This is a genomic window from Enterobacter cloacae complex sp. HYC080_NIDB (assembly GCF_056673325.1).
This window is the reverse complement of sequence record NZ_CP114212.1, coordinates 4305240-4535925: the sequence shown is the minus strand read 5'-3', so window position 1 is coordinate 4535925 and position 230686 is coordinate 4305240. Positions and strand designations below refer to the sequence as shown.

Genomic DNA, 230686 nt, shown 5'->3' with positions numbered 1-230686 from the left:
ATAGCATCTCTTCCGTCGCGGGCTCTTTCATCGGCACCTCGTCTGTTACCGCTTACATTGAATCCTCTTCCGGCGTGTCCGTGGGCGGTCGTACCGGCCTGACGGCAGTGGTGGTGGGTATTCTGTTCCTGCTGGTGATCTTCCTCTCTCCGCTGGCGGGTATGGTTCCTCCGTATGCGGCAGCTGGCGCGCTGATTTACGTGGGGGTGCTGATGACCTCCAGCCTGTCACGCGTGAAGTGGGATGATTTAACCGAAGCGGTGCCGGCGTTTATTACCGCCGTGATGATGCCATTCAGCTTCTCGATCACCGAAGGTATCGCGCTGGGCTTTATCTCGTACTGCGTGATGAAGATCGGTACCGGCCGCTTCCGCGATCTCAGCCCGTGCGTGATTGTTGTTGCGCTGCTGTTTGTGCTGAAGATTGTGTTTATCGATGCGCACTAAGGTGCGGTTTGTGGTGTCAGGTGGCGCTTCGCTTACCTGAGCTACTGAAGAGTGTAGGCCCGGTAAGCGCTAGCGCCACCGGGCTTTTTTATCAGGCTTTAACCCGCTTAATATAATCCCCAAACGCCGTCAGCTGACCAGACAGATGGTCACGCGTGCTCTGGTCCACCACGTCACCCGTCTGCGGGTCGACCTTGTTCTGAATCACGCCACCCATAAACTCCGGCTTGTTCATCACCATCGCATCCAGGAATACCAGGATCTGGCGCAGGTGGTACTGGCAGCGTGCGCCACCAATGGCACCCATAGAACTGGTCTGGATGAGTACCGGTTTACCCGCCAGCGGCTGCTCAGGTAAACGGGACAGCCAGTCGATGGCATTCTTCAGGCCACCCGGAACCGAGTAGTTATACTCCGGGGTGACAATGACCACGCCGTCGGCCTGGCGGATCTGATCTGCCAGCGCCTCAACGCTAGGCGGGAACCCTTCTTCCTGCTGGACATCTGCATCATACAGCGGGATGTCACCAATAGACGGCAGGGCGCTAATCTCCATACCTGCCGGTGCCAGCTGTGGCAGCGTGCGGGCAACCATCCCGTTAAATGAACCTTTGCGCAGGCTTCCCAGTAACGTAACAACTTTCAACGTATCAGACATGATTACTCCTGTTTCATCATGATGACCCTGAATGGATCAGCTAAGGATGTATGCTTTTTCTGCCGGTAAACTGGTTAATCGCATCAGACGTGCGGCGGGTTCGTTGGCTCGCTCGGGCACATCCGGGAGAGTACGCCATCCCTCTTTACTGTCAAATGCCCAAACCTTTAGACGTTCGATGGCGGGGCTGACGGCAACGGACCATATCAACACATCTTCTGCATCGCTGAGCGCTTCTACAAGCGTTGCCTGAGCGGCACGCAGGCGTCCGGAGCCTGGCAACAGCTGCAACTGACGGGCATCATCTGAGGCACAACCGCAGAGCTTGCGGATGCTCTGGCGCAGGGTGATGAGCTGAGCTCTGGCCTCGACGGGATCGGTTTGGTTGCGCACCCAGAGTTTTTCATTACTTGAGAGCGGGTAGTCATCGTGCGGGCTTGCACCGTGGAATCCTCGCGTTGCACGCTGAAGCTCCATATCCAGCCCGCAATCCCCCTCGGTGGTTAGCGCTACACCAATGATATTCCCCGTGTAGGCAATAGAAAAACGGGGGAGATCCGGGTCGGCAAAGACCGGGCGGCCTTCGGGTTGGGTGATGATCTCAGGCAGTTCGCTGGTGCCATACAGCATGAACATCAGTTCTGCGAGCAGCGCTCTGGACGCTAAAAAACGCGTTCTGCGGTGTTCGGGGAGTTTGAGCGCCTCACTGTGACAGGCGGAAGAGATTCTGGCCGATACGAGACGTCCTTCTGTGAGTATCCCTCTTGCAAAGTGCGTTGCCATTTTTCGCTCCTTGATAATGGTCGTATTCGGTTAAACGGTTACATGATTATCGCTCAACTTGCCTCCTGTTTTAATCAGTAAATGGGCGTAAGAGAAGCCTTAGGACCGAACTTTACATTTTCTTAGGCAAAAATCGGACTGTTGGCACCGTATAAGGCCTTGATGGTCTCCCGTAGCCAGAGGATTTTCGGATTATGGCTGTTACGTTTATGCCAGATCAGCGTGAAGGGAACGGTCAGCTTTTCAGCCTGCGCTTCGTCAATGGGAATGGGAAGCGCGATCAGCTTCCGCTGGTGGAGGTGATTATAGTGATGGCAGTAGTGCGGAGCGGTGGCGATATAGTTATGACCGGGCTGGGCCGCCATAAACATCGCCTGTTCGAAGCCCGGCAGGCTCATGGCGATGGTGCGCTCACGTCCCATCTCCTTGAGAACTTCATCAAGCGCCCAGGTGTCGCTGCGTTCCCAGAAGATGCTGATATGGGGGTAGCGCAGGAAGCTCTCCAGATCCCACTCTTCCAGAAGTGCCGGATGGTCCTCGCGCAGATAGACGCACGGACGGTCGCTAAACAGGATTTCGTAGTCGATAAACCACGGCATCAGTTTCAGCAGTTCCCGTGAGCGCGGGTGCGTTTCGCGGCCGGTGAAGCCCACATCCACTTCCCCGCGCGTAATGGCGTCCAGCGAATCGTAATCCCAGTGACGCATCTTCACCGTTGCCTGAGGATAGCGCTGGTTCACCTGTTCCAGCAGGTCATTAAAGCGGATCAGCATCAACGGCGTTTCTGCAGCCAGCATGAACGTTAGCCCGCCCGGCGAATCATGATGGAATTTGTCGAGGATCTGGTTGCCGATTTGCATCCAGTCCGCCAGGTCCTGCTCCAGGCTGACCGTTAGCGGCGTGGGCAGTAGCCCTAACGGCGTTTTGACAAACAGCGGGTCGTCGAACCAGTCGCGCAGCTTGCCCAGTGATTTACTTACCGCTGACGGCGTGACGTTCATCCGCTTTGCGGCTTTGGTGACGCTGCGCTCCTGCAGCAAAAGCTGCAGACAAAGCAAAAGGTTAAGATCGAGATTGCTGATGGGCTTCTTCATAGTTTGCCGCAGGCTGGATAACCAAAAGTAAAGTGATGCAGACCATGCTACAGCCAATCAGAATCCCGATCAGCATATTGAGCGCGTTAAGTCCGATGACCGCCGCCAGCCAAATCCACAGCGATGAACCGCAGACCTGCGCGATCCCCAGCACCGAGCTTGCCACGCCTGCCCGCAGCGAGAACGGGCCGAGCGCCTGGCTCATCGCGACGCCAAACCCAACCGAGAATCCGGCGCAAATGAGGGTAATGCCCACCAGCATCACCGCGTGTGAGCTTGCCGTCGCCAGGATCAGACCTGCAGCGAGGAACAGCACCTGCGAGGTCAGCATCAGCATGCGCTGGCTGAAAATATTGAGTGCAAAAGGAGTGGAGAAGGAGACGGCCATACTGACCATGGCGGTTAAGGCCATCACCGTTGAATATTCTCCGCGATCGAAGCCCATGGTCTCCATCAGCAAAACCGGTGAAACGTTTACATAGGTCAGGATCACCGCCACGCTGAGCGTAGTGACGGCCAGGCGACTGAGGAAAAAGCGGTTGATGAGCTTCTCGGCCGGGTGAATGCTTGCGGTATGACCGCTATTCTGCGAACCCGGGTGGGTCTCTTTCAGCACGGCAATCGACAGGATAAACACCAGCGTCCCCATGGCTGCCATGGTCCAGAACAGGCTTTGCCACGGGAGTTTCAGCATGATCAGATAGCCTACGACGGGAGCCAGCACCGGGATGATGCAGGTTATGCCGTTCAGCATGGAGAGCACCTTCGCGCGACGCTGGGCGCTTAAGGTATCGCGCAGGATCGCAAAGGCCACCACATAGCAGCCACCCGCTCCAATGCCCTGAATAAAACGTCCTGTCAGGAACAGGGTGCTTTCCTGGGCGACGGAACACAGTATCGATGCCAGGGCGAACACAATCGCACCGGTAATCGCGACAGGCTGACGACCTGCCTTATCCGCAATTTTTCCCGCAAACACCATCGACGACGCCATCCCCGCGAGGTAGGCCGAAAACGCAATATGCAGCTGCGCTTCGCTGGCACCCAGATCGCGGGCGATGTGCGGTAATCCCACCAGATACATATCAATGCCAGACGGATAAAGCAGAACGAGCGCAAAACTACAAAACAGAAAACGAGCCATAAACCCCCCATGGATGCAGGCAAGCAGAATAGGGGGAGAAGAGGGATTAGGCGAGTTGCCATTTGGACAATGGTGATTTCCTGGGAGGAAATCACCATTGATTAGCGGGTGTCATTTGCCAATACAGAAGCTCGAGAAAATCCTTCCCAGCAGATCGTCCGAGGTAAACTCCCCGGTGATCTCACTCAGATTCTGCTGCGCCAGACGCAGCTCTTCCGCCAGCAGTTCACCCGCCCAGGCGCCGATCAGCTGTGCTTTGCCCTGGTCGAGATGACGGGCCGCCTCTTCCAGCGCCTGCAGATGACGACGACGCGCCAGGAAGCCGCCTTCCATGCTGGTGTCAAAGCCCATGCTCTGCTTGAGATGGTTACGCAGGTCGTCCACGCCCTCACCGGTGCGCGCCGACAGGCGAATGAGCGAGTGACCATTCACATCGCTGATACCCAGCGTTTCACCGGTCACGTCTGCTTTGTTGCGCACTACGGTGATCGGCAGCTTAGCCGGCAGGCGAGCGATAAAATCTGGCCAGATCTCAGCCGGGTCAACGGCGTCGGTGGTGGTGCCGTCCACCATAAACAGCACGCGGTCAGCCTGCTCGATCTCCTGCCAGGCGCGTTCAATACCGATACGCTCAACTTCATCGCTGGCATCGCGCAGACCGGCGGTATCGATAATGTGCAGCGGCATCCCGTCGATGTGGATATGCTCGCGCAGCACGTCGCGGGTGGTACCAGCAATGTCGGTCACAATGGCCGCTTCACGGCCCGCCAGGGCGTTCAACAGGCTCGATTTCCCGGCGTTCGGGCGCCCGGCAATGACCACCTTCATCCCTTCGCGCAGCAGGCTTCCTTGACGCGCCTCGGCGCGCACCGCGTCGAGGTCGCTCATCACCTGGTTGAGCTGGGCTTCGATTTTTCCGTCAGAGAGGAAGTCGATCTCCTCGTCAGGGAAGTCGATAGCTGCTTCCACGTAGATCCGAAGGTGAGTAAGTGCTTCCACCAGGTGATTCACGCGGGCAGAAAATGCCCCTTGCAGCGAGTTCAGGGCGGAGCGAGCCGCCTGTTCAGAACTGGCGTCGATCAGGTCGGCAATCGCCTCGGCCTGGGCCAGGTCGAGCTTATCGTTCAGAAAAGCACGCTCGGAGAACTCGCCCGGCTTCGCAATACGCAGGCCCGGCAGGGTCAGAATACGTTTTAACAGCAGGTCGAGGATCACCGGGCCGCCGTGGCCCTGCAGCTCCAGCACGTCTTCGCCGGTAAAGGAGTTCGGGCCGGGGAACCACAGCGCAATGCCCTGGTCCAGCGGCGTACCGTCGCTGTCTTTAAATGGCAGGTAATCCGCGTAGCGCGGTTTTGGCAGTTTACCCAGCACCGCTTCGGCCACCTCGCGCGCCTTCAGGCCGGAGATGCGCAGAATACCTACACCACCGCGTCCCGGTGGGGTTGCCTGGGCGACGATAGTGTCGTTATGGCTCATGGTTGCTCTCGTTCAATACAAATAAAAAAGGCGGTCAATCGACCGCCCTTATTTTAGCGTTAACTTATCGGATCAGGACTTTTTCTTTTCGCGGCTATGCAGGCCACGTTTTTCCAGACCACGGTAAATCAGCTGCTGCTGGATGATGGTCACCAGGTTGCTGACGATATAGTACAGCACCAGACCTGACGGGAACCACAGGAAGAACACGGTGAAGATGACCGGCATAAAGGTCATGATCTTCTGCTGCATCGGGTCGGTCACGGTGGTCGGCGACATCTTCTGAATGAAGAACATCGTCACGCCCATCAGGATCGGCAGGATGTAGTACGGGTCCTGTGCAGACAGGTCATGGATCCACAGGGCGAACGGCGCATGGCGCAGCTCAACGGAACCCATCAGCATGTAGTACAGCGCAAGGAAGATTGGCATCTGAATCAGCAGCGGGAAGCAACCACCCAGCGGGTTCACTTTCTCTGCTTTATACAGGGCCATCATTTCCTGGCTCTGACGCTGTTTGTCATCGCCCAGACGCTCACGCATTGCCTGAATCTTCGGCTGCAGCATACGCATCTTCGCCATGGAGGTGTACTGCGCTTTGGTCAGCGGGTACATGATGCCACGAACGATAAAGGTGATAACGATGATGGAGAAGCCCCAGTTACCCAGGAAGCTGTGGATGAACTTCAGCAGCTTAAACAGCGGCTGAGAGATGAACCACAACCAACCGTAATCGACGGTCAGATCCAGGTGCGGCGCAACAGCAGCCATTTTGTCCTGGATTTCCGGGCCGACCCACAGGGTGCTTGCCAGCTTACCGGTTTGACCCGGCTGAACCAGAACTGGCTGAGATTTGTAGCCGATGGCTGCAATACCGTTGCCCAGGTTCGCGGTGTAGAAGTTATTGGTACCGTCGTTATTTGGCACCCATGCAGTCGCGAAATACTGCTGCAGCATTGCCACCCAACCGCCTTTAGCACTGACGTTCAGGTTTTCGTTATCGGCAATGGTGTCGAACTTGTATTTCTCATACTTCGCGTCAGGCGTGGAGTATGCCGCGCCACGGAAGGTGTGCAGCGCGAAGTTGCTGCTTCCGGTGTCACGGTGAGACGGCAGATTGATGGACTGCTTCAGCTGACCGAAGGTAGACAGTTCCAGCGGTTTCGCACCGGTGTTCTGTACGCTGTAGCCCACGTTTACCGCATATTCACCGCGTTTCAGGGTGAAGGTTTTGGTGAACGTGTTGCCTGCCGCGTCGGTATAGGTCATCGGGATAACGAGTTCGTTCTGGCCATCAGCCAGCGCAAAGGTGTCGCTCTCGACGTTATACAGTGGACGCGCACCGTTAGCCGGGTTATCCGGGCCATCACGACCGGTCAGGCCGCTCTGCGCCTGGTAGATAAACTCTGGCGTGGTTTCCAGTAACTGGAACGGTTCGGTAGACTTCAGCTCTTTCGGGTAGGTCAACAGCAGCGCCTGCTCAACATCACCACCACGGGTGTTGATAGTCAACTCAAGCACATCGGTCTTAACCGTAATCTGTTTCCCCTGGCCACTGGCCGGTACGCCCTGGTCGGCGGCGCTACCCGCTGCGGTGGTCGTAGTCTGCGTGGTCTGCTGCTGGGGTTGAGGATTTTTATCCTGCTCCCATGCCTGCCAGATCATGAAAGACACGAACAACAAAGCGATGATAAGAAGATTGCGTTGCGAATCCATCGTTAGTGTTCTCTGGTATCAAAAGGTCCTGGGGGGACGGGGTCGTCTCCACCGGGGTGTAAAGGGTGGCATTTTAATACGCGTTTCACCGTCAACCAACTGCCTTTTATCACTCCAAACCTGCGCAATGCCTCAATTCCGTAGCTTGAGCATGTTGGTGTGAAACGGCAGTGCGGCCCGAGTAGCGGACTAATCAGGCGTTGATAGACCCGAATGAGGGCTATCAGGACCCGTGAGCCAGGCGACAGTGGCGGCGCCATAATTTTTCCAACGCTTCCGAGAGAGCACGGTTATCGAGGTCGGCAACCCCCTTTTTAGCCACCACCACGAAATCCATAGAAGGCAGTTCGTGCTGACGTAAACGGAAGCTTTCACGCGTCAGACGTTTAATCCGATTGCGTTCATGCGCGCGCTTAACGTTTTTCTTGGCGACTGTGAGACCGATGCGGGGATGCCCCAGCGAATTTTGGCGGCCGAGGATGGTGATTTGCGGCGTGCCAGCCCGTTGTGGCTGCTGGAAGACGAAAGTGAAATGAGTGGGAGTTAACAAACGTAACTCCCTGGGAAATGCGAGCTTAACCACTCAGGGGTTAGCTTTATTACTTGGAAACGGTCAGACGAGCGCGGCCTTTAGCACGACGACGTGCCAGAACCTGACGACCATTTTTAGTAGCCATACGAGCACGGAAGCCGTGAGAACGGTTGCGCTTCAGTACAGACGGTTGAAAAGTGCGTTTCATGGCGATTTCTACCTAAACTTGAATAAATTCACTGACTTTTGCGTATACCCGAACGAGTTTCGAACGACTAACGCCTCAGCGTGGGTGATTAAAGAGGCCGGATTGTAATAATTGTACACTCCGGAGTCAATTCTCTTTCCTTATTTCCCGCGTATTTCCGCACGATTTCGCGTGGAAAATGAGCAACGGACGACGCAGGAAGATGAGCATCACGCGCCGGGTCGAGGATTATACGGGCTCGGCAACAAAGCGCAAGGATCGTCCCGGATCTTCGTTAGATCATTTAAGCAATAAATTGTCGTTGCTCATTAAATTTTCCAATATGCGGGCTAAATCGCGAGGCACTCGCGCCAGGATCGTTTACACTTACCCGGTTTCGGAACTTCCTGTGGATAAATCGGGAAGAATCTGTGAGAAACAGAAGATCTCTGGCTCAGTTTAGGCTATGATCCGCGGTCCCGATCGGGATCCCAGGATCCTGGTCAGGATTAAATTGCAGATAGCAATTCGCACGTCACCCTTTGCACAGGGTCATGTCGATGTGCGCCAACAATCATGAATATTCAATAGTTTTCTTTTATTGTTCGAGTGGAGTCCGCCGTGTCACTTTCGCTTTGGCAGCAGTGTCTTGCCCGATTGCAGGATGAGTTACCAGCCACAGAATTCAGTATGTGGATCCGCCCGTTGCAGGCGGAGCTGAGCGATAACACGCTGGCTTTGTATGCGCCAAACCGTTTTGTGCTCGATTGGGTAAGAGACAAGTACCTTAATAACATCAATGGCCTGCTGAACGATTTCTGCGGGTCAGATGTCCCGCAGCTGCGTTTTGAAGTGGGCACCAGGCCCGTCACCCAAACCGTTCGTGAAACCGTGAATGTCGCAGCGCCAGCTCAGGCCGCTCCTGCGCCAGCCCCTCGCGTTGCACCTGCTCGTCAGGGCTGGGATAACGTGCCTGCACCGGCAGAGCCAACCTACCGCTCCAACGTTAACGTGAAGCACACGTTCGATAACTTCGTTGAAGGTAAGTCGAACCAGCTGGCGCGCGCGGCGGCTCGTCAGGTTGCTGATAACCCCGGAGGCGCCTACAACCCGCTGTTCCTGTATGGCGGCACGGGTCTGGGTAAAACGCACCTGCTGCACGCGGTGGGTAACGGCATTATGGCCCGCAAGCCGAATGCGAAAGTGGTGTATATGCACTCCGAGCGCTTCGTTCAGGACATGGTAAAAGCCCTGCAAAACAATGCGATCGAAGAGTTTAAACGCTACTACCGTTCCGTTGATGCGCTGCTGATCGATGACATCCAGTTCTTTGCCAATAAAGAACGATCGCAGGAAGAATTTTTCCACACCTTCAACGCCCTGCTGGAAGGTAATCAGCAGATCATTCTGACCTCGGATCGTTATCCTAAAGAGATCAACGGCGTTGAAGATCGTCTGAAATCCCGCTTCGGCTGGGGCCTGACCGTGGCGATCGAGCCGCCGGAGCTGGAAACCCGCGTCGCGATCCTGATGAAAAAAGCCGATGAGAACGACATTCGCCTGCCGGGTGAAGTGGCGTTCTTTATTGCCAAGCGTCTTCGTTCCAATGTGCGTGAGCTGGAAGGAGCACTGAACCGCGTGATTGCCAATGCCAACTTTACCGGTCGTGCGATCACCATCGATTTTGTGCGAGAAGCGCTGCGTGATCTGCTGGCATTGCAGGAAAAACTGGTCACTATCGACAATATTCAAAAGACGGTGGCCGAGTACTACAAGATCAAAGTGGCAGATTTACTGTCTAAACGTCGTTCCCGCTCGGTGGCGCGTCCGCGTCAGATGGCGATGGCGCTGGCAAAGGAGTTAACCAACCACAGTCTGCCGGAAATCGGCGATGCGTTTGGTGGCCGTGACCATACGACCGTGCTGCATGCGTGCCGCAAGATTGAGCAGTTACGCGAAGAAAGCCACGACATAAAAGAAGATTTCTCCAATTTAATCAGAACACTATCATCGTGACGCTATGAAATTTACCGTTGAACGTGAACATTTATTAAAACCGCTGCAACAGGTGAGTGGCCCATTAGGTGGCCGCCCAACGCTGCCTATTCTCGGAAACCTGCTGCTTCAGGTCGCGGACGGTACGCTGTCGCTGACCGGTACAGATCTGGAAATGGAAATGATCGCGCGCGTTACGCTGACGCAGCCGCACGACGCGGGCGCGACCACGGTTCCGGCACGTAAATTCTTTGATATCTGCCGTGGGCTGCCGGAAGGCGCTGAAATTGCCGTGCAGCTGGAAGGCGACCGTATGCTGGTGCGCTCTGGCCGCAGCCGTTTTTCGCTCTCCACGCTGCCTGCTGCAGACTTCCCGAACCTGGACGACTGGCAGAGTGAAGTTGAATTCACCCTACCGCAGGCGACGATGAAGCGTTTGATTGAAGCCACGCAGTTCTCCATGGCGCATCAGGACGTTCGTTACTACTTAAACGGCATGCTGTTCGAAACCGAAGGCGAAGAGCTGCGTACCGTAGCGACCGACGGCCACCGTCTGGCGGTCTGTTCTATGCCGATTGGCGACTCGCTGCCAAACCATTCGGTGATCGTGCCGCGTAAAGGGGTGATTGAGCTGATGCGTATGCTCGACGGTGGCGACACGCCGCTGCGCGTGCAGATCGGCAGCAACAACATCCGCGCGCATGTGGGCGATTTTGTCTTCACTTCGAAGCTGGTTGACGGCCGTTTCCCGGATTATCGCCGCGTATTGCCGAAGAACCCGGACAAGACGCTGGAAGCGGGCTGCGATAGCCTCAAGCAGGCGTTTGCCCGTGCCGCCATTCTCTCTAACGAGAAATTCCGCGGCGTGCGTCTGTACGTGAGCGAAAACCAGATCAAAATCACCGCCAATAACCCGGAGCAGGAAGAGGCAGAAGAGATTCTGGACGTCACCTACGCCGGAACCGAGATGGAAATCGGCTTCAACGTCAGCTATGTGCTGGACGTGTTGAACGCGCTGAAATGCGAGAACGTGCGCATTCTGCTGACCGACTCCGTATCGAGCGTACAGATTGAAGATGCTGCCAGCCAAAGCGCGGCTTATGTTGTCATGCCAATGAGACTGTAATGTCGCTCACCCGTCTGTTGATCCGCGACTTTCGCAACATCGAAAGCGCGGATCTCGCTCTCTCCCCTGGCTTTAACTTCCTGGTTGGCGCAAACGGCAGTGGCAAAACCAGCGTGCTGGAAGCCATCTATACGCTCGGCCATGGTCGGGCGTTTCGCAGTTTGCAGATTGGCCGCGTCATTCGCCACGAGCAGGAATCTTTTGTTCTGCATGGGCGTTTGCAGGGGGCGGAGCGAGAAACCGCCATTGGCCTGACCAAAGACAAGCAGGGCGACAGCAAGGTACGCATCGACGGCACCGACGGCCACAAGGTGGCGGAGCTGGCGCTGCTCATGCCGATGCAGCTGATTACGCCCGAGGGGTTTACTTTACTCAACGGCGGCCCCAAATACAGAAGAGCATTCCTCGACTGGGGATGCTTTCACAACGAAGCCGGTTTCTTTAACGCCTGGAGCAACCTGAAGCGCCTGCTCAAGCAGCGTAACGCCGCGTTGCGCCAGGTCACCCGTTACGCCCAGCTGCGCCCGTGGGATTTGGAGCTTATCCCTCTCGCGGAACAGATCAGCCGCTGGCGTGCCGAATACAGCGCAGGTATCGCCGAAGACATGGCCGACACCTGCAAACAGTTTTTACCCGAGTTCTCTCTCACCTTCTCCTTCCAGCGCGGCTGGGAGAAAGAGACGGATTATGCTGAGGTGTTAGAGAGAAACTTCGAGCGCGACCGCATGCTGACCTACACCGCGCACGGCCCGCACAAGGCGGATTTCCGCATTCGTGCCGACGGTGCGCCGGTGGAAGACACATTGTCGCGCGGGCAACTCAAGCTCCTGATGTGCGCACTGCGCCTGGCGCAGGGAGAGTTCCTCACTCGCGAGAGCGGGCGACGCTGCCTGTACCTGATAGATGATTTTGCCTCGGAACTTGACGACGCGCGGCGCGGGCTGCTTGCCAGCCGCTTAAAAGCCACGCAGTCGCAGGTTTTCGTCAGCGCGATTAGCGCTGAACACGTTATGGACATGTCGGACGAAAATTCGAAGATGTTTACCGTGGAAAAGGGTAAAATAACGGATTAACCCAAGTTGAAATGAGCGAGAAACGTTGATGTCGAATTCTTATGACTCCTCCAGTATCAAAGTCCTGAAAGGGCTGGATGCGGTGCGTAAGCGCCCGGGTATGTATATCGGCGACACGGATGACGGCACCGGTCTGCACCACATGGTATTCGAGGTGGTAGATAACGCTATCGACGAAGCGCTCGCGGGTCACTGTAAAGACATCGTGGTCACCATCCATGCGGATAACTCCGTCTCCGTCACTGATGATGGCCGTGGCATCCCAACCGGTATTCACCCGGAAGAGGGCGTCTCTGCTGCGGAAGTGATCATGACCGTTCTGCACGCAGGCGGTAAGTTTGACGATAACTCCTATAAAGTTTCCGGCGGCCTGCACGGCGTAGGCGTCTCCGTGGTTAACGCCCTGTCGCAGAAGCTGGAGCTGGTTATCCAGCGTGAAGGCAAAATTCACCGTCAGCTTTATACGCACGGCGTGCCACAGGCACCGCTGGCCGTCACTGGCGACACCGACAAAACCGGTACCATGGTGCGTTTCTGGCCGAGCCTCGAAACCTTCACCAACGTCACCGAATTCGAGTATGACATCCTGGCGAAACGCCTGCGTGAACTGTCGTTCCTGAACTCCGGTGTGTCGATTCGTCTGCGCGACAAGCGTGACAACAAAGAAGACCACTTCCACTACGAAGGCGGGATCAAGGCGTTCGTTGAGTATCTGAACAAGAATAAAACGCCAATTCACCCGAATATCTTCTACTTCTCCACAGAAAAAGACGGTATCGGCGTTGAAGTGGCGTTGCAGTGGAATGATGGTTTCCAGGAAAACATCTACTGCTTCACCAACAACATTCCACAGCGTGACGGCGGTACGCACCTGGCGGGCTTCCGTGCGGCGATGACCCGTACCCTGAACGCCTACATGGACAAAGAAGGCTACAGCAAAAAAGCGAAAGTCAGCGCCACCGGCGACGATGCCCGTGAAGGTTTGATTGCCGTTGTCTCCGTGAAGGTGCCGGATCCGAAGTTCTCATCACAGACCAAAGATAAGCTGGTCTCTTCTGAGGTGAAATCGGCGGTTGAACAGCAGATGAACGAACTGCTTAGCGAATACCTGCTGGAAAACCCGTCTGACGCGAAAATCGTTGTCGGCAAAATTATTGACGCGGCACGTGCTCGTGAAGCGGCGCGTAAAGCCCGTGAAATGACCCGTCGTAAAGGCGCTCTGGACTTAGCGGGTCTGCCAGGCAAGCTGGCTGACTGCCAGGAACGCGACCCGGCGCTCTCTGAACTGTACCTTGTGGAAGGGGACTCCGCGGGCGGTTCTGCGAAGCAGGGCCGTAACCGTAAGAACCAGGCAATCCTGCCGTTGAAGGGTAAAATCCTCAACGTTGAGAAGGCGCGCTTCGACAAAATGCTCTCTTCTCAGGAAGTGGCGACGCTTATCACCGCGCTGGGCTGCGGCATTGGGCGTGACGAGTACAACCCGGACAAACTGCGTTATCACAGCATCATCATCATGACCGATGCGGACGTCGACGGCTCGCACATCCGTACGCTGCTGTTGACCTTCTTCTATCGTCAGATGCCGGAAATCGTTGAACGTGGCCACGTCTACATTGCACAGCCACCGCTGTACAAAGTGAAGAAAGGCAAGCAGGAACAGTACATTAAAGATGACGATGCGATGGATCAGTACCAAATCGCGATCGCGCTTGACGGTGCAACCCTGCACGCGAACTCTCATGCCCCTGCACTGGCCGGCGAGCCGCTGGAGCGTCTGGTTTCTGAGTTCAACGCCACTCAGAAAATGATTGGTCGTATGGAGCGTCGTTATCCGAAAGCGCTGCTGAAGGAGCTGATCTATCAGCCAACCCTGACTGAAGCCGAACTGAGCGACGAACAGGCAGTTACCCGCTGGGTGAACACCCTGGTGAGCGAGCTGAACGAGAAAGAGCAGCACGGTAGCCAGTGGAAATTTGACGTTCAGCAGAACGCGGCCCAGCAGTTCGAGCCGATTGTTCGCGTGCGCACCCACGGCGTCGACACCGACTACCCGCTGGAGCACGAATTCGTGACCGGTCCGGAATATCGTCGTATCTGCACCCTCGGCGAGAAGCTGCGCGGTCTGATCGAAGACGATGCGTTTATCGAACGTGGCGAACGTCGTCAGCCGGTAGCCAGCTTCGAGCAGGCGCTGGACTGGCTGGTGAAAGAGTCCCGTCGCGGTCTTTCTATCCAGCGTTATAAAGGTCTGGGTGAAATGAACCCGGATCAGCTGTGGGAAACCACCATGGATCCAGAAAGCCGTCGTATGCTGCGCGTCACCGTGAAAGATGCGATTGCAGCCGACCAGCTGTTCACGACGTTGATGGGCGATGCGGTTGAACCACGCCGTGCCTTCATCGAAGAGAACGCGCTGAAAGCGGCGAATATCGATATTTAATCGTAGTGAGATTGCTTTACTGAGGCCGCGCAATTAGCGCGGCTTTTTTATGGGCGCAGACAAATCCAGCGACAGCACTGACGGTAAACGGCTGGCGAGCATATCGACAGCAATTCTGACTCTCAGTGGCAGATGTGGCGTCTTTTGCCAGACTGCATGAACGTCGAAGCGCACTTCCGGTGCCTGCTTTAACAGCGGGATGAGTTTTCCCTGATGAATTTCTCTGCTGGCCATCCAGCAGGGCAGCCACGCAATGCCGTGTCCGGCCAGCGCCGCATCGCAGATAGCCTGCAAGTCGTCCATGTTGAGTGAGGAGCGGGGAGTAAAGGTGTGCGACGTCCCTTCGTTATCCATCAGCTCCCAGGGCAAAACTCTGCCTGCACGCAGATAGTTAATGGCTGCATGGTGTGCTAAATCCGCAACGCTTTGTGGCTGGCCCCTCTCCAGCAGGTAATCCGGCGCGGCGCACAGCACCATCCGGTGCTCCCCCAGCCTTCTGGCGACCAGCATGCTACTGTCCTGAAGCGTGCCGTTACGTACCGCCATATCGAATCCTTCCTCCACGAGATCCACCACGCGGTCGCTGAACGACATTTCCAGTTCAAGACCGGGGTGCTCCTGCGCCAGTTCTATCAGCAAAGGGGCAACGCACTGACGGCCAAACAGAACCGGCATGGCGACGCGCAGGCGGCCACGGATCTGCTGTTTTCCGGACTCAAGCAACGATTCTGCGCCCCGAATCTCCTCCAGCGCGCGCAGGCAGCGTTCATAAAAAAGAGCGCCGTTATCGGTCAGCTTCAGGCTACGGGTGGTGCGCTGAAACAGACGAACGCCAAGACGCTGTTCAAGGCGAGCGATGCTTTTTCCTACCGCCGAGCGTGACAAATGCAGACGGATGGCGGCCTGAGCAAAACTTCCCGCCTCCACGGCGGCGACAAAAACAGGGATATCCTTCAGCGTATCGCTCATGAATTGTATCTTTTGTGGCGTCAATAAAGAGAAAACTTATCGCCACTGGAGAGATTAAGTCAACGGTAGACTGTCAGAACTGAAGCTTAATAGATGGCAGGAGTAAATTATGACAGAGACAATGCAACGCTGGTCCATGAATGCCCTCGGGCGCGAGAACCTCAGACTCATTCAGGAACCTGTTCAAACGCCTGGCCCGGGTGAAGTGCGCGTACGGGTAAATGCCGTTGCACTTAACTATCGCGATAAAATGGTTATTGAAGGCACGATGCCGATTCCGCTTGCCTTCCCGTTTACCCCTGCGTCTGACATGGCGGGCGTGGTGGACAGCACGGGCGAAGGCGTAACACGTTTCAAACCCGGCGCTCGCGTCATTTCCACTTTCTTCCCGGAGTGGATCGACGGCAGGCCGCAGGCGGACGCGCGCAATTTGCCCTATAAAACCTCCGGCGGCTATTTCCAGGGAATGCTGGCCGAGTATGTGATTGTGAAGGAAGACGCGCTGGTGGCCGCCCCGGACACTCTGGACGATGCAGAAGCCAGCACGCTGCCCTGCGCAGGGCTTACCGCCTGGTTCGCGCTGGTGGAGCGCGGTCAGTTACGTGCCGGGCAATCGGTACTGGTGCAGGGGACGGGCGGCGTGGCGATATTCGCCCTGCAGATCGCAAAAGCGCACGGCGCAGAGGTGTTTGTCACCTCGGGGAGCGATGAAAAACTGGCGCTGGCCAAAAAACTGGGCGCCACCCAGGGCATCAACCGGCTGAAAGGCGACTGGGCTGAAAATACCCTGGCGCTCACGCAGGATCGCGGCATCGACCATATTATCGAAACCGTGGGGGGAGAGAACCTGAAGCATTCCCTGCGTGCCGTTGCCGTTCACGGGCGTATTTCTGTTATTGGCGTGCTGGCCGGAAGTGAGATTTCGCTGTCCGCTGGCGAACTGTTGCTGAAATCTCCGGTCATTCAGGGGATTGGCGTCGGGCACCGCCGGGCGCTGGAAGATTTCGTCCGCGCTGTGGATGTGACGGGACTGAAACCTGTGATCGAGCATCGCTACCGCTTTGATGAACTCGAACAGGCGCTTAAACACCTGGATCGCGGTGCGTTTGGCAAAATTGTCCTGACCCGCGAGTAAGGCATTATTCCCCGGGATGCGGGTAAAAGGGGCACTTCTGTTGCGCAATGTAGCTCTATTTTTGTGTGCTTAATCGCGTTAGCATGAGACAGCACTCATTTATCCTGGGGAACTCATGGCTATCAAACTCATTGCAATCGACATGGATGGCACGCTGCTGCTGCCAGACCACACTATCTCTCCTGCCGTTAAAAACGCGATCGCTGCCGCACGCGCGAAGGGCGTGAATGTGGTACTGACCACCGGGCGTCCGTATGCGGGCGTGCACAGTTACCTGAAAGAGCTGCACATGAACCAGCCGGGTGATTACTGCATCACCTATAACGGCGCGCTGGTGCAGAAAGCCGCAGATGGCAGCACGGTTGCGCAAACGGCACTGAGCTACGACGACTATCTCTTCCTGGAAAAACTTTCCCGTGAAGTGGGCTCTCACTTCCACGCGCTCGATCGCAATACGCTCTACACCGCCAACCGCGATATCAGCTACTACACGGTGCATGAATCTTACGTTGCGACCATTCCGCTGGTCTTCTGTGAAGCCGAGAAAATGGACCCGGCGACGCAGTTCCTGAAAGTGATGATGATCGATGAGCCGGAGATCCTGGATAAAGCCATCGCGCGTATTCCGGCAGAGGTCAAAGAGAAGTACACCGTGTTGAAAAGCGCGCCGTACTTCCTCGAAATTCTCGATAAACGCGTCAATAAAGGCACGGGTGTAAAATCACTGGCTGACGCGCTGGGTATTAAACCTGAGGAAATCATGGCGCTGGGCGACCAGGAAAACGACATCGCGATGATTGAATTTGCGGGGATGGGCGTCGCGATGGATAACGCGATCCCGTCGGTGAAAGACGTGGCTAACTTCGTCACCAAATCCAATCTGGAAGACGGTGTGGCGTACGCCATCGAGAAGTTTGTGCTGCAGTAACGCCTGTTTGCATTCATCGGCCTCGGTTATCAACCGGGGCTTTTTTTTGCGCTGAATTTATTGAATTGTTCTTTTTGTGATCTTGATTGTAGTACAACATTGAATGATTGTACTACATTAAAGCCATGGCAAAGACGAACTCCCTCACGTTTGTACTGCAAAAGTGAGGTGAAATTCGGCGGTCGCGGTAAAGTAGTCATGTACACAAAGAGCACAAGGACTCTCCATGACTCTCAATAAAACCGATCGCATCGTCATTACGCTGGGCACCCAGATTGTCGGGGGGAAATACGTTCCCGGTTCGCCACTGCCAGCAGAGGCTGAACTGTGTGAGGAATTTGAAACTTCGCGCAACATCATCCGGGAAGTGTTCCGCTCGCTGATGGCGAAGCGTCTGATTGAAATGAAACGGTATCGCGGCGCGTTTGTTGCCCCGCGCAACCAGTGGAACTACCTCGATACCGACGTATTGCAGTGGGTACTGGAAAACGATTACGACCCGCGGCTTATCGGCGCGATGAGTGAAGTCCGAAATCTGGTGGAACCGGCAATCGCACGTTGGGCAGCGGAACGGGCAACGTCCGGCGACCTGGCACAAATCGAGTCGGCTTTAAACGACATGATTGCCAATAACCAGAACCGGGAAGCGTTCAATGAGGCTGATATTCGCTATCACGAAGCGGTGTTGCAGTCGGTACATAACCCGGTATTACAGCAGCTTAGCGTGGCGATCAGCTCGCTACAGCGAGCAGTATTTGAACGTACCTGGATGGGTGATGAGGCCAACATGCCAAAAACGCTCCAGGAACATAAAGCGCTGTTTGATGCGATACGGCATCAGGATGGCAATGCGGCAGAGCAGGCGGCACTTACCATGATTGCCAGCTCGACACGAAGGTTGAAGGAAATCACATGACATCTCGCTACATCGCAATTGACTGGGGTTCGACCAATCTGCGCGCCTGGCTGTACCAGGACGAGCAGTGCCTGGAGAGCAGGCAATCAGAAGCAGGCGTAACGCGCCTGAACGGTAAATCCCCTGAGGCGGTGTTAGCAGAAGTGACGCAAAACTGGCGCGATAGCGCCACGCCGGTAGTCATGGCGGGTATGGTAGGAAGTAACGTAGGCTGGAAAACCGCGCCTTATCTGCCTGTTCCCGCCCATTTCTCCGCTATTGGCGATCGTTTAACGTCCGTAGGCGACAATATCTGGATTATTCCCGGTTTGTGCGTTTCTCGCGACGATAACCACAACGTGATGCGCGGCGAAGAGACGCAGCTCCTTGGCGCGCGCACGCTATCTCCTTCTTCTGTCTACGTTATACCCGGAACGCACTGCAAGTGGGTCCAGGCGGATGCTGAGCAAATCCACGACTTTCGCACCGTGATGACCGGCGAGCTGCATCATTTGCTGCTCAACCATTCGCTGGTGGGGGCGGGTTTGCCGGAGCAAAAATCCTCGCCAGAGGCGTTTGCTGCTGGTCTGGCGCGTGGGAACGCCTGTCCTGTCGTTTTGCCGCAACTTTTTGAGGTTCGCGCCTCGCACGTGCTGGGCGATCTCCCGCGCGAGCAGGTCAGTGAATTTCTCTCGGGCCTGCTGATTGGCGCTGAGGTCGCCAGCATGCGTGACTTCATCGCGTACGAGCAGGCCATCACGATTGTCGCAGGCGCATCGCTAACGTCACGCTACGAACAGGCGTTCCGCGCTGTTGGGCTTACCGTTTCAACGGTACCCGGCGACACGGCATTTCAGGCAGGAATAAGGAGCATCGCTCATGCAGTGGCAAACTGACCTTCCCCTTATCGCGATTTTGCGCGGTATCACGCCCGATGAGGCGTTAGCGCACGTCGGCGCAGTTATAGACGCCGGGTTCGACGCGGTGGAGATTCCGCTCAACTCCCCACAATGGGAAAAGAGCATTCCGGCCGTGGTGGATGCGTTTGGTGATAAAGCGCTGATTGGCGCGGGGACCGTCTTACAACCGGAGCAGGTGGACCAGCTGGCAAAGATGGGCTGCAAGCTCATCGTCACCCCGAACATCCATCCTGAGGTGATCCGCCGTGCGGTGGGTTACGGCATGACCGTTTGTCCGGGATGCGCGACGGCCACAGAAGCGTTTACTGCCCTCGACGCGGGCGCGCAATCGCTGAAAATTTTCCCGTCCTCGGCTTTTGGTCCGGATTACATCAAAGCGCTGAAGGCGGTATTGCCCGCCAGCGTGCCGGTCTTTGCCGTGGGTGGCGTTACGCCAGAAAACCTGGGCCAGTGGATAAGCGCTGGCTGTGTGGGCGCGGGGCTGGGCAGCGATCTTTATCGCGCCGGACAGACCGTTGAACGTACCGCACAGCAGGCGGCAGCATTTGTGAAAGCGTATCGAGAGGCAGTGAAATGAAAATAACCAAACTCATCACGTACCGTTTACCCCCGCGCTGGATGTTCCTGAAAATCGAAACCGACGAAGGTGTTGTGGGCTGGGGCGAGCCGGTGATTGAAGGGCGAGCCCGCACCGTTGAAGCTGCAGTGCATGAGCTGGGGGAATATCTGATTGGGCAGGATCCGGCACGCATTAACGACCTCTGGCAGGTGATGTATCGCGCGGGTTTCTACCGCGGTGGTCCGATTCTCATGAGCGCTATCGCCGGTATCGACCAGGCGCTATGGGATATCAAAGGTAAAGTGCTGAACGCCCCGGTCTGGCAACTGATGGGTGGCCTGGTGCGCGACAAAATCAAAGCCTATAGCTGGGTCGGAGGCGACCGCCCTGCGGAAGTGATCGACGGCATTACACAGCTGCGCAACATCGGTTTTGACACCTTCAAGCTCAACGGCTGCGAAGAGATGGGCGTCATCGACAACTCGCGCGCGGTAGACCGGGCGGTAAATACCGTGGCGCAAATCCGTGAAGCCTTCGGCAACGAGATTGAGTTCGGTCTGGATTTTCATGGGCGTGTCAGCGCGCCGATGGCGAAGGTGCTCATTAAAGAACTGGAACCATATCGCCCGCTGTTTATCGAAGAGCCGGTGCTGGCCGAGCAGGCCGAATACTATCCGAAGCTGGCTGAACAGACGCACATTCCTATCGCGGCGGGCGAACGGATGTTCTCACGCTTTGAATTTAAACGGGTGCTCGAAGCGGGCGGCATTGCGATCCTGCAGCCGGACCTTTCCCACGCGGGCGGCATCACCGAATGCTACAAAATTGCCGGCATGGCTGAAGCCTACGACGTGGCGCTGGCTCCGCACTGTCCGCTCGGGCCAATCGCGCTGGCGGCCTGCCTGCATGTCGATTTTGTCTCCCGCAATGCCGTGTTCCAGGAACAAAGCATGGGGATTCACTATAACAAAGGCGCGGAGCTGCTCGATTTTGTGAAAAACAAAGAAGACTTCAGCATGGAAGGCGGATTCTTTAAACCGTTAACGAAACCGGGTCTGGGCGTTGAAATTGACGAAGCCAAAGTTATTGAGCTGAGTAAAAATGCGCCGGACTGGCGTAACCCGTTATGGCGGCATGAAGACGGTTCAGTCGCCGAGTGGTAAATGCGCGTTATACTTCGCGCTGGTGAGGCGTTGGCTGCGCTTTCTTACCCCGGTCACATACTTTTGTATGCTCCCGGGGATGCGAAAACTTGCCGCCTTCCCCCAGCACGAATTATTTAGCGCATTCTGGCTACGTTTTTAAATAAAAAAATAATAACACCCTCTGAAACTACAGGGCATGGTGAGCGGCTTCGCTATGCCCAAAATCTGGAGACAGATTGCGATGGATATTCCAGTTACTGCTGCAAAAACCGGGCGTCGCCGTTACCTGACGCTGTTGATGATCTTTATTACCGTGGTCATTTGTTATGTTGACCGCGCCAACCTTGCCGTGGCATCGGCCCATATTCAGGAAGAGTTTGGTATCACTAAAGCGGAAATGGGTTATGTCTTCTCGGCGTTTGCCTGGCTCTATACGCTTTGCCAGATCCCGGGCGGCTGGTTCCTTGACCGCGTGGGTTCACGTCTGACTTATTTTATCGCTATTTTTGGCTGGTCCGTGGCGACCTTGTTCCAGGGCTTCGCGACCGGACTAATGTCGCTGATCGGCCTGCGTGCCATCACCGGGATATTTGAAGCACCCGCGTTCCCGACCAATAACCGCATGGTGACCAGCTGGTTCCCGGAACACGAACGTGCCTCCGCGGTGGGCTTTTACACCTCCGGGCAGTTTGTTGGTCTGGCATTCCTGACGCCATTGTTAATCTGGATCCAGGAACTGCTGAGTTGGCACTGGGTGTTTATTGTTACCGGTGGGATCGGCATCATCTGGTCGTTTATCTGGATTAAGGTCTATCAGCCGCCGCGCCTGACCAAAAGCATCAGCAAAGCAGAGCTGGACTATATCCGCGACGGCGGCGGCCTGGTGGATGGTGATGCGCCCGTGAAAAAAGAGGCGCGCCAGCCGCTGACCAAAGCCGACTGGAAGCTGGTCTTCCACCGTAAGCTGGTGGGGGTTTACCTGGGGCAATTTGCGGTGACGTCCACGCTGTGGTTCTTCCTGACGTGGTTCCCAAACTACCTGACGCAGGAGAAGGGGATCACCGCGCTGAAGGCGGGTTTTATGACCACCGTACCGTTCCTTGCCGCGTTCTTCGGTGTCCTGCTCTCGGGCTGGCTGGCGGATAAGCTGGTAAAAAAAGGGTTCTCATTGGGGGTAGCGCGTAAAACACCGATTATATGCGGATTGCTGATCTCCACCTGCATCATGGGTGCCAACTATACCAACGATCCGGTATGGATAATGACCCTGATGGCAGTGGCGTTCTTTGGTAATGGTTTCGCATCGATTACCTGGTCGCTGGTGTCGTCCCTGGCACCGATGCGGCTGATCGGTCTGACCGGCGGTGTGTTCAACTTCGTTGGCGGGCTGGGTGGAATTACCGTGCCGCTGGTCATCGGTTATCTGGCCCAGGATTACGGTTTTGGCCCGGCGCTGGTTTACATCTCCGCCGTGGCGTTGATTGGCGCGCTTTCTTACATACTGCTGGTAGGTGATGTGAAACGAGTAGGCTAATCCACACGGATGTTTTACCCTGATGCGATAACTGCGCATCAGGGTATCCTCATGAAACAAATCACCTTCGCTTCCCGCAACCACCAGCTTACTAATATCAATACCTGGACGCCGGACAGCCAGTGGCTGGTCTATGACGTGCGTCCGTCAGGGGCGTCGTTCACCGGTGAAACCATCGAACGAGTTAATGTAGGCACGGGCGAGGTCGAGGTGATTTATCGCGCGACGGACGGCGCGCACGTTGGCGTGGTGACCGTTCATCCTGCACAGGATGAATACATCTTTATCCACGGCCCGAAACACCCGGACGCGGACTGGCGCTACGATTTTCATCATCGCCAGGGGGTGATTGCGCATCACGGTCAGGTAAGCAATCTGGATGCGATGGATATCACTGCGCCCTATACTCCAGGCGCGCTGCGCGGTGGCAGCCACGTACATGTCTTCAGCCCGAACGGGCAGTTGGTCAGCTTTACCTATAACGACCATGTCATGCATATGCGCGATCCGAAGCTCGATTTACGCAACGTTGGCGTGGCGGCGCCTTTCGGCCCGGTGAATCCACAGGGGAACCATCCGCGTGAATATCCGGGAACCTTCTGGAGCGTGCTGGTCAGCCGCACGACGCCTAACCCACAACCGGGCAGCGACGAAATCAATCGCGCCTACGAAGAGGGCTGGGTGGGCAACGACAGGCTTGCGTTTATCGGCGATACCCTCTCAGCACAGGGCGAAAAAGTGCCTGAACTGTTCATTGTTAACCTGCCAGTAGATGAACAGGGCTGGAAACGTGCGGGTGATGCGCCGCTGCAGGGAACGCCAGAAATGCTGCCTGCGCCGCCAGCGGGCGTGATGCAGCGTCGGTTAACCTTCACGCACCACAACCGCTATCCGGGTCTGGTGAACGTGCCGCGCCACTGGGTGCGCAGTAACCCGCAGGCGACACAAATCGCGTTTCTGATGCGTGATGATAACGGCGTTGTGCAGCTGTGGCTGATCTCGCCTGAGGGCGGCGAGCCGCGCCAGCTCACCCACGCTGAGCGCGATATCCAGTCTGCGTTCAACTGGCACCCGTCCGGGAAGATGCTGGGATTTGTGCTCGAAAATCGGATTGCGTGCTGCGACGCACAGACCGGAGAGGTGACGTTTTTGACGTCCGATCACGGCAATCCACCTTCTGCGGATGCCGTCGTGTTTTCTCCGAACGGGCGCGTTATTGCATGGATGGAAGAGACGGGCGGTTTCCGTCAGCTTTGGATAACGGAAACCGCACAGAACTAGCGCGGAGGCATCTCGGCGGGCGGAATGACGGCGTTGGTCGCCAGGTTTTCCTGCTCGCTTTTCTCTACCCGTGAACGCACGGAGTCATCCTTACGGAATACATCCCACGGCAGCAGAAGCGTATCCGCTACTGCCGTAAACGGCATATCCAGGATAACCAGGGATTTGGTGCCCCAGTTGGTATCGTCATCGGAGATCATCGCCGCGCTGGCGCGCGTCCCCGGATATGTTCCTTCTTTACCGCCGGTGTGAGACATCACGCTCGAACACCCGCAAAGTAAAACTACCCCGCTGAACGTCGTCAGCTTTATCAGAACATTTTTCATCATCACTCAGTCATCGTTAATGTTACTGCATAGACCTGCAACTCAGGGTTATAGCGAGCCTTATCCGAAATGGATAGCTCGATAATCCCGCACTGTGGCAGTCATCGCAATTTAACCCTTTGTGCTGTTGTCCCAGAGTCTATGCGACAACCAGCAAAGTGCAAAAAAATCTCACATAAATAGTCTTGAAAAGCCCGGTTCCAGACCCATTTTAAGAATGTGACCCGATAACGAACGCGCCTGATGGGCGTTCGGGGGCACAAAGGCCTGTCCATGGTGGAAGGCTATAATTTCTCGCTGATTTCAGGAGTTTTATTTATGCGTAACTTCGATCTTTCTCCGCTATACCGTTCTGCAATTGGTTTTGACCGCCTGTTTAACCATTTAGAAAATAACCAAAGCCAGAGCAATGGCTACCCTCCATACAATGTCGAGCTGGTTGACGAAAACCACTACCGCATCGCGATTGCCGTTGCCGGTTTTGCAGAAAACGAACTGGAGATCACCGCGCAGGACAACCTGCTAGTGGTGAAAGGTTCCCATACGGCCGAGCAGAAAGAACGTACCTACCTCTACCAGGGCATCGCCGAGCGTAACTTTGAACGCAAGTTCCAGTTAGCCGAGAACATTCACGTCAAGGGCGCGAACCTGGTTAACGGCCTGCTGTTTATCGAACTGGAACGCGTGATTCCGGAAGAGAAAAAACCGCGCCGTATCGAAATTAACTAATCACGGGGGTCGCAAGCGCGGCCCACACAGACTTGCTTGCCGTAACGGGAGCATATGCGAATCCATCAGGATTTGCAGGAACAACTGCGCACAAAATTAAACTGTGCCGAACTCGCTTCTTAGAAGGAGATTTAGTATGCGTAACTATGATTTATCCCCTCTGCTGCGTCAGTGGATTGGTTTTGACAAACTGGCTAACGCCCTGCAAAGCACGACTGAGCACCAGACGTTTCCGCCGTATAACATTGAAAAAAGTGACGATAACCACTATCGCATCACCCTTGCGCTGGCCGGTTTCCGCCAGGAGGATCTGGACATCCAGCTTGAAGGTACCCGTCTGACCGTGAAAGGGACGCCGGAAAAACAGGAGACCGAGACTCAATGGCTGCATCAGGGGCTGGTTAATCAGCCGTTTAGCCTGAGCTTTACCCTGGCAGACCATATGGACGTGTCCGGTGCGACCTTTACCAACGGGCTACTGCATATCGATCTGACCCGTAACGTGCCGGAAGCCATCGCGCCGCAGCGTATCGCCATTAGCGAGCGGCCGGCGTTGAACAGTTAACAAGCCCGCCGAACCTGTAGGTCGGGTAAGGCGTAGCCGCCACCCGACACCGCTCACAGACCGCATAAGGCCCTGCCACGGCAGGGCTTTTTTGTGCGCCATCGCCCATACAACGCCCCACGGCTCTGAGAGAATCCCTGATATAACTAAGGTTATGGGCAAGGAATGGATCATGAGTGATATCGCGTTAACCGTTAGCGTGTTGGCCCTGGTCGCTGTTGTGGGACTATGGATAGGCAATATCAAAATCCGCGGCGTCGGGTTTGGCATTGGTGGCGTGCTGTTTGGCGGCATTTTTGTCGGGCATTTTGCCGATCGGCTCGGGCTGGCTCTGAGCGCTGAAATGCTCCACTTTGTTCAGGAGTTCGGCCTGATCCTGTTCGTTTATACCATCGGGATTCAGGTAGGCCCTGGCTTTTTTGCCTCCCTGCGTGTCTCCGGACTACGGCTCAATCTTTTTGCGTTCGGCATTGTGGTCATGGGCGGGCTGGTCACCGCGATTCTGCACAAAATCTTTGATATTCCCCTTCCTGTGGTTCTGGGCATTTTCTCCGGCGCGGTCACCAACACCCCGGCGCTCGGTGCGGGCCAGCAAATCCTGCGCGATCTGGGGATTCAACCCGGTATTGTCGACCAGATGGGGATGAGCTACGCCATGGCCTATCCGTTTGGCATCTGTGGCATTCTGCTCTCCATGTGGCTGGTACGCGTACTGTTTCGCGTTAACGTCGAATCAGAGGCCAAAGATCACGAAACCACGCTGACCAACGGCCATATGCCCATCAAAACCATCAACATTCGCGTCGATAATCCCAACCTGAATAATATGGCGATTCAGGACGTGCCGATCCTGAACAGCGCCAATATCATCTGCTCCCGCCTTAAGCGTGACGATATGCTGATGGTGCCCGCGCCCGGCACCGTTATTCAGCAAGGCGATCTGCTACATCTGGTCGGCCAGCCCGGGGATTTAAACAATGCGCGACTGGTCATTGGTCAGGAAGTGGACACCTCGCTCTCCACGCGCGGCACCGATATGCGGGTGGAACGCGTCGTGGTGACCAATGAGCATGTTCTCGGCAAAAAAATACGCGATCTGCAGGTAAAAGAACGCTATGACGTGGTTATCTCCCGTCTGAATCGCGCGGGTGTTGAACTGGTCGCCAGCCCGGAAGCCAGCCTGCAGTTCGGGGATATCCTCAACCTGGTTGGTCGCCCGTCGTCAATTGACGCGGTGGCGGATATGGTGGGTAACGCCCAGCAAAAACTGCAGCAGGTACAGATGCTGCCGGTGTTTATCGGCATCGGCCTGGGCGTGCTGCTGGGCTCCATTCCACTGTACGTGCCGGGCTTCCCGGTGGCGCTTAAGCTGGGCCTGGCAGGCGGGCCGCTGATTATGGCGCTGATCCTCGGGCGCATCGGCTGTATTGGTAAGCTCTACTGGTTTATGCCGCCGAGTGCCAACCTGGCGCTGCGCGAGCTGGGCATCGTGCTGTTTCTGGCAGTGGTCGGGCTGAAATCCGGCGGGGATTTTGTCGATACCCTGATCAAGGGCGAAGGGATGAGCTGGGTCGGTTACGGCATATTTATCACGGCAATCCCGCTGCTGACGGTAGGCATTCTGGCGCGGATGTTCGCCAAAATGAACTACCTGACGCTGTGCGGCATGCTGGCGGGCTCCATGACCGATCCCCCTGCGCTCGCGTTTGCCAATAACCTGCATGCCACCAGCGGTGCAGCGGCACTCTCCTATGCCACCGTCTACCCGCTGGTAATGTTCCTGCGCATCATCACGCCGCAGCTACTCGCGGTGCTGTTCTGGGGGATGAGCTAGCAGCACTTCCGGGTGGATGCGCCGCAGATGGTAGTCCACCTGGTAATCACTGGTATTACGAAACATCACGGAATAATTGAGGAACTCGCCGCTGTCGCTGTAGGAAAGTGACGTGATTCGCAGCAGCGGCGTCTGTTCCGGCAGGTTCAGGTAACCGGCCAGCTGTTTATCTGCCAGCACCGGCGTCAGGCTCTCATAGTTGCCGCTGATGGTGATCCCGCACTCTTTCTCGATGTAATCAAACTTTGACCCTTCCAGATGCGCCAGCGAGAGGTTGCGAAACAGCTTCACCGGCATAAAGCTGTCCTCCAGCATCAGCGGCTTCCCGTCCACGTAGCGTACCCGCCGGGAAAAGTAGATCCGCTCATCGACCTGAATCCGCAGCTGGCTGGCGATGGCGGGTGGCGCGGGCATCACTTCAAACTGCAACACTTTACTCTGCACCTCTTTTCCCTGCTGACGCAGCACCTCCACCAGCCCGGTCAGATTCGTGGTTTCGTGGTGAACGTCCTTACGCGAGACAAACGTGCCGCTGCCGTGCCGTCGCTCAACCAGCCCCCAGCTCACCAGCAGATCCAGCGCCTTGCGGATGGTCATGCGCGCCACGCCGAACTCCTGCGCCAGCGCTTTCTCACCCGGTAGCGGGCTGCCGATGTTGTAGTCCGACGAATTCAGCCGCAGCCGCAATCTGTCGGCAATAGATTTGTAGATCACCAGTAGACCTCTCTGCCCGCATCATGACGTCGGTTACGTCTTCACATGTCCATATTTACAACGAAAAGTAGACCTCACTGGTCAAAATAAAACCATGAATGCGATCACGAATCGCAACGGCACGCCATGTTCGCGTATCAGTAAGTTCTTATGCTCACCTCAGGCCAGCAAAAAACCATAAAGGCCTCTACCCCCTACAGGTTGTTACGTGAGGATTTAAAAATGCTCAGTCAAATACAACGTTTTGGCGGTGCCATGTTTACCCCGGTATTGCTGTTTCCGTTTGCCGGGATCGTGGTGGGAATCGCCATTATGCTTCGCAACCCGCTGTTTGTCGGCGAAGCCTTAACGGCCCCTGATAATCTTTTCGCGCAGATCGTTCACATTATTGAAGAGGGCGGCTGGGCGGTATTTCGCAATATGCCGCTGATTTTCGCCGTCGGTTTACCGATTGGCCTGGCAAAGCAGGCGCAGGGCCGCGCCTGTCTGGCGGTGCTGATTAGCTTCCTGACCTGGAACTACTTCATCAACGCGATGGGGATGACCTGGGGTCACTTCTTCGGCGTCGATTTCTCCGCCGAACCCACGGCGGGAAGCGGGCTGGCGATGATTGCCGGGATCAAAACGCTCGATACCAGCATCATCGGTGCCATTGTGATTTCTGGCATCGTGACCGCTATCCACAACCGCTATTTCGACAAGCCGCTGCCGGTTTTCCTGGGGATTTTCCAGGGCAGTTCGTTTGTCGTTATCCTCGCGTTTTTCGTCATGATCCCCTGCGCCTGGCTGACATTGCTGGGCTGGCCGAAAGTTCAGATGGGCATTGAGTCCCTACAGGCGTTCCTGCGCTCTGCCGGTGCGCTGGGCGTGTGGGTGTACACCTTCCTGGAACGCATTCTGATCCCAACCGGATTGCACCACTTCGTCTATGGCCCGTTCATCTTCGGCCCGGCGGCGGTGGAAGGCGGTATTCAGGTCTACTGGGCGCAGCATCTGCAGGAATTCAGCCAGAGTACCCTGCCGCTGAAAACCCTCTTCCCCGAAGGCGGGTTCGCGCTCCACGGCAATTCAAAAGTGTTTGGCTCGGTCGGGATTGCGCTGGCGATCTGGTACACCGCCTCAGCGGAAAACCGCGTCAAGGTGGCGGGGCTGCTGGTCCCGGCCACGCTCACTGCCGTGCTGGTGGGCATTACTGAACCGCTCGAATTTACCTTCTTGTTTATCTCGCCGCTGCTGTTTGCCGTTCACGCCGTGCTGGCGGCCACCATGGCAACGGTGATGTACACCTTTGGGGTGGTCGGCAACATGGGCGGCGGCCTGCTGGACCAGTTCCTGCCGCAAAACTGGATCCCGATGTTCCATAACCACGCCTCAACGGTCTTCACGCAAATCGGCATCGGCGTCTGCTTTACCGGCCTCTACTTCATGGTCTTCAAAACGCTGATTGTGCGTCTGAACCTCAAAACGCCGGGCCGGGAAGAGAGCGAAATCAAACTGTACAGCAAGGCCGACTATAAGGCGGCACGCGGGCAAACCACTGCCCCGGCGGCGGCCAGCCAGCAGGTCGGACAGGCCGCCGGATTCCTGCAGGCGCTCGGCGGTGCGGCCAATATCGAAAGCATCAACAACTGTGCCACCCGCTTGCGTATCGCGCTGGTGGATATGGCGAAAACCCAAAGCGACGACGTCTTCAAAGCCCTGGGCGCACACGGTGTGGTGCGACGCGGCAACGGCATTCAGGTGATTGTCGGTCTGCACGTTCCTCAGGTGCGTGACCAGCTGGAATCGCTGATGAAAACCCCTTTAACGAATGAACAAACCACCCTGACAGAGGCTATATCATGAAAAAATTCTCAGTTGTCATTGCAGGCGGCGGCAGCACCTTTACGCCTGGTATCGTCCTGATGCTGTTAGCCAACCGTGACCGTTTCCCGCTGCGCGCCCTGAAGTTTTATGATAACGACGGCGCACGTCAGGAGACCATCGCCGAAGCGTGCAAAATCATCCTTAGAGAGCAGGCGCCGGAGATTGAGTTTAGCTACACCACCGATCCTAAAGCGGCGTTTACCGATGTGGATTTCGTGATGGCGCATATCCGCGTCGGCAAATACCCGATGCGTGAAAAAGATGAGAAAATCCCGCTGCGCCACGGCGTGCTGGGCCAGGAAACCTGCGGGCCTGGTGGGATTTCCTACGGCATGCGCTCGATCGGCGGCGTGCTGGAGCTGGTAGATTACATGGAGCAGTACTCCCCGAATGCGTGGATGCTGAACTACTCCAACCCGGCGGCGATTGTCGCGGAAGCCACGCGCCGCCTGCGTCCGAATGCCAAAATCCTCAACATCTGCGATATGCCGATTGGCATCGAAGGACGCATGGCGCAGATCGTTGGCCTGAAAGACCGCAAAGAGATGCGCGTGCGCTACTACGGTCTGAACCACTTCGGCTGGTGGACCTCGATTGAAGATCTCAACGGTAACGATTTAATGCCGAAACTGCGCGAATACGTGGCGAAAAACGGCTATGTTCCGCCTTCTGAAGATGCGCATACCGAAGCAAGCTGGAACGATACCTTTGCCAAAGCAAAAGATGTGCAGGCGCTGGATCCGGACACCATGCCGAACACCTATCTGAAATACTATCTGTTCCCGGACTACGTTGTTGCGCACTCTAACCCGGAACGGACCCGCGCCAATGAAGTCATGGATCACCGCGAGAAACATGTGTTCAGCTCCTGTCGGGCGATCATCGAAGCGGGTAACTCCGCCGCCGGGGAGCTGGAAATCGACGAACATGCGTCTTACATCGTCGATCTGGCGACCGCGATTGCTTTTAACACCCAGGAACGCATGTTGCTGATTGTGCCAAACAACGGTGCCATTCAGAACTTTGATGCCGATGCGATGGTGGAAATTCCGTGTCTGGTGGGCCATAACGGACCGGAGCCGCTCACGGTTGGCGATATTCCACACTTCCAGAAAGGGTTGATGAGCCAGCAGGTGGCGGTGGAAAAGCTGGTGGTGGATGCCTGGGAGCAGCGTTCGTATCAGAAACTCTGGCAGGCGATTACCCTGTCGAAAACCGTGCCGAGCGCGTCAGTCGCGAAAGCGATTCTGGATGACCTGATCGAAGCCAACAAAGAGTACTGGCCGGAACTGCACTAACCTTCCTGACCGGCATCCCCCGATGCCGGTCTCCTTGTCCTGGTCGATTTACGCTATGCTGAAGCCTGCCCGTAGCTCGACAAGGAACCTCCATGAAAATTTCCCGCCTCGGTGAAGCGCCGGATTATCGCTTCTCTCTGGCTAATGAACGCACGTTCTTAGCGTGGATCCGGACGGCGCTGGGCTTTCTGGCTGCAGGTGTCGGCCTCGATCAGCTCGCACCTGATTTCGCCACGCCGCTGATCCGCGAAGTACTGGCGCTGCTTCTGTGCCTGTTCGCAGGCGTGCTGGCGATTTACGGCTATCTGCGCTGGTTGCGCAATGAGAAGGCGATGCGTCTGAAGCAGGATTTACCCTATACGCGCGGGTTACTCATCATCAGCGCGATCCTGCTGACGGTGGCAGGCGTGGTGATGGTGCTGGTGTTCTATGGCGGATAGCCGCAAAGCGCGACGCGAAGCGGACCCTGGCCTGCAGCCGGAGCGGACGTCGCTCGCATGGCTGCGCACGTTGCTGGGGTATGGCGCGCTGATTGCTCTGGCGATCAAGCACAACTGGCACCGGACCGGGGTGCCATTCTGGATCTCAATTGTTGTGCTGGCGCTAGTAGCCTTCATTTTGTGGCGCTATACCCGCAGCCGTAACCTGATGGACGTGGCGCAGGATGATTTTGTGCAGCCGAAAGCGGTGCGGGATAAGTTCCTGATCGCGCTCGCTGTGCTGTCTCTGTCTTTACTCTTTGCCGTTACACATATTCAGCAAATGGTGAGCTTATAAGCCCGGTGGCGGCTACGCCTTACCGGGCCTACGATTAACGGCTTTTTGCTAAATACTTCGCCATCTCGTCTTCCGGCACCATGCCGCCCCCGGTTGCCCATACCAGGTGGGTGACGTTGGCATCTGAATGCACACGCAGCGGCCCGGCCATGCCCGCCAGCGCGGACGGTTCCAGACGAATGTCTTCCTCCTGCGCCAGCCAGCCGAGCATGTCATACATGCTTTGATCGGAAAGCGTGTAGAACCCGTCTAGCAGGCGCTCCATCGCGCGGCCCACGAAGCCGGACGCGCGCCCGACCGCCAGGCCGTCTGCCGCCGTCACGTTGTCGATACCCAGGTCCTGCACCGCAATCTCGTCGTGCAGGCCGGTGTAAACGCCGAGCAGCATACACGGCGAGTGCGTGGGTTCCGCAAAGAAGCAGTGGACGTTATCACCGAAGGCCAGCTTCAGGCCAAACGCCACGCCGCCAGGGCCGCCGCCGACACCGCAGGGCAGGTAGACGTACAGGGGATGCGCCGCATCCACCACGCGGCCCTGTTCGGCAAACTGTGCCTTCAGCCGCTCGCCTGCCACCGCATAGCCCAGGAACAAGGTGCGGGAGTTTTCATCATCAATGAAGAAGCAGTTCGGATCGCTTTCTGCCGCTTTGCGCCCCTGTTCCACCGCCACGCCGTAATCCTGCTCATACTCCACGACGATGACGCCGTGGCTGCGGAGCTTCGCTTTCTTCCACTCGCGGGCATCGGCGGACATGTGCACCGTCACCTTAAAGCCGATGCATGCGCTCATAATGCCGATGGACATCCCCAGGTTGCCGGTTGAGCCCACCGCAATGCTGTACTGGCTGAAGAAGTCCTTAAAGCGCGGCTCCAGCAGAACGCTGTAGTCGTCTTCGATGTTCAGCAAGCCGGCGTCCAGCGCCAGTTTCTCCGCGTGGGTCAACACCTCGTAGATGCCGCCGCGTGCTTTAATCGAGCCGGAAATCGGCAGATGACTGTCTTTTTTCAGCAGCAGGGTGCCGGGAATGGTCTTGTCATATTCTTTCCCCAGTCGCGCCTGCATGGCCGGGATGGCGACCAGTTCGGATTCAATAATCCCCTTCGTGACGGCCGTTTCCGGAAAGGCTTTCGCCAGATACGGCGCGAAGCGGTTTAGGCGCGCGTGCGCGTCGTCCACGTCGGCTTTGGACAGCCCGACGTAAGGCAATCCTTCCGCCAGCGTGGTGGTACGTGGGTTAAGCCAGGTGGTTTCTTTCAGGGCAATCAGATCCTCAACCAGAGGAAACTGTGCGGTTAAAGTAGTGATAGTTGCGTTTTCCATAGTACGTCTCTTCGCGCTCAGATAATGAAAGAAAGCAGGAATGTGCCGCCAAGTGCAAGCACCGAGGCGATAAACGTCGCCGTCGTATAGTATTTGAAGGTCTCATTCAGGGTTGCGCCGCAGTATTGCTTCACCAGCCAGAAGAGAGAATCGGTGACGATCGTGCAGCCAATGGCGCCGGAACCGATAGCAATGGTGATGATCTCCGGACTCACGTTCGGATAGAGCGGCAGCATCGGCGCGACTATCGCCGTGGCGCCCATCATCGCGACCGTGGCGGAGCCTACGGCGGCATGCAGCACCAGCGCCACCAGCCAGGCGAGAAGGATAGGATGCATGTGCAGATTCGAGAGAATATGCGCCAGTGAGTCCGCCAGTCCGCTGGTTTTGAGGATGGCGTTGAACGCGCCGCCCGCGCCGATAATCAGCAAAATATTGGCGATAGAGCCAAAACCGTGCTCGGTGTGCGTCAGCATCGCCCCCATGCTCATATGCTGGCGGATCCCCAGCAGGTAGTAGGCGACAAACACGGCGATAAACATCGCGGTGATCGGGTTGCCGATAAATTCGAGGAGCGTATACAGCGAACCTTCTTTTGCCATATTCAGCTCGGCAATGGTCTTCACCAGCATGAGGCCAATTGGCAGCAGAACCGTAAACAGCGTGGCGCCCAGCGACGGGAGGGTGTGTTCTTCCCGCACCTTGAGGTCTGAAAATTCTGCCGGAACCGGTTTAAACGGCAGACGATTGCCGAGCAGTTTCAGGAACAGTGGGCCACCGACCAGAGACGCCACCAGTCCTACCATCAAACCATAAACAATCACCGTTCCGACGTCCGCGCCTAACTTATTGGTCACAAACAGCGCGGCTGGATGCGGAGGCACCACACAGTGCACCGCCATCAGCGCGGTACAGAGCGGAATGGCCAGCTTGAGCAGCGACGTGTTGGTCTTTTTGGCGATGGAAAACGCCAGCGGGATCAGCAGTACCACGCCCACTTCCACGAACAACGTAATGCCGCAGATCAGGCCCACCAGCACCATAATCACGTCTGCTGACAGCCAGCGGCAGCGCTGCAGCGCGATCCCGATACGCTCTGCCGCGCCGGAGACTTCCATCATTTTGCCGAGAATAGTGCCCAGACCAATCACCGCCGCCAGGAAGCCCAGCGTACCTCCAATCCCGCTCTCAATGGCGTTCACCATATCCAGTGGGCTCATCCCCATCATCGCACCGACGAAAAAGCTCGCCAGCAGCAGCGCGAGGAACGGGTGAAACTTCAGCTTAACGATGGTTAAAACAATTAACACAATGCTGACCAGCAGCGTTGCCACAACCCAGACCTGAGATCCCATATCTCACCTCACCCTTATGTCATCTGTGGGTATTGGACGAAAAAACGGCGGGGGCTGACAAACGATATAAATTGGCATTCAGGTGAGCCAGATTGGATCAACTGAGTGACTACGCTCTAAAAAACGCACTTAACTTGCATTAGGTTCACATAAATTCACCCTTAAACGGTATGCTGAGCGCAGAAACCACGCGTGAGAATTGTGATGACCGATGCGAATGAAGCCAGAAACCGGCTGTTAAACGGCTGGCAGCTGTCGAAAATGTACACTTTTGAAGTGGCCGCCCGGCATGAGTCCTTCGCGCTGGCCGCGGAGGAGCTTTCGCTCAGCCCCAGCGCGGTGAGCCACCGCATTAATCTGCTGGAAGAGGAGCTGGGTATTCAGCTGTTCGTCCGCTCGCACCGTAAGGTTGAGCTGACGCAGGAGGGGAAGCGCGTTTACTGGACCCTTAAATCCTCCCTCGATACCCTGAATCAGGAGATCCTGGACATCAAAAACCAGGCGCTCTCCGGTACGCTAACGGTGTACTCCCGGCCATCGATTGCGCAGTGCTGGCTGGTTCCCATGCTGGGAGATTTTACCCGCCGCTATCCGTCGATTTCACTCACCGTCCTGACCGGAAATGATTACGTCAATATGCAGCGAACGGGCATCGATCTGGCGCTCTATTTCGACGATACGCCGGCAAACCACCTTTCCCATCACTTCCTGATGGATGAGGAGATTTTGCCCGTTTGTTCACCCGCGTACGCCCGCGAACATCAACTGGTTAAAAACCCCCATAACCTCAGCCACTGTACGTTGCTTCATGACCGTCAGGCCTGGAGCAATGATTCCGGTACGGATGAATGGCTAAGCTGGGCGCAGCATTTTGCGATAAATATGCCGCCATCGTCGGGGATTGGTTTTGATCGTTCTGATTTAGCGATTATTGCGGCCATCAATGATGTGGGGGTAGCGATGGGCAGAAAGCGGCTGGTGCAGAAACGGCTCGAGAAGGGAGAGTTGATTGCACCGTTTGGTGAAAAGACCCTCAAATGCCATCAGCATTACTATATCTCAACGCTTCCGGGCCGCCAGTGGCCGAAAATTGACGCCTTTATTAGCTGGCTGAGAGAACGGGCAAGGTGAAGAATTATTACGCTTTGACGCTACACCAAATGTGAAAAAGCGTGCTAAATACAGGTAATGCTTTCGATTTATCCAGGGTAAACCGTGTTAAAGCCTTTTATTGCCTCTGCGTTACTGATCTCTTCCGGCTGGGCGATTGCCGCTGAGCCGGCGATGACGGCTGCCCGCTATGCTCAGCAGCTGGGTGTGGGGATGGATGTAGACTGGGCGCGTACCGAGCGCGGTATACGTGAATTTGACCCGCTGGTGGTACGCGATTTTCGTGCAAAAGGCATTAGCCATGTGCGCATCCGCGTCGCCGATGAGCCGACGGAAGCGCGGCTCATCCATCTGCGCAAGCTGGTAGAAGCCTGCGAGCAATATGGTGTCATCCCGATTATTGCTTATCAGGCAGATGAATATAAAAACGACCCGAAAGCCGATAATGAGAAAGAGACAATCAACTGGTGGATTGCCGTCGCCCACTATTTCGGCCAGAGCTACCCGCAGTTGGGTTTTGACCTGATTTACGAGCCCGCCGACAAGCTCAACCACAACCTCGCGTCGTTAAATCGCGTGTATGAAAAAACCATAAAAGCGATCCATGACATTGACCCGCAGCGCATGATTTTCATCGCACCGCGCCTGCGCGCCGCGCCGGAGGATTTAACCAGCCTGAAGCTGCCTGCGCACAGCCAGAACTTCCTGCTGGCGGAGTGGCATATTTTCCCGTGGGGGCCGCTGAAAAATAACGGTAAATACCCGTGGACGTCCGGCACGGCGGCAGAGAAAGCGGCTATCCATAATCGCATCAATACCGCGCTGCGCTGGCAGCAAAAAACCGGGCACGTCAGCTGGGTCGGAGGCTGGGGCGTGGGGGAGTCAAACCACCTCACGCCAACCGCTTCGCAAATGGCCTTCGCCACCTTTATGGCCTGCGAGCTGCAAAAGGCGAAAATTCCGTATGCGCTTAACGCGGATTTCCAGTTTTACGACGGGGAAGAGGGCGCCTGGCGACCTGCGCCAGAGCCGTTATTACAGGCGATGATTGCTCCCGTCTGTGAAAAAACCGGCGACAAGCCGGGCCATCATGCGGTTAAACCGGCTGCTCGTGATGCGGGACACGCGACGCCAGCGGCAGCCAGCACAGTAAAATCAGCAGCCCCATCAGCGTCATCAGCAAACCCAAACTAGCCTGCCCGGTCTGCGGCATCATGGCCGAGAGCCAGGCCAGCGCGCCGGAGCCGATGTTTTGCAAACCGCCCACCAGCGCGCCCGCCGTGCCCGCGAGGAACGGGAACGGCTCCATCGCGCCGCTGGTGGCGAGCGGGAACAGCATCCCCGCGCCGAAGAAGAACAGCGCCGCCGGGATCAGCAGCGTCCAGACGGTCATCACGCCAAACAGCCCCGGGATCCACATCATCAGTCCCGCCAGCAGACAGCTAATCACTGCCTGCCACATCAGGGTGGAGAAACGCTTGTTCTGACGTCCGGCAAACCAGGCGCCGAAGAACGCCGCCGGGATAGGCAGAATAAACAGAATACTCACCACCATGCTGCTCAGGCCAAGCCCAGCGCCCAGCAGCACGCCGGAGCAGGCTTCGAACACCGCTATGCCTGCCAGGCCGCCGATCAGCATCAGCAGGTAACAGGTAAACGCACCGTTGCCGAACAGCGTTTTGTAGCTGGCGATAAGCTTCGTGCGCGGCGCGTCCTGCGGGCGCGTTTCCGGCATCCACCGTGCCATGCTGAAGGTCACTATCACGCAGAGCACCAGCAGGAAGGCGTAACAGGCGCGCCAGGACCACATTGTGTCCAGCAGGCCGCCAATCAGCGGTGCCAGCAGCGGGCTGACCAGAATCCCCATATTCAACAGGCTGTTGGCATGGCGGAGCTGGGTGCCCTGGTACATATCGCGCGGTAAGGTTCGCGCCATCACCCCGCCGACGCCGGTTCCGACGCCTTGCAGGGCGCTGGTGGCAATCAATACGGTCAGGCTATGGGTGGTGATGGCAATCACCGTCGCCACCATGAATATGCTCATGCCGACCAGGATCACCGGGCGACGCCCGACGCGGTCGGACAGCGGGCCATAGACGAGTTGTGAAACGCCGTAGGTTAGCAGGTAGGCGGCCATTACGCTTTGTACCGCGCCCTCGCGGACGTTTAATTCCTTTGCCATGTCGGCGATCGCCGGAATGTAGATGGTTTGCGCCATCTGACCGACGGCCACCAGTAACACCAGCATCAACAATAAGTTAACGTTCCTTTGTTTTTTCATGTCGCTGAATACTTTTGCCAAAAGAGAAAAATGAAGAATAAGTGACTGCGCATTCCCATAAATGCGCGAGGAATCTACCACAGTGAGATGACAATTTAATCATTGTGATGGTGAATGGATGAACGTCAGAAGGCAGGATTTGTAAACAAAAACGGCAACTAATGTTGCCAGTGATTTATGCGAGGCGCAGGAGAATAGCGCCGCCTGCAATACCCAGCGCCGCAGCGATGCGCAGGCCCGCAACCTTCTCTTTTAAAATCACAAAGGCAATCAGCGCCCCGAAAAGAATCGAGGTTTCACGCAGCGCCGCGACTACGGCCAGCGGTGCCTGCGTCATCGCCCACAGTGCCAGGCCATACGAGCCCATGGTGCCGACGCCGCCGAGCAGCCCCTTTTTCCAGTGCAGACGCAGGTAGCCAAAGGCTTCACGCCGACGCGCCACCATCGCCCAGCTCAGCAGGCAAAAACCGTTCATAAAGAAGGTCCACAGCGTGTAGCCCAGCGCAGTGCCCGAGAGCCGCACCCCGGTGCCGTCCACCAGCGTATATCCGGCGATAAAACAGGCGTTCAGTAGCGCCAGCCAGATCCCTTTTCGGGACTGCATGCGCCCGTTCATCGCCATCGCCAGAATCGACAGGCAGATCACTCCGATGCCGGACCAGGCCAGCCAGGAGAGACGATCGCCAAGTGCCAGGACGCTGATCAGCGCCACCAGCAGCGGGGCGGTGCCGCGCATCAGCGGGTAGGTTTGACTCATATCGGAGACCTGATAGGTCTTCGCCACCAGCACGGTGTACACCACCTGTAAGGCGCAGGAGACGATTAAAAACGGCCAGCTTGCAGCAGAAGGCTGTGGAGAGAAGGGGAGCAACACCAGCGCAATAAGCGTAGCGGAGCCGCTGACGCTTATCGCAGAATAGAGCTTGTCCGTTCCGGCCTTAACGATAGCGTTCCAGCTGGCATGCAGCAGCGCGGCAAACAGCAAAATGCAGAATACGGTGATGGTCATGGCGTATCGGGTGGTGAATTGTCACTCAACTGTAACATTCACGTCCTGATGCTGCCAGCCGGTTACACCGCACAAAACAGGCGGTGCGTCACCCGCGGCTCATCCGAGACCAGCGTGAAACCCGCCCGGCGGTAGAACCCATACGCGGTATCCGGCGCGTGGGTATTCAGGAAATCAAACCAGATGCTGGCATCGGCCATCACTACGGTTAAAAGCTGTTTGCCGATGCCCAACCCGCGACACTTCTCGCTAACATAGAGATGGCGAATGCGCCCGGCGCGCGGTTGCTGGCTGAAGGGATCGCGGTTGAGACCGCATACGCCTACCAGCTTGCCGTTAAGAAACGCCCCCAGCAGCTTTTCGCCCGGCGCGTTAAAGCGGTTTTCACCCCGCTGCCAGTTCTCTTCCAGCCTGCGCAGCATGTTGAAATTCAATGCGATACTTTCCGCCTTCAGGGCGATATAGCCCGGTTCATCAGGCGTAACAGGCTCAATTAACAGACGCGACATAGCATTCCCTCGTTATTAAAGAGGGGCGGTTGCCCGCCCCTCTCAGGTGCGACTTGAACCTGACTTACCGAACGTATTTCAGGACAGCATCAAGCAGTTGCAATACTGCAACAATGAGTTTGAGGATAAGTATCACCATATCCACGATGCCCATACGCGTCTCCTTTTGGTAAAAAGGAGCACGATGCTGGCGTACCTTTCCGCCGCCTGTTGCCAGCACCTGGATTGACGTAACACAGTGTGCTCACTTCAGGGGTTAAGGCACTGACGGCACCACCCGTTTCAGCCAGGACTTCATTGCGCCGGTAGAACTGCGGCCCCCTCGCTCACTGCGAACACCCTCAGTATAGATAAATACTGTATGCATGAACAGTATTTTTTGGACAAAAATCGAAAGGCGACCCATACTCAAAAACGTCAAAATCCGTGCCGGAATTGCGCGTTCGTCCTCGATCGCGTATACTTTTTGCGTTGACGTAACACAGTGTGTTCTGCGGCGACCAACCGCAAAACCCTGATAAAAACCTCGCTCCGGCGGGGTTTTTTGTTTTCTGGCTGCGTCCAAAGCAAGTCCGTCGTTGACCAATTGGCAATATGTGATATTGTTGCCATAATGGCAACGGACGCGGCAGGTATGCAGTATGCATTTAATCTCAATGAAGGCAATTTTGGATGCGGTGATCCAGTTTCCGCAACACAGAGAGGAGCTTCTCTTTCTGGGGCGAACCATCGAAAAGAGCCATTGCCCGACGCCTGTTGCGCTAAGAAAAATCTTTCCAACGCTAGATAATTTGAAGTATCTCGATAAGCATTATGTTATTGATATTGCTAACAACAACCTCAGAGTAGTGGCTCTCATATTCTTTGAAAGCCAAAAGTTTTATGTGCGCCATGTTTTTACTCATAAGGAATATGACCGTTTTACGGAGAAACATCGCACTAAGGGGAAGAAATGATGATCGTAGCTGATGCAATGAAAGCAACGCATGCCCTTGTCGCGGCGGTTCCTTTATTGGGTGAACATCCAAACGAGAAAGATTACCAGGACGCACTTGAGCTGGTTGAGTATTTACTGATGAACGAACCTGGCAGCCCTTTGCTGGATATCGTATGTGCAAGAATTCGTCGTTACGAAGCCAATCGGCCCGAAATTGTCGCCTTACGCCAGGAGATGGAATCTGTCCCAGTGGGCATTGCCGTTTTAAGAACCCTTATGGATCAATACAAACTGACTATTTCGGATTTTCAGGATGAAATTGGCAGTAAATCAATGGTTTCAAGGGTGTTGAACGGTCAACGTCAGCTGACGTTGAACCATATAAAAAAACTGGCTGCTCGCTTTGGGGTATCGCCTGCGCTGTTCATTGAATGAAATACTCACGTCCGACTACTGTTTTCATCACCCAACAAACGAAACGTGATCCCTGACTCATTTTTGCGCAGATGAAAATATTTCCATTGTCACGCCCGAAAACCTGTGTTTGTATAAATTCAATCAATGATTCCAAACACAGGTTCCTAATGACTCCATCTCTGTTCACCTCGACCCTACTAAAAACTGCGCAACCAGCCGCAGTGGTCGTCGTGCGTGTGGTGGTGGTCGTCGGCAATGCGCCGTAGGGACTGGATCAACACACGAATCCAAAACCCCGCCGGCGCAAACCGGGCGGGGTTTTTCGTTTAGGACCCTCCCCGGAAGGCTGGCTCAGAAGAAAAGGACTGGAGCATGGCAAGTTCGGGCACAACATCTACTAAGACGCGTTTTACGGGCGCGCAGCTGATCGTTCATTTGCTGGAACGACAGGGCATCACCACGGTTGCGGGCATCCCGGGCGGCACGGTGCTGCCGCTGTACGATGCGTTAAGCCAAAGCACAAAAATCCGCCACGTGCTGGCTCGCCACGAGCAGGGCGCGGGCTTTATCGCGCAGGGCATGGCGCGTACCCAGGGGAAACCGGCGGTTTGTATGGCGTGTAGCGGGCCGGGGGCAACCAACCTGGTAACGGCCATCGCCGACGCGCGCCTCGACTCCATTCCGCTGATCTGCATTACCGGCCAGGTGCCGTCTTCGATGATCGGTACCGATGCGTTCCAGGAAGTGGATACCTACGGCATCTCTATCCCCATCACCAAACATAACTATTTAGTTCGCGATATCAGCGAGCTTCCTCAGGTTATCAGCGATGCGTTTCGCATTGCGCAGTCTGGCCGCCCGGGCCCGGTGTGGATAGACATTCCTAAGGATGTCCAGACCGCAGAGATCGAGATTGACGTGCTGCCAGAGCCGGGCGACCGTGCCCCCGCGCCGGAATTCAGTGCTGAGAGCGTGCGTGACGCCGCGGCGATGATTAATGCCGCCAAACGCCCGGTGCTCTATCTGGGCGGTGGGGCGATTAACGCCGCGAATGAAATCCGCCAGTTCGCTGAAAAAGCCAGCCTGCCCACCACTATGACCCTGATGGCGCTCGGCATGCTGCCTAAAGCGCACCCGCTCTCTCTTGGCATGCTGGGCATGCACGGCGCGCGCAGCACCAACTACATCCTGCAAGAAGCGGATTTGCTGATTGTAATGGGCGCGCGTTTTGATGACCGGGCGATTGGCAAAACCGAGCAGTTCTGCCCGAACGCCAAAATCATTCATGTGGACATCGACCGCGCCGAGCTGGGTAAAATTAAGCAGCCGCACGTGGCCATTCAGGGCGACGTGGCTGAAGTGCTGGCGCAGCTGATCCCGCAGACGGACGCAGCCGACCGTGCCGACTGGCGTCAGCTGGTCGCCGATTTGCAAAAAGAGTTCCCGGGCGCCATCCCGACCGAGGGCGATCCGCTGAGCCACTATGGTCTTATCAACGCTGTGGCCGCCTGCGTGGACGACAGCGCGATTATTACCACCGACGTGGGCCAGCATCAGATGTGGACCGCCCAGGCCTACCCGCTGAACCGTCCGCGCCAGTGGCTGACCTCCGGTGGCCTCGGCACTATGGGCTTTGGCCTGCCTGCTGCCGTGGGTGCGGCGCTGGCGAATCCGGACCGCAAAGTCATCTGCTTCTCCGGTGACGGCAGCCTGATGATGAACATTCAGGAAATGGCGACCGCGGCTGAAAACCAGTTAGACGTCAAAATCATTCTGATGAACAACGAGGCGCTGGGGCTGGTACACCAGCAGCAGAGCCTGTTCTACAAGCAGGGCGTATTTGCCGCGACCTATCCGGGAATGATTAACTTTATGCAGATTGCTGCCGGTTTTGGCCTTCACACCTGCGATCTGAACGCCGAAGAGGATGCCCACGCGGCGCTGCAGGCGGCGATTTCGCGCCCCGGCCCGGCGCTGATCCACGTGCGTATCGATCCTGAACAAAAAGTGTATCCGATGGTGCCGCCGGGTGCGGCAAATACTGAGATGGTGGGGGAATAAACCATGCAGAAACAACATGATAACGTCATTCTGGAACTCACCGTCCGCAACCATCCTGGCGTCATGACCCACGTCTGCGGGCTGTTTGCCCGCCGGGCGTTTAACGTGGAAGGCATTCTCTGTCTGCCGATTCAGGGCAGCGAGCACAGCCGCATCTGGCTACTGGTCAACGATGACCAGCGTCTGGAGCAGATGATGGCGCAGATCGACAAGCTGGAAGATGTCACCAAAGTGGCGCGCAACCAGTCCGATCCCACCATGTTTAACAAAATTGCGGTGTTTTTCGAGTAGATCGCTTAAGGTAAGCGTCTTTCGCTCTTGTAGGCCGGATAAGCGCAGCGCCATCCGGCGTTTTCAGACCGCAGGATCAAACATGACCACCATCGCGCTTATCGACGACCACCTTATCGTCCGCTCCGGCTTTGCCCAGCTTCTCAACCTCGAACCCGATTTTCAGGTCGTGGCCGAGTTTGGCTCCGGTCGTGAGGCGCTGGCGGGCCTGCCGGGGCGCGGAGTGCAGGTCTGTATCTGCGATATCTCAATGCCGGATCTCTCCGGTCTGGAGCTGTTAAGCCAGCTGCCGAAAGGGATGGCGACGATCATGCTCTCGGTCCACGACAGCCCGGCGCTGGTCGAGCAGGCGCTCAACGCGGGCGCACGCGGGTTCCTCTCAAAACGCTGTAGCCCGGACGAGCTGATCGCCGCCGTGCGTACCGTCTCCACCGGCGGCTGCTATTTAACACCGGATATCGCCATTAAGCTGGCGGCCGGACGTCAGGATCCGCTCACTAAACGCGAACGTCAGGTTGCAGAGAAACTCGCACAGGGAATGTCGGTGAAAGAGATTGCGGCCGAGCTGGACCTGTCGCCAAAAACCGTCCACGTTCACCGCGCCAATCTGATGGAAAAACTCAACGTCAGCAACGATGTCGAGCTGGCGCGCCGCATGTTTGATAGCTGGCAATGAACCCGCTGTTTTCGCGGCTGATCGCCGTCGTCGCCAGCTTTTTTATCTTTTCTGCCGCATGGTTCTGCCTGTGGAGCATCAGCCTGCATCTGGTGGAGCGGCCCGAGCTGGCGGTATTGCTGTTCCCCTTCGGCCTGCGTCTGGGGTTGATGCTGCAATGTCCCCGCGGCTACTGGCCCGTTTTGCTGGGCGCAGAGTGGCTGATGCTGGTCTGGCTGGCGCAGGAAGTTGCGCTCACGCAGCTGCCATTATTGATGACCGGAAGCCTGCTCACGCTTATCCCGGTTGCGCTCATTTCCCGTTATCGTCACCAGCGTGACTGGCGCACGCTGCTGCGTCAGGGGGCGGCGCTGATTGCCGCCGCGCTGCTGCAATCGCTGCCGTGGGCTGGCGACAAGGAGATGCTCAACGCCCTGCTGCTGACCCTCACCGGCGGGCTGACCCTTGCGCCGACCTGTCTGGTTTTCTGGCACTACCTCACCAGCACCGTCTGGCAGCCGCTGGGGCCTGCGCTGGTCTCCCAGCCCGTCAACTGGCGCGCCCGGCATCTCATCTGGTATCTGCTGCTGTTTGTGGTGAGCTTGTGGCTACAGCTCGGCCTGCCCGCAGAGCTTTCACGCTTCACACCGTTTTGTCTGGCGCTGCCGATCATCGCCCTCGCTTGGCACTACGGCTGGCAGGGCGCCTTAATTGCCACGCTGATGAACGCCATCGCGCTCATTGCCAGCCAGACCTGGCACGACCATCCGGTGGACCTGCTGCTTTCCCTGCTGGCTCAAAGCCTGACCGGGCTGCTGCTGGGGGCGGGGATCCAGCGTCTGCGCGAGCTGAACCAGTCTCTGCAAAACGAGCTGGCGCGTAATCGCCGTCTGGCGGAGCGTCTGCTGGAGACGGAAGAGAGCGTGCGGCAGGAGGTCGCCCGTGAGCTGCATGATGACATCGGCCAGACCATCACCGCCATCCGCACCCAGGCGGGCATTGTCCAGCGTCTGGCGGCGGAAAATGCCGGTGTGAAGCAGGGCGGGGCGCATATCGAACAGCTTTCGCTGGGGGTTTATGACGCCGTTCGCCGCTTGCTGGGACGGCTGCGTCCGCGCCAGCTTGACGACCTGTCACTTGAGCAGGCGATACGCTCCCTGATGCGCGAGATGGAGCTGGAAAGCCGCGGCATTGTCAGCCATCTCGACTGGCGAATTAATGAATCTGCGCTGAGTGAAGGCCAGCGCGTGACGCTGTTCCGCGTCTGTCAGGAAGGGCTGAATAATATCGTCAAACACGCCAATGCCAGCGCGGTCACCATTCAGGGCGGCCAGCATAACGATCGCCTGACGCTGGTGATTGAAGACGACGGCTGCGGCCTGCCGCCGGGCTCCGGCCAGCAGGGTTTTGGCCTGGCGGGCATGCGCGAGCGCGTGAAGGCGCTGGGTGGCACGCTGGCTATCTCCTGTACCCACGGGACGCGCGTTAGCGTCAGCCTGCCGCTAAGGAACCACCATGTTTAAAATGCCTGCCAACGCCTCACCGCTAGGCGACAAAGCGGAAATTGACGCGCGCTACCGCTACTGGCGTCGCCATATCCTGATGACCATCTGGCTTGGCTATGCGCTGTTTTACTTTACCCGCAAAAGCTTTAACGCCGCCGCGCCGGAAATCCTCGCCAGCGGCGTGATGACGCGTACCGATATCGGCCTGCTGGCGACGCTGTTTTACATCACCTACGGCCTGTCGAAGTTCTTCTCCGGCATCGTCAGCGACCGCTCCAACGCGCGCTACTTTATGGGCGTCGGGCTGATTGCCACCGGCGTGGTAAATATCCTGTTCGGCTTCTCCACCTCGCTGTGGGCCTTTGCCCTGCTGTGGGCGCTGAACGCTTTTTTCCAGGGCTGGGGAGCGCCGGTTTGTGCCCGCCTGCTCACCGCCTGGTACTCGCGCAACGAGCGCGGCGGCTGGTGGGCAATCTGGAACACCGCGCATAACGTCGGCGGGGCGCTGATCCCGATGGTGGTCGGTGCGGCGGCGCTGCACTACGGCTGGCGCGCAGGGATGATGATTGCCGGGGGCCTGGCGATTGTTGCCGGGCTGTTCCTCTGCTGGCGCCTGCGCGACAAGCCGCAAACCGTTGGACTGCCTGCGGTGGGCGACTGGCGGCACGACGAGATGGAGATTGCCCAACAGCAGGAAGGGGCGGGGCTGACCCGCAAAGAGATCCTGACCAAATACGTGCTGAAAAATCCCTACATCTGGCTACTCTCGCTCTGTTACGTGCTGGTTTACGTGGTACGTGCGGCGATCAACGACTGGGGCAATCTGTACATGTCGGAGACGCTCGGGGTGGATCTGGTCACCGCCAACTCGGCGGTCACGATGTTCGAGCTGGGCGGATTTATCGGCGCGCTGGTGGCAGGCTGGGGCTCGGACAAGCTGTTTAACGGCAACCGAGGCCCGATGAACCTGATCTTCGCCGCCGGGATATTGCTCTCCGTCGGCTCGCTGTGGCTGATGCCGTTCGCCAGCTACGTGATGCAGGCGGCATGCTTCTTCACCATCGGCTTCTTCGTGTTTGGCCCGCAGATGCTGATCGGCATGGCGGCGGCGGAGTGCTCGCACAAAGAGGCGGCGGGTGCGGCGACGGGGTTTGTCGGGCTGTTTGCCTATCTTGGCGCATCGCTCTCCGGCTGGCCCCTGGCGCGGGTGATCGACACCTGGCACTGGAGCGGTTTCTTCGCGGTCATCGCCATCGCGGCGGGGATCTCTGCCCTGCTGCTGCTGCCCTTCCTGCACGCGCAGGCCCCGCGCGAAGCGTGACACACTTCACCTTTTACTGCCGAGTGGCGCAAAACTAAGAAATTTTCCCGGTTTTACCTGGACGCTGTCTCAGGCATCTCTCCCGGCTGATTTTTACAATGCCTGCCATTCGCAGGTAAAAATCAGCTCAGGAGCAAACCATGCTGGCCTTCCTCAATCAGGTGCGCAAGCCGACCCTGGATCTGCCGCTCGACGTGCGGCGCAAAATGTGGTTCAAACCGTTCATGCAGTCGTATCTGGTGGTCTTCATCGGCTACCTGACCATGTACCTGATCCGCAAAAACTTTAACATTGCGCAGAACGACATGATCTCGACCTACGGGCTGAGCATGACGCAGCTGGGGATGATTGGCCTGGGATTCTCCATCACCTACGGGGTGGGGAAAACGGTGGTTTCCTACTATGCGGACGGTAAAAATACCAAGCAGTTCCTGCCGTTTATGCTGATTCTCTCCGCCATCTGTATGCTCGGCTTCAGCGCCAGCATGGGCGCAGGCTCCGTGAGCCTGTTCCTGATGATCGCTTTCTATGCCCTGAGTGGTTTCTTCCAGAGTACCGGCGGATCGTGCAGCTACTCCACCATCACCAAATGGACCCCGCGCCGTAAGCGTGGTTCGTACCTCGGCATGTGGAACATCTCGCATAACCTCGGCGGTGCGGGCGCGGCAGGCGTGGCGCTGTTCGGCGCGAACTATCTGTTCGATGGCCACGTGATCGGCATGTTTATCTTCCCGTCGATTATCGCCCTGATTGTCGGCTTTATCGGCCTGCGCTTCGGCAGCGATTCCCCGGAATCTTACGGCCTCGGCAAAGCCGAAGAGCTGTTCGGCGAGGAGATCAGCGAAGAGGACAAAGAGACCGAAAAAAACGAGATGACCAAATGGCAGATCTTTGTTGAGTACGTGCTGAAAAACAAAGTGATCTGGCTGTTGTGCTTCTCAAACATCTTCCTGTACGTGGTGCGTATCGGCATCGACCAGTGGTCGACGGTGTATGCCTTCCAGGAGCTGAAGCTTTCTAAAGAAGTCGCGATTCAGGGCTTCACCCTGTTTGAAGTGGGCGCGCTGGTCGGCACGCTGCTGTGGGGCTGGCTCTCGGATCTCGCCAATGGCCGCCGCGCGCTGGTGGCCTGCGTCGCGCTGGCGCTGATTATCGCCACGCTCGGCGTCTACCAGCACGCCAGCAACCAGTATGTTTACCTGGCTTCCCTGTTTGCGCTCGGCTTCCTGGTATTTGGTCCACAGCTGCTGATTGGCGTGGCGGCGGTCGGCTTTGTACCGAAAAAAGCGATCGGCGCAGCCGATGGGATTAAAGGCACCTTCGCTTACCTGATCGGCGACAGCTTCGCCAAGCTGGGGCTGGGGATGATTGCCGACGGTACGCCAATTTTCGGCCTCACCGGCTGGGCAGGCACCTTTGCGGCGCTGGATGCGGCAGCCATTGGCTGTATCGTTCTGATGGCGATGGTTGCGGTGCTGGAAGAACGTAAAATTCGTCGCGAAAGGCGAGTGCAGAAATTGAAAACAGCCTGAGTGTGCAGGTAACTTCTTTGCCCGGCTGACCGTCGGGCTTTTTTCCCTTCCCGCTACTCCTCAGAAAAAGATTACGGCTCATTTTTCCACTCCACCAGCAGTCGGTCGCCAGAGGACCGGTTGTAATACGGTGTTTTCTGGAGCGTTCATAATCTGACTTCTTAATATGGTTAAAAAATGCCTGGTCAATATCTCAAAAAGAGATCGACCAGGCGTAAACATGACCTGGATTGAACTTTTATAGCCGCACCGGGCATAGGCTGGGGGGAGATAGGCGCACTAAAAAGAAGAACATGAATTGAGTTTTCAAGCCAACCGCTAGCCAGAACACAACCCGGTGTTTGACTATTACAACGTTCTCAAGGAAAAAATTAACATGGCTATACCAGCTTACTTATGGCTTAAGGATGACGGTGGAGCATTAATCAAAGGCGGAGTTGATGTTCAGCACAGAGAATGCAGCATTGAGGTAAAGGGGTTCCATCATAACCTCATGATTCCAAATGATAACGCCACCGGCAAAATAACCGGTACGCGCATACATTCCCCTATGTTAATCATTAAAGAATTCGATTGCTCAAGCCCATATCTCTATAAAGCGGTAGCGACAGGGCAAAGCCTGGTCTCTGCTGAGATAAAATGGTACAGGATTAACTACTCCGGCCTGGAAGAAGAATACTTTACTATGCTGCTCGAAGGCGTCAGGGTCGTTTCTATCTCGCCCGCGATGGCACCAGGCGATAACCCTAACGAAAACCATATGGAAACGGTTGAACTACGTTACGAGAAAATCACCTGGAAGCATAACGACGGGAACATCATCTTTAGCGATGCCTGGAACGAGCGCCAGTCAGCGTAAAGAACGTAAGGGGCAAGCCGCCCCTTAATCATATAACCAGTGTCCGGATTTGGCAGACTCAATAATCATTTCGAGCGTTAGCGGCTTATACTGTCGATCCCGAAACTTCTTTCGAAGTCCAAACTGGAACCAAAACAGCTCCGGCTCAAAATAGTTGTCCAGAACAAAGTTGCTGTACTCAATCCCATAGCGATTGAAAAGGTCAAGCAGCATATCCTCAAGATCTTCAGGAACGAGGTTAAAATGCTCCTGGAAGGTCCATTCCTTCTGGGCGGGACGTTTCAGTTCACTGTAGTTTTCAGTGATGTAATCCAAAAATTCTTGATCATCAGGCAATAACATTAGAAGTATGTCCATTCGATCCGATCTTTCGGTCGGGCTATCAGGTTGTACTTGTTTCTGGTTTCTTTGGCCACAAGGGCAAAAACAATGACTGCCTGGGCATAGCCGACGAACGGAACAACCCTTCCAACTACTGCCCCAACCTTATTTGTTTGTCTTGTTTTACCCATACCGATCATGGTCTCCACCCTCATACCTCCAGGAAAGCGGACTCCCTTTAATATGCGACGTGCTAGTTTGGAGGCAACACTTGTACGCGAGCCTGACGCGCCTAACACCTTACGCTTGGGTATTAAAGGCTGACCTGCAAGGATTGTTGCAGCAGTCTCTATCGTTACGCCCAAATGGTTCGCCAGACCCTCAGCGAATATCAGCAAAAATAGCTCCTGTGGGGTTACATTCGAATTCCCGCGATAGAAATACGTCCCACCAGATTCCTCTATTGTATCCATAGCATCATCCTGAATTCAGTTTAAACAAGGTTATAGCCTTGCTTAATGTAAGGATAATGAGTGAGTAATAGTTTTATGAAATTAAGAAAAGCGCCCGCAAACAGGCTATTTGTCGATTATGAGGTCGTGATGTCGGCAAGCTGTAATGATGCTGGCATCTTCTGAAATTGCATATAACATATGAGCTTGACTTAAGGATATTTTACATCCCACCTTTACTCCGCTTTACAGACCCGCTCCCCTGCATGCTCTACAGTTTATTTTTGCTGCCGCGCTGCGCGGCATTTGACCGTTTTGTTATGGAGAGCCCGCATGTTAACCCGACGATTATCCTGCCTTGCGCTGCTGATGGCGCTGGCGTCACCCGCAATGGCCGCGGATACCCCTTCCTACGGCGAGAAGCTGGAAGGTTTCGATTATGGCTGGCCGGTAAAACACTTTACCTTTACCTCGCAAAACCAGTCTCTGGATATGGCTTATCTGGACGTTAAGCCGGAAAAACCCAACGGTCGCACCGTGGTATTGATGCACGGCAAAAACTTCTGCGCTGGAACCTGGGACGGCACGATCCGCGCGCTCTCGGCCAGGGGTTATCGCGTGGTGGCACCCGACCAGATCGGTTTCTGTAAATCCACCAAGCCGGAGCGGTATCAGTACACCTTCCAGCAGCTGGTGGACAATACCCATGCGCTGCTCGCATCCCTGGGTGTCGATCGCGTGACGGTTATCGGGCATTCGACCGGCGGCATGCTGGCGACGCGCTACGCGCTAATGTGGCCGCAGCAGGTGGAACAGTTGGTGATGGTCAATCCGATTGGGCTGGAAGACTGGAAAGCGCGCGGTGTTCCGCATATTACCGTCGACCAGTGGTACCAGCGCGAACTGAAAGTCAGTGCCGACGGTATTCGTCAGTACGAGAAAAACACCTACTACGCTGGGGAGTGGAAGCCGGAATACGAGCGTTGGGTGACCATGCTCGCCGGGCTGAACAACGGGCCGGGCAAAGCGCGCGTGGCCTGGAACTCGGCGCTGCTCTACGACATGATCTACACCCAGCCGGTGATCTACGAATTTAGTGAGCTGAAGATGCCGGTATTATTGATGATCGGCACGAAGGACAACACCGCCATCGGGAAAGATCTCGCCCCGCCGGAGATCCGCAAGACGCTCGGCAACTATGCGGTGCTGGGGAAAGAGACGGCAAAACGCATTCCGCACGCGACGCTGGTGGAATTTAACGATATGGGTCATGCGCCGCAGATGCAGGATCCTGCGCGCTTCCACGAGGCACTGCAAAAGGGGCTTCAGCGCGGCGATCCGCTTTTAGAATGATTTTCCACCTCTTTTCACTACACTAATAGCATTTTGCCCGCTGTCGAGGCCTTGCGTTTCCCGCTATGATAAGCGGCTAGTCTGAGGAGAACGCATGGTCTGGATAATGCTGGCAACGCTTGCCGTGGTGTTTGTGGTGGGATTTCGTGTCCTGACCTCAGATTCCCGCCGCGCCATCAAACGTTTAAGCGAACGGCTGGGAATCACCCCAATGCCGGTTGAGTCGATGATCGATCAGTTCGGTAAAACAGCCGGGAATGAGTTTATCCGTTATCTTGAACGCCCGGACGAGGCGCATCTGCAAAACGCGGCGCAGGTATTGCTGATCTGGCAGGTCTGCATTGTCGACGGCAGTGAAGAGAACCTGCACACGTGGCACCGTCTGCTGCGTAAAGCCCGCCTGGGTGCGCCGATCACCGATGCGCAAATTCGTCTGGCGCTCGGCTTTATGCGCGAGATGGAGCCCGACCCGCAGGAGCTTAATGCCTTTCAGCTACGCTATAACCAGCTTTTCCTGCCGGAAGAGGGCGTGTTTTACCTGCATTAATTCCCTCTAAAAACCACAAAAGTTGTCTAAACGTTAAATCCGTCACACTTTTGATGATAAACTGCGCGACTTTTCCGCACGTTTTTATCTTCAGGTGACGCCATGACAGAACATATCCAGCCTTCGACCAGACCGCAGACCAAAGAGGTTTCACGCCCCAACTGGTCGGCGGTTTTCTCCGTGGCATTCTGCGTTGCCTGTCTGATCACCGTCGAGTTTCTGCCGGTCAGCCTGCTGACGCCGATGGCGCAGGATCTCGGCATTTCCGAAGGCGTGGCGGGGCAGTCTGTTACCGTGACCGCCTTTGTGGCGATGTTCGCCAGTCTGTTTATTACGCAGGTGATTGGCGCCATTGACCGCCGCAAAGTGGTTATTCTTTTCAGCGTCCTGCTGACGCTCTCCTGCCTGCTGGTCTCCTTCGCGGAGAGCTTCACCCTGTTGCTGCTGGGGCGCGCCTGTCTGGGACTGGGTCTTGGCGGTTTCTGGGCGATGTCCGCCTCGCTCACCATGCGCCTGGTACCCGCGCGTACGGTGCCGAAAGCGCTGTCCGTCATCTTCGGTGCGGTCTCCATCGCGCTGGTGATTGCCGCGCCGCTGGGCAGCTTCCTCGGCGGGATCATCGGCTGGCGTAACGTCTTCAACGCGGCGGCGGTGATGGGCGTGCTCTGTATTATCTGGGTATGGAAGGCATTGCCGTCCCTGCCGGGCGAAGCGGCGCATCACAAACAGAATATGTTCAGCCTCCTCAAGCGTCCGGGTGTGCTGGCGGGGATGACCGCCATCTTTATGGCCTTTGCCGGGCAGTTTGCCTTCTTCACCTATATCCGTCCGGTGTATATGACCATGGCGGGCTTTGACGTGGATGGTCTGACCCTGGTGTTGCTGAGCTTTGGTATCGCCAGCTTTGTCGGTACGTCGCTGTCGTCCCAGTTCCTGAAACGTTCCCTGAAAGTGGCGCTGGCTGGCGCGCCGCTGGTACTGGCAGTGAGTGCCACGGTGCTGGTGCTGTGGGGTAGCGATAAGTGGGTCGCCTCGGCGATTGCGGTTATCTGGGGCTTTGCCTTTGCGCTGGTGCCGGTGGGCTGGTCGACGTGGATTACTCGCTCGTTGGCCGATCAGGCGGAGAAAGCCGGGTCGATTCAGGTGGCCGTGATCCAACTTGCAAACACCTGCGGCGCGGCGGTGGGCGGCGTTGCACTGGACCATCTGGGACTGACGTCGCCGCTGGTGATTTCCGGTACGCTGATGTTGCTGACAGCGCTGCTGGTGGCCGGGAAGGTTAAGGCGAAGTAAACCAAATGTCCCCTCTCCCCTATGGGGAGAGGGGACATCAGGCTACGCCGATGCCTTAACCCTTCTACGCGAATCCATCGAAATCAGCACCACCGACGACACAATCAACAGCGTCCCCAGCCAGTCCGGCAGGGTGAACGCCACACCCAGCAAAACCACCGACAGTAATGCGCTGCTCAGCGGCTCGGCGCAGCTCAGAATGCTTGCCTTCGGCCCGCCAATCATCTGTGCGCCTTTCAGATACAGGCTAAATGTCAGCGCCGTACCGATTACCACCAGGTAGAAGAAGGCCAGCAGCAGGCCGCCGTCAATCACAAAGGTGGTCCCGCGTCCGGCGTAGAACGGCGTCAGCATGAGCCCGGCAATCAACATACTCCAGCCGACAATCGGCAGCGTGCCGTAGCGGGCAATAAGTGTTGAGGGATACGTGGTGTAAAACGCGGCGGCAAAGGCCGAGGCGATACCGAAGAACAGCGCGGCAGGGGAGATGGAGAGCGAGGTCGGGTCGCCGTGAGTCACCAGCAGGAAAGTACCGATCAACGACGTAAAAATCGCTGACAGGACAAACACGCCGGGACGCTTTTTCCGCGCCAGCGCAAACCAGGCCACGATAATGGTCGGTGACAGAAACTGCAGCACGGTGGCGGTAGCCGCGTTGGATTTTTCAATCGTCAGCAGGAAGGTGAGCTGCACGGTGAGCGCGCCAACCAGAGAGAAGAACAGCAGGCTGAGGGCATCTTTGCGATGCTTGATGACCGAGAAAATCTTGTCGCCGTGAACGAAAGAAAGCGTCAGCAGGATCACGCCGGTAAACAGCAGGCGAACCATGGTCAGGTAAGGCGAAGAAATGTGGCTTTTCTCCATGATGTACTGCGCGCAAACCCCTGAACTTCCCCATAAAACGGCGGCGATCAGGACGTTTAACATCCCTTTGCGTGTGGAACCCATGTTCTCCCCTGTTATGTTGATTTTTTTTGTAGCATAACATGGGATATAGCCGGGTTGTGTGCGGCCTGATGCCCTCACCCCAGCCCTCTCCCACGCGGAGAGGGAGAAAACACTAAAAACGGCAACGTTGCGTTGCCGTTTTGCGTTTACCTTGCTAGAACCACGCCTCCCACATCGCGCCGACGTTGAAGTCGTCCAGCGTTTCGTCTTTGGTATTATTCACGCGGGCGGTGCGTTCGTTATCCACTTTGCCGCCGGTCACGTAGAAGCGCAGCATTGGACGGAACTCCGGACCCATGGCGATAGACATGTTCTGCGACAGGGTCAGCTTCCAGCCCTTGTTATCGCCGCCGTTGTCATAATCAACGTGCTGCCAGCCCGCTTCGAGCCAGGTGGAGTGAACGTCGTTCCACCAGTGCATTGGGCGCACGATGGCGTTGTAGTTCTTACGGTTGTCGGTCTTATCACGACTGTTGTCGTAGTCGTGGAAGGCGAGGATGTACTCTACCTGCGTGGCCTGGGTGAATTTGTATAACCCTTCGAAGCTGGCGTAAACCGTGGTCAGATCCTCGGTTTTGTTGAACACGCTGTTGTCCGCATTATCGGAGTAACGCGCGATCACCTTGTTCACGCCGCTGTCGTTGGTGTGGCTCAGCACCACGCCGCCCTGCCAGGCGTTCAGGCGCTCGTCGCTTTCAACCGCTTTGGAGTCAAAGCCGTAGTTAGCGTACAGCTCCATGTCGATCGGGCCGAGCTTCATGCCGTGAATTTTTGACGTCGCGGCGTAGTTGCCTTTGTCGCCCGTGCCGGAACCGCCGGTACAGGTGATGCGCGATGGGTTGGCTTCATCCTCCATCACTTCCGGGCTACAGGATTCCACTGCCGCCACGGCAGCGACGTCAAACTGCACGCCGCCGATGTCGAAGTTTTTCACACCGGCACCCTGGCCGTCGTGGTTCATCCAGAAGTAATCGTTAATGCCCTGCTGTGGACGCTGATGGAAGTCACGACCCGCCCAGAAATAGGCGTTCGGGTTGGAGGCCATAATGTTGGTCACGCCCGCGTAGGCTTTTTTAAGGTTAACTTCGTCGCCCCAGTGGTCGATCATCACGTTGATGTCCCAGATGGCGCCGTTATCACCCTTGAAGGCTTTAGAGAGCTGGAATTCCCCACCGTTGCCCTCGTTACCCAGACGACCAATCGCGGAGGCGCCGTTGTAGGAACCGTCCACCGCCACGTATTTCTGATCGGCGGCCTGGAAGTGCGCGCCGTAGCGGGCATAACCGGTAAATTTCACCCCGAACGGGATCGCCATATCCGGGGATTGCGCCGCGCTTTGCGGCTCGGTCACCACGTCTGCCTTTTTCGCGACCGCCGCATCCATTTTGGCCTGCCGCTCGGCCAGCGCTTTGTCCACCGCTTTAGCCACAATGGCGTCGATTTGCTCCTGCGTAAATTCTTGTGCGAGTACAGAAATTGGGCAAAGCGCGGCGATAACCGCCATGGTTAATGGAAGTTTTTTAATCGTATTCATGGTTATCTCAATATAGTTTAATTTTATTCAGACAATAACCATCCCGCTCCGATCTGACAGAGTATGTCGCTATCATCAGAACAAGTGGATCTCTATTTAGGGTACAGAGGTATTACATTAATTATTTCGCCATAGACTATCTCTGATATAAATGAATAATTTCTTCGGATAATTCACGCGCTAATAAGGAGTTCATTAAATGATCCTGGGCCTGAACCATAATTAAGGTCATCGGCTGGCGGCCTTCGCCAGCATCCTGCTCAATCAGTTTGGTTTGGATCTTGTGCGCCTGGCGCGCGTAGCCATCGGCTTCGCGCAGCAGACTTTTGGCCTCGTCAATGTTGCCCTGACGCGCCGCGTGCAGGGCCTCAAAGCACAGGCTGCGCGACTGTCCGGCATTGACGATAATTTCCATTACGGCTTCTTCTAGTGCGATCATCATCATTACTCTTGTTCAAAACTATTATTTAAGGCGGTGGCGGCAAACCACTCTCCGCTTTTCTTAATGGTGCGCTGCTGCGTCTCTACATCGAGCTGAATAAACCCGTAGCGATTTTTATACGCATTACACCATGACCAGTTATCAATAAACGTCCACATATGGTAGCCAAGACAATTGCAGCCCTCGCTAATCCCTTTATGCAGCCACGTTAAATGCTCAGAAATAAACTCGATGCGGTATTTATCGTTAATCTGGCCATTTTCAATAAAGCGCTGTTCATTTTCGACACCCATACCGTTTTCCGAAATAAAGCAGCGCGGGTTGCCGTAATTATCACGCAGGTTAACCAGAATATCGTAAATACCCGGCGCGTAGATTTCCCAGCCGCGGTACGGGTTCATCTTGCGGCCCGGCATTTCGTAGTTATCAAAGAACCACTCCGGCATAAACGGCGCCTGCGGGTTCACCGCGCTGTCACGACACTTAACGCGGCGCGGCTGATAGTAGTTCACGCCGAGCAGGTCGATTTTCCCTTCCGCGATCAGGGCGCTATCTTCCGGCTTACAGGCAGGCAGCTGATCGTATGCCTTCAGCAGCGCAACCAGGTCCGCCGGGTATTCGCCGCGCAGGACCGGGTCGAGGAAGCTGCGGTTAAACATCAGATCCGCAATGTGTGCCGCCTTCACGTCCGCCGGGTTTTGCGAGCGCGGATAGGACGGCGTCAGGTTTAATACGATGCCGATTTCCCCCGCGTAGTGACCGGCGCGGTAGGCCTGAACCGCCTTTGCGTGGGCCAGCACGGTGTGATACGCCACGGTGGCTGCCCGACGAAAATCCACCACGTTCGGGTAGTGGAAGTCGTACAGATAGCCGCCTTCCACCGGGACGATCGGCTCGTTGAAGGTAAACCAGTGCAGCACGCGATCGCCAAACAGCTCAAAGCAAATCTGCGCATAGCGGGCGTATGCGTCCACGACTTCTCGGTTTTCCCAGCCACCGATCGCCTGCATCGCCATCGGCATGTCGAAATGGAACAGGGTAATAAACGGCGTGATGCCCTGTTCATTCAGCTCATCAATGACCTGATGATAAAAATCGACCGCTTCCGGGTTCACTTCACCGATACCGTCAGGGATCAGGCGCGCCCAGCTAATCGAGGTACGAAAGCTGTTGTGGTTCAGCTGCTTTAACAGCTGAATGTCCGTTTTCCAGTGCTGATAAAACGTGGAGGTCTGCTGCGGCCCCACGGCGTTGTGAAAACGGTTTGGCTCGCGGGCAAACCAGTAATCCCAGGTGGTTTCGCCCTCTCTTGCCCCTTCCGTCTGGAGAGCGGAGCTTGCGCTGCCCCACCAGAAGTTATCGGGAAATGCGTATTTCATGACCTTTCCTCTTTGACTTAATTGCTTGCGGTTTCGGCAGCACCGACGGTCGCCTGCGCTTTCTGCTCTTCGTTTTTCATCAGCGTACGCTCATAGGCACGCAGGAAAGGCAGATACATCAGCGCGGACATCACCATACACACAAGGCACATCACCACCGGGCTCAGCGCCCAGTTCGCCGCCCACGAGGCGCCAATCGGTGCCGGGGTGGTCCACGGGGTTAACGAGACGACCTGCGCCAGCCAGCCGAGTTTGGTTGCCGCATACGCCAGACAGGCGTTGATCAGCGGAACGCACACGAACGGAATGAACAGCATCGGGTTCATGATGATCGGCGCGCCGAACAGAATCGGTTCGTTGATGTTAAAGAAGCTGGGCACCACGCCCATTTTGCCGATGGTACGCAGATGGGTAACGCGGCTGCGCAGCAGCAGGAACGCCAGGGGTAACGTGGAGCCTACGCCGCCAATCAGCAGGTAGTGATCCCAGAAGCCCTGCAGGTATACGTGCGGCAGCGCCGCGCCGGCCGCCAGTGCCGCCTGGTTTGCCGAGAGGTTCGCCATCCAGAACGGGTTCATGATGCCGGTGACAATCAGCGAGCCGTGGATACCGGCGAACCAGAAGATCTGGCACAGCAGCACGGAGAGCAGAATAGCGGGCAGGGAGTCGGAGGCAGAGACCAGCGGCTCCAGCAGGTGCATGATCGCCTGCGGGATAATCATGCCGGTTTGCGCTTCGATGAACAGGTTCAACGGGTGCAGGGTACCGATCACCACCATCACCGGGATCAGGATCTCAAACGAACGCGCCACGCCGGTCGGTACTTCTTTCGGCAGGCGGATGGTGACGTTGTTCTGCTTCAGCCACGCATAAACGCGGGTGGCGTAGATGGCGGTGATCAGCGCGGTAAAAATGCCCTGGCCGGAGAGATACTGGGTCGAGATTTTACCGTCGGCATACGGCGCGGCGACCAGCAGGAAGGCCATAAAAGCCAGCAGGCCGGACATCACCGGGTCGAGGTTAAACTGGCGCCCCAGGCTCGCCCCAATCCCCACCGAGATGAAGAAGGTCATCACGCCCATGCTGAGGTTAAACGGCAGCATCAGCTGTTCGCGGTAAGTCTGGGAGAAATCCAGCCAGCCGCGCGCAAAGCTATTGGTAGTATCCGCCGAAAACGGCGGGAAGATGAACACCAGCATAAACGAGCCGATGATCATGAACGGCAGCGCGGCGGTAAAGCCGTCGCGGATAGCAATCACATACTTTTGCTGACCAAGTTTGGCGGCCAGCGGGGTAATTGACTGCTCAATCACCGCGACCATGGATTGATATAACGAACTCATGTGAACACCTTTTAGTGTGCCGCTTCGATGAGCGACAGAGCATAGTCCAGTACTTTATCGCCACGCTGCATGCCGTAGTCCATCATGTCGATGGGCTGGACCGGAATGCCTTTCGTAGCCGCCTTGTCTGAGAGTGTCTGTAACATGTATTTCACTTGTGGTCCGAGAAGCACCACCTGGTATTGCGGAAACTGCGTATCAAATTCGGAAACACCGTACGCATCTATTTTCACCGGCAAACCACGTTCTTTCGCGACATCGACCATTTTGCTGACCAACAGGCTGGTGGACATCCCGGCAGAGCAGCACAGCATAATCTTGAACATCGACAACCATCCTCTAAATGTAAAAAGTTATTGCGGGAATGATTGGACATTATACGGAAACCGGTTTCCATTCATAAAAGACAGAAGTGTGACAACCATCAAGATCCCTTACTTATGAGGCTAATTAACCGGATGCATGTCACATAATTTGGCTGTTTTGACATCATTTTGAGTGGAAACGGAAAATCGGTTTCCATGGAAAACGGAAACGGATATACTCCGTTCTGGCTATAATATGAGCCGAAGCGGTCATGGAATTTGCAGGCGCGAGGTAAGCCTGTCAGGGGAAAGAGATGTCGACAATCAATGATGTATCACGTCTTGCCGGGGTATCTAAAGCCACGGTATCGCGAGTGTTGAGTGGGTCGCGTGGCGTAAAGGAAGCCAGCCGTCAGGCCGTTCTGAAGGCAGTGGATGAGCTTAACTACCGGCCTAATGTGATTGCCCAGTCGCTGCTGAGCCAGTCGACGGGATGTATCGGCGTCATTTGCGCACAGGAAAATATTAACCAGACCACCGGTTATTTGTACGCGCTGGAAAAACATCTCAGCCAGCATCAAAAACACCTGCTGCTGCGCTTCGCGCATAGCAAAGCCGAAGTAATGAATGCGCTCGAAGAGCTCTCCTGCGGTTTGTGTGATGACATCCTCGTCATCGGCGCGCGTTTCCCGCTGGACGTGGATATGGACAACGTCATCCTCGTGGACTGTATGGAGTCCGATAATTCCAATAGCATCCAGTTCGATCACGCCTTTGCCGCTGAAACCGCCTGTAACTACCTGACCAGCCAGGGTCGTCGCCAGATTGCCCTGATCCACCCGCACGGCAGCGGTTTTGCCGATCAGGTGCTGCTCGGCTACAAACATGCGCTGGAGAAAAATTTTCTGCCCTTTAATCGCAACCTCGTCTTTATGGACGCGACCTCCTCGTCCGTTGCGCTACAGGAGCTGCTTAACAACGCCAGCACGCTGAATTTCAACGCATTACTGGTGGCGGACGAGCAAGAAGCCCAGCGAGTGATCCCACAGCTGCAGGCGTTTAATAAATCCGTGCCGGAAGACATTATGGTCTTCAGCCTTGCTGGATCCCTGCACCTGCCGGGTATTCCGGTGATCCCGGCCATTGAATATTCCATGGATGCCATGGCGGCGCGTATCGTGAGCTGGCTGACGGAGAAAACGCAGATGCTGGGTTCGTATGTGCTGCGCGGGGATTTAATTATTCCGGATGTGCGTAAGCGTTAAAAATGTTGTGTAGGCCGGGTAAGGCGCAGCCGCCACCCGGCGAGAAGCACGTTTCCAGCCCTCAATAATCTTCCATACAGTCCACCTGACCAATCGCCGCCCAGTAAGCATCCAGATTGTCGCGCTTGACGGCGGTAACGGCATTTTTGATCAGCAACTGATTGGCCTCTGACGACAAAATCATCTCCTGCCAGGCTTTATCGCTCTGCTTTCTCTGTGGCGTACAGGTTTTCTTAATATCTTTAAGGACCTGCTGCTTTATTTGCGCCTCTTTCGCGGGGTCATCCTTTTCCTGAGCATGGACAAACGCGGCGAAGAGCAGACAAACCAGCAGGCAGACCAGGTGCGCAGCTTTCATCAAAACCCCCTTTAGAAGTCACATGCTTCCCATGAAATATATCGTTACATTCAGTGTAGCGACGCCAGTCGAAAGTATGAATTTTCTCCACGCCACCGGTGTGCGATAGTGAGATGGCACAGAAAACAAGGAGAGAAAATATGCACTTGAGCATTACTGACGCCGTCACGCCGCAGGAAAAAGAAGAGCTACTTGTGGGTCTGAGAGCCTATAACGGACGGTTCCTCGATTTGACGAACTTTAGCGGTGACATAGGCGTTTACGTTCGAGACGAAAAGGGCGTCATGCTGGGCGGCTTAATTGGCGTACGTAAAGGCGACTGGCTGAATATCGACTATCTCTGGGTGAGCGATACCGTGCGGGGCAGCGGTGTGGGCGGCCAGCTTATCAACACGGCGGAAAATGAAGCCAGGCGTAAAGGCTGCAAGCACGCGCTGGTGGATACCGTTAGCTTCCAGGCGCGCCCGTTCTATGAAAAACAGGGCTACCAGCTGCAGATGTCTTTGCAGGATTACCCATACCCGGGTATGCAGCGTCATTACCTGACGAAAGCGCTTTAAATTCTGATTCTGCGGGCCGGGGAAGCGCAGAGCCACCCGGCGATACCCGCATATAACTTATCCTTCTTATTGATTCTTTTTCGTTTTTTATTTCCCCGCCTCGTTGTCGATATAGTCATTGAAACATTCAGCAAAAGGAACTGTCTCGTGAAACGTCGATTGGGTGCGCTGGTCCTCGCTGGCCTGCTGCTGGCAGGGTGCGATCAAAATGGCAGCGATGCCAGACACATTAAAGTAGGCGTCATCAACGGCGCCGAGCAGGACGTGGCGGAAGTCGCCAAAAAGGTGGCGAAAGAGAAATATGGTCTGGACGTGGAGCTGGTCGGCTTCAGCGGCTCGCTATTGCCTAACGATGCCACCAACCAGGGGGAGCTGGATGCCAATGTCTTTCAGCACCGTCCGTTCCTTGCAGAAGATAACAAGGCGCATGGCTACAAGCTGGTTGCCGTGGCGAATACCTTCGTGTTCCCGATGGCCGGTTATTCACGCAAAATCAAATCCGTTTCGGACCTGAAGAACGGTGCGACCATTGCCATTCCAAACGACCCAACCAACCTTGGTCGTGCGCTGTTGCTGCTGCAAAAAGAGAAGCTCATTACCCTGAAGCCAGACACCGGCCTGCTGCCGACGGCGCTGGATATTACCGCTAACCCTAAACATCTGAACATCATGGAGCTGGAAGGGGCGCAGCTGCCGCGCGTGCTGGACGATCCCAAAGTGGATGTCGCCATCATCAGCACCACCTATCTTCAGCAAACCGGGCTGTCGCCAGTGCATGACAGCGTCTTTATAGAAGATAAAAATTCGCCGTACGTGAACATCGTGGTGGCGCGCGAAGACAACAAAGACGCGGAGAACGTGAAGGAATTTATCCAGTCGTATCAGTCACCGGAAGTGGCGAAAGCGGCTGAGACGATCTTTAACGGCGGAGCGGTACCGGGCTGGTAAATTCTGCCTGAAAACGCGGGGTTTAAATTGGCCCGATTCCATCGGTAATTGCCCTTTAACCCACAGCGTGACCTGCGACGTCGGGCTATCCTCCTTATCACACCAACCGGAGGATAGCCCATGAACATTACCCAAATTCGCAACGCCACCCTGCTGATTACCTACGCTGGAAAACGTCTTTTAATCGACCCGATGCTGGCCCCGAAAGATGCTTATCCGGGTTTTCCCGGCACGGCGCATGCCGAGCGTCGTAACCCGACGGTCGAACTCCCTGTTGACGTCAACACGCTGCTGAACGCCGACGCGGTGATCGTCACCCATACCCATGACGATCATTGGGATCGCACCGCGGCAGAGCTGATCGCCAAAGACAAACCGATCTACGTGCAAAACGACCGTGACGCCGCGCTGCTGCGCAGCCAGGGGTTTAGCAACCTGACGGTCATGACCGACGCGACCTTCTTCGGCGATATTCAGATTACGAAAACCCACGGCGGGCAGCACGGTACCGACCGGGCCTACGCCGTGCCGGAGCTGGCGGAGCGTCTGGGCGAAGCCTGTGGCGTGGTGCTGCGTCATCCCGATGAGAAGACGCTCTATCTAGCAGGGGATACCGTCTGGCGTGACGCGGTGGCGGCCGATCTGCAAAAGCACCAGCCGGACGTGGTGGTACTGAACGCAGGCTATGCACACGTCATTGGTTTTGGCCCCATTATTATGGGGCAGGAGGATGTCCTAAACGTTCATTTCCTGCTCCCAGAGGCCAAAATAGTGGCGAGCCATATGGAGGCGATTAACCACTGCCTGTTGACCCGCAGCGCGCTGCGTGAGTACGTTGAAGCCAATCAGGTGAGTGACGCAGTGACCATTCCCCAGGATGGCGAAACCGTTATATTCTGAGTGCGTTAAAGGGAAAGGAGAGACAAATGTCGCTAATCAACGTCGCGATTGTCGCGGTAGACGGGTTCAGCCCGTTCCACTACTCCGTTCCCTGCATTCTGTTTGGCGATTCCGTCTCCGGCGAAAAGCGCTTTAACGTGACGATTTGCGCCGAAACGCCGGGGTTCCTCACCTCAAAAGACGGGTTCGCCCTCAACGCCACGCAGGACTACACCGCCATTGGTCGGGCCGATATAGTCGTTGTTCCCTACTGGCAGCACGTCCTCGAACGCCCGCCTCAGACGCTGCTCGACAGCCTGGTGCAGGCGAGAGACAACGGCGCGGAAATCGTCGGGCTGTGTCTGGGGTCGTTTGTGCTGGGCTATGCGGGCATTCTCGACGGCAAGCGCGCTGCCACCCACTGGGAGTTCGAAAATCAGTTCCAGTCGCTCTTTCCGCACGTCCAGTTGGATATCAATGCCCTCTACGTGGATGACGGCAATATCATCACCTCTGCCGGAACCGCGGCTGCGCTGGACTGCTGCCTGTATATCATTCGTCAGCGCTTTGGCAGCGTGGTCGCCAACCAGATTGCCCGGCGGATGATTGTGCCGCCGCACCGCGAGGGCGGTCAGGCGCAGTTTATTGCTCAGCCTGTTCCGAATGACACCCGCGATGCACGTATCAATTGCCTGATCGACTATCTACAGCAGCACATCACCGAACCGCATAGCCTGGACTCGCTGGCGGAGGTGGTTTCGATGAGCCGCCGCACGCTGACCCGTCACTTTATTAAAGCCACGGGAATGAGCGTCGCCGACTGGCTTACCGCCGAACGCCTGCGGCGTAGCCAGATCCTGCTTGAAGCCGGAAATATGCCGATTGAACGCGTGGCCGAGCTGGTGGGATTTAATTCTGCCGTCACCTGGCGACAGCAGTTTAAGGCGCGTTTTGGGGTAAGTCCTGCGGAGTGGCGAAAGACGTTTCGCATTCACCCGTCTTCATAATTCCTTTGCGCGAAATAAAAAGGAGTGGGTGACATCTTCTGGCTGATGTTTACAAACGATTCTAACGAGCGTGACTTAAACCCCGTAGGTTTAGTTTTCTACTATGGCCGCCAGTGTCTTTTTAGCGTGATCCTGATTTTTTTTGCTGTTTGATGCAGATACGTCAGACTGGTTACAAGACGCCTCTCTTCCGGTTAAGATATTCCTCGTTACTTTCCAGAAGAAAAGGTAGTGGCATGAACAATATTGAAACGCAGTTACTTGAATCAGGCTTTACCGCAAAAGAATTAGCGTATTTGAACCGGAACATTAACCGTTATGGTTCATCCTTGCTAGAGGTCGTGCTTGAGTTAGGTAAGCGATTTCTCATGGTCTTGTGTATTACTGCGGCCGTGGCTCTGATTTTCCTGGCGCTTCTTTTTTTCGCTGAGCATTACAATGTTGTTTCCGGGGGCATTTCTCTTTTCATCGTATTGATTATCGTCTGGTTTTTTCAACCCCCGGTCATTACCTACAAAGCCTGGCGCTACAGAAAGAAATACATTAGTTCTGGCCAGATGCATTAGAAATTAAATCAAACGAGACTTTTGCAGAGACACCCCAGCCAACAATTTTCATCGTGAGCGCTGCGCGATTCATTCCGTCGACTTTGCGGTAGAAATCCAGGGGGAGATAGCGAAACAGACGCCATGATTCGGGTTTTCGTATAGCGCCAAATACCGTATAGACGCTTGCTGCCAGGTTTACGCTGTTGAATACTCCCAGAGCTGATTCACGTTTAAATCCCATAAACTGAGCGATATCCATGACACCATCTGCCAGCATCCCTTCGGAGTTTGGTTGATGTTGAAGCGTTCTGTTAATTTCTTTTGAAATGCCATTTGCCCCATCCATCACCAGAATCGCTCCTGCAAGCGCACCTACTGGATTCATTGTCATCATTGCACCTACACCTGCAACAATCTGTAACCCTGAAAGAACAACCTTAATCGACGAGATAACGTAACCGACGACTTTATTATTTTCTTTAACCAGTTCGATCTGAGCAAAAAGCTGAGCTGTACGGGAGCGAATCATTCCACTTTGCTCAAGAAGGCTTTCGTTCTCAGCCCGGATGTTTTTCAGGCATTCCATGCACTCCTCATCACTTCTGGCTGCCCGGGTTGCACTAAATTGTTGCATCACAAACTGCCGGATATCATCCATAAATTTAATCCGTGCAAGTCCGTCGCTGAGATGTTGTCCGCCGACTATATTCGCAGTATTGATAAGCTTCCGGGCTTCAAGATTTATCATGGTTTCAGCCCACGCACGGGCGTTCTGGCCAGGGAAAAGTGCAATATCCATTTAAATTTCTCATCTGATAACCAACACTTACAGATTATCCTGCCAGCAGAAACTGGCAACAATAAATTGGAAAATGTATTGCGAGATAGAAGGCCTACCCCAGCCTCTCCACCCTCGTCTCCCCCTCCGCCATCGACAGCTGGTACAGCGAAAACGATCTCTGTTTCTCAATCAACTTCGCCAGCTCCGGCGAGTGGCTGGTGAGCCAAATCTGCGAGTAGCGGCTGGCCTCGGCGATTAAGCTCGCCAGCGCGGGGAGCATCTGCGGATGCAGGCTGTTTTCCGGTTCGTTCAACGCGATAAACGCCGGTGGGCGCGGGCTTAACAGCGCCACCGCCAGGCACAGAAAGCGCAGGGTGCCGTCGGAGAACTCCGCCGGTTCCAGCGGGCGGCTCAGCCTCTCGCGCTGCATCATCATGCGAAAACGTCCGCCGGTGTTGTCGCTGTAAAACACGCAGCCGGGGAAGGCCTGGTCGAGGATGCGCATCAGGAGCAGTTCGTCGCCAATCTCCACGATGGTCTGAAACGCCGCCGCCAGGTTGGCACCGTCGCTGGCCAGCACCGGGGAACGGAACCCGACCTGCGGGGCACGCATCGCCGAGCCGGATGAGACGGAAAACTCATGATAAAAGCGCCAGTTACGCAGGGACTCGCGCATCTGCGACACTTCCGGGTAAAGATGCGGTTCGCCGAGCTGCCCGAACACCGATTCGTTCTCGTACAGCGTGCCGCTGTGGGTCACTTTCTCGTGATGCACGTTATTCAGAAACACCGCCTGATTCTTACGCTTCATCAGCTGTGACGACGGGCGTCGATGCTGGCCGCTCAGCCAGATGGACTCCTCTTTGATCACCGGGTCGAGCTGAAACTGCGAGGGATAGGGCAGTCTCTCCACAAACCCGACCTGCAGCTCGTATTCGTAGGTCTCGGTTTCCACCGCTAGGTTCATCCGCCGCAGCTGGTCGCTGCGGGTTTTGCCTGCCCAGAACACCTTCAGAATGCCGCCCTCGTTCGCCAGCGCCTGGGAGAACTGCCCCTGGGCGGCGCTGTGCATCAGGTGTATCGCCTTGTAAATATTGGATTTCCCGGTGCCGTTCGGGCCGAAGACGATGTTGAGCTGCTCCAGCTCAAGCGACATCTCGCGTATGGAGCGGTAGTTTTGAATGTGCAGGGTGTTGATCACGGGCAGGCCCCTTTTTGCAGAATAAGCCTGTATATAATCACAGTCTTTGAGGTTAAATGCAAAAAAGAGACGACAGTGAGGATGTCGTCTAAACGGGGTACTGCTTTGGGCCTCTACGGGTCAATGGGGCCTTCGCATTTTTGTGATCACTTGACTGCCAGACGCAGACCCAAATCATCAGGATAGGGATCAAAGTAGTTTTGCGTCATCAGATACCGGTCGGGATATTCGGCCAGGTAGTGCTTCAGCAGCGTGATCGGGGCGAGAATAGGTAACTGCCCGTTGCGATAGTGCAGGATCACGTCGCGCAGCTCACCGCGCTGGCGGGTGTTTAGCTGGTTGCGGAAATACCCCTGAATATGCATCAGCACGTTGGTGTGGTTCTTCCGCGAAGCCGGTTTTTTCAGGATGGTCATCAGCTTTTCCCGGTACGCCACAAAGAAGGCGTCCAGGTCTTCCCATTCGTGCAGCGAGGCAACGAACGGGCCGATTTCGCGGTAGCCCGCCTGATGGTGCGCCAGCAGCTGCAATTTATAGCGGCTGTGGAAATCCAGCAGCCCACGTCGCGTCAGCCCTTTAGCGCGCAGCGTGTTTAGCTCGTGCAGGGCAAATACCCGCTCAATAAAGTTTTCCCGCAGCACAGGGTCGTGCAGCCGACCATCTTCCTCGACGGGCAGCCACGGGTAGGTTTCAAGAAGGGCGGCGGTGAACAGCCCGACGCCCTCCTTGCGGCCCCGGTTGCCGTTTTCATCGTACAGCCGCACGCGTTCCAGGCCACAGCTTGGGGATTTTGCACAGACGATAAATCCCGAAAGATCGCCGATTTTTGGCAGATATTCCGCCGTAAAGTCGGCCATTTTCTGCGTGAGGTCATCATGAGGCGGCTTGCTGAAACGGAGCTGCGTCTCGCCGCTGTCCGTCAGCGTCAGGCGTATGGCCGGGCGAGGCGTCGGCAGGCCGATCGCCATTTCCGGGCAGACGGGGCGGAAATTCACCCACTGGGCCAGCTCATCCATAACGAAGCCCATACGCTTGTGTCCGCCGTCAAAGCGTACGGCGGAGCCGGTCAAACATCCGCTAATACCGAGCACAGGTTTCGTTGTCATGGTGTGGTCCTCCCGTTCATATAATTAAAACTTACACAACATGACTAATTTGTCCAAGTATTCGCGGAACTATTTTTTTTATTCCTTTAGAATCAATGCGTCTTAACTGCCCTTGTAGGTCGAGTAACCGTACTGACTCAGCAGAAGCGGGATGTGCAGCTTTTCGTTGGTGCGGGTCACGGTAAACAGCACCGGGATCTCCGGGAAGAAGGTGTCCAGCTTTTTACCGTGGAAGTACTCTGCGGTTTTAAAGGTCACTTTATACACGCCAGGCTGCATGTCCTGGTCCTGCGGATAGAGCGATTTAATACGTCCGTCGTGGTCGGTTTTGCCGCTGGCAACCGGGGTCCATTTGTCCTGCTGCTGCTTCTCCAGCGTAACGGTCACGTCTGATGGCGGCATCCCGGTTTGCTGGTCGAGAATGTGGACGCTCAGCGTGCCGGCAGGGGCGCTAAAGGCGGCAGGGGCAAAGGCCATGGCGGCCAGGAACAGCAGAGGGGTTGTTTTTTTCATGGTGTTTTCCTGTGGAGTTATTCGTCACAGGAAAACGTTAGCATCTGCGGCGCGGGAAAATATTCAACTTTTCGTGAAGATTCCCACAGCAGAAAATGATCAGAGGATAATCACTTCAAGCGATACCTGCTGCTGCCACTGCTCCAGCTGCTTTTTCCGTCCGGCGGTAAGTTTGCCGCTGGTGACCAGAAGCCATTTCCGCTCCGGGAAAATCTCCGGAGCCAGCGTGGCAGGGGGAACCGGCAGGATGTCGATCCGGTGACCCTGACCGGTGCGCGTTAAGGCCTCAAGCCAGATCTCGCACGGGTCGTTGAGATGCCAGCCGCTGAGCAGAATATTGTCGCCCGGCGCTTTCTTATCACCTTCGAGACAAAACGAGGTGTAGGCGATGATGATGCCGTCGAGGATCGCGCGCAGGGTCATGGCGGCGGCAACGTTAGCCGAGACCTGGCTGCGCAGCGGACGCAGCACGTTCGCGACCAGCTCTGGTCTTGGGTACTCGCGTCCGGCGTCGTAAATCATCTGGCGCAGGGATTCGACTTTGCCGTCCTGCAGGCGCTGCAGCATGTTCTGCTGCAGGGTTTGCCAGTTGTTGGTCCGCCCCAGCGTCGGGCGCTCCAGCAGCGGTTTGACCTGGCCGATAGGGACGCCTTTTTTGACCCAGTCGAGGATTTTCAGCGCCTGCTGGACGTCCTCATCGCTGTACTGGCGGTGACCGCCTTCCGTGCGCTGTGGCTTGAGTAAACCGTAGCGACGCTGCCACGCCCGGAGGGTGGTGGCGGTAATGCCGCTGAGTCTGGCGAATTCGCCGATGGAGTAAGCCATGTCCGTGTCCAGAGTGGAGGAATACTCTCAATATACTACGAATTTTCCCGAACGGGATGAAGCGCCGAAACGGTGCACTACACTTAACATCCAACCGTGCAAATGAAAGGAATTCTCATGAAGCTATGGCCTGTTGTGACCGGTGTTGCCATTGCGCTGACCCTGGTTGCCTGTAAATCCCCTACGCCGCCGAAAGGCGTGCAGCCTATTACTCATTTTGAAGCCAGCCGCTATCTCGGCAAATGGTACGAAGTCGCGCGCCTTGAAAACCGCTTTGAACGCGGTCTGGAGCAGGTGACCGCCACCTACGGCAAGCGCAGCGACGGCGGTATCAGCGTGCTGAACCGGGGTTACGATCCGGTGAAAAACAAGTGGAATGAAAGCGAGGGGAAAGCGTACTTCACCGGCGAGCCGACCACCTCCGCGCTGAAGGTGTCGTTCTTCGGTCCATTCTACGGCGGGTATAACGTAATCAAACTGGACGACAAGTACCAGTACGCGCTGGTCAGCGGCCCGAACCGCGATTATCTGTGGATTTTGTCACGCACGCCGACCATCCCGGATGCGGTGAAGCAGGATTACCTGAACACCGCGCGCAGTCTGGGCTTCCGGGTTGACCAACTGGTGTGGGTGAAGCAGTAAAGATCGTGCTTTCTTCGTAGGGTATTACGGACTCGCCTGGATAGACTTCCGTTAAAAGCCCAACGGAGGGAAGACGTTATGATCTGGCAGCCTTTTCGTGGTGACGCACCGAAAAACATGATGATTTTCAGTGCGTCCTTTCCCGACGTCAGCGACCAGTGGCCGATGAAAGACGATGCTGCCCGTGAAATCGCTGCGCTTGATCGGGCGCTGAAAGCCGAGCCAGCGCTTCGCCCTCCGCAGGTCGAATATCAGGAAGGAGGGCAGGCCGTGCTTGTCCCGCAGAACCGCTATTCCGAACAGGCCTTTCGCAACCGTCCGGCGCTTACCGCATGGCGCACCCGGCTGGTGCCCTTCGCGCTGGCGCTGTTTGTGGTGCAAAACCCGCTTGAGGATCGCCTGCCGGACGGCACAAAGATGGACAGCGATAGTCGTCAGTGGTTTATCCACGCGAACGATGCCATCGGCGTGCGCTCCCGCGCCCGGGTGCTTGCCGCGCTGGTGGAGAAGTACATTCACAATGAGAGCGAGAACAACTGGGTCAGCCTGGCAAGCGGCGCCGCCATTCCGGTGCTGGAGGCGCTGCGCGAAGCAAAGCTCGATGGCCAGCAGGTCTATCTCACGCTGGTGGATAAAGACCTCGTGGCGCTCAGCTGGGCCGAAACCATGGCGGCGCAGGAAGGCATTGTGGTGGGTGAACAGCTGACCCTGCTCAGGCGCAACCTGGTGCACACGCTGGTGCGTAACGAGGACCTGCTGCTGGAGCTGGGCGAGCATCAGGCCGAACTGGTCGACGCGCTGGGGATTTTCGAATACTTCAACGATGCCGACGCGGTGATTTTTCTCCAGCGCGCGCTGCGGCTGGTCAAGCCCGGCGGGGCGGTGATTGTCTCAAACATGCTGACCAGCAGCCCGCAGATTGACTTTGTGCTGCGCGGTATCGGCTGGGAGGATATCCACCCGAGGACGCTACAGCAGCTGCAGGATATTCACCTGGCGGCGGGCGTACCGGTGGAAAACGTCACCGTGGTCGTGCCGAAGGATGGGGTGTATGCGGTGATGGAGATTAAAGCTTAGCACGGTCGGTTCCCTCTCCCTGAGGGAGAGGGTTAGGGTGAGGGGGGAACAAGGCGCACAGAGTGACTTGAATGAATTAGGTTTTCCAGACATGATCCCCCCATGAAAATCGAAACCGCACACTCCTCACACTTCGAACGCCTGGTCGCGATCTGGGAATCCTCCGTCCGCGCCACCCATCACTTTTTACAGGAAAGCGATATTGCGGCGCTGCGTCCGCTATTGCTCAACGCGTACCTGCCCAACCTCAAGGTCGTGATAGCCCGCGATGACGCAGGCGTTATTCACGGCTTTTTAGGGGTGGATGAAAACCGCATTGAAATGTTGTTTGTGGATGATGCGAGCCGCGGGAAGGGTGTCGGGAAACTGCTGCTTAAACACGCCATCGCAGAGTTCGGCGCGAACGAAGTGGACGTGAATGAGCAGAATCCGCAGGGAGTCGCGTTTTATCGGCATATGGGATTCGAGCAGGTCGGGCGCTCGGAACTTGACGGGCAGGGGAATGCGTTTCCGTTGCTGCATATGCGGTTGGGCGGGTAGGCTTAACTCCCTCTCCTTTTGGTAGAGGGAGTTTGCAAGCTAGTTACTGGTAATTTGCCCGATAATGACGCCCCGTACTTTTTCGCCATCAAAGTAATAAGAGACCGTATTACTCTGGATGAATCCATTCTTTACTGGCGTCTCATGATAAAAAAGTACCGCTTTTTGTTTGGCAATCTCACTCTTGCCAAACCATTTAACTAAATTTCCATGACTTGCATTCAACAATGGAATATTAGCGACTGAGACGTTGACATGTTCTGTCGTTTTCACACACTCTTTATGGCTGCCATCTTTGGATATGGCCAGCGCTGTGAGCAGTCCTGCTCCCATTTCGTTATCAGAAATAAACCAGTAATTCGTGCCATCGTCGTCATGAAGGCAGACCCAGTGTGCAGAACTGTCTTTTTCAATGAGTGTACTTGTGATATCTGACAGTCGAGATACTTCCATTCGAATGGTTTTTTTGCCGTGGATAATGGCGGGAAAGAGGGGCGCATTTGTGGGTTCTTCCGGCGTTGTTCTGTCATCCTGATAATACATGGCCGCGAAACCGGACATCTGGGTTGCCGATGCATATTGAACCAAGAATAAAAGCGCAGCAGAAATCAACAGTACTTTCATTTCGATACCCTAATATGTTGCCCGGTTATTCCATTCGTCAGTATAGAGAATATTTCCATCGCAATATTTCCAGGTAATCTTCTCGTAACGGAGTTGGATCTCTTCAAGATGCGTACTTGTCAATCCTGTGGGGTGCAACAGAGGGGATATAGAGGTGATCTTGACATTCTCCATTATCATATTGAAATACTCACTTTCAACACCCTGGTCCAAGATTCGATACATTTTCAAAACTGCTTTTTGGAATGTTCTCCCTTCACACATTGCACGATACAAGACAGGTGTTGCAGCATCAAATTCCTTATGCAAGTTTAAGGGGGAATGAACTCTTGTGCCTGTTAAACGACCTGTATTCGAGTTCTCAGGTATCCATACTTGATGGTTAACTGAACGGATTTCAAAAGATCCTAATCTCGTTGGCAGTAATGATGGACCAACTACGGGCGAACCATTTTCATCAAACAACCACAGATGAGCGGGATTTGACATAATTTACTCCTGTTAAATAGTAATTATCTTTTTTTACGTAGAAGAATGCAGAGTCCTACAATAACTACAAATGACCATATTGCATTCATTGCGATTTTTTCGGGTAGCCAGGTTACGGCAAATAATGCAAATATTATGACGAATAGAAGGGGGGTTGCGCCTCTTAGGAAGAATATGAATTGACCTTTTAACCAGTCTTTAATAGCTTTAATCATCCCTTTATCATCCTTGAAATCGTATATGCAATGTCGTTGTCTGAAGCATAAAATTGGTTAAGCACAGGGGATCTCATTATTATGGGTTCAATCAAGAAAAACATCATTTCAAGTTCTTCCTGATAAAGTAGATTGTAATAATAAGCATTATAGTTTTTTAGATAGCTGGCGCTTCTTGATGCCTGCTCAACGATACCATAGGCTTTTAAACCAAGAACGGCATAAGTAGAAAACGAAGTGATCTTTTCTTTCATCCAAATGTTGGTATGAACACTACTACAAATTGCAATAGTTGCAGAGTATATAAAAGCCTGACTGGATAGCATCGATGATGAAATTGATACACCTAAACGCATAAGATTTTTTTGTATATTATGTATCCTTTTTTCACTCTTGTTAGTTAATAAGCTTTTAATATAAATGTAGAGCATCTTATAGATAACGTCCCTGTGTTTTATCAACTGAACAATACCTATCAAAAATCTTGAGTCTTCTTTGCGTAATCGTAAACATACATCCTGATAGTTTTCAGTAAAGCACGAAAGCTGATAGCTTAATCGCGTTGCCCCATCATCTATCAGTTGCGCTTGCTTTAAGACTTCATCTTTTACGCCTGTTAAGGCGTGCTCTAACTTTAAAGCCAATATTTTATGTGCATCTATTGATGTTATTAATGAGTCGCTATAATACATATCGCATCCTATAACAATAAACATAGGCACAAGTTTCTATTAATATTGGCGTTCTGCTGTGATGCATATCGCAATAGTTTATCTTCAATAAAAAATACAGGGATTTTAACCTTTGCATTATATTTACTGTGAATGATTATTGGCTATTAATTTAGATATTGTATGAGCGTGAGAATGAGGGCGTTAGATCCGTTATAGATTAGTTTAATAGCCGTATGGCCGAAAAAGGCGAAACTGGGTGCCGCGAGCGGAGCGTAACTACGAGTGTTGCTTGGAGATTGTAGCGATCTCTCACTGTAAATCTGATGTCTCCTTTCCTGGCCAACTATCCGGAATTTCCGGATAGCTGAATGCTGATCAATTTCGCCATCAGAAAATCTATTTATGAGATGCTAATTGATGGTTCCAACACAGAGACTGGGTTGCGTCTTCCTGTGCATGTCGTCTTCACATCCACATCGTCTAACGCACCAGGCAGGTTGTATGCCAGAAACCGCCGCTAAGCCGGATGGTTTGTATTTGATTTTGCGAGGCGCTTTCCGGGATGCTGAATTTGAATCTCTGCGAGTGCATTCTGTATCTCAACGAGCTTTGCTTTCGTCCGTTTATATTCGTCCTGCAACCGCTGCTCCTGCTCGCTATACGCCACCAGAACGATGCACCCTTTCATCACCTTGACCGTGAACTGCTGTCCGGTATCAAAGCCTGCGGCACGCAGCCACTTGCCGGACAGAATGATATTGGGCGTGGATTTGTCGAAAACATTCGGGCGGTATCCCACAATTAACGAACGCTCGGTTCCGGATTGGTCGGTGTCTGGGTTAGAATGCGAATCAGCCATAATCAACTCCTTGATAGTTGGTGAGGTTAGACGCTCCGGCTGTGTTCCCGCACATCGGGGCGTTGTTAGTAGAGGAGGTTTTAGGTGGCCTCCTATATATGGCAGAGTAGATGGATAGGTGGCCTCATGTCAATCATATCGCGCGAAAAAAAACCAAAAGGCGGTGGGCAGTCTCCGCAGTTTAAGATGCGTATTGATCCGGCATTGAAGGAACAGCTGGATGCTGTAGCGGCTGAGGAAGGGGTGAGTCTCGCCAGCTGGTTGAAGGAGTTGGCGAGAGAGGCACTCAAGAGAAAAGGCATCTCTCCTAAAGGGTGATCCTATAAGCGTATATTATGTCTTCGAGTTGTGTCTCTTGGTTTGGTTTGTGTGCCTTCAAAATCAATTTCACATATGTGAGTGCCATTATTATCCAAAACCTCGAATCTACCGTGGTTGATATCTGTTGAAATATATACATCCTTCTCTGAATTAAAATATATATCACGAATAATAGATCCAGTTCTGTTACGGTTTGATATATCTTGCATAAAGTCATAACCACAACACTCTGCTACAAGCTTTGCCATTGAGCGAATATTTGTGATCTTAACATTTGGATCATTTATTTCCTGTAGATAAATACTATAAATGTCACTTGGAATCAAATGCTTAACTGAAATGGCATGGCAAAGATAACCTCCTTGCTTTTTTTTATTCATAATAAATTTCTTTATCAATGGCTCCCATACATGAATTCCATCGATAAAGGTGCTGAAATTAGTTGTCGGACAGTTAAAATGATTGCTTATAACTGAGTTATTTATCAATGGAATAGTGTTGTTAACCCAATAAGCCTCACTGTGTAAAGACAAAATAATACAATCTTGATCATTCATTGCTAAATAAGTATCAAAAGCACTAAAGAAAGAATTTTTACCCTGATGGAAATAATCGCTGGGATATTCACCAAGATAAGTTGTGCTATCTGTTAGAATTGTGGTTAATAAGGATTTTAAATCAATGTCTGTAATATGATTAACAGCTTGCTTTAATGATATATTATCTTGAATTATGTAATTTGGATTGTTAAATGGTACACATAAAAGGAATTTACCCTCTATTAGGCTCAAAAATTCGGTAATGACTCCAACTTATTGATAGTGTTTTATGTTCAGATAATGCCCGATGACTTTGTCATGCAGCTCCACCGATTTTGAGAACGACAGCGACTTCCGTCCCAGCCGTGCCAGGTGCTGCCTCAGATTCAGGTTATGCCGCTCAATTCGCTGCGTATATCGCTTGCTGATTACGTGCAGCTTTCCCTTCAGGCGGGATTCATACAGCGGCCAGCCATCCGTCATCCATATCACCACGTCAAAGGGTGACAGCAGGCTCATAAGACGCCCCAGCGTCGCCATAGTGCGTTCACCGAATACGTGCGCAACAACCGTCTTCCGGAGCCTGTCATACGCGTAAAACAGCCAGCGCTGGCGCGATTTAGCCCCGACATAGCCCCACTGTTCGTCCATTTCCGCGCAGACGATGACGTCACTGCCCGGCTGTATGCGCGAGGTTACCGACTGCGGCCTGAGTTTTTTAAGTGACGTAAAATCGTGTTGAGGCCAACGCCCATAATGCGGGCGGTTGCCCGGCATCCAACGCCATTCATGGCCATATCAATGATTTTCTGGTGCGTACCGGGTTGAGAAGCGGTGTAAGTGAACTGCAGTTGCCATGTTTTACGGCAGTGAGAGCAGAGATAGCGCTGATGTCCGGCAGTGCTTTTGCCGTTACGCAACACCCCGTCAGTAGCTGAACAGGAGGGACAGCTGATAGAAACAGAAGCCACTGGAGCACCTCAAAAACACCATCATACACTAAATCAGTAAGTTGGCAGCATCACCAAAAATTCCATTGTCTTTTTTAAGGAATCTTGGCTTCCTAGTAAAGATTGTAAAGATGTAATTGATAGTGAATTTAAATATATCATAACAGTTTAAACAATGAGTTTTGCCATTCGTCGAAAAAACCCTCAGGGGCGCTTTTTATTTTCCCATTTTCATGCAGCTCAACTGAACTAATTATAGTTGAAAGATTTTGACTAGATAGTTCCCCCTCTAGTTTTTTATCAAAATAATATATTGCTAAGTTTGTTTTTTTTACGATGCCATCTTTTAGGGCTAGGCGTACTCCATTGAAAAAATGATCGCTATGTGATTCAATAATAAGTTGAATTCCTGCCTTTGCCGCGATGGCACATAGATAACCTAACTTTGTCTGGCCTGTCGGATGTATGTGTGCTTCGGGATTTTCTATGAGAATAACGTCATTTTTTTTTGATGTAAGCAAGAGGGTAATTATGGGTAAGCAATAGCTAATTCCAAATCCAAAATTTTTAGGCGTGACTTTATTAAACAAAGTTGAGCTATAATAGACTGCAGACATACTTGATGCCCTAATCTTTTGATCTGAACTAAATTCTAAATTAATACCTGGAGAGATTTCCTTCATCCACTCATTGATATTGGTCAATAAATTATCCTCGATCCCTTCAGCCTTTTTAGAGTTAGGATGTATTAAATCTTTAGTTGACACGTTTTTATTTCTATTTTCAAATATGTAACTAACTGTATTTTCACCATTTTTACCAAGATGATTTTTGTTACTACCAAGTTCATAGGAAAATTCAGCACCCATTCTTTCAGCAGCTAAATATTTTATCTTTTTTAATAGTCTAGTTAAAAAACTTTTATTCCCATCTAGAATTATAGAAGCATAGTCTTGTTGTAAAATTTTATCAGGTTCATCAATAGACATTAAGAACGACTCTTTGCTATTTAATGTTAAACCTATTTCTATTTTGTTCTCTCTGTAAAATTGATGAAGAGCATCTTCTATAGTACCTAATTCAACAACATGTTCATTAAGTGAAATAATAGTTTTAGAAGCATTCATTTGCTTAAGTAATAGTATGCTTTGTAGTAAAGTAGATTTACCGGAGCTATTAATCCCCGTTATCAAGTTTAAAGACGATAGTCTTAATGATTCATCTTTAATAGATTTGAAGTTTTTAATTCTCAATTCAGTTATCACTTTCAATCCTTAAATATATCAGATGCTTTTGTTAGTCTATATATAACATTGTCTTGGCGGCTTGTGGCATTACTTATTGATTTTTTGAAGCGTTCTTGTTTAAGGCATTGCTCATATTTTTTCTTGTATTCTGTCTTATTCTTAATGAATGTTTTATTTTTACTTGAACACTTAACTTGTGACGCGGCATAAATAAGAGAGTCGAATAGTCCTTTATTAAAGACGCTTCGGTCCGTTGTTTTGTTCTTAAAGCAATCAGCACCCAGCATTTCTATGCAAAACTCGAAATTAGATTTGAATTCCTCATAGATAATTTTAAGTTCTTTCTCATTAAGCTTACTTAAAGCTTTAATTGAGTGATCTAAAAAAAGTTTTAAATTACTACCTTGCGGATATTTTGAATAACCAAAGCAAGAAAATGAAATTGCTCTCAGAACTGTTTCTTGAGCATCCATACGATCATCATTTATATTTATATTATTTTTTTTTAGAATTTCAGTGACGGCTTTTTTTAATAATTTAACAACACCGCCCTGATATAAAGCATGTCGTACCTCTTGGTCACGAAGGGTTAAATTTGTTGTATTAATTCTTTCAAATATACGATACTTTATTTCAAAGGGAGTGTTGGGATAAACCAGATGCAGTTGTAATTGACTTGCTTTGAAATTTCGAATTAAATGCCGAGGTATTTCATCGTAGTGTTTTCCATTTAACTCAGTAAAAAAATCTAGCTCTTGTAATTTCAATTTGCGATTTTTAAGATCGCCAAAGCAAAATTTGCGTAGAGCTGATAGTCTTTGCAAACCATCGATTACTTCCCAATGGATTTTCTCAGGGTTATTGTCTAAATAAACAATATTAAAGTAAAAAGGCGGGATGGGTAATTTCAAAAATAGGGATTCGATAAATTTACTCATACGACCATCATCCCACAAGTCAGATGATCTTTGAAAATCTGTGTTGAGGTTTATTTCATTGTATTCAAGCATTTCTAGAATTTGATCGCAACTATAATTCTCTTGTTTGACATTTATCTCGGCTGGGTTAAATGTCAATAAAGATTCCTTCTCAGCTTTTTCATATAGACGTATATAATCCATAATTCAACCCTTTATTAAATTTATAAGAGTGTAGCAGTATTTATTATATAGGACAACGAAGCAACGAATTATAAAATAATTAATGGAGGGGATAAAATTTTGGCGGAAGATCACAGGAGTCGAACCTGCCCGGGAACGCTGGCGTCCCCAACTGGATTTGAAGTCCAGCCACCTCACCGGAGATGACGATCTTCCGCGCCTGCATTGCTACATGGAGGCGGGGCGCATTATAGCTACTTTCAGGCATTTACCACATACCCCGACACACTTTTTTCACCTCTCTTTTGACCTGTACCCCCCCTGTTTTAGTGAATTCTTAAGAAAATCCTCAGGTTAGCGTTTTGTGCTCTCCGACATTTACCGCGATCACAAAAAACAAGAAACGTAATCTGCTAACCAGAAAACGCAATACCCGCTCATGAAACAATGGTTTAAAACCAATGCAACCGGTCTCAGCGCCCCCTACAGCGTGAAGGATGAATAAAAGATGAGCGAAGTATTGTCAGTAAAAGAGAAGATTGGCTACGGCATGGGAGACGCCGCCAGCCACATCATTTTTGATAACGTCATGTTGTATATGATGTTTTTCTACACCGATATTTTCGGCATTCCCGCCGGGTTTGTCGGCACCATGTTCCTGCTCGCCCGTGCGCTGGATGCAATCTCCGACCCATGTATGGGGCTGATTGCCGACCGCACCCGCAGCCGCTGGGGCAAGTTCCGCCCGTGGATTTTGTTCGGCGCTATCCCGTTCGGCATCGTCTGCGTGCTGGCCTATACCACGCCGGATCTCAGCCTCAACGGCAAAATGGTGTATGCCGCCATTACCTATACGCTGCTGACCCTGCTCTATACCGTGGTTAACATCCCGTACTGCGCATTGGGCGGGGTGATCACCAACGACCCGACGCAGCGTATCTCCCTGCAATCCTGGCGCTTCGTGCTGGCGACGGCGGGCGGCATGCTCTCCACGGTGCTGATGATGCCGCTGGTGAACCTGATCGGCGGCGACGATAAAGCGTTCGGCTTCCAGGGCGGGATTGCCGTCCTGTCGGTGGTTGCTTTCCTGATGCTGGCGTTCTGCTTCTTCACCACCAAAGAGCGCATCCAGGTGCCGCCGAGCACCACCGCCATGCGGGAAGATCTGCGCGACATCTGGCGGAACGATCAGTGGCGCATCGTTGGCGTGCTGACCATCCTCAACATCCTCGCCGTCTGCGTGCGCGGCGGGGCGATGATGTACTACTGCACCTGGATCATGGGCTCGCCGGAAGTGTTCGTCGCGTTCCTCACCACCTACTGCGTCGGCAACCTGATCGGCTCCGCGCTGGCGAAACCGCTCACCGACTGGAAGTGTAAGGTCAGCATTTTCTGGTGGACCAACGCCGCGCTGGCCGTGGTGAGCGTAGCGATGTTCTTTGTGCCGATGCATGCCACCGTGGTGATGTTCGCCTTTATCTTCGTTATCGGCGTGCTGCACCAGCTGGTGACACCGATCCAGTGGGTAATGATGTCCGATACCGTCGACTATGGCGAATGGACCAACGGCAAACGTCTTACCGGGATCAGCTTTGCGGGCACGCTGTTCGTGCTGAAGCTTGGCCTGGCGCTGGGCGGGGCGATGATCGGCTGGATGCTGGCAGGCGGCGGCTACGACGCGGCAGCCAAAACCCAGAACAGCGCGACCATCAGCATCATTATCGGCCTGTTTACCCTGGCCCCGGCGGTCTGCTACGTGCTGAGCGCCATTATCGCCAAACGCTACTACACGCTGAAAACCCCCTTCCTGACCAAAATCCTTGGCGAGCTGGCGCAGGGTGCGCGCCGCAATCAGCAGGAGTTTGAAAACCTGCCGGTCAACAAAGAATTGCAGAACTAAGAGGACGAAAGCATGAAAATCAGTGATGGAAACTGGCTTATTCAACCGGGTCTGAACGTGACGTATCCGGTTCAGGTGTTCGACGTGGAGCAGCAGGGCAATGACCTGGTGGTGTACGTGGCGCCGCGCGACGTGCGTGAGCGCACCTGGCAGCTCGACACGCTCATGTTCACGGTGCGCCTGTTTGCCCCGCAGGAGGGGATTGTCGGGGTGCGCATCGAGCACTTCCAGGGCGCGCTGGACAACGGCCCGCACTATCCGCTGAACGTGCTGAAAGACGTGAATGTCGAGATTGAAAACAACGCGGAATTTGCCGAGCTGAAAAGCGGAAGCGTCAGCGTGCGCGTCACCAAAGGGGAGTTCTGGGCGCTGGACTTCCTGCGCAACGGCCAGCGCATTACCGGCAGCCAGCTGAAAAACAACGGTTACGTGCAGGACACCAACACCGATCGCAACTACCTGTTTGAACGTCTCGACCTCGGCGTGGGCGAAACGGTCTACGGTCTGGGCGAGCGCTTCACCGCCCTGGTGCGCAACGGCCAGACGGTCGAAACGTGGAACCGCGACGGCGGCACCAGCACCGAGCAGTCCTACAAAAACATCCCGTTTTATCTGACCAACCGCGGCTACGGCGTGCTGGTGAATCACCCGGAAAATGTCTCGTTCGAAGTGGGTTCGGAGAAAGTCTCCAAAGTGCAGTTCAGCGTCGAAGGGGAATATCTCGAGTACTTCGTGATCGACGGCCCGACGCCAAAAGAGGTGCTCAACCGCTATACGCGGTTCACCGGGCGTCCGGCGCTGCCGCCCGCGTGGTCGTTCGGCCTGTGGCTGACCACGTCGTTCACCACTAACTACGACGAAGCGACGGTTAACAGCTTTATCGACGGCATGGCCGAGCGCGATCTGCCGCTGCACGTCTTCCACTTCGACTGCTTCTGGATGAAGGCCTTCCAGTGGTGTGATTTTGAGTGGGACCCGGTGACCTTCCCGGATCCGGAAGGGATGATCCGCCGCCTGAAGGAGAAAGGGCTGAAGGTCTGCGTGTGGATTAACCCGTACATCGGCCAGAAGTCGCCGGTATTTCGCGAACTGAAAGAGAAGGGCTATCTGCTCAAGCGCCCGGACGGCTCCCTGTGGCAGTGGGATAAGTGGCAACCGGGGCTGGCAATTTATGACTTCACTAACCCGGAAGCGTGCCGGTGGTATGCCGACAAGCTGAAAGGCCTGGTGGACATCGGCGTCGACTGCTTTAAGACCGACTTTGGCGAGCGCATCCCGACGGACGTGCAGTGGTTTGACGGATCCGATCCACAGAAGATGCATAACCATTACGCCTACATCTACAACGCGCTGGTGTGGAACGTGCTGAAAGAGACCGTGGGTGAGCAAGAGGCGGTGCTGTTTGCCCGCTCGGCGTCCGTGGGTGCGCAGCAGTTCCCGGTTCACTGGGGCGGCGACTGCTACGCCAACTATGAGTCGATGGCGGAAAGTCTGCGCGGCGGGCTGTCGATTGGCCTGTCCGGCTTTGGGTTCTGGAGCCACGATATTGGCGGATTCGAAAACACCGCCCCGGCACACGTCTACAAGCGCTGGTGCGCGTTCGGGCTTTTATCCAGCCACAGCCGCCTGCACGGCAGTAAATCTTACCGCGTGCCGTGGGCGTATGATGACGAGTCCTGCGACGTGGTGCGCCACTTTACGCAGCTGAAGTGCCGGATGATGCCGTATCTGTACCGTCAGGCGGCGCTGGCGCGCGAGTGCGGTACGCCGATGCTGCGGGCGATGATGCTGGAGTTCCCGGACGATCCGGCGTGCGATTATCTTGACCGCCAGTACATGCTGGGGGATGCGGTGATGGTCGCGCCGGTGTTCTCAGAGAAGGGCGATGTACAGTTCTGGCTACCTGAAGGACGCTGGACGCACCTGTGGCATAACGACGAAATTCAGGGTAGCCGCTGGCATAAGCAACAGCACGACTTCCGCAGCCTGCCAGTCTATGTGCACGATAACACCCTGCTGGCGCTGGGCAATAACAGCCAGAAACCAGACTATGCGTGGAACGAGGGCACGGCCTTCCAGCTGTTTAACCTGGAGGATGGCGCAACGGCGGTGAGTGAAGTGCCTGCGGCGGACGGCGCGGTGGCGTTTACGCTGAAAGCGTCACGAGAGGGCGATACCGTGACCCTGACAGGCGTGGGTGAGGCGCGAAACTGGTCGGTGTGCTTGCGCAACGTGCAGAAGGTGGGCGGCGTGAAAGGTGGTTCACATGCGGGAAGCGAGTGGGGCGTGGTGGTAAAAGCGGAGGGGAATGAGGTGGTGGTTCACCTCTGAGCGATAAAAATGCCCGGTGGCGCTTCGCTTACCGGGCCTACGGTAATTATGCGGTCTGATGCCCTCACCCTGACCCTCTCCCACAGGGAGAGGGAATAAAACCGCCACCCGGCTTATTTATTGCACGGGTGTTGAAACAATGCCACCCGTCATCGTCTGCTCTACCTGTTGTTTATCCATATTCACCGCGCTCAGCTTGCCGTTCACCGTCGGCTTCAGCGGCGCATTGGCCTGCACGCTACCGCTGGCGGTGAGTTGAATATTGCCGTCGCCCGTCACCGGTAGCGCTGGCCAGCCCCACTGCTGCAGCACGTTGAGCGGCACGCCGCGCCCGTTCAGGCTCAAGGTGGTTTGCCGTTGCGGCAACTGCGAAACCGTCGCCGTCGCTTCCAGAATGCCTTTCTCGGTAAATGCGCTCAGGTCGGTAATGTTCACCGTGGCGGCGTTGGCATTCAACGCCAGCGACGGACGGCGCACGTCCACGCGGTTAAAGGTCGCCGCCGCGCCGTTCAGGGTTGCGCTGCCGCTCCACACGCCCCACTGGCGGTCTTTCACCAGCTGCAGGTTGGCACCGTAGCCATCCAGGGAGGTGATCTGCCACGGGAAGGCGGGATCGATGTCGATCACCAGGTTGCGGCTCAGGCCGAATTTTTGCAGCGTGACGCTGTTCAGCCATTCCGGTAGCGGCTCCATCCACAGCGTTTTCCAGTTCTGCGGCAGGGTGTACTCCAGACCGGCGATGGCGACATCGTCCAGCACCAGCGCTTTGCCGTCGCGCAGCCAGTTGCCGGAGGTGCGCACCATGCCGCCTTCCCAGCGGGAGGTAAACTGGCGCAGCGCCATACCCTGCGGGGAAAACTCTGCGTTCAGGATCGGGTCAAACAGATGCAGCGAGCCGTAGATAAACTCGCTGGCGTTCATGGACAAACGCCCGTCCTGACTTTGCCAGTCGCCTTTGCTTATCGTCAGGTTGCGCAGGCTTAAATCGAGATCGGTCACCGCCCAGTCCGGGCCCTGAAGCCGGGCGTCGGTCACGTCCAGACGACCAATCTGCAGAGAGGGGATGGTGCCCAGCGGCGCGAAGAACGCCATCAGCGTTTTATCGCTCTGCAGGCGGATCTCATTCAGACGCAGGGTGTCGATAACCCAGCTTCCGTCGGCGTTACGCAGGGCGGAGCCGGTGAGCGAACCGCGCGCCATATCGGCACCGATAGTATTCAGCACCACCTCCTTACCGTTAAGCTGGCCCTCAATTAACACGTTGGTGGCCGGGACGCCGTTAAGGGTCAGCGAGCCAGCGCTCATCTGAATCTGCGCATTTTTCCCCAGCACGTTGCCTGCTTCCGGCTGCCATGGGTTGATGCCGCCCGTCACCTTCTGCGCGCTCAGATCCCATTCGGTATTCGGGCTGTTAAAGGCCATATTGCTCAGTTGAAGACGATCGGCCTGCAAGGGCAGCGGTGCCGTCTGCGGCGAGAGGTTCAGCGTGCCATCGAAAAGGGTAATGGCGTCCATATGCAGCGGATCGGTCACCTGACGGCTGCTCAGGCCGATATCAACTTTTTTGGCTACCAGCGTGGCAGGTTTACCGTCCCGCCCGAAGGTGACGTTTTCCAGAATAAGATGGGAAGGCGACGAAAAGCGGTGATTCATCTTGTCGAAACTGAGTTCGTAATCGGTATTCACCGTCACCCAGCTGCTGACCTGAGCCGCGCCCCAGCGGGTCTGGAGCAGAATATAGAGCGCCAGTATCACAATGAGCAGGGCTACCAGAAGATAGACGAGCAGCTTTCCAATAAATTTCATGGTCTTCCATCCCGCAAACGTACATAAGGGAGTTATGCACGATTTATGCGCAATCCTCAAGGCGGGAATGGTGTAAATAGATGTCACGGCAGGCATTGACTGCCTGCCGTGAAGGGGATCAGTTCTTTTCAGGCGGGAAAACGAGGTTCAGCACAATAGCGGTGATACCGCCCGCGGCGATGCCGGAAGAGAGCAGGTTTTTCACCCAGTCAGGGGCAAACTGCAGGATCAGCGGCTGCTGAGAAACGCCCAGACCCACGGCCAGCGACAGCGCGATAATCATGATTGCCCGGCGGTTCAGCGGTTCGCGGGAGACGATACGCACCCCGGACGCTGCGATAGTCCCGAACATCACCAGCGTTGCGCCACCCAGCACCGGCTCAGGAATGTGCTGCACAAAGCCGCTCACCGCCGGGAACAGGCCGAGGACGATCAGCATCAGCGCCACCACAAAACCCACGTAGCGGCTGGCGACGCCGGTCAGCTGGATCACGCCGTTGTTCTGGCCGAAGCAGGAGTTCGGGAAGGTATTGAATACCGCAGAAACAAACGAGTTCAGGCCGTTCGCCAGCACGCCGCCTTTCAGGCGCTTCATGTACAGCGGGCCGGACACCGGCTGCTCGGAGACGTCGGAGGTAGCGGTGATATCGCCGATGGTCTCCAGAGAGGTGATCATAAAGACCAGCATCAGCGGCAGGAGCAGACCCCAGTCAATGCCCAGACCGTAGTACAGTGGCGTGGGGACGGTGATCAGCGCGCTGTTGGTCGGTGCGGTGTTCTCCGGCAACATACCCAGCGCCCACGCTAGCAGATAACCGGCTGCCATGGCGATCACCAGCGAAGCCACGCGCAGGTAAGGGTTACGCTGGCGGTTAAGCAGAATAATGATCGCCAGCACGACGCCCGCCAGCAGCAGGTTTTTCGGCGCGCCGAAGGTATGGTCGCTCATTGCGGCATAGCCGCCGCCGATGGAGGTGAGGCCGACCTGAATCAGCGACAGGCCGATAATCATCACCACCACGCCGGAGACTAACGGGGTAATGACGCGGCGCGCCAGATGCAGCACGCGGGAGATGACCATCTCCGTGCAGCTTGCCAGCATCAGGGTGCCGAACAGCGCCGCCATCATGGTCGGGACATCCGCACCGCCGGTTTTCAGGGCTGTGCCGCCCATGATCAGCGGCGCCACGAAGTTAAAGCTGGTACCCTGGATCGACAATAATCCCGACCCCACCGGACCCCACGCTTTAATTTGAATAATTGAGGCCACGCCAGAGGCGAAGAGGGACATACTGATGATGTGCTGTGTATCCTGCGCCGGTAAACCGAGCGCCTGGCAGATCAGCAGCGCCGGGGTGATCACCGCGACAAACATCGCCAGAAGATGCTGGCAGGCCGCGAAAAGCGTCTGAGGCAGTGGCGGGCGATCTTCAAGGCGGTAAATCAGTTCGCTATTTTGCTTCTGCGCAATCGGTTGCGCATCAGGCGACTCTATGGTGTTAACGGACATCGGCGGCAATCCCACGGTGGAAAAGCGGGCATTTTATCTGACCACCTGGTAAAAGCAAACGATTGCCAGCAAAAAAAGGGAAGAAAATCTGCCGTTGTGAGCAGGTTTTCTACAACCCGTCGGGAAAAAAAATTACACTTTTTGCGCCGGTGGCTCATGAGGAGCGCAAACCGGCCAGGATAACGCCGCGTGTGTATGGAACACGCGCATAACAGGAGCCTTTTATGATTCATCTCGATACGTTGTCGACCCTTGTTGCCGCAACGCTGGTTCTGCTGCTTGGTCGCAAGCTGGTACACAGTGTTTCCTTTCTGAAAAAGTACACCATTCCTGAACCTGTCGCCGGTGGTTTGCTGGTGGCGCTGGCCCTGCTGGTACTGAAAAAAAGCATGGGCTGGGAAATTGATTTTGATATGTCCCTGAAAGATCCGCTGATGCTGGCCTTCTTTGCCACCATCGGCCTGAACGCCAACCTGGCGAGCCTGCGCTCTGGCGGTAAGGTGCTCGGCGTATTTCTGATTGTGGTGGTGGGACTGCTGCTGATGCAAAACGCTATTGGCATCGGCATGGCGACGCTGCTGGGGCTGGATCCGCTGATGGGTCTGCTGGCAGGTTCGATTACCCTCTCAGGCGGCCATGGTACCGGAGCCGCGTGGAGTAAGCTGTTTATCGAGCGTTACGGCTTTGAAAACGCAACGGAAGTGGCGATGGCCTGCGCAACCTTTGGCCTGGTGCTGGGTGGCCTGATTGGCGGCCCGGTGGCCCGTTATCTCGTTAAACATTCCACCACGCCGAATGGCAGACCGGACGATGAAATGGTGCCCACCGCGTTCGAAAAGCCGGATGTCGGGCGCAGCATCACCTCGCTGGTACTGATTGAAACCATCGCGATGATTGCCATCTGCCTGACCGTGGGCAAAGTGGTTGCGCAATGGCTGGCGGGTACAGCGTTCGAACTTCCGACCTTTGTCTGCGTGTTGTTTATTGGGGTCATTCTGAGCAACGGTCTGGCGCTGATGGGCTTCTACCGCGTGTTTGAACGTGCGGTATCGGTGCTCGGTAACGTCTGTCTGTCGCTGTTCCTGGCAATGGCGCTGATGAGCCTCAAACTGTGGGAGCTGGCCTCGCTGGCGCTGCCGATGGTGGCGATTCTGGCGGTGCAGGCACTGTTTATGGCGCTGTACGCCATGTTCGTGACCTGGCGCCTGATGGGGAAAAACTACGATGCAGCGGTGCTGGCAGCGGGTCACTGCGGGTTTGGTCTGGGGGCAACCCCAACGGCTATTGCCAACATGCAGGCGATCACCGAACGGTTTGGGCCATCGCACATGGCGTTTCTGGTGGTGCCGATGGTCGGGGCGTTCTTTATTGATATCGTCAACGCGCTGGTGATTAAGCTGTACCTGATGCTGCCGATGTTTGCCTGAGATCAGGCGTTGGAATAGCGCTCGGTTTCCGGCATCCAGCGCTCAATTAACGCTGCCGCCTGTTCGGGGTAGCGTTCATGAATATGGCGTGCGAGGCGCTGAACTTCCGGGATCATGGCCTGATCGCGCAGCAAATCCGCCACCTTAAATTCGGCATTTCCCGTCTGACGCGTGCCCAGCAATTCGCCCGGGCCGCGTATCTCAAGGTCTTTTTGTGCAATCACAAAACCGTCGTTGCTGTCGCGCAGCACCTGCAAACGCATCTGGGCAGTTTTTGAGAGCGGCGCTTTATAGAGCAGCACGCAGTGGGAGGCTACTGCGCCACGCCCAACGCGCCCACGCAGCTGGTGGAGCTGAGCAAGGCCAAGACGCTCCGGGTTTTCGATGATCATCAGGCTGGAGTTGGGGACGTCGACGCCCACTTCAATAACCGTCGTCGCGACCAGTAAATGCAGCTCACCCTGTTTGAACGCCTGCATCACCGCCTGTTTTTCAGCAGGCTTCATGCGCCCGTGAACCAGACCCACGTTTAGCTCCGGCAGCGCCAGCTTTAGCTCTTCCCACGTTGCTTCAGCAGCCTGCGCTTCAAGCAGTTCTGACTCTTCAATTAGGGTGCAGACCCAATAGGCCTGACGCCCTTCGTGGGTACAGGCGTTGCGCACGCGGTCGATGATATCGCTGCGGCGCGTATCCGGTATGGCGACCGTCGTGACCGGCGTACGCCCCGGCGGCAGTTCATCGATGGTGGAGGTATCCAGATCGGCATAGGCGGTCATCGCCAGGGTGCGCGGGATTGGCGTGGCGGTCATGATCAGCTGATGCGGATGGAAGCCCTGCTGCAGCCCTTTTTCCCACAGCGCCAGACGTTGATGCACGCCGAAGCGGTGCTGTTCGTCGATAATCACCAGCGCAAGGCCGTTAAACAGTACCTGCTCCTGGAAGATAGCGTGTGTGCCGACAATCATCTGCACCTGGCCGCTGGCGATGGCTTCCTGCTGCGCAAGACGCGCTTTGCCTTTTTGCTTCCCGGCAAGCCAGCCTACCTCAATCCCGAGCGGCGCGAACCAGGCTCGGAAATTATTGGCGTGCTGTTCAGCCAGCAGCTCGGTCGGCGCCATCAGCGCCACCTGTTTACCGTGGGCAATCGCGCGCAGTGCTGCCAGGGCGGCAACCAGCGTCTTACCGGACCCGACGTCGCCCTGCACCAGGCGCATCATCGGCACGTCGAGTGCCATATCGCGTTCAATCTCGGCCGTTACGCGCGCTTGTGCGCCGGTCGGCTTAAACGGCAGAGAGGCCAGCAGCTTATCTTTGAGCGCATCATTCTGGCTTAACGGCTGAGCGTGGAAACGCTGCGCGCCTGCGCGAAGCGCCAGCATGCTCAGGTTATGTGCCAGTAATTCCTCAAGGATAAGACGCCGTTGTGCGGGATGTTTGCCGCTTTCTAAATCGCTGAGCTGTAATGTGGGTGGTGGACGATGCAGTGTGCGCAATGCCTCGGGCAGGCTCATCATGCCCTGTGCCAGCTCGGGGGGCAGAAGTTCGGTAATCGCGCAGGTATCCAGCAGCTCCAGCGCCTGATCGGTGAGTTTACGCAGCGTTGCCTGCTTAATGCCTTCAGTCGTCGGGTAAATCGGCGTAAGCGTCTCCTGCAGTTCCGGTGTGCTGAGGTCGCCCTGCACGCGGTACTCCGGGTGGATCATCTCTGCGCCGTATTTACCGCGTTTGGCTTCGCCATAGGCCAGCACTCGGCGGCCTGTCGCCAGGCTGTTTTTCATCGCTGCGCTGAAGTTGAAAAAACGCATGGTGAGAATGCCGGTACCGTCGCTGATCTGACAGGTCATCATCCGGCGTCCACCAAACGTGATGTTGCAGTTCAGGACTTCGCCTTCAACGGTGGCGTAAATGGCAGGCAGCAGATCGCCAATTTTGTAGAGCTGAGTGCGGTCTTCGTAACGCAGAGGGAGGTGCAGGAGGAGATCCTGCACGGTATGCAGGCCAATTTTTGCCAGCTTACTGCTTTGCGCCGCGCCCACGCCCGTCAGGCTATTGAGCGGAATGGCATCCAGCAGGCGGCCTTTCATCAGTTACCCGGCGTACTGCATGGTGGACCACCACTCGGCATCGGCTTCAATTTCGCCCTGCGCGTTGACGTGGGGGTAAGGCAATTTTTTCTGCTTCGCGACGCGAGCCAGCACCGGATAACCGCCTTCAAACAGCAGGCGCTGCTGTTCCTCTTCCGGCAGCATACTGTTGCTGCGCTCGTACATTCCGGCGTTCTGGCGCTGGCGCTGCGCTTCATACAGAATCAGCGCAGAGGCAACCGACACGTTCAGGGACTGAACCATACCGATCATCGGGATGATGATGTCCTGATCTGCCAGATCCAGCGCTTCCTGGGTGATCCCGGTTTTCTCCTGCCCCATCAAAATGCAGGTTGGGCGGGTGTAGTCGATCTCGCGGAAATCCACAGCTTTAGCAGAAAGGTGAGTCGCAAGAACCTGCATACCGCGGCCTTTCAGGTGCGATACGGCTTCACCAATCGTCTGATGCGTTTTGACGGACACCCAGCTGTTGCTGCCTGCGGCAGCAGACACCATGTTTCGCATGCGGGTGCCCGGCCAGACGGCGTGCACTTCATGTACGCCGACGGCGTCTGCGGTACGAACGATAGCAGAGACGTTATGAGGCTTATGAACCTGCTCCATGCAGACCGTCAGGTCAGGCTGACGCCTGGCGAGCATTTCGCAGATACGTGTATAACGTTGTGAATTCATAAACCTAGTTTCGGTTTCGGGTAACTTTAATCACGTCCGGCATGACGCGGATCTTGCGCATAATATTCGCCAGATGCACGCGGTCGCGGGCGGTCAGACGAATAAAGGCGCTATAAACGCGGCCGTCTTTTTCTTCCGTATTCAGGCTCTGAATGTTGGACGAGGCCGTGTTGATCGCTGCCGTCAGGTTTGCCAGGGCACCCTGGTGATTGAACATATCCACCTTAATTTCGGTGATAAATTCCTGCGCCGTCTCTTTGTCCCACTCGACCGCCATAAACTTCTCGGCTTCTTTCTGGTAGCCGCGAATGTTACGACAGGATTCATGGTGGATAACCAGCCCTTTGCCGGGGCTGACGTGCGCAATAATCGGGTCACCTGGGATTGGACGGCAACATTTTGCGAAGGTGATCAGCACCCCGTCCGCGCCTTTGATTGGCAGATGAGCGTGGCCGGATGCGCCTGGAGCAGAAGGTATCGCTTCGCCCTGCTGCAGGTTTTTCGCCACCACGACGCTCATGGCGTTACCGAGACCAATTTCCGCCAGCAGATCGTCCAGAGACGTGAGCTTCATGCGGTCGAGTTCGCGCTGGATATGCTCTGGTGGAATTTCAGCCAGCTTACGGCTACCGCCCAACGCGTGGTTGAGCAGACGGCGTCCCAGGCTGACGGAGCCGTCGCGCTTGAGGTTTTTCAGCAACTGGCGAATTTTGGCGCGCGCTTTGGAGCTCACCACAAAGTTCAGCCAGGCCGCGTTCGGACGTGCGCCCGGTGCGGTAATAATTTCTACCGTCTGGCCGCTGGAGAGCGGCTGAGACAGCGGATAAGGCTGTCTGTCGACGCGTGCGCCCACGCAGGCATGCCCGATATCGGTATGTACTGCGTAAGCAAAGTCGACCGGCGTTGCGCCCGCAGGCAGTTCGACAATGCGACCTTCTGGGGTGAAAACGTATATCTCATCCGGGAAGAGATCGGATTTCACGCTCTCGATAAATTCAAAGGAGCTACCCGCACTCTGCTGCAGTTCCAGCAGGCTCTGCATCCAGCGCTGGGCGCGGATCTGTGCAGTCGTGCTGCTTTCGCCACCGTGCTCTTTATACGCCCAGTGCGCGGCGACACCCATCTCTGCCATCTGGTCCATGTCTTCGGTGCGGATCTGCACTTCGACAGGCACGCCGTGTGGACCGATCATCGAGGTATGCAAAGATTGATAGCCGTTCGCTTTTGGAATGGCGATGTAATCTTTCATGCGCCCCGGACGCGGTTTGTAGAGGCTGTGCATCTGCCCCAGCACGCGATAGCAGGTATCGGCATCGTGGACGATCACGCGGAACGCGTAAATATCCATGATCGAGTGAAAACGCTGCTCTTTGAGCACCATTTTGCAGTAAATCGAGTACAGATGTTTCTCGCGACCGCTGACGCGGCACGGAATGCCCGCTTCCTGTAAACGCCCTTCAATTTCCGAGAGGATCTTTTGAATCATCTCTTTACGGTTACCGCGTGCGGCTTTCACCACCTCTTTAATGACGCGATAGCGGTTCGGGTATAACGCTTCAAAACCCAGCTCTTCCAGCTCGGTTTTAATGTGGTGAATACCTAAACGGTGCGCCAGCGGACTGTAAATTTCCAGGGTTTCACGAGCAATGCGGCGACGCTTGTCCGGGCGAAGTGAGCCCAGCGTGCGCATGTTGTGGGTACGGTCAGCGAGTTTGATGAGAATGACGCGGATATCCTGCACCATCGCCATAATCATCTTGCGGAAGTTTTCGGCTTGCGCCTCTTTCTTGTCGCGGAATTTCAGCTTATCAAGCTTAGAGACCCCTTCCACCAGTTCGGCAACGCTTTTGCCAAACAGCTGTTCCATATCCTGGTAGGTGGCAGGGGTATCTTCGATCACGTCATGCAGCAGAGCAGCCATCAGCGTTTCGTAGTCGAGTTTCATCTCGGCCAGAATGCAGGCTACCGCAACAGGGTGCGTGATGTAGGGTTCACCGCTTGAACGTGTCTGGCCCTCGTGAGCGTCACGTGCAACGAGATACGCCTGCTGAAGACGCTTAATCTGGTCTTCAGGCAGGTAGGTTTGAATCAGTTGATTCAGGCTTTCAAACAGATACAAGGGCGACCCGCAGGTTTAATTAACGACGACCTTCAGCAATGGCGGTTACGGCCTGCAGTTCTGCGGCTTCCTGCTCTTGCTGCTCCTGGCGCTCACGCACGTCGAGGATCTGGTTGTTGATCAGACCTTCTTCGATTTCGCGAAGTGCAATAACGGTGGTTTTATCGTTTTCTTCCGGTACCAGCGGATCTTTACCGCCTACCTGCATCTGACGAGCGCGACGCGCGGCGACCAGTACCAGGTCAAAACGGTTACCAATTTTCTCTACAGCGTCCTGAACAGTTACGCGTGCCATACTTAAAATGCTCCACAGGTGAAGAAATGACTGGGCATGATACTGAAAGTGGGTTCAGTCTGCCAACAGTTTGGTGATTAATGCGTCATGTCGCTGCTTCTGGCGGCTCATACGCAGACGTTCTGCGCGAAGGATGGTTTTGAGATCGCTCAGCGCGGCATCAAAATCATCATTCACAATAAGGTAATCATATTCCGCGTAATGGCTCATTTCTGCAACTGCCTGGGCCATACGCTTTGCAATCACGTCTTCGCTGTCCTGACCGCGGCCACGCAGACGGCGATCCAGCTCATCTTTCGATGGCGGTAAAATAAAGATACTGCGTGACTCCGGCATTTTCTTGCGAATTTGCTGTGCGCCCTGCCAGTCGATATCCAGGAAGACATTCACGCCCGTGGCCAGAACCTGCTCAATGGTTTCACGCGAGGTACCGTAGTAGTTACCAAACACTTCAGCGTGTTCAAGGAACGCATCCCTGGCGATCATCGCTCTGAACTCGTCGTGATCCACAAAGAAATAGTGTTCACCGTGCACTTCACCCGGACGCGGCTGACGCGTGGTGTGAGAAACAGATACCTGTGTGTCGTACAACGGTTGGGTTTTTAACAGTGCCTGAATAAGGCTGGATTTACCCGCGCCACTAGGGGCAGAAACAATATAAAGCGTGCCTTGAGCCATGAGAGTCTTTTGTATGTGTTAGCGAAGAAGTCCTACATACGGGCTTATTATACACGTCGGCGCAGTGTGACGTAGCCTTTGTCACACTTTTTCCCCTGGATTATTGAATTTTGCGTACCGTTTTCAGGTTTTACCCGCGGTTTGCTGCAATAAAAATGAATACTGGATAGCGTCTCGCATGATGAGAAGTTGTTATTAGCCATGTTTCTCACGTCAGGTTATACCTCCGGCATTGCAAAGGAGGGGTAGCGATGTGGAGATGGATAAGCGGGTTAATGCTGTTGTGGTGTGGTTATGGGGCGGCGGTGTGTCCGGTGTGGTCACAGGCTAAAGCCGGAAAAGAGATTGCATCCTTAAGCGCACAGATCAAACGCTGGGATGAAGCCTACTGGAAGCAGGGCGTCAGCGAGGTCAACGACGAGGTATACGACCAGCTCAACGGACGCTTAGCCCAATGGCAGCGCTGTTTTGGCCATGATCTCTCAGAGAACACCTTACCTGCGCTGACGGGAAGCGTAAAACATCCTGTTGCCCATACGGGGGTGCATAAGGCCGCCAGCAAAGAAGCGCTAGGTCAGTGGATGCGAGGCCAGAAAAATCTCTGGATGCAGCCAAAAGTCGACGGCGTGGCGGTGACGCTGGTGTATCGCAACGGAAAGCTCACCCAGGCTATCAGTCGTGGTAATGGGTTAAAAGGTGAGGACTGGACCGCTCGCGTGCGTTTGATTCCGTCAGTGCCTAAAGAGGTATCCGGCGCGCTGGCAAACAGCGTCCTGCAGGGGGAGCTTTTCTGGATGCGCGAGAATCACATTCAGCGGCAGATGGGCGGAATGAATGCACGCGCAAAAGTGGCGGGAGCGATGATGCGGCAGAACGACGGTGCGCTTCTGAACCAGACAGGAATATTTATCTGGGCCTGGCCGGATGGTCCGAAAGAGATGAAAAGTATGCTTTCTGCGCTGTCCGGAGCAGGGTTTTCCATGACGGCGTCCTATACCTTGCCCACCCGAACGGTTGATGAAGTTGAAAAGCAGCGTTTGGCCTGGCAAAACACAGCATTACCCTTTGCCACGGATGGCATTGTGGTTCGGTCCGCGGAGTCGCCTTCAGGGGAGCGCTGGCTGCCTGGCGAAGGCAACTGGGTCATGGCGTGGAAATATCCGCCAGTTGCGCAGGTTGCTGAGGTCAGGGATATTCATTTTTCAGTTGGGCGTACGGGTAAAATTTCCGTCGTGGCGGCGCTGGAGCCGGTGCAACTGGATGATAAACAGGTACAGCGGGTGAGCCTGGGGTCGGTTGGACGCTGGCAGAGGCTGGATATTGCCCCTGGCGATCAGATCCAGGTGAGCCTTGCCGGGCAGGGTATCCCACGGTTTGATAAGGTTATCTGGCGAGGGACGGACAGACAAAAACCTGAACCACCGGCCTCGCGTTTTCACTCCCTGAGCTGTTTTTATGCTTCGCCAGAGTGTATGGAACAGTTCTTCGCCCGGTTGACATGGCTCAGTTCTAAGCAGGTATTCAACATTGAAGGATTAGGCGAGTCAGGCTGGCGAACACTCTGGCAGGCGCATCATTTTGAACATCTCTTCTCATGGCTGCTCTTAACGCAGGCGCAGCTCCAGTCTACGCCGGGGTTTTCTCCAGCGCGTGGGCTGGCGCTCTGGCATCGCTTCAACCTGGTACGTGAACAACCTTTTATCCACTGGATGATGGCGTTGGGTGCGCCATTGCCACAAGCCTCGCTGAAGGCGTTGGGGGATATGTCATGGCAACAGATGCGTGAACGCAGCGCAAAGGCTTGGCAGGCCTTGCCGGGTACGGGGGAAGAGAGGGCGCGGCAGATCGTGAGCTGGATAAATGCACCAGAGATTGATGTGCTGGTCCGGTGGCTTGCCCGGCAGCACATCAACGGTTTCTGAGATCAGTGTACGCCGTGCTTATAGTGAAACACGGGCAGTCCCAGCTTCAGACGCAGCGCCAGCATGCGGGCCGTAAAGCCAAACAGCAGCGTAGAGATAACCACCACATCATGGTTAGAAACATAGTGCTGCAGGGCGATGTAGAGCACCGCTGCGGCGAAGGAAATGCCGGCATACAGCTCTTTTTGAAAGACCAGGGGAATGCGTTTGCAGAACATATCGCGCAGTACGCCGCCAAACACCCCTGTGACCACAGCAGCAATCGTGGCGATAACCGGCCCTTCACCCATATCGAGCGCGATCTGTGCACCGATGATAGAAAAGACAATCAGCCCCAGCGCATCCAGCACCAGAAACAGGCGGCGCAGATGGGGCATAACGGGTGCCACAATGGTGGTTAATACGGCGGCTGTTGCCACGATAATCACATACTCAGGGTGTTTAACCCAGCCGAGAGGGTAATGGCCAAGCAGGAGATCGCGCACGGATCCGCCGCCCAGCGCGGTCGCGGTGGCAATAATGATCACGCCGAAGGTGTCCATGCGGCGTCGTCCGGCTGCAAGTGCGCCGGTCATGGCTTCTGCGGTGATACCAATAAGATAAAGAGTGTGAAGCAGCATATACCCTCCGGTCAGAACGCGGGCAGGTTAGCGATTTGTGCGCAAGATCACGATTGAGATTTTCTAAGGTGAATCCCTTTGCGTTATAAAAATTTATTCATTTCCCTTAAAGGGGCCTGATAAATGGAGGTAAGGAAGGAGAGTGGGTGGAAATTCGGATTAAAAATACTAATGGGTGGTGTCCAGCGGACACCACCTGAAAGCGATTACTCGATATTCTGGATTTGCTCGCGCATCTGCTCAATCAGCACCTTCAGCTCGATCGCTGAGTTGGTTACTTCAGCATTGATCGACTTAGATGCCAGGGTGTTCGACTCGCGGTTGAACTCCTGCATCATAAAGTCGAGGCGGCGGCCTACCGCTTCCTTCTTCTTCAGGATGTTGTAGGTCTCTTTCACGTGTGCTTCCAGACGATCCAGCTCTTCGGCAACGTCAATACGCTGCGCCATCAGCACCAGCTCTTGTTCCAGACGGGTGTTTTCCAGCTGAACTTCCGCTTCTTCCAGTTTGGCTACCAGACGCTCGCGCTGCCATTGCAGCACTTCCGGCATATGGGTGCGGACTTTTGCCACTTCGGCGCTTACGCCTTCAAGACGCTGCTCAATCATCGCTTTCAGCGCCTGGCCTTCGGTTTCGCGGGCAACGATAAAGTCATCCAGGGTACCGTCGAGGGCGGCAAGGATTTCGGCGGCGATGGCATCCAGATCCTCCTCACCGGCAGCCATGACGCCAGGCCAGCGCAGAATATCAACCGGGTTGATTTCACCTTCATCACTTTGCATTTTGACCCAGTTCGCCGCATTCACGAGCTGTTTAGCCAGTTTTTCATTCAGGATCAGTTCGCCCTGCGCACTGGCATCAGGCTCAAAACGCAGGTTACATTCCACTTTACCGCGCGTCAGACGAGTACGGATGCGCTCGCGTACAACGGGCTCGAGGCTGCGGAACTGCTCCGGCATACGGAAATATGTTTCCAGATAGCGCTGGTTTACCGAGCGCATTTCCCAGGTAGCGCTACCCCAGCTACCCTTGATTTCACGCCGGGCGTAGGCGGTCATACTGCGGATCATAGACATTCCCGTTTTTAAAGGAGAGATGGGGGGATTATAGCTTTCGGGGGCTTCTCAGGATAGGAATAAGCGTCCTTTATCCGTATAATGCGCAGCCACATTCGTTTCAAGCCGGAGAATCCATCATGCGTCCATCAGGTCGTAGCGCCAATCAGGTGCGTCCCGTCACCCTGACCCGTAACTATACAAAACACGCTGAAGGTTCCGTGCTGGTTGAGTTTGGTGACACCAAAGTACTGTGCACCGCGTCCATCGAAGAAGGTGTTCCGCGTTTCCTGAAAGGCCAGGGCCAGGGCTGGATCACCGCAGAATACGGCATGCTGCCGCGCGCGACCCACACCCGTAACGCCCGTGAAGCGGCGAAGGGTAAGCAGGGTGGCCGTACCATGGAAATTCAGCGTCTGATCGCGCGTGCGCTACGCGCCGCTGTGGACCTGAAAACTCTCGGTGAATTCACGATTACGCTCGACTGCGACGTGATTCAGGCTGATGGCGGCACGCGTACCGCGTCCATTACCGGTGCCTGTGTGGCGCTGGCCGATGCCCTGAACAAACTGGTTGCAGCCGGTAAGCTGAAAACCAACCCAATGAAAGGTATGGTTGCGGCGGTTTCCGTGGGTATCGTTAACGGTGAAGCGCTGTGCGATCTGGAATACGTCGAAGATTCCGCCGCCGAGACCGACATGAACGTAGTGATGACCGAAGACGGTCGCATCATTGAGGTGCAGGGCACGGCGGAAGGCGAGCCGTTCAGCCATGAAGAACTTCTTACCCTGCTGGCTCTGGCCCGAGGGGGAATCGAATCTATTGTCTCGTCGCAGAAAGCGGCGTTAGAAAATTGATTTTAAAGGCGACCAATGAGTCGCCTTTTTTTTGCCTGCAAGACAGAAACCAAAGGAGCGAATCCATGAAATCGTATCAGCGCCAGTTTATTGAGTTTGCGATTAATAAACAGGTCCTTAAATTTGGCGAGTTTACGCTGAAATCCGGTCGTCAGAGCCCCTACTTCTTTAACGCCGGGCTATTTAATACCGGGCGCGATCTGGCGCTGTTGGGTCGTTTCTATGCCGAAGCGCTGATGGATTCCGGAATTGATTTTGACCTGCTTTTTGGCCCGGCCTACAAAGGCATTCCGATTGCGACCACCACCGCAGTAGCGCTGGCGGAACATCACGATCGCGACGTGCCGTACTGCTTTAACCGTAAAGAGGCTAAAACCCACGGTGAAGGCGGTAACCTGGTCGGCAGTGCACTGCAGGGCCGCGTGATGCTGGTGGATGATGTGATCACCGCGGGTACGGCGATCCGTGAATCGATGGAGATTATCCAGGCTAACGGCGCGACGCTAGCTGGCGTCCTGATTTCTCTGGATCGTCAGGAGCGTGGTCGCAGCGATATCTCTGCTATCCAGGAAGTTGAGCGTGATTACGGCTGCAAAGTGATCTCTATCATTACCCTGAAAGAGCTGATTGCGTATCTGGAAGAGAAGCCTGAGATGGCGGACCATCTGGCTGCGGTGCGTGCGTATCGCGAAGAGTTTGGCGTGTAGCTGAATTGCCCGGTGGCGCTACCGCTTACCGGGCCTACATCACCCGCAGGCCGGATAAGACGAAGCCGTCATCCGGCATGGGAGTTATTGCAACTGAGCGGCGACGAGCGGCCAGCGGGCGTCAAAATCGTCCGTTGGACGGTATTTAAATTCGCTACGGACAAAGCGTGAGAGCATACCTTCGCAAAACGCTAAGATCTGGCTTGCCAGCAATGTCTCATCCATCGTGTATCCTTCGCCTTCACGCATTTTCTTCTCGCGCAGTACCTGGCGCAGCTGCGCTTCAATACGTTCGAAAAGCTGATTAATGCGGCCCTGTAGCCTGTCCTGCTCAAACATCAGCGCGTGGCCAGTGAGGATACGGGTCAAGCCCGGATTACGTTCACCAAAGCCCAGAATTAACAGCACAATCAGACGCAGACGCGCGGTGGTGTCTTTTTCGTCTTTCAGAATCAGGTTGATGCGTGTGATCAGGCTGTCTTCAATAAACTCAATCAGACTGTCGAACATCCTGGTTTTACTGGGGAAATGACGGTATAGCGCCGCCTCAGACACGCCTACAGAGGCGGCCAGTTTAGCGGTGGTGATGCGTTGACTGCCATCGCTGGATTCAAGCATCAGAGCCAGAGATTGAAGTATTTCTTCGCGACGATTCCTTTTCGCGGTTTGTTTTTCTGCCATGTTACAAAATACCCCTGAAAATAAGCACTTGCCAGGCTGGCATCCACACAGCGACCGCAAACGGACGTTTGCGGTTTGTTATTGCATTATGGCACTGTGAGATACGTGTTTGTTGGGCGTTTATTTGCGCCCGGAATGGCCGAAGCCGCCTTCGCCACGATCGGTGGCGTCAAAATCTGCCACCAGGTTAAATTCTGCCTGAACCACTGGCACAAAGACCATCTGCGCGATACGCTCGCCCGGTTCAATGGTGAAGCTGTCCTGACCACGGTTCCAGACGGAAACCATCAACTGACCCTGATAGTCGGAGTCGATCAGGCCAACCAGGTTGCCCAGCACAACGCCATGCTTATGGCCAAGGCCAGAGCGTGGCAGGATGACTGCCGCCAGAGACGGGTCAGCAATGTGAATGGCCAGGCCCGTCGGGATCAGGGTGGTGGCACCCGGAGCCAGTTCTACGGCGTCATCGAGACAGGCGCGCAGGTCAAGTCCGGCAGAGCCGGAGGTGGCATAGGTTGGCAGCGGGAATTGCTCGCCAACACGCGGGTCCAGAATCTTAACGTCGATTTTTTTCATCATAACGGGTAACGATCTCGTCCAGTAATTGTTGGCCCAGGAGTTCCTTGCGCTCAAGCGGTAAGATTTTATCTCCATCCTGCCAGAAAAGGTGCAGTGCGTTGCTGTCGCTGTTAAATCCTTGCGTGGCCAGCGATACATCGTTCGCGCAGATTAAATCGAGGTTTTTGCGCGTACGTTTTTGCCGGGCATATTCTTCCACATTATTCGTTTCTGCGGCAAACCCAACAACGTAAGGACGATGGTTTTTTAGTGCGGCGACACCGGCAACAATGTCCGGGTTTTTCACCATTTTTAGCGTTAATTCATCGCCTTGCTTTTTGATTTTCGCATCAGAGATGGTCTCAGCGCGGTAGTCTGCCACGGCCGCACAGCCGATGAAAATCTGCTGGCTTTGCGCATGAGCCTGCACGGCGGCTTCCATCTCCAGGGCGGTGGTGACGTTAATGCGCTGCACAAAAGGCGGCGTAGGCAACGAGACCGGACCGCTTACCAGCGTGACGTTGGCGCCGCGTTTTGCGGCGGCGGCAGCAATGGCAAAACCCATTTTGCCGGAACTGTGGTTAGTGATGTAACGCACCGGGTCCAGCGGCTCGCGCGTAGGGCCCGCGGTAATCATGATGTTGAGATGTTGCAGATCGTTGACAGGTGAAAAATGGGCTGCGGCCATGTCGACAATCGTCAGTGGATCAAGCATGCGACCCGGGCCCACATCGCCGCAGGCCTGGCTGCCGCTGTCTGGACCCCAGATAAGCAGGCCGCGTGATGCCAGCGTCTCCAGATTATGCTGGGTGGCCGCGTTACGGTACATCTGCTGGTTCATCGCAGGCACAACGGCGACCGGGGCAGGTGTAGCGAGGCATATGGTTGAAACCAAATCGTTCGCCATACCGGCCGCCACTCGGGCAATCAAATCAGCCGTGGCAGGGGCAAGAATCACGAGGTCTGCCCATTTACCAAGCTCAATATGGCCCATTGCGGCTTCGGCGGCCGGGTCGAGCAGGCTGTCAGATACCGGGTACCCTGAAACGGCCTGCAGGCTCAGGGGAGTGATAAAGGCTTTGCCGCCTTCGGTTATCGCGACCCGCACATCCGCCCCGCGCTCGCGCAGACGACGCACCAGCTCCGGCGCTTTATAGGCAGCAATACCGCCGCTTACGCCAAGAACGATTTTTTTACCGGCCAGGCTCATCATGATTCTTTCCTGTTGGGTTTCACCAGAGAGCGGGCATTTTATCACAATCCCCTGAGCGGGGTGATTTTGTCCTTAGCTCACTTTGCGAGGCGCTACGCAAGAACGATACGAGGCCGTCGAGTGCCTGACTGGCCTGTGGCAGCATGTGGGTAAAAAGGGAGAAAGAGCATGGAAGAAGAGGATGAACTGCTGCTGCCGCGCGAAAAATTGCTGCGCAACGGCGTCACCCCATTAACAGACGATGAGCTGCTGGCGCTCTTTTTGCGTACCGGGACCCCGGGGAAAACGGTCTTTACGCTGGCAAAAGAGCTGATCGCTCATTTCGGTTCACTGTATGGCTTGCTGACCGCCGACCTGGCGCAGTTTAAGCATATTGGCGGGATCGGCGTGGCGAAATATGCTCAGCTGAGGGCGATTGCCGAGCTGGCCCGCCGTTTTAACAATGTCCGCCTGGAGAAGGAGGCACCGATCCTGACGCCAGCGATGACGCGAGAATTCCTGCAAAGTCAGTTAACCGATGTTGAACGCGAGATCTTTATGGTGATCTTTCTCGACAACAGGAACCGGGTGCTGAAACACAGCCATCTTTTTTCGGGTACCCTGAACCATGTTGAGGTACATCCGCGTGAAATTGTGCGCGAAGCGATAAAAGTGAATGCAGCGGGCGTGATCCTCGCGCATAATCACCCCTCTGGCTGTGCAGAACCGAGCAGAGCTGACAAAGAAATGACCGAGCGCATTATCAAATGCTGTCAATTCATGGACATTCGTGTGCTGGATCATCTGATAATTGGCCGCGGAGAGTACCTTTCTTTTGCCGAACATGGCTGGATTTAGGCTATTTCTGGCGATCCATCGGGATCTTTGTCTGTTCGGGACTTGAGCACACCGCCGAGTCAGCGTATACTACGCCACCTTTGAGAATCTCGGGTTTGGCATTTGGGCCTGGCAATCGAGAGTTCACTTAGAACTATGCGATGACCGGGCTGTAAAGCCTGACGAGGCGCCGATACCCCATACGAAGCTCGAGCTAATTTGATTTTTGGAGAATAGACATGTCCCGAGTCTGCCAAGTTACTGGCAAGCGTCCGGTGACCGGTAACAACCGTTCCCACGCACTGAACGCGACTAAACGCCGTTTCCTGCCGAACCTGCACTCTCACCGTTTCTGGGTTGAGAGCGAGAAGCGTTTTGTCACCCTGCGTGTATCTGCTAAAGGTATGCGTGTAATTGATAAGAAAGGCATCGATACAGTTCTGTCTGAACTGCGTGCCCGTGGCGAAAAGTACTAAGTACTTAAAGAGGAAATAAATCATGGCTAAAGGTATTCGCGAGAAAATCAAGCTGGTTTCTTCTGCTGGTACAGGTCACTTCTACACCACCACGAAGAACAAACGTACTAAGCCGGAAAAACTGGAACTGAAAAAATTCGATCCAGTTGTACGCCAGCACGTACTGTACAAAGAAGCTAAAATCAAATAATTTTAGCCTCCTTGTATTGAAAAACCCCGCAACTGCGGGGTTTTTTGCATTCTGCATCTCAACGGAGGAACCATGCCTGAATTACCTGAGGTAGAGACCAGCCGCCGCGGCATTGAGCCCCATCTGGTCGGCGCGACGATTCTTCATGCTGTCGTTCGCAATGGACGTCTGCGCTGGCCGGTGTCCGATGAGATCCACGCGTTAAGCGATAAACCCGTGCTTAGCGTGCAGCGCCGCGCGAAATACCTGCTGCTGGAGCTGCCTGACGGCTGGATTATCATCCATCTGGGGATGTCCGGGAGCCTGCGCATCCTTACTGAAGAACTGCCCGCGGAAAAGCACGACCACGTCGATCTGGTGATGAGCAACGGCAAAGTGCTGCGTTACACCGACCCACGGCGCTTTGGCGCGTGGCTGTGGACTAAAGAGCTGGACGGGCACAACGTGCTGGCGCATCTGGGCCCGGAGCCGCTCTCAGACGCGTTTAATGCGGAATACCTGAAAGCGAAGTGCGCGAAGAAGAAGAGCCCGATTAAGCCCTGGCTGATGGATAACAAGCTGGTGGTCGGCGTGGGGAATATCTATGCCAGCGAATCGCTGTTTGCCGCCGGGATCCATCCCGATCGGCTGGCCTCTTCACTGTCGGCTCAGGAGTGCGAGCTGCTGGTCAGAGTGATTAAAGCGGTATTGCTGCGCTCGATTGAGCAGGGCGGAACCACGCTGAAGGATTTCCTGCAAAGCGACGGCAAGCCGGGCTATTTTGCTCAGGAGCTGCAGGTGTATGGCCGTAAAGGCGAGCCATGCAGAGTCTGCGGAACGCCAGTTATTGCCACGAAGCACGCACAGCGCGCCACGTTCTACTGCCGTCAGTGTCAGAAATAGCGCTACTTTAGCTTTTCTAGCAACGCCTGGTGGACGTTTACCGGCAGGAAGTGGGTAACGTCCCCATGATGGCGAGCCACCTCTTTTACCAGCGTGGACGAGATAAACGACCACTCTTTGGACGGCATCAGGAATACGCTTTCCAGTTCCGGCATCAGGTGGCGGTTCATGTGCGCCAGCTGCATCTCATACTCGAAGTCTGCCACTGCGCGTAACCCGCGAATCAGGATGTTTGCCTGCTGGGCACGGGCGAAGTTTGCCATCAGGTCGCTGAAGCCCACTACCTCTACATTCGGCAGGTGTGCAATCGCGTCGCGGGCAAGCGCAACACGCTCGTCGAGGTCGAACATAGGTTTCTTGCTGGGACTGGCGGCAATCGCCAGAATCACCGTGTCGAACATGCACGCCGCACGGGTGATGATATCAAGATGACCGTTGGTGATCGGATCGAAGGTACCCGGATAAATCGCTTTTGTGCTCATGGCTCACGTTTTCTCTGAGTAGCCGCGGCAGAGCGCCCACAGCTCGGTGTATTTGTTGAAAGTATACTGGGCATTCACCACCGCCAGTAACCAGCCCTGCTTACCGTCCAGCACCCCGCCACGCAGCAGCAACGTTTTCAGAAACGCGCCCAGCGTGTGGGTGAAGATGCCGGTCAGCGTGGCCTTCTTGCCGCGCTGGTGGCGTTCCTGCGCCCACGCAGTGGCATAGCTGAGCTGTTTACGCTGGAAGCTGGCGAAATCGCGGCAGGTCAGGTGTAGCAAATCGCCCGTCAGGGGGATCTGCCGGGCGCTGTCGCAGGCCAGTGACTCGTGGACCAGGTTGTCGTTGTACTGATAGCGCTCGCGCTCATAGAGGCGCATTACGCGGTCTGGATACCAGCCGCTGTGGCGCATAAAACGGCCCAGGAAATAGTTACGACGGGCAATGCTGTAGACCGCTTCGGGCTGCGGCACGGCAAGCACGGTCTGAATGGCTTGCTGGAGTTCCGGGGTGACACGCTCGTCGGTGTCGATCATCAACACGTAATCACCGGTAGCATACTTTTGCGCGCGCTGGCGCTGGATGCCATAGCCTTGCCAGTCCGTATTGATAAAGACCTTTGCACCCGCTGCGCGGGCAACGTCCACCGTGTTGTCCGTGCTGCCGGAGTCAAGCACGACGATTTCGTCAGCCCAGGCGATCGAAGCCAGGCAGTCCGGAAGCAGGTCGGCGGCGTTTTTGGCGATCATCACGACCGACAGACGCGTTGACATTAGTGGCTCCGCTGAGGCAGATAAGGTTGCAGAAGCTGCAGAAGACGGGTGAGTGCGCCCTGGTTCTGATGCAGCACTTCGACGGCATGGCGACCGTACCACAGACGATAATCTTCGTCCGTCAGAAGGGTCGACACCTCTTTGACGACGGAGTCCGCGTCGGTCACGGTAATTAAACCATCGGCCTGCTGCAATTTAGCGCAGATATCTTTGAAGTTAAACGTGTGCGGACCCATCAGAACCGGAATGGCGTGCGCAGCTGGCTCGAGCGGGTTATGGCCGCCGCGTTCCACCAGGCTGCCGCCGACAAAGGCGAGGTCGGCAATGCCGTACAGCAACATCAGCTCGCCCATGGTATCGCCAATCACCACCTGGGTGCTGCCGGAAGGGATCTCACCGCTGCTGCGCAAGGTGAAGCTGAAGCCGCCTTTCTGCACCATTTCACGGGCATCTTTAAAACGCTCCGGATGGCGGGGAACGAGGATCAGCAGTAAATCAGGGAATTTTTCCAGCAGCTTGCGGTGCGCCTGCAGGATGATCTCTTCTTCGCCATCATGGGTACTGGTTGCAATCCAGACCTGACGACGCGGGGCCCACTGGCGACGCAGCGTGATCGCGCGGGCGGCGAGTTCAGGGGTAACAGAAATATCAAATTTCAGGCTGCCCGTTACCGCAAGCTGGTTGCGTTTCAGGCCCAGCGCGATAAAGCGTGCGGCATCTTCTTCGTTTTGCGCGGCAATCAGGGTGATTTTGCTCAGGAGACGGCGCATAAATTTACCCAGCTTGCCGTAGCCTTTCGCTGAGCGCTCTGACAGGCGCGCGTTGGCAATCACCAGTGGAATTTTACGGGCATGCAGGGCGGAAATCATGTTCGGCCACAGTTCAGTTTCCATCACGATCACCAGTTTCGGGCGAACGGTATTCAGGAAACGATTCATGGCGCAGGGCAGATCGTAAGGGAGGTAGACGTGATGAACGTCTTTGCCAAAGGCGGATAACGCGCGCTCTGAGCCGGTTGGCGTCATCGTCGTGACGGTGATGGGCAGCGACGGGTAGCGGTGACGCAGGGCGCGAACCAGCGGGATCGCTGCCAGCGTTTCACCAACAGAAACGGAATGCAGCAGAATACCGTCCGGGGCGACTTTATTGCGGCAAAAGCCATAGCGCTCAGCCCAGCGTTTACGATACGCAGGCGCTTTACGGCTACGAAGCAACAGTCTCAGCCACACCAGTGGCTGAATGATGTAGAGCAGGGCGGTATACAACAATTCCAAGCGATTATCCGTTTTTTAGTTTCGGCCGGGAAATTCTAAGCATTTAAGCGTGCTAAAGCTATCTCTTATGCCAGATACCGTTTTAAACGGAAGTAGCGTCGACCCAGACGCCAGCGCAAACGCGGACTTTTAGCACTTTTCCAGATAAGCTTCCAGATCCCAGTATCAAATAACTCTTTGATAATCATGGTCTTCTTCGCCTCATCCTTCATGTTGTCGAAGGTGTGAATGATCCCCAGCCCCTCTTTGGCGATTTGCCAGTGGCAAGCCGGGATATTTTTCACTTTATCCGGGTAACGCTGGTTAATGGCGTCAAGCATCTGCAGGATTTTCATGTAATGACGGGCGGAGCGAATCAGCGTGTCGTCATTATCCGGAGTATGCGATACCGAAGCAGAGTGAATGTAGTAGTCATAAAAGCGTTCGCTGGTGTACTGAACGCGTTCCGCGGCAAGCAGCACTTCGGTCGTCCACGGAATATCCTGATGGCGAAGGCCGGGTTCAAAATGGAAACTGTGTTTACGAATAAAGTCGTGGCGATAGATGTTTAACCAGGTGACGTGCAGGAACTTTCGTGAATCCAGCGCCTTCTTTAACCACGCCGGGCCAGTCATGACATCCGTCGAGGCGAGTTTATCTTCAGGGAAAATAGGGCGAGAGGGTTTCTTGTTGTTTTCCCAGACGTAGTTCCCATTGCAGGTCGCGACATCCAAATCCTGTGTGACGGCCATATCCAGAAGACGCTGGTACATGCCCGGCTTGAAGACATCATCAATATCCGGGAAAGAGAGATACTGACCCGTTGCTACGGCCAGGCCGGTATTACGCGCGATGGATACGCCCTGATTTTGCTGTTCAATCACCTGCAACTGCGGCAGTTTTTCACGCCAGCTTTCGACGATCTGCACCGAACGGTCAGTAGAGCCGTCATTGACAATAATGACTTCCATGCTGTCGATGCGTTGATTCACAAGGCAGGTAAAGAACTGATCCAGAAAAGCTTCACCGTTATATACGGCAACCACCACGCTTAATAATGGCGCTGAATTTTGCATAAGAAACCTGATTATTTTTGATTGTCTACCAAAGCAATATATTGCCGGCAAATGGCATTGATGCCGAACGACGCAATGGTTGCACCGCCAACGACCGGCGGGGAGGTATAAATATCGACCAGCGTTTTTGCCAGTGATTCGTCGTTTAACTCTGACAGCCCGCGCGCCAGGTCTCCCGTGAGGATTTCAGCGGGGCCTCCTGGACAATTTGTACTGACCGGCGGGGTCTGGCAGATAATGGATTCAACCAGCACATTACCAAAACCTTCGCAGTCAGAACTTAACACTAAGAGCCGCGCCCCTTTTATCCAGGGGTAGGGGTTAGCGTCGAATGGGCGGAAAACCGTTTTGTTTTCAATACCCAAATCTCTGGCAAGCTGCTGTAATTTTTGGATTTTGGCATCGGACCCATTGCCCATCATGACCAGTGTAGTGTCAAGTTGACTCAGTGCGAACGCACGTAAAAGCCGATCGTGACGTTTGTGCTCATGGAAGCGGCCAACATGAATGATGTAATCCTTCCCTTGCATTTCAAAGGGGGCATCAGCCAGACGCTGAATTTCAGGGATATCAAACGGGTTATGGATTACCGCTTTGCGTCGAAGCGTGAGCGCCAGCGTCTCTGAAAGATCTTTCAACACGGCGCCTGAAACAGCGACAACATTACGATTTTCGTAGGTATGACGAATTTTAAGATGCTTAAACCAGCGAGAAAGCCCGCGGCGATGGCGCAAATAGGAGAACGAGAACATGCCATGCACGCAAAACCAGACTTTATCGCGTTCCAGCGCACGGCAGTGTGCAACAATGCGGTCAGTTTTGTGCAAATGAGAGAACACAACGTCAAATTTTCCGCTGCGTTCAGCCCGCTCAATAGCCCGATCCAGCAGATGGGCGCGGCGTGGGATCTCCGTCAGCTTTCGCCACGGTTTTTTGCAGGTATCCTGAACAACCTGATAATCAATGCCTTCCGGGATGGCGTAATCGCACACTTTCCGCAGGGAGAAGAGAGAGACCTGATGTCCCATTTCTATCAATCCACTGGAAAGTGTAAGAACCGTTTTTTCAGCTCCCCCACCGGGTAAACCATCAATAATCATTAGGATGCGCATTTTTAATCCAGTAATTTTTGATAAAGCGAAATAAGCTGACTTGACAGTTTTTCGGGGGTGGCGTCTTTCACACGTTCCCGTGCCGCGCGTCCCATATTGTTATTTTTTTCCAGAGAAGGAATGGCGGATATCGCTTCCTTCAATGTCTTGATATCAAGGGCGTCGCAATAAAATCCGTTCTGGCCTTGCTGAATAAATTCAGCGCCTCCGCAACTCTCTGAAGTTATGACGGGTAAACCGCAGGCCATTGCTTCAAGAATGACGTTAGGAAAGGGATCATACAGCGTTGGCAACAGTAAACCATCGGATAGCTGATAAAAAGGAAGCGTTTCTTTTTGCATCCCCAGGAAACGGATTTGCCCTTCGCAGCCGAGTGAACGGGCAAGATCGCGATAACGACGTTCTGCTTTATCCTGTCCAACCACAATCAGCCATGCCGCTGTTCCAGCGATAGCCCGTATGGCGCTGGCCAGGCCTTTACGTTCGAACCCGGAGCCGACAAAACAGAACACCACGGCATCGGCTGGCAAACCAAATTGCTGACGCAACGCGGCACGTTGTGTCTCCTGAGCCGGAACGAAGCGGCTGGAATCAATAGAATTATAAATTACATGTATTTTTTTTGCGTCAATATCAAAATCTTCGACAATTTCGCGTTTGATCATCTCCGCATTACAGATAACCGCTTTGAGTTCCGGTGCCTGGTACATCTCTCGTTCGGCATGCATCACATAGCGGTGATAGCGATCGACCATCAGCATCTTTGCACGCCAGGCGGGTAGAATGCGTGCACGCTGCAGTAGCCAGCGGCGGTGGACGCCATCGCCTGCGCGGTAGATGTCACAGCCCGGGATTCGCTCGTGGCTTTGCACAATATCAAACTGTTGTTGTTGCCACAGTTCACGTGCGGCATGAGCAAAACCACGCTCGCGGCTGATGCGGCCCCACTTTCGCGGATCGCAAATGTGGATATGCCAGTCGTCCTGCTTTTCTCCCTGCCATTCACGGGTGATGACATTCAGCTCAAGATTTTGGTTGCTTAACGCGGTGAGCGCGCGGGAGACGAACCGTTCCGCTCCGCCATCAGGACGATATTTTTGGCGCACAATCGCCAGACGATGGTGTTTCATGACAGATATCTCTTTGCAGCAGAGACGACAGCATCCACGGGAATGGCGTCGAGATAGCGCTCTTTAGTGTTGGTATCAATGGCGTCCGGATCGGGGAGCGGGCCGAAGTCGCCAGCCCAGATAACGTCGCCGTTGACCTGCCACGGAGACCAAAACGTCAGTTTGGAAGGGCCAAAGAGTGCCACGCAGGGCGTCTGCAGCGCGGCGGCCATATGCATCGGAACCGAATCAACCCCAATGAACAGGCAGGCATGATCGATAAGCGCTGCAAGCTGGCGCAGCGTTAATTGACCGGCCAGCGAGACGACGCCGGTCTTCGGTGACGCGGCGAGAATGCGATCGATCATCGCCATCTCTTTTTTATCCGGCCCGGCCGTGAGTACGACGGTATGCCCATCTTGCTGCAGTGCGGTAATAGTTTGCGCCATTTTGTCTTCATCCCAGCATTTGAAGAACCAGCGGGATGTTGGCTGAATCACGATATAGTTATCACTCACACCCTTTTTCTCCAGCTGTTGGCGGGCGAAGTGCCAGTCATCTGCGCTGTAGGCCATGGTGACGGCGGGCTGCGCCGCGACCTGTAATGGAGACAGAATGGAGAGGTTTTGCTCGACGGTGTGCAGAGACTGGTGATTTGCAACGGAGACTAAATCGCTGTGACAAAAACGCCAGAATGCATTGTTGCGTTTGTTAAAGGCAAATCCGAGACGAACCGGCGCGCCGGTGAAGCGGGTGACAATAGCGCTACGCCACTGATCGGCAAGGTTAATCACCAGATGATAATGTTGTTTCCTTAACGCACACAGCAACTGCCACTCTTTCTGTAGATGCTTGAGTGTGCCCAGGTGCTTCCATTTACGATCGATTCCATAAATGGTGCCAATTGCCGGATGCGCGGCGAGCATGTCGCGCGTTTCTTCATACAACAGCACATCAATTTGCGCGTGTGGCCAGTGTTGACGTAATGAATCAATGACGGGGGTGGTCAATAACATATCGCCATGATGGCGGAGTTTGATCAGTAAAATGCGCAAATCAGGCGTGTCAGGTAAGTTATTCATCATCATCTTATCGGCGTTGTACTGTTGGCAATTCTAATAGACCTGATAGCGACTTGCACTCTTTCTCCATAATCTCAGGAATTTCCCAGCAAGGGTTTACTGATGGTTTGGAGAGTGCGTAACATAGCGCTAACTTCCCTGTCTTGCGGACTCATTATGAAAAAACCCGCGTTTATCATCACGATTGATACTGAGGGCGATAATCTCTGGCAGAACCACCGCGTCATTAAAACGGAAAACGCGCGCTATCTGGCCCGGTTCCAGACGCTGTGTGAACGTTTCGGCTTTAAGCCCGTGTGGCTGACAAACTATGAGATGGCGATCGAGCCCGTTTTCATCGACTTCGCCAGGGACGTGATCGCTCGCGGCCAGGGGGAGGTGGGCATGCACCTCCACGCATGGAATAGCCCGCCTGAGCACGATCTCACGGGTGATGACTGGCGCTGGCAGCCTTATTTGATTGAATTTTCAGACGAGGTGATGCGCGAGAAAGTGCTGTTCATGACCCGCCTGCTGGAAGAGACGTTCCAGACCAAAATGTTAAGCCACCGCGCCGGGCGCTGGGCGTTTGATAGCCGTTATGCCAGGTTACTGATTGAGCTGGGGTATCAGGTTGATTGCTCGGTGACGCCGCGAGTGAACTGGCGCAATGCGAAGGGGGCTCCGCAAGGCCATGGTGGGACGGATTACCAACTTTTTCCGGACCGTGCCTACTTTATTGACGTTAACGACATTTCCCGGGCGGGCACGAGCCCTTTACTCGAAGTGCCAATGAGCATTCAGTATAAACATCCTGCCTGGCTGAACACGATCAAACAGGGTTACGATCGTCTTCGTGGTAAATACCGCTCACCTTCTGTGAACTGGTTACGTCCGACAGGTGGTAATGCGTCGCAGATGATTGAGGTTGCGCAGCAATGCCTTTCTCAGGGAAATGATTACGTCGAGTTTATGCTCCATTCGTCGGAATTTATGCCCGGGGGCAGTCCTACGTTTAAGGACGAGGCGGCGATCGAGGGGTTATACCAGGATCTGGAAGCGCTGTTTAGCTGGTTATCCGACAGGACGGTGGGGATGACGCTGGCGGAGTTTTATCAACACAAGAAAAAATAATGCCCGCATGGCGGGCATTATCACTTACTGGCGCTGTCTGGTTTGTGAAAAGAGTGTACTCAGCGCAAACACGGTGACAAAGAAGATGAGCGCCTCTGAGCTCAACAAAATGACGTCCGTCAGACCATAGAGCAATAAAAGAAGCATGGTCGTCAGCAGCAGACCATTTTTATTTTTAAGTGCGTACACGATCATCGAGATATAGAAAAAGAATAATATTACCAGCCCAGGGATCCCCTGAAGAGAGTATTTTTCAATGAACTCGTTGTGCAGATGAATCCGGGTAAATTCAAGCGCTGCCGCGAGATGTGGATGTCCATTTTTCACATATTGCTGTGACCAGACTTCGCGGTCTTCGACTGACTGCCCCATGGGGTGGGCAAGTCCGTTTTGAGCACCAATAATCCACATAGAAAAACGTGCACCGAGTGAGGTGGCGTCATATCCTTTTTGATAACGTTCTATTTCAGATTGTGTTTGTTGTATCTTAGGCAGAATTAACGGCTTGTAACTCACAACCACTATACCTGCCACAATACATAAGAAAATCAGCGTTGATTTCAGATGGATTCTTCTGAAGTGGTAGAGTGTGAGTACAATCGCCAGGAGCAAATATAATCCCATTGCGGCGCGCGTAGCCGTCAAAAGGATGACGAAATAAGAGATCAAGATGGTGAGCCCTGCGGCCACATACAGCTTTCTGTTTTTCTGAAGATAAAGGCTGTATACAAACGCCAGTGACAGTACGGAGTAAACATAGGCCGACACGGTTGGACGATTGATGGCCATCTCAACACGTTCCATACCCTGTGACGCTTGCCATAAGCCATAACCAGTAGCAAGGACAAATCCTGCACCAGAGGCATACAAGAAATATTTCAGGAAGGCTGTTTTATCAATATAAGATTTGAACCGGTCAAGATAGAAAACGAGAATACTCGCCAAAATCAATTTCTTGCTGGCGCCAAGGTAATCGCTATAAGCGTTCAAGCCTTCGTTATGATATTCATAGGCCATATACCAGATAAGATTGAGCAACCCAATCAGCAAAATGGGTAGCGCAATCGAAAAGGGACGAAGGGTGATTTTTTTATATTCGCACGCCAGGCCGATAATGCTGGCATAAACCGCAATATAGAAGAATTCACGCTGTTTCCCTGAGCTCAGTAACGCCAGCGCAAGCGAAATGAGGCTCAAAATAAGCGTCAGTTGATAGAGCCGCAGTTTTACTTTTTCCATAATGCCTCAATAACCCTTTTTTTGTAGCTGAAACGAACATCGCTGGAGAAGAAAAAAGAGAACGAATAAAGTGCTTTTACTCGTTGCATAACCAGTTTGAGTTGCGCGTCGGTCAGATATTGTCGATGGTTACTGTAAATATCAAACCAGTGGCAATTAATGAGATGCCTGAATGATTGCGGGAATATCTTTTCCATCTGTAATGTGCATTCTACAAGCGTAGCGATTTTACTGGCGTCAAGACGGCTCGATAAACTATCGTTACGTTTGATGTAATAATAGTGCCCCTTCCGCTGGAAGACTATTTTACTCGATTGCATCAGCATGCCGGGAAACACGGCGAAATCTTCATAACAGACCATTGAAGGGATCGGGTTGCTTTCGTACAGCTTCCGATGAACGAATTGCCCGATGAGGTGCGCCTGAAAGTCTTTATGCTGCAGGAAACGCGTTATTGCCTGGTGTTGTGATAAAGCAACGGGAGAGAACCCCTGCCAGTCAGCGGTGATTTTATGCGTATCGCGTATTTCCAGCAGGCGCGTCAGGAGCATATCAGGCCGCTGTGCTTGCAGAAATGCCACGGCGTCCCGGATGCTGCCCGGTTTCAGTCGGTCATCGCTATCCAGCATGGTAATGTACTCACCTGACGCCAGAGAGAGTGCGCTGTTTCGAACATGACCGACGTTACGGTACTCAACGTATCGGGATTGCGCATTCGGAAGCTTTGGCAACCACGTCTCAATAATATCCTGTGTGGAATCATTGGAACTGTCATTAAAGATAATGATTTCTACATCATCGCCCGCATTATCAATCGCGTTTTGCAGGCTTTGTAGCGTTGCGTCAAGCGTGTCCTGGGCGTTATGTGCGGCAATAATGATGCTTAGAAAAGCCATAACAATTAGTTTCCCTGGGCATCAACGGTATATGCGGCCGCGTTAGCCGTTGGTAACGCGCAAATGAAATGTCTAATGTTGTCCAACGATTCATCTGTTACAGAGAAGAGTTCTTCCCGGCTTTGTGAGAAGTAATAGCGAGTCTCAAAAACATACGAGCAAATATTGTCATCATTCCCAACCAACAGTACGTTGCCAAGCGGACGCTGTTCATAGTGGCAACAGGGTCCAAACAGTAAGATTACCGGCACGTCCACCGCGTCGGCAACGTAGACATTTCCTGAGTCGGACGCGATATAACAATCCATTTTTGAAATGGCCCACGGGAGTTCTTCAAGCGAAATTTTGCCAATCAGATTGATGAAGTTGGGCAATTCGCCATACGCGCGGGTGATATCATCCATCCACGATTGTTCGTTCGGGGCGCCAAACACATAAAACTCGCAGGGCAGGTCGGCGAGATGATCGGCAATCCGCTTCCAGATGCCCGGCGGGACGGTTTTCGCTTTATTTCCTGCGGCAATACTGATGCCAATGCGGATCACGCCGGGTTTATCAAGGATTGCCGGATATGTCGCGGGTTTAAAAAGTGGTCTGGTGGCGTGCTTTGGTGAGTCTTTCCAGGTCAGCGTGCGGTCGGCAAGCTTGAGATAGTTCGTCACCGACAATGTCTTTTTGCCGTGTTCAACGGTACCGTCTGCCGTTGCATAGAAAATTCCGTGATACCACCTGCGTGTGTATGTGCTTAAGAACTGTTTGTTTTTGGCGTTACAAACGGAGGCAAAAAAAAGATTTACGCTGTTAGGCTGCAGAAGATACACATTGTCATAGCGGTTCATGATCCGGCAGGCAAAGCAGAGCTTTCGCCACAGGTTACGCTTATGCTGTTCGATGAAAAAAATCTCGTCGATCGTCTCATCATGCTTCGCCAGTGCACCTACGCTGCGACTAATAAGTACGTCGCTTTTTTGCAGGTATGCCAGAAGGGGAGTTGCATTAACAAAATCGCCGATTTTTGCTGTCTGAATAACCAGGTTTTTACCTGTGTCTTTGCGAAACAGCTTTCGGATGAGTTTCACCGGAAAGAGTAAAATCAGCAGAAATACATAACTCATGGGTTAAATATCCCTGTCAGAAAGCCGATGGCTGCCCTGTAAAAATGAAAAAATAGCATCTGCGCTAATATCCTTCGTGTGTTGCGTTGGGCTGACCATCTGGTGCTGGTTTTTACCGTAGCCCCCAATCAGACCCGGATCGGTCGGGCCGAATATCGTAATATTCGGGCGATCCAGCGCTGCGGTTAAATGGCTTAATCCTGTATCCACGGAAACGACGGCATTCGCCCCCGCCAGTTCTGCGGCCACCTGCGCCAGCGTGAGTCTGGGCAATACCTCAACGTGCGAAAAACCGGAGGCCAGACGTTCTGCTCGCTGTCGCTCATGTTCAGCGCCCCAGGGCAGTTTAATATGGATCCCGGTAGGTTGCATTAGTTCAATCAGTCTTCGCCAGTGCGTTTCCGGCCAGTGTTTATCGTCGCGCGTTGTGGCATGGAGGAAGACAAGATAAGGCTGAGTACAGGGGTCTGTATTGCGCAAAAAGTGCTGCGCAATGGCGTAGTCGCCCTGGGATTCCGGTTTTACATAGCCAAGACTCTTTGCAAACAGTTCACGGGTACGCTCCACCGCGTGCTGTTGTTTTGCAATGCGGTGGCGACGGTTATAGAACAGGCTCGCCAGCGGCTCGCGGGCGGAGTGCCAGTCCATGCCGTGCTTTACGCCGTGTGCCAGACGCGTCACCAGCGCGGCGCTTTTCACCAGCCCCTGCGCGTCGATGATCGCGTCGTAACGCTGCGCCTGAACCGCTTCGCGGAAGGCGGTGCGCTCGGCTTTAATCGGTGTGGAGAACCATGCTTTGCGCCAGCGGCGAATGGCCACTGGGATCACGCGGTCTACTGCTTCATGCCAGGTAGGGATCTGCGCGAAGCCTTCTTCCACCACCCAGTCAAAACGGATGCCCGGAATGGCCTGCATCGCGTCCGTCAGCGCAGGCAGCGTATGCAGAACATCACCCATAGAGGAGGTTTTAACGATCAATACCCGCATCCGTTACCCTTCTTCGCTCAACAGCAGTTCGTTGAGTTCTTCGAGAACACGCTGCGGCGTGATGTCGATCAGGCTCTGGTGATAGCCTTCTGCGGCATCGCCTTTGCGCACCTTGTGGTAGCCGGTAATCAGGCGAATGACGCGCGCTTTGTGCGACAGCGGCGGCGTGAAGTCCGGGCTGCTTGGACCATACAGCGCGACCAGCGGGCGGTCCAGCGCGGCAGCGACGTGCATCAGGCCGGAATCATTGGTCACCACGGCTTTACAGGCGGCGATCAGAATAACAGCTTGTTCGAGCTGCGTTTCCCCGGCCAGGTTTCGGCACCAGGCCTGCTGCTCTGTGCTGAGCGTGGCGAGAATTTCATTGCCTGCTTCGTGGTCTTTTGCCGAGCCAAACAGCACAATCTGATAGCCTTCGTCGATCAGCTGTTTTGCCAGCTCCGCATAGTGATAGTGCGGCCAGCGTTTTGCCGGACCGAACTCCGCACCAGGGCAGAAGCCAATCATCGGGCGTTCAGACGAAAGACCAAACGCGTTGCAGGTCTGGGATTTCTCGCCGTCATTAACCTGAAGCTGCGGCCAGAGCAGCGGCTGCGGCAGATCTTTCGCACTGCGCATCACGCCTTTGTCGTAGGCCAGCGCCACGTAGCGCTCCACCATTAGCGGCCAGGCCTCTTTGTCCAGCACCCGCGCGTCGTTCAGCAGGCCGTAGCGCATTTCACCGCGCCAGCCGGTACGGTGCGGAATACCCGCAAAGAAGGGCACTAAGGCAGATTTGAAAGAGTTCGGCAGGACATACGCGCGATCGTAGCGCTTCTCGCGCAGGCTATGGCCGAGCTTGCGGCGTTCGCCGATTTCCAGCGCACCGTGGCCGAGCGGCATCGGGATCGCCTCGTTCACTTCCGGCATACGCGATAACAGCGGACGGCACCACGCGGGTGCCATCACGTCGATTATCGCCTGGGGATAGCGCGCCTTGAGCGTGCGATAGAGACTTTGCGACATCATCATGTCGCCCACCCATGACGGGCCGATCACCAGAATTCTCATACTTACGCGTCGCGGTTCAGCCAGGCCATATATTCCGTTACGCCTTCGGCAACGGTCTTGAACGGCTTGTCGTAGCCAGCTTTACGCAGGTTAGTCAGGTCTGCCTGGGTGAACGCCTGGTAGCGGCCTTTCAGCTTATCCGGGAACGGAATGTACTCAATGCTGCCTTTTTTGTGGTACGCCAGCGTCGCGTCTGCCACTGCCTGGAAGGATTCCGCGCGGCCAGTCCCCAGGTTGAAGATGCCGGACACACCGTTTTCCCAGAACCACAGGTTGACTGCAGCCACATCGCCCACGTAGACGAAGTCGCGCTTAAAGCCGTCGCTGCCTTCGAACAGTTTCGGGCTTTCGCCATTATTCAGCTGGGTATTCAGGTGGAATGCCACGCTCGCCATGCTGCCTTTGTGCCCTTCGCGCGGCCCGTAGACGTTGAAGTAACGGAAGCCGACAATCTGGGAGTTCGCTTCTGGCAGAATCTGACGCACGTATTCGTCGAACAGGAATTTGGAGTAACCGTAGACGTTCAGCGGTTGCTCGTATTCGCGGGATTCGATGAAGTCTGAGGTACGCCCGCCGTAGGTGGCAGCAGAAGAGGCGTACAGGAACGGAATTTCACGCTCCAGGCAGTAGTGAAGGATCTCTTTGGAGTACTGATAGTTGTTGTCCATCATGTACTTGCCGTCCCACTCGGTGGTGGATGAGCACGCACCTTCGTGGAAAATGGCTTCAATCTCGCCAAACTCTTCACCTGCCATAATCTGGATAAGGAAGTCTTCTTTATCCATGTAGTCAGCGATGTTCAGATCCACCAGGTTAACGAACTTGGTGCCATCTTTCAGGTTGTCCACCACCAGGATGTCGGTGATGCCTTTGTCATTGAGAGCCTTAACAATATTGCTGCCGATAAAGCCTGCGCCGCCGGTAACGATGATCATAACGGTAACCTTTGAAGTGTGGAGTCCGGGGACAATCCCGAACGCTAATGTTTCTATCATATCATCACAATGCCCTGTCTTCAGCCATTCACCGATATGCGGTAGGGGTACACGTGATTTATGCTGCAAAAACGACAAGAGATACTGCGTCATCTCGTCATGAACTATAGGTTTGGGTAATATGTCCCGAAATTTGCCGAGTCTGGAGAATTGCAATGCGTGGTGATTTTTACAAACAGTTAAACAGCGACCTCGACACCGCACGTGCGGAAGGGTTGTTCAAGGAAGAGCGTATTATCACGTCTGCTCAGCAGGCGGACATCACCGTTGCCGACGGCAGCCATGTGATCAACTTTTGTGCGAACAACTACTTAGGTCTTGCGAATCACCCTGAGCTGATTGCCGCAGCGAAAAACGGCATGGATACTCACGGTTTCGGTATGGCCTCCGTACGCTTTATTTGCGGTACCCAGGATAGCCACAAGCAGCTTGAGCAAAAGCTGGCGAGCTTCCTTGGAATGGAAGACGCGATTCTCTACTCCTCCTGCTTCGACGCCAACGGCGGTCTGTTTGAGACCCTGCTTGGCGCAGAAGATGCGATTATCTCCGACGCCCTGAACCATGCCTCCATCATCGACGGCGTACGCCTGTGTAAAGCGAAGCGTTTCCGCTACGCCAACAACGACATGGTTGAACTGGAAGCGCGCCTGAAAGAGGCCCGTGAAGCGGGTGCTCGCCACGTGCTGATCGCCACCGACGGCGTGTTCTCCATGGACGGTGTGATCGCTAACCTGAAAGGTGTCTGTGACCTGGCGGATAAATACGACGCGCTGGTCATGGTCGATGACTCTCACGCGGTCGGTTTTGTGGGCGAAAATGGCCGCGGTTCCCACGAATATTGTGACGTGATGGGCCGCGTGGATATCATCACCGGTACGTTGGGCAAAGCGCTCGGCGGCGCGTCCGGTGGTTATACCGCTGCGCGTAAAGAGGTGGTTGAATGGCTGCGTCAGCGCTCCCGCCCGTATCTGTTCTCCAACTCCCTGGCGCCGGCCATTGTTGCCGCCTCCATCAAGGTACTGGAGATGGTGGAGTCCGGCGCGGGGCTGCGCGATCGCCTGTGGTCGAACGCCCGTCTGTTCCGTGAAAAAATGAGCGCCGCAGGTTTCACCCTGGCCGGTGCCGATCACGCCATCATCCCGGTGATGCTGGGTGATGCGGTCGTGGCGCAGCAATTTGCTCGTGAACTGCAGAAAGAAGGGATTTATGTCACCGGGTTCTTCTTCCCGGTGGTACCAAAAGGCCAGGCGCGTATCCGCACCCAGATGTCTGCGGCGCATTCGCCTGAACAAATTGAACGTGCGGTGGAAGCTTTTACCCGCATCGGCAAACAGCTGGGCGTAATTGCCTGAGGACGTGTGATGAAAGCGTTATCCAAACTGAAAGCGGAAGAAGGGATTTGGATGACCGACGTACCGGAGCCGGAAGTCGGTCATAACGATCTGCTGATCAAAATTCGTAAAACCGCCATCTGCGGTACTGACGTTCACATCTACAACTGGGACCAGTGGTCACAGAAAACCATTCCGGTCCCGATGGTTGTCGGCCACGAATATGTGGGTGAAGTGGTTGGCATTGGTCAGGAAGTCAAAGGCTTCCAGATTGGCGACCGCGTCTCCGGTGAAGGCCATATTACCTGCGGCCACTGCCGCAACTGCCGCGGCGGGCGTACGCACCTGTGCCGTAATACCATTGGCGTGGGCGTAAACCGCCCGGGCTGCTTCGCGGAATACCTGGTGATCCCGGCGTTTAACGCGTTCAAAATCCCGGACAATATCTCTGACGATCTGGCCTCCATCTTTGACCCGTTCGGTAACGCGGTACACACGGCACTCTCCTTCGACCTGGTGGGTGAGGATGTGCTGGTGTCTGGCGCGGGCCCCATTGGCATTATGGCGGCAGCCGTGGCGAAGCATGTGGGCGCGCGTAACGTGGTGATCACCGACGTGAACGAATACCGTCTGTCGCTGGCGCGTAAAATGGGCGTCACCCGCGCGGTGGATGTTTCCAAAGAGAGTCTGACCGACGTGATGGAAGAGCTGGGCATGACCGAAGGCTTTGACGTAGGCCTGGAGATGTCCGGTGCGCCACCGGCGTTCCGCACCATGCTCGACACCATGAACCACGGTGGCCGTATCGCGATGCTGGGTATTCCGCCATCAGATATGTCTATCGACTGGAACAAGGTCATCTTCAAGGGGCTGTTCATCAAAGGCATTTATGGCCGTGAAATGTTCGAAACCTGGTACAAGATGGCGGCATTAATTCAGTCAGGTCTGGATCTGTCCCCGATTATTACTCACCGCTTCTCAGTTGATGAGTTCCAGAAAGGCTTTGACGCGATGCGTTCAGGCCAGTCTGGGAAAGTGATCCTGAGCTGGGATAAGTAATCAAAAAGGGGCCAGCGGCCCCTTTTTTTACTGATTTTTTTTCTCTTCGTCCGTCAGGTAACGCACCTTGCGGGTATAGTCCTGACCTTTGAACAACAGTTTGTTTTCAGGTGATTCAAGATACTTTTGCCATTCTGAGAGCGGAAAACCACCGTGCGCACCAATCACCTCTTTCGGCACAACGGCTTCCTGTCCGCCAATCTTCTTGGACACCGGCCAGTTCATCCAGTCGCCCAGGTTAACCGTTTTTAAATCCAGCATGTCCAGTAGCGCGGCGAGCGGCAGCTGATCCGTCGGCGGTTGCGTGTCTTCCATCAGTTCCCAGGTATCCTGGAACAGCGTGAGCCACAGCGGGCAGATACGGCGCCAGGTCTTTTTAGTGGCCGCAAGAAACGCACCGTTAACATGATCAACCAGATACGGGCGCACCGTCTCTTTGTAATACGCCGGGACTTTCTCCGCTGGCGCGCCGTCCAGCTTGGCAATCATTTTGCCCTGGCGGAAGCTGGAGTAGATGTGCATCTCGGCCATGTTGATTTCTGGCATCTTCAGGAGGTTGAGATCGGAATCGATCATCAATACGCCTTCACCGCGCGCCTGCAGCGGGGCGTTAAGCTTCACCAGGCGGCTAAGGTAGATCTGCTTGTAGCGATAACCTTCTTCACGTTTTGGTAGGTCGAGGGTCACTATGCGGGTTTTCGGCGGCAGATTGCCAAACGCGGATTCTGGTTGATCGCTGACAATCACAATCTCGCTGACGTCGGTGGCATATCGCTCTGCAAAGGTCGCGGACAATAACGCCTCTTCGACGAAATCCGCACCGGTGCAAGGGATCACGATAGAGTCAACCGCCACGAGATCGCGCGTGACCGGAAGGGAAGCGTAGGGAATGTTATGTCGCCCGGTGATGTGGCGGTAGCGAGCATTCAGGAATTTAAACATGTTCTTCTCGTTTGGTTATTGCGCGCCAAGAACGGCCTCGACACCGTTAACATAGCTTTCAATGGCATACACGTTGCAGACATTCTGATGCGCAGCGGCGGCGAGCCGGGTGCGCAGATCGGGATCCTGCCAGATATTATCCAGGTGTTGAGCAAGTTGCGACACATCGCTCCACGGGAAAAGCAGCCCGGTCGATGCATGATCGATCAATTCTGCCGTGCCGGTCACCTTTGAGCCAATGACGGGGATATTCAGCAGCATCGCTTCCAGCACGACGCGGGGCAAGCCTTCGCTCTGCGAGGCCAGAATAAACGCGTCAAAGGTCGCGAGGTAGTCAAAAGGCGTGTTCTGGAAACCGGTGAAAATCACATGCTCAGCAATACCCAGCGCATCAGCTTGTGCCGCCAACGCACCGCGTTCAGCCCCCTCACCGACCAGCACCATCTTCCACCTCGCCTCGGGATGTTTCTGGTTGAATTGTGCCAGCGCTTCCAGCGTGTGGTGGTTGGCTTTGCGAGGGATTAATGAGCCAATGCTGCCGAACACGAACGTGTCGTCATCAATGTTCAGGCGATTACGCATCGCGCGTCGGTCGGGTAAAGGCTGATGGATGTCGATGGCATTGTTGACCGTCGTACACAGCTCGGGTCGGACCCCATGCTGAACTAACACGCGTTCTACGCCATGTGAGACGGCGATGATTTTTGTGGCATGGGTATTCACCAGCTTCACCAGCGGCGGGGTCAAAACAGGTTCAATTCGACAGTGCTGGATTATCCGCGCATGCACGTTTGCACCTGCCAGATAACCCTCTTCGTTAGAGCCCGGCTGGTTGTTCATATAAAGCGTATCGAAACCGCCATCCCTGAAAATCGTCTCGATTTTGCTAACGTTGGGTCGAATACGCCAGAGCGTATCAACATGACGTGTAAATGCCTTCCGGGCGCTGCGGGAGAAAAACAGCAGGCTACGTCCCAATTCTTTGGCAATCTTCGCCCATGCGGGCTGCTTATGTTGAGGGATGACAATTAAGGGAATGCCAATACTGTTCAGCACCTGGCCGATGGTTTGCCCTTCGGCCCGGCTGTAGTCACTGTAAAAACAACAGGTAATATCGAACTTTTCGCGGTTAATGCGCTTCAGAAGTTCGAGCATACTGTTGGTGCCTCCTCCCCATTCTTTACCGGTATCGAGGAGCAGAATTTTGTGTCGCTGCGGCATTTTTCTACCTTAATCGCCTGTCACTGAGAATGGCTCACTGATACTTTCTTACCCCATCCCTGCCACTGGTGCTGGAAGTATTGCACCAGCGTACTCTGGCTCACGCTTTCGCTGATGACCGCGAAGAAGCGGGTTGCATGCACCGGTTCAGGCGGTTGTTTCAGCTTGCAATTCTTCACGCCACGGAACGGGTTACGCGGCTGCGTTGCGGGTGGTTGTGCGCTACCCGGGCGAGACGTATCGACCTGCGGCTCATTGAGCAGATCGCTCGGACGTACCAGTGTGATATCTGGTGGCAAGGTCGGCAACATCTGTTGTAAAACGCGCACCGTAGAAGGATGCGGGTGGCCGATGGCAATGGCTGAACCATTGCGTCGGGCGAGCTGCACGGCGCGATTGAACTGCGCGCGAATGTCGGCCTCGTTCTGAGTATCATCCAGGAACACCTTGCGCTTGATCACCTTCACCCCCGTTCCCTGAGCGGCACGCATCGCCTGGCTGTTGCCGATGGTCATGCTGTCGAGGAAGTAGAGGTTGTAGCGTTCCAGCGCCTGCATCACTTTTAGCATGCCGTACAGGCTGGAGGTCATCGCGCTACCCATATGGTTGTTCAGGCCAACGGCATACGGCACGTTGTTGTAAGCGTCACGGATGATGCGCTCGATCTCATCGCTGCTCATATCTGGACGAAGCGTATCTTTTTCCAGCGGCTGTTTACTGAGCGGTGCCATCGGCAGATGGATGAGGACCTGATGTCCGCTGTTGTGGGCTTTGGTCGCCATCTCACGGGCGTGAGGCGCATTCGGAAGGACGGCGACAGAGATGGCTGGCGGCATCGCCAGCACCTGATTTTCATAGTGCGGACGATAACCGAAGTCATCAATCACGATGGCGAGTTTACCGGCGTATACCGGTGCAGCCAGCGCCAGCGCGCTGACGACGGAGAGAACCATTCGACGAAATTGAAGCAAAACTTATCTTCCCAACCACGGCTGTGGATTGACCGCCTGACCCTGACGACGAATTTCGAAATAGAGTGACGGGCGGCCCTGACCGCCACTGCTGCCCACAAGGGCGATGGGTTGGCCTGCGCGCACCTGTGTGCCAACGCTGACCAGTGCGCTCTGATTGTAGCCGTAAAGACTCATGTCGCCTTTACCGTGCTCAACCACTACCACAAGACCGTAACCCTGCAGCCAGTCGGCCAGAATCACTCGTCCATCGGCAATGGCTTTCACTTCACTACCTTCAGACGCACCGATAACGATCCCTTTCCAACGTAGTTCACCCTGCAGCTGTTCGCCATAACGATGCAGAAGCGTACCGCGAACGGGCCAGTAGGCCTGACCGCGTGGGGAACCCAGACCGCCGGTACGCGACATCAGGGAACGTTCGCTTTCGCTTGGCTTGTAGGTGGTACCTTTGCGGGAGGCTTCCTGCTGCTTGTCGCGAACGGCCTGCGCCTCGCGGGCCTCTTTTTCGGCACGCGCTTTCGCCGCGGCTTCGGCACGGGCGATACTGTTACGCAGTTTTGATTCGTTGGCACGCATTTCACTCAGCTGGCTCTGACCTTGCTGAATGGAGGACTCAAGACCGGAAAGGGTTTTCTTGCGCTCGTTACGGGCCTGCTCAAGTTTCGCCTGCTGCGCTTTTTGTTCGTAGAGCAACGTCTGCTGCTGACTCTGCTTCTCTTCCAGCTCAGCTTTTTGGGTGGAGACCTCTTCACGCGTCTGTTTCAACTGCGCAATGGTCTCCTGACGCGCCTGGTTCAGATAGCCAAAGTAGGCCTGCAGACGCTGACCGCGCTGGCTCTCTTCTCCGCTGAGGATTAACTGAAGGCCGGTGTGTTCACCCTGTCGGAAAGCGGCATCAAGCTGTGCGGCAAGATTGCGCTCCTGAGCATCACGCTGGCGCTCCAGTTTGGCAATCGACGCGTTCATCTCGTCGATCTGTTTATTCAACTGAGCGAGGGTATCTTGCGTTTCACGGAGCTTACGGGCTGCGGCCGAAATAGCTTCTTCCTGCTGCTTAAGCTGGGCGAGCAGGGCTGAGCGTTGCTGTTGTTGCTGGCGTACCGCACGCTCTTTAGCGGCGATATCCGCCTGAATGGATTTCAACTGGTCGCGATCGTCCGCGTGGGCGGATGCGGCGCACAGCAATACGCCAGCGCTGAGTGCGCTGGCGCAAAGCAGGGGTCTGACTGATAACCTAAGCGGCTTCACGACCCATGTGATTGAAAAAATCGCCTTTCCCCTCATGGGGAGGGATTATTCCACGATGAACAGCGGCTTACCAGTCATCTCTTCAGGGATCGGCATACCCATCAGCGACAACATGGTTGGCGCGATGTCAGAAAGCTTGCCGCCTTCCACTGCTTTCAGTGATTTATCACCGACATAAATCAACGGAACAGGCAGGTTGGTGTGAGCGGTATGCGCCTGGCCCGTTGCCGGGTCGCGCATCTGTTCCGCGTTACCGTGGTCAGCGGTGATCAGCAGCTGACCGCCTACGGACTCAACCGCTTTTGCAACCTGCTCAACGCAGTGATCCAGTGCTTCAACCGCTTTCACGGCGGCTTCCATCACGCCGGTATGACCGACCATGTCGCCATTCGGGTAGTTACAGATGATGGTGTCGTACTTGCCGCTCTTGATGGCCGCGACCAGTTTTTCAGTCAGCTCAGCAGAGCTCATCTCTGGCTGCAGATCGTAAGTCGCGACTTTCGGTGAGTTGATCAGAATGCGCTCTTCACCTTTGAACGGCTCTTCCACGCCGCCGTTAAAGAAGAAGGTCACGTGCGCATATTTTTCGGTTTCGGAAATACGCAGCTGCGTTTTGTCATTCTTCGCCATCCACTCGCCGAAGGTATTAGCCAGCGAGGCTGGTGGATACGCGCATGGGGCTTTGATGTCTGCCGCGTATTCGGTCAGCTGGATGAAGTCGAGGTTTACCACTTTCTTACGGGCAAAACCGTCGAAGTCGCTGTTGACGAAAGCACGGGTGATTTCACGCGCGCGGTCAGCGCGGAAGTTCATGAAGATCAGCGCATCGCCATCTTCCATGGCGGCATCGGGCTGGCCTTCAGCACGAATCACGGTCGCTTTCACGAATTCATCGTTTTCATCACGTGCGTATGCGGCTTCCAGGGCTTCAACGGCAGTCGTGAACTGGAACTCACCTTTTGCCAGGGTCATCAGGTCATAGGCCTGTTCAACGCGATCCCAGCGGTTGTCGCGGTCCATGGCGTAGTAACGACCAATGATGGAGGCGACGCGGCCTTTGCCCAGTGCGGCAAATTTCTCTTCGAAGGCTTGCAGAGAGCCTTTTGCGCTGCGTGGTGGCGTATCGCGACCATCCAGGAAGGCGTGCAGATAGATTTTTTCTGCACCGCGCTCGGCGGCCAGTTCAACCATCGCCATGATGTGATCTTCGTGGCTGTGTACACCGCCCGCGGAGAGCAAGCCCATGATGTGAACGGCTTTACCTGCCGCAACGGCTTTATCTACCGCGCCGCAAAGAACCGGGTTCGCGAAGAAGGTGCGTTCTTTGATTTCGACATCCAGACGGGTCAGGTCCTGATAGACGATACGGCCCGCGCCCAGGTTAACGTGACCGACTTCGGAGTTGCCCATCTGGCGGTCAGGCAGACCGACTTCCAGACCGGATGCATCGATCAGGGTATGGGGACGTTTCGCCCACAGCGCATCCATCACCGGGGTTTTTGCGCTGAAAATAGCGTTATCCTGGCTGTCTTCACGGTAGCCATAGCCATCCAGAATCACCAGTACCATAGGTTTTTTAGAAACCGACATTGCAACAACCTCATGCTCAAGAGTCAAAATTTGCGTAATTTTACTACAGCTGAATCGATCAAATAGCCGCAGAAGATCAAAGAAAGCGCAGGGGCAAGGCGCTGACCGGACCATTTTGAGGCATTTTTTTAGGTGGCATGCCGCAGAAAATGGATTAGGTTAGGGTCGCTGGCTGTATTTGCCAGAACGCACAGGTATACTCCTGTCCTGGTTTTTTTATCACTTAGTCGGGAGTAGTTACCCTCCATGCAAGAAATTATGCAATTCGTTAGCCGCCATCCGGTTCTGAGCATCGCGTGGATTGGCCTGCTGGCTGCTGTGCTGTTCACCACATTTAAGAGCCTGACGTCTAAGATTAAGGTTATCACCCGTGGTGAAGCGACGCGTCTGATCAACAAAGAAGATGCCGTCGTTGTCGATTTGCGTCAGCGTGACGATTTCCGTAAAGGTCACATTGCAGGCGCAATCAACCTGTTGCCAGCTGAAATCAAAGCGAACAACGTGGGTGAGCTTGAAAAACACAAAGCCCAGCCAATTATCGTTGTTGATGCAACCGGTATGCAGGCGCAAGAATCTGCCAGCGCGCTTTATAAAGCGGGCTTCGAAAATGTAACGGTACTGAAAGAAGGGATCTCCGGCTGGAGCGGGGAAAATCTTCCTTTGGTTCGCGGTAAATAAGGAGTTCAGTCATGGCCAATATTGAGATCTACACCAAAGCGACGTGCCCGTTCTGCCACCGTGCGAAAGCGCTACTGAACAGCAAAGGCGTCACGTTCAAGGAACTGCCGATCGACGGTGACGCGGTTAAACGTGAAGAGATGATCCAACGTAGTGGTCGTACGACGGTTCCGCAGATTTTTATTGATGCGCAGCACATTGGCGGCTGTGATGACTTGTATGCGCTCGACGCCCGTGGTGGACTCGATCCGCTGCTGAGCTAAGAGACTTTAGGACAATTAAAAAGGGTTTTTCCATGTCAGAACAAAGCAATAATGAAATGATTTTCCAGATCCAGCGCATCTACACGAAAGATGTCTCTTTTGAAGCGCCAAATGCGCCGCACGTTTTCCAGAAAGACTGGCAGCCAGAGGTTAAACTTGATCTGGATACCGCATCTACCCAACTGGCAGATGACGTGTATGAAGTTGTACTGCGTGTGACCGTGACCGCCTCTCTGGGCGAAGAAACCGCGTTCCTGTGTGAAGTACAGCAGGGCGGTATCTTCTCCATCGGCGGCATCGAAGGCAACCAGATGGCGCATTGCCTGGGTGCATACTGCCCGAACATCCTGTTCCCGTATGCGCGCGAATGCATCACCAGCCTGGTTTCTCGCGGTACATTCCCGCAACTGAACCTTGCGCCAGTTAACTTTGATGCGCTGTTCATGAACTATCTGCAGCAGCAAGCTGGCGAAGGTGCTGAACAACATCAGGATGCCTGATGAGCACTGTTAATGCTTCAATGACTGTGATCGGTGCCGGCTCATACGGCACCGCTCTTGCCATCACGCTGGCAAGAAATGGTCACGACGTGGTCCTGTGGGGCCACGATCCAAAACATATCGCCACGCTGCAGCACGACCGTTGCAATGTGGCGTTTCTCCCGGACGTTCCGTTCCCTGACTCCCTGCACCTGGAAAGCGATCTTGCGACCGCGCTGGCGGCCAGCCGCAACATTCTGATTGTCGTCCCGAGCCATGTGTTTGGCGAAGTGCTGCGTCAGATTAAGCCGCTGATGCGCCCGGATGCCCGTATTGTCTGGGCAACCAAAGGTCTTGAAGCGGAAACCGGACGGCTGCTGCAGGACGTTGCCCGCGAAGCGCTGGGTGATGCGATCCCGCTGGCGGTCATCTCCGGTCCGACCTTTGCCAAAGAGCTGGCTGCTGGCCTGCCGACGGCGATCTCGCTGGCATCCACTGACCAGGCTTTCGCCGACGATCTCCAGCATCTGCTGCACTGTGGCAAGAGCTTCCGCGTCTACAGCAACCCTGATTTTATCGGTGTCCAGCTGGGCGGTGCGGTGAAGAACGTGATTGCTATCGGTGCCGGGATGTCTGACGGTATTGGCTTTGGCGCCAACGCCCGTACGGCGTTGATTACCCGCGGCTTAACCGAGATGTCCCGTCTTGGCGAGGCGCTGGGCGCCGATCCGGCCACCTTTATGGGGATGGCGGGTCTGGGCGATCTGGTGCTGACCTGTACCGACAACCAGTCTCGTAACCGCCGCTTTGGCATGATGCTCGGACAGGGCAGCGATGTAAAAAGCGCGCAGGAGAAGATTGGACAGGTGGTGGAAGGCTACCGCAATACCAAAGAAGTCCGCGAATTGGCGCACCGGTTTGGTGTCGAAATGCCAATAACCGAGGAAATTTATCAGGTATTGTATTGCGGAAAAAATGCGCGCGAGGCAGCATTGACCTTATTAGGTCGTGCGCGCAAGGACGAGCGCAGCAGTAAGTAGTCGGAACCGTTGTCACCTGAATGACCCAGCCAGCGCAGAACTGGCTGGTCATTAACTTATCGTCTGGAGTAAGCAATGCCGTGTGAAGAACTGGATATCGTCTGGAACAATATTAAAGCCGAAGCCCGGGCGCTGGCCGACTGTGAGCCTATGCTGGCCAGTTTTTACCACGCTACGCTACTCAAACACGAAAACCTTGGCAGTGCTCTCAGCTACATGCTCGCCAACAAGCTGGCCTCCTCGATTATGCCTGCTATCGCCATCCGTGAAGTGGTGGAGGAGGCATACGCCGCTGACCCGGAAATGATCGCCTCTGCCGCCTGTGATATTCAGGCCGTGCGTACGCGCGACCCGGCGGTAGATAAATACTCTACGCCTCTGCTATACCTGAAAGGCTTCCACGCCCTGCAGGCGTATCGCATCGGCCACTGGCTATGGAATGAAGGCCGCCGCGCGCTGGCAATCTTCCTGCAAAATCAGGTCTCCGTGACCTTCCAGGTCGATATTCACCCGGCAGCGAAAATTGGCCGTGGAATTATGCTCGACCACGCCACCGGCATTGTTGTGGGTGAGACGGCGGTGATTGAAGACGACGTTTCGATCCTGCAGTCGGTTACCCTTGGCGGTACCGGTAAAACCAGCGGCGATCGCCATCCGAAAATTCGTGAAGGGGTGATGATTGGCGCGGGTGCCAAAATCCTCGGCAATATCGAAGTCGGACGCGGCGCGAAGATTGGCGCAGGGTCGGTTGTGCTCCAGCCGGTTCCGCCGCACACCACCGCGGCTGGCGTACCGGCGCGTATCGTCGGCAAACCAGACAGCGATAAGCCGTCCATGGATATGGATCAGCTCTTCAACGGTATCCACCATACGTTTGAGTATGGTGACGGCATTTAACTTCTGAGAATGGCGCCCGGGTACCCCAGCTGGCGCCATGCTTCATACACCACCACCGACACCGCGTTCGACAGGTTCATGCTGCGGCTGTCCGGCATCATCGGAATACGGATTTTCTGCTCAGCGGGCAGGGCATCCAGAATCGCGGCTGGCAGGCCGCGGGTTTCCGGGCCAAACATCAGATAGTCACCGTCCTGATAGCTCACGGCGCTGTGTGCTGGCGTGCCTTTGGTGGTCAGGGCGAACATGCGCTGCGGCTTTTCGCTTTCCAGAAACGCGGCGTAATCATGATGGCGCACGACGGCAGTAAATTCATGGTAATCCAGCCCCGCGCGACGCAGACGCTTGTCGTCCCACGTAAAGCCCATCGGCTCAATGATGTGCAGACGAAAGCCGGTGTTGGCACACAGGCGGATGATATTGCCGGTATTCGGCGGAATTTCTGGTTCGAATAAAACGATGTTAAGCATGCTGCCCCCTTAATTGCGGGGGCAGAATAGCAGAAAAGTGAGGAATTACGCGACGCCAGGTTCCTGCGCACGGCAACGCAGCATTTTGTAGCACGTTGCCGCTGCGGCGACCAAGGCAGGCACGCTGAGGATCATCAAAATACTGTCCGCCTGCCACTGCAGGGAAAGCAGCTGAGCGCTGGTCATGGTTCCCGCCACGCCGCCAAAGCGGCCGATCCCCTGCATCCAGGCAATACCCGTTGCGCGGCACTCTGTTGGGTAAAAAGTCGCTGCCAGGGTTTGCATGCCCGATTGCGCCCCGTTCATCGCGATCCCCATCAGGAAAATCAACCCGCCAAACAGGGCGATATGATTATGCTCAATGCCCAGTAACAGAATGAGACCCATTGTCAGCACAAAGCCACCCGCGACCACTTTGTGTGCCTCCCAGCGATCCATCATCCAGCCCGCGAGCAGAATGCCTGCGGTACCGCCGAAGGTGAACAGCGAGGTGAGCCAGGCGGATTCCGCCAGCGCATAGCCCATCCCCTGCATCAGGGTCGGCATCCAGCTCAGCAGGACGTAGTAAATCACCAGCCCCATAAAGTAGGTGACCCACAGCATCAGTGTGCCGGGCAGCCAGGGCATGGAGAAGAGCTGCGCCACGCTCCCTTTCTTAGAAGCGACTTTTTCCTCGGCGAGGAAAAAGCCGGTAACGCTCTCCAGGGTGCTGCGGCTGAACCGGCTGGCGATACGGCGGATCTGCATGACGTCCTTCCCGCGCTGCACCAGAAACTTCACCGACTCCGGCAAAAACAGCGCCAGCAGCAGCGTCAAAATCAGCGGCGCAATTGCACCCGTCAGCAGCACGCTTCGCCAGCCATGGTGGGGAATAAGCCACGAAGAGATCGCACCACCCCCTGCGGCACCCAGAGGGAAGCCGCAGTACATGGTATTAATCGCAATGGCGCGGCAGCGCTGGGGGGCGAACTCGGAAATCAGCGTGATGGCGTTTGGCATTGCGGCACCGAGGCCAAGGCCCGTCAGAAAGCGCCACAACGTCAGCGTATTCAGAGTTTGCGCCCAGGCCGTGCCCAGGCTTGCAAGGCCGAAGAACAGGCAGGAGAAGACCAGCACGCGCTTGCGCCCCATCTTGTCCGATACCGGGCCTGCAATGAGGGCACCCAGCGACAAGCCCAGCAGGGCTGCGCTCAGCACCGGCCCCAGATCCTGTTTATGTATCCCCCATTCTGCCGACAGCGTAGGGGCGATGTAACCCATTGCCGCGGTATCAAATCCATCGATCGCCAGAACCAGAAAGCCCAGTACGATAAGAAGCCAGTGAAACCCTGAAAAGGGACTCTCATCGATCACCTGCTGAATATCCACCCTGCCTGAATACGTCATATGCTCCTCTCCGATGTGATGTTGTTTTTGTGTTCTTGTATTTGCTTGTATATACAATTGCGGAGGGAGCAAATATGTCAAATTTTCTTATCCAATTTGTTATCTAAGTGTTATTTTCGGCAAAAAAAAGCGCCCGAAGGGGGAACCGGGCGCGTGAACAGCGGTGTTAACAGGAGGGGTATTCAGGCAGCGTTTCCCTGCGCAAGGGGAGCCAGCGCCGCCGGTAATCGACTTAACTCCTGCACCAGAGAGTCTTTGCTGATTTCGCTAATGGTTTTCGCACCGGTCAGCGTCATCGCGACTTTCATTTCTTTTTCGATCAGGTCAAGCAGGTTCGCCACGCCAGCCTGACCCGCCGTCGCCAGCGCGTACAGATACGCACGGCCCAGCAGCACGCTGTCGGCGCCGAGCGCGATCATGCGTACCACATCCAGCCCGTTGCGAATGCCGCTGTCGGCCAGAATCGCGATATCGCCTTTCACCGCATCGGCAATGGCGGGCAGCGCGCGTGCGGAGGAGAGCACACCGTCGAGCTGACGCCCGCCGTGGTTTGAGACCACAATGCCGTCTGCGCCAAAACGTACCGCGTCGCGGGCATCTTCCGGGTCGAGGATCCCTTTGATCACCATCGGGCCGTCCCAGAATTCGCGGATCCACTCCAGGTCTTTCCAGGAGATGGACGGATCGAAGTTGTTCGCCAGCCAGCCGATGTAATCTTCCAGCCCGGTCGGTTTACCGAGGTAAGCCGAGATATTGCCCAGATCGTGCGGACGTCCGTTCAGACCCACATCCCACGCCCACTGCGGGTGCGTCACCGCCTGCCAGTAGCGGCGCAGAGCGGCATTCGGGCCGCTCATGCCGGAGTGGGCGTCGCGGTAGCGCGCGCCCGGCGTTGGCATATCGACGGTAAAGACCAGCGTGGAACAGCCCGCCGCTTTGGCGCGCTCCAGCGCGTTGCGCATAAAACCGCGATCGCGCAGGACGTACAGCTGGAACCACATCGGACGCTTGATGGTCGGCGCGACCTCTTCAATCGGGCAGACGGAGACGGTAGAGAGGGTAAACGGAATACCCCTGGCATCCGCGGCCGCCGCCGCCTGCACTTCGCCACGACGGGCGTACATACCGCACAGGCCGACGGGGGCGAGGGCGACCGGCATGGAGAGCGTTTCGTTGAACAGCGTCGTCTCAAGGCTCAGGTCAGACATATTCTTCAGCACGCGCTGACGCAGGGCCACCTCTGACAAGTCTTCCACATTGCGGCGCAGGGTGTATTCGGCATACGCCCCGCCGTCGATGTAGTGGAACAGGAACGGGGGCAAAATGCGCTGCGCCGCGGCGCGATAGTCACTGGCTGCTGAAATGATCATGCTTTGTTCTCCCTGGAAATATCACTCTCGCCAGGCAGACGGGTAATACGCGCCTGTCGGGCCTGGTCTTCATCGAATCGTTTAATGGTGGTGTGAACGAAGCCGAGATGCGCCATCATCGCCTTGCGTGCGGCCTCGGCATCACCGGCCAGAATGGCGTTAAGCACCGCCTCGTGTTGTTCAGTCAGCTGTGCAAACACCGGCGGAACCAGGTACATGCGCTGGCGGCTTTGTTTGACAGAGGATTGCAGCAGGTCGAAGAACCCGCGCATGGTCTGGAGCAGAACCACATTGTGCGACGCTTCGGCAATGGCCAGGTGAAAACGCACGTCAGCCTGGGAGGCGATATCCGGGTCGCTGCTTTGCGTGGCCTCAAAGCAGGCTTTGAGCTTCTCTTTGTCGGCCTCGGTTGCCCGCATGGCCGCATGCCAGGCGGTGCTGGTTTCGATGGCGTGACGCGCTTCGAGGATGTCAAAGCTGTAGTCCGGGTCATTTTCCATCAGCGTCTTCAGCGGCTGAACGATGTTTTGCTCGGACCAGTCGTCATGCTGCCAGCGCACAAAGGTGCCGCCGCCGCGACGGCTCATCAGTACCCCTTCGCTGACCAGCGTGGCCAGCGCTTCACGCAGGGAATTACGCGATACACCAAGCTGGGCGGCGAGCTGGCGTTCAGCGGGCAACTTCATGCCCGCTTCCAGCTGTTGTTCTTCAATCAGCGCCCGTACGCGAGAGGCTATCTCGTCGGACAGGCGTCTGGGCATCACTATCATGGGATCATCCAGGTTAAGACATAAGCCTGCAGGGTGGTGATCACCCCGACCATGCAGGTGAATATCAGGCTGTGTTTCACGGTAAAGCGGAACAGATCCGACTCTTTACCGACCAGTCCCACCGCCGCACAGGCAATGGCGATGGATTGCGGGGAGATCATTTTCCCGGTCACGCCGCCGGTGGTGTTCGCAGCGACCAGCAGAACATCCGACACGCCAATCTGCTGGGCCGCCGTAGCCTGCAGTGCAGCAAACAGGGCGTTCGACGAGGTATCTGACCCGGTCAGGAACACACCCAGCCAGCCGAGGAACGGTGAGAAGAAGGTGAAGGCGTGGCTGGTATGGGCCAGCGCCAGTGCCAGCGTCGATGACAGGCCGGAGTAGTTCGAGATAAACGCGAACGCCAGCACCATGCCGATGGAGTAAATCGGCAGCATCAGCTCTTTAATCGTCGCTGCGAAGGTCTGCACCGCGGCGGCAGGCTTCATGCGCAGCCACACCACGGAAAGGATCGCGGCAAACAGGATGGCGGTCCCGGTGGCGGAGAACCAGTCGAACTTATAGACCGCGGCATACGGTGTGGCGGCATGCACGACTGGCGGCATGCGGGCGACCATTTTGTCGAGGAACGGCACGGAGATGTTAATCACCATGTCGTACAGCGCGCCGCCCGGGGCGAACAGGGCTTTAAACGGCGGGATGCTCCACAGCGTTACCGTTGCGGTCAGGAACAGGAACGGTGACCAGGCACGGATTACCTGGCATGCGGTATAACCTGTACGGGCCAGGGTTTGATCGACCTGTGAGGCGCCCATATCGGCGAAGCGGAAAATACGTACCGGCTGCCAGCGTTTCAGGAACAGCGTCAGGCAGACCAGCGAGACCAGCGAAGAGATGATGTCCGGCAGCTCCGGGCCGAGGAAGTTTGAGCTGAGGTATTGCGCGATGGCGAACGAACCGCCCGCCACCATTACAGCAGGCCACGTCTCTTTCACGCCGCGCCAGCCGTCCATAATCGCCATGATCCAGAACAGCACGATGATGGTCAGGAACGGCAGCTGGCGACCCACCATCTGGCCGATCTCAAAGCTATCCAGCCCGGTCACCTGTCCGGCGACCAGAATCGGAATCCCCATTGCGCCAAACGCCACCGGGGCGGTATTCACAATCAGGCACAGGCCCGCGGCATAAAGCGGGTTAAAGCCGAGGCCCACCAGCAGGGCGGCCGTAATGGCGACCGGTGCGCCAAATCCGGCGGCACCTTCCAAAAACGCCCCGAAGGAGAAGCCGACAATCAGCATCTGCAGGCGCTGGTCCGGCGTGATGGAGAGAATCGACGAGCGAATGATGTCGAACTGCCCGGTTTTCACCGAAATTTTATAGACAAAGACAGCGGCGATGATGATCCACGCAATTGGCCACAGACCGTAGAAGAAACCGTAGACAACGGAGGCCAGCGCGCGATCGACCGGCATTTTGTAGAAGAACAGCGCCACCAGCAGAGCGATGGCAACGGTGTACGTCGCGGCAAGGTAGCCCTTCAGCTTGAGCTTAATCAGCGCAAAGAAGAAGAACAGGATCGGAAGCGATGCGATCAGGCTCGACAGCCAGATATTTCCGGCCGGGTCGTAGTTTTGTTGCCAGAGGCTCATGCAGGTCTCCTGGGGACCAGATAACCTGCGCGGCGGGTGAGTCTCCGCTCATCTCTGCATCACAGGTTATGTAAAAGTGGTCCTGCCAATGTTGTGTTGTAGGGTTAATGACAATGAATGGTTAATCAGATGTTATGGGGTGGCAATGGTTTTGTGAGCGGAAATAATGGAATTGTGAACCAGGGGAGGATTGATTGCGCAATTGGTTGGACCAATTCACGCGAAGGGGAAAAGAGTAGGCCGGGTAAGCGCAGCGCCACCCGGCATGAAATCAGAACGCGGTCTTACAAAAGCCCGTCATCTCTTTCAGGCCCATTTCACGGCCAAGCTCGGTCATCGGGTGCACGACCACCAGGCCACGGACGCTTTTCTTCAGCTTGCCCATGTCAGCCTGTGCTTTTTTAGTGATTGCGCGGCGGTGTGGCATGTTCATCAGCTTCTGCGCTTCGTTGCTCAGCTTCTGGCCTTTTACTTCCCGCAGGCGCTCGATCTCTGCCTCCAGCTTCGCGGTCTCTTTCTCCAGCTCGGCGTACTTCTCGGCGGAATCGACCAGTGACAGACCCGCCATCTGGTGACGGATCAGATCCAGGCGGTCGCTCAGGCGTTTAATTTCGTTCTTTTCGACTTCTTTCATGACAAATAACTCTGAAAACGGGGAATTTACAGGGAAGGATACACCAATGTGAGCAGGCTTACTTCTGAAACGCTTTTTTTAAGCTGATCCGGGAAATCAGCTCAGTCAGGGAAAGGACCATCGTGGAGCGGACAACCTGCTGATAACGCAGCTTTTGCATCGCGTATAGCTCAGGGTCGCTGCTGTCGAAATGAGGGGCAGGGGGCAGCGCGGCCACACAGTGCAGCTCGCCGAAGGGCCCCAGGATCTCATCATCGGTAAAGGCGTATTCGTTACCGTCATGATTGAGCTCCTCACGTAGCGCCATTAACAGCTCTGCATCTTCGTACTCTTGCCGGTTCAGCACGCCAAGACCGTAAATCAGCTTCAGACGCACCGATAAATCGCCCAGCGGTCCATCGCCGTCCAGTAACGGTTCTACAGCATATTTTACCGCGTAGTCGTCTTTGCGAAACACCTGAAGCACCAGGATATTAACCGCCTCGGTTAACAGCTCGACGGCGGCAATCAGGAAGCTTCGTACGGTTTTGCCAGCATTCAGACGCTCAAGCACACGATTTTCAAAGGCCTGGGTTTGTTCCATTATTGCCTGCATATCTGACAATCTGTTATCTGGGCGCAGGCTAACCTGCGCCACACTGTGCATCATTTGGTTGCGTTGTATGCGTTAACCGCCTCCACAACCACGTCGCTATTGGCGTCCAGACCGGAAATCTGCGCCAGCGCAGCCTGCGCGCCTTTGTCATCAATCAGCTGAGCCAGCTCGATCGCCTGCGGGTCCTGATCGCTGCGGTAGTGCATTGCAGCGGCAATCCCTTTCACCAGGTTGGCATGCGGCAGACCGTATTCCAGCGTGCCGAGCAGCGGCTTAATCAGACGGTCGCCTGCACTCAGCTTACGCAGCGGTTGACGTCCCACGCGCTCAACATCATCTTTCAGATACGGGTTTTCAAAGCGACCAAGGATTTTCTGGATGTAGGCTGCGTGTTTATCAGCATCAAAACCGTAGCGTTTGATCAGCACCGCGCCGCTCTCTTCCATGGCCCCTTTTACCACCGCGCGGATTTTCTCATCGAGAATCGCATCGCGAATGGTCTGATGACCGGCCAATTTTCCGAGGTACGCGGTTATAGCATGCCCGGTGTTCAGCGTGAAGAGTTTGCGTTCGACAAATGCCATCAGGTTATCGGTTAATTCCATTCCCGGAATAGTTGGCAGTGCACCTTTAAACTGAGTTTTATCGACGATCCACTCGCTGAAGGTTTCCACGGTCACTTCCAGCGGGTCGTGGGTGGCGGATGCTGACGGCGGAACGATGCGGTCCACGGCGGAATCCACAAACCCAACGTGCGCGTCGACCCAGGCTTTATCCTCGTCAGCCACGGCCGCCATGACATGGCCTTTCAGCTGTGTGGTGCCGCGTACCATGTTTTCACAGGCGATGATGTTCAGCGGGGTGTCGATGCCCTGCGCTTTACGTTTTGCCAGGCCTTTAGCCACCGCCGGGGCGATACGCTCCAGAACCACCGGGCCTACCGCCGTGGTGATAAGGTCAACGCTGGCAATCAGGTCGATTACGTCGTCGCCAATGCTGCTGACCGCGTTCACGCCTGAGACGGTATCGACCTGCTCGTTTTCGCCCACCACATGGACCTGATAGCTATGACGGGCATTCAGGGCATCCAGGACCACCTGATTCACATCGGCGAACGTCAGCGTAATGCCCGCGTCTGCCAGCAGTTTGCCGATAAAACCACGACCGATGTTACCTGCGCCAAAATGTAATGCTTTCATAGTGTTAACCTTCATCAATGTTTTTACCCGAGAGGGCTGGGGTGAGGAGCTTTCTCCCCCTCACCCTAGCCCTCTCCCCGGGGGGAGAGGGAAGAGGCGCTGTTATTTGTTCAGCAGTGCCAGAACTTCTTCAACGCTGGTGGTTTTGGCCAGACGCTCGATAACGGACTCATCGTCCAGGGCGTTGGTCAGGCTGGTGATCACCTGGATATGCTCGTTGTTGCGAGCGGCGATACCAATCACCAGGCGGGCGATGTCATCTTCTTCTTCACCGAAGCGTACGCCATCAGGATACTGACAGAACACCACACCGGTTTTCAGCACGCGGTCTTTCGCCTCAACGGTACCGTGTGGAACCGCGATGGATTCACCGAGATAGGTTGGGGTCAGTTTTTCGCGTTCCAGCATCGCATCGACATATTCAGGCTGAACGTAACCGCCTTTTACCAGCTGTTCACCGGCAAAGCGAATCGCTTCTTCTTTAGTAGCCGCGGTACGGCCGAGGAAGATGTTCTCCGCACCCAGTTTAAATAGGTGGGCATTACTCTCGTCAAAGCTATCCTGCAGGCTGGTGCGCACTTTCACTTCGTTATCTTCATGACGCTGCGCGGCAACCAGACGTTCGGTCAGGCTGGTGTACAGGCCGCTGTCGAGGAAGTTAGTCAGCGAAATGTGCTGTGCCTGCGGTACCTGACGCATGGCGCGTTCGGTCAGATCGCGGTGGGTGATCACCAGGTCAACGTCCGGCGGCAGACTGTTAATTGCGCTGTTGGTCACGGAGATGTTGGTCAGGCCCGCATCCTGTACTTTCTTACGCAGCACGCCGGCACCCATTGCGCTGGAGCCCATACCGGCATCACAAGCAACGATGATTTTACGCACGTGGCTCAGGTCGTTAGAGACATCGCCAGCCGCCAGCGGGGTTGCGCCTTTGGATTCCGCTTTCATGTCGTGCATACGGCGGGTTGCCGCTTCGATATCGTCATCTTCTTTCACTTTGCTGGTTTTCAGCAGGATAGAAGAAACCACGAAGGAGACCGCCATGGCCGCACAGATAGCCGCGATGTTAGCGAAGTAGGCACCTTTCGGGGTCATCGCCAGCACGGCCAGGATAGAGCCCGGAGAAGCAGGAGAGACCAGACCGCCGCCCAGCACGCTCAGGGTGAACACGCCGGTCATACCGCCGAGGATAACGGCCAGGATCAGGCGTGGGTTCATCAGCACGTACGGGAAGTAAATTTCGTGGATACCGCCCAGGAAGTGGATGATAGCCGCACCGCCAGCAGACTGCTTAGCGCTGCCGCGACCAAAGAACATGTATGCCAGCAGAACGCCCATACCCGGACCTGGGTTCGCTTCAATCAGGAAGAAGATGGACTTGCCGAGATCGTGAGACTGCTGAATACCCAGCGGCGAGAAGATACCGTGGTTGATGGCGTTATTAAGGAACAGAATTTTCGCCGGTTCAACGAAGATAGACGCCAGCGGCAGCATGTCGTGCGCCACCATAAAGTTAACGCCTGCCGCCAGAATTTTGGACAGCACTTCAACCGCAGGACCAATGCCGAGGAACGCCAGAATCGCGAGGATCATCCCGATGATGCCCGCAGAGAAGTTGTTCACCAGCATTTCGAAGCCGGATTTGATCTTACCATCTACCCAGACGTCGAATTTCTTAATCGCCCAGCCGCCCAGAGGACCGGCAATCATGGCACCGAGGAACATCGGCATATCCGCACCGACGATAACACCCATTGTGGTGATGGCACCCACAACGCCACCACGGTCACCGCCTACCAGACGACCACCGGTGAAACCGATCAGCAGCGGCAGGAGGTAAGTAATCATAGGGCCAACAAGTTTCGCCAGCGTTTCGTTAGGCAACCACCCTGTCGGAATGAACAATGCGGTGATAATACCCCACGCGATAAACGCGCCGATATTTGGCATCACCATGTTGCTGAGGAAACGACCAAAGCTTTGAACTTTGATCTTGAAATCGGATGACATAAAACACCCCTTCTTATGTTTACGCTTAGGCTTGCGGCCCGAGGTTTATCGTTAATGTGCGGCGGCAGAGGTAGCCGGGCCCTGTTCTGATGCTGTGAAATCTGGCACTGAATCGTTCAACTGTCCAGACAGTGAAAATTTGTGTGATATGTGTCACGTAAATGTAGGGGGTGTGGCATTCAATGACGTGATCTGAATCACAAAATTAGTGGGTAAAAAAAATACGATGGCGAAAAACAAAGCAAAAACCACGCATTTTTGTGATTGCGATCGCATTTTTGTTTTGTGGGTTTGTTTCTGGATTGTGACTGATTTCACAAAATATTTTTATGCAGATTTCTCTGGCTGTGATCGGCGGCAAACTCTGCTTTGCGAATTGGCGTCAGGATAGTCTTGCGTGACACGTAAAGCTAAAAAACCACTTTTCATGTGTGGTATGGCGAAAAGTTAAAAGGTGGATTACGCTCATAATGTAAGGTTAAGTATATTATTATTCAGGTTATATTTTGACACGTTTATAAACTTGCATGGAGATATTATAAAAACCGATACTCCCCGGCTCTGAAATAACCAGTGTGCCTTTTAAATTTAAAAATAAATTAATTAGGCTGCGTGCTGTTTTATTCGTTTAATGAGTTGACGTTGTTTAAGTGAGGAAAATATGTTTCTCAACTATTTTGCGTTGGGCGTATTGATTTTTGTATTTCTGGTGCTTTTTTACGGGATTATCGCTATTCATGATATCCCTTATAATATGGCTAAAAAACGTAATCATCCCCATGCCGATGCGATTCATACGGCAGGCTGGATTAGCCTGTTCACCCTCCATGCCATCTGGCCGTTTCTGTGGATTTGGGCCACGCTCTACCGTGAAGATCGCGGTTGGGGCATGCAGAACCACATTACAAAGCCAGATGAGGTCCCGGGCATGGATGCGCTGTCCAAACGCGTGGCCGAATTAGAACAAAAGCTGGCGGCGGTACAGCCCACTGCTGATCAGAACACGCTGGAGCGCTAATCATGGATCTGTTAATTATTTTGACCTATGTGGCATTTGCCTGGGCGATCTTTAAAATATTCCGCATTCCGGTAAATCAGTGGACGCTCGCCACCGCAACGTTGGGTGGGGTATTTATTGTTGCCGGACTGATTCTGTTAATGAACTATAACCATCCGTATACCTTTACGGCGCAAAAAGCGGTTATTTCCATTCCGATTACACCGCAGGTGACGGGCGTGGTCACCGAAGTGACTGATAAAAACAACCAGCTCATTAAAAAAGGCGAAGTATTATTTAAACTTGATCCGGGCCGCTACCAGGCGCGGGTCGACAGACTCAAGGCCGATCTGGTCACCGCAACCCACAATATCGATAGCCTGAAAGCGCAGCTTGCAGAAGCCGTCGCTAATACCACGCGCGTCTCGGCAGAGCGTGACCGCCTGTATAAAGATTATCAGCGTTACCTGAAAGGCAGCCGGGCGAAGGTGAACCCGTTTTCTGAAAGCGATATCGACAACGCGCGGCAGAACTATCTGGCGCAGGATGCGCTGGTGAAAGGTTCTGTGGCTGAACAGACGCAGATTCAAAGTCAGTTAGACAGCATGGTGAACGGTGAACAGTCGCAGATTGCCTCATTACGCGCCCAGCTTGCCGAAGCGAAATACAATCGCGATCAGACCGTGGTGCGCGCGCCGAGCAACGGCTATATCACCCAGGTGCTGATCCGTCCGGGGACCTATGCCGCCGCGTTACCTCTGCGTCCGGTCATGGTCTTTATTCCGGAACAGAAACGTCAGATTGTGGCGCAGTTCCGCCAGAACTCGCTGCTGCGTCTTAAGCCGGGTGATGAAGCGGAAGTGGTGTTTAATGCGCTGCCGGGCCAGGTATTTACCGGGAAACTCACCAGCGTCCTGCCGGTGGTGCCGGGAGGGTCGTACCAGGCGCAGGGGGCGTTGCAGGCATTGACCGTCACACCGGGCACGGATGGCGTACAGGCGCTGATTGAACTGGAGCCTAACGCCGACGTCGATGCGCTACCAGACGGTATCTATGCCCAGGTGGCGGTCTATTCAGACCATTTCGCCCACGTCTCGGTAATGCGTAAAGTGTTGCTGCGCATGACCAGCTGGATGCACTACCTCTACCTCGATCATTAATCCCGCCAGGGCAGGAATGCGACATCCATACCTGCCCTTTTTTCATCCCGTGATCCATACTGACCTTTTTCCGGCATCAAGGATCAGGCAATGAAACTCATCGGTAGCTACACCAGTCCCTTCGTGCGAAAAATCTCGATTCTCCTGCTGGAGAAAGGGATGACATTCGAATTCGTCAATGAACAGCCCTACAACGCTGAAAACGGCGTCGCGCAGTACAACCCGCTAGGAAAAGTTCCGGCGCTGGTGACGGACGAGGGTGAATACTGGTTCGACTCCCCGATTATTGCGGAGTATATCGAGCTGTTGGGCGTGGCCCCGGCCATGCTGCCGGCTGACCCAAAAGCGGCGCTGGCGGTGAAGCAGATTGAAGCCCTGGCCGATGGCATTATGGATGCGGCGCTGACTTCCGTGCGTGAGCAGGCAAGGCCCGCCGCACAGCAGTCAGAAAACGAACTGCTGCGCCAGCGGGAAAAAATCAACCGCAGTCTGGATATGTGCGAACAGCTCATCCGGGAGGGAAAAATTCACACCGATAGCCTGAACCTGGCCACCATCGCCATTGCCTGCGCCATCGGGTATCTCAATTTCCGCCGCGTGTCCCCCGGCTGGTGCGTTGACCGACCGTTGCTGGTGAAGCTGGCTGAAACGCTCTTTAGCCGCGAGAGCTTTGCCCGTACCGAACCGCCAAAGGCTTGACGCGGGTTATAACACTTCGCTGCAGGAGGCGGTACAATCTCTCCACATGTTAACTCCCTCTCCCGTCGGGAGGGGGGAAGATATTTACTCGCCAGGCGCTTTCATGACTACTCATCATTCGCTCTACAGCCAGATCCCCGCTACCGATCGTCTTCTTCGCGAACCTCGCATTCATGCTGTTGTGGAGCGTTTCGGCCATACCGCGACGGTTGAGATGTTACGCCTGCTTCAGGACGAAGCCCGATGCGCCATTCAGGCAGAAAATAGCTTGCCCGACTGGTGTAGCGCGTGGGAGCTGGAAGTGGAACATCGGCTGGACAAGAACGCGCAAAGCGCATTACGCCCGGTGATCAACCTTACCGGTACCGTGCTGCACACCAACCTGGGCCGCGCGCAGCAGGCGGAAGAGGCCGTGGCTGCGGTCGGGCAGGCCATGCGAACGCCGGTGACGCTGGAGTACGATCTGGACGGCGCAGGACGCGGGCATCGCGATCGTGCCCTGGCGGATCTGCTGTGCCAGCTGACCGGTGCGGAAGATGCCTGCATTGTGAATAACAACGCCGCAGCGGTGCTGCTAATGCTGGCGGCCACCGCCAGCGGCAAAGAGGTGGTGGTATCCCGCGGCGAGCTGGTGGAAATTGGCGGGGCGTTTCGCATTCCGGACGTGATGCGCCAGGCGGGCTGCACGCTGCATGAGGTCGGTACCACCAACCGTACCCATGCGAAAGATTATCGCGCAGCGGTGAATGAAAACACCGCCCTGCTGATGAAGGTTCACACCAGCAATTATCAGATTGAAGGCTTCACCAAAACGGTTGATGAGGCCGTGCTGGCGGAGATTGGGCGCGAACTGAATCTCCCGGTGATTGCCGATCTCGGCAGCGGTTCGCTGGTGGACCTGAGCCAGTACGGCTTGCCAAAAGAACCGATGCCGCAAGAGATGATTGCGGCGGGCGTCAGCCTGGTGAGTTTTTCCGGCGACAAACTGCTGGGCGGGCCGCAGGCCGGGATTATCGTCGGCAAACGCGAGCTGATTGCCCGGCTGCAGCAGCATCCGCTCAAGCGCGCCCTGCGAGCCGATAAAATGACCCTTGCCGCGCTGGATGCGACGCTGCGGCTCTATCTCCATCCGGAGAAGCTGGCCGACCGCCTGCCTGTGCTGCGTCTCTTAACCCGTGATGCCGCCTCGATTCGTGCGCAGGCCGAGTTATTGCTGCCGCGCATCGCCCCGCACTACCCTGATTTTGACGTTCGGATTGAGCCCTGCCAGTCGCAGATTGGCAGCGGTTCGCTGCCGGTGGACAGGCTGCCGAGCGAAGCGCTCACGTTTACCCCGCGTGACGGGCGCGGCAGCCACCTGGAGGCCCTGTCGTTACGCTGGCGCGCCATGCCTGTGCCGGTTATCGGGCGGATTTACGATGGACGAATGTGGCTGGATCTGCGCTGCCTTGATGATGAAGAGCGATTTCTGGAGATGTTGTTGAAATGATTATTGCCACCGCCGGTCATGTCGACCACGGAAAAACTACGTTGCTGCAGGCGATTACTGGCATAAACGCCGATCGTCTGCCGGAAGAGAAAAAGCGCGGCATGACTATCGACCTGGGCTATGCCTACTGGCCCCAGCCAGACGGCCGCGTGCTGGGTTTTATTGATGTACCAGGGCACGAGAAGTTTCTGTCTAACATGCTGGCGGGGGTGGGGGGTATCGATCATGCCCTGCTGGTCGTGGCCTGCGATGACGGCGTGATGGCGCAAACCCGCGAGCATCTGGCAATCCTCCAGCTGACCGGCAACCCGCAGCTGACCGTAGCGCTGACGAAAGCTGACCGCGTGGATGACGCGCGCGTCGGCGAGGTGCGCGAAGGGGTGCAGGCCACCTTACGGGAGTATGGCTTTGCCGATGCGCCGATTTTTGTCACCGTGGCCACCGAAGGCCGCGGCATCGACGAACTTCGTCACCATTTGCAGCAACTGACGTCACGTGACCACGCAAATCATCATCGCTTCCGTCTGGCGATTGATCGTGCATTTACCGTAAAAGGGGCGGGCCTGGTGGTCACCGGTACCGCGTTGAGCGGTGAAGTGAAGGTGGGCGATAGCCTGTGGCTGACGGGCGTTAACAAACCGATGCGCGTGCGCGGCTTACATGCACAGAACCAGCCCGCAGAGCAGGCGCATGCCGGGCAGCGGATCGCGCTGAATATTGCCGGAGATGCGGAAAAAGAGCAGCTTAACCGCGGCGACTGGCTGCTGGCCGATGCTCCGCCAGAGCCGTCTGAACGCGTGATTGTCTCTCTGCAGACGAATGTGCCGCTGACTCAGTGGCAGCCGCTGCATATTCACCACGCGGCCAGCCATATCACCGGACGCGTGTCGCTGCTGGAAAACGATCTTGCTGAACTGGTTTTCGATTCACCGCTCTGGCTTGCAGACAACGACCGTCTGGTTCTGCGGGATATCTCCGCGCGGGAAACGCTGGCCGGGGCACGGGTGGTGGCGCTTAACTCGCCGCGACGCGGCAAGCGTAAACCGGAATATCTGCAATGGCTGGCCGCGCTGGCACAGGCCCCTGATGATAACGCCGCACTGCGGGTGCATCTCGATCGCGGTGCAGTGAACCTGGGTGATTTTGCCTGGGCACGCCAGCTGAGCAGGGAAGGATTAGACCCGCTGACCCGGCAGCCGGGCTTTATTCAGGCCGGTAATAGCCTGTTGAATGCCCCGGTTGCCGCACGCTGGCAGCGCAAAATACTCACCACTCTCGCGACGTATCATGAACAGCATCAGGATGAGCCTGGTCCGGGGCGTGAGCGTCTGCGCCGCATGGCGCTGCCGATGGAAGACGATGCGCTGGTGCTGCTGCTGATTGAAAACATGCGCGAAAGCGGGGTGATTAAAAGCCACCACGGCTGGCTGCACCTGCCGGATCACAAAGCCGGATTCACCGCAGAGCAGGAGGTTATCTGGCAGAAAGTGGCTTCGCTGTTTGGTGATGAGCCGTGGTGGGTTCGCGATCTGGCGCGCGAAACGAACACCGACGAGCAGGCGATGCGTCAGGTATTACGCCACGCGGCGCAGCAGGGGCTGATAGTTGCGATCGTGAAAGATCGTTATTACCGTAACGATCGCATTGTGGCGTTTGCTAACCTGATCCGCGAGTTGGATCAGGCGCGCGGCTCTACCTGTGCAGCCGATTTTCGCGATCGGCTGAACGTAGGGCGCAAGCTGGCGATTCAGATCCTGGAATATTTCAATCGTATTGGGTTTACGCGTCGCCGCGGTAACGACCATGTTCTGCGAGATTCGTTATTATTTCCTGAAACTCCGTGACCCCCGTCGTAAACACCGTTACCGGTTGGCGAGAAAATCGCCAGCCGGGACTACCCTTGTTGTACACCAACAGCAAGGAGACGGTCATGACAAACAATCCTCCCTCTTCGCGTATCCAGCCTGGCGAGTATGGTTTTCCCCTCAAGCTAAAGCCTCGTTATGACAACTTTATTGGCGGCGACTGGGTAGCCCCCGTCGACGGCGAATACTATTCCAACCTGACCCCCGTTACCGGCCAGCCGCTGTGTGAAATAGCCAGCTCCGGCAAGCGCGATATTGATCTGGCACTGGATGCGGCGCACAACGCGAAAGACAAATGGGGGCATACCTCCGTTCAGGATCGGGCAGCCATTCTGTTCAAAATCGCTGACCGGATGGAGCAGAATCTGGAACTGCTGGCGACGGCAGAAACCTGGGATAACGGCAAGCCGATCCGGGAAACGATGGCGGCAGACGTGCCGCTGGCCATTGACCACTTCCGCTATTTTGCCTCCTGTATTCGCGCTCAGGAGGGCGGAATCAGCGAGGTCGACAGCGACACCGTGGCGTATCACTTCCACGAACCGCTGGGCGTGGTAGGGCAAATTATTCCGTGGAACTTCCCGCTGCTGATGGCGAGCTGGAAAATGGCGCCCGCGCTGGCAGCAGGCAACTGCATTGTGCTCAAACCGGCGCGTCTGACCCCGCTTTCGGTTCTGCTGCTGATGGAAATCGTTGGCGATCTCCTGCCGCCGGGCGTGATTAACGTGGTGAATGGTGCGGGTGGCGAGATAGGGGAGTATCTGGCTACGTCTAAACGTATCGCCAAAGTGGCGTTTACCGGGTCGACGGAAGTGGGCCAGCAGATCATGCAGTACGCCACGCAGAACATCATTCCGGTGACGCTTGAGCTTGGGGGAAAATCCCCGAACATCTTCTTTGCAGACGTGATGGAAGAAGAGGATGCCTTCTTCGATAAAGCCCTGGAAGGGTTTGCGCTGTTTGCGTTTAACCAGGGTGAAGTCTGTACCTGCCCGAGTCGCGCGCTGGTGCAGGAGTCTATCTATGAACGCTTCATGGAGCGCGCCATTCGCCGCGTTGAATCTATCCGCAGCGGGAACCCGCTCGATAACGTTACGCAGATGGGGGCGCAGGTCTCACATGGACAGCTGGAGACCATCCTCAACTACATTGATATCGGCAAGAAAGAGGGCGCAGATATCCTGACCGGCGGCCGCCGTAAGGTACTTGGTGGCGATCTGCAGGACGGGTATTACCTTGAGCCGACGATCCTGTTTGGCAAGAACAACATGCGCGTCTTCCAGGAGGAGATTTTCGGACCGGTGCTGGCGGTGACCACCTTCAAAACGATGGAGGAGGCACTGGAGATTGCCAACGACACGCCGTATGGCCTGGGGGCGGGCGTCTGGAGCCGCAACGGAAATCTGGCCTATAAAATGGGCCGGGGCATTCAGGCCGGGCGCGTCTGGACCAACTGCTATCACGCCTATCCGGCACACGCCGCATTTGGGGGTTATAAGCAATCCGGCATCGGGCGTGAAACCCACAAGATGATGCTGGAGCATTACCAGCAGACGAAATGTTTGCTGGTCAGCTACTCCGATAAGCCGCTGGGCCTGTTCTAGTCGCCCTGCTCAGGCCGTCCCTGGGCGGCCTGAGCAATTTGCTGGCGCAGGCAATTGAGGACGCCATCAAGGACGTACTGCACACGCCAGGGCTGGTATTCACGTTTGCGGAATATTGCGGTCAGATCGAGCCACCACTCTTCCTGATGCGGGAAGCAGGGAACCAGCATGCCTTGCGCTAATTCTTTTTTCAGGCTCTCTTTAGGTGCGAATACGATGCCAAGGTTATTTCTTGCCAGCTCCAGCGCCGTCTGCGTGTTGTCGCAAATATAATTTCCGGTCACCCTGTAATCTTGCACGTTATCACTACCATGGGTACGAAAACGCCAGATATTTGCATCGTCGACCAGCATGGAATCGATCAGAATACATGAGTGATTAATTAAATCGTCAGGTCCGGCTAATGGATGGTTATTTAAATATTCCTGAGTGGCGAATGCCGTAACGGAATATTTTGTTAATACGCTGGCGACCAGACTTCCATCTTTTGGTTGTGCATAGGTAATTAAAATATCGCAGTCATCCGGGAAGGAAACGCCTTCTGAAAATTCATTGCGGTCCAGGTTGTACGTTTTCAGGGAGATACGAATGTCGCCGATGTCTTTTATCTGATGGATGACATGGCGCGCGAGGTAGGTGACAATTCCCGTGGGCGCGTAAAGGGTCACTTTGCCCCGCTTTTCATGCTTATAATCGGCAATGAAATTCACGAGCTGATCGTTTTTGTCCAGCGAAGCGTCAATATAGGGAAGTAACGCTTCACCAAACTGGGTAAGTGCAAGCTGACGGGTCGTGCGCTCAAAAACCTTTAGTCCAACCCGCGCTTCAAAATCAGAGAGATATTTACTGACGTTAGCCTGCGCCATACCCAACAGGGCAGCAGCATCACCAATGCTGTGAGTGGCGGCGATGACGGAGATTATTTTTAATTCGCGTGGCTTTAGCTGTAATTTACTCATCATGCGTGCCCATCTATATCATTATATATATAATATTATATAAACCGCAGCGTTGCATTGGCAAATTTGTAACCATTATTATTCGCCCCGCTTGTTTGGCGTTTAAATGGATTACTTTGATGACTATTAAATACAATTTACTTATCGCTGCCACGTTATTTGCAGCCACGTCTGCAATGGCCGGTGACTTTTCAATAGGGGCGGGGGCTGTATTTAATGAGTCTCCTTATAAGGGATATAACGAAAATACCACTGCGGTGCCGTTAATCAGTTACGAAAGCGATCGTTTTTATGTGCGCCAGACCACGGGCGGCTGGATCCTGTGGAAAGACGCAAAAAATGAACTCAGCCTGACCGCATCGTGGATGCCGTTGCATTTTGATCCCGATGACAATGACGACCATCAGATGAAACAGCTTGATGAGCGTAAGGCGTCCGCTTTCCTCGGTGGCGCGTACTATCACCATGAAAGCTGGGGTTCTTTGAAAGTGGCGGTCTCTGGCGATGCCACGGATGAAAGCGGCGGCATGATTGGAGAAGTCTCCTACTTTCGACCCATCAGGATGGAACGTCTGACCCTGACGCCATCTGTGGGTGTTTTTTATACCGACGAAAGCTATAACGACTACTACTACGGCGTATCCGGCAACGAGTCTCGCCGCTCAGGTCTGAAGCAATACACCGCCGGTGACAGCTGGACGCCATACGTTGGCCTGGCGGCTAAATATCAGTTAACCCAGAAGCTGTACCTTAACGCCAGCGCGGTCTACACCGTGTTGCCTGACGACGTGAAGAACAGCCCGATGATCGACCGCGACGACAGCTTCGTGCTGATGACCGGGCTGACCTGGCGCTTCTGATACGTTAAAGCCGGTTTACTCCCTCTCCCCGTGGGTGTGTACAGTCCGGGGGGAGGGCAACAGACCGCAAATATTCAGCCTTCATCCACCCATATCCGCATCTCCCCTTCTCCCCGGTTTGCCCAACTGAACCAGGGAATAAAGGTCAGCGTCTGGGGCTGACGCTGTACCGGCGAGCGATCGTACTGCCACAGCGCATCCGTATCCTTCGCGTGATAACCGCTCCCCTCCGCCTGTATCAACATTTTGTGCGCGAAAATGCCTTTGCCTTCAAATACCCGGAACGCACTGTTTTCAGGCAAAGAGAGGTTATGCAGATTTGCGCCGTTATCAGCTTCTTCCAGACAGTAAACCAGGGGCCCGCGCTGAAGCGCGACTTTACCTGCCTGTTGGCGCACCTGCGGGTTACCGTACACGCGGCGAACCGGCATAGGGAGTGTCAGAGTCAGCGTGTCGCCCTCATGCCAGCAACGGTTGAGGTAAAGATATCCACGAACGACCTCACCGGTGACGCGTTCACCATTCAGCGAAACAGCCGGTTCGGCGCACCAGTCCGGCAGCCGCAGGGCCAGCGTGTGAGTCACCGGAACAGGCGAGGTTATTTCGATGGTCACCTGATCCTGCCACGGATAGTTACCGCTAATACGTAGCCGGAGTGTGTTTTCATCAATCTGTATGGCGACATCGTTCCCCACATACAGGTTGATCAACAGGGCATCCGGGCGAACGGTATAAATGTAATGTCCCAGTGAGGTCAGCACGCGGGCGATATTCGGCGGACAGCAGGCGCAGCCGAACCATCGCTGGCGGACGGGCTTCACGTGATCGTAGATATGGTTGAACGCCAGCGTTTTAGGATGTACCTCCAGCGGGTTCACATAGAAGAAGTGTTTTCCGTCCAGCGCCATGCCGCCGAGTACCGTGTTGTATAACGCGCGCTCCATCACGTCGGCGTAGTGACTGTCTGCCTCCATCTCGAGCATCCGGCGGGCAAACATCATCAGGCCAATGGAGGCGCAGCTTTCCGCGTACACCGTATCGTTGGGCAGATCGTAATCGCTGCTGAACGCCTCGCCGCTACTTTGCGAGCCAATCCCGCCGGTAATGTACAGCTGGCGCTGCGCCATGTTATTCCACAGCCGCAGGCAGTCCTGGCGTTTACCTTCGTCGCCGCTCAGGCGCGCCAGATGCGCCATGCCCGCCATCAGGTAGACAAAGCGTACCGCATGGCCGATGGCCGTTTGTTGTTCAGCAAGAGGTTGATGTGCCTGGCTGTAGGCTTTGTCCTTGACCATCCACGCAGGTCCATAGGTATTCCAGTATGACGTTTTGCCACGCTTCTCGTACTCGATATCGTAGAAGTGAGGCTGGGCGCCGCGTTCCTCAATAAAGTATTTCACCAGATTGAGGTAGCGTGGTTCCTCCGTGACGTCGTACAGCCGCATCAGCGCCAGCTCGATTTCCGGGTGGCCAGGATAACCGTGCAGCTGCGTTTCGCCAGGGCCAAACACGCTGTCGATATGGTCTGCCAGCCTGCACACCACATCCAGCAGGTTGCGTTTACCGGTTCCCTGAAACCAGGCCACGCCAGCCTCAATCATATGCCCGGCGCAGTACAGCTCGTGGCATTCGGCCAGATTGGTCCAGCGCGCCTCGGGGGCCTTAACCGTAAAGTACGTATTGAGATAGCCATCTTCACACTGTGCTGCGGCAATCAGTTCAATGATCTCGTCGGCGGTTTTTTCCAGTTCAGCATCCGGTTTCTGGCATAGCGACCACGCCACGGCCTCCAGCCATTTCGCCACGTCGCTGTCCTGAAACACCATCCCGTAGAATTCACCCTCTTCCAGACCCGCGGCAATGCGGAAGTTGGTAATGGCGTGGCTGGGTTCAGCCTCTGCCACGCGATCGTTCAGCGCATCCCACTGGTAGGGGATCACCACATCACGGACCAGTCGTTGATACTGCCCGAGAAACGGGTCATTGATTTTCAGTTGGTGCAGATCGGGTTCCATTACGGACATCGTATTCTCCTCAGGAAGGGACATGACGCTGGCGCAGATCGGTGGCAATGCGCGACATCAGTGGATTGTTAAGCCTGCACCAGCGGATAGTGACCGCCAGCAGCAGATGGAAAAGGGCAGGCAGCAGTGTCTCCATGGCGGTGATGCCCTGTAACGAGGCTGGCGTCTGGTTACCCATGCCCGGCTGATAGGCTACGGTGATAAACACCAGGCTGATGATCCCGGCGCTGGATGCCCATGCGAGCTTGATGAAAAACAGGTTGAAGGCGAAGTTCATGCCCGATGAGCGCACGCCGTTTTTCCATTCACCGTAGTCATCGGCAAAAGCCATCAGCGAGAAGTGCAGTGGCAGGGTAAAACCGAGGATCACGCCGTTGCTTAAAATAATCACCAGCCAGAGCGTCTGGTGCGCCGGGCCTCCCGGCAGAAACCACATGCCCACCGCAAGCGCAGCGAGCACCAGGTTGGTGTAGTAGTAGAGTTTGACGGTATCAATACGGCGCGACAGCGGATTGACGATCACCGCACCCAGAATGGCCGCAAAAGTCACCATCGTGAAAAACAGCGAGGTATAGGCCGTGCTGCCCTGCAGGACGTAGGTGATGAAGTACATGTATCCGCCGCCGCGAATGTTGAAAACGTTGATCAGCAGAAACGACATCACCAGCATCAGGAGCAGTTGATCGTTTTTACGCAGGCCCGCAAGGTGCTCGCGTAAGGTGAATTTACCCATCAGCGCCAGCGGAACGCGCTCGCGAACCCAGAAGAAGCAGCAGAGAAACATCACCACGGCGATAGCACACAGGACGCCGACGCCAAGCTGATAACCCTTTGCGGCATCGCCCTGACCGAGCTCCGCGACCAGCCATGGCAATCCCACAGAGACCAGAAATCCCGCCACGCCGCACAGCACAAAGCGCCATGACTGGCAGGCGATCACCTCGTTGTGTCGGGTAGTCATGGTGTTAATCAGCGCGCAGTAGGGCACGTTAATGGCGGTATAACCAACGGACAACAGCAAATAGGTACCAAACGCCCAGGCGATTTTCACCCCCATGCTGGCTTCCGGTACGGTGAACGTCAGCACGCCAATAACCCCGATGGGGAGCGCCACCCATAGCTGCCAGGGACGAAAACGTCCCCAGCGGCTCTGCGTGCGGTCAGCAATCACGCCCATCACCGGATCGGAGATGGCATCAAACACACGAAGAGCAATAAATAGCGTGCCCACGAGCGCGGGAGTGAGGCCAAAGACATCGGTATAGAAAAAGGTCAGGAAATTCATGATCAGGCAGGTAATTACCGTCCCGCCCGCATCACCCAGGCCGTAGCCAATTTTTTCGCGGACGGACAGCCGGTCATCTGCCGCCCCTTGTGTCACGTCTGATTCAGTAATCGGTGTGGAAGTCATGAAGTAACTCCTCGATGAACGAATTTATTATCGTATTTATGCAAGGTACCCATTTATTCTGCATTGAACGGCAAGGCCAACAAGGGAAGGGAAAAGTATAAAAAGGTGACGATTCCGACCTGATGAAGAAAATGTGATTCCGATCGGACAGTTATTCAGATATTAGTTAATAATCAATGCGTAAATTGAATATTGATGGCAATAAAAGCGGAATGGTGAATATCCATGCTCGAATTATCCATAGCGCTTCCGATTAAGGTCCAAAATGGCGGGTTATTTATTTCCCGGGGCGTGGGTCGCCATCCTGCGCGGAAATTAACATCGTGGGAGATTATTTTTGTCGAAAAAGGGACATTAACGATCCAGGAAGAAAATACGGTGTTTGAGGTGCGTGCAGGGGAGACGTTACTGCTTTGGCCTGACAGGCGACACGTGGGCGTAGGCGAATTCCCTGTCGATCTTAAATTTTACTGGCTGCATTTTGAGATTGAACATTATCCCTCTTCACAACCCAATCTGGCGATAGAACAGCATTGTCGCGTGAGGGACGCCCAGTCTGTCATTTCTCTTTTCCGCCAGTTCTTAAGCGAGCAGGAGAAATTACAGCGAACCATGGCGCTTGAAATCATTTTACTGCTGATCTTACAGCAAATTTCCCGTCCTTCCGGATATGAAGACAGCGCCAATGAAGCCGGTGCGGCCATGGCGTGGAAGGCGAAACAGCTTATTCGCACACAGTTTCATTTACCGCTTTCAACGTCGCTACTGGCAAAAGAACTGCACTGCAATGCGGATTATCTTGGGCGAGTATTTCGCCGGACATTTCATTTAACCCTGACGGAGGCCATTCATCGCCAGCGTGTCCGGGCGGCAGAAAAATTACTGCTCAACGAGGCCGCATCATTAACCGAAGTAGCGACACGCTGCGGTTTTAATGATGTGGGCTATTTTCGACAGATTTTTTCTAAGCACACCGGTCTAACGCCCGCCGTCTGGAAACGGCGGTACTGTAAAGAGCATATTAATTCTGGTTGACCTGTCTCGGGGTCGCCAGATTATGCCCGCTGTGCAGCATCATCTGGCGTAACGCGTCACTGACCGTCTTCGCGCCAGGCTTTTTCGATTTCTTCGGCGAGAATTTTGACGCCCGCTTCAATTTTTTCCGGATCGGGCACGTAGTTCATACGCATGCACTGGTGCGTGTGCGGCCACGGCTTATCCAGACCCGGGAAGAAGTAATCACCCGGCACCATCAACACACCGCGTTTTTTCAGACGCTGGTAGAGCAGTTCGGTGGTGATCGGCAGGTCCTTAAACCACAGCCAGAGGAAAATCGCCCCCTCAGGTTTGTGGATCAGGCAGCGCTCTTCCGGCAGGTAGCGGCGAATCGTCGCGATGGTTTCCTGAACGCGCTGATAATAAAACGGCTTGATAACCTCGTTAGACAGACGCAGCAGGTCGTTGCGCTTAATCATTTCACACATCATTGCCGGACCGATGCTGCCCGGTGAAAGGCTGATAATGCCGTTCATATTGGTAATGGCGGTGATGATTTTCTCGTTGGCGATGATGATGCCGCAGCGGCTACCCGGCAGGCCCAGCTTAGAGAGGCTCATACACAGAACGATATTCGGGTTCCATAGCGGACGCGCTTCGCTGAAGATAATGCCCGGGAACGGCACGCCGTAGGCGTTATCGATCACTAGCGGAATGCCGTGCTGATTTGCCAGCGCATCCAGCTTCATCAGCTCGTCGTCGGTAATGACGTTGCCCGTCGGGTTAGTCGGACGGGAGACGCAGATCATGCCCGTCTCTTCACCGATATGCAGATGTTCAAAATCGACGTGATATTTGAACTGGCCTTCCGGCAGCAGCTCAATGTTAGGGCGTGCGGAGACGAACAGATCCTCTTCCAGACCGGAATCGGCATAGCCGATATATTCCGGGGCCAGCGGGAACAGCACTTTTTTGGTCGTGCCGTCGGCGCGACGTCCAGCGAACAGGTTAAACAAGTAGAAAAACGCGCTCTGGCTGCCGTTTGTTAGTGCAATATTCTGTGGTTCGATATCCCAGCCCAGCTCGTCACGCAGCATTCCAGCGAGGAGTGCCAGCAGTTCAGTTTTGCCCTGAGGACCGTCGTAATTGCAGAGCGCATCGGTCGCTTTGCCGTTTTCCAGCATCTGAGCGAGCAGCGTCTGGAAATAGGTATTCATCTCCGGAATTTGAGCCGGGTTTCCGCCGCCGAGCATGATTGCGCCCGGTGTGCGCAGCCCGTCGTTGAGGTCCTCCATCAGGCGAGTAATGCCTGAATGGCGGGTGAATTTGTCGCCGAAAAGTGAAAACGTCATAGCAGGTGATCTGTCGAGCTTATTTTGAAAGTGGGTAACCATAACGCTAGCACCGTGTTGGTGCAAATCGGGTGGTGTGGTCGGATTTGTTGTTTTGTGTGGCGGGTAAGGATTTATTCAGTGAATTGTTCTGGCGGTTTTTTCTCCCCTCACCCCGGCCCTCTCCCCTGTGGAGAGAGGGTTAGGGTGAGGGGGGGATTATTGATTACCAGCCCATACCACCATGACTTTATCGCCCTTGTGCTCGCGCACAAAGCCATACCCTTCTTTCAGCGACAGCGTGGTTTGCTTGCCTTCGCCGATCGCCGGGTGACGGGCGCGGAACTGACCCAGCATTTGCCAGTGGGCGACGGTTGACGCCTGCGTGCCCGTGACATCCTGCCAGTTCATATCCGAACGGGTGCCCTGAAGCGGGTCGGAGCCCGTCGGGCCGAACGGACGTTCGGATTCATCCCCGTAATAGATTTGTACGCTGCCCGGTGCCAGCAGGAGCAGCTCAGCCGCGCGCTGACCACCTTCGCGGAACAGGCGTGTGTCATGGGAGGAGAGGTAGCTCAGAACGTTGAAGCTTTGCAGCTTTTCTGCCATCTGCTGCCACGTCAGGTCGATATCGGCCAGGCAGTTCACCGCCTTTGCCGCCTGCTCCTGATAATCAAAGTTGATCATCGCATCGAAACCGTGGCGGTAATAATCACTCTGCATCACCCCGTGACCCCAGGATTCCCCGGTCATCCAGAACGGTGCGTTGTCGAGCTTTTTGTCCGGGTTCGCCCCTTTCCAGGCCGCCAGTGCCTGACTTGTCTGATCTTTTAGCTGCTGCCAGGCCGCAAGCTCGACGTGCTTCGCGGTATCGACCCGAAAACCGTCGATGCCGTAGTCTCGTACCCACTGGCTGAGCCAGTGAGTCAGATAGTCGCGCGGGGTATATCCCGGGATGGCCTTCGCGTGGGTATCGGGTTTGTGCTGATAAAAATTGGGTAACCCGGAAGGGACGGTGGATTCCGTTTTCAGGTCGGGCAGGAACGCCAGCGACATCGTCAAATCATCAAAGCCAGGGTTGTCGTAATCACCGATGTCGGTACGGATCCATTTCTTGCCCCACCATTTTTCCCATGCGGCTTTGTCGCTGAAGTTAATGTAGTCATTGAAGCTGTGCCAGGTTTGGCCTGCACCTGGCTTCCAGTCGGTCCAGTGTTCACCCAGCGTTTTTTTCAGCTCATCACCCTGTAAATACAGCGCGCCAAACTGATACGCCTGCATGTCTGCTAGCGTCGCGTAGCCCGTGTGGTTCATGACGATATCGAACAGGATGCGGATACCACGCTTGTGTGCTTCATCGACAAGATGGCGCAAATCTTCTTCGGTACCCATGTTGGCATCAAGCTTTGTCCAGTCCTGGGTGTAATAGCCATGATACGCATAGTGAGGGAAATCCCCTTTGGTCCCCCCGCCTACCCAACCATGGATCTGCTCAAGCGGAGAGCTTATCCAGAGCGCATTCACCCCCAGTTGCTGTAAATAATCGAGCTTGCTGGCAAGTCCCTTGAGGTCGCCACCGTGGAAGGTGCCAATCTCCTGCATCCCGTCTTTATGGCGGCCATAGCTGTTGTCGTTGCTCGGGTCACCGTTCACATAGCGGTCGGTCAGGACAAAATAGACGGTGGCGTTCTGCCAGCTAAACGGTGCGGGTTTATCCGTTTCGGCGCGCTCAAGCAGCAGCAGGCCATTACTGCCAGCGGCGGGCTGCAGGGTAATGTTTCCGTTCTGTACCGTCGCGGTCTGTTTGCTGTAGAAATCACGCACTACTGTCCCTTCCGGGAAAGTATCGCTAACGTTCAGCGTCAGCGGTTTACCATCCCACTTCGGACACTGGCGGATAGCGGTTGCCACCGGTTGTTCTGCTGCACTCTGAATTGTCAGCAGCAGTGTGGGCGTGCCGGAGCGAGTATCAATCCGCATCTGATATTCACCGTCGCGGAAAAGGCGCCACTGCGGCGGCGTGCCATCGCAGGGTTTGAGCGACAGCATCTCATTGAGTTTTATCGCCTCTGATGGCTGCCAGCACGTCTTGTCAAAACTCAGCGTAAGAGGACGCGTACCCTTCGCAAGCTTTGCCTGGCTGGTGAAAATCCCGGTGCCTTCGGCGCTAAAACTCTTAAATCCCGGTGATGACCAGTCAGCGTGTGCCAGTGCGGGTAGCATCAGAAAAGCCAGAGCGGTGCGTTTCATTCCATTTTCCTGTCGCGGCATTTTTAACCAGTTTGCCATCAGGCGGAGGGTAAAAACTCATCCTCCAGCGCTTTCTGCCAGGAGGACGTGTGAGGATGAGTGATCCCGCGCAAAATTAGGCAGTTATCTGCGATATCGCGCACAAATTTTCAGGAGTGCTGTTTTTATAAGCAAGTTTCAGGTGACATAGTTTCGGATTTGGACTATTTCTATACGTGCTCTTGAAGTCTATTTTTGATATGATTTGAGATTCCGCTCTCAAATTTGTGAAAAAAATAAGGTGTTAGGATGATGACATCCGACCAGGAGACCTAATGATATCGACTCCCATTCGACGATATGGGGCTGCGATACTCATGTTACTCACCATGGCATTTTCAGGTGAGGTGCTTGCGAAGACGCACACGGATACAACGAGTAAGAAAGCCCACGTAATAAAGACGACAAGTAGTAAGGTTAGCAGTAAACAAGAGTATTCTCGCAATAGTGCAAAGAGTAGTTCACTTCCTGATTTGCGAAAATACCCTTCCGGAACACCAAGGAAAAAAGCGTTTCTCCGGACGGTAATGCCTTACATCACGAGTCAAAATGCCGCGATTACTGCGGATCGTAACTGGCTGATTTCCAAACAGTACGATAGCCGCTGGTCGCCTTCAGAACGCGCGCGTCTGAAAGATATCACGAAGCGCTACAAGCTGAGCTGGAACGGTAACACCCGTCGTGTGCCGTGGAATGCTCTCCTTGAACGTGTCGATATCATCCCGAATAGCATGGTTGCGACCATGGCGGCAGCCGAAAGCGGCTGGGGAACGTCAAAGCTGGCGCGTAATAACAACAATCTTTTCGGTATGAAGTGTGTGAAAGGTCGTTGTAATAATGCGCCTGGCAAGGTGAAAGGCTATTCTCAGTTTGAATCAGTCAAAGATTCCGTGGGTGCCTATGTGGTCAATCTGAACACGCACCCGGCCTACTCATCTTTCCGTAAATCACGTGCTCAGTTGCGTAAAGCGGATCAGGAAGTGACGGCCAGTACGATGATCCACAAGCTGAAGGGTTATTCGACGAAGGGGCAGAGCTATAACAACTATCTGTTCGCGATGTACCAGGATAACCAGCGCTTAATCGCCGCCCATATGTAATCACTAAAAACGCCTTCTAAATGAAGGCGTTTTCTTTTCTATATCAGCACCTCGCTGTGGCGATCCCGATACTCTTTTGGCGTGGTGTCATACTCTTTGCGAAACACCGAATAGAAATATTGCAGCGACGGGTAACCGCACATCTGCGAGATTTCGTTGATCGACAGTGATGTTGAGATGAGCAGGCTGCGGGCTTTCTCCAGTTTCTCCGCATGGATGACGGCATGAATGGTTTCGCCCACTTCTTCTTTGAAACGCTTCTCCAGATTCGAACGAGAAATGCCCACCGAATCCAGAACCTGATCGACCTTAATTCCTTTACAGGCGTGGTTGCGAATATAGTGCATCGCCTGAATGACAGCCGGGTCACTCAGGGAACGATAGTCGGTTGAGCGACGCTCCACGACGCGGACAGGGGGTACCAGCAAACGCTGAAGCGGCAGAGACTCTTTATCCAGCAGACGATGCAGCAGCTTCGCTGCCTGATAGCCCATCTGACGGGTGCCCTGTGCCACAGAGGAGAGCGCCACGCGGGAGAGATAGCGGGTGAGTTCTTCGTTATCAATGCCAATCACGCACAGCTTCTCGGGCACCGGGATATGTAAATGCTCGCAGACCTGCAGCACGTGGCGGGCACGGGCGTCGGTGACGGCAATAATGCCGGTTTGCGGGGGCAGCGTTTGCAGCCAGTCCGCCAGCCGATTTTGCGCGTGCTGCCAGTTTTCCGGAGCCGTCTCCAGCCCCTGATACACTACGCCGCGATACTTCTCCTGCGCGACCAGCTGGCAAAACGCATGCTCGCGCTCAACTGCCCAGCGCTTGCCGCTGGTGGCGGGTAAACCATAGAACGCGAAACGATGGACGCCTTTCTCTTTTAAATGAAGAAAAGCGGCTTCGACCAGGGCATGATTATCGGTGGCGATATAGTGAACCGGCGGGTAATTTTCGGGGGAATGGTAGGAGCCGCCGACGCCCACGATCGGGACGTCGACGTCGGTCAGCAGCTGTTCAATGACGGGATCGTCATAGTCAGCGATGACACCATCCCCCAGCCAGTCTTTGATGTTCTCCAGACGGGTGCGGAAGTCTTCCTCAATGAAGATATCCCACTCGGATTGCGACGCCTGCAAATATTCACCCACGCCTTCAACGACCTGACGGTCGTAGGCTTTATTGGCATTGAATAACAACGTAATGCGGTGACGCTTTTCAAACATGGCTCACTTCCCAATTAAGTCACAATACGGTTATCAGGCTCGTCGCTTGGTGGCAGAGTCCATCCAGACTGCCAGCAAAAGAATGGCCCCCTTGACGATATACTGCCAAAACGTCGGGACGTCCATCATACTCATCCCGTTATCCAACGACGCCATGATAAATGCCCCCATGACCGCACCCGCCACGCTACCGATACCGCCGGCGAGGCTGGTGCCGCCAATGACGCAGGCGGCAATCGCATCCAGCTCGGCGATGTTACCCGCGGAGGGCGAACCGGCACCCAGACGCGAACTGAGGATCAACCCGGCGATGGCGACCATCAGGCCGTTAATGGCGAACACCGCGAGCTTAGTGCGCTCGACGTTGATCCCCGAGAGACGGGCAGCTTCAAGGTTGCCACCGATGGCATAAATGCGGCGGCCAAACGCAGTGCGCGTCGCCATAAACATCCCGCCCAGCAGTAACAGCGCCAGCAGCAGGACCGGTGTCGGAACACCGCGATAGTCGTTAAGAAGCCAGATGGCGCCCAGCACAATGACCGCAGTCAGCGCATGGCGTCCTACCACGGAGGTTGATGCCGGTGACGCCAGCCCCAGCGCCTGACGACGCATGCGCCCCCGCCACTGCCAGGCGACAAACGCCAGCAAACCTACCACGCCAATCGTAAAGCCCACGGTATCGGAGAGGTAGCTCTGACCAATTTGCGACATAGCGGCGCTGGTGGGGGAGACGGTAGTGCCGTTGGTAATCCCGATTAAGATCCCACGGAAGGCCAGCATACCCGCCAGGGTAACAATAAACGACGGGACTTTGCGGTAGGCAACCCACCAGCCGTTCCAGGCCCCCAGGACCAGACCCAGTACCAGCGTCACCGCCACGGTCAGCGGCAGCGGCCAGCCAAGCCAGACGTCGAAAATAGCCGCCACGCCGCCGAGCAGGCCCATCATCGAGCCTACAGACAGGTCAATTTCTGCCGAGATAATGACGAACACCATGCCTACGGCCAGGATCCCGGTAATGGCGGTCTGGCGGAGCAGGTTAGAGACGTTACGCGCGCTTAAATATGAGCCATCGGTCATCCAGGTAAAAAACAGCATGATGACGATAATTGCTGCGATCATCACGAAGACCTGCAGGTTCAGCGCTTTTAGCCCTGCGAACGCACCGGGCGTCGGAACGGCGACTTTGATATCAGACGGATTGCTTTTCGACATGACGTTCGCTCCTTAAAGCGGCTTCCATCACCTGCTCCTGCGTCAGGTTCTGGTTAATCAGGTTGGCTTTCAGTTTCCCCTCGTGCATCACCAGCACGCGGTCGCTCAGGCCGAGCACTTCGGGTAACTCAGACGAAATGACAATGACGGCAATCCCTTGCTGAACAAGCTGATTAATCAGTTTGTAGATTTCATATTTGGCACCGATATCAATCCCGCGCGTTGGCTCATCGAGGATTAATATGCGTGGGTTGAGAAGCAGGCAGCGCGCCAGAATCGCTTTCTGCTGGTTACCGCCACTCAGGCGGCCAATCACCAGTTCCGGGGAGGACGTTTTGACCTTCAGCCTTGCAAGCGACTGAAGAATGCACTGTTGCTCTGCGGCATCGTCCAGGCTGCTCAGCGCGCCGGAGAACCGATCGAGTGCCGCAAGCGTAATGTTTTTCCCCACCGCCATGACCGGTACGATGCCGTCTTTTTTACGATCTTCCGGCACCATAGCAATGCCGCGGGCAATCGCCTGCTGGCAGTTGTCGATTTTCACTGGCTGGCCGTCGATATAAATCGTCCCCTCCCAGCGCCCGGGCCACACGCCAAACAGACACTGTACGGCCTCCGTGCGTCCGGCGCCGACGAGGCCCGCAATCCCGAGAATTTCGCCGCTGTGAAGAGAAAACGAGACGTTATTCACGCGCTTGATGTGGCGGTTAACGGGGTGCCACGCGGTCAGATTTTCCACACGCAGCACTTCCTCGCCTCTGGCGTGTGGCTCATTCGGGTAGAGCGCCGTCAGCTCGCGGCCTACCATCATGGTGATGATGTCATCTTCACTCATGCCTGCCGCTTCGCGCGTGCCGATGTGTTGCCCGTCGCGAATGACACAGATGGTGTCCGAAATGGCTTTAACCTCGTTTAGCTTGTGCGAAATGTAGATACAGGCGATGCCGTGGTTTTGCAGATCGCGGATGATATTGAGCAGAACTGCGGTTTCCTGTTCGGTGAGCGAAGCCGTGGGCTCATCGAGGATCAGCAGCCGTACCTGTTTGTTCAGCGCCTTAGCAATTTCTACCAGCTGCTGTTGCCCCAGACCCAGATCGCCCACGCGGGTATCCGGTGAAATATTGAGGCTCACCTGCGCCAGCAGCTTTTCACAGCGGAGCGTCATGGTGTCGTAATCCAGTACGCCGTGGCGGGAAATCTCGGCTCCAAGGAAGATGTTTTCCAACACGGTGAGATGCTTCACCAGCGCCAGCTCCTGGTGGATGATGGCGATCCCTTTACGTTCGGTATCGCGAATGTGTGTCGCCTGGATCACTTCACCGGCAAAGACAATTTCGCCTTCGTAACTGCCGTGTGGGTAGATCCCACACAGAACTTTCATCAACGTTGATTTGCCCGAACCGTTCTCGCCGCACAGCGAAACCACTTCGCCGGGGTTCAACCGGAGGCTGACGTTGTCGACGGCCTTCACTGCGCCGAAGCGCTTGGTGATGCTTTTCATTTCAAGTAAATAAGGCATACCTGCTCCACATAACCCGAGGGAAGAACAGTACAACGTGATGCGCCCCCGCAGAGCGGGGGCCGCGCTGGATTACAGTTCGCTCTTCTTGTGGAAACCGTCTTTAATCACGGTGGCGTCAATGTTCTCTTTATTGACTTCAATTGGCGTGAGCAGGCGAGCCGGAACATCTTTCAGCCCGTTATTCAGCGTCGCGTCTGCTTTAGGCTGCTTGCCATTGCCCAGCTCCACGGCGATTTCCGCCGCGGTATTGGCAAGCTCGGTAATCGGTTTGTAAACCGTCATGGTTTGTGTGCCAGCGATAATGCGTTTTACCCCTGCCAGGTCGGCATCCTGCCCGGAGATAGCGACTTTCCCGGCCAGCCCCTGGGCGCTCAGCGCCTGGATAGCACCGCCTGCGGTGGCATCGTTGGAGGCCACGACCGCATCAATTTTGTTGTTGTTGGCCGTCAGCGCGTTTTCCATAATTTTCAGCGCGTTTTCTGGCAGCCATCCGTCGGCCCACTGATCGCCAACCACCTTAATTTTCCCGTTGTCGATGTAGGGTTTAAGGACTTTCATTTGTCCTTCACGGAACAGTTTGGCGTTGTTATCTACCGGAGAGCCACCCATCAGGAAATAATTGCCCTGAGGCACTTTGTCGATCAGGCTTTGCGCCTGTAATTCACCCACTTTTTCATTGTCGAACGAAATATAATAATCAATATCCGCATTATTAATCATGCGGTCATAAGCGAGAACTTTTATGCCCTCTTGCTTCGCTTCTTTCACTACGTTACTTAATACCTGGCCGTTATAAGGGATAATGACCAGGACATCGACACCACGGTTAATCATATTCTCGATCTGTGACATTTGCGTTTCTTCATTGCCATTCGCTGACTGAACAAAGACATTCGCACCGAGTGATTCCGCCTTTTTCACAAAGATATCGCGATCTTTTTGCCAGCGCTCCAGGCGCAGGTCGTCAATCGCCATGCCAATTTTGACCTCTTTGGCATGTCCTGCAAAGCTTACAAGGAGGAGAGTAGTGCAGATCGTTAGGGTCAGGTTCTTTATCTTCATAATTATTAGGCCTTTTGTAGGGGTATGTGTTGCTGAGATAAAAGAAACATTCACTGCTGGGACGCAGCAAATTTTTAACGCGGAAAGGCGGGCTGGCAATTACAGATTTTTATCTTCTCATTACGATATTTGGTTTATTTCTGAATTTATGACCGCGATCGGATTTTAAAATGCGTAACGTCTTAATTACATTTGATTCTGGAATTTACGCCGAAAAATAGTTTGCCTGCGCATTATTTTGCGAGCCAGCGCACAGTTGTGCATTCTCTCAATAGCAGTGTGAAATAACGTAATTGAGCAACCCAAAATGTCTATTCACTATTACTCCTGTATCAACGACTCGCCGCATACCCTGATTATGGAGCTCAATATGCAAGCTTATTTCGACCAACTCGATCGTGTTCGTTACGAAGGCCCAAAAACGACCAATCCTTTAGCATTTCGTCACTACAACCCGGATGAGCTGGTACTGGGTAAGCGCATGGAAGACCATCTGCGCTTTGCCGCCTGTTACTGGCATACCTTCTGCTGGAACGGCGCCGATATGTTCGGTGTGGGTTCCTTTGACCGCCCATGGCAGCAGCCGGGTGAAGCCATCGAGCTGGCGAAACGTAAAGCCGATGTGGCATTTGAGTTCTTCCACAAGCTGAACGTGCCGTACTACTGCTTCCACGATGTGGACGTCTCGCCGGAAGGTGCGTCTCTGAAAGAGTACCTGAACAATTTCGCGCAGATGGTGGATGTGCTGGCGGCAAAACAGCAGCAAAGCGGCGTGAAGCTGCTGTGGGGCACCGCAAACTGCTTCACTAATCCACGCTACGGCGCGGGCGCGGCAACCAATCCGGATCCGGAAGTGTTTAGCTGGGCGGCCACGCAGGTGGTGACGGCTATGAACGCCACGCATCAGTTGGGCGGCGAAAACTATGTCCTGTGGGGCGGCCGTGAAGGCTACGAAACCCTGCTCAACACCGATCTGCGCCAGGAGCGCGAGCAGATTGGCCGCTTTATGCAGATGGTTGTCGATCATAAGCACAAAATCGGCTTCCGTGGCACGCTGCTGATTGAGCCGAAACCGCAGGAACCGACCAAGCACCAGTATGACTACGACGTGGCGACGGTGTATGGCTTCCTGAAACAGTTCGGGCTGGAAAAAGAGATTAAAGTTAACATTGAAGCCAACCACGCCACGCTGGCGGGCCACTCTTTCCATCACGAGATTGCGTCTGCGATTGCACTGGGCATTTTTGGCTCTGTCGATGCTAACCGCGGCGATGCACAGCTGGGCTGGGATACAGACCAGTTCCCGAACAGCGTGGAAGAGAATGCGCTGGTGATGTACGAAATCATTAAAGCGGGTGGTTTCACTACCGGCGGCCTGAACTTTGACGCCAAAGTACGTCGTCAGAGCACCGACAAATACGATCTGTTCTACGGCCACATTGGCGCGATGGACACCATGGCGCTGGCGCTGAAAGTCGCCGCTCGCATGATTGAAGACGGTGAGCTGGATAAGCGTGTTGCGAAGCGCTACAGCGGCTGGAACAGTGAGCTGGGTCAGCAAATTTTGAAAGGCCAGTTATCACTTGCGGAGATCGCGAAGTACGCTGAACAGCAGCAGCTGGCGCCGCAGCACCAGAGCGGGCACCAGGAGCTGCTGGAAAACCTGGTCAACCACTACCTGTTCGATAAATAACAGCACGTAGGCCCGGTAAGCGTTAGCGCCACCGGGCATTTCTGTTAAAGGAGTCACCGTAATGTATATCGGGATCGATCTTGGCACGTCGGGTGTGAAAGCCATCCTGTTAAGCGAGCAGGGCGATGTGTTGGCTACGCAGACGGAAACGCTGCAGGTTTCACGTCCGCATCCGCTGTGGTCGGAACAGGACCCGGAGCAGTGGTGGCAGGCAACGGACCGTGCCATCAAGGCGCTAGGCGAGAAACACCCTCTGCGTGACGTCAAAGCGCTGGGGATTGCCGGGCAAATGCACGGCGCAACGCTGCTGGATAGCCAGCATCGCGTGTTGCGTCCTGCGATCCTCTGGAACGATGGCCGCTGTGCAGAAGAGTGTGCGCTTCTTGAGGAACGTGTACCTACCTCCCGCCAGATCACCGGCAACCTGATGATGCCCGGTTTTACCGCACCGAAACTTCTGTGGGTACAGCGTCATGAACCTGAGATTTTCCGGCAGGTGGCGAAAGTCCTGCTGCCGAAAGATTATCTGCGTTTTCGCATGACGGGTGATTTCGCCAGCGACATGTCTGACGCGGCGGGCACGATGTGGCTCGACGTGGCGAAACGTGACTGGAGCGAGGCGATGCTGAATGCCTGCCATCTGACCCGCGCCCATATGCCCGCGCTGTTCGAAGGTAGCGAGGTGACAGGCACGCTGCAGCCAGCCGTTGCTGAACGCTGGAATATGCCAGCCGTACCGGTGGTGGCCGGAGGCGGTGACAATGCGGCGGGGGCCGTGGGTGTCGGCATGGTGGAGGCAGGGCAGGCGATGCTGTCGCTGGGAACGTCCGGTGTCTATTTTGCCGTCAGCGACGGGTATCGCAGCAACCCTGAAAGCGCAGTGCACAGTTTCTGCCATGCCCTTCCGGGGAAATGGCATTTGATGTCAGTGATGCTCAGCGCCGCATCTTGCCTGGATTGGGCGGCAAGACTCACCGGCATGGCCGATGTTCCGGCGCTCATCTCCGCCGCGCAGCAGGCGGATGACACCGCGGGTACGATCTGGTTTTTACCGTATCTTTCCGGCGAGCGAACGCCGCACAACAACCCGGAAGCGAAAGGGGTGTTCTTTGGTTTAACCCATCAACATGGTCCGTCAGAGCTGGCGCGTGCGGTTCTGGAAGGTGTGGGCTATGCGCTGGCCGACGGCATGGACGTGGTGCATGATTGCGGCCTGAAACCGTCGAGCGTCACCCTGATTGGCGGCGGCGCGCGGAGCCCTTACTGGCGACAGATGCTGGCTGACATCAGCGGATTGCAGCTGGATTTCCGCACTGGTGGCGATGTCGGGCCCGCGCTCGGCGCCGCACGGCTGGCACAGATAGCCATGAACCCCGAAAAACCGCTTTCACAATTGTTACCGCAGCTTCCGCTTGAACAGGCGCACTTGCCTGACGCAGCACGCCATGCCCGCTATGCGCAGAGGCGCGACGTGTTCCGCAAAATCTATCAGCAGCTGCTGCCGCTGATGTCGTAAACATCCGCCGGGTGGCGCTGCGCTGACCCGGCCTACCACTCCCCGTCCATCTGGCTAACTTACAAACCTGCGCGTATCGATTCTTTGCAGCAGCATCGACAGCAGCAGGCTGATGACCAGCGTGGCGGCAAAAATCCAGATGATATCCAGCACCGGCCAGCTCTTTAGCTCCACACCTCTTGTTCGCAGGGCGTGGATCACCAGCGCGTGAAAACCATAAATTCCGAGCGAGTGCCGCGAAATCACGCTCAGTACCGGGAGTGGCCGCGCGTTGAGCGTGTTTTTAACGAGCGTAAGCAGCGAGACGGCACAGAGAAACACCATCGGTCCGCAATACAGGTACCAGGTATCGGCAAAATTACCGCGCCACTGCAATTCGTGCAGCGTCCCGCGCGATATCACCGCCACGCCTGCGATAAACAGCGACGCACAAAGCCAGTTCAGACTACGTTTTTGCGTCTCCATCATCCCGATGGCGCGCCCCAGCATGCCGTAAAGCACGTAATAGAAGGTATCGCCGTTGATATAGAGATTGACCGGCAACCATTCAAATCCGTCGATTTTCTGCGAGACCGTATTCGGGTTGGCGATGAGGCCAATCACCACCATCAGGGCCAGCAGCATTTTCCCGCTGACGTTTTTCACCTGAATAAGAGGAGAGACGAGATAGATAACGATAATGGCGAAGAAAAACCACAGGTGATAGAACACTGGTTTTTGCAGCAAATATTTGAGTGATACCCCGGCGTTAATTGAGGTGAACAAGGTGATATAGAGCAAGGCAACGGCGCTGTAAAACCCCAGACAGGCCGCGATGCGGGTGAAGTGCCTCGGTTGCGCGCTACGTTCGCCAAAAAAGAGAAATCCGGAAATCATAAAAAACAGCGGAACGCTGACGCGAGACGCAGAGTTGAGAATGTTGGCAATGTCCCAGTTAACAGAGCTGATGCTGTGCGCATTCGTGACATACCAGGTCGTCGTGTGGATCATGACCACCATCAGACACGCTATTCCTCGCAGGTTATCAATCCAGTTAATTTTTGACGCCATCAGTTCCTCGTGTTCCCTGTAAATGGAGTGTGACTGCCATTGTCCAAAAGTCTTCGTTTGGAAAATTCTGAGTTTTATCAGCAGGCTTGCCGGAAGACCGCGAGATTCGCAGAATGGCGAACCTTAATCTATAAAAGCTTTGATACTAAAAATAACAGCCACTGACCAAGACGGTAATAAAAATGATGATGAAGCGAGTGGCGTCACTCTTTCTGCTGCTCATGCTGGCAGGTTGCAGTACGCCACAAGAAGCACCTGTGCAAAAAGCACAGCAGGGCAAAATGAGCCCGGAACGTTCACTGAACATGGAGGCAATCTGTAAAGATCAGGCTGCACGCCGCTATAACTCGGCCGTTCAGAAGATTGATGTCACCGGATTTGAGCGCTTTCAGGGAAGCTATGAGCTGCGGGGCCATACGTCGCGTAAAGAGGGCTTTGTCTGCTCGTTTGATGCAGACGGCCAGTTTTTACACCTCTCCATGCGCTAGCCTGCTCGCATAATCAACAGCCAGACGCTGCCCGCGTTCTGGCCTGAAGGCTTATTTCCCAATTTTCCCTAAACAACCCCGTTTCGTACTGTATATCTTGCAGCCAGCGGGTATACTGGTCCCTTCCATTTAAAACCACACGTATCCAGCACGAAATACTATGCAAAAGTTTGATACCAAGACCTTCCAGGGCCTGATCCTGACCTTACAGGATTACTGGGCTCGTCAGGGCTGCACCATTGTTCAACCTTTGGACATGGAAGTCGGCGCCGGCACTTCACACCCGATGACCAGCCTGCGCGCGTTGGGACCAGAGCCAATGGCGACCGCGTATGTGCAGCCTTCCCGTCGTCCGACCGATGGTCGTTACGGTGAGAACCCGAACCGTCTGCAGCATTACTATCAGTTCCAGGTGGTGATTAAGCCATCGCCCGACAATATTCAGGAACTGTACCTCGGGTCGCTGAAAGAGCTGGGTATGGATCCAACCATTCACGATATCCGTTTCGTGGAAGATAACTGGGAAAACCCAACGCTGGGTGCCTGGGGTCTGGGTTGGGAAGTGTGGCTGAACGGCATGGAAGTGACCCAGTTCACTTACTTCCAGCAGGTTGGCGGTCTGGAATGTAAGCCGATCACGGGTGAAATCACCTACGGTCTGGAACGTCTGGCGATGTACATTCAGGGCGTAGACAGCGTTTACGACCTGGTCTGGAGCGACGGCCCGCTGGGTAAAACCACCTACGGCGACGTGTTCCATCAGAACGAAGTGGAGCAATCCACCTATAACTTCGAATACGCGGACGTGGACTTCCTGTTCACCTGCTTCGAGCAGTACGAGAAAGAAGCGCAGCAGCTGCTGGCGCTGGAGACTCCGCTGCCGCTGCCTGCTTACGAGCGTATTCTGAAGGCCGCCCACAGCTTCAACCTGCTGGACGCCCGCAAAGCCATCTCCGTGACTGAACGTCAGCGCTACATTCTCCGTATTCGTACCCTGACCAAAGCCGTTGCTGAAGCTTACTACGCGTCCCGTGAAGCCCTTGGCTTCCCGATGTGCAACCGAAACAAATAAGAGGCGGCCATGTCTGATAAAACTTTCCTGGTGGAAATCGGCACCGAAGAGCTGCCACCAAAAGCCCTGCGCAGCCTGGCTGAATCTTTTGCTGCGAACGTGACTGCCGAGCTGGATAACGCTGGCCTGGCGCACGGTAAAATTGAGTGGTTTGCTGCGCCGCGTCGTCTGGCGCTGAAAGTGGCAAATCTGGCGGCGTCTCAGCCGGATCGTGAAGTCGAAAAACGTGGCCCGGCTATTGCCCAGGCGTTCGACGCGGAAGGCAAGCCGAGCAAAGCGGCTGAAGGCTGGGCGCGCGGTTGCGGCATCACCGTTGACCAGGCCGAGCGTCTGACCACCGACAAAGGCGAGTGGCTGCTGTATCGTGCGCATGTGAAAGGCGAGAGCGCAGAAGCGCTGCTGCCGGACATGATTGCCACGTCGCTGGCGAAATTGCCGATTCCTAAGCTGATGCGCTGGGGCGCGTCTGACGTCCACTTCGTGCGTCCGGTGCATACCGTGACCCTGCTGCTGGGCGACACCGTTATTCCTGCCACCATTCTGGGCGTGGCGTCCGATCGCGTGATCCGCGGCCACCGCTTTATGGGTGAGCCGGAGTTCACCATCGACAATGCCGACCAGTATCCGCAAATCCTGCTGGAGCGCGGTAAGGTCATTGCTGACTACGAACAGCGTAAAGCCAAAATCAAAGCGGACGCGGAAGAGGCGGCGCGCAAGATTGGCGGTAATGCCGATCTGAGCGACAGCCTGCTGGAAGAAGTGACCTCTCTGGTTGAATGGCCGGTGGTGCTGACCGCGAAGTTCGAAGAGAAATTCCTGGCCGTTCCGGCAGAAGCGCTGGTGTACACCATGAAGGGTGACCAGAAGTACTTCCCGGTCTACGCCAACGACGGCAAGCTGCTGCCAAACTTCATCTTCGTCGCCAACATCGAATCGAAAGATCCGATCCAGATTATCTCCGGTAACGAGAAAGTGGTGCGTCCACGTCTGGCGGATGCCGAGTTCTTCTTCAATACCGACCGCAAAAAACGTCTGGAAGATAACCTGCCGCGTCTGCAGACCGTGCTGTTCCAGCAGCAGTTGGGTACGCTGCGCGACAAGACCGACCGCATTGCGGAGCTGTCCGGCTGGATCGCCCGCGAAATTGGTGCCGACGTCAACCATGCGACCCGTGCGGGCCTGCTCTCCAAGTGCGACCTGATGACCAACATGGTGTTCGAATTTACCGACACCCAGGGCGTGATGGGCATGCACTACGCGCGTCACGATGGCGAAGCGGAAGACGTGGCTGTGGCACTGAACGAGCAGTATCAGCCGCGCTTTGCGGGTGACGAACTGCCGTCCAACCCGGTCGCCTGCGCCGTGGCGATTGCCGACAAGATGGACACCCTGGCGGGTATCTTCGGTATCGGCCAGCATCCAAAAGGGGACAAAGACCCGTTTGCGCTGCGTCGTGCTGCGCTGGGCGTGCTGCGCATCATCGTTGAGAAGAACCTGAACCTGGATCTGCAGACACTGACCGAAGAAGCGGTGCGTCTGTACGGCGACAAGCTGACCAACGCGAACGTGGTGGACGACGTTATCGACTTTATGCTCGGTCGTTTCCGCGCCTGGTATCAGGACGAAGGTTACACCGTTGACACCATTCAGGCGGTGCTGGCGCGTCGTCCGACCCGTCCGGCTGATTTCGATGCGCGTATGAAGGCGGTTTCCCACTTCCGTACGCTGGAAGCGTCATCTGCGCTGGCTGCGGCTAACAAGCGTGTCTCCAACATTCTGGCGAAATCCGACGAAACGCTGAACGAACGCGTGAACGCCGCAACCCTGAAAGAGCCGGAAGAGATTGCTCTGGCGATGCAGGTTGTGGTGCTGCGCGACAAGCTCGAACCGTACTTCGCGGAAGGCCGCTACCAGGAAGCGCTGGTGGAGCTGGCGGAACTGCGTGACGTGATCGACGCCTTCTTCGAGAAAGTGATGGTGAACGTAGAAGATAAAGACCTGCGTATCAACCGTCTCTCTATGCTCGAAAAACTGCGCGAGCTGTTCCTGCGCGTGGCGGATATTTCGCTGCTGCAGTAATGTGCACGCTGTCATAAACATGTGAGCCGTCTTTCTTGCCGGGTGGCGCTACGCTTACCCGGCCTACATTGTGTAACGGGTTGCACGTTTCATTGTAGGCCCGTGCAAGCGTAGCGCCGCCGGGCGAAACTGACAAAATGCACTTTGCCAGCAGTTTGAAAACCCGCTTCGGCGGGTTTTTTTATGGGGCTTTTGTAGGCCGGATAAGCGCGGCGCCTTCAGGGTATCGGCAAAGTAGTCCTTCCCAAAGGGCTGAGGGAGTATAAGTCGCCCAAAATTTAACCTTGAAACCTTCAACACATTACCGTTATCCTTACCCTCGTTAAATTTCTCGCGCTGGAGTGCCCCCCAAAAATGAACAAACACGACTGATGAATTTCGATCCTTGCTAAACGCCACCGCGTCGGCAGGGGATGTTTTGATTTCATTCAGGAGTGCTTATGGCTCATTTTGCGCAGTCCCCTTCTTTTATTTTGCATCAGGTCACCTGTCAGTTTGCGACGGGGGATACCCTTTTTGGTCCGCTGAACCTTTCTCTGGAACCGTCTCTGTGCGCGCTGGTGGGCCGCAACGGCAGTGGGAAAACACGTCTGCTGCGCCTGCTGGCGGGGCTTGATGAACCCGCAAACGGGCATATCGAACGAACCGGAACACAGGTTTATGTGGCGCAGCAGCAGGATATTTTGCCACACACGACGCTGGCTGAATTGCTCGGGTACGAGGCAATCTTCGCGGCGCGAGCGCGTGTCGACAGCGGAGAGTATCAGCCTGACGATCTGGAAACGCTTGATGGCTTCTGGGATTTAGCAGAACGCCTGAGCGAGGCGTTTGCCCGGGCGACACTGTCGCCGTTTGATCCGGATAAGCCAGCCGCTGAACTCAGCGGTGGCGAGCGTGTCCGCGCGTTGCTGTGCGGGGCGTTTACGGCGCAAGCGGATTATCTGCTGCTGGACGAACCCACTAACCACCTGGACCGGCAAGGCCGGACATGGTTCTACGACCAGCTTGCCCGTTATCAGGGCGGTGTACTGGTGGCCTCCCATGACCGTGAGCTGCTGGCGCAGGTGCCGCGCATTCTTGAACTGAGTGGCGCTGGTCTTCGCAGCTATGGCGGGAATTATGCGGATTATCAAACCCAGCGCGATGCTGAGCAACAGGCTGCCCGTGCGGCGCTGGAGCACGCGGCGACGGCGCGCAAACGTACCCGCGCGCGCATGCAGAGAGAGCATGACGACAGCCAGCGGCGGTCGGCAAAAACATTACGCACCGTCGATACCCTCAATATCGCATCGTTCGAACGCGTCAAATATAAAGGCGCGGCAAAGGAACGTATTGGCAGCTGGAAAAAACAGCATAACGAGCAAAATGATGCCCTGAACGCTGCCGTAAACAAGGCGCGTGAGCGGGTAGAAGACGATAACCCGGTGATGTTTACCCTGCCGGGGAGTCAGATTCCGGAAGGAAAACAGGTGCTGGTGATGGAAAATCTGGTGCTGCCGCATGTGCCCGTTCCCCCACTCAACTGGCGGATGGATGGTCCGATGCGCGTGGCGTTAAAAGGACCAAACGGCTGCGGGAAGTCGACGCTGTTAAAAGCGATTCTCGGCGAAATCAGCCCGCGTTCAGGGACCTGCAACGTTTCCGTCAGCTGCGCTTATCTCGATCAACATCTGTCCCGGCTCGATCTCTCGCAGTCGGTCATGACCCACCTCAACCTGGGCAATACGCCCCTTGAAGAGGGGGTATTACGAACCCGTTTAGCACAGCTTCAGTTGGGGGCCGATAAAGTCGCGCTCCCGCTGGCGGAACTGAGCGGCGGTGAGCGTCTTAAGGCGGCACTGGCCTGCGTATTATGGCGTGCTGAGGCCACGCAGCTCCTGTTGCTGGATGAACCGACCAACCATCTGGATCTGGCCTCGGTTCAGGCCATTGAAGCGGCATTGGCCGGTTTTCCGGGAGCAGTGCTGGTGGTGTCACACGATGACGCTTTTTTAAAAGGGTTAACGTTGTCGCACGAGATGATCTGGGAAGAGGCGGGCTGGCGTTGCGAAAGTCTTTAAACACAAGCCCCCGCGAAGGCGGGGGCGTTCAAACGTCACTACGCTATCTGTTTGCTGAGTGCAGGGTTGGCCTGAATCAGGCGCATCAGCTTTAACTCGGTTGGCGTGGGTCTCTCACGTTTTGACTCCCACTCCAGCACCATCGCTACGCTGACACCCATCGCTCTGGCGAATTCTTCTGTCTTCAGACCTGTCCCTTTGCGCAATTGCTCATATTCTGTAAAGGGATTGGCTTTTTGTTGCAGGGTAATCGTCTGCGGTACATCTTTAAAAATGATCTGTTCCAGACTGCTCAGCAGCTCAAACTCAGGATCTTTATATTCCATTGAGAACTCCTCTTAAATCTCACATCGTGATCAAGAACATCAGAGAGCCAATTAAGAATAGTCCCTAATACAAACCCAGGATCGTCACGGGTGTGATTAATCGTGCGGTAACGATCGCTTTATCCGATTCAGCTATATGGATAGTTATGCTAATTACCTGATTAACCATAAGGAGGGCCCGTCAGGTATTTTTTTGTAAATGATAAGAAATAAATCGGCAATAGGCGTTTTACATGAAAAGAGTATCTTGCAAGGCTGACCTGGACTATCCTTGTAAGCCGTCGGGCACGCGTGTGCCGGTGTGCGCTTTTTTGGGTGAAAGGAGTAATAAAATGGCGACAGGAAAGTCCTGCTCTCGCTGGTTTGCGCCTATTGCGGCGTTGTTGATGGTTGTTAGCCTGAGTGGGTGTTTTGATAAAGAAGGCGATCAGCGCAAAGCGTTTATCGATTTTCTGCAGAATACAGTGATGCGCAGCGGCGAGCGGTTACCGACGCTGACTGCGGATCAGAAAAAACAGTTTGGTCCCTTTGTGTCCGATTACGCCATTCTTTATGGGTATTCACAGCAGGTGAGCCAGGCGATGGATTCCGGTATCCGCCCGGTCGTGGATAGCGTAAACGCCATCCGCGTTCCACAGGATTATGTGACTCAGCGTGAACCGCTGCGCCAGTCCAACGGTGCGCTCGGCGTGCTAAGCCAGCAGCTACAGAATGCGAAAATGCAGGCTGATGCGTCACGTTCTGCGCTGAAGCAGGGTGACGATCTCAAACCGGTCTTTGACAAAGTGTATGAGAAAGTGGTGACCAAACCGTCTGAAGCACTGCAACCGCTGATTCCGGCCGCGCAAATTTTCACGCAGCAGCTGGTTCAGGTGGGTGACTTTATCGCCCAGCAGGACACTCAGGTGAGCTTTGTTGCCAACGGCATCCAGTTCCCGACTTCGCAGCAGGCAAGTCAGTACAATACGCTGATTGGGCCACTGGCCTCCCAGCATCAGGCCTTTAGCCAGGCCTGGAGTGCCGCCGTCACGGCCACAGAATAAACCGAAAAAACCCCGCGTCAGGCGGGGTTTTTTTATGCATTGCGAAAATAACGCTTGTCATTCCTCTACCACATCGGTATAACTATTCCCGTCGGTTTGTTACACAGACCTAAAGCAGTTTAGTAAAGCAGTCCAGATTGTTATCCATAGATACCCTTCGTTGTGACCCTTCCTTCATCGCTTAAAAATCTGTAACGCAATCCATCAAGCCGGAAGGCACAATATATTTGTTAATTAAGGTAATTCTATGTCTGCTAAAATGACTGGTCTGGTAAAATGGTTCAACGCTGATAAAGGTTTCGGCTTCATCACTCCTGACGATGGCTCAAAAGACGTGTTCGTACACTTCTCTGCTATCCAGAACGATGGCTACAAATCTCTGGACGAAGGTCAGAAAGTGTCCTTCACCATCGAAAGCGGCGCTAAAGGCCCAGCAGCTGGTAACGTTGTAAGCCTGTAAGCTTCCAACCCAGTAGCACAAAATTCAAAAACCCGCCTTCTGGCGGGTTTTTTCGTTTCTACTGTTGGATCTGCGGGTTAACGCAGTTTTTATCCACTTTTCCACTCAGCGCGGCAATCAGGTTGTCCACTGCGGTAGCCGCCATGTTGTAGCGTGTCTCGTGCGTGGCAGAGCCGATGTGGGGCAGGGCGACGACGTTTGGCATTTTCAGCAGTGGAGAATCCACCGGCAGTGGCTCCTGCTCAAACACGTCCAGACCGGCGGCGTGGATCTGGCCATTTTGCAGGGCTTCAATGAGCGCCTGCTCATCCACCACCGGGCCACGACCCGCGTTGATGAAAATGGCGGATTTCTTCATTTTTTCAAATGCGGATTTGCCAATCAGGTGACGTGTTTCATCCGTCAACGGCAGGATCAGGCAGACAAAATCGGCTTCCTGCAACAGCGTATCCAGCTCACAGTAACGCGCGTTAAAACGTTCTTCCGCTTCACCGTGGTGACGGCGCGCGTTGTACAGTATCGGCATGTTGAAACCAAAATGCGCGCGCTGTGCCAGCGCCAGCCCGATACGTCCCATACCCACGATGCCCAGCGTTTTTCCGTGAACATCCACGCCGAACCAGTCCGGGCCAATGCTTTTTGTCCATTCGCCTGCTTTAACGCGCTCGGCCACTTCAACCACGCGACGGGCGGTGCTGAGCACCAGCGCCATCAGCGTGTCGGCCACGGTTTCCGTCAGGGCATGCGGCGTGTGCATCAGCAGGATTTTGCGGGCGCTCAGGGCATCCACGTCGAAGTTGTCATAACCTACTGAAACAGTTGAAGTAGCACGAAGCTTCGGCATTTTCTCCAGCAGGGCGATGTCCACTTTCTCGCTTGAACCCAGCAGGCCTTCGGCGCTGGCGAACGCATCGGCATGCTGTGCCACGGTCTCCGGACTCAGGTTTTTCACCTGCGTGACGGTGAAGTGCTCTTCCAGGCGTTTCTGCAGATCTTCCGGCAGTGCTTTATACAAAATGACGGACGGCTTCATGCTAATCTCCGTTGATTTTTAAGGATTCAGGCGTGGCGTGCGCCGACGGGGTGCTGTTGATTATTAGCAGGCTTAACAATCAGAGTAAGCCACACGGAGGCAAAAAGCGCCACCCCCATAAAGATGTACGATGCGGATGGGCTGCCGGTGGCTCCGTTCAGGTAACCAACAAACCAGGAGCCGCAGAACGAACCCAGCGCGCCCATGCTGTTAATTAATGCCATGGCACCGCCCGCCACGTTACGCGGCAGCATCTCCGGGATGATGGCAAAGAATGGACCGTACGGGGCGTACATGGCGGCACCGGCAATGACCAACAGGGTATAAGAGGCCCAGAAGTGATTCGCGCCCACGGCCCAGGAGCCGATGAAGGCAAAAGCAGCAATCAGCAGCAGCGGCCAGACGAACACCTTACGGTTTTGCAGCTTATCCGACGCCCAGGAGGCGACGATCATGGCGATGGTCGCAGCCAGATACGGTACGGACGAGAGCCAGCCCACTTCAACCATGCCGAGATTCTCACCGCCGCTGCGGATGATCGACGGCAGCCACAGCACAAAACCGTACACGCCGATACTCCAGGTAAAATACTGCGCGCAGAGCAGGATCACGTTACGGGAGCGGAAGGCTTCACCGTAGTTACGTACCGCCTTCAGACCCTGCTGCTCTTTATCCAGCTGCGCCTGGAGCGCCGCTTTTTCATCTTCGGAAAGCCATTTCGCCTGGGCAGGTTTATCTTTCACCAGCACCCACCAGCAGAATGCCCAAATCACTGCCGGAACCCCTTCGATGATGAACATCTCGCGCCAGCCGAAGGACTGGATCAGGTAGCCGGAGACCACCGACATCCACAGTACGGTGACCGGGTTACCGAGGATCAGGAAAGTATTCGCGCGTGAGCGTTCAGATTTGGTAAACCAGTTGCTGATGTAAATCAGCATCGCGGGCATGACCGCCGCCTCAACGACGCCAAGGATAAAGCGAATGGCGGCCAGGGCAGGAATATTGTTCACCACGCCGGTAAGTGACGCACAGGCGCCCCACAGGATCAGACAAATGAAGATCAGCTTACGCACGCTGCGGCGTTCGGCGTAAATAGCACCGGGGATCTGGAAGAAGAAATACCCCAGGAAGAAGAGGGCGCCCAACAGGGATGAGACGCCCTTAGTGATCCCGAGGTCTTCGGTGATCCCCGCCGCGGATGCGAAACTGAAGTTGGCACGATCAAGGTACGCCAGGCTGTACGTGATAAACACGATTGGCATGATGTACCACCAGCGTTTTACTGCATTGGTCGAACTGTTCATAGGCTTGCCTCTGTTTTTGAGGTTGTTACCGCCGTTGTCTGTAGGGTACACGGTGGTTTGTTTTGTTGAGTGCGGTTTGTTCCCCTCACCCTAACCCTCTCCCCTCTGGGGAGAGGGCCGGGGTGAGGGGGAATTTACATGCCGAGCTGTGCTCGTGTCGGTAATCCTTCGCTGTCGCCCTGCACCTGAATGGCCAGTGAGCCAATCTTGTTGCCTCGTGCAACCGCCTGCTGCAGCGGTTTGCCTTCCAGCAGCGCGCTAATTACGCCCACGGCAAAGCCATCGCCCGCGCCGACGGTATCGACGACGTTCTCGACCTTCACCGCCGCGACCGCGCCTTGCTCGCCTTCGGCGGTTTTAAACCATGCGCCATCGGCGCCGGTTTTCAGCACCACGGCTTTTACCCCTTTATTCAGGTAGAAGTCAGCAATGCCTTCCAGTGTATTTTCGCCGGTCAGGATCATCCCTTCTTTCAGGCCCGGCAGAACCCAGTCCGCCCTGAATGCTAGCCGGTTAAGCTTCTCGATCATTTCCGCTTCGCTTTTCCACAGCACCGGGCGCAAATTTGGATCGAAAGAGATCGTTTTGCCCTGCGACTTCATGCTCGTTGCCGCATGATCCAGCAGCGTATACGAGCTGGCAGAGAGCGCCGCCGCCACGCCGCTCAGGTGCAGATGGCGCGCGGAGGCAAAATAGTCGGCGTGGTAATCTTCTACGGAGAGATGGCTGGCGGCCGACCCTTTGCGGAAATACTCCACGATGGGATCGGTTCCATTTTCGACTTTAGACTTAAGCTGAAAGCCGGTGGGGAAGCGTCCGTCGAGCGTAACGCCTGCGGCATCAATCCCCTCTTTTTTCAGCGAATCGAGAACGAAGTGGCCAAAGCTGTCATCGCCCACGCGGCTGACCCAGCCGACGTTCAGGCCCAGACGCGCCAGGCCGGTTGCGACGTTCAGCTCTGCGCCCGCCACGCGTTTGATAAAGTGCTCTACCGCGCTCAGCTCGCCCGTTTCGGTGGCGACAAACATCGCCATGGCTTCGCCAATCGTGATGACATCCAGCGTCTTGTGCATGATTTACTCCTCGCGCAGCAGGTTGACGTAATGGCGGGTAACGGCGGTTAAATCCGCCCCTTCCAGCGGGAACTCGATACCGCGCGGGGCATCGGCAGGCAGCTGGCCAAGCAGATCCAGCCAGCGGGAATCGGCACCGTCCGGCGCGACGGCGCGGAAGTTATCTTTATGCGGAACGGCGGCTTTAACGTGGATATAGCTCACGGCAGGCGCCAGATGACGCGCGGCCTCTTCCGGGGAGTCACCGACCCACAGCCAGTTGCCCATGTCAAAGGTCAACGTGACGGGAAGCGCCCTTTCGCGACAGGCGGCCTGAAAACGTTGCATCGGTGCAAGCTGGCCGCAGTCGGTCTGATCGTTTTCCACAACCAGCGCTATACCGCTGGTATTGAGCAGAGTACGTAAGGCATCGAGAGGCTGCGTGTGGCTAAAATGGCCCAGGGAAACCTTCAGCCACAGCGCGTTCAGGATGCTGGCTTCTGAGAGATACCGCGGCAGGTCCGGGTTGAGGGTGCCATCGGGCATAAACAGGGCGGCAGGTGCGGAGTAACACGCCAGCAGGCCCAGAAGCTCAATGGACTCACCGAGCGCAGGCAGCGCCAGTAATTCTTCGCTATTGAACAGCTCGCGGCGGATCTCCACGCCGTCGGCGCCTGCACCCGCAATAACGGGAAGCATCGCCCGCTGACCGCCCGCCTGTCGCACCTGCTCCGCGCCATACGCGGCGGTGACCACCATGATTTTCCTGCCCATCTTCGGACTCCATCGCAACATATCAATACTATTACGCTAGATGGAACCGGTTCCAAAGAAAAGCTAAGGATGTTGAATTTATGATCGCTATCACAAGGGGAAATTAGCGTGCGGTGGAGCCGCGGACGATCAGCTCGCCGGAGAAGACCTGCTCGCGTACGGCCTCACTGGTGCCTTCAATACGACGAACCACTTGTTCTACAGCAGCATAGCCAATCTGCCAGGTGGGCTGTTTGAGGGTGGTAATACCGACGCCAGCCAGCTCCGCCCACTCCAGTTCATCAAACCCCAGCAGACCGATATCGCTGCCCCAGTGCAGGCCAATGCGCTTAAGCGAGCGGGCAACCTGCAGGGTCAGTGCCCCGTTGGCGGAGATAACGGCTTTGCGCATCCCGCGATGGCGCGTGTGGAACTGGCGAAGGGTATTATCGAGCCGATCGGCTTCGTGAAGCGGCGTTTCGGCATTTTCGGCGATCACGCCGGGATAACGCGCCAGCGTGGCACGAAATGCAGCCAGCCGATCGCGTCGGGTATTTACCATGCCCAGCGGTTCGCTCAGAAAGAGAATCGCCTCGAAACCTTGTTCAATCAGATGCTCGGTCGCGGTCGTGGCGGCCTGGGTGTTATCCAGCCCGACCACATCGCAGGCGAATTCCGGGATTTTACGGTCGATGAGGACCATGGGCAGGGAGGATTGCTGCAGACGGTTCAGCCCCTCTTCACGCATGCCCACCGCGTTGACCACAATCCCTTCCACCTGGTAGCTGCGCAGCAGATCGAGATAGTGCAACTCCTGGTCGACCTCATTGTTGGTATTACAGACCAGAGGCGTAAAACCTTTTTCGCGGCAGGCGGCTTCGATACCGCTGAGCACGTTTACAGAGTAGGGGTTAGTGATATCCGCGATGATAAGTCCGATAAGGCGGGTGCGGCCACGTTTGAGCCCGCGGGCCATCAGGCTGGGGCGGTAGTCGAGATCGGCAATAGCCTGTTCAATACGCGCCAGCAATGCATCGGACAATAGATGTTTCTCGCCGTTAAGGTAGCGCGAAATGCTGGTTTTACCGGTTCTGGCGGCTTTCGCCACGTCGCTGATGGTGGCCCGGGCTGGTTTGCTCATCGCTGATTTCCCTGAATTTAGTGAGAATACCTTAACGGGAAAATCGGACGAATCAAGTAATTTGCCCGGTGGCGCAGCGCTTACCTGGGGTGCGGTCTGGTGCCCTCACCCCAACCCTCTCCAACGGGAGAGGGAGAAATGCGATTACTGAATTGGACTCAACGTAATCTCTACGCGACGGTTCTGCGCTTTACCTTCCGCCGTGCTGTTGCTGGCGATAGGGTTGGCAGGGCCCATGCCGCTGGTGCGGATACGGTTCGCTTCCACACCCTGGGTAATCAGCGAACTGGCCACGGAATCGGCGCGCTGCTGAGAAAGACGCATGTTCAGATCCTGGCTGCCGGTGCTGTCGGTGTAGCCAATCACGTTCACGGCGGTCTTGTTGTACTCTTTCAGCACCATCGCCACGCCGGTCAGCGTGTTCGCACCCGCTGGTTTCAGCGTTGCGCTGCTGCTATCAAAGGTCACGTTGTTCGGCATGTTCAGAATGATGTTATCGCCGCTGCGCGTCACGCTTACGCCGGTTCCCTTCATTTTGTCACGCAGTTTTGCTTCCTGCACATCCATGTAATAACCGACGCCGCCGCCCAGTGCTGCCCCCGCCGCTGCGCCAATCAGCGCGCCTTTACCGCGGTCTTTTTTGGAGGAGGAGAGTGCTCCAACGCCTGCGCCGACCAGCGAGCCGATACCTGCGCCGATGCCGGATTTACCCGCTTCGCGCTCACCGGTGTAAGGGTTGGTTGTGCAGCCAGAAACAGCCAGTGCACCGCTCACCAGAGCGGCAATAACGAGTACGCGTTTTTTCATCTTCTTTCCTTAATCCTTTTTATTCTTTGCCACGGCGTGCGTGGCAGTTGATTATGACGTCCAGATACGGAGAAAATTCCGGGTATAACTCTGAAATTTGTGACAAACCATAAACGGCCTCAGCAAGAAGGCCGTAAAACCTGCACGCAACCAGGAGCGCACGCTTGAGCACCTCAACGAAAACCATTCTGACCGCCGCCCACTGGGGGCCGATGCTGGTCGAAACCGATGGCGAAAATGTTTTGTCGTCCCGCGGGGCACTGCCAACACAACATCCCAACTCTTTACAGACCGTCGTTCGCGATCAGGTGCATAGCAAAACGCGCGTGCGCTGGCCGATGGTGCGTAAAGGTTTTCTGGCTTCGCCGGACAAGCCGCAGGGTATTCGCGGCCAGGATGAGTTTGTTCGCGTGAGCTGGGATGACGCGCTGGCGTTGATCCACGCCCAGCATAAGCGCATCCGCGAACGTTACGGCCCATCGTCCATTTTTGCCGGATCTTACGGCTGGCGTTCGAACGGCGTGCTGCATAAGGCGTCGACGCTGCTGCAGCGTTACATGAGCCTGGCGGGCGGTTATACCGGACATCTGGGAGATTATTCCACTGGCGCTGCGCAGGCGATCATGCCGTACGTGGTCGGCGACAACGAAGTTTACCAGCAGCAGACCAGTTGGCCGCTGGTGCTGGCGCATACCGATGTGGTGGTGCTCTGGAGTGCCAACCCGCTTAACACGTTGAAAATTGCCTGGAATGCCAGTGACGAGCAGGGCATTGGATATTTCGACGCGCTGCGCAAAAGCGGCAAGCGCATCATCTGCATTGACCCGATGCGCTCTGAAACCATGGATTTCTTCGGCGACAGCGCCGAGTGGATTGCGCCGCATATGGGCACCGACGTGGCAATGATGCTGGGTATCGCCCATACGCTGGTGGAGAACGACTGGCACGACAGTGACTTCCTCACCCGCTGCACCTCCGGCTTTGACCAATTTGCCGACTATCTCACGGGGCAATCCTACGGGGTGGCTAAAACCGCAGAATGGGCGGCAGGAATTTGTGGTGTTTCTGCTGACAAAATTCGCGAACTGGCCGCGTTATTCCATGACAACACCACGATGTTAATGTCCGGCTGGGGGATGCAGCGCCAGCAGTTTGGCGAGCAGAAGCACTGGATGCTGGTCACGCTTGCCGCCATGCTCGGGCAGATCGGTACGCCGGGCGGCGGTTTTGGTCTCTCCTATCATTTTGCCAACGGCGGAAACCCAACGCGCAAAGCGGCGGTGCTGGCTTCTCTGCAAGGTTCGGTGGCGGGCGGCGTGGATGCCGTGGATAAAATCCCGGTGGCGCGAATCATTGAAGCCCTGGAAAACCCGGGCGGTTTTTATCAGCACAACGGTCTGGACCGCCATTTCCCGGATATTAAATTTATCTGGTGGGCGGGCGGGGCGAACTTCACGCACCATCAGGATACCAATCGCCTGATCCGCGCCTGGCAAAAGCCGGAGCTGGTGGTGATTTCCGAGTGCTTCTGGACCGCTTCGGCCAAACATGCGGATATTGTGCTGCCGGCGACCACGTCGTTTGAGCGTAACGATCTCACCATGACCGGCGATTACAGCAACCAGCATATGGTACCGATGAAGCGCGTTGTGGCGCCGCGCGATGAAGCACGTGATGATTTTGACGTGTTTGCTGAACTGAGCGAGCGGTGGGAAGCGGGCGGTCGCGAACGTTTTACCGAAGGGAAAACGGATCTGCAATGGCTGGAGACGTTTTACCAGATCGCCGGGCAGCGCGGTGCGGCGCAGGGCGTAACGCTGCCGCCATTTTCTGCGTTCTGGGAAGCGAACCAGTTGATCGAAATGCCGGAAAGCGAACAGAACGCGCAGTTCGTCCGTTTCGCTGATTTCCGCCGCGACCCGGAGAACCATCCGCTGAAAACCGAGAGCGGCAAGATTGTGATCTACAGCGAGCGCATCGCCAGCTTTGGCTATGCCGATTGCCCGCCACACCCTTCCTGGCTGGAGCCAGACGAGTGGCACGGCAACGCCCAGCCGGAGCAGCTGCAGGTGTTATCTGCTCATCCCGCACATCGTCTGCACAGCCAGCTTAACTACTCCTCACTGCGCGAGCAGTATGCGGTCGCCGGGCGAGAGCCGATCACGCTGAATACCCATGACGCTAAAGCCCGCGGGATTGCGGACGGCGATGTGGTGCGCGTCTGGAATCATCGTGGTCAGGTGCTGGCAGGGGCGGTGGTCAGCGACGGGATTAAACCGGGCGTGATCTGTATTCACCAGGGCGCATGGCCCGATCTTGAGCCTGCCGAGGGGGGGATCTGTAAAAACGGGGCGGTTAACGTGCTGACCAAAGATCTCCCCAGCTCGAAGCTGGGGAACGGTTGTGCAGGGAATACGGCGCTGGCCTGGGTCGAGAAATACCAGGGGCCTGAGCTTACCTTAACGGCGTTTGATCCGCCTGCCAGCTCATAATCCAGGTCGGGTGCTGGGTATCGTCCTGCCAGGCGCTGTCTTCGATGCGAAAGCCCTGTGCATGATAGAAATTCACCGCCCGGACGTTTTTCTGATAGACCTCCAGGCTTAAATGCGGGAAGCGCTGTTGAACATGGTTCAGCAGCGCGCCTCCAATACCTTGCCCGATATACGTTGGCCTGACGAACAGCGCCCCCACAAACTGCGACTGTATAATGCTAATAAAACCACGCAGCGTACCGTCCTCTTCCCACACCCAGGTTGCCGCTGCAGGGAGGTAGACCTCCCGCACCATGGCTTCGTTCTCCTTCCAGTAGCTTGCGCTGATGAACGGGTGCGCTTCGGTGGTGCTTTCAAGCCACAGGCTCAGGAGCGGATCGGCATTGTCACTTTGCCACTTGCGGATCATGTTGCCTCCCCCGATGACAGAAGCAGCCGGTAACATGATCATTGACCAGGCCACAGGCCTGCATAAAGGCGTAGCAGATGGTGGAGCCGACAAACTTAAAGCCGCGCTTTTTGAGGGCCTTAGAGAGCGCGTCCGACTCCGGCGTGGAGGCCGGGATCTCCGCCAGCGAGGTGGCCTGAGTGAGCTGCGGCGTGTTATTCACAAACGACCAGACAAACTCAGAGAAGGGCTCGCCGTTTTGCTCCATCGCCAGGTAAGCGCGGGCATTGCCGATGATGGCCTGGATCTTACCGCGATGGCGGATGATGCCAGCATCCTGCACCAGGCGTTCTACGTCTTCATCGGTCATGGCGGCGACGGCGATGGGGTCGAACTGGTGGAAGGCGTTGCGGTAGTTTTCACGTTTCTTCAGTACCGTTATCCATGACAATCCCGCCTGCTGTCCCTCAAGGCAGATCATCTCAAAGAGTTTTCTGCCCTCCGTCTCCGGCACGCCCCACTCCCGATCGTGATAGTCGATATAAAGCTGATCCTGGCTTACCCAACCGCAACGTTCCATCCGTTATCTCCCTTACTGATGCTGATTTCGCAAAATTTTCATTCCGTCTGTCTTGACGTGCCTGGTATAAAGACAATAGTTAATACAGGGCCATATGCCCGCTAAACGCTTCCTGAATAACGACAAATATCGCCGCACTCGGCTCTCTCTGGGGTCGCTTTAATGATGATAATAAAAATCAGTGGTCGCCATGCTGTTTCTGGCCTGGTGGGGATTTCAGCCTGCCTGTTGTTTTGTCATACAGCGTCTGCCTGGCAACAGGAATATATCGTTTCAGACGCCCAAAATAATACGGCGGAACGCTATACATGGGACGCGGATCACCAACCGCGTTATGAAGATATTCTTGCTGAGCGTATTCAGTCTTCGCAAAATTTGCCTGGGCTTGCCCTGGCTGTACCTTCAGGCGCCACCACGGACGCGGCGATGAGCCTGGGCTGGAATTTTCCGGTTTCAGCGCGGATAACCACCGGTCCGGTGATGTCCTGGCGGTATGACGGCTCGACGCCGATGATGATCAATGAGTTTGGCGATAGCGCGACGACGCAGACGCTCGCCGATCCGCTCTGGCATGCCAGCGTGAGCACGCTAGGCTGGCGCGTAAATACTCAGTACGGCGATCTTCGTCCCTGGGCGCAGGTGAGCTATAACCAGCAGTTTGGTGAAAACCAGTGGAAATCGCAGTTTGGCATGCCGCAAACGCCGGCCCCTGCTCAAAACGGTAGCTGGATGGATGTCACTGTTGGAACGGATATGCCTTTTAATACGCACATGGCGGCGTATGCGTCGCTGGCTCAGGGGGAACGCACCACGACGGGTGAAGAGTTTCTCTATACCCTGGGGGTGAGTGCGAATTTTTAATGTTGTTACTTTTTTAAACGTAGCGATAACATCTCGGAAACAATAACCACGGGCTTTACAGCGATAGCAGGTACTAACCTGCTGTCGCTTTGTTCCCCGACAAGGTCATTCATTCCCGATTCCAAGCATTTCATTCCGTTCCTCCTGCATTTCATGCCGTTTTACCCCATCATCGCTAGGGTTTTGTTTATCGTTGTCCTTAGCGAATTCTTCTAATTTCTGTTGCAGGACAACGGCCATGAACACATCAACTTATAACCGTACGCGCTGGCTCACGCTCTTTGGCACCATCGTCACCCAGTTCGCGCTGGGATCGGTCTATACCTGGAGTCTGTTTAACAGTGCGCTTTCCGACAAACTTGGCGCACCGGTCAGCCAGGTGGCGTTTTCTTTTGGTCTGCTGAGTCTTGGGCTGGCGATCTCGTCTTCCGTCGCGGGCAAGCTGCAGGAGCGTTTTGGCGTGAAGCGCGTGACCATGGCGTCCGGCATTTTGCTCGGTCTGGGCTTCTTCCTGACGGCGCATTCCAGCAACCTGATGATGCTGTGGCTGAGTGCTGGCGTCCTGGTGGGCCTGGCAGACGGTGCGGGCTATCTGCTGACGCTGTCGAACTGCGTGAAGTGGTTCCCGGAGCGTAAGGGGTTAATCTCCGCCTTTGCCATTGGTTCTTATGGCCTGGGCAGCCTCGGCTTTAAGTTTATTGATGCCCATCTGCTGGCGTCCGTTGGCCTCGAAAAGACCTTCATGATCTGGGGTGCCATCGTGCTGGTGATGATTCTGTTCGGTGCCACGCTGATGAAAGATGCCCCGCAGCAGGAAGTGAAATCCGTTAACGGCGTGGTGGAGAACGACTTTACGCTGGCGCAGTCCATGCGCAAACCGCAGTACTGGATGCTGGCGGTGATGTTCCTGACGGCCTGCATGAGCGGTCTGTACGTCATTGGCGTGGCGAAAGATATCGCCCAGGGAATGGTGAAACTGGATGCGGCAACCGCGGCGAATGCGGTGACGGTGATTTCCATCGCCAACCTGTCTGGTCGCCTGGTGCTGGGGATCTTGTCCGACAAGATTGCCCGTATCCGCGTCATTACGATAGGGCAGGTGGTCTCTCTGGTGGGGATGGCGGCGTTACTGTTCGCCCCGCTGAATGAAGCGACATTCTTTGCAGCAATTGCCTGCGTGGCCTTTAACTTTGGCGGCACCATTACCGTCTTCCCGTCGCTGGTAAGCGAGTTCTTTGGGCTGAATAACCTGGCGAAAAACTACGGGGTTATCTATCTCGGCTTTGGGATCGGCAGTATCTGCGGCTCGCTGATTGCCTCGCTGTTCGGCGGGTTCTACGTGACCTTCTGCGTGATATTTGCTTTGCTGATTATTTCGCTGGCACTGTCCACGACGATTCGTCAGCCGCAGCGTGAAGTCTATAAAGAAGCGCATGCCTGATTTAATGAAGAGAGGCCGCAGGGCCTCTTTTTTATCTCTGCATTGCTTTCGGACTTGTTATTTTGTAAAAATCTTCATCGATCACATTCTCTGCTGCCACTTTTCTTTCCCGCTGTGGTCTACTTATCGCGCTTGTGGACCTTTCTGATAACGGTTTCTCTCGCATCAACTTACTCTGTCTGCTTTCTCGATGAGATTCGGCGGGTCTTTATACCCCTTCCCCCAGGGTTGTTTGCATGAAATATATTAGGTCTCTTACCCAGCAACGATTGTGTCTGATGCTGGCTGTCTATATCGGTTTGTTTCTGAATGGCGCGGTGCTGTTCAGAAGAGTGGAAGGTTATTTTGAACACCTCACCGTAAGAAATGGAATTTTTGCCGCGATTGAAGTGTTTGGTTCCGTTCTGGCAACCTTCTTCCTGTTACGCCTGCTCTCACTTTTTGGCCGACGTACCTGGCAAATTCTGGCCTCGCTGGTGGTGATTATCTCCGCCGCTGCAAGCTATTACATGACGTTCATGAACGTCGTCATCGGGTACGGTATCGTGGCGTCGGTGATGACCACGGATATCGATCTTTCAAAAGAGGTGGTCGGTAAAGGCTTTATCGTCTGGACGGTGTTAACCTGCCTGATCCCGCTCTTCTTTATCTGGAGTAATACCTGCCGCTATACCTTATTACGCCAGTTGCGTACGCGCGGACAGCGGGTACGCAATATCGTTGTCGTTTTGCTGGCCGGACTGCTGGTATGGGCGCCTATTCGCTTAATGGAAAAACAGCAAAAACGAATTGAAAAAGCGACGGGCGTTGATATGCCAAGTTATGGCGGTGTAGTGGCTAACTCTTATCTGCCGTCTAACTGGCTCTCGGCATTAGGTCTTTATGCCTGGGCACAGGCGGACGAATCGAGTGATGTGAAATCGCTGATTAACCCGACAAAAAAATTCACCTATCAGGCACCTGCTGATGGACTGGATGATACTTACGTCGTGTTTGTTATCGGTGAAACAACACGCTGGGATCATATGGGTATTCTCGGTTACGACCGTGATACCACACCAAAACTGGCTCAGGAAAAGAACCTGGTGGCCTATCGCGGCTACTCTTGCGATACCGCGACGAAGCTCTCATTGCGCTGTATGTTTGTGCGTGAAGGCGGTGCGAGTGATAACCCACAACGCACGCTGAAAGAGCAAAACGTGTTTGCCGTGCTGAAGCAGCTTGGTTTTAGCTCCGATCTCTTCGCTATGCAAAGTGAGATGTGGTTCTACACCAATACGCTGGCGGATAACATCGCGTACCGTGAGCAGATTGGCGCCGAGCCCCGCAACCGCGGTAAAAACGTCGACGATATGCTGCTCCTTGAGGAGATGTCTGAGTCTCTGAAGAATCATCCGCAGGGCAAACATCTCGTCATTCTGCATACAAAAGGGTCACATTACAGCTATTACCAACGTTACACGCGCGACTTTGCAAAGTGGCAACCTGAGTGCGTCGGTATTAATAAAGACTGCAGCAAGCAGGAACTGATCAATGCCTACGATAACTCGGTACTGTATGTTGATACCTTCCTGAGCCGCGTGATTGACCAGCTGCGAGACAAGAAAGCGATTGTTATCTATGCGGCAGATCACGGTGAATCCATCAATGAGAAAGAGCATTTGCACGGTACACCGCGCAAGCTGGCACCGCCGGAGCAGTTCCGCGTGCCGATGATTATGTGGATGTCGGATAAGTATCTGGAAAACCCTGACAAAGCTGCAATGTTTGCTCATCTGAAAAAAGAGGCGGAGATGAAGGTGCCACGTCGCCACGTTGAACTGTACGACACCATTATGGGTTGTCTCGGCTATACCTCACCAAATGGTGGAATTAACGAAAACAACAACTGGTGTAAACTCCCTGATAGCACCGCAAAAGCCGCGCAGTAGCGGCTCTGGCGAGAATATCGCCAGTTGAATGGCTTTTTGAAAATAAGGGATTGACGGGGGCGCACCTCAGCAGTAAGATGCGCTCCGCATTCGGCGAGTAGCGCAGCTTGGTAGCGCAACTGGTTTGGGACCAGTGGGTCGGAGGTTCGAATCCTCTCTCGCCGACCACATTCTGAAAAGGGCTAACCGCAAGGTTAGCCCTTTTTGCATTATGACCTTAGCCCGCCAGAGTCACCAAAACGCCCCTTATCCTGGCTTCTCCCTGCCTGTTAACGATTTTGTGACATAATCCATTGTATTTTTTTATATATAGATTGATCTTTTTTCGCGTTGCTTATGGATAACCTCAGCATTTTTCGCTGTGCGTTTTAACGTTCGCGGTATTTAGTGCTCAGATAATCACCATTCTGCAAGAAAATTTACCCATTCTGAATAAAAGTTAATCACTGATTGTTGCGAAATATGAAGATATTTGTGCTGCAAGATGGCGAGTAGCATAAATTTCCCTGCTGAAAACTGGCATACATAGTTTTTTTAATCTTTGTTTGCGGTTTCTCACACTCCACGTAAATCCCCGTCACCTGTATTGACGTTTTCACATTCTGTTGACAGATTGTAGGGCATGAGGGGCATTTCAGGGACGATCTGCGCTGCAACTCAAACGCTCTTCTGAAAGGATTCTCCATCCCTTTACTGCCTTCGGGCACCACCGACCGGACCGGGTAAAAAATAAATAAAGGTCTGGCGGCGTAACACAACAAAGCAAAACATCACATTGGAGCAGAATAATGAGTATTTCCTTGAAGAAGTCAGGGATGCTGAAGCTTGGTCTGAGCCTGGTGGCTATGACCGTGGCAGCAAGCGTACAGGCAAAAACCCTGGTTTACTGTTCTGAAGGCTCGCCGGAAGGCTTTAACCCACAGCTCTTTACCTCTGGCACGACGTACGACGCAAGCTCTGTACCGATCTATAACCGTCTGGTTGAATTCAAAACTGGCACCACCGAAGTGATTCCGGGTCTGGCTGAGAAGTGGGACGTCAGCGAAGACGGTAAGACCTATACCTTCCACCTGCGTCAGGGCGTGAAGTGGCAGGACAGCAAAGAATTTAAACCAACGCGTGACTTTAACGCCGACGACGTTGTGTTCTCCTTCGACCGTCAGAAAAATGCCCAGAACCCGTACCACAAAGTGTCGGGCGGCAGCTATGAGTACTTCGAAGGGATGGGTCTGCCTGACCTGATCTCAGAAGTGAAAAAAGTGGACGATAAAACCGTGCAGTTCGTGCTGACGCGTCCGGAAGCGCCATTCCTGGCTGACCTGGCCATGGACTTCGCCTCTATTCTCTCTAAAGAGTATGCGGACAACATGCTGAAAGCCGGCACGCCTGAGAAAGTGGACCTGAACCCAATCGGTACCGGCCCGTTCCAGCTGCTGCAGTACCAGAAAGACTCCCGTATTCTGTATAAAGCCTTCCCGGGCTACTGGGGCACCAAGCCGCAGATCGACCGTCTGGTCTTCTCCATCACGCCTGATGCGTCCGTGCGTTATGCAAAACTGCAGAAAAACGAATGCCAGGTGATGCCATACCCGAACCCGGCTGACATCGCGCGCATGAAGCAGGATAAGAACATTAACCTGCTGGAACAGGCGGGCCTGAACGTGGGCTACCTCTCCTTCAACACCGAGAAGAAACCGTTTGATGACGTGAAAGTGCGTCAGGCGCTGACCTACGCGGTGAACAAAGAAGCGATCATCAAAGCCGTTTACCAGGGCGCAGGCGTTGCAGCCAAGAACCTGATCCCACCAACTATGTGGGGCTATAACGATGACGTTAAAGACTACAGCTACGATCCTGAGAAAGCGAAAGCGCTGCTGAAAGAAGCGGGCCAGGATAAAGGCTTCACCGTTGAGCTGTGGGCGATGCCGGTACAGCGTCCGTACAACCCGAACGCACGCCGTATGGCGGAAATGGTTCAGGCTGACTGGGCGAAAGTTGGCGTACAGGCCAAGATCGTGACCTACGAGTGGGGCGAGTACCTGAAGCGCGCCAAAGCGGGTGAGCACCAGGCGGTGATGATGGGCTGGACCGGTGACAACGGGGATCCGGACAACTTCTTCGCTACCCTGTTCAGCTGCGCGGCGGCGAAAGACGGTTCTAACTACTCTCGCTGGTGCTACAAGCCGTTTGAAGACCTGATCCAGCCGGCGCGTGCGACCGACGATCACAACAAACGTATTGAGCTGTACAAGCAAGCGCAGGTTGTTATGCACGATCAGGCTCCGGCGCTGATTGTTGCTCACTCCACCGTGTATGAGCCAGTGCGTAAAGAAGTGAAGGGCTATGTGGTTGATCCACTGGGCAAACATCACTTCGAAAACGTATCGGTTGAATAATTAAAAGCAACGCCAGGCGGCGTTGCGCTTGCACTGGCCTACGGTATGTAGGCCGGGTAAGCGTAGCGCCACCCGGCAGCAGTGCTTTATTTCCTCTCTGAAAGGAGAGGGGATAAGATTTGTGAGCAATACAGACGTCACGCCACTGGTCGTGCGTCATCAGAGAGAATCCGGGTTATGTTGCAGTTCATCCTCCGACGTCTGGGACTTGTTATCCCGACGTTTATCGGTATCACCCTTCTCACTTTTGCCTTCGTCCATATGATCCCCGGCGACCCGGTAATGATTATGGCGGGCGAGCGTGGTATCTCCCCTGAACGTCATGCGCAGCTGCTGGCTGAACTCGGCCTCGATAAGCCGATGTGGCAGCAGTACCTCCATTATATCTGGGGCGTGTTGCACGGTGACTTAGGGATTTCGCTGAAAAGCCGTCTTCCGGTGTGGGACGAGTTCGTGCCGCGTTTTAAAGCGACACTGGAGCTTGGCGTCTGCGCCATGATTTTCGCCACTGCGGTGGGTATTCCAGTTGGGGTACTGGCTGCCGTTAAACGTGGCTCAATTTTCGACCACACCGCTGTTGGCCTGGCGCTGACCGGCTACTCCATGCCTATCTTCTGGTGGGGCATGATGCTGATTATGCTGGTTTCGGTGCAGCTTAACCTGACGCCCGTCTCCGGGCGCGTCAGCGATATGGTTTTCCTCGATGACACCAATCCGTTGACCGGCTTTATGCTGATTGATACGGCTATCTGGGGTGAAGAGGGGAACTTCATCGATGCCGTCGCGCATATGATCCTGCCAGCCATGGTGCTGGGCACCATCCCTCTGGCGGTGATTGTGCGTATGACCCGTTCCTCCATGCTGGAAGTGCTGGGTGAAGATTACATCCGTACCGCACGCGCCAAAGGGTTAACCCGTATCCGCGTCATCATCGTACATGCGCTGCGTAACGCCATGCTGCCGGTGGTGACCGTTATTGGTCTTCAGGTGGGTACGCTGCTGGCAGGGGCTATCCTGACCGAAACCATCTTCTCCTGGCCCGGCCTTGGACGCTGGCTGATTGATGCGCTGCAACGCCGTGACTATCCGGTCGTGCAGGGCGGGGTGCTGCTGGTCGCGACGATGATTATCCTCGTCAACCTGCTGGTCGATTTGCTGTACGGCGTGGTGAACCCGCGTATTCGTCATAAGAAGTAAGGGGCCATCATGTCACACGTTTCTGAAAACAAAGTGGTTGCTGCACCGGTTCCAATGACACCGCTGCAGGAGTTCTGGCACTACTTCAAGCGCAATAAAGGTGCGGTAGTAGGGCTGGTATATGTCGCAATCATGATCCTGATTGCGGTGTTTGCGAACTTCCTCGCACCTTATAACCCTGCGGATCAGTTCCGCGATGCGCTGCTTGCACCTCCTGCGTGGCAGGATGGCGGTAGCCTGGCGCACCTGCTGGGTACCGATGATGTAGGCCGCGATGTGCTTTCGCGTCTGATGTACGGCGCGCGTCTGTCGCTGCTGGTTGGCTGCCTGGTGGTGGTGCTGTCCCTGATTATGGGGATTGTGCTTGGTCTGGTGGCGGGTTACTTCGGCGGCATCGTCGATAACATCATTATGCGTGTTGTCGACATCATGCTGGCGCTGCCAAGCCTGCTGCTGGCGCTGGTGCTGGTGGCGATCTTCGGTCCGTCTATCGGTAACGCCGCGCTGGCGTTGACCTTCGTGGCGCTTCCTCACTACGTGCGTTTAACCCGTGCGGCGGTGCTGGTGGAAGTGAACCGCGACTACGTCACCGCGTCTCGCGTGGCGGGGGCGGGGGCGATGCGCCAGATGTTCGTCAATATCTTCCCGAACTGCCTTGCGCCGTTGATTGTTCAGGCGTCGCTCGGTTTCTCAAACGCCATTCTTGATATGGCCGCTCTTGGCTTCCTGGGCATGGGTGCGCAGCCGCCAACACCGGAGTGGGGCACGATGCTCTCCGACGTGTTGCAGTTCGCACAAAGCGCCTGGTGGGTTGTCACCTTCCCGGGTCTGGCAATCCTGCTGACGGTGCTGGCATTTAACCTGATGGGTGACGGCCTGCGTGATGCGCTTGATCCCAAACTGAAGCAGTAAGAGGCACGAGATGGCGTTATTAAATGTAGATCAATTATCGGTGCACTTCGGAGACGTTGGCACTGAGTTTCGCGCCGTGGACCGCATCAGCTACAGCGTAAATCAGGGCGAAGTGGTGGGTATTGTCGGGGAATCCGGTTCCGGTAAGTCGGTGAGCTCACTGGCGATTATGGGGCTTATCGATTATCCCGGCCGCGTGATGGCGGAAAACCTGCAATTCAATGGTCAGGATCTGAAGCGCATTTCCGAAAAACAGCGCCGCCAGCTGGTGGGCGCGGAAGTGGCGATGATTTTCCAGGACCCGATGACCAGCCTGAACCCGTGTTACACCGTCGGCTTCCAGATTATGGAAGCGATAAAGGTGCATCAGGGCGGTAATAAGAAAACCCGTCGCCAGCGCGCGATCGATCTGCTGAATCAGGTGGGTATTCCTGACCCGGCATCGCGTCTGGACGTCTACCCGCACCAGCTCTCTGGCGGGATGAGCCAGCGCGTGATGATCGCGATGGCGATTGCCTGCCGGCCAAAACTGCTGATTGCGGATGAACCGACGACGGCGCTGGACGTGACCATTCAGGCGCAAATCATCGAACTGCTGCTGGAGTTGCAGCAGCAGGAAAATATGGCGCTGGTCCTGATTACGCATGACCTGGCGCTGGTGGCCGAAGCGGCGCACAAAATCATCGTGATGTATGCAGGCCAGGTCGTCGAGACCGGACGTTCGCACGATATCTTCCGCGCACCGCGTCACCCTTATACGCAGGCTCTGCTGCGTGCGCTGCCGGAGTTTGCCCAGGATAAAGCGCGCCTGGCGTCACTGCCGGGTGTGGTGCCGGGTAAATATGACCGTCCGCAGGGCTGTCTGCTTAACCCGCGCTGTCCGTATGCGACGGACAAATGCCGGGCGGAGGAGCCAGAGCTGAACCAGCTTGCTGACGGCCGTCAGTCGAAATGCCACTACCCACTCGATGATGCCGGGAGGCCAACACTATGAGTACGCAACAGGCCACCACGCAACAACCGCTGTTGCAGGCCATCGACCTGAAAAAACACTACCCGGTGAAGAAGGGGATTTTTGCCCCTGAGCGCCTGGTGAAAGCGCTGGACGGCGTCTCCTTTACCCTCGAACGCGGCAAAACGCTGGCGGTGGTTGGGGAGTCGGGCTGTGGTAAATCTACGCTGGGCCGTCTGTTGACGATGATTGAAGTCCCGACCGGCGGTGAACTTTATTATCAGGGGCAGGATCTGCTCAAACACGATCCTCAGGCGCAGAAGTTGCGTCGCCAGAAAATCCAGATTGTGTTCCAGAACCCGTACGGTTCTCTGAACCCGCGTAAAAAAGTGGGACAGATTCTGGAAGAGCCGCTGCTCATTAACAGTAATCTGAGCAAAGAGCAGCGCCGCGAAAAAGCGCTGGCGATGATGGCGAAGGTCGGCCTGAAAACCGAGCATTATGACCGCTACCCGCATATGTTCTCCGGCGGCCAGCGTCAGCGTATTGCCATCGCCCGCGGCCTGATGCTCGACCCGGACGTGGTGATTGCCGATGAGCCCGTCTCCGCGCTCGACGTTTCCGTGCGTGCGCAGGTGCTGAACCTGATGATGGATCTCCAGCAGGAACTGGGACTCTCTTACGTGTTCATCTCCCACGATCTGTCGGTTGTCGAACACATTGCGGATGAAGTGATGGTGATGTACCTGGGGCGCTGCGTGGAGAAGGGGAGCAAAGACCAGATCTTTACTAACCCGCGTCACCCGTATACCCAGGCCCTGCTGTCTGCGACGCCGCGTCTCAACCCGGACGATCGCCGTGAGCGTATTAAGCTGACGGGTGAGTTGCCAAGCCCGCTGAATCCGCCTCCTGGGTGTGCATTTAACGCCCGCTGCAGTCGCCGTTTTGGTCCCTGCACGCAGCTGCAGCCGCAGCTGAAGGATTATGGTGGTCAACTGGTCGCCTGTTTCGCGGTCGATCAGGATGAAAATGGCGAGAAGCCACATGCATAAAGAAAAAAACCGGCGTTAAGCCGGTTTTTTTTATGTCTGCGCAATTATTTCCGCAAGCGAATCTGGTCGACTGCGTGCTTCTCGCTCTTGGTGAGGATCAGACTTGCGCGTTCACGCGTCGGCAGGATGTTCTCTTTCAGGTTCACGTAGTTGATCTCATTCCACAGCCCCGTCGCCACCTTAATGGCCTCTTCTTTTGACAGCTGCGCATAGTTATGGAAGTAAGAGTCAGGATCGGTGAACGCGCCTTCCCGGAACTTCAGGAAGCGGTTGATGTACCAGCTCTGGAGAAGATCTTCCGGCGCATCAACATATATAGAGAAATCGACGAAGTCTGAAACGAACACATGATGTGGGTCATGAGGATAATCCATCCCGCTCTGCAGGACGTTTAGCCCTTCCAGGATCAGGATATCCGGCTGGACCACCGTTTTATCCCCATCCGGAATACGATCGTAGATCAGGTGTGAATAGACCGGTGCCGTGACGTGAGGCACCCCGGATTTCAGGTCAGAGACAAATTTCACCAGACGGTGCATATCATAAGAGAGCGGGAAGCCTTTCTTCTTCATTAGCCCGCGTTCTTTTAATACTTCGTTCGGGTGCAGGAAGCCGTCGGTGGTAATTAACTCAACGCTGCGGTGTTCAGGCCAGCGGCTCAACAGCGCCTGCAATACGCGCGCGGTGGTGCTTTTACCCACGGCCACGCTGCCCGCAATGCTGATGATATAAGGAATGCGCTGACCGTTCGTTCCGAGGAACTGCTCCAGTACCGCCTGACGGCGCAGGTTGGAGCTGATGTAGAAGTTAAGCAAGCGAGAAAGGGGGAGATAAATTTCTGCCACCTCTTCCAGGGACAGATCTTCGTTTATCCCTTTTAACCGTGCGATTTCACCTTCCGTCAGCGTCATAGGGACGGAATCACGCAGGGCAGCCCACTGGCTGCGGTTAAAGTGAAGATAAGGCGTCATTAACGTTTGCTCTTTTTTGCTCATAAGCATGCTTCAGTGAGCCAGCTCAATACTGCCGGATCGTGGCTCATCACACAGTTAATTTTGGACAATGGGCAGGAGGTTAACACCAGATGGCAGGAATAATAAGAAAAAAGATGGAAAGCGCTACGTTACGCGGAAGCCGTCACGCTACGGTGTATCCCGTGCAAACGACCCTTGCATGTTGATTATTTGACCGCGAATGACTACTTTTACAGCGCTTAGTATGCTGTTCGCATAAAATGTGAGCGAAAGAACGTTTTATGCAAATTTTTAGTTGCATGACCGCGCAGGTATCCATAGAATGCGCGCTACTTGATGCCGACTTAGCTCAGTAGGTAGAGCAACTGACTTGTAATCAGTAGGTCACCAGTTCGATTCCGGTAGTCGGCACCATCAAGTCCGGTGGGGTTCCCGAGCGGCCAAAGGGAGCAGACTGTAAATCTGCCGTCACAGACTTCGAAGGTTCGAATCCTTCCCCCACCACCACTTTCTGGCAGCGTAAATGCCGCCGGAGCTGGTTGGAAAAATTAACCAGCTCAAACTGAAAAAGAGAGAAATCTCTTTTTTTGTTACAGAAAGAACTGGGTAGCCGAGTTTCAGGATGCGGGCATCGTATAATGGCTATTACCTCAGCCTTCCAAGCTGATGATGCGGGTTCGATTCCCGCTGCCCGCTCCAATACGTGCTGATATGGCTCAGTTGGTAGAGCGCACCCTTGGTAAGGGTGAGGTCCCCAGTTCGACTCTGGGTATCAGCACCACTTCACTTCTCCTTCCCGTTTCTCTCTGTTTCAATTTTACTGTATTCAACAATTCAGGCATTTCGCCTGGTTGATGTGGTGATATCACCGATTTATCCGTGTCTTAGAGGGACAATCGATGTCTAAAGAAAAGTTTGAACGTACAAAACCGCACGTTAACGTCGGTACTATCGGCCACGTTGACCATGGTAAAACAACGCTGACCGCTGCAATCACTACCGTTCTGGCTAAAACCTACGGTGGTTCTGCTCGTGCATTCGACCAGATCGATAACGCACCAGAAGAAAAAGCTCGTGGTATCACCATCAACACTTCTCACGTTGAATACGACACCCCGACTCGCCACTACGCACACGTAGACTGCCCAGGCCACGCCGACTATGTTAAAAACATGATCACCGGTGCTGCGCAGATGGACGGCGCGATCCTGGTTGTTGCTGCGACTGACGGCCCAATGCCTCAGACTCGTGAGCACATCCTGCTGGGTCGTCAGGTAGGCGTTCCTTACATCATCGTGTTCCTGAACAAGTGCGACATGGTTGATGACGAAGAGCTGCTGGAACTGGTAGAGATGGAAGTTCGTGAACTGCTGTCTCAGTACGATTTCCCAGGCGACGACACCCCAATCGTTCGTGGTTCCGCGCTGAAAGCGCTGGAAGGCGACGCTGAGTGGGAAGCGAAAATCATCGAACTGGCTGGCTACCTGGATTCTTACATCCCAGAACCAGAGCGTGCGATTGACAAGCCATTCCTGCTGCCAATCGAAGACGTATTCTCCATCTCCGGTCGTGGTACCGTTGTTACCGGTCGTGTAGAGCGCGGTATCATCAAAGTGGGTGAAGAAGTTGAAATCGTTGGTATCAAAGAGACTGCGAAGTCTACCTGTACTGGCGTTGAAATGTTCCGCAAACTGCTGGACGAAGGCCGTGCTGGTGAGAACGTTGGTGTTCTGCTGCGTGGTATCAAACGTGAAGAAATCGAACGTGGTCAGGTTCTGGCGAAGCCAGGCTCAATCAAGCCACACACCAAGTTCGAATCTGAAGTGTACATCCTGTCCAAAGACGAAGGCGGCCGTCATACTCCGTTCTTCAAAGGCTACCGTCCACAGTTCTACTTCCGTACAACTGACGTGACCGGTACCATCGAACTGCCAGAAGGCGTTGAGATGGTAATGCCAGGCGACAACATCAAGATGGTTGTGACTCTGATCCACCCAATCGCGATGGATGACGGTCTGCGTTTCGCAATCCGTGAAGGTGGCCGTACCGTTGGCGCGGGCGTGGTTGCTAAAGTTCTCGGCTAATTGCTGATAACATTTGACGCAATGCGCAATAAAAGGGCATCATTTGATGCCCTTTTTGCACGCTTTCAGATCAGAACCTGGCTCATCAGTGATTATTTTTGTCATAATCATTGCTGAGACAGGCTCTGCAGAGAGCGTATAATCCGAAAAGCGAATGAGCATTTCGATTTGGTTTGCCTCGCAATCGCGGGGTGAAAATGTTTGTAGAATACTTCTGACAGGTTGGTTTATGAGTGCGAATACCGAAGCTCAAGGGAGCGGGCGCGGCCTGGAAGCGATGAAATGGGTAGTAGTAGCCGTTCTGCTGATCGTAGCGATTGTCGGCAACTACCTTTATCGTGACATTATGCTGCCGCTACGCGCGCTTGCAGTGGTAATTCTGATTGCTGCAGCGGGTGGTGTCGCGCTGTTGACGACGAAAGGCAAAGCGACTGTCGCTTTTGCACGCGAAGCGCGTACCGAAGTCCGCAAGGTGATTTGGCCGACTCGCCAGGAAACATTGCACACCACGCTGATTGTAGCGGCGGTTACCGCTGTAATGTCACTGATCCTGTGGGGACTGGATGGTATTCTGGTTCGCCTGGTATCCTTTATCACTGGCCTGAGGTTCTGAGATGTCTGAAGCCCCTAAAAAGCGCTGGTACGTCGTTCAGGCGTTTTCCGGTTTTGAAGGCCGCGTAGCAACGTCGCTGCGTGAGCATATCAAATTACACAACATGGAAGAGTTATTTGGCGAAGTTATGGTTCCGACCGAAGAAGTGGTTGAGATCCGTGGCGGCCAGCGTCGCAAAAGCGAGCGCAAATTCTTCCCGGGTTACGTGCTGGTTCAGATGGTTATGAACGACGCGAGCTGGCACCTGGTGCGCAGCGTACCGCGCGTGATGGGCTTTATCGGCGGCACGTCTGACCGTCCGGCGCCAATCAGCGACAAAGAAGTTGATGCGATTATGAACCGCCTGCAGCAGGTGGGTGATAAGCCGCGTCCGAAAACGCTGTTTGAGCCGGGTGAAATGGTTCGTGTTAATGACGGTCCGTTTGCTGACTTTAATGGTGTGGTTGAAGAAGTGGACTACGAGAAGTCCCGCCTGAAAGTCTCCGTCTCTATCTTCGGTCGTGCGACCCCGGTAGAACTGGACTTTGCTCAGGTAGAGAAAGCCTAAGCAGCGATCAAAAAAGCGACGATTTAATCGTTGCACAAGGCGCGAGATTGGAATACAATTTCGCGCCTTTTGTTTTTATGGGTCTCGGCCCGTAAAACGAATTTTATTCACGGGGAGCCTCCCTGAGGCGCTATTACCCAATCAGAGGATTTTAGAATGGCTAAGAAAGTACAAGCCTACGTCAAGCTGCAGGTTGCAGCTGGTATGGCGAACCCAAGTCCACCAGTTGGTCCAGCTCTGGGTCAGCAGGGTGTGAACATCATGGAATTCTGTAAAGCGTTCAACGCCAAAACCGAATCCCTGGAAAAAGGTCTGCCAATCCCAGTTGTAATCACTGTTTACGCTGACCGTTCTTTCACTTTCGTTACCAAAACCCCTCCAGCAGCAGTTCTGCTGAAGAAAGCGGCGGGTATCAAGTCTGGTTCCGGTAAACCGAACAAAGACAAAGTGGGTAAAATTTCCCGCGCTCAGCTGCAGGAAATCGCGCAGACCAAAGCTGCCGACATGACTGGTGCCGACATTGAAGCGATGACTCGCTCCATCGAAGGTACTGCACGTTCCATGGGCCTGGTAGTGGAGGACTAAGAAATGGCTAAACTGACCAAGCGCATGTCCGTGATCCGTGACAAAGTTGATGCGACCAAACAGTACGACATCAACGAAGCTATCGCTCTGCTGAAAGAACTGGCTACTGCTAAGTTCGTTGAAAGCGTTGACGTTGCTGTTAACCTGGGCATCGATGCTCGTAAATCTGATCAGAACGTTCGTGGTGCAACTGTACTGCCACACGGTACTGGCCGTTCCGTTCGCGTAGCTGTATTTACTCAGGGTGCTAACGCAGAAGCTGCTAAAGCTGCTGGCGCTGAACTGGTAGGTATGGAAGATCTGGCTGACCAGATCAAGAAAGGCGAAATGAACTTCGACGTTGTTATCGCATCTCCAGATGCAATGCGCGTTGTTGGCCAGCTGGGCCAGGTTCTGGGTCCACGTGGCCTGATGCCAAACCCGAAAGTGGGTACTGTAACGCCTAACGTTGCTGAAGCGGTTAAGAACGCTAAAGCAGGTCAGGTTCGTTATCGTAACGACAAAAACGGCATCATCCACACCACCATCGGTAAAGTGGACTTTGACGCTGACAAACTGAAAGAAAACCTGGAAGCTCTGCTGGTTGCGCTGAAAAAAGCAAAACCAACTCAGGCGAAAGGCGTGTACATCAAGAAAGTTAGCATCTCCACCACCATGGGTGCAGGTGTTGCAGTTGACCAGGCTGGCCTGAGCGCTGCTGCAAACTAATGCCTTTACGTGGGCGGTGATTTTGTCTACAATCTTACCCCCACGTTTGCTAACAAAAGTTAGCGGCTAAAAGAATTGTTCGTTGGAGCCTGGCCTAATCCAGGCCTCCGTCGAAGACCGCAGGTGTTTCGCAAGAGACTTAATCCCCTGCGTAGACGGTGACAGAACGCTAAGATTATTTTTGAATATTCTGGCTTGTTTCTGCTCACCGTATTAAGACGCTCTTTCCGTTTGGGAGAGTGAAGTGAGTTCCGGAACATGAGTTCCGGCAAACATCCAGGAGCAAAGCTAATGGCTTTAAATCTTCAAGACAAACAAGCGATTGTTGCTGAAGTCAGCGAAGTAGCCAAAGGCGCGCTGTCTGCAGTAGTTGCGGATTCCCGTGGCGTTACTGTAGACAAAATGACTGAACTGCGTAAAGCAGGTCGTGAAGCTGGCGTATACATGCGTGTTGTTCGTAACACCCTGCTGCGTCGCGTAGTTGAAGGTACTCCTTTCGAGTGCCTGAAAGACACGTTTGTTGGTCCGACCCTGATTGCATACTCTATGGAACACCCGGGCGCTGCTGCTCGTCTGTTCAAAGAGTTCGCGAAAGCGAATGCAAAATTTGAGGTCAAAGCTGCAGCCTTTGAAGGTGAGTTGATCCCGGCATCGCAAATCGATCGCCTGGCAACCCTGCCGACCTACGAAGAAGCAATTGCACGCCTGATGGCAACCATGAAAGAAGCTTCGGCTGGCAAACTGGTTCGCACTCTGGCTGCTGTTCGCGATGCAAAAGAAGCTGCTTAATCGCAGTTATCTTTATAAAGCATTTGCTTACGTATAAACTTATTCTGATTTTCAGGAACAATTTAAATGTCTATCACTAAAGATCAAATCATTGAAGCAGTTGCCGCTATGTCCGTAATGGACGTTGTAGAACTGATTTCTGCAATGGAAGAAAAATTCGGTGTTTCTGCTGCTGCCGCTGTAGCTGTTGCTGCTGGCCCAGCTGCTGACGCTGCTGAAGAAAAAACTGAATTCGACGTAATTCTGAAAGCTGCAGGCGCTAACAAAGTTGCTGTTATCAAAGCAGTACGTGGCGCAACTGGCCTGGGTCTGAAAGAAGCTAAAGACCTGGTAGAATCTGCTCCAGCTGCGCTGAAAGAAGGCGTGAGCAAAGACGACGCAGAAGCACTGAAAAAATCTCTGGAAGAAGCTGGCGCTGAAGTTGAAGTTAAATAAGCCAACCCTTCTGGTTGCAGCCTAAGCAATTAGGCTGATGGCTGGTGACTTTTTAGTCACCAGCCTTTTTGCGCTGTAAGGCATCAGTAGCATTTCACACTGTTTGACTGCTGATTGTCCTGACAATGCATGTTTCTATCGACGACTTAATATATTGCGACAGGGTGCTCGCTCTGTGTAAATCGCGACGAAATGATTTAAGCGTGATAGCAACAGGTATTGCGGAAAGTATTCAATTTTCCGGTCCACAAAATGGTGTTGCACAAACTGTCCCTTCGTCGGACAGATGGGTCGACTTGTCAGCGAGCTGAGGAACCCTATGGTTTACTCCTATACCGAGAAAAAACGTATTCGTAAGGATTTTGGTAAACGTCCACAAGTTCTGGACATTCCATATCTCCTTTCTATCCAGCTTGACTCGTTCCAGAAGTTTATCGAGCAAGATCCTGAAGGGCAGTACGGTCTGGAAGCCGCCTTCCGTTCCGTGTTCCCGATTCAGAGCTACAGCGGTAACTCCGAGCTGCAGTACGTCAGCTACCGCCTTGGCGAACCGGTGTTTGACGTTCAGGAATGTCAGATCCGTGGCGTGACCTATTCCGCACCGCTGCGCGTAAAACTGCGTCTGGTGATCTACGAGCGCGAAGCGCCGGAAGGCACCGTAAAAGACATTAAAGAACAAGAAGTCTACATGGGTGAAATTCCACTCATGACAGACAACGGTACTTTCGTTATCAACGGTACTGAGCGTGTTATCGTTTCCCAGCTGCATCGTAGCCCGGGCGTCTTCTTCGACAGCGATAAAGGTAAAACACACTCTTCCGGTAAAGTACTGTATAACGCACGCATCATTCCTTACCGTGGTTCATGGCTGGACTTCGAGTTCGATCCAAAAGACAACCTGTTTGTCCGTATCGACCGTCGTCGTAAGCTGCCTGCAACCATCATTCTGCGTGCGCTGCAATATACCACTGAGCAGATCCTGGACCTGTTCTTTGAGAAAGTGATCTTTGAAATCCGCGACAACAAGCTGCAGATGGAGCTGGTGCCGGAACGTCTGCGTGGTGAGACCGCGTCGTTCGACATCGAAGCCGACGGCAAAGTGTATGTGGAAAAAGGTCGCCGTATCACCGCGCGCCACATCCGCCAGCTGGAAAAAGATGATATCAAACACATCGAAGTTCCGGTTGAGTACATTGCAGGAAAAGTAGCCGCGAAAGATTACGTTGATGAATCAACTGGCGAGCTGATCTGCCCGGCTAACATGGAGCTGAGCCTGGATCTGCTGGCTAAGCTGAGCCAGTCTGGCCACAAACGTATCGAAACGCTGTTCACCAACGATCTGGACCACGGTCCTTATATCTCTGAGACTATCCGCGTCGACCCAACGACCGATCGTCTGAGCGCGCTGGTTGAAATCTACCGCATGATGCGTCCTGGTGAGCCACCAACTCGCGAAGCGGCTGAAAGCCTGTTCGAGAACCTGTTCTTCTCCGAAGACCGCTACGATTTGTCCGCGGTAGGTCGTATGAAGTTCAACCGTTCTCTGCTGCGTGATGAGATCGAAGGTTCCGGTATCCTGAGCAAAGACGACATCATCGAAGTGATGAAGAAGCTCATCGATATCCGTAACGGTAAAGGCGAAGTGGACGATATCGACCACCTCGGCAACCGTCGTATCCGTTCCGTAGGCGAAATGGCGGAAAACCAGTTCCGCGTTGGCCTGGTACGTGTTGAGCGTGCGGTTAAAGAGCGTCTGTCTCTGGGCGATCTGGATACCCTGATGCCTCAGGATATGATCAACGCCAAGCCGATTTCTGCGGCAGTGAAAGAGTTCTTCGGTTCCAGCCAGCTGTCTCAGTTCATGGACCAGAACAACCCGCTGTCTGAGATTACGCACAAACGTCGTATTTCTGCACTCGGCCCAGGCGGTCTGACCCGTGAACGTGCAGGCTTCGAAGTTCGAGACGTACACCCGACGCACTATGGTCGCGTATGTCCAATCGAAACGCCTGAAGGTCCAAACATCGGTCTGATCAACTCCCTGTCCGTGTACGCACAGACAAACGAATACGGTTTCCTCGAAACGCCGTATCGTAAAGTGACCGACGGTGTTGTAACCGACGAAATTCATTACCTGTCTGCTATCGAAGAAGGCAACTACGTTATCGCTCAGGCGAACTCCAACCTGGATGACGAAGGCCACTTTGTAGAAGATCTGGTTACCTGCCGTAGCAAAGGCGAATCCAGCTTGTTCAGCCGCGACCAGGTTGACTACATGGACGTATCCACCCAGCAGGTGGTATCCGTCGGTGCGTCCCTGATCCCGTTCCTGGAACACGATGACGCCAACCGTGCATTGATGGGTGCGAACATGCAACGTCAGGCCGTTCCAACTCTGCGTGCTGATAAGCCGCTGGTTGGTACCGGTATGGAACGTGCTGTTGCCGTTGACTCCGGTGTTACTGCAGTTGCTAAGCGTGGCGGTACCGTTCAGTACGTTGACGCATCCCGTATCGTTATCAAAGTTAACGAAGACGAGATGTATCCGGGCGAAGCGGGTATCGACATCTACAACCTGACCAAATACACCCGTTCTAACCAGAACACCTGTATCAACCAGATGCCTTGTGTATCTCTGGGTGAGCCAGTTGAGCGCGGCGACGTGCTGGCAGACGGTCCGTCCACCGACCTCGGTGAACTGGCGCTCGGTCAGAACATGCGCGTAGCGTTCATGCCGTGGAACGGTTACAACTTCGAAGACTCCATCCTCGTCTCCGAGCGTGTGGTTCAGGAAGATCGTTTCACCACCATCCACATTCAGGAACTGGCATGTGTGTCCCGTGACACCAAGCTGGGGCCAGAAGAGATCACGGCCGATATCCCTAACGTGGGTGAAGCAGCGCTCTCCAAACTGGATGAATCCGGTATTGTTTACATCGGTGCGGAAGTGACCGGCGGTGACATTCTGGTTGGTAAGGTGACACCGAAAGGTGAAACCCAGCTGACGCCAGAAGAGAAACTGCTGCGTGCCATCTTCGGTGAGAAAGCGTCTGACGTTAAAGACTCTTCTCTGCGCGTACCAAACGGTGTTTCCGGTACGGTTATCGACGTTCAGGTCTTCACCCGTGATGGCGTTGAGAAAGATAAGCGTGCACTGGAAATCGAAGAGATGCAGCTCAAGCAGGCTAAGAAAGACCTGTCTGAAGAACTGCAGATCCTCGAAGCAGGTTTGTTCAGCCGTATTTATGCGGTGCTGGTTGCCGGTGGCGTTGAAGCTGAGAAGCTCGACAAACTGCCACGCGATCGCTGGCTGGAACTGGGCCTGACCGACGAAGAGAAACAGAATCAGCTGGAACAGCTGGCTGAGCAGTATGACGAACTGAAACACGAGTTCGAGAAAAAACTCGAAGCGAAACGCCGCAAAATCACTCAGGGCGACGATCTGGCACCAGGCGTGCTGAAGATTGTTAAGGTGTATCTGGCCGTTAAACGTCAGATCCAGCCTGGTGATAAGATGGCAGGTCGTCACGGTAACAAGGGTGTTATCTCTAAGATCAACCCGATCGAAGATATGCCGCACGATGCTAACGGTACTCCGGTAGATATCGTACTGAACCCACTGGGCGTACCGTCTCGTATGAACATCGGTCAGATTCTGGAAACCCACCTGGGTATGGCTGCGAAAGGTATCGGCGACAAGATCAACGCCATGCTGAAACAGCAGCAGGAAGTCGCGAAACTGCGCGAATTCATCCAGCGTGCCTACGATCTGGGTACCGACGTTCGTCAGAAAGTCGACCTGAACACCTTCAGCGATGAAGAAGTGCTGCGTCTGGCAGAGAACCTGCGCAAAGGTATGCCAATTGCAACGCCGGTCTTCGACGGTGCAAAAGAAGCTGAAATTAAAGAGCTGCTGCAACTGGGTGGTCTGCCAACGTCTGGTCAGATTACGCTGTTTGACGGCCGTACCGGTGAACAGTTTGAGCGTCCGGTAACCGTAGGTTACATGTACATGCTGAAACTGAACCACCTGGTCGACGACAAAATGCACGCTCGTTCTACCGGTTCTTACAGCCTGGTTACTCAGCAGCCGCTGGGTGGTAAGGCACAGTTCGGTGGTCAGCGCTTCGGGGAGATGGAAGTGTGGGCGCTGGAAGCATACGGCGCGGCATACACCCTGCAGGAAATGCTCACCGTTAAGTCTGATGACGTGAACGGTCGTACCAAGATGTATAAAAACATCGTGGACGGCAACCATCAGATGGAACCGGGCATGCCAGAGTCCTTCAACGTACTGTTGAAAGAGATTCGTTCGCTGGGTATCAACATCGAACTGGAAGACGAGTAATTCTCGCTCAAACAGGTCACTGGTGCCGGGTTAACCCCCGGCACCGGATTGTGCTAACTCCGACGGGAGCAAATCCGTGAAAGATTTATTAAAGTTTCTGAAAGCGCAGACTAAAACCGAAGAGTTTGATGCGATCAAAATTGCTCTGGCTTCGCCAGACATGATCCGTTCATGGTCTTTCGGTGAAGTTAAAAAGCCGGGAACCATCAACTACCGTACGTTCAAGCCTGAGCGTGACGGCCTTTTCTGTGCGCGTATTTTCGGGCCAGTAAAAGACTACGAGTGCCTGTGCGGTAAGTACAAGCGCCTGAAACACCGTGGTGTGATCTGTGAGAAGTGTGGCGTTGAAGTGACCCAGACCAAAGTGCGTCGTGAGCGCATGGGCCACATCGAGCTGGCGTCTCCGACTGCGCACATCTGGTTCCTGAAATCTCTGCCGTCCCGTATCGGTCTGCTGCTGGATATGCCGCTGCGTGATATCGAACGCGTACTGTACTTCGAATCTTATGTGGTTATCGAAGGCGGTATGACGAATCTGGAACGTCACCAGATCCTGACTGAAGAGCAGTATCTGGACGCGCTGGAAGAGTTCGGTGACGAATTCGACGCGAAAATGGGTGCGGAAGCTATCCAGGCCCTGCTGAAGAGCATGGATCTGGAGCAAGAGTGCGAGCAGCTGCGTGAAGAGCTGAACGAAACCAACTCCGAAACCAAGCGTAAAAAGCTGACCAAGCGTATCAAACTGCTGGAAGCGTTCGTTCAGTCTGGTAACAAACCAGAGTGGATGATCCTGACCGTTCTGCCGGTTCTGCCGCCAGATCTGCGTCCGCTGGTTCCACTGGATGGTGGTCGTTTCGCGACGTCTGACCTGAACGATCTGTATCGTCGCGTCATTAACCGTAACAACCGTCTGAAACGTCTGCTGGATCTGGCTGCGCCGGACATCATCGTACGCAACGAAAAACGTATGCTGCAGGAAGCGGTAGATGCCCTGCTGGATAACGGTCGTCGCGGTCGTGCGATCACCGGTTCTAACAAGCGTCCTCTGAAATCTTTGGCCGATATGATCAAAGGTAAACAGGGTCGTTTCCGTCAGAACCTGCTCGGTAAGCGTGTTGACTACTCCGGTCGTTCTGTTATCACCGTAGGTCCATACCTGCGTCTGCATCAGTGCGGTCTGCCGAAGAAAATGGCACTGGAGCTGTTCAAACCATTCATCTACGGCAAACTGGAGCTGCGTGGCCTGGCCACCACCATCAAAGCCGCGAAGAAAATGGTTGAGCGTGAAGAAGCTGTCGTTTGGGATATCCTGGACGAAGTGATCCGCGAACACCCGGTACTGCTGAACCGTGCACCAACCCTGCACCGTCTGGGTATCCAGGCATTTGAGCCAGTACTGATCGAAGGTAAAGCTATCCAGCTGCACCCGCTGGTTTGTGCGGCGTATAACGCCGACTTCGATGGTGACCAGATGGCTGTTCACGTACCGCTGACGCTGGAAGCCCAGCTGGAAGCGCGTGCGCTGATGATGTCTACCAACAACATCCTGTCCCCAGCGAACGGTGAGCCAATCATTGTTCCTTCTCAGGACGTTGTACTGGGTCTGTACTACATGACCCGTGACTGTGTTAACGCCAAAGGCGAAGGCATGGTGCTGACTGGCCCTAAAGAAGCTGAGCGTATTTATCGCGCTGGCCTGGCCTCTCTGCATGCGCGCGTTAAAGTGCGTATCACTGAATACGAAAAAGATGCAAACGGCGAATTCGTTGCGCACACCAGCCTGAAAGACACGACCGTTGGCCGTGCCATTCTGTGGATGATCGTACCGAAAGGTCTGCCTTTCTCCATCGTCAACCAGGCGCTGGGTAAGAAAGCGATCTCCAAAATGCTGAACACCTGTTACCGCATTCTGGGTCTGAAGCCGACCGTTATCTTCGCTGACCAGACAATGTACACCGGCTTTGCTTATGCAGCGCGTTCAGGTGCATCTGTTGGTATCGATGACATGGTCATCCCAGAGAAGAAACACGAGATCATCTCTGAAGCGGAAGCTGAAGTTGCTGAGATCCAGGAGCAGTTCCAGTCTGGTCTGGTAACCGCGGGCGAACGCTATAACAAAGTTATCGATATCTGGGCTGCGGCGAACGATCGTGTATCCAAGGCGATGATGGATAACCTGCAGACCGAAACCGTGATTAACCGTGACGGCGTAGAAGAGCAGCAGGTTTCCTTCAACAGCATCTACATGATGGCCGACTCCGGTGCGCGTGGTTCTGCAGCACAGATTCGTCAGCTGGCAGGTATGCGTGGTCTGATGGCGAAGCCAGATGGCTCCATCATCGAAACGCCAATCACCGCGAACTTCCGTGAAGGTCTGAACGTACTCCAGTACTTCATCTCCACGCACGGTGCGCGTAAAGGTCTGGCGGATACCGCACTGAAAACAGCGAACTCCGGTTATCTGACGCGTCGTCTGGTTGACGTTGCACAGGATCTGGTCGTAACTGAAGACGATTGTGGCACCCTCGAAGGTATCACCATGACCCCGGTTATCGAGGGTGGTGATGTTAAAGAGCCACTGCGCGATCGCGTACTGGGTCGTGTAACCGCGGAAGACATTCTGAAGCCGGGTACCGCAGACATTCTGGTTCCACGCAACACGCTGCTGCACGAACAGTGGTGTGACCTGCTGGAAGCGAACTCTGTTGACTCCGTGAAAGTGCGTTCCGTTGTATCCTGTGACACCGACTTTGGTGTTTGTGCGCACTGCTATGGTCGTGACCTGGCGCGTGGCCACATCATCAACAAAGGTGAAGCTATTGGCGTTATCGCGGCACAGTCCATCGGTGAGCCAGGTACACAGCTGACGATGCGTACGTTCCACATCGGTGGTGCGGCATCTCGTGCGGCTGCTGAATCCAGCATTCAGGTGAAAAACAAAGGTAGCATCAAGCTCAGCAATGCGAAGTCGGTTGTTAACTCCGCAGGCAAGCTGGTTGTGACCTCTCGTAACACCGAGCTGAAGCTGATCGACGAATTCGGTCGTACCAAAGAGAGCTATAAAGTACCTTACGGTGCGGTTATGGCGAAAGGTGATGGCGAGCAGGTTGCCGGCGGTGAAACCGTTGCAAACTGGGATCCACACACCATGCCGGTTATCACCGAAGTAAGTGGTTTCATCCGCTTTACTGACATGATCGACGGCCAGACCATTACTCGTCAGACCGACGAGCTGACCGGTCTGTCTTCTCTGGTGGTTCTGGATTCTGCTGAACGTACTACCGGTGGTAAAGATCTGCGTCCTGCACTGAAAATCGTTGATGCTCAGGGTAATGACGTTCTGATCCCGGGTACCGATATGCCTGCGCAGTACTTCCTGCCGGGTAAAGCGATTGTACAGCTGGAAGATGGCGTACAGATCAGCTCAGGTGACACCCTGGCGCGTATTCCTCAGGAATCCGGCGGTACCAAGGACATCACCGGTGGTCTGCCACGCGTTGCGGACCTGTTCGAAGCACGTCGTCCGAAAGAGCCGGCAATCCTGGCTGAGATCAGCGGTATCATTTCCTTCGGTAAAGAGACCAAAGGTAAGCGCCGTCTGGTTATCACTCCAGTAGATGGCAGCGAGCCGTACGAAGAGATGATTCCTAAGTGGCGTCAGCTCAACGTGTTCGAAGGTGAACGTGTAGAACGTGGTGACGTTGTTTCCGACGGTCCAGAAGCGCCGCACGACATCCTGCGTCTGCGTGGTGTACATGCTGTTACCCGTTACATTGTTAACGAAGTACAGGACGTATACCGCCTGCAGGGCGTTAAGATTAACGATAAACACATCGAAGTTATCGTTCGTCAGATGCTGCGTAAAGCAACCATCGAAAACGCAGGCAGCTCTGAGTTCCTCGAAGGCGAGCAGGTTGAATACTCACGCGTCAAGATCGCTAACCGCGACCTAGAAGCGAATGGCAAAATCGGTGCGACTTACGCGCGCGATCTGCTGGGTATCACCAAAGCGTCTCTGGCAACCGAGTCCTTCATCTCTGCAGCATCGTTCCAGGAAACGACTCGTGTCCTGACCGAAGCGGCTGTTGCAGGTAAACGTGATGAACTGCGCGGTCTGAAAGAGAACGTTATCGTGGGTCGTCTGATCCCAGCGGGTACCGGTTATGCATACCATCAGGATCGTATGCGTCGTCGTGCTGCGGGCGAACTGCCAGCTGCACCGCAGGTGACTGCTGAAGATGCATCCGCGAGCCTGGCAGAACTGCTGAACGCAGGTCTGGGCGGTTCCGACAACGAGTAATCGTTGATGCAGTAAATAAAAAACCCGCCTCGGCGGGTTTTTTTACATCTGCATTTTTTCAATTTACTAACGGGATCCGTCGATAAAGCTCAATCATGTCGCCTGCCAGATCCTGAATCACCATGGCGTTCATCAGGTGGTCCTGAGAGTGAACGGTTATCAGGTTGACCGGGAGCTTGCCGGTTCCTTCGTCAAGACCGATAAGCTGTGTCTGGATCGTATGCGCATGCTTCACATATTCGCGAGACTCTTCCATTGCTTTTTCGGCTTCGTCGAACTCACCTTTGCGGGCCATTTGTAATGCCGTAAGCGCGGCACTTCGCGCCGCCCCGGCGTTGACCAGCAGTTCCATGATCGTTGTCTCTAAATCTTCCATGAGGTTACTCCAGCAGTTTGAGGGCTTTTTCCAGTACGGCATCGCCTTTCATCATGCCGTAGTCCATCATGTCGATCACCGCGACTTTTTTGCCCAGTGGGTCAGCCTGTGCCTGCAGTTTTGCCTGCTCGTATTTAACCTGTGGCCCCAGCAATACGATGTCGGCCGTCGCGATGTTGTCTTTAAACTCCGCAACCGGAACGGCTTTAATGGTGACTTCAACCCCTTTTTTCTGCGCGGCATCTTTCATACGTTGAACCAGCATGCTGGTTGACATTCCCGCTGCACAGCATAAAACGATGTTCTTCATAATCAGCCTCGATCTACATGTGTTTATTGATAATTATCCCGTGCAGACCGCTTCAACAACCGCTTTACCGCGATTGTGTGTCAGGCATCACAAAGAAAACGGCATTTTCCTGAAACCGGTTACAATTCTGACGGGTGGAGAGAAAATTAGCCGACGGTTGTTCGAACAATGCGGTTTTTTCCCTGCTGTTTAGCGCTATAAAGCGCGTTATCGACACTTCCCACCAGTTGTTCCAGCGGTTCGAAGTGCCATTCCCCCAGACCCGCACTGAACGTAACGTGCAGGTTTTCTTCCCGCCAGACGCGCCTTTCAACGGCGGTGCGCCAGGCGTCAAGCAATGAGAATGCGGCAGCGATCTGCTCGGCCTGGAAGATCACCGCGAACTCTTCTCCACCGTAGCGATAGACCGAGATGTTGTGTGGCTGCATTATCTGGATCCCTTCGCGCGCCACATTACGCAGGACAATGTCACCACTCAGATGTCCCCATGTGTCGTTAATCGATTTGAAGTTATCGATATCAATCAGCGCCAGTGCGAAAGGCTGGTGGGCGATCAGCAGTTCATCCACATCATTGTCAAACGCGCGGCGGTTTTTGCAGCCGGTCAACGCATCGTGAGTCGCCTGGCGAACATACGCCATCTCCCGCTCTTTATTGGACTGAATCGTGTGGCTCAGCATTGCTTCCAGACGCGGTGCCTGGCTGACATCGCCCGTTTTGATCGCATTGATAATGGTCATCAATACGGTACGCGAGGCATGACGCAGATAAAGACCAAAGAGAATGATGATGATGGCTGCCAGCGCGAAGCCCCAGCCAACGATAGTGGTTTCGTGGCGGGTGATATCGGTAAGCGTCGCGCCAGATACCCGATAGATAACAAACCAGTCCGGGTTCGTGAAAGAGTAGTAGTAATACCAGGCATTGGTTTTCCGGTCGTAAAGATGGCCTTCGCCGCTGGTCATTTTGTCCATCAGCGCTTCGCTCACGTACTTTTTGAACAGTGCGCCTGTATCTGGGTGCAGCACGACGGTCCCGTCGCGTTCGACGACGAAGAATTCCCCTTGTACGGGGGCCACCATTTGTCGAAGGGTATACCCCATCGACGTCAAATCAAGATGAAAAGCGAGGGTTCCCTTGAGTCTGCCTTCTGTTGAAATCAATGGCTTATAAAGCGTAACTGTCGGATGCCCGGTAAAGTAGTCCGTATAATGATGGGTATAATGGCTGAAAATACTGGCTTCTGCGTGCGCGACAAACCACGGGCGCGTCCGCGGATCGACGTTTTTACTCTTTTCCGTGGGAGGCGCTTCTGGTGCGTGTAAATAATGCCCCTCTGTGTCGGCCAGCGAGATGGATGACACGGTCGGCATCAGGTTTTGCAAATGCATCAACATCTGCAGCCCTTGCGTCGGGTTGACGTTGAGCGTCTCATTCAGTATCTCGCTGCGGGCAAAGTACATCGCAGAGCGACCAAGGATATAGTCGTTTTCACGCAGGATTGATTCGGTATAGTTAACCGCCAGGTTATGCGTGAAGTTACTGTTAATCTTGTGATAATCCTCAAGGAAATCCTTTCTTTGCGAAAGAGAGACCACGACCGCGATCAGCGCAAAACTGCACAGGATCCCCGCGAAGCTGAGCATGATTGGCCGGGTAAAAGAGAGCTTTTTGCTGTGAAGTGCCATGAGTTGTACATCGATCCTGATGGTGAATACTTTTTGTCTGCCGATATCCTCTCAGCATAGTCGCTGTCCTGCGGTTCGCGGTGAATTATACGGAACACGATTTTCGGCAAGATGATTTATCTTAAGAATCACTAAGAAATTCCTTATCCATGTTTTTGCCGCCCCATTTATGCAAGAAATTGGAGGCAGGGCGAAACGAGGAAGAAGCTTTTCGCCCTGGCCAGCATCCCTTGCTGACCGGATGACAATAAAAAACCGGACAATCGCTGACAATCGTCCGGTTTTAGCTTTCCGTAGCGTCTCGACACTTTTTTACCGTATTGCAGCGTGTTTCAACGTTATTGCGAGGCTCTTCCCAGCCAGCTGTCCCAGTCTTTCCAGACCGGCTGTAGGCCCTGTGCCGTCAGGGCGGCGGCGACTGCCTCCGGACGTCGCCCGTCATGCGGTGCAAACTGCTCCAGCTCCGGGTGATCGTCGGCGTAACCGCCCGGCTGTGTTTTGGAAAACGCGCTAACGTTGTTAATTGCCAGCGGGATCACGCGATCGCGAAACGCCGGGGACTCACGCGTTGAAAGCGATAATTCAACCTCCGGAGCGAGCAGGCGAAACGCGCAGATAGTCTGCACCAGCTGACGTTCATCCATCAGCGATGCCGGTTCTATTCCGCCTGCGCAGGGTCGCAGGCGGGGGAAAGAGATAGAATACCGGCTCTGCCAGTAGTGCTGCTGGAGCCACAGCAAATGCTCTGCCACCATGTAGCAATCGACCCGCCAGCTGTCGGAGAGCCCAATCAGCGCCCCGAGACCGATTTTATCGATCCCGGCGCGGCCAAGCCTGTCCGGTGTCTCCAGCCGGAAGAAGAAATCCTGTTTCTTCCCCTTCAGGTGGTGCCGGGCGTACGTTGCCTCGTGGTAGGTTTCCTGATAAACCATGACCCCATCCAGCCCGAGCGATTTTAACTCCGCGTACTCGTCCTGCGACAGGGGCTGTACCTCCATCTGCAACGACGCAAACTCGCGACGTATCGCCGGAAGGTGCTGACGGAAATAGTCCATTCCCACTTTTCCCTGATGCTCGCCCGTGACCAGCAGAAGATGTTCGAACCCCATTTCACGAATGGCGGCGCACTCACGTGCGATCTCATCTTCATCAAGGGTTTTCCGCTGGATGCGGTTGCTCATGGAGAAACCGCAATAGGTGCAGTCATTGGCGCACAGGTTCGAGAGATAAAGTGGAACGTAGAAGCTTACCGTGTTGCCAAAACGCTGGCGGGTAAGGCGCTGAGCGCGCTGCGCCATCGGTTCAAGGTACGCGCTGGCCGCCGGAGAGAGCAGGGCCATCAGGTCCTCATGGGTCAGATGACGGGCATTCAGGGCACGCTCCACGTCAGCCGCCGTTTTGCTGTTGATACGCAGGGCGATATCGTCCCAGTTGAGCTGACGCCAGCGTTCGGTAAACGTGCTCATGAGAGAGCCTCCAGAAAACCGGTCAGCGGGCTGGTGGCCTGCGCCTGAAAACTGCGCGAGCCAGGGCCGGATCCTCTTGCCAGCAAGCCGGCCTCTACGGCCATGCGGAACGCGCGTGCCATCATGACCGGATCGTCAGCCACCGCAATCGCCGTATTGACCAGTACCGCGTCGGCCCCCATCTCCAGCGCCTGCGCGGCATGGCTTGGTACGCCAATCCCCGCATCGACCACCACTGGCACGGTGGCTTGTTCAATGATGATCTCCAGCATCGCGCGAGTTTCGAGACCCAGATTAGAGCCAATTGGCGCACCCAGCGGCATCACGGCGGCACAGCCGACCTCTTCCAGACGCTTACACAGCACAGGGTCCGCCCCGCAGTAAGGCAGGACGGTAAACCCTTGCTGCACAAGCTTTTCTGCTGCTTTCAGCGTTTCAATCGGGTCCGGCAGCAGCCAGCGGGCATCCGGATGAATTTCCAGCTTCAGCCAGCGGGTACCGAGCGCTTCACGTGCCAGCTGTGCGGCGAAAATTGCTTCTTCCGCCGTTTTTGCACCGGAGGTGTTGGGCAAGAGCGTAACGCCTGCCTCCAGCAAAGGCGCAAGAATGGCATCGTTGTGCTGGCGCAGATCCACGCGTTTCATCGCCAGCGTCACCAACTGGCTGCCACTTTCACGGATGGCCTCTACCATCAGCTGTGGAGAGGCGAACTTTCCGGTTCCGGTAAACAGATGTGAATCAAAGATTTTATCGGCAATATGTAGCATCTCAGCCCCCTGCGATAACCTGAAACAGCAGGATCTGGTCGCCGTCATTGACCTGCTGATGTTCCCACTGCTCGCGCGGCAGGATCTGTTGATTGAGTGCCAGCGCCGTTCCCGGCTTGAGCTGACGTAACTTATCGAGCAGGGCGGCAATGGTCAGCCCGTCGTCGCAGCTTATCGGCTCATCGTTAAACAGAATGCGCATCGCGGCCTCCACATACCGGGCAGTGGCTGGCGCGGTTTAAGGCCAGATGGCGCCAGCCCCCTGAACGAGCGTCGAACAGCCGCAGCGTATTACGTTCCGTCTCCATGCGGCTGAGCAGCTTGATGGCCTCAAGCGCCTGAAGGGTGCCCATCACTCCGACTACCGGGCCAAGAATGCCTGCCGTGCGGCAGTTGCGTGCGGGCTCGGCATCGTCCGGCCACAGGCAGCGATAGCAGCCCTGCGCCCAGGGGGGCGTCAGGACCATCATCTGTCCGCCGAACCCCACCGCGCTGGCGGTGATCAGGGGCGTGTTATTGATCACGCAGGCGGCGTTGATCGCCTGACGCGTCGCCATGTTGTCAGTGCAGTCCAGCACCACGTCGGCAAGGGCGACCTCACGGTACAGATTTTCATCGCTCAGCCGCGTCTGGAGTGCAATCAGTTCGATGTCCGGGTTGAGCTGATTCAGCCTCTGGCGGGTAATCTGCGCTTTGGGTTGATTAATGTCCTTTGTCGTGAAGAGGATTTGTCGCTGCAGGTTGCTGAGGTGCACCTCGTCGTCGTCGGCCAGCACCAGCGTACCGATACCTGCGCCTGCCAGATAAAGCGCGGCGGGGGCGCCTAATCCACCCAGACCAACAATCAACACCCTGCTGGCGAGCAGCTTTTGCTGCCCGTCGATGGCGATATCCTCCAGCAGAAGTTGACGGCTGTAGCGCATAAAATCGCGGTCATTCATCGCCCGCTCCTGCCAGCTGTAAAAGCCGTGCGGTGGCCGCCTGCCAGTCCGTCGCCTGGGTAATCGCGCTGACGACGGCGATACTGCCGACGCCGGTTTCCAGTACCGCAGGGGCGCGTTCAAGGCTTATCCCGCCAATGGCAACGGTGGGGTAATCGGTCAGGCGCTTAACGTGTAACGCCAGCTGCGTTAAACCCTGTGGTGCGGAGGGCATCTGCTTGGTTTGCGTCGGAAAAACGTGGCCGAGGGCAATGTAGGAGGGGCGCGCCGCCAGTGCCACGTCAATTTCCATATCGTCGTGTGTCGACACCCCCAGCCGCAGCCCGGCTTTGCGAATAGCGTTAAGATCGGTAGTTTCCAGATCTTCCTGACCCAGATGGACGCCGTACGCCTGGTGCTTAATAGCCAGCCGCCAGTAGTCGTTGATAAACAGACGAGCGTGGTAGCGTCGTCCCAGCGCGATGGCGGCGATAACGTCGGCCTCAACTTCTTCATCGCGCTTATCCTTGATGCGCAGCTGGAGGGTGCGAACGCCTGCCTCCAGCAGGCGTTGGATCCACTCCACGCTGTCCACCACCGGATAGAGCCCTAAACGGAAGGGCACGGAGGGGAAATCAGGCTGGTACATTAGGCCTCCTCTTTTTTGAGGTAGATCTCGCCGCCTTTCGCGCGGAAGGTTTCTGACATGTCTGCCATACCCACTTCGATGGTCTGTGCGGCGGCGTAGTCGCGTACCTCCTGGCTGATTTTCATCGAGCAGAATTTTGGACCGCACATGGAGCAGAAGTGTGCCACCTTGCCCGATTCCTGTGGCAGGGTTTCGTCGTGGTAGGCGCGGGCGGTGAAGGGGTCCAGCGCCAGGTTGAACTGATCTTCCCAGCGGAATTCAAAGCGCGCCTTCGACATGGCGTTATCGCGGATTTGCGCCCCCGGGTGGCCTTTCGCCAGATCCGCCGCATGAGCGGCAATCTTGTAGGTAATCAGTCCTTGCTTCACGTCCTCTTTATTTGGCAGGCCCAGGTGCTCTTTCGGCGTGACGTAGCAGAGCATGGCGCAGCCGAACCAGCCGATCATCGCTGCGCCAATCCCGGAGGTGAAGTGGTCGTAGCCCGGTGCAATATCGGTGGTCAGGGGCCCCAGAGTATAGAACGGCGCTTCGTGGCAGTGCTCCAGCTCCTCGGTCATATTGCGGCGGATCATCTGCATCGGCACATGTCCAGGGCCTTCAATCATTACCTGTACGTCATACTCCCATGCAATTTTTGTCAGTTCGCCCAGCGTGTGCAGCTCGGCAAACTGCGCTTCGTCGTTGGCATCGCGAATGGAGCCCGGACGCAGGCCGTCGCCCAGCGACAGGGATACGTCATAGGCAGCGCAGATTTCGCAGATCTCGCGGAAGTGTTCGTAGAGGAAGTTTTCCTGATGATGTGACAGACACCATTTTGCCATGATGGATCCGCCGCGGGAGACGATGCCGGTCAGACGTTTTGCGGTCATCGGCACGTAGCGCAGCAGCACGCCAGCGTGAATCGTGAAGTAGTCCACGCCCTGTTCCGCCTGCTCCAGCAGCGTGTCGCGGAAGGTTTCCCAGGTGAGGTTTTCGGCGATGCCGTTCACTTTCTCCAGCGCCTGATAAATCGGGACGGTACCAATCGGGACCGGGCTGTTACGCAGGATCCACTCGCGGGTTTCGTGAATATAACGGCCAGTTGAGAGGTCCATTACCGTGTCCGCGCCCCAGCGCGTTGACCAGACCAGCTTTTCTACCTCCTCTTCGATGGAGGAAGTGACGGCAGAGTTACCGATATTGGCATTGACCTTCACCAGGAAATTGCGGCCGATAATCATCGGTTCGGATTCCGGGTGGTTGATGTTGGCAGGGATAATCGCGCGGCCAGCGGCCACTTCGTCACGCACAAACTCCGGCGTGATGTTTTCCGGCAGGCGAGCGCCAAATCCTTCACCTGGATGCTGGTGGCGCAGCACTTCGCTACGGATACGCTCGCGGCCCATGTTTTCACGAATAGCGATGAACTCCATCTCCGGCGTGACGATCCCCTGGCGCGCATAGTGCAGCTGGGTCACGCGTTTGCCCGCTCTGGCGCGTTTTGGCGTCAGCAGACCGGTGAAACGCAATTCGTCCAGACCATCGTCGGCCAGGCGCGCTTTGGTGTACGACGAGCTTTGTTCGTTGAGTTCTTCACAGTCGTTACGTGCGTCAATCCACGGCTGGCGCAGCTTTGCCACACCCCGCTGAACATTGATGGCAACAGAGGGATCGCCATACGGGCCGGAGGTGTCATACACCGGGACGGCTTCGTTATCTTCATATTGCGGGTTATCTTTGCTGCCGCCGATAAGCGTCGGGCTAAGCTGGATTTCGCGCATCGGCACGCGAATGTCGGGCTGTGAACCGGTGATGTATATGCGCTTCGAGTTCGGGAAAGCGGTACCTTCCAGGGTATCGATGAAGTGTTGGGCGTGTTCGCGCTGTTCGCGACGGGTCAGTTTAGTGGTAGACATAGCTCATTCCAGAAGTGAAGGACATGGCTTGTCAGACGACGGATGAAGCAAGAGAAGATCGCCTCAGGGGCGATACAACAGCAGTGTGACTCTTGTTCCCTTCGCAGGTATTAACCTGATCAGGTTCCGCGGATCCCGAATTAACGGTCTCAGCCCGCGCGTTTAAGCGCTGGGCACTCCGACAAGAAAAATCCCCCTCCGCAGAGGGGCGAATGGTTGTAAATTACTCGTTAACGATTAAGAACTCAAGCAGGGCGCGCGATGTTGTCTTCGTTACTCACATCCAGGCCGTTATCCAGGACGAGGGCGATCAGCCTGTCTTCCAGCGTGAATCGCTCTTCCAGCGCTTCGCCAAGATCGGAAAGCGCCTGCTGGAACTCAAGATAATTGTCGTGATCGATGGCATTTTCGAGCGTGGAATCGTAGTAATCCATGATCTGCTGGGTGTTGGCTTCCAGCAGCGGATAGAGTTTACTGGCCGCTAAATACGGCGTTGTCCCTTCCATTTCGCGGATAATACGTTCATAAATATTGAAATGTCCGTCGGACAGGTAGTCGACCAGGCTCTGACAAAAATCATCCAGCGCTTTTTCATTCAGCCGCATAAACGATTCTTTGCCAGGCTTAATACCGACCAGATTGTAATAAGCCACGAGTAGATGCTTGCGTACATGTAGCCAGCGATCCACCAGTTTGTTACTTCCTCTAACGCGCTCAGTCAGGCTTTCTAGCTGGTTTAACATGGTTGACTCCGCAAGGTTGAGAATTGAATCTGCTTATCCAAAATGTAACCACAATGCTAACAACATGTCAGTGAAGCGAAGGTAGTGCAATAGATATGGATCGTATTATTGAAAAATCAGATCTGGGTTGGTGGATCGTCAGTCACGAACAAAAACTATGGCTTCCTGCCGGGGAGATCCCTTATGGCGCAGCAGAGGCGTTCAATCTTGTTGGCCAGCCAGCACTGAAGATTGGTGAATGGCAGGGGGATGCAGTGTGGTTGATCCAACAGCCTCGCCGTCAGGAGATGGGATCGGTTCGTCAGGTGCTGGATCAGGATGTTGGCTTGTTCCAGCTGGCGGGGCGCGGCGTCCAGCTGGCGGAGTTTTACCGCTCGCATAAATACTGCGGCTACTGCGGCCATACCATGCACCCGAGCAAAACCGAGTGGGCAATGCTCTGCGGCCACTGCCGTGAACGTTACTATCCGCAGATTGCACCCTGCATTATCGTCGCCATTCGCCGTGAGGATACTATCCTGCTGGCGCAGCATACCCGCCATCGCAACGGCATTTATACCGTTCTTGCCGGTTTCGTCGAAGTGGGTGAAACGCTGGAGCAGGCGGTAGCGCGTGAAGTGATGGAAGAGAGCGGGATCAAGGTGAAAAACCTGCGCTACGTAACGTCTCAGCCGTGGCCATTCCCGATGTCCCTGATGACGGCGTTTATGGCGGAATACGACAGCGGTGAGATCGTTATCGATCAGAAAGAGCTGCTGGACGCGAACTGGTATCGTTATGACGATTTGCCTCTGTTACCGCCACCCGGCACCGTGGCGCGTCGGCTGATAGAAGATACCGTGGCGATGTGTCGGGCCGAGTATGAGTAGTGTTACACTGAGGCCATGACGCTTAAGGAACTGCAAAAATGACCGAACTGAAGAACGATCGTTATCTGCGTGCGCTGCTGCGCCAGCCCGTTGATGTCACCCCGGTGTGGATGATGCGCCAGGCAGGACGCTATCTGCCAGAGTACAAAGCCACGCGTGCGCAGGCAGGTGATTTTATGTCGCTGTGCAAAAACGCTGAGCTGGCGTGTGAAGTGACGCTCCAGCCGCTGCGCCGCTTCCCGCTGGATGCCGCCATTCTCTTTTCGGACATTCTGACCATTCCGGATGCAATGGGCCTTGGCCTGTACTTTGAAACCGGCGAAGGCCCGCGTTTTACCTCCCCGATCAAAAGCAAAGCCGACGTGGATAAGCTGCCGATCCCCGATCCGGAAGGCGAACTGGGCTATGTGATGAACGCCGTGCGCACCATTCGCCGTGAGCTGAAAGGCGAAGTGCCGCTGATTGGCTTCTCCGGTAGCCCGTGGACGCTGGCAACTTACATGGTTGAAGGTGGCAGCAGCAAAGCTTTTACCGTGATCAAAAAAATGATGTACGCCGAGCCGATGGCTCTGCATGCGCTGCTGGACAAGCTGGCGAAGAGCGTCACGCTCTATCTCAACGCGCAGATTAAAGCGGGCGCGCAGTCAGTGATGATTTTCGATACCTGGGGTGGCGTACTGACCGGGCGCGATTATCAGCAGTTCTCCCTGTATTACATGCACAAAATCGTTGATGGCCTGCTGCGTGAAAACGAAGGCCGCCGCGTGCCGGTGACGCTGTTCACCAAAGGTGGCGGTCAGTGGCTGGAAGCGATGGCGGCGACCGGCTGCGATGCATTGGGTCTCGACTGGACGACCGATATCGCTGATGCTCGCCGTCGCGTGGGCGACAAAGTGGCGCTGCAGGGCAATATGGACCCCTCCATGCTCTATGCACCGCCAGCCCGCATTGAAGAAGAAGTGTCGACTATACTCTCTGGTTTCGGCCAGGGGGAAGGCCACGTCTTTAACCTCGGCCACGGCATTCATCAGGATGTTCCGCCAGAGCATGCAGGCGTATTTGTGGAGGCGGTGCATCGGCTTTCTGCCCAGTATCACCAGTAAGGAGTGGTTATGGATCTCGCGTCGCTACGCGCTCAGCAAATTGAACTGGCTTCATCGGTGATCCGCGAGGATCGCCTGGATAAGGATCCCCCGCAGTACATTGGCGGAGCGGACGTCGGATTCGAGCAGGGTGGTGAAGTGACGCGAGCGGCGATGGTGGTTCTGAAATACCCTTCGCTGGAGCTGGTTGAGTACAAGGTGGCGCGTATCGCCACCACTATGCCGTACATTCCGGGTTTCCTCTCCTTTCGCGAGTATCCCGCGCTGCTGGCAGCATGGAAGCAGCTCTCGCAAAAACCTGACCTGCTGTTTGTGGATGGACACGGTATCTCACATCCGCGCCGTTTAGGCGTGGCCAGCCATTTTGGGCTGCTGGTGGATGTGCCGACCATTGGCGTTGCCAAAAAACGCCTGTGTGGCGCGTTTGAACCACTTTCCCCCGAGCCGGGTGCGCTGGCGCCGCTTATCCATAAAGGCGAGCAGCTGGCGTGGGTCTGGCGCAGCAAAGCGCGCTGTAATCCGCTGTTTATCGCGACCGGTCACCGGGTGAGCATGGACAGCGCACTGGCGTGGGTTCAGCGCTGCATGAAGGGCTATCGTTTACCGGAGCCAACCCGCTGGGCGGACGCCGTCGCTTCCTCGCGTCCGGCTTTTGTTCGTTGGCAGGAAATTCAGCCGTGATTCAGGTAAACTGCGGCTAATTTTCGATTCGAGACATCATCATGTTACAAAACCCGATTCATCTGCGCCTTGAGAAGCTGGAAAGCTGGCAGCACGTCACCTTTATGGCTTGCCTGTGCGAGCGCATGTATCCCAACTATGCCGCGTTCTGTAAGCAGACGGGCTTTGGTGATGGTCATATCTACCGCCGCATTCTGGATTTGATCTGGGAAACGCTGACGGTCAAAGACGCAAAGGTGAATTTCGACTCCCAACTGGAAAAGCTGGAAGAGGCGATCCCGGCCGCGGATGATTTTGATCTGTACGGTGTCTATCCGGCCATTGATGCCTGCGTGGCATTAAGTGAGCTGATCCACTCCCGTCTGAGTGGCGAAACCCTGGAGCATGCTATCGAAGTCAGTAAGGCATCCATTACGACCGTTGCGATGCTCGAAATGACCCAGGAAGGCCGTGAAATGACCGACGAAGAGCTGCGAGCTAACCCGGCGGTTGAGCAGGAATGGGATATCCAGTGGGAAATTTTCCGCCTGCTGGCAGAGTGTGAAGAACGTGACATTGAGCTGATCAAAGGGCTGCGTGCGGACTTACGTGAGTCGGGCGAGAGCAATATTGGTATAATTTTTAACCAATGAGACAACAAAACGTGATTTAACGCCTGTTTTGTCGCACCTCGACTCTTCCCTTCTGCCCCCCGTCTGGTCTACATTTGGGGGGCGAAAAAAAGTGGCTATCGGTGCGTGTATGCAGGAGAGTGCTTTTTTGGCATTTTCGTCGCACTCGATGCTTAGCAAGCGATAAACACATTGAAAGGATAACTTATGAACAAGACTCAACTGATTGATGTAATTGCGGACAAGGCTGATCTGTCTAAAGTGCAGGCTAAAGCTGCTCTGGAATCTACCCTGGCTGCTATTACTGAGTCTCTGAAAGAAGGCGATGCTGTACAACTGGTTGGTTTCGGTACCTTCAAAGTGAACCACCGCGCTGAGCGTACTGGCCGCAACCCGCAGACCGGTAAAGAAATCAAAATCGCCGCAGCTAACGTGCCGGCATTTGTTTCTGGTAAAGCACTGAAAGACGCTGTTAAGTAAGACGCGTGGCAGTGAACAGTTTTAGCGAAGGGGCGGCAACGCCCCTTTTGTCATTCTGGCGTGGAACGCTCGCGCTGGCAGGCGTGCTTCTGCTGTCTGCCTGCAGCCACGACACCTCTCTGCCACCGTTTACCGCCAGCGGCTACGCTGACAATCAGGGTGCGGTGAGGATATGGCGCAAAGATTCCGGCGGCGAAGTGCATCTGCTCTCCGCTTTCAGTCCGTGGCATAACGGCAATACGTCGACCGCGGAGTATCGCTGGCAGGGTGATTACCTGTCGCTGATTGAACTGAACGTCTACAGTAAAACCCCCGAACATGTGAAAGTGCGTTTTGACGACCATGGTGAGCTGAGCTTTATGCAGCGTGAAGTGAGTGGTCAAAAACAGCAGCTTTCCAGCGATCAGATTGCCCTCTACCGCTATCGTGCTGAACAAATCCGCCAGACCAGCGATGCGCTTCGTCTTGGACGTGTGGTGCTGCGTCAGGGGCGCTGGCATAACGATGGCACGGTAACCACCTGCGAAGGGCAGACGGTGAAGCCTGAGCTTGAATCCTGGGCGACCGAACATATTCAACGCCGTCAGCGTCATTCATCAATGGAAGTGAGTGTGGCGTGGCTTGAGGCGCCGGAAGGCTCTCAGCTGTTGCTGGTGGCGAACGAAGATTTCTGCACGTGGCAGCCGACAGAGAAGAGTTTTTGACGTAAATCCCCTCTCCCTTGAGGGAGAGGGTTAGGGTGAGGGGGAAAATTACTCGCCCTGCTCGCGCGCAATCGCACGATAACCAATATCCTGACGGCTAAAGCTACCGTTCCAGTGAATATCCGCCATCAGCGCATAGGCACGCTTCTGCGCTTCTGCAACGGTATGACCCAGTGCGGTAGCACACAGGACGCGGCCGCCGTTGGTCAGGACGCGCTCGTCGTCAGACAGTTTCGTACCCGCGTGGAATACCTTCGCGCTGTCAATCTTTTCCAGCGGCAGGCCGTGGATTTCATCACCGGTGTTGTAGTTACCCGGATAACCGCCCGCGGCAATAACCACGCCCAGAGACGCACGTTCATCCCACTCTGAGGTTTTCTCGTCCAGCTTGCCTTCGCAAGCCGCCAGACACAGATCGACCAGGTCCGATTTCATGCGCAGCATTATCGGTTGAGTTTCCGGATCGCCAAAGCGGCAGTTGAACTCGATAACCTTAGGGTTGCCCTGCTTGTCGATCATCAGACCTGCATAGAGGAAACCGGTGTAGGTATTCCCTTCCGCCGCCATGCCTTTCACGGTAGGCCAGATAATGCGGTCCATGGTGCGCTGATGTACTTCATCCGTCACCACCGGGGCAGGGGAGTAGGCGCCCATCCCGCCGGTATTAGGACCGGTATCGCCATTACCCACGCGTTTATGATCCTGGCTGGTGGCCATCGGCAGAACGTGCTCGCCGTCGACCATGACAATGAAGCTCGCTTCTTCGCCGTCGAGGAACTCTTCAATCACGATACGGTGGCCTGCATCGCCAAAGGCATTGCCAGCCAGCATATCCTGAACCGCGGCTTCCGCTTCTTCGAGGGTCATCGCAACGATAACCCCTTTACCGGCGGCCAGACCGTCGGCTTTAATAACGATCGGCGCGCCTTTTTCACGCAGGTAAGCCAGAGCTGGCTCCACTTCGGTGAAGTTCTGATATTCCGCCGTCGGGATGTTGTGACGTGCCAGGAAATCTTTGGTGAAGGCCTTAGACCCTTCCAGCTGGGCAGCACCTTCCGTTGGTCCGAAGATTTTCAGGCCAGCAGCGCGGAACGCGTCAACTACGCCAATCACCAGGGGCGCTTCCGGGCCGACAATGGTCAGATCGATTTTCTCATTCTGGGCAAAGTTCAGCAGGGCCGGGATATCGGTCACACCGATGGCGACGTTCTGCAAAGCGGGTTCCAGGGCAGTACCGGCATTACCCGGTGCCACGAAGACCGTTTTCACCCGCGGAGACTGCGCCGCTTTCCACGCCAGGGCGTGCTCGCGTCCGCCGTTACCAATCACTAATACTTTCATTTTTCTGCTCCGGGAATTAATGGCGGAAGTGGCGCATGTCGGTGAAGATCATCGCGATACCGTGCTCGTCGGCGGCGGCAATCACTTCGTCGTCGCGGATAGAACCACCAGGCTGGATCACGCAGGTAATGCCTACAGCGGCTGCCGCATCGATACCGTCACGAAACGGGAAGAAGGCATCAGAGGCCATGGCGGAACCTTTCACTTCCAGCCCTTCATCACCTGCTTTGAACCCGGCAATTTTCGCAGAATAGACACGACTCATCTGGCCTGCGCCTATTCCGATGGTCATGTTCTCTTTGGCGTAGACGATGGCGTTGGACTTGACGAACTTCGCCACTTTCCAGCAGAACAGCGCGTCACGCAGCTCCTGCTCGCTCGGCTGGCGTTTGGTCACTACGCGCAGGTCAGCTTCTGTCACCATACCCAGATCGCGATCCTGAACCAGAAGGCCGCCGTTCACGCGTTTGAAGTCCAGACCCGGCACGCGATTTGCCCACTGGCCGCAAATCAGTACGCGCACATTCTGTTTTGCCGCGGTGATTTTCAGCGCTTCTTCGGATGCCGATGGTGCAATGATCACTTCAACAAACTGTCGGGAGATGATGGCCTGCGCGGTTTGGGCATCCAGCTCGCGGTTGAAGGCGATAATGCCGCCAAACGCGGAGGTCGGGTCGGTTTTGTAAGCACGGTCGTAAGCGTCCAGAATAGAGGTGCTCACCGCCACACCGCAAGGGTTGGCGTGCTTGACGATAACGCAGGCTGGCTCGCTGAACTCTTTCACGCATTCCAGCGCAGCGTCGGTGTCAGCAATATTGTTGTAGGAGAGTGCCTTGCCCTGAACCTGCTGAGCGGTGGCAACCGAGGCTTCTTTGATCTCTTCTATATAGAAGGCAGCCTGCTGGTGGCTGTTCTCGCCGTAACGCATATCCTGCTTCTTGATGAAGTTCAGGTTCAGCGTGCGCGGGAAGTGGCCAGAAGGATCGTTGCTTTCACCGTGGTAAGCCGGCACCAGGCTACCGAAGTAGTTGGCGATCATGCTGTCGTATGCAGCGGTGTGTTCGAAGGCTTTGATAGCGAGGTCGAAACGCGTGTCGAGCGTCAGTGACCCTTCGTTGGCATCCATCTCGCTAATAATGGTGTTGTAATCGCTGCTCTTCACCACGATGGCCACATCTTTATGGTTCTTGGCTGCAGAGCGCACCATGGTCGGGCCGCCGATATCAATATTTTCTACCGCATCTTCCAGAGAGCAGCCTTCGCGGGCAACGGTCTGGGCAAACGGGTAGAGGTTAACGACAACCATGTCGATTGGCGCAATATCATGCTTTTCCATAATGGCATCGTCCTGGCCGCGACGGCCAAGAATACCGCCGTGCACTTTCGGATGCAGAGTTTTGACGCGTCCATCCATCATCTCCGGGAAACCGGTGTAATCGGACACTTCGGTTACCGGCAGACCTTTATCTGCTAACAGGCGTGCGGTGCCGCCTGTAGAAAGCAGCTCCACACCGCGTGCAGAAAGTGCCTGAGCGAATTCGACGATACCGGCTTTATCAGAAACACTGAGCAGAGCGCGGCGGACTGGACGACGTTGTTGCATGGTAAATCCCCTGGATTTCACGATTACAGAGAGCGTTAGATGAATTTTCCTGCGAAAAACTCATCTAACACACCTGACGAGGCATCCTTGTGAAGCGCGAGCATTTTAACGAAAACGTTTGCGCAACGCTCGCACATTTTTACTTTTTCGTATCATTGTGGATAAGTCTGTGTGTAAAAGGGTATAAGGCGGGGTTTTGCTGTGGAATGCAGCAGTCAGTCATTTTTCTGTCATTTAGCGGTTGCGGCCTGCGGAGAACTCCCTATAATGCGCCTCCATCGACACGGCAGATGTGAATCACTTCACAGATAAACCGGTCGGTTGAAGAGAAAAAATCCTGAAATAACGGGTTGACTCTGAAAGAGGAAAGCGTAATATACGCCACCTCGCAACGGTGAGCGAAAGCCGCGTTGCACTGCTCTTTAACAATTTATCAGACAATCTGTGTGGGCACTCAAAGTGACATGGATTCTTAATGTCTTCGGACAATAAATGAATACCAAGTCTCTGAGTGAACATACGTAATTCATTACGAAGTTTAATTCACGAGCATCAAACTTAAATTGAAGAGTTTGATCATGGCTCAGATTGAACGCTGGCGGCAGGCCTAACACATGCAAGTCGAACGGTAGCACAGAGAGCTTGCTCTCGGGTGACGAGTGGCGGACGGGTGAGTAATGTCTGGGAAACTGCCTGATGGAGGGGGATAACTACTGGAAACGGTAGCTAATACCGCATAACGTCGCAAGACCAAAGAGGGGGACCTTCGGGCCTCTTGCCATCAGATGTGCCCAGATGGGATTAGCTAGTAGGTGGGGTAACGGCTCACCTAGGCGACGATCCCTAGCTGGTCTGAGAGGATGACCAGCCACACTGGAACTGAGACACGGTCCAGACTCCTACGGGAGGCAGCAGTGGGGAATATTGCACAATGGGCGCAAGCCTGATGCAGCCATGCCGCGTGTATGAAGAAGGCCTTCGGGTTGTAAAGTACTTTCAGCGGGGAGGAAGGTGTTGTGGTTAATAACCACAGCAATTGACGTTACCCGCAGAAGAAGCACCGGCTAACTCCGTGCCAGCAGCCGCGGTAATACGGAGGGTGCAAGCGTTAATCGGAATTACTGGGCGTAAAGCGCACGCAGGCGGTCTGTCAAGTCGGATGTGAAATCCCCGGGCTCAACCTGGGAACTGCATTCGAAACTGGCAGGCTAGAGTCTTGTAGAGGGGGGTAGAATTCCAGGTGTAGCGGTGAAATGCGTAGAGATCTGGAGGAATACCGGTGGCGAAGGCGGCCCCCTGGACAAAGACTGACGCTCAGGTGCGAAAGCGTGGGGAGCAAACAGGATTAGATACCCTGGTAGTCCACGCCGTAAACGATGTCGACTTGGAGGTTGTGCCCTTGAGGCGTGGCTTCCGGAGCTAACGCGTTAAGTCGACCGCCTGGGGAGTACGGCCGCAAGGTTAAAACTCAAATGAATTGACGGGGGCCCGCACAAGCGGTGGAGCATGTGGTTTAATTCGATGCAACGCGAAGAACCTTACCTACTCTTGACATCCAGAGAACTTAGCAGAGATGCTTTGGTGCCTTCGGGAACTCTGAGACAGGTGCTGCATGGCTGTCGTCAGCTCGTGTTGTGAAATGTTGGGTTAAGTCCCGCAACGAGCGCAACCCTTATCCTTTGTTGCCAGCGGTTAGGCCGGGAACTCAAAGGAGACTGCCAGTGATAAACTGGAGGAAGGTGGGGATGACGTCAAGTCATCATGGCCCTTACGAGTAGGGCTACACACGTGCTACAATGGCGCATACAAAGAGAAGCGACCTCGCGAGAGCAAGCGGACCTCATAAAGTGCGTCGTAGTCCGGATTGGAGTCTGCAACTCGACTCCATGAAGTCGGAATCGCTAGTAATCGTAGATCAGAACGCTACGGTGAATACGTTCCCGGGCCTTGTACACACCGCCCGTCACACCATGGGAGTGGGTTGCAAAAGAAGTAGGTAGCTTAACCTTCGGGAGGGCGCTTACCACTTTGTGATTCATGACTGGGGTGAAGTCGTAACAAGGTAACCGTAGGGGAACCTGCGGTTGGATCACCTCCTTACCTTAAAGAACCTGCCTTTGCAGTGCTCACACAGATTGTCTGATGAATGATGAACTTCTGAATGTACTTTTGAGTGCATTAAGAAGTTTTGCTCTTTAAAAATCTGGATCAAGCTGAAAATTGAAACGACACACATATTATGTGTGTTCGAGTCTCTCAAATTTTCGCAAACCGATGATGAATCGAAAGAAACATCTTCGGGTTGTGAGGTTAAGCGACTAAGCGTACACGGTGGATGCCCTGGCAGTCAGAGGCGATGAAGGACGTGCTAATCTGCGAAAAGCGCCGGCGAGGTGATATGAACCTTTGACCCGGCGATGTCCGAATGGGGAAACCCAGTGTGATTCGTCACACTATCGTTAACTGAATACATAGGTTAACGAGGCGAACCGGGGGAACTGAAACATCTAAGTACCCCGAGGAAAAGAAATCAACCGAGATTCCCCCAGTAGCGGCGAGCGAACGGGGAGCAGCCCGGAGTCTGAATCAGCTTGTGTGTTAGTGGAACGGTCTGGAAAGTCCGACGGTACAGGGTGATAGTCCCGTACACGAAAATGCACAGGTTGTGAACTCGAAGAGTAGGGCGGGACACGTGGTATCCTGTCTGAATATGGGGGGACCATCCTCCAAGGCTAAATACTCCTGACTGACCGATAGTGAACCAGTACCGTGAGGGAAAGGCGAAAAGAACCCCGGCGAGGGGAGTGAAAAAGAACCTGAAACCGTGTACGTACAAGCAGTGGGAGCCTACTTGTTAGGTGACTGCGTACCTTTTGTATAATGGGTCAGCGACTTATATTCTGTAGCAAGGTTAACCGAATAGGGGAGCCGAAGGGAAACCGAGTCTTAACTGGGCGTTAAGTTGCAGGGTATAGACCCGAAACCCGGTGATCTAGCCATGGGCAGGTTGAAGGTTGGGTAACACTAACTGGAGGACCGAACCGACTAATGTTGAAAAATTAGCGGATGACCTGTGGCTGGGGGTGAAAGGCCAATCAAACCGGGAGATAGCTGGTTCTCCCCGAAAGCTATTTAGGTAGCGCCTCGTGAACTCATCTTCGGGGGTAGAGCACTGTTTCGGCTAGGGGGCCATCCCGGCTTACCAACCCGATGCAAACTACGAATACCGAAGAATGTTATCACGGGAGACACACGGCGGGTGCTAACGTCCGTCGTGAAGAGGGAAACAACCCAGACCGCCAGCTAAGGTCCCAAAGTCATGGTTAAGTGGGAAACGATGTGGGAAGGCACAGACAGCCAGGATGTTGGCTTAGAAGCAGCCATCATTTAAAGAAAGCGTAATAGCTCACTGGTCGAGTCGGCCTGCGCGGAAGATGTAACGGGGCTAAACCATGCACCGAAGCTGCGGCAGCGACGCTTATGCGTTGTTGGGTAGGGGAGCGTTCTGTAAGCCGTTGAAGGTGGCCTGTGAGGGTTGCTGGAGGTATCAGAAGTGCGAATGCTGACATAAGTAACGATAAAGCGGGTGAAAAGCCCGCTCGCCGGAAGACCAAGGGTTCCTGTCCAACGTTAATCGGGGCAGGGTGAGTCGACCCCTAAGGCGAGGCCGAAAGGCGTAGTCGATGGGAAACAGGTTAATATTCCTGTACTTGGTGTTACTGCGAAGGGGGGACGGAGAAGGCTATGTTAGCCGGGCGACGGTTGTCCCGGTTTAAGCATGTAGGCGGAGGTTCCAGGTAAATCCGGTACC

Annotated in this window: 215 protein-coding genes, 6 tRNA genes, 2 rRNA genes, 1 riboswitch and 1 other annotated feature (2 of these 225 only partly in view); of the genes, 111 read left to right on the top strand and 112 right to left on the bottom strand. The window is 54.9% G+C overall.

Annotated elements, in window-relative coordinates; genetic code table 11:
- Positions 1-446, top strand: the 3' end of a protein-coding gene (adeP, locus tag O1723_RS21545; RefSeq protein ID WP_014881895.1) for an adenine permease AdeP. Its footprint begins 892 nt before the window's first position; only the last 446 of its 1338 coding nucleotides appear in the window; the start codon falls outside the window, past its left edge; its stop codon occupies positions 444-446.
- A 91-nt stretch (positions 447-537) separates the two neighbouring features.
- Here the strand turns inward: adeP and O1723_RS21540 are convergent, their stop codons facing one another.
- From O1723_RS21540 to rpmH, 9 genes are all read right to left on the bottom strand, one after another.
- Positions 538-1104, bottom strand: coding sequence for an NADPH-dependent FMN reductase (locus tag O1723_RS21540; protein WP_248190860.1), 567 nt, complete (start codon positions 1102-1104; stop codon positions 538-540).
- A gap of 36 nt (positions 1105-1140) precedes the next feature.
- Complete coding sequence (locus tag O1723_RS21535; protein WP_014881897.1) at positions 1141-1887, bottom strand: 4'-phosphopantetheinyl transferase family protein; 747 nt, start codon at positions 1885-1887, stop codon at positions 1141-1143.
- Positions 1888-2009: 122 nt separating this feature from the next.
- Positions 2010-2981 carry an HTH-type transcriptional regulator YidZ gene (gene yidZ, locus O1723_RS21530; RefSeq protein WP_014881898.1) on the bottom strand — a complete coding sequence of 324 codons (972 nt, stop codon included), beginning with the start codon at positions 2979-2981 and terminating at the stop codon, positions 2010-2012.
- The gene (locus O1723_RS21525; RefSeq protein WP_014881899.1) at positions 2950-4125 is read right to left on the bottom strand and encodes an MFS transporter; all 1176 of its coding nucleotides are present in this window, start codon (positions 4123-4125) and stop codon (positions 2950-2952) included. Before O1723_RS21525 ends, yidZ begins: the two co-directional genes overlap by 32 nt.
- A 111-nt stretch (positions 4126-4236) precedes the next feature.
- Positions 4237-5601 carry a tRNA uridine-5-carboxymethylaminomethyl(34) synthesis GTPase MnmE gene (gene mnmE, locus O1723_RS21520; RefSeq protein ID WP_014881900.1) on the bottom strand — a complete coding sequence of 455 codons (1365 nt, stop codon included), beginning with the start codon at positions 5599-5601 and terminating at the stop codon, positions 4237-4239.
- A 72-nt stretch (positions 5602-5673) separates the two neighbouring features.
- Entirely contained in the window at positions 5674-7317 is a 1644-nt protein-coding gene (gene yidC / locus O1723_RS21515; protein ID WP_014881901.1) for a membrane protein insertase YidC, read from the bottom strand.
- A gap of 2 nt (positions 7318-7319) precedes the next feature.
- Entirely contained in the window at positions 7320-7577 is a 258-nt protein-coding gene (gene yidD / locus O1723_RS21510; protein ID WP_001307474.1) for a membrane protein insertion efficiency factor YidD, read from the bottom strand.
- The gene (gene rnpA / locus O1723_RS21505) at positions 7541-7900 is read right to left on the bottom strand and encodes a ribonuclease P protein component (protein WP_014072458.1); all 360 of its coding nucleotides are present in this window, start codon (positions 7898-7900) and stop codon (positions 7541-7543) included. The genes yidD and rnpA overlap by 37 nt, the downstream gene beginning before the upstream one ends.
- Before the next feature lie 16 nt (positions 7901-7916).
- Positions 7917-8057 carry a 50S ribosomal protein L34 gene (gene rpmH, locus O1723_RS21500; protein ID WP_000831330.1) on the bottom strand — a complete coding sequence of 47 codons (141 nt, stop codon included), beginning with the start codon at positions 8055-8057 and terminating at the stop codon, positions 7917-7919.
- 600 nt (positions 8058-8657) lie between these two features.
- Between rpmH and dnaA the strand changes: the two genes are divergently transcribed.
- The 4 genes from dnaA to gyrB are packed head-to-tail and all read left to right on the top strand — an operon-like array spanning position 8658 to position 14670.
- Positions 8658-10052: a chromosomal replication initiator protein DnaA gene (dnaA, locus tag O1723_RS21495; RefSeq protein WP_014881902.1), complete on the top strand. Its 1395-nt coding sequence runs from the start codon at positions 8658-8660 to the stop codon at positions 10050-10052.
- Positions 10053-10056: 4 nt separating this feature from the next.
- Positions 10057-11157, top strand: a complete 1101-nt coding sequence (gene dnaN / locus O1723_RS21490) for a DNA polymerase III subunit beta (protein ID WP_010426557.1) — start codon at positions 10057-10059, stop codon at positions 11155-11157.
- On the top strand, positions 11157-12230 hold the full coding sequence (gene recF, locus O1723_RS21485) for a DNA replication/repair protein RecF (protein ID WP_014881903.1): 1074 nt from the start codon (positions 11157-11159) through the stop codon (positions 12228-12230). The genes dnaN and recF overlap by 1 nt, the downstream gene beginning before the upstream one ends.
- A 28-nt stretch (positions 12231-12258) precedes the next feature.
- Positions 12259-14670, top strand: a complete 2412-nt coding sequence (gene gyrB / locus O1723_RS21480) for a DNA topoisomerase (ATP-hydrolyzing) subunit B (protein ID WP_014881904.1) — start codon at positions 12259-12261, stop codon at positions 14668-14670.
- Between the two features lie 33 nt (positions 14671-14703).
- Here gyrB and O1723_RS21475 read toward each other — a convergent pair whose 3' ends face one another.
- Positions 14704-15639, bottom strand: coding sequence for a LysR family transcriptional regulator (locus O1723_RS21475; protein ID WP_014881905.1), 936 nt, complete (start codon positions 15637-15639; stop codon positions 14704-14706).
- 109 nt (positions 15640-15748) lie between these two features.
- Between O1723_RS21475 and O1723_RS21470 the strand changes: the two genes are divergently transcribed.
- The 8 genes from O1723_RS21470 to O1723_RS21435 all read left to right on the top strand — a co-directional run bounded on the left by O1723_RS21470 (position 15749) and on the right by O1723_RS21435 (position 24036).
- On the top strand, positions 15749-16774 hold the full coding sequence (locus O1723_RS21470; protein WP_014881906.1) for a zinc-dependent alcohol dehydrogenase family protein: 1026 nt from the start codon (positions 15749-15751) through the stop codon (positions 16772-16774).
- A 115-nt stretch (positions 16775-16889) separates the two neighbouring features.
- Positions 16890-17702 carry a sugar-phosphatase gene (gene yidA, locus O1723_RS21465; protein WP_014881907.1) on the top strand — a complete coding sequence of 271 codons (813 nt, stop codon included), beginning with the start codon at positions 16890-16892 and terminating at the stop codon, positions 17700-17702.
- Between the two features lie 226 nt (positions 17703-17928).
- Entirely contained in the window at positions 17929-18618 is a 690-nt protein-coding gene (gene dgoR / locus O1723_RS21460; RefSeq protein ID WP_014881908.1) for a D-galactonate utilization transcriptional regulator DgoR, read from the top strand.
- On the top strand, positions 18615-19493 hold the full coding sequence (locus O1723_RS21455) for a 2-dehydro-3-deoxygalactonokinase (protein ID WP_248190862.1): 879 nt from the start codon (positions 18615-18617) through the stop codon (positions 19491-19493). Before dgoR ends, O1723_RS21455 begins: the two co-directional genes overlap by 4 nt.
- Positions 19477-20094, top strand: a complete 618-nt coding sequence (locus O1723_RS21450) for a 2-dehydro-3-deoxy-6-phosphogalactonate aldolase (protein WP_014881910.1) — start codon at positions 19477-19479, stop codon at positions 20092-20094. The genes O1723_RS21455 and O1723_RS21450 overlap by 17 nt, the downstream gene beginning before the upstream one ends.
- Positions 20091-21239, top strand: coding sequence for a galactonate dehydratase (gene dgoD / locus O1723_RS21445; RefSeq protein WP_023336499.1), 1149 nt, complete (start codon positions 20091-20093; stop codon positions 21237-21239). The genes O1723_RS21450 and dgoD overlap by 4 nt, the downstream gene beginning before the upstream one ends.
- Before the next feature lie 178 nt (positions 21240-21417).
- The gene (locus tag O1723_RS21440; protein WP_045269315.1) at positions 21418-22755 is read left to right on the top strand and encodes an MFS transporter; all 1338 of its coding nucleotides are present in this window, start codon (positions 21418-21420) and stop codon (positions 22753-22755) included.
- Between the two features lie 51 nt (positions 22756-22806).
- The gene (locus O1723_RS21435) at positions 22807-24036 is read left to right on the top strand and encodes a YidR family protein (protein WP_014881913.1); all 1230 of its coding nucleotides are present in this window, start codon (positions 22807-22809) and stop codon (positions 24034-24036) included.
- Here the strand turns inward: O1723_RS21435 and O1723_RS21430 are convergent.
- Positions 24033-24365, bottom strand: coding sequence for a YceK/YidQ family lipoprotein (locus tag O1723_RS21430; RefSeq protein ID WP_014881914.1), 333 nt, complete (start codon positions 24363-24365; stop codon positions 24033-24035). The two genes, O1723_RS21435 and O1723_RS21430, sit on opposite strands and share 4 nt — an antisense overlap.
- Positions 24366-24615: 250 nt before the next feature.
- Positions 24616-24687, top strand: a sequence feature (ROSE (Repression Of Heat Shock gene Expression) occurs in the 5'-region of heat shock genes and acts as an RNA thermometer to modulate expression.).
- Here O1723_RS21430 and ibpA point away from each other — a divergent pair.
- The 3 genes from ibpA (at position 24681) to O1723_RS21415 (ending at position 27490) form a co-directional block, all read left to right on the top strand.
- Positions 24681-25091, top strand: coding sequence for a small heat shock chaperone IbpA (gene ibpA, locus O1723_RS21425; protein ID WP_008500162.1), 411 nt, complete (start codon positions 24681-24683; stop codon positions 25089-25091). It overlaps the preceding feature by 7 nt.
- Before the next feature lie 136 nt (positions 25092-25227).
- Complete coding sequence (gene ibpB / locus O1723_RS21420; RefSeq protein ID WP_014881915.1) at positions 25228-25656, top strand: small heat shock chaperone IbpB; 429 nt, start codon at positions 25228-25230, stop codon at positions 25654-25656.
- A gap of 172 nt (positions 25657-25828) precedes the next feature.
- Positions 25829-27490: a putative transporter gene (locus tag O1723_RS21415; protein ID WP_014881916.1), complete on the top strand. Its 1662-nt coding sequence runs from the start codon at positions 25829-25831 to the stop codon at positions 27488-27490.
- Here the strand turns inward: O1723_RS21415 and O1723_RS21410 are convergent.
- Positions 27458-28204 (bottom strand): GntR family transcriptional regulator, encoded by a 747-nt coding sequence (locus O1723_RS21410; RefSeq protein ID WP_014881917.1) that lies wholly within the window; start codon positions 28202-28204, stop codon positions 27458-27460. The two genes, O1723_RS21415 and O1723_RS21410, sit on opposite strands and share 33 nt — an antisense overlap.
- Positions 28205-28426: 222 nt before the next feature.
- On the opposite strand from O1723_RS21410, the gene O1723_RS21405 reads away from it, so the two are divergent.
- The 4 genes from O1723_RS21405 (at position 28427) to O1723_RS21390 (ending at position 32145) form a co-directional block, all read left to right on the top strand.
- Positions 28427-30049, top strand: coding sequence for an alpha-glucoside-specific PTS transporter subunit IIBC (locus tag O1723_RS21405; RefSeq protein ID WP_014881918.1), 1623 nt, complete (start codon positions 28427-28429; stop codon positions 30047-30049).
- Positions 30046-31368 (top strand): 6-phospho-alpha-glucosidase, encoded by a 1323-nt coding sequence (locus O1723_RS21400; RefSeq protein ID WP_014881919.1) that lies wholly within the window; start codon positions 30046-30048, stop codon positions 31366-31368. Before O1723_RS21405 ends, O1723_RS21400 begins: the two co-directional genes overlap by 4 nt.
- A 92-nt stretch (positions 31369-31460) precedes the next feature.
- Positions 31461-31808: a YidH family protein gene (locus O1723_RS21395; protein WP_014068263.1), complete on the top strand. Its 348-nt coding sequence runs from the start codon at positions 31461-31463 to the stop codon at positions 31806-31808.
- Complete coding sequence (locus O1723_RS21390; RefSeq protein ID WP_023331677.1) at positions 31798-32145, top strand: DUF202 domain-containing protein; 348 nt, start codon at positions 31798-31800, stop codon at positions 32143-32145. Before O1723_RS21395 ends, O1723_RS21390 begins: the two co-directional genes overlap by 11 nt.
- 34 nt (positions 32146-32179) lie before the next feature.
- On the opposite strand, the gene dsdA is transcribed toward O1723_RS21390, so the two are convergent.
- Both dsdA and dsdX read right to left on the bottom strand, forming a co-directional pair.
- Positions 32180-33466 carry a D-serine ammonia-lyase gene (gene dsdA, locus O1723_RS21385; protein ID WP_014881921.1) on the bottom strand — a complete coding sequence of 429 codons (1287 nt, stop codon included), beginning with the start codon at positions 33464-33466 and terminating at the stop codon, positions 32180-32182.
- 17 nt (positions 33467-33483) lie between these two features.
- The gene (gene dsdX, locus O1723_RS21380) at positions 33484-34821 is read right to left on the bottom strand and encodes a D-serine transporter DsdX (RefSeq protein WP_014881922.1); all 1338 of its coding nucleotides are present in this window, start codon (positions 34819-34821) and stop codon (positions 33484-33486) included.
- A 204-nt stretch (positions 34822-35025) separates the two neighbouring features.
- On the opposite strand from dsdX, the gene dsdC reads away from it, so the two are divergent.
- Together dsdC and O1723_RS21370 are read left to right on the top strand one after the other, a co-directional pair.
- Positions 35026-35952, top strand: coding sequence for a DNA-binding transcriptional regulator DsdC (gene dsdC, locus O1723_RS21375; protein ID WP_014881923.1), 927 nt, complete (start codon positions 35026-35028; stop codon positions 35950-35952).
- A gap of 84 nt (positions 35953-36036) precedes the next feature.
- Entirely contained in the window at positions 36037-37125 is a 1089-nt protein-coding gene (locus O1723_RS21370; RefSeq protein ID WP_014881924.1) for a cellulase family glycosylhydrolase, read from the top strand.
- Here the strand turns inward: O1723_RS21370 and emrD are convergent.
- The 4 genes from emrD to tisB all read right to left on the bottom strand — a co-directional run bounded on the left by emrD (position 37028) and on the right by tisB (position 39884).
- Positions 37028-38212: a multidrug efflux MFS transporter EmrD gene (emrD, locus tag O1723_RS21365; RefSeq protein ID WP_014881925.1), complete on the bottom strand. Its 1185-nt coding sequence runs from the start codon at positions 38210-38212 to the stop codon at positions 37028-37030. The two genes, O1723_RS21370 and emrD, sit on opposite strands and share 98 nt — an antisense overlap.
- Positions 38213-38387: 175 nt before the next feature.
- Positions 38388-39221 (bottom strand): EamA family transporter, encoded by an 834-nt coding sequence (locus O1723_RS21360; RefSeq protein WP_014881926.1) that lies wholly within the window; start codon positions 39219-39221, stop codon positions 38388-38390.
- Between the two features lie 62 nt (positions 39222-39283).
- On the bottom strand, positions 39284-39730 hold the full coding sequence (locus tag O1723_RS21355; RefSeq protein ID WP_014881927.1) for a GNAT family N-acetyltransferase: 447 nt from the start codon (positions 39728-39730) through the stop codon (positions 39284-39286).
- A gap of 64 nt (positions 39731-39794) precedes the next feature.
- The gene (gene tisB, locus O1723_RS21350; RefSeq protein WP_023331685.1) at positions 39795-39884 is read right to left on the bottom strand and encodes a type I toxin-antitoxin system toxin TisB; all 90 of its coding nucleotides are present in this window, start codon (positions 39882-39884) and stop codon (positions 39795-39797) included.
- 487 nt (positions 39885-40371) lie between these two features.
- Here tisB and O1723_RS21345 point away from each other — a divergent pair, with 487 nt between their 5' ends.
- The 10 genes from O1723_RS21345 (at position 40372) to O1723_RS21300 (ending at position 49308) form a co-directional block, all read left to right on the top strand.
- Entirely contained in the window at positions 40372-40686 is a 315-nt protein-coding gene (locus tag O1723_RS21345; protein WP_014881928.1) for a type II toxin-antitoxin system HigB family toxin, read from the top strand.
- Positions 40683-41102 carry a helix-turn-helix domain-containing protein gene (locus O1723_RS21340; RefSeq protein WP_023331687.1) on the top strand — a complete coding sequence of 140 codons (420 nt, stop codon included), beginning with the start codon at positions 40683-40685 and terminating at the stop codon, positions 41100-41102. The genes O1723_RS21345 and O1723_RS21340 overlap by 4 nt, the downstream gene beginning before the upstream one ends.
- A gap of 149 nt (positions 41103-41251) precedes the next feature.
- Positions 41252-41350, top strand: coding sequence for an ilvB operon leader peptide IvbL (ivbL, locus tag O1723_RS21335; RefSeq protein WP_023331688.1), 99 nt, complete (start codon positions 41252-41254; stop codon positions 41348-41350).
- Between the two features lie 106 nt (positions 41351-41456).
- Positions 41457-43145: an acetolactate synthase large subunit gene (ilvB, locus tag O1723_RS21330; RefSeq protein ID WP_014881930.1), complete on the top strand. Its 1689-nt coding sequence runs from the start codon at positions 41457-41459 to the stop codon at positions 43143-43145.
- 3 nt (positions 43146-43148) lie between these two features.
- On the top strand, positions 43149-43436 hold the full coding sequence (gene ilvN / locus O1723_RS21325; RefSeq protein ID WP_010426528.1) for an acetolactate synthase small subunit: 288 nt from the start codon (positions 43149-43151) through the stop codon (positions 43434-43436).
- Positions 43437-43518: 82 nt separating this feature from the next.
- Entirely contained in the window at positions 43519-44112 is a 594-nt protein-coding gene (gene uhpA, locus O1723_RS21320) for a response regulator transcription factor UhpA (RefSeq protein WP_014881931.1), read from the top strand.
- Positions 44109-45614: a signal transduction histidine-protein kinase/phosphatase UhpB gene (gene uhpB, locus O1723_RS21315; protein ID WP_014881932.1), complete on the top strand. Its 1506-nt coding sequence runs from the start codon at positions 44109-44111 to the stop codon at positions 45612-45614. Before uhpA ends, uhpB begins: the two co-directional genes overlap by 4 nt.
- Positions 45607-46917: an MFS transporter gene (gene uhpC, locus O1723_RS21310; protein WP_014881933.1), complete on the top strand. Its 1311-nt coding sequence runs from the start codon at positions 45607-45609 to the stop codon at positions 46915-46917. The genes uhpB and uhpC overlap by 8 nt, the downstream gene beginning before the upstream one ends.
- A gap of 140 nt (positions 46918-47057) precedes the next feature.
- Positions 47058-48449 (top strand): hexose-6-phosphate:phosphate antiporter, encoded by a 1392-nt coding sequence (gene uhpT, locus O1723_RS21305; protein WP_014881934.1) that lies wholly within the window; start codon positions 47058-47060, stop codon positions 48447-48449.
- A gap of 376 nt (positions 48450-48825) precedes the next feature.
- Positions 48826-49308, top strand: a complete 483-nt coding sequence (locus tag O1723_RS21300) for an Hcp family type VI secretion system effector (protein ID WP_014881935.1) — start codon at positions 48826-48828, stop codon at positions 49306-49308.
- Between the two features lie 24 nt (positions 49309-49332).
- On the opposite strand, the gene O1723_RS21295 is transcribed toward O1723_RS21300, so the two are convergent.
- Positions 49333-49650 carry a DUF1493 family protein gene (locus O1723_RS21295; protein ID WP_014881936.1) on the bottom strand — a complete coding sequence of 106 codons (318 nt, stop codon included), beginning with the start codon at positions 49648-49650 and terminating at the stop codon, positions 49333-49335.
- A complete protein-coding gene (locus O1723_RS21290; protein ID WP_014881937.1) occupies positions 49650-50102 on the bottom strand; it encodes an STM2901 family protein in 453 nt (150 codons plus the stop codon). Before O1723_RS21290 ends, O1723_RS21295 begins: the two co-directional genes overlap by 1 nt.
- Before the next feature lie 312 nt (positions 50103-50414).
- Here O1723_RS21290 and O1723_RS21285 point away from each other — a divergent pair, with 312 nt between their 5' ends.
- The 3 genes from O1723_RS21285 to nepI all read left to right on the top strand — a co-directional run bounded on the left by O1723_RS21285 (position 50415) and on the right by nepI (position 53274).
- Complete coding sequence (locus O1723_RS21285) at positions 50415-51434, top strand: alpha/beta fold hydrolase (RefSeq protein WP_014881938.1); 1020 nt, start codon at positions 50415-50417, stop codon at positions 51432-51434.
- Between the two features lie 94 nt (positions 51435-51528).
- Positions 51529-51981, top strand: coding sequence for a DUF1198 domain-containing protein (locus O1723_RS21280; RefSeq protein ID WP_014881939.1), 453 nt, complete (start codon positions 51529-51531; stop codon positions 51979-51981).
- A 102-nt stretch (positions 51982-52083) separates the two neighbouring features.
- A complete protein-coding gene (gene nepI / locus O1723_RS21275) occupies positions 52084-53274 on the top strand; it encodes a purine ribonucleoside efflux pump NepI (RefSeq protein WP_014881940.1) in 1191 nt (396 codons plus the stop codon).
- A 42-nt stretch (positions 53275-53316) separates the two neighbouring features.
- Here nepI and O1723_RS21270 read toward each other — a convergent pair whose 3' ends face one another.
- From O1723_RS21270 to O1723_RS21245, 6 genes are all read right to left on the bottom strand, one after another.
- Complete coding sequence (locus O1723_RS21270; RefSeq protein WP_014881941.1) at positions 53317-54222, bottom strand: EamA family transporter; 906 nt, start codon at positions 54220-54222, stop codon at positions 53317-53319.
- A 154-nt stretch (positions 54223-54376) separates the two neighbouring features.
- Positions 54377-55756, bottom strand: a complete 1380-nt coding sequence (locus O1723_RS21265; RefSeq protein ID WP_014881942.1) for a carbohydrate porin — start codon at positions 55754-55756, stop codon at positions 54377-54379.
- A 136-nt stretch (positions 55757-55892) separates the two neighbouring features.
- The gene (locus O1723_RS21260) at positions 55893-56195 is read right to left on the bottom strand and encodes a PTS lactose/cellobiose transporter subunit IIA (protein WP_248190886.1); all 303 of its coding nucleotides are present in this window, start codon (positions 56193-56195) and stop codon (positions 55893-55895) included.
- 5 nt (positions 56196-56200) lie between these two features.
- Positions 56201-57577: a glycoside hydrolase family 1 protein gene (locus O1723_RS21255; RefSeq protein ID WP_248190866.1), complete on the bottom strand. Its 1377-nt coding sequence runs from the start codon at positions 57575-57577 to the stop codon at positions 56201-56203.
- 17 nt (positions 57578-57594) lie between these two features.
- On the bottom strand, positions 57595-58920 hold the full coding sequence (locus O1723_RS21250; protein WP_023331699.1) for a PTS sugar transporter subunit IIC: 1326 nt from the start codon (positions 58918-58920) through the stop codon (positions 57595-57597).
- A gap of 11 nt (positions 58921-58931) precedes the next feature.
- Positions 58932-59246, bottom strand: coding sequence for a PTS sugar transporter subunit IIB (locus O1723_RS21245; RefSeq protein WP_014830072.1), 315 nt, complete (start codon positions 59244-59246; stop codon positions 58932-58934).
- Between the two features lie 293 nt (positions 59247-59539).
- Here O1723_RS21245 and O1723_RS21240 point away from each other — a divergent pair, with 293 nt between their 5' ends.
- Complete coding sequence (locus O1723_RS21240) at positions 59540-60490, top strand: LacI family DNA-binding transcriptional regulator (RefSeq protein ID WP_014881946.1); 951 nt, start codon at positions 59540-59542, stop codon at positions 60488-60490.
- Between the two features lie 61 nt (positions 60491-60551).
- Here the strand turns inward: O1723_RS21240 and O1723_RS21235 are convergent, their stop codons facing one another.
- On the bottom strand, positions 60552-60848 hold the full coding sequence (locus tag O1723_RS21235; RefSeq protein WP_014881947.1) for a YicS family protein: 297 nt from the start codon (positions 60846-60848) through the stop codon (positions 60552-60554).
- A gap of 140 nt (positions 60849-60988) precedes the next feature.
- Between O1723_RS21235 and O1723_RS21230 the strand changes: the two genes are divergently transcribed.
- From O1723_RS21230 to O1723_RS21210, 5 genes are all read left to right on the top strand, one after another.
- Positions 60989-61408 carry a GNAT family N-acetyltransferase gene (locus tag O1723_RS21230; RefSeq protein WP_023331700.1) on the top strand — a complete coding sequence of 140 codons (420 nt, stop codon included), beginning with the start codon at positions 60989-60991 and terminating at the stop codon, positions 61406-61408.
- Between the two features lie 147 nt (positions 61409-61555).
- Entirely contained in the window at positions 61556-62356 is an 801-nt protein-coding gene (gene nlpA, locus O1723_RS21225; RefSeq protein WP_014881949.1) for a lipoprotein NlpA, read from the top strand.
- A 120-nt stretch (positions 62357-62476) separates the two neighbouring features.
- Complete coding sequence (locus O1723_RS21220) at positions 62477-63256, top strand: MBL fold metallo-hydrolase (RefSeq protein ID WP_023336506.1); 780 nt, start codon at positions 62477-62479, stop codon at positions 63254-63256.
- A 26-nt stretch (positions 63257-63282) separates the two neighbouring features.
- A complete protein-coding gene (locus O1723_RS21215) occupies positions 63283-64242 on the top strand; it encodes a GlxA family transcriptional regulator (protein WP_023336507.1) in 960 nt (319 codons plus the stop codon).
- A 236-nt stretch (positions 64243-64478) separates the two neighbouring features.
- Complete coding sequence (locus O1723_RS21210; protein WP_023336508.1) at positions 64479-64808, top strand: hypothetical protein; 330 nt, start codon at positions 64479-64481, stop codon at positions 64806-64808.
- Here the strand turns inward: O1723_RS21210 and O1723_RS21205 are convergent.
- The 5 genes from O1723_RS21205 to O1723_RS21185 all read right to left on the bottom strand — a co-directional run bounded on the left by O1723_RS21205 (position 64786) and on the right by O1723_RS21185 (position 69216).
- A complete protein-coding gene (locus O1723_RS21205; RefSeq protein ID WP_023336509.1) occupies positions 64786-65589 on the bottom strand; it encodes a DUF4225 domain-containing protein in 804 nt (267 codons plus the stop codon). The two genes, O1723_RS21210 and O1723_RS21205, sit on opposite strands and share 23 nt — an antisense overlap.
- A 94-nt stretch (positions 65590-65683) precedes the next feature.
- Positions 65684-66772 carry an AAA family ATPase gene (locus tag O1723_RS21200; RefSeq protein ID WP_023336510.1) on the bottom strand — a complete coding sequence of 363 codons (1089 nt, stop codon included), beginning with the start codon at positions 66770-66772 and terminating at the stop codon, positions 65684-65686.
- 146 nt (positions 66773-66918) lie between these two features.
- Positions 66919-67878, bottom strand: coding sequence for a YbgA family protein (locus O1723_RS21195; protein ID WP_023336511.1), 960 nt, complete (start codon positions 67876-67878; stop codon positions 66919-66921).
- A 102-nt stretch (positions 67879-67980) separates the two neighbouring features.
- Positions 67981-68391, bottom strand: coding sequence for a hydroxyisourate hydrolase (uraH, locus tag O1723_RS21190; protein ID WP_014881954.1), 411 nt, complete (start codon positions 68389-68391; stop codon positions 67981-67983).
- Positions 68392-68490: 99 nt separating this feature from the next.
- Entirely contained in the window at positions 68491-69216 is a 726-nt protein-coding gene (locus O1723_RS21185; RefSeq protein ID WP_014881955.1) for a MerR family transcriptional regulator, read from the bottom strand.
- Positions 69217-69333: 117 nt separating this feature from the next.
- Between O1723_RS21185 and O1723_RS21180 the strand changes: the two genes are divergently transcribed.
- From O1723_RS21180 to O1723_RS21170, 3 genes are all read left to right on the top strand, one after another.
- A complete protein-coding gene (locus O1723_RS21180) occupies positions 69334-69858 on the top strand; it encodes a lipocalin family protein (protein WP_032666304.1) in 525 nt (174 codons plus the stop codon).
- A 78-nt stretch (positions 69859-69936) separates the two neighbouring features.
- On the top strand, positions 69937-70935 hold the full coding sequence (locus O1723_RS21175; RefSeq protein ID WP_248190868.1) for a class I SAM-dependent methyltransferase: 999 nt from the start codon (positions 69937-69939) through the stop codon (positions 70933-70935).
- Positions 70936-71037: 102 nt separating this feature from the next.
- Positions 71038-71475 carry an acetyltransferase gene (locus tag O1723_RS21170; protein ID WP_014881958.1) on the top strand — a complete coding sequence of 146 codons (438 nt, stop codon included), beginning with the start codon at positions 71038-71040 and terminating at the stop codon, positions 71473-71475.
- 39 nt (positions 71476-71514) lie between these two features.
- On the opposite strand, the gene O1723_RS21165 is transcribed toward O1723_RS21170, so the two are convergent.
- From O1723_RS21165 to O1723_RS21150, 4 genes are all read right to left on the bottom strand, one after another.
- Positions 71515-72099 carry a hypothetical protein gene (locus O1723_RS21165; RefSeq protein WP_014881959.1) on the bottom strand — a complete coding sequence of 195 codons (585 nt, stop codon included), beginning with the start codon at positions 72097-72099 and terminating at the stop codon, positions 71515-71517.
- 9 nt (positions 72100-72108) lie between these two features.
- The gene (locus O1723_RS21160) at positions 72109-72588 is read right to left on the bottom strand and encodes an Hcp family type VI secretion system effector (RefSeq protein WP_014881960.1); all 480 of its coding nucleotides are present in this window, start codon (positions 72586-72588) and stop codon (positions 72109-72111) included.
- A gap of 211 nt (positions 72589-72799) precedes the next feature.
- A complete protein-coding gene (locus O1723_RS21155) occupies positions 72800-73495 on the bottom strand; it encodes a hypothetical protein (protein ID WP_023336513.1) in 696 nt (231 codons plus the stop codon).
- A gap of 499 nt (positions 73496-73994) precedes the next feature.
- On the bottom strand, positions 73995-74336 hold the full coding sequence (locus O1723_RS21150; RefSeq protein WP_014881963.1) for a SymE family type I addiction module toxin: 342 nt from the start codon (positions 74334-74336) through the stop codon (positions 73995-73997).
- A gap of 126 nt (positions 74337-74462) precedes the next feature.
- Between O1723_RS21150 and O1723_RS21145 the strand changes: the two genes are divergently transcribed.
- Positions 74463-74654: a toxin-antitoxin system HicB family antitoxin gene (locus tag O1723_RS21145; RefSeq protein WP_023336515.1), complete on the top strand. Its 192-nt coding sequence runs from the start codon at positions 74463-74465 to the stop codon at positions 74652-74654.
- 2 nt (positions 74655-74656) lie between these two features.
- Here O1723_RS21145 and O1723_RS21140 read toward each other — a convergent pair whose 3' ends face one another.
- The 5 genes from O1723_RS21140 to O1723_RS21120 form a co-directional block, all read right to left on the bottom strand.
- Positions 74657-75448 (bottom strand): hypothetical protein, encoded by a 792-nt coding sequence (locus O1723_RS21140; RefSeq protein WP_424634554.1) that lies wholly within the window; start codon positions 75446-75448, stop codon positions 74657-74659.
- A 21-nt stretch (positions 75449-75469) separates the two neighbouring features.
- Positions 75470-76167 (bottom strand): IS1-like element IS1A family transposase gene (locus O1723_RS21135; RefSeq protein WP_223826526.1). Its coding sequence is split into 2 segments (ribosomal slippage): positions 75470-75918 and positions 75918-76167, totalling 699 coding nucleotides; the frame shifts between segments, so codons are not numbered across the junction.
- Between the two features lie 137 nt (positions 76168-76304).
- A complete protein-coding gene (locus tag O1723_RS21130) occupies positions 76305-77411 on the bottom strand; it encodes a DUF3696 domain-containing protein (RefSeq protein WP_023336517.1) in 1107 nt (368 codons plus the stop codon).
- Positions 77412-77413: 2 nt separating this feature from the next.
- A complete protein-coding gene (locus O1723_RS21125) occupies positions 77414-78514 on the bottom strand; it encodes a DUF262 domain-containing protein (protein WP_023336518.1) in 1101 nt (366 codons plus the stop codon).
- A gap of 100 nt (positions 78515-78614) precedes the next feature.
- A tRNA-Sec gene (locus O1723_RS21120) sits at positions 78615-78709 on the bottom strand.
- 292 nt (positions 78710-79001) lie between these two features.
- Between O1723_RS21120 and O1723_RS21115 the strand changes: the two genes are divergently transcribed.
- Positions 79002-80393 (top strand): glycoside-pentoside-hexuronide family transporter, encoded by a 1392-nt coding sequence (locus O1723_RS21115; protein WP_014881969.1) that lies wholly within the window; start codon positions 79002-79004, stop codon positions 80391-80393.
- Positions 80394-80405: 12 nt separating this feature from the next.
- Positions 80406-82724, top strand: a complete 2319-nt coding sequence (gene yicI, locus O1723_RS21110; protein WP_014881970.1) for an alpha-xylosidase — start codon at positions 80406-80408, stop codon at positions 82722-82724.
- Between the two features lie 117 nt (positions 82725-82841).
- On the opposite strand, the gene O1723_RS21105 is transcribed toward yicI, so the two are convergent.
- Entirely contained in the window at positions 82842-84530 is a 1689-nt protein-coding gene (locus O1723_RS21105; protein ID WP_248190870.1) for an AsmA family protein, read from the bottom strand.
- Between the two features lie 118 nt (positions 84531-84648).
- On the bottom strand, positions 84649-86040 hold the full coding sequence (gene xanP / locus O1723_RS21100; protein ID WP_014881972.1) for a xanthine/proton symporter XanP: 1392 nt from the start codon (positions 86038-86040) through the stop codon (positions 84649-84651).
- 224 nt (positions 86041-86264) lie between these two features.
- Here xanP and gltS point away from each other — a divergent pair, with 224 nt between their 5' ends.
- Entirely contained in the window at positions 86265-87467 is a 1203-nt protein-coding gene (gene gltS, locus O1723_RS21095) for a sodium/glutamate symporter (protein WP_014881973.1), read from the top strand.
- A 2-nt stretch (positions 87468-87469) separates the two neighbouring features.
- Here the strand turns inward: gltS and recG are convergent, their stop codons facing one another.
- The 5 genes from recG to gmk are packed head-to-tail and all read right to left on the bottom strand — an operon-like array spanning position 87470 to position 93336.
- Positions 87470-89551 (bottom strand): ATP-dependent DNA helicase RecG, encoded by a 2082-nt coding sequence (gene recG, locus O1723_RS21090; protein ID WP_014881974.1) that lies wholly within the window; start codon positions 89549-89551, stop codon positions 87470-87472.
- A gap of 3 nt (positions 89552-89554) precedes the next feature.
- Complete coding sequence (gene trmH, locus O1723_RS21085) at positions 89555-90244, bottom strand: tRNA (guanosine(18)-2'-O)-methyltransferase TrmH (RefSeq protein WP_014881975.1); 690 nt, start codon at positions 90242-90244, stop codon at positions 89555-89557.
- Positions 90245-90248: 4 nt separating this feature from the next.
- Positions 90249-92363, bottom strand: coding sequence for a bifunctional GTP diphosphokinase/guanosine-3',5'-bis pyrophosphate 3'-pyrophosphohydrolase (spoT, locus tag O1723_RS21080; protein ID WP_479983852.1), 2115 nt, complete (start codon positions 92361-92363; stop codon positions 90249-90251).
- Between the two features lie 19 nt (positions 92364-92382).
- Positions 92383-92658 (bottom strand): DNA-directed RNA polymerase subunit omega, encoded by a 276-nt coding sequence (gene rpoZ / locus O1723_RS21075; RefSeq protein ID WP_000135058.1) that lies wholly within the window; start codon positions 92656-92658, stop codon positions 92383-92385.
- Between the two features lie 54 nt (positions 92659-92712).
- Positions 92713-93336: a guanylate kinase gene (gmk, locus tag O1723_RS21070; RefSeq protein ID WP_014881977.1), complete on the bottom strand. Its 624-nt coding sequence runs from the start codon at positions 93334-93336 to the stop codon at positions 92713-92715.
- A 251-nt stretch (positions 93337-93587) separates the two neighbouring features.
- Between gmk and ligB the strand changes: the two genes are divergently transcribed.
- Positions 93588-95258 (top strand): NAD-dependent DNA ligase LigB, encoded by a 1671-nt coding sequence (gene ligB, locus O1723_RS21065; protein ID WP_023336543.1) that lies wholly within the window; start codon positions 93588-93590, stop codon positions 95256-95258.
- 2 nt (positions 95259-95260) lie between these two features.
- Here ligB and O1723_RS21060 read toward each other — a convergent pair whose 3' ends face one another.
- Together O1723_RS21060 and O1723_RS21055 are read right to left on the bottom strand one after the other, a co-directional pair.
- The gene (locus O1723_RS21060) at positions 95261-95878 is read right to left on the bottom strand and encodes a trimeric intracellular cation channel family protein (RefSeq protein ID WP_014881979.1); all 618 of its coding nucleotides are present in this window, start codon (positions 95876-95878) and stop codon (positions 95261-95263) included.
- 206 nt (positions 95879-96084) lie between these two features.
- Positions 96085-96948: a YicC/YloC family endoribonuclease gene (locus tag O1723_RS21055; RefSeq protein WP_248190875.1), complete on the bottom strand. Its 864-nt coding sequence runs from the start codon at positions 96946-96948 to the stop codon at positions 96085-96087.
- 125 nt (positions 96949-97073) lie between these two features.
- Between O1723_RS21055 and rph the strand changes: the two genes are divergently transcribed.
- On the top strand, positions 97074-97790 hold the full coding sequence (gene rph, locus O1723_RS21050) for a ribonuclease PH (RefSeq protein ID WP_014881980.1): 717 nt from the start codon (positions 97074-97076) through the stop codon (positions 97788-97790).
- A 65-nt stretch (positions 97791-97855) separates the two neighbouring features.
- A complete protein-coding gene (gene pyrE, locus O1723_RS21045) occupies positions 97856-98497 on the top strand; it encodes an orotate phosphoribosyltransferase (protein WP_014881981.1) in 642 nt (213 codons plus the stop codon).
- An 84-nt stretch (positions 98498-98581) separates the two neighbouring features.
- On the opposite strand, the gene slmA is transcribed toward pyrE, so the two are convergent.
- The 3 genes from slmA to coaBC form a co-directional block, all read right to left on the bottom strand.
- Positions 98582-99178, bottom strand: coding sequence for a nucleoid occlusion factor SlmA (slmA, locus tag O1723_RS21040; protein WP_014881982.1), 597 nt, complete (start codon positions 99176-99178; stop codon positions 98582-98584).
- Positions 99179-99298: 120 nt separating this feature from the next.
- Positions 99299-99757, bottom strand: a complete 459-nt coding sequence (dut, locus tag O1723_RS21035) for a dUTP diphosphatase (RefSeq protein ID WP_015570042.1) — start codon at positions 99755-99757, stop codon at positions 99299-99301.
- Positions 99735-100946, bottom strand: a complete 1212-nt coding sequence (gene coaBC, locus O1723_RS21030; protein WP_014881983.1) for a bifunctional phosphopantothenoylcysteine decarboxylase/phosphopantothenate--cysteine ligase CoaBC — start codon at positions 100944-100946, stop codon at positions 99735-99737. The genes dut and coaBC overlap by 23 nt, the downstream gene beginning before the upstream one ends.
- A gap of 171 nt (positions 100947-101117) precedes the next feature.
- Between coaBC and radC the strand changes: the two genes are divergently transcribed.
- From radC to mutM, 4 genes are all read left to right on the top strand, one after another.
- The gene (radC, locus tag O1723_RS21025; RefSeq protein ID WP_014881984.1) at positions 101118-101786 is read left to right on the top strand and encodes a RadC family protein; all 669 of its coding nucleotides are present in this window, start codon (positions 101118-101120) and stop codon (positions 101784-101786) included.
- 218 nt (positions 101787-102004) lie between these two features.
- Complete coding sequence (gene rpmB / locus O1723_RS21020; protein ID WP_002436699.1) at positions 102005-102241, top strand: 50S ribosomal protein L28; 237 nt, start codon at positions 102005-102007, stop codon at positions 102239-102241.
- Positions 102242-102263: 22 nt separating this feature from the next.
- The gene (gene rpmG / locus O1723_RS21015) at positions 102264-102431 is read left to right on the top strand and encodes a 50S ribosomal protein L33 (protein WP_003024094.1); all 168 of its coding nucleotides are present in this window, start codon (positions 102264-102266) and stop codon (positions 102429-102431) included.
- A 72-nt stretch (positions 102432-102503) separates the two neighbouring features.
- Entirely contained in the window at positions 102504-103313 is an 810-nt protein-coding gene (mutM, locus tag O1723_RS21010; RefSeq protein WP_014881985.1) for a bifunctional DNA-formamidopyrimidine glycosylase/DNA-(apurinic or apyrimidinic site) lyase, read from the top strand.
- Positions 103314-103315: 2 nt separating this feature from the next.
- Here mutM and coaD read toward each other — a convergent pair whose 3' ends face one another.
- The 7 genes from coaD to rfaQ all read right to left on the bottom strand — a co-directional run bounded on the left by coaD (position 103316) and on the right by rfaQ (position 110207).
- On the bottom strand, positions 103316-103795 hold the full coding sequence (gene coaD / locus O1723_RS21005; RefSeq protein WP_014881986.1) for a pantetheine-phosphate adenylyltransferase: 480 nt from the start codon (positions 103793-103795) through the stop codon (positions 103316-103318).
- 3 nt (positions 103796-103798) lie between these two features.
- On the bottom strand, positions 103799-104569 hold the full coding sequence (locus O1723_RS21000) for a glycosyltransferase family 2 protein (protein WP_023336545.1): 771 nt from the start codon (positions 104567-104569) through the stop codon (positions 103799-103801).
- Positions 104569-105843 (bottom strand): lipid IV(A) 3-deoxy-D-manno-octulosonic acid transferase, encoded by a 1275-nt coding sequence (gene waaA, locus O1723_RS20995; RefSeq protein WP_014881988.1) that lies wholly within the window; start codon positions 105841-105843, stop codon positions 104569-104571. Before waaA ends, O1723_RS21000 begins: the two co-directional genes overlap by 1 nt.
- Positions 105844-105908: 65 nt before the next feature.
- Positions 105909-106898 (bottom strand): glycosyltransferase, encoded by a 990-nt coding sequence (locus O1723_RS20990; protein WP_023336546.1) that lies wholly within the window; start codon positions 106896-106898, stop codon positions 105909-105911.
- An 11-nt stretch (positions 106899-106909) separates the two neighbouring features.
- On the bottom strand, positions 106910-108010 hold the full coding sequence (locus O1723_RS20985; RefSeq protein ID WP_023331722.1) for a glycosyltransferase: 1101 nt from the start codon (positions 108008-108010) through the stop codon (positions 106910-106912).
- A 2-nt stretch (positions 108011-108012) separates the two neighbouring features.
- Entirely contained in the window at positions 108013-109140 is a 1128-nt protein-coding gene (locus O1723_RS20980; protein ID WP_023336547.1) for a glycosyltransferase family 4 protein, read from the bottom strand.
- On the bottom strand, positions 109137-110207 hold the full coding sequence (rfaQ, locus tag O1723_RS20975; RefSeq protein WP_023331724.1) for a putative lipopolysaccharide heptosyltransferase III: 1071 nt from the start codon (positions 110205-110207) through the stop codon (positions 109137-109139). Before rfaQ ends, O1723_RS20980 begins: the two co-directional genes overlap by 4 nt.
- Before the next feature lie 150 nt (positions 110208-110357).
- Here rfaQ and O1723_RS20970 point away from each other — a divergent pair, with 150 nt between their 5' ends.
- Positions 110358-111314, top strand: a complete 957-nt coding sequence (locus O1723_RS20970; protein ID WP_032645124.1) for a polysaccharide deacetylase family protein — start codon at positions 110358-110360, stop codon at positions 111312-111314.
- A 24-nt stretch (positions 111315-111338) separates the two neighbouring features.
- Here the strand turns inward: O1723_RS20970 and O1723_RS20965 are convergent, their stop codons facing one another.
- Genes O1723_RS20965 through rfaD form a run of 6 tightly spaced genes read right to left on the bottom strand, consistent with a single transcriptional unit; the run spans position 111339 to position 117536 of the window.
- Positions 111339-112553 (bottom strand): O-antigen ligase family protein, encoded by a 1215-nt coding sequence (locus O1723_RS20965; protein ID WP_014881994.1) that lies wholly within the window; start codon positions 112551-112553, stop codon positions 111339-111341.
- Positions 112541-113449, bottom strand: coding sequence for a glycosyltransferase family 2 protein (locus O1723_RS20960; protein WP_014881995.1), 909 nt, complete (start codon positions 113447-113449; stop codon positions 112541-112543). Before O1723_RS20960 ends, O1723_RS20965 begins: the two co-directional genes overlap by 13 nt.
- 5 nt (positions 113450-113454) lie before the next feature.
- Positions 113455-114564: a glycosyltransferase family 9 protein gene (locus O1723_RS20955; RefSeq protein WP_023331727.1), complete on the bottom strand. Its 1110-nt coding sequence runs from the start codon at positions 114562-114564 to the stop codon at positions 113455-113457.
- Between the two features lie 3 nt (positions 114565-114567).
- Positions 114568-115551 (bottom strand): lipopolysaccharide heptosyltransferase RfaC, encoded by a 984-nt coding sequence (rfaC, locus tag O1723_RS20950; RefSeq protein ID WP_023336550.1) that lies wholly within the window; start codon positions 115549-115551, stop codon positions 114568-114570.
- A gap of 3 nt (positions 115552-115554) precedes the next feature.
- The gene (gene rfaF, locus O1723_RS20945) at positions 115555-116601 is read right to left on the bottom strand and encodes an ADP-heptose--LPS heptosyltransferase RfaF (protein ID WP_014881998.1); all 1047 of its coding nucleotides are present in this window, start codon (positions 116599-116601) and stop codon (positions 115555-115557) included.
- Between the two features lie 2 nt (positions 116602-116603).
- On the bottom strand, positions 116604-117536 hold the full coding sequence (gene rfaD / locus O1723_RS20940; protein ID WP_014881999.1) for an ADP-glyceromanno-heptose 6-epimerase: 933 nt from the start codon (positions 117534-117536) through the stop codon (positions 116604-116606).
- A gap of 215 nt (positions 117537-117751) precedes the next feature.
- On the opposite strand from rfaD, the gene kbl reads away from it, so the two are divergent.
- Positions 117752-118948: a glycine C-acetyltransferase gene (gene kbl, locus O1723_RS20935; protein WP_014882000.1), complete on the top strand. Its 1197-nt coding sequence runs from the start codon at positions 117752-117754 to the stop codon at positions 118946-118948.
- A 9-nt stretch (positions 118949-118957) separates the two neighbouring features.
- Positions 118958-119986, top strand: coding sequence for an L-threonine 3-dehydrogenase (tdh, locus tag O1723_RS20930; protein WP_014882001.1), 1029 nt, complete (start codon positions 118958-118960; stop codon positions 119984-119986).
- Positions 119987-120013: 27 nt separating this feature from the next.
- Here tdh and O1723_RS20925 read toward each other — a convergent pair whose 3' ends face one another.
- The 5 genes from O1723_RS20925 to gpmM are packed head-to-tail and all read right to left on the bottom strand — an operon-like array spanning position 120014 to position 125961.
- Positions 120014-120928, bottom strand: a complete 915-nt coding sequence (locus O1723_RS20925) for a hypothetical protein (RefSeq protein ID WP_014882002.1) — start codon at positions 120926-120928, stop codon at positions 120014-120016.
- Between the two features lie 15 nt (positions 120929-120943).
- The gene (locus O1723_RS20920) at positions 120944-122149 is read right to left on the bottom strand and encodes a glycosyltransferase (RefSeq protein WP_023331731.1); all 1206 of its coding nucleotides are present in this window, start codon (positions 122147-122149) and stop codon (positions 120944-120946) included.
- Between the two features lie 20 nt (positions 122150-122169).
- Positions 122170-123120 carry a divergent polysaccharide deacetylase family protein gene (locus tag O1723_RS20915; protein ID WP_032645126.1) on the bottom strand — a complete coding sequence of 317 codons (951 nt, stop codon included), beginning with the start codon at positions 123118-123120 and terminating at the stop codon, positions 122170-122172.
- Positions 123121-123123: 3 nt separating this feature from the next.
- On the bottom strand, positions 123124-124383 hold the full coding sequence (gene envC, locus O1723_RS20910) for a murein hydrolase activator EnvC (RefSeq protein WP_230278613.1): 1260 nt from the start codon (positions 124381-124383) through the stop codon (positions 123124-123126).
- Between the two features lie 33 nt (positions 124384-124416).
- Positions 124417-125961 (bottom strand): 2,3-bisphosphoglycerate-independent phosphoglycerate mutase, encoded by a 1545-nt coding sequence (gene gpmM, locus O1723_RS20905; RefSeq protein ID WP_023336552.1) that lies wholly within the window; start codon positions 125959-125961, stop codon positions 124417-124419.
- Between the two features lie 246 nt (positions 125962-126207).
- On the opposite strand from gpmM, the gene O1723_RS20900 reads away from it, so the two are divergent.
- The 5 genes from O1723_RS20900 to cysE all read left to right on the top strand — a co-directional run bounded on the left by O1723_RS20900 (position 126208) and on the right by cysE (position 129318).
- Positions 126208-126639 carry a rhodanese-like domain-containing protein gene (locus O1723_RS20900; protein WP_014882007.1) on the top strand — a complete coding sequence of 144 codons (432 nt, stop codon included), beginning with the start codon at positions 126208-126210 and terminating at the stop codon, positions 126637-126639.
- Positions 126640-126650: 11 nt separating this feature from the next.
- A complete protein-coding gene (gene grxC, locus O1723_RS20895; RefSeq protein ID WP_014882008.1) occupies positions 126651-126902 on the top strand; it encodes a glutaredoxin 3 in 252 nt (83 codons plus the stop codon).
- Between the two features lie 32 nt (positions 126903-126934).
- A complete protein-coding gene (secB, locus tag O1723_RS20890) occupies positions 126935-127402 on the top strand; it encodes a protein-export chaperone SecB (RefSeq protein ID WP_008502716.1) in 468 nt (155 codons plus the stop codon).
- Positions 127402-128421: an NAD(P)H-dependent glycerol-3-phosphate dehydrogenase gene (gene gpsA, locus O1723_RS20885; protein ID WP_014882009.1), complete on the top strand. Its 1020-nt coding sequence runs from the start codon at positions 127402-127404 to the stop codon at positions 128419-128421. Before secB ends, gpsA begins: the two co-directional genes overlap by 1 nt.
- A 75-nt stretch (positions 128422-128496) precedes the next feature.
- Positions 128497-129318 carry a serine O-acetyltransferase gene (gene cysE / locus O1723_RS20880; RefSeq protein ID WP_248190878.1) on the top strand — a complete coding sequence of 274 codons (822 nt, stop codon included), beginning with the start codon at positions 128497-128499 and terminating at the stop codon, positions 129316-129318.
- Here cysE and trmL read toward each other — a convergent pair.
- From trmL to O1723_RS20835, 9 genes are all read right to left on the bottom strand, one after another.
- The gene (gene trmL, locus O1723_RS20875) at positions 129315-129788 is read right to left on the bottom strand and encodes a tRNA (uridine(34)/cytosine(34)/5-carboxymethylaminomethyluridine(34)-2'-O)-methyltransferase TrmL (protein WP_023336553.1); all 474 of its coding nucleotides are present in this window, start codon (positions 129786-129788) and stop codon (positions 129315-129317) included. The two genes, cysE and trmL, sit on opposite strands and share 4 nt — an antisense overlap.
- Positions 129789-129833: 45 nt before the next feature.
- Positions 129834-131174, bottom strand: coding sequence for an MFS transporter (locus O1723_RS20870; protein ID WP_023336554.1), 1341 nt, complete (start codon positions 131172-131174; stop codon positions 129834-129836).
- Between the two features lie 182 nt (positions 131175-131356).
- On the bottom strand, positions 131357-132544 hold the full coding sequence (gene lldD, locus O1723_RS20865) for a quinone-dependent L-lactate dehydrogenase (RefSeq protein WP_023331735.1): 1188 nt from the start codon (positions 132542-132544) through the stop codon (positions 131357-131359).
- On the bottom strand, positions 132541-133314 hold the full coding sequence (gene lldR, locus O1723_RS20860) for a transcriptional regulator LldR (RefSeq protein ID WP_023336555.1): 774 nt from the start codon (positions 133312-133314) through the stop codon (positions 132541-132543). The genes lldD and lldR overlap by 4 nt, the downstream gene beginning before the upstream one ends.
- Complete coding sequence (gene lldP, locus O1723_RS20855) at positions 133311-134966, bottom strand: L-lactate permease (protein WP_023336556.1); 1656 nt, start codon at positions 134964-134966, stop codon at positions 133311-133313. The genes lldR and lldP overlap by 4 nt, the downstream gene beginning before the upstream one ends.
- Positions 134967-135237: 271 nt before the next feature.
- Positions 135238-135600: a YibL family ribosome-associated protein gene (locus O1723_RS20850; protein WP_023336557.1), complete on the bottom strand. Its 363-nt coding sequence runs from the start codon at positions 135598-135600 to the stop codon at positions 135238-135240.
- Between the two features lie 58 nt (positions 135601-135658).
- Positions 135659-136249, bottom strand: a complete 591-nt coding sequence (gene mtlR / locus O1723_RS20845; RefSeq protein ID WP_023331737.1) for a mannitol operon repressor MtlR — start codon at positions 136247-136249, stop codon at positions 135659-135661.
- Positions 136246-137394: a mannitol-1-phosphate 5-dehydrogenase gene (gene mtlD, locus O1723_RS20840; RefSeq protein ID WP_014882017.1), complete on the bottom strand. Its 1149-nt coding sequence runs from the start codon at positions 137392-137394 to the stop codon at positions 136246-136248. The genes mtlR and mtlD overlap by 4 nt, the downstream gene beginning before the upstream one ends.
- 102 nt (positions 137395-137496) lie before the next feature.
- Positions 137497-139404, bottom strand: a complete 1908-nt coding sequence (locus O1723_RS20835) for a PTS mannitol transporter subunit IICBA (RefSeq protein ID WP_014882018.1) — start codon at positions 139402-139404, stop codon at positions 137497-137499.
- 661 nt (positions 139405-140065) lie between these two features.
- On the opposite strand from O1723_RS20835, the gene O1723_RS20830 reads away from it, so the two are divergent.
- The 6 genes from O1723_RS20830 (at position 140066) to aldB (ending at position 147218) form a co-directional block, all read left to right on the top strand.
- Positions 140066-140422 (top strand): DUF3302 domain-containing protein, encoded by a 357-nt coding sequence (locus O1723_RS20830; RefSeq protein WP_014882019.1) that lies wholly within the window; start codon positions 140066-140068, stop codon positions 140420-140422.
- A gap of 2 nt (positions 140423-140424) precedes the next feature.
- Entirely contained in the window at positions 140425-141561 is a 1137-nt protein-coding gene (locus O1723_RS20825; protein WP_248190880.1) for an HlyD family secretion protein, read from the top strand.
- A 90-nt stretch (positions 141562-141651) separates the two neighbouring features.
- Positions 141652-142260, top strand: a complete 609-nt coding sequence (locus O1723_RS20820; RefSeq protein WP_014882021.1) for a glutathione S-transferase — start codon at positions 141652-141654, stop codon at positions 142258-142260.
- A 103-nt stretch (positions 142261-142363) separates the two neighbouring features.
- Positions 142364-143749: an L-seryl-tRNA(Sec) selenium transferase gene (gene selA, locus O1723_RS20815; protein WP_023336558.1), complete on the top strand. Its 1386-nt coding sequence runs from the start codon at positions 142364-142366 to the stop codon at positions 143747-143749.
- Positions 143746-145593: a selenocysteine-specific translation elongation factor gene (gene selB / locus O1723_RS20810; protein WP_023336559.1), complete on the top strand. Its 1848-nt coding sequence runs from the start codon at positions 143746-143748 to the stop codon at positions 145591-145593. The genes selA and selB overlap by 4 nt, the downstream gene beginning before the upstream one ends.
- Positions 145594-145679: 86 nt before the next feature.
- Positions 145680-147218 (top strand): aldehyde dehydrogenase AldB, encoded by a 1539-nt coding sequence (gene aldB / locus O1723_RS20805; protein WP_014882024.1) that lies wholly within the window; start codon positions 145680-145682, stop codon positions 147216-147218.
- Here aldB and O1723_RS20800 read toward each other — a convergent pair.
- Entirely contained in the window at positions 147215-148180 is a 966-nt protein-coding gene (locus O1723_RS20800) for a LysR family transcriptional regulator (RefSeq protein WP_059361794.1), read from the bottom strand. The genes aldB and O1723_RS20800 overlap by 4 nt on opposite strands.
- Positions 148181-148296: 116 nt before the next feature.
- On the opposite strand from O1723_RS20800, the gene O1723_RS20795 reads away from it, so the two are divergent.
- Positions 148297-149037, top strand: a complete 741-nt coding sequence (locus O1723_RS20795; protein WP_014882026.1) for a MipA/OmpV family protein — start codon at positions 148297-148299, stop codon at positions 149035-149037.
- Between the two features lie 74 nt (positions 149038-149111).
- Here O1723_RS20795 and O1723_RS20790 read toward each other — a convergent pair whose 3' ends face one another.
- Together O1723_RS20790 and O1723_RS20785 are read right to left on the bottom strand one after the other, a co-directional pair.
- On the bottom strand, positions 149112-151061 hold the full coding sequence (locus tag O1723_RS20790) for a glycoside hydrolase family 127 protein (protein ID WP_023336561.1): 1950 nt from the start codon (positions 151059-151061) through the stop codon (positions 149112-149114).
- 10 nt (positions 151062-151071) lie between these two features.
- Positions 151072-152472, bottom strand: coding sequence for an MFS transporter (locus O1723_RS20785; protein ID WP_023336562.1), 1401 nt, complete (start codon positions 152470-152472; stop codon positions 151072-151074).
- A gap of 225 nt (positions 152473-152697) precedes the next feature.
- Between O1723_RS20785 and O1723_RS20780 the strand changes: the two genes are divergently transcribed.
- Positions 152698-153507 (top strand): AraC family transcriptional regulator, encoded by an 810-nt coding sequence (locus O1723_RS20780; RefSeq protein WP_014882029.1) that lies wholly within the window; start codon positions 152698-152700, stop codon positions 153505-153507.
- A gap of 56 nt (positions 153508-153563) precedes the next feature.
- On the opposite strand, the gene avtA is transcribed toward O1723_RS20780, so the two are convergent.
- Complete coding sequence (avtA, locus tag O1723_RS20775) at positions 153564-154820, bottom strand: valine--pyruvate transaminase (RefSeq protein WP_032666326.1); 1257 nt, start codon at positions 154818-154820, stop codon at positions 153564-153566.
- A gap of 198 nt (positions 154821-155018) precedes the next feature.
- Positions 155019-157049 carry an alpha-amylase gene (locus tag O1723_RS20770; protein ID WP_023336564.1) on the bottom strand — a complete coding sequence of 677 codons (2031 nt, stop codon included), beginning with the start codon at positions 157047-157049 and terminating at the stop codon, positions 155019-155021.
- A gap of 314 nt (positions 157050-157363) precedes the next feature.
- On the opposite strand from O1723_RS20770, the gene O1723_RS20765 reads away from it, so the two are divergent.
- A complete protein-coding gene (locus O1723_RS20765; RefSeq protein WP_014882032.1) occupies positions 157364-158188 on the top strand; it encodes a protein bax in 825 nt (274 codons plus the stop codon).
- A 38-nt stretch (positions 158189-158226) separates the two neighbouring features.
- On the opposite strand, the gene xylR is transcribed toward O1723_RS20765, so the two are convergent.
- The 4 genes from xylR to xylF all read right to left on the bottom strand — a co-directional run bounded on the left by xylR (position 158227) and on the right by xylF (position 163204).
- The gene (gene xylR / locus O1723_RS20760; protein ID WP_014882033.1) at positions 158227-159405 is read right to left on the bottom strand and encodes a D-xylose utilization transcriptional activator XylR; all 1179 of its coding nucleotides are present in this window, start codon (positions 159403-159405) and stop codon (positions 158227-158229) included.
- A 33-nt stretch (positions 159406-159438) separates the two neighbouring features.
- Positions 159439-160620: a xylose ABC transporter permease XylH gene (xylH, locus tag O1723_RS20755; protein WP_023336565.1), complete on the bottom strand. Its 1182-nt coding sequence runs from the start codon at positions 160618-160620 to the stop codon at positions 159439-159441.
- A complete protein-coding gene (locus tag O1723_RS20750; RefSeq protein WP_023336566.1) occupies positions 160598-162139 on the bottom strand; it encodes a xylose ABC transporter ATP-binding protein in 1542 nt (513 codons plus the stop codon). Before O1723_RS20750 ends, xylH begins: the two co-directional genes overlap by 23 nt.
- A 72-nt stretch (positions 162140-162211) precedes the next feature.
- Positions 162212-163204 (bottom strand): D-xylose ABC transporter substrate-binding protein, encoded by a 993-nt coding sequence (gene xylF, locus O1723_RS20745; protein WP_014882036.1) that lies wholly within the window; start codon positions 163202-163204, stop codon positions 162212-162214.
- A 370-nt stretch (positions 163205-163574) separates the two neighbouring features.
- On the opposite strand from xylF, the gene xylA reads away from it, so the two are divergent.
- Entirely contained in the window at positions 163575-164897 is a 1323-nt protein-coding gene (xylA, locus tag O1723_RS20740; RefSeq protein WP_086527836.1) for a xylose isomerase, read from the top strand.
- Positions 164898-164958: 61 nt separating this feature from the next.
- Positions 164959-166413 carry a xylulokinase gene (gene xylB, locus O1723_RS20735; RefSeq protein ID WP_023336567.1) on the top strand — a complete coding sequence of 485 codons (1455 nt, stop codon included), beginning with the start codon at positions 164959-164961 and terminating at the stop codon, positions 166411-166413.
- Between the two features lie 54 nt (positions 166414-166467).
- Here the strand turns inward: xylB and O1723_RS20730 are convergent, their stop codons facing one another.
- The gene (locus tag O1723_RS20730) at positions 166468-167463 is read right to left on the bottom strand and encodes an acyltransferase (RefSeq protein ID WP_014882039.1); all 996 of its coding nucleotides are present in this window, start codon (positions 167461-167463) and stop codon (positions 166468-166470) included.
- A 182-nt stretch (positions 167464-167645) separates the two neighbouring features.
- On the opposite strand from O1723_RS20730, the gene O1723_RS20725 reads away from it, so the two are divergent.
- The 4 genes from O1723_RS20725 (at position 167646) to O1723_RS20710 (ending at position 173162) form a co-directional block, all read left to right on the top strand.
- Complete coding sequence (locus tag O1723_RS20725; protein ID WP_014882040.1) at positions 167646-167951, top strand: YsaB family lipoprotein; 306 nt, start codon at positions 167646-167648, stop codon at positions 167949-167951.
- A 160-nt stretch (positions 167952-168111) separates the two neighbouring features.
- A complete protein-coding gene (gene glyQ / locus O1723_RS20720; RefSeq protein ID WP_003860141.1) occupies positions 168112-169023 on the top strand; it encodes a glycine--tRNA ligase subunit alpha in 912 nt (303 codons plus the stop codon).
- A 9-nt stretch (positions 169024-169032) separates the two neighbouring features.
- The gene (gene glyS, locus O1723_RS20715; protein WP_032666329.1) at positions 169033-171102 is read left to right on the top strand and encodes a glycine--tRNA ligase subunit beta; all 2070 of its coding nucleotides are present in this window, start codon (positions 169033-169035) and stop codon (positions 171100-171102) included.
- A 440-nt stretch (positions 171103-171542) separates the two neighbouring features.
- Positions 171543-173162: an ABC-F family ATP-binding cassette domain-containing protein gene (locus tag O1723_RS20710; protein ID WP_023336570.1), complete on the top strand. Its 1620-nt coding sequence runs from the start codon at positions 171543-171545 to the stop codon at positions 173160-173162.
- Positions 173163-173200: 38 nt separating this feature from the next.
- On the opposite strand, the gene O1723_RS20705 is transcribed toward O1723_RS20710, so the two are convergent.
- Positions 173201-173488, bottom strand: a complete 288-nt coding sequence (locus O1723_RS20705; protein ID WP_014882043.1) for an HTH-type transcriptional regulator — start codon at positions 173486-173488, stop codon at positions 173201-173203.
- A 332-nt stretch (positions 173489-173820) separates the two neighbouring features.
- Between O1723_RS20705 and O1723_RS20700 the strand changes: the two genes are divergently transcribed.
- Together O1723_RS20700 and cspE are read left to right on the top strand one after the other, a co-directional pair.
- Positions 173821-174531: a DUF3053 domain-containing protein gene (locus O1723_RS20700; protein WP_014882044.1), complete on the top strand. Its 711-nt coding sequence runs from the start codon at positions 173821-173823 to the stop codon at positions 174529-174531.
- A gap of 247 nt (positions 174532-174778) precedes the next feature.
- Positions 174779-174991 carry a transcription antiterminator/RNA stability regulator CspE gene (cspE, locus tag O1723_RS20695; RefSeq protein WP_003860775.1) on the top strand — a complete coding sequence of 71 codons (213 nt, stop codon included), beginning with the start codon at positions 174779-174781 and terminating at the stop codon, positions 174989-174991.
- A 58-nt stretch (positions 174992-175049) separates the two neighbouring features.
- Here the strand turns inward: cspE and ghrB are convergent, their stop codons facing one another.
- The 6 genes from ghrB to O1723_RS20665 form a co-directional block, all read right to left on the bottom strand.
- Entirely contained in the window at positions 175050-176024 is a 975-nt protein-coding gene (ghrB, locus tag O1723_RS20690) for a glyoxylate/hydroxypyruvate reductase GhrB (protein ID WP_023336571.1), read from the bottom strand.
- A gap of 26 nt (positions 176025-176050) precedes the next feature.
- Positions 176051-177331: an MFS transporter gene (locus O1723_RS20685; RefSeq protein ID WP_023331751.1), complete on the bottom strand. Its 1281-nt coding sequence runs from the start codon at positions 177329-177331 to the stop codon at positions 176051-176053.
- Positions 177332-177465: 134 nt separating this feature from the next.
- Positions 177466-178404 carry a sugar kinase gene (locus O1723_RS20680; RefSeq protein WP_023336572.1) on the bottom strand — a complete coding sequence of 313 codons (939 nt, stop codon included), beginning with the start codon at positions 178402-178404 and terminating at the stop codon, positions 177466-177468.
- Positions 178405-178407: 3 nt separating this feature from the next.
- Complete coding sequence (locus O1723_RS20675) at positions 178408-179157, bottom strand: sugar phosphate isomerase/epimerase family protein (protein WP_032645129.1); 750 nt, start codon at positions 179155-179157, stop codon at positions 178408-178410.
- Between the two features lie 103 nt (positions 179158-179260).
- The gene (locus O1723_RS20670; RefSeq protein WP_023336574.1) at positions 179261-180277 is read right to left on the bottom strand and encodes a LacI family DNA-binding transcriptional regulator; all 1017 of its coding nucleotides are present in this window, start codon (positions 180275-180277) and stop codon (positions 179261-179263) included.
- Positions 180278-180421: 144 nt separating this feature from the next.
- Positions 180422-181084, bottom strand: coding sequence for an OmpA family lipoprotein (locus tag O1723_RS20665; protein ID WP_008502762.1), 663 nt, complete (start codon positions 181082-181084; stop codon positions 180422-180424).
- 212 nt (positions 181085-181296) lie between these two features.
- Between O1723_RS20665 and O1723_RS20660 the strand changes: the two genes are divergently transcribed.
- Complete coding sequence (locus tag O1723_RS20660; RefSeq protein ID WP_479983880.1) at positions 181297-183576, top strand: molybdopterin guanine dinucleotide-containing S/N-oxide reductase; 2280 nt, start codon at positions 181297-181299, stop codon at positions 183574-183576.
- On the opposite strand, the gene O1723_RS20655 is transcribed toward O1723_RS20660, so the two are convergent.
- Positions 183539-183985 (bottom strand): N-acetyltransferase, encoded by a 447-nt coding sequence (locus O1723_RS20655; protein ID WP_023336576.1) that lies wholly within the window; start codon positions 183983-183985, stop codon positions 183539-183541. The two genes, O1723_RS20660 and O1723_RS20655, sit on opposite strands and share 38 nt — an antisense overlap.
- Positions 183963-184544 (bottom strand): DNA-3-methyladenine glycosylase I, encoded by a 582-nt coding sequence (gene tag / locus O1723_RS20650; protein ID WP_023336577.1) that lies wholly within the window; start codon positions 184542-184544, stop codon positions 183963-183965. The genes O1723_RS20655 and tag overlap by 23 nt, the downstream gene beginning before the upstream one ends.
- A 162-nt stretch (positions 184545-184706) precedes the next feature.
- Between tag and O1723_RS20645 the strand changes: the two genes are divergently transcribed.
- From O1723_RS20645 to dppF, 9 genes are all read left to right on the top strand, one after another.
- On the top strand, positions 184707-185405 hold the full coding sequence (locus O1723_RS20645; protein ID WP_023336578.1) for an autotransporter domain-containing protein: 699 nt from the start codon (positions 184707-184709) through the stop codon (positions 185403-185405).
- 238 nt (positions 185406-185643) lie between these two features.
- Positions 185644-186846, top strand: coding sequence for an L-lactate MFS transporter (locus tag O1723_RS20640; protein ID WP_014882054.1), 1203 nt, complete (start codon positions 185644-185646; stop codon positions 186844-186846).
- Positions 186847-187082: 236 nt separating this feature from the next.
- A complete protein-coding gene (eptB, locus tag O1723_RS20635; RefSeq protein ID WP_014882055.1) occupies positions 187083-188777 on the top strand; it encodes a kdo(2)-lipid A phosphoethanolamine 7''-transferase in 1695 nt (564 codons plus the stop codon).
- Between the two features lie 91 nt (positions 188778-188868).
- Positions 188869-188945: transfer RNA gene (locus tag O1723_RS20630), tRNA-Pro, on the top strand.
- Between the two features lie 620 nt (positions 188946-189565).
- The gene (gene dppA / locus O1723_RS20625; protein WP_014882056.1) at positions 189566-191173 is read left to right on the top strand and encodes a dipeptide ABC transporter periplasmic-binding protein DppA; all 1608 of its coding nucleotides are present in this window, start codon (positions 189566-189568) and stop codon (positions 191171-191173) included.
- Between the two features lie 177 nt (positions 191174-191350).
- The gene (gene dppB, locus O1723_RS20620; protein WP_023336579.1) at positions 191351-192370 is read left to right on the top strand and encodes a dipeptide ABC transporter permease DppB; all 1020 of its coding nucleotides are present in this window, start codon (positions 191351-191353) and stop codon (positions 192368-192370) included.
- Between the two features lie 9 nt (positions 192371-192379).
- Positions 192380-193282, top strand: a complete 903-nt coding sequence (gene dppC, locus O1723_RS20615) for a dipeptide ABC transporter permease DppC (RefSeq protein WP_014882058.1) — start codon at positions 192380-192382, stop codon at positions 193280-193282.
- Positions 193283-193292: 10 nt separating this feature from the next.
- Positions 193293-194276 carry a dipeptide ABC transporter ATP-binding protein gene (gene dppD / locus O1723_RS20610; RefSeq protein ID WP_023336580.1) on the top strand — a complete coding sequence of 328 codons (984 nt, stop codon included), beginning with the start codon at positions 193293-193295 and terminating at the stop codon, positions 194274-194276.
- Positions 194273-195286 carry a dipeptide ABC transporter ATP-binding subunit DppF gene (gene dppF, locus O1723_RS20605; protein ID WP_023331759.1) on the top strand — a complete coding sequence of 338 codons (1014 nt, stop codon included), beginning with the start codon at positions 194273-194275 and terminating at the stop codon, positions 195284-195286. Before dppD ends, dppF begins: the two co-directional genes overlap by 4 nt.
- Positions 195287-195330: 44 nt before the next feature.
- Here dppF and coaA read toward each other — a convergent pair whose 3' ends face one another.
- Positions 195331-196281: a type I pantothenate kinase gene (gene coaA / locus O1723_RS20600; RefSeq protein WP_014882061.1), complete on the bottom strand. Its 951-nt coding sequence runs from the start codon at positions 196279-196281 to the stop codon at positions 195331-195333.
- 317 nt (positions 196282-196598) lie between these two features.
- Here coaA and O1723_RS20595 point away from each other — a divergent pair.
- From O1723_RS20595 to rpoC, 13 genes are all read left to right on the top strand, one after another.
- Positions 196599-196674 (top strand) — tRNA-Thr (locus O1723_RS20595).
- Between the two features lie 8 nt (positions 196675-196682).
- Positions 196683-196767 (top strand) — tRNA-Tyr (locus O1723_RS20590).
- 117 nt (positions 196768-196884) lie between these two features.
- Positions 196885-196959 (top strand) — tRNA-Gly (locus tag O1723_RS20585).
- A gap of 6 nt (positions 196960-196965) precedes the next feature.
- Positions 196966-197041, top strand: a tRNA-Thr gene (locus O1723_RS20580).
- Between the two features lie 118 nt (positions 197042-197159).
- Positions 197160-198344, top strand: a complete 1185-nt coding sequence (gene tuf / locus O1723_RS20575; RefSeq protein WP_013094997.1) for an elongation factor Tu — start codon at positions 197160-197162, stop codon at positions 198342-198344.
- 229 nt (positions 198345-198573) lie between these two features.
- Positions 198574-198957: a preprotein translocase subunit SecE gene (gene secE / locus O1723_RS20570; RefSeq protein WP_013094999.1), complete on the top strand. Its 384-nt coding sequence runs from the start codon at positions 198574-198576 to the stop codon at positions 198955-198957.
- Between the two features lies 1 nt (position 198958).
- Complete coding sequence (gene nusG, locus O1723_RS20565) at positions 198959-199504, top strand: transcription termination/antitermination protein NusG (protein WP_003862341.1); 546 nt, start codon at positions 198959-198961, stop codon at positions 199502-199504.
- A gap of 156 nt (positions 199505-199660) precedes the next feature.
- Positions 199661-200089, top strand: coding sequence for a 50S ribosomal protein L11 (rplK, locus tag O1723_RS20560; RefSeq protein WP_008503452.1), 429 nt, complete (start codon positions 199661-199663; stop codon positions 200087-200089).
- Positions 200090-200092: 3 nt separating this feature from the next.
- Entirely contained in the window at positions 200093-200797 is a 705-nt protein-coding gene (gene rplA / locus O1723_RS20555) for a 50S ribosomal protein L1 (protein ID WP_013095000.1), read from the top strand.
- 291 nt (positions 200798-201088) lie between these two features.
- Positions 201089-201586, top strand: coding sequence for a 50S ribosomal protein L10 (gene rplJ / locus O1723_RS20550; protein WP_004097644.1), 498 nt, complete (start codon positions 201089-201091; stop codon positions 201584-201586).
- 66 nt (positions 201587-201652) lie between these two features.
- A complete protein-coding gene (rplL, locus tag O1723_RS20545) occupies positions 201653-202021 on the top strand; it encodes a 50S ribosomal protein L7/L12 (RefSeq protein ID WP_014882064.1) in 369 nt (122 codons plus the stop codon).
- Positions 202022-202340: 319 nt separating this feature from the next.
- Positions 202341-206369, top strand: a complete 4029-nt coding sequence (rpoB, locus tag O1723_RS20540; protein WP_014882065.1) for a DNA-directed RNA polymerase subunit beta — start codon at positions 202341-202343, stop codon at positions 206367-206369.
- Positions 206370-206445: 76 nt separating this feature from the next.
- Entirely contained in the window at positions 206446-210669 is a 4224-nt protein-coding gene (rpoC, locus tag O1723_RS20535) for a DNA-directed RNA polymerase subunit beta' (protein ID WP_479983851.1), read from the top strand.
- 58 nt (positions 210670-210727) lie between these two features.
- Here rpoC and O1723_RS20530 read toward each other — a convergent pair whose 3' ends face one another.
- From O1723_RS20530 to O1723_RS20485, 10 genes are all read right to left on the bottom strand, one after another.
- A complete protein-coding gene (locus O1723_RS20530) occupies positions 210728-211045 on the bottom strand; it encodes a PTS lactose/cellobiose transporter subunit IIA (RefSeq protein WP_008503455.1) in 318 nt (105 codons plus the stop codon).
- Between the two features lie 4 nt (positions 211046-211049).
- Positions 211050-211355 carry a PTS sugar transporter subunit IIB gene (locus O1723_RS20525; protein ID WP_014882067.1) on the bottom strand — a complete coding sequence of 102 codons (306 nt, stop codon included), beginning with the start codon at positions 211353-211355 and terminating at the stop codon, positions 211050-211052.
- Positions 211356-211501: 146 nt separating this feature from the next.
- Complete coding sequence (locus tag O1723_RS20520) at positions 211502-213043, bottom strand: sensor domain-containing diguanylate cyclase (protein WP_023336581.1); 1542 nt, start codon at positions 213041-213043, stop codon at positions 211502-211504.
- A 338-nt stretch (positions 213044-213381) separates the two neighbouring features.
- Complete coding sequence (gene thiH, locus O1723_RS20515; protein ID WP_023336582.1) at positions 213382-214509, bottom strand: 2-iminoacetate synthase ThiH; 1128 nt, start codon at positions 214507-214509, stop codon at positions 213382-213384.
- Entirely contained in the window at positions 214506-215276 is a 771-nt protein-coding gene (gene thiG / locus O1723_RS20510) for a thiazole synthase (RefSeq protein WP_023336583.1), read from the bottom strand. Before thiG ends, thiH begins: the two co-directional genes overlap by 4 nt.
- Before the next feature lies 1 nt (position 215277).
- Positions 215278-215478 carry a sulfur carrier protein ThiS gene (gene thiS, locus O1723_RS20505; protein ID WP_014882071.1) on the bottom strand — a complete coding sequence of 67 codons (201 nt, stop codon included), beginning with the start codon at positions 215476-215478 and terminating at the stop codon, positions 215278-215280.
- Entirely contained in the window at positions 215462-216217 is a 756-nt protein-coding gene (locus tag O1723_RS20500; RefSeq protein WP_248191348.1) for a HesA/MoeB/ThiF family protein, read from the bottom strand. The genes thiS and O1723_RS20500 overlap by 17 nt, the downstream gene beginning before the upstream one ends.
- Complete coding sequence (gene thiE / locus O1723_RS20495; RefSeq protein WP_023336585.1) at positions 216210-216845, bottom strand: thiamine phosphate synthase; 636 nt, start codon at positions 216843-216845, stop codon at positions 216210-216212. The genes O1723_RS20500 and thiE overlap by 8 nt, the downstream gene beginning before the upstream one ends.
- Positions 216845-218740, bottom strand: a complete 1896-nt coding sequence (thiC, locus tag O1723_RS20490; RefSeq protein ID WP_023336586.1) for a phosphomethylpyrimidine synthase ThiC — start codon at positions 218738-218740, stop codon at positions 216845-216847. Before thiC ends, thiE begins: the two co-directional genes overlap by 1 nt.
- Before the next feature lie 79 nt (positions 218741-218819).
- A riboswitch (TPP riboswitch) is annotated at positions 218820-218931 on the bottom strand.
- Positions 218932-218985: 54 nt separating this feature from the next.
- On the bottom strand, positions 218986-219483 hold the full coding sequence (locus O1723_RS20485) for an Rsd/AlgQ family anti-sigma factor (RefSeq protein WP_014882075.1): 498 nt from the start codon (positions 219481-219483) through the stop codon (positions 218986-218988).
- Positions 219484-219578: 95 nt separating this feature from the next.
- Between O1723_RS20485 and nudC the strand changes: the two genes are divergently transcribed.
- The 6 genes from nudC (at position 219579) to O1723_RS20455 (ending at position 223931) form a co-directional block, all read left to right on the top strand.
- Positions 219579-220352 carry an NAD(+) diphosphatase gene (nudC, locus tag O1723_RS20480; protein WP_023336587.1) on the top strand — a complete coding sequence of 258 codons (774 nt, stop codon included), beginning with the start codon at positions 219579-219581 and terminating at the stop codon, positions 220350-220352.
- Between the two features lie 38 nt (positions 220353-220390).
- Complete coding sequence (gene hemE / locus O1723_RS20475) at positions 220391-221455, top strand: uroporphyrinogen decarboxylase (protein WP_023336588.1); 1065 nt, start codon at positions 220391-220393, stop codon at positions 221453-221455.
- A 9-nt stretch (positions 221456-221464) separates the two neighbouring features.
- Complete coding sequence (gene nfi / locus O1723_RS20470) at positions 221465-222136, top strand: deoxyribonuclease V (protein ID WP_014882078.1); 672 nt, start codon at positions 221465-221467, stop codon at positions 222134-222136.
- A 41-nt stretch (positions 222137-222177) separates the two neighbouring features.
- Positions 222178-222768, top strand: a complete 591-nt coding sequence (locus O1723_RS20465; RefSeq protein WP_014882079.1) for a YjaG family protein — start codon at positions 222178-222180, stop codon at positions 222766-222768.
- A 186-nt stretch (positions 222769-222954) separates the two neighbouring features.
- Complete coding sequence (gene hupA / locus O1723_RS20460; protein WP_002445246.1) at positions 222955-223227, top strand: nucleoid-associated protein HU-alpha; 273 nt, start codon at positions 222955-222957, stop codon at positions 223225-223227.
- Positions 223228-223238: 11 nt separating this feature from the next.
- On the top strand, positions 223239-223931 hold the full coding sequence (locus O1723_RS20455) for a DUF1481 domain-containing protein (protein WP_014882080.1): 693 nt from the start codon (positions 223239-223241) through the stop codon (positions 223929-223931).
- Between the two features lie 48 nt (positions 223932-223979).
- On the opposite strand, the gene purD is transcribed toward O1723_RS20455, so the two are convergent.
- A complete protein-coding gene (gene purD / locus O1723_RS20450) occupies positions 223980-225272 on the bottom strand; it encodes a phosphoribosylamine--glycine ligase (RefSeq protein ID WP_014882081.1) in 1293 nt (430 codons plus the stop codon).
- Positions 225273-225288: 16 nt separating this feature from the next.
- Positions 225289-226875 carry a bifunctional phosphoribosylaminoimidazolecarboxamide formyltransferase/IMP cyclohydrolase gene (gene purH, locus O1723_RS20445; RefSeq protein WP_479983850.1) on the bottom strand — a complete coding sequence of 529 codons (1587 nt, stop codon included), beginning with the start codon at positions 226873-226875 and terminating at the stop codon, positions 225289-225291.
- Between the two features lie 560 nt (positions 226876-227435).
- Here purH and O1723_RS20440 point away from each other — a divergent pair.
- Both O1723_RS20440 and O1723_RS20435 read left to right on the top strand, forming a co-directional pair.
- Positions 227436-228975: ribosomal RNA gene (locus tag O1723_RS20440) — 16S ribosomal RNA — on the top strand.
- Positions 228976-229183: 208 nt separating this feature from the next.
- Positions 229184-230686, top strand: a 23S ribosomal RNA gene (locus tag O1723_RS20435); it runs 1403 nt beyond the window's last position.
- The 16S and 23S rRNA genes sit together here, the layout of an rRNA operon.

Bases quoted from the DNA above. Each gene is read 5' to 3' on its own strand.
- O1723_RS20710 (WP_023336570.1), top strand. From the start codon at position 171,543: ATGGCTCATTTTGCGCAGTCCCCTTCTTTTATTTTGCATCAGGTCACC.
- O1723_RS21405 (WP_014881918.1), top strand. From the start codon at position 28,427: ATGCTCAGTCAAATACAACGTTTTGGCGGTGCCATGTTTACCCCGGTA.
- O1723_RS21240 (WP_014881946.1), top strand. From the start codon at position 59,540: ATGTCGACAATCAATGATGTATCACGTCTTGCCGGGGTATCTAAAGCC.
- xylH (WP_023336565.1), bottom strand. From the start codon at position 160,620: ATGTCGAAAAGCAATCCGTCTGATATCAAAGTCGCCGTTCCGACGCCC.
- O1723_RS21525 (WP_014881899.1), bottom strand. From the start codon at position 4,125: ATGGCTCGTTTTCTGTTTTGTAGTTTTGCGCTCGTTCTGCTTTATCCG.
- O1723_RS21535 (WP_014881897.1), bottom strand. From the start codon at position 1,887: ATGGCAACGCACTTTGCAAGAGGGATACTCACAGAAGGACGTCTCGTA.
- gmk (WP_014881977.1), bottom strand. From the start codon at position 93,336: ATGGCTCAAGGCACGCTTTATATTGTTTCTGCCCCTAGTGGCGCGGGT.
- O1723_RS21390 (WP_023331677.1), top strand. From the start codon at position 31,798: ATGGCGGATAGCCGCAAAGCGCGACGCGAAGCGGACCCTGGCCTGCAG.
- eptB (WP_014882055.1), top strand. From the start codon at position 187,083: ATGAAATATATTAGGTCTCTTACCCAGCAACGATTGTGTCTGATGCTG.
- rpmH (WP_000831330.1), bottom strand. From the start codon at position 8,057: ATGAAACGCACTTTTCAACCGTCTGTACTGAAGCGCAACCGTTCTCAC.
- O1723_RS20685 (WP_023331751.1), bottom strand. From the start codon at position 177,331: ATGAACAGTTCGACCAATGCAGTAAAACGCTGGTGGTACATCATGCCA.
- O1723_RS21115 (WP_014881969.1), top strand. From the start codon at position 79,002: ATGAGCGAAGTATTGTCAGTAAAAGAGAAGATTGGCTACGGCATGGGA.
- O1723_RS21195 (WP_023336511.1), bottom strand. From the start codon at position 67,878: ATGACAACGAAACCTGTGCTCGGTATTAGCGGATGTTTGACCGGCTCC.
- dgoR (WP_014881908.1), top strand. From the start codon at position 17,929: ATGACTCTCAATAAAACCGATCGCATCGTCATTACGCTGGGCACCCAG.
- O1723_RS21145 (WP_023336515.1), top strand. From the start codon at position 74,463: ATGTCAATCATATCGCGCGAAAAAAAACCAAAAGGCGGTGGGCAGTCT.
- rph (WP_014881980.1), top strand. From the start codon at position 97,074: ATGCGTCCATCAGGTCGTAGCGCCAATCAGGTGCGTCCCGTCACCCTG.
- O1723_RS20730 (WP_014882039.1), bottom strand. From the start codon at position 167,463: ATGGCGTCAAAAATTAACTGGATTGATAACCTGCGAGGAATAGCGTGT.
- O1723_RS21155 (WP_023336513.1), bottom strand. From the start codon at position 73,495: ATGTATTATAGCGACTCATTAATAACATCAATAGATGCACATAAAATA.
- O1723_RS20530 (WP_008503455.1), bottom strand. From the start codon at position 211,045: ATGGAAGATTTAGAGACAACGATCATGGAACTGCTGGTCAACGCCGGG.
- lldR (WP_023336555.1), bottom strand. From the start codon at position 133,314: ATGATAGTGATGCCCAGACGCCTGTCCGACGAGATAGCCTCTCGCGTA.
- O1723_RS20990 (WP_023336546.1), bottom strand. From the start codon at position 106,898: ATGCAAAATTCAGCGCCATTATTAAGCGTGGTGGTTGCCGTATATAAC.
- O1723_RS20770 (WP_023336564.1), bottom strand. From the start codon at position 157,049: ATGAAACGCACCGCTCTGGCTTTTCTGATGCTACCCGCACTGGCACAC.
- O1723_RS21475 (WP_014881905.1), bottom strand. From the start codon at position 15,639: ATGAGCGATACGCTGAAGGATATCCCTGTTTTTGTCGCCGCCGTGGAG.
- gltS (WP_014881973.1), top strand. From the start codon at position 86,265: ATGATTCATCTCGATACGTTGTCGACCCTTGTTGCCGCAACGCTGGTT.
- O1723_RS21270 (WP_014881941.1), bottom strand. From the start codon at position 54,222: ATGGGTTCCACACGCAAAGGGATGTTAAACGTCCTGATCGCCGCCGTT.
- xylA (WP_086527836.1), top strand. From the start codon at position 163,575: ATGCAAGCTTATTTCGACCAACTCGATCGTGTTCGTTACGAAGGCCCA.
- mtlR (WP_023331737.1), bottom strand. From the start codon at position 136,249: ATGATGCACAGTGTGGCGCAGGTTAGCCTGCGCCCAGATAACAGATTG.
- dnaN (WP_010426557.1), top strand. From the start codon at position 10,057: ATGAAATTTACCGTTGAACGTGAACATTTATTAAAACCGCTGCAACAG.
- O1723_RS20520 (WP_023336581.1), bottom strand. From the start codon at position 213,043: ATGGCACTTCACAGCAAAAAGCTCTCTTTTACCCGGCCAATCATGCTC.
- O1723_RS20795 (WP_014882026.1), top strand. From the start codon at position 148,297: ATGACTATTAAATACAATTTACTTATCGCTGCCACGTTATTTGCAGCC.
- O1723_RS21105 (WP_248190870.1), bottom strand. From the start codon at position 84,530: ATGAAATTTATTGGAAAGCTGCTCGTCTATCTTCTGGTAGCCCTGCTC.
- yidA (WP_014881907.1), top strand. From the start codon at position 16,890: ATGGCTATCAAACTCATTGCAATCGACATGGATGGCACGCTGCTGCTG.
- emrD (WP_014881925.1), bottom strand. From the start codon at position 38,212: ATGAAAAAACAAAGGAACGTTAACTTATTGTTGATGCTGGTGTTACTG.
- O1723_RS20835 (WP_014882018.1), bottom strand. From the start codon at position 139,404: ATGTCATCCGATTTCAAGATCAAAGTTCAAAGCTTTGGTCGTTTCCTC.
- selB (WP_023336559.1), top strand. From the start codon at position 143,746: ATGATTATTGCCACCGCCGGTCATGTCGACCACGGAAAAACTACGTTG.
- yidZ (WP_014881898.1), bottom strand. From the start codon at position 2,981: ATGAAGAAGCCCATCAGCAATCTCGATCTTAACCTTTTGCTTTGTCTG.
- O1723_RS20830 (WP_014882019.1), top strand. From the start codon at position 140,066: ATGTTTCTCAACTATTTTGCGTTGGGCGTATTGATTTTTGTATTTCTG.
- yicI (WP_014881970.1), top strand. From the start codon at position 80,406: ATGAAAATCAGTGATGGAAACTGGCTTATTCAACCGGGTCTGAACGTG.
- yidD (WP_001307474.1), bottom strand. From the start codon at position 7,577: ATGGCGCCGCCACTGTCGCCTGGCTCACGGGTCCTGATAGCCCTCATT.
- xylF (WP_014882036.1), bottom strand. From the start codon at position 163,204: ATGAAGATAAAGAACCTGACCCTAACGATCTGCACTACTCTCCTCCTT.
- yidC (WP_014881901.1), bottom strand. From the start codon at position 7,317: ATGGATTCGCAACGCAATCTTCTTATCATCGCTTTGTTGTTCGTGTCT.
- dppA (WP_014882056.1), top strand. From the start codon at position 189,566: ATGAGTATTTCCTTGAAGAAGTCAGGGATGCTGAAGCTTGGTCTGAGC.
- pyrE (WP_014881981.1), top strand. From the start codon at position 97,856: ATGAAATCGTATCAGCGCCAGTTTATTGAGTTTGCGATTAATAAACAG.
- O1723_RS20920 (WP_023331731.1), bottom strand. From the start codon at position 122,149: ATGCCGCAGCGACACAAAATTCTGCTCCTCGATACCGGTAAAGAATGG.
- nudC (WP_023336587.1), top strand. From the start codon at position 219,579: ATGGATCGTATTATTGAAAAATCAGATCTGGGTTGGTGGATCGTCAGT.
- O1723_RS20500 (WP_248191348.1), bottom strand. From the start codon at position 216,217: ATGAATGACCGCGATTTTATGCGCTACAGCCGTCAACTTCTGCTGGAG.
- thiG (WP_023336583.1), bottom strand. From the start codon at position 215,276: ATGCTACATATTGCCGATAAAATCTTTGATTCACATCTGTTTACCGGA.
- O1723_RS21205 (WP_023336509.1), bottom strand. From the start codon at position 65,589: ATGGATATTGCACTTTTCCCTGGCCAGAACGCCCGTGCGTGGGCTGAA.
- rplK (WP_008503452.1), top strand. From the start codon at position 199,661: ATGGCTAAGAAAGTACAAGCCTACGTCAAGCTGCAGGTTGCAGCTGGT.
- thiH (WP_023336582.1), bottom strand. From the start codon at position 214,509: ATGAGCACGTTTACCGAACGCTGGCGTCAGCTCAACTGGGACGATATC.
- O1723_RS20750 (WP_023336566.1), bottom strand. From the start codon at position 162,139: ATGCCTTATTTACTTGAAATGAAAAGCATCACCAAGCGCTTCGGCGCA.
- nepI (WP_014881940.1), top strand. From the start codon at position 52,084: ATGACAGAACATATCCAGCCTTCGACCAGACCGCAGACCAAAGAGGTT.
- O1723_RS21400 (WP_014881919.1), top strand. From the start codon at position 30,046: ATGAAAAAATTCTCAGTTGTCATTGCAGGCGGCGGCAGCACCTTTACG.
- uhpA (WP_014881931.1), top strand. From the start codon at position 43,519: ATGACCACCATCGCGCTTATCGACGACCACCTTATCGTCCGCTCCGGC.
- uhpB (WP_014881932.1), top strand. From the start codon at position 44,109: ATGAACCCGCTGTTTTCGCGGCTGATCGCCGTCGTCGCCAGCTTTTTT.
- O1723_RS21170 (WP_014881958.1), top strand. From the start codon at position 71,038: ATGAAAATCGAAACCGCACACTCCTCACACTTCGAACGCCTGGTCGCG.
- mutM (WP_014881985.1), top strand. From the start codon at position 102,504: ATGCCTGAATTACCTGAGGTAGAGACCAGCCGCCGCGGCATTGAGCCC.
- radC (WP_014881984.1), top strand. From the start codon at position 101,118: ATGGAAGAAGAGGATGAACTGCTGCTGCCGCGCGAAAAATTGCTGCGC.
- xanP (WP_014881972.1), bottom strand. From the start codon at position 86,040: ATGTCCGTTAACACCATAGAGTCGCCTGATGCGCAACCGATTGCGCAG.
- selA (WP_023336558.1), top strand. From the start codon at position 142,364: ATGACTACTCATCATTCGCTCTACAGCCAGATCCCCGCTACCGATCGT.
- nusG (WP_003862341.1), top strand. From the start codon at position 198,959: ATGTCTGAAGCCCCTAAAAAGCGCTGGTACGTCGTTCAGGCGTTTTCC.
- O1723_RS21250 (WP_023331699.1), bottom strand. From the start codon at position 58,920: ATGAGTTCGTTATATCAATCCATGGTCGCGGTGATTGAGCAGTCAATT.
- O1723_RS21125 (WP_023336518.1), bottom strand. From the start codon at position 78,514: ATGGATTATATACGTCTATATGAAAAAGCTGAGAAGGAATCTTTATTG.
- secB (WP_008502716.1), top strand. From the start codon at position 126,935: ATGTCAGAACAAAGCAATAATGAAATGATTTTCCAGATCCAGCGCATC.
- O1723_RS21300 (WP_014881935.1), top strand. From the start codon at position 48,826: ATGGCTATACCAGCTTACTTATGGCTTAAGGATGACGGTGGAGCATTA.
- O1723_RS21340 (WP_023331687.1), top strand. From the start codon at position 40,683: ATGATGATCGTAGCTGATGCAATGAAAGCAACGCATGCCCTTGTCGCG.
- uhpC (WP_014881933.1), top strand. From the start codon at position 45,607: ATGTTTAAAATGCCTGCCAACGCCTCACCGCTAGGCGACAAAGCGGAA.
- gyrB (WP_014881904.1), top strand. From the start codon at position 12,259: ATGTCGAATTCTTATGACTCCTCCAGTATCAAAGTCCTGAAAGGGCTG.
- O1723_RS20525 (WP_014882067.1), bottom strand. From the start codon at position 211,355: ATGAAGAACATCGTTTTATGCTGTGCAGCGGGAATGTCAACCAGCATG.
- O1723_RS20780 (WP_014882029.1), top strand. From the start codon at position 152,698: ATGCTCGAATTATCCATAGCGCTTCCGATTAAGGTCCAAAATGGCGGG.
- O1723_RS21060 (WP_014881979.1), bottom strand. From the start codon at position 95,878: ATGCTGCTTCACACTCTTTATCTTATTGGTATCACCGCAGAAGCCATG.
- aldB (WP_014882024.1), top strand. From the start codon at position 145,680: ATGACAAACAATCCTCCCTCTTCGCGTATCCAGCCTGGCGAGTATGGT.
- trmH (WP_014881975.1), bottom strand. From the start codon at position 90,244: ATGAATTCACAACGTTATACACGTATCTGCGAAATGCTCGCCAGGCGT.
- O1723_RS20640 (WP_014882054.1), top strand. From the start codon at position 185,644: ATGAACACATCAACTTATAACCGTACGCGCTGGCTCACGCTCTTTGGC.
- O1723_RS21430 (WP_014881914.1), bottom strand. From the start codon at position 24,365: ATGATGAAAAATGTTCTGATAAAGCTGACGACGTTCAGCGGGGTAGTT.
- gpsA (WP_014882009.1), top strand. From the start codon at position 127,402: ATGAGCACTGTTAATGCTTCAATGACTGTGATCGGTGCCGGCTCATAC.
- O1723_RS21260 (WP_248190886.1), bottom strand. From the start codon at position 56,195: ATGATCGCACTAGAAGAAGCCGTAATGGAAATTATCGTCAATGCCGGA.
- grxC (WP_014882008.1), top strand. From the start codon at position 126,651: ATGGCCAATATTGAGATCTACACCAAAGCGACGTGCCCGTTCTGCCAC.
- O1723_RS20465 (WP_014882079.1), top strand. From the start codon at position 222,178: ATGTTACAAAACCCGATTCATCTGCGCCTTGAGAAGCTGGAAAGCTGG.
- rfaQ (WP_023331724.1), bottom strand. From the start codon at position 110,207: ATGATGATGAATAACTTACCTGACACGCCTGATTTGCGCATTTTACTG.
- rpoZ (WP_000135058.1), bottom strand. From the start codon at position 92,658: ATGGCACGCGTAACTGTTCAGGACGCTGTAGAGAAAATTGGTAACCGT.
- ivbL (WP_023331688.1), top strand. From the start codon at position 41,252: ATGACTCCATCTCTGTTCACCTCGACCCTACTAAAAACTGCGCAACCA.
- mtlD (WP_014882017.1), bottom strand. From the start codon at position 137,394: ATGAAAGCATTACATTTTGGCGCAGGTAACATCGGTCGTGGTTTTATC.
- uhpT (WP_014881934.1), top strand. From the start codon at position 47,058: ATGCTGGCCTTCCTCAATCAGGTGCGCAAGCCGACCCTGGATCTGCCG.
- O1723_RS21245 (WP_014830072.1), bottom strand. From the start codon at position 59,246: ATGTTCAAGATTATGCTGTGCTGCTCTGCCGGGATGTCCACCAGCCTG.
- O1723_RS20965 (WP_014881994.1), bottom strand. From the start codon at position 112,553: ATGGAAAAAGTAAAACTGCGGCTCTATCAACTGACGCTTATTTTGAGC.
- O1723_RS20485 (WP_014882075.1), bottom strand. From the start codon at position 219,483: ATGTTAAACCAGCTAGAAAGCCTGACTGAGCGCGTTAGAGGAAGTAAC.
- rpmG (WP_003024094.1), top strand. From the start codon at position 102,264: ATGGCTAAAGGTATTCGCGAGAAAATCAAGCTGGTTTCTTCTGCTGGT.
- rfaF (WP_014881998.1), bottom strand. From the start codon at position 116,601: ATGAGAATTCTGGTGATCGGCCCGTCATGGGTGGGCGACATGATGATG.
- ghrB (WP_023336571.1), bottom strand. From the start codon at position 176,024: ATGAAGCCGTCCGTCATTTTGTATAAAGCACTGCCGGAAGATCTGCAG.
- thiS (WP_014882071.1), bottom strand. From the start codon at position 215,478: ATGCGCATTCTGTTTAACGATGAGCCGATAAGCTGCGACGACGGGCTG.
- dsdA (WP_014881921.1), bottom strand. From the start codon at position 33,466: ATGGAAAACGCAACTATCACTACTTTAACCGCACAGTTTCCTCTGGTT.
- rplA (WP_013095000.1), top strand. From the start codon at position 200,093: ATGGCTAAACTGACCAAGCGCATGTCCGTGATCCGTGACAAAGTTGAT.
- O1723_RS20955 (WP_023331727.1), bottom strand. From the start codon at position 114,564: ATGAGTTATGTATTTCTGCTGATTTTACTCTTTCCGGTGAAACTCATC.
- xylB (WP_023336567.1), top strand. From the start codon at position 164,959: ATGTATATCGGGATCGATCTTGGCACGTCGGGTGTGAAAGCCATCCTG.
- O1723_RS20645 (WP_023336578.1), top strand. From the start codon at position 184,707: ATGATGATAATAAAAATCAGTGGTCGCCATGCTGTTTCTGGCCTGGTG.
- rpoB (WP_014882065.1), top strand. From the start codon at position 202,341: ATGGTTTACTCCTATACCGAGAAAAAACGTATTCGTAAGGATTTTGGT.
- O1723_RS20675 (WP_032645129.1), bottom strand. From the start codon at position 179,157: ATGGGCAGGAAAATCATGGTGGTCACCGCCGCGTATGGCGCGGAGCAG.
- O1723_RS20655 (WP_023336576.1), bottom strand. From the start codon at position 183,985: ATGATCCGCAAGTGGCAAAGTGACAATGCCGATCCGCTCCTGAGCCTG.
- O1723_RS20700 (WP_014882044.1), top strand. From the start codon at position 173,821: ATGGCGACAGGAAAGTCCTGCTCTCGCTGGTTTGCGCCTATTGCGGCG.
- O1723_RS20680 (WP_023336572.1), bottom strand. From the start codon at position 178,404: ATGCACAAGACGCTGGATGTCATCACGATTGGCGAAGCCATGGCGATG.
- O1723_RS21395 (WP_014068263.1), top strand. From the start codon at position 31,461: ATGAAAATTTCCCGCCTCGGTGAAGCGCCGGATTATCGCTTCTCTCTG.
- O1723_RS20705 (WP_014882043.1), bottom strand. From the start codon at position 173,488: ATGGAATATAAAGATCCTGAGTTTGAGCTGCTGAGCAGTCTGGAACAG.
- ibpB (WP_014881915.1), top strand. From the start codon at position 25,228: ATGCGTAACTATGATTTATCCCCTCTGCTGCGTCAGTGGATTGGTTTT.
- dppB (WP_023336579.1), top strand. From the start codon at position 191,351: ATGTTGCAGTTCATCCTCCGACGTCTGGGACTTGTTATCCCGACGTTT.
- avtA (WP_032666326.1), bottom strand. From the start codon at position 154,820: ATGACGTTTTCACTTTTCGGCGACAAATTCACCCGCCATTCAGGCATT.
- O1723_RS20820 (WP_014882021.1), top strand. From the start codon at position 141,652: ATGAAACTCATCGGTAGCTACACCAGTCCCTTCGTGCGAAAAATCTCG.
- O1723_RS21540 (WP_248190860.1), bottom strand. From the start codon at position 1,104: ATGTCTGATACGTTGAAAGTTGTTACGTTACTGGGAAGCCTGCGCAAA.
- O1723_RS21210 (WP_023336508.1), top strand. From the start codon at position 64,479: ATGAACAATATTGAAACGCAGTTACTTGAATCAGGCTTTACCGCAAAA.
- recG (WP_014881974.1), bottom strand. From the start codon at position 89,551: ATGAAAGGCCGCCTGCTGGATGCCATTCCGCTCAATAGCCTGACGGGC.
- O1723_RS21290 (WP_014881937.1), bottom strand. From the start codon at position 50,102: ATGGATACAATAGAGGAATCTGGTGGGACGTATTTCTATCGCGGGAAT.
- O1723_RS21185 (WP_014881955.1), bottom strand. From the start codon at position 69,216: ATGGCTTACTCCATCGGCGAATTCGCCAGACTCAGCGGCATTACCGCC.
- dppC (WP_014882058.1), top strand. From the start codon at position 192,380: ATGTCACACGTTTCTGAAAACAAAGTGGTTGCTGCACCGGTTCCAATG.
- dsdC (WP_014881923.1), top strand. From the start codon at position 35,026: ATGACCGATGCGAATGAAGCCAGAAACCGGCTGTTAAACGGCTGGCAG.
- O1723_RS21280 (WP_014881939.1), top strand. From the start codon at position 51,529: ATGGTCTGGATAATGCTGGCAACGCTTGCCGTGGTGTTTGTGGTGGGA.
- trmL (WP_023336553.1), bottom strand. From the start codon at position 129,788: ATGCTTAACATCGTTTTATTCGAACCAGAAATTCCGCCGAATACCGGC.
- O1723_RS21450 (WP_014881910.1), top strand. From the start codon at position 19,477: ATGCAGTGGCAAACTGACCTTCCCCTTATCGCGATTTTGCGCGGTATC.
- O1723_RS21435 (WP_014881913.1), top strand. From the start codon at position 22,807: ATGAAACAAATCACCTTCGCTTCCCGCAACCACCAGCTTACTAATATC.
- kbl (WP_014882000.1), top strand. From the start codon at position 117,752: ATGCGTGGTGATTTTTACAAACAGTTAAACAGCGACCTCGACACCGCA.
- dsdX (WP_014881922.1), bottom strand. From the start codon at position 34,821: ATGGGATCTCAGGTCTGGGTTGTGGCAACGCTGCTGGTCAGCATTGTG.
- O1723_RS21150 (WP_014881963.1), bottom strand. From the start codon at position 74,336: ATGGCTGATTCGCATTCTAACCCAGACACCGACCAATCCGGAACCGAG.
- O1723_RS21255 (WP_248190866.1), bottom strand. From the start codon at position 57,577: ATGAAATACGCATTTCCCGATAACTTCTGGTGGGGCAGCGCAAGCTCC.
- O1723_RS20970 (WP_032645124.1), top strand. From the start codon at position 110,358: ATGAAAAAACCCGCGTTTATCATCACGATTGATACTGAGGGCGATAAT.
- rfaC (WP_023336550.1), bottom strand. From the start codon at position 115,551: ATGCGGGTATTGATCGTTAAAACCTCCTCTATGGGTGATGTTCTGCAT.
- coaD (WP_014881986.1), bottom strand. From the start codon at position 103,795: ATGAGCACAAAAGCGATTTATCCGGGTACCTTCGATCCGATCACCAAC.
- O1723_RS20960 (WP_014881995.1), bottom strand. From the start codon at position 113,449: ATGGCTTTTCTAAGCATCATTATTGCCGCACATAACGCCCAGGACACG.
- dppD (WP_023336580.1), top strand. From the start codon at position 193,293: ATGGCGTTATTAAATGTAGATCAATTATCGGTGCACTTCGGAGACGTT.
- thiC (WP_023336586.1), bottom strand. From the start codon at position 218,740: ATGTCTACCACTAAACTGACCCGTCGCGAACAGCGCGAACACGCCCAA.
- tdh (WP_014882001.1), top strand. From the start codon at position 118,958: ATGAAAGCGTTATCCAAACTGAAAGCGGAAGAAGGGATTTGGATGACC.
- mnmE (WP_014881900.1), bottom strand. From the start codon at position 5,601: ATGAGCCATAACGACACTATCGTCGCCCAGGCAACCCCACCGGGACGC.
- nfi (WP_014882078.1), top strand. From the start codon at position 221,465: ATGGATCTCGCGTCGCTACGCGCTCAGCAAATTGAACTGGCTTCATCG.
- dppF (WP_023331759.1), top strand. From the start codon at position 194,273: ATGAGTACGCAACAGGCCACCACGCAACAACCGCTGTTGCAGGCCATC.
- O1723_RS21285 (WP_014881938.1), top strand. From the start codon at position 50,415: ATGTTAACCCGACGATTATCCTGCCTTGCGCTGCTGATGGCGCTGGCG.
- dgoD (WP_023336499.1), top strand. From the start codon at position 20,091: ATGAAAATAACCAAACTCATCACGTACCGTTTACCCCCGCGCTGGATG.
- purD (WP_014882081.1), bottom strand. From the start codon at position 225,272: ATGAAAGTATTAGTGATTGGTAACGGCGGACGCGAGCACGCCCTGGCG.
- O1723_RS21055 (WP_248190875.1), bottom strand. From the start codon at position 96,948: ATGATCCGCAGTATGACCGCCTACGCCCGGCGTGAAATCAAGGGTAGC.
- rfaD (WP_014881999.1), bottom strand. From the start codon at position 117,536: ATGATCATCGTTACCGGCGGCGCAGGCTTTATCGGCAGCAATATTGTT.
- O1723_RS20825 (WP_248190880.1), top strand. From the start codon at position 140,425: ATGGATCTGTTAATTATTTTGACCTATGTGGCATTTGCCTGGGCGATC.
- tisB (WP_023331685.1), bottom strand. From the start codon at position 39,884: ATGGGCATCGTGGATATGGTGATACTTATCCTCAAACTCATTGTTGCA.
- O1723_RS20980 (WP_023336547.1), bottom strand. From the start codon at position 109,140: ATGAAACACCATCGTCTGGCGATTGTGCGCCAAAAATATCGTCCTGAT.
- tuf (WP_013094997.1), top strand. From the start codon at position 197,160: ATGTCTAAAGAAAAGTTTGAACGTACAAAACCGCACGTTAACGTCGGT.
- O1723_RS21440 (WP_045269315.1), top strand. From the start codon at position 21,418: ATGGTGAGCGGCTTCGCTATGCCCAAAATCTGGAGACAGATTGCGATG.
- O1723_RS21355 (WP_014881927.1), bottom strand. From the start codon at position 39,730: ATGTCGCGTCTGTTAATTGAGCCTGTTACGCCTGATGAACCGGGCTAT.
- rplL (WP_014882064.1), top strand. From the start codon at position 201,653: ATGTCTATCACTAAAGATCAAATCATTGAAGCAGTTGCCGCTATGTCC.
- O1723_RS21180 (WP_032666304.1), top strand. From the start codon at position 69,334: ATGAAGCTATGGCCTGTTGTGACCGGTGTTGCCATTGCGCTGACCCTG.
- cspE (WP_003860775.1), top strand. From the start codon at position 174,779: ATGTCTGCTAAAATGACTGGTCTGGTAAAATGGTTCAACGCTGATAAA.
- O1723_RS21360 (WP_014881926.1), bottom strand. From the start codon at position 39,221: ATGACCATCACCGTATTCTGCATTTTGCTGTTTGCCGCGCTGCTGCAT.
- O1723_RS20765 (WP_014882032.1), top strand. From the start codon at position 157,364: ATGATATCGACTCCCATTCGACGATATGGGGCTGCGATACTCATGTTA.
- rpmB (WP_002436699.1), top strand. From the start codon at position 102,005: ATGTCCCGAGTCTGCCAAGTTACTGGCAAGCGTCCGGTGACCGGTAAC.
- O1723_RS21175 (WP_248190868.1), top strand. From the start codon at position 69,937: ATGATCTGGCAGCCTTTTCGTGGTGACGCACCGAAAAACATGATGATT.
- thiE (WP_023336585.1), bottom strand. From the start codon at position 216,845: ATGTACCAGCCTGATTTCCCCTCCGTGCCCTTCCGTTTAGGGCTCTAT.
- coaBC (WP_014881983.1), bottom strand. From the start codon at position 100,946: ATGAGCCTGGCCGGTAAAAAAATCGTTCTTGGCGTAAGCGGCGGTATT.
- O1723_RS20725 (WP_014882040.1), top strand. From the start codon at position 167,646: ATGATGATGAAGCGAGTGGCGTCACTCTTTCTGCTGCTCATGCTGGCA.
- lldP (WP_023336556.1), bottom strand. From the start codon at position 134,966: ATGAGCCTCTGGCAACAAAACTACGACCCGGCCGGAAATATCTGGCTG.
- O1723_RS20790 (WP_023336561.1), bottom strand. From the start codon at position 151,061: ATGTCCGTAATGGAACCCGATCTGCACCAACTGAAAATCAATGACCCG.
- O1723_RS20665 (WP_008502762.1), bottom strand. From the start codon at position 181,084: ATGAAAAAACGCGTACTCGTTATTGCCGCTCTGGTGAGCGGTGCACTG.
- ibpA (WP_008500162.1), top strand. From the start codon at position 24,681: ATGCGTAACTTCGATCTTTCTCCGCTATACCGTTCTGCAATTGGTTTT.
- O1723_RS20985 (WP_023331722.1), bottom strand. From the start codon at position 108,010: ATGCGCATCCTAATGATTATTGATGGTTTACCCGGTGGGGGAGCTGAA.
- glyQ (WP_003860141.1), top strand. From the start codon at position 168,112: ATGCAAAAGTTTGATACCAAGACCTTCCAGGGCCTGATCCTGACCTTA.
- O1723_RS21455 (WP_248190862.1), top strand. From the start codon at position 18,615: ATGACATCTCGCTACATCGCAATTGACTGGGGTTCGACCAATCTGCGC.
- O1723_RS21265 (WP_014881942.1), bottom strand. From the start codon at position 55,756: ATGAATACGATTAAAAAACTTCCATTAACCATGGCGGTTATCGCCGCG.
- ligB (WP_023336543.1), top strand. From the start codon at position 93,588: ATGTGGAGATGGATAAGCGGGTTAATGCTGTTGTGGTGTGGTTATGGG.
- O1723_RS20900 (WP_014882007.1), top strand. From the start codon at position 126,208: ATGCAAGAAATTATGCAATTCGTTAGCCGCCATCCGGTTCTGAGCATC.
- O1723_RS21215 (WP_023336507.1), top strand. From the start codon at position 63,283: ATGTCGCTAATCAACGTCGCGATTGTCGCGGTAGACGGGTTCAGCCCG.
- O1723_RS21415 (WP_014881916.1), top strand. From the start codon at position 25,829: ATGAGTGATATCGCGTTAACCGTTAGCGTGTTGGCCCTGGTCGCTGTT.
- cysE (WP_248190878.1), top strand. From the start codon at position 128,497: ATGCCGTGTGAAGAACTGGATATCGTCTGGAACAATATTAAAGCCGAA.
- O1723_RS21470 (WP_014881906.1), top strand. From the start codon at position 15,749: ATGACAGAGACAATGCAACGCTGGTCCATGAATGCCCTCGGGCGCGAG.
- O1723_RS20925 (WP_014882002.1), bottom strand. From the start codon at position 120,928: ATGTTTAAATTCCTGAATGCTCGCTACCGCCACATCACCGGGCGACAT.
- O1723_RS20670 (WP_023336574.1), bottom strand. From the start codon at position 180,277: ATGAGCAAACCAGCCCGGGCCACCATCAGCGACGTGGCGAAAGCCGCC.
- O1723_RS20800 (WP_059361794.1), bottom strand. From the start codon at position 148,180: ATGATGAGTAAATTACAGCTAAAGCCACGCGAATTAAAAATAATCTCC.
- hemE (WP_023336588.1), top strand. From the start codon at position 220,391: ATGACCGAACTGAAGAACGATCGTTATCTGCGTGCGCTGCTGCGCCAG.
- secE (WP_013094999.1), top strand. From the start codon at position 198,574: ATGAGTGCGAATACCGAAGCTCAAGGGAGCGGGCGCGGCCTGGAAGCG.
- dut (WP_015570042.1), bottom strand. From the start codon at position 99,757: ATGATGAAAAAAATCGACGTTAAGATTCTGGACCCGCGTGTTGGCGAG.
- gpmM (WP_023336552.1), bottom strand. From the start codon at position 125,961: ATGTCGGTTTCTAAAAAACCTATGGTACTGGTGATTCTGGATGGCTAT.
- slmA (WP_014881982.1), bottom strand. From the start codon at position 99,178: ATGGCAGAAAAACAAACCGCGAAAAGGAATCGTCGCGAAGAAATACTT.
- purH (WP_479983850.1), bottom strand. From the start codon at position 226,875: ATGCAACAACGTCGTCCAGTCCGCCGCGCTCTGCTCAGTGTTTCTGAT.
- O1723_RS21345 (WP_014881928.1), top strand. From the start codon at position 40,372: ATGCATTTAATCTCAATGAAGGCAATTTTGGATGCGGTGATCCAGTTT.
- ilvB (WP_014881930.1), top strand. From the start codon at position 41,457: ATGGCAAGTTCGGGCACAACATCTACTAAGACGCGTTTTACGGGCGCG.
- coaA (WP_014882061.1), bottom strand. From the start codon at position 196,281: ATGAGCAAAAAAGAGCAAACGTTAATGACGCCTTATCTTCACTTTAAC.
- O1723_RS20785 (WP_023336562.1), bottom strand. From the start codon at position 152,472: ATGACTTCCACACCGATTACTGAATCAGACGTGACACAAGGGGCGGCA.
- glyS (WP_032666329.1), top strand. From the start codon at position 169,033: ATGTCTGATAAAACTTTCCTGGTGGAAATCGGCACCGAAGAGCTGCCA.
- lldD (WP_023331735.1), bottom strand. From the start codon at position 132,544: ATGATCATTTCAGCAGCCAGTGACTATCGCGCCGCGGCGCAGCGCATT.
- xylR (WP_014882033.1), bottom strand. From the start codon at position 159,405: ATGTTTGAAAAGCGTCACCGCATTACGTTGTTATTCAATGCCAATAAA.
- O1723_RS21160 (WP_014881960.1), bottom strand. From the start codon at position 72,588: ATGTCAAATCCCGCTCATCTGTGGTTGTTTGATGAAAATGGTTCGCCC.
- O1723_RS20870 (WP_023336554.1), bottom strand. From the start codon at position 131,174: ATGACGTATTCAGGCAGGGTGGATATTCAGCAGGTGATCGATGAGAGT.
- uraH (WP_014881954.1), bottom strand. From the start codon at position 68,391: ATGAAAAAAACAACCCCTCTGCTGTTCCTGGCCGCCATGGCCTTTGCC.
- rplJ (WP_004097644.1), top strand. From the start codon at position 201,089: ATGGCTTTAAATCTTCAAGACAAACAAGCGATTGTTGCTGAAGTCAGC.
- O1723_RS20660 (WP_479983880.1), top strand. From the start codon at position 181,297: ATGCTGGTCGAAACCGATGGCGAAAATGTTTTGTCGTCCCGCGGGGCA.
- ilvN (WP_010426528.1), top strand. From the start codon at position 43,149: ATGCAGAAACAACATGATAACGTCATTCTGGAACTCACCGTCCGCAAC.
- hupA (WP_002445246.1), top strand. From the start codon at position 222,955: ATGAACAAGACTCAACTGATTGATGTAATTGCGGACAAGGCTGATCTG.
- O1723_RS20850 (WP_023336557.1), bottom strand. From the start codon at position 135,600: ATGAAAGAAGTCGAAAAGAACGAAATTAAACGCCTGAGCGACCGCCTG.
- O1723_RS21235 (WP_014881947.1), bottom strand. From the start codon at position 60,848: ATGAAAGCTGCGCACCTGGTCTGCCTGCTGGTTTGTCTGCTCTTCGCC.
- O1723_RS21000 (WP_023336545.1), bottom strand. From the start codon at position 104,569: ATGTCAACGCGTCTGTCGGTCGTGATGATCGCCAAAAACGCCGCCGAC.
- O1723_RS21230 (WP_023331700.1), top strand. From the start codon at position 60,989: ATGCACTTGAGCATTACTGACGCCGTCACGCCGCAGGAAAAAGAAGAG.
- O1723_RS21165 (WP_014881959.1), bottom strand. From the start codon at position 72,099: ATGAAAGTACTGTTGATTTCTGCTGCGCTTTTATTCTTGGTTCAATAT.
- O1723_RS21295 (WP_014881936.1), bottom strand. From the start codon at position 49,650: ATGTTATTGCCTGATGATCAAGAATTTTTGGATTACATCACTGAAAAC.
- O1723_RS21220 (WP_023336506.1), top strand. From the start codon at position 62,477: ATGAACATTACCCAAATTCGCAACGCCACCCTGCTGATTACCTACGCT.
- recF (WP_014881903.1), top strand. From the start codon at position 11,157: ATGTCGCTCACCCGTCTGTTGATCCGCGACTTTCGCAACATCGAAAGC.
- tag (WP_023336577.1), bottom strand. From the start codon at position 184,544: ATGGAACGTTGCGGTTGGGTAAGCCAGGATCAGCTTTATATCGACTAT.